The 225,342-nt window shown below is 55.4% G+C and carries 224 protein-coding genes, 1 tRNA gene, 1 other RNA gene and 2 pseudogenes (2 of these 228 running past the window's edge); 131 read left to right on the top strand and 97 right to left on the bottom strand.

What is annotated here, in order from left to right; translation table 11 throughout:
- Window positions 1-765, bottom strand: partial view of a cation:proton antiporter gene (locus ACNT1W_RS24350; RefSeq protein WP_012147172.1) — the 5' portion only. 1,044 nt of this gene lie to the left of the window's left edge; 765 of the gene's 1,809 nt are visible here — the first part of the coding sequence; it begins with the start codon at window positions 763-765; its stop codon lies off the left edge, out of view.
- A 273-nt stretch (window positions 766-1,038) separates the two neighbouring features.
- Between ACNT1W_RS24350 and pgi the strand changes: the two genes are divergently transcribed.
- Entirely contained in the window at window positions 1,039-2,685 is a 1,647-nt protein-coding gene (gene pgi, locus ACNT1W_RS24345) for a glucose-6-phosphate isomerase (RefSeq protein ID WP_017894221.1), read from the top strand.
- Window positions 2,686-2,747: 62 nt separating this feature from the next.
- On the opposite strand, the gene ACNT1W_RS24340 is transcribed toward pgi, so the two are convergent.
- Window positions 2,748-4,184, bottom strand: a complete 1,437-nt coding sequence (locus ACNT1W_RS24340; RefSeq protein ID WP_419246262.1) for a capsule assembly Wzi family protein — start codon at window positions 4,182-4,184, stop codon at window positions 2,748-2,750.
- Window positions 4,185-4,405: 221 nt separating this feature from the next.
- Here ACNT1W_RS24340 and psiE point away from each other — a divergent pair, with 221 nt between their 5' ends.
- Window positions 4,406-4,813, top strand: a complete 408-nt coding sequence (gene psiE, locus ACNT1W_RS24335; RefSeq protein WP_012147169.1) for a phosphate-starvation-inducible protein PsiE — start codon at window positions 4,406-4,408, stop codon at window positions 4,811-4,813.
- A gap of 96 nt (window positions 4,814-4,909) precedes the next feature.
- Here the strand turns inward: psiE and malG are convergent, their stop codons facing one another.
- From malG to malE, 3 genes are all read right to left on the bottom strand, one after another.
- The gene (gene malG / locus ACNT1W_RS24330) at window positions 4,910-5,800 is read right to left on the bottom strand and encodes a maltose ABC transporter permease MalG (RefSeq protein ID WP_012147168.1); all 891 of its coding nucleotides are present in this window, start codon (window positions 5,798-5,800) and stop codon (window positions 4,910-4,912) included.
- A gap of 11 nt (window positions 5,801-5,811) precedes the next feature.
- A complete protein-coding gene (gene malF, locus ACNT1W_RS24325; RefSeq protein ID WP_419246261.1) occupies window positions 5,812-7,389 on the bottom strand; it encodes a maltose ABC transporter permease MalF in 1,578 nt (525 codons plus the stop codon).
- Between the two features lie 63 nt (window positions 7,390-7,452).
- Window positions 7,453-8,646 carry a maltose/maltodextrin ABC transporter substrate-binding protein MalE gene (malE, locus tag ACNT1W_RS24320; protein ID WP_012147166.1) on the bottom strand — a complete coding sequence of 398 codons (1,194 nt, stop codon included), beginning with the start codon at window positions 8,644-8,646 and terminating at the stop codon, window positions 7,453-7,455.
- A 359-nt stretch (window positions 8,647-9,005) separates the two neighbouring features.
- Between malE and ACNT1W_RS24315 the strand changes: the two genes are divergently transcribed.
- From ACNT1W_RS24315 to malM, 4 genes are all read left to right on the top strand, one after another.
- Window positions 9,006-9,977 (top strand): alpha-amylase family glycosyl hydrolase, encoded by a 972-nt coding sequence (locus ACNT1W_RS24315; protein ID WP_419246260.1) that lies wholly within the window; start codon window positions 9,006-9,008, stop codon window positions 9,975-9,977.
- Entirely contained in the window at window positions 9,970-11,079 is a 1,110-nt protein-coding gene (malK, locus tag ACNT1W_RS24310; protein WP_419246259.1) for a maltose/maltodextrin ABC transporter ATP-binding protein MalK, read from the top strand. The genes ACNT1W_RS24315 and malK overlap by 8 nt, the downstream gene beginning before the upstream one ends.
- Before the next feature lie 29 nt (window positions 11,080-11,108).
- Window positions 11,109-12,413 carry a maltoporin gene (locus tag ACNT1W_RS24305; RefSeq protein ID WP_012147163.1) on the top strand — a complete coding sequence of 435 codons (1,305 nt, stop codon included), beginning with the start codon at window positions 11,109-11,111 and terminating at the stop codon, window positions 12,411-12,413.
- 95 nt (window positions 12,414-12,508) lie between these two features.
- Entirely contained in the window at window positions 12,509-13,417 is a 909-nt protein-coding gene (gene malM / locus ACNT1W_RS24300) for a maltose operon protein MalM (RefSeq protein WP_115183639.1), read from the top strand.
- 55 nt (window positions 13,418-13,472) lie between these two features.
- Here the strand turns inward: malM and ACNT1W_RS24295 are convergent, their stop codons facing one another.
- Genes ACNT1W_RS24295 through ACNT1W_RS24285 form a run of 3 tightly spaced genes read right to left on the bottom strand, consistent with a single transcriptional unit; the run spans window position 13,473 to window position 16,885 of the window.
- Complete coding sequence (locus ACNT1W_RS24295) at window positions 13,473-14,456, bottom strand: nucleoside hydrolase (RefSeq protein ID WP_012147161.1); 984 nt, start codon at window positions 14,454-14,456, stop codon at window positions 13,473-13,475.
- A 22-nt stretch (window positions 14,457-14,478) separates the two neighbouring features.
- On the bottom strand, window positions 14,479-15,480 hold the full coding sequence (locus ACNT1W_RS24290; protein WP_017894213.1) for a LacI family DNA-binding transcriptional regulator: 1,002 nt from the start codon (window positions 15,478-15,480) through the stop codon (window positions 14,479-14,481).
- 22 nt (window positions 15,481-15,502) lie between these two features.
- Window positions 15,503-16,885, bottom strand: coding sequence for an MFS transporter (locus tag ACNT1W_RS24285; protein ID WP_112362618.1), 1,383 nt, complete (start codon window positions 16,883-16,885; stop codon window positions 15,503-15,505).
- Window positions 16,886-17,277: 392 nt separating this feature from the next.
- Between ACNT1W_RS24285 and ubiC the strand changes: the two genes are divergently transcribed.
- Both ubiC and ubiA read left to right on the top strand, forming a co-directional pair.
- On the top strand, window positions 17,278-17,802 hold the full coding sequence (ubiC, locus tag ACNT1W_RS24280; protein WP_012147158.1) for a chorismate lyase: 525 nt from the start codon (window positions 17,278-17,280) through the stop codon (window positions 17,800-17,802).
- A complete protein-coding gene (ubiA, locus tag ACNT1W_RS24275; RefSeq protein WP_218216759.1) occupies window positions 17,799-18,692 on the top strand; it encodes a 4-hydroxybenzoate octaprenyltransferase in 894 nt (297 codons plus the stop codon). Before ubiC ends, ubiA begins: the two co-directional genes overlap by 4 nt.
- A gap of 57 nt (window positions 18,693-18,749) precedes the next feature.
- Here ubiA and plsB read toward each other — a convergent pair whose 3' ends face one another.
- Window positions 18,750-21,215, bottom strand: coding sequence for a glycerol-3-phosphate 1-O-acyltransferase PlsB (gene plsB / locus ACNT1W_RS24270; RefSeq protein ID WP_012147156.1), 2,466 nt, complete (start codon window positions 21,213-21,215; stop codon window positions 18,750-18,752).
- A gap of 149 nt (window positions 21,216-21,364) precedes the next feature.
- Here plsB and ACNT1W_RS24265 point away from each other — a divergent pair, with 149 nt between their 5' ends.
- The 4 genes from ACNT1W_RS24265 (at window position 21,365) to ACNT1W_RS24250 (ending at window position 24,614) form a co-directional block, all read left to right on the top strand.
- Entirely contained in the window at window positions 21,365-21,733 is a 369-nt protein-coding gene (locus ACNT1W_RS24265; protein WP_419246258.1) for a diacylglycerol kinase, read from the top strand.
- Window positions 21,734-21,854: 121 nt separating this feature from the next.
- Complete coding sequence (gene lexA, locus ACNT1W_RS24260) at window positions 21,855-22,463, top strand: transcriptional repressor LexA (RefSeq protein WP_012147154.1); 609 nt, start codon at window positions 21,855-21,857, stop codon at window positions 22,461-22,463.
- A gap of 292 nt (window positions 22,464-22,755) precedes the next feature.
- Window positions 22,756-24,120 carry an MATE family efflux transporter DinF gene (gene dinF / locus ACNT1W_RS24255; protein ID WP_261277131.1) on the top strand — a complete coding sequence of 455 codons (1,365 nt, stop codon included), beginning with the start codon at window positions 22,756-22,758 and terminating at the stop codon, window positions 24,118-24,120.
- A 284-nt stretch (window positions 24,121-24,404) separates the two neighbouring features.
- The gene (locus ACNT1W_RS24250; protein WP_012147152.1) at window positions 24,405-24,614 is read left to right on the top strand and encodes a CsbD family protein; all 210 of its coding nucleotides are present in this window, start codon (window positions 24,405-24,407) and stop codon (window positions 24,612-24,614) included.
- A 108-nt stretch (window positions 24,615-24,722) separates the two neighbouring features.
- Here the strand turns inward: ACNT1W_RS24250 and zur are convergent, their stop codons facing one another.
- From zur to ACNT1W_RS24230, 4 genes are all read right to left on the bottom strand, one after another.
- A complete protein-coding gene (gene zur / locus ACNT1W_RS24245) occupies window positions 24,723-25,235 on the bottom strand; it encodes a zinc uptake transcriptional repressor Zur (protein WP_012147151.1) in 513 nt (170 codons plus the stop codon).
- A gap of 156 nt (window positions 25,236-25,391) precedes the next feature.
- Window positions 25,392-26,150, bottom strand: a complete 759-nt coding sequence (locus ACNT1W_RS24240) for an anti-sigma factor family protein (RefSeq protein ID WP_419246257.1) — start codon at window positions 26,148-26,150, stop codon at window positions 25,392-25,394.
- Entirely contained in the window at window positions 26,147-26,596 is a 450-nt protein-coding gene (locus ACNT1W_RS24235; RefSeq protein ID WP_012147149.1) for an RNA polymerase sigma factor, read from the bottom strand. Before ACNT1W_RS24235 ends, ACNT1W_RS24240 begins: the two co-directional genes overlap by 4 nt.
- 89 nt (window positions 26,597-26,685) lie before the next feature.
- Window positions 26,686-27,219: a tetratricopeptide repeat protein gene (locus tag ACNT1W_RS24230; RefSeq protein ID WP_012147148.1), complete on the bottom strand. Its 534-nt coding sequence runs from the start codon at window positions 27,217-27,219 to the stop codon at window positions 26,686-26,688.
- A 205-nt stretch (window positions 27,220-27,424) separates the two neighbouring features.
- Between ACNT1W_RS24230 and dusA the strand changes: the two genes are divergently transcribed.
- Both dusA and pspG read left to right on the top strand, forming a co-directional pair.
- Window positions 27,425-28,435 carry a tRNA dihydrouridine(20/20a) synthase DusA gene (dusA, locus tag ACNT1W_RS24225; protein ID WP_012147147.1) on the top strand — a complete coding sequence of 337 codons (1,011 nt, stop codon included), beginning with the start codon at window positions 27,425-27,427 and terminating at the stop codon, window positions 28,433-28,435.
- A gap of 159 nt (window positions 28,436-28,594) precedes the next feature.
- Entirely contained in the window at window positions 28,595-28,813 is a 219-nt protein-coding gene (gene pspG / locus ACNT1W_RS24220; RefSeq protein ID WP_012147146.1) for an envelope stress response protein PspG, read from the top strand.
- 310 nt (window positions 28,814-29,123) lie between these two features.
- On the opposite strand, the gene ACNT1W_RS24215 is transcribed toward pspG, so the two are convergent.
- Window positions 29,124-29,555 (bottom strand): lysozyme inhibitor LprI family protein, encoded by a 432-nt coding sequence (locus ACNT1W_RS24215; RefSeq protein ID WP_419246256.1) that lies wholly within the window; start codon window positions 29,553-29,555, stop codon window positions 29,124-29,126.
- A gap of 118 nt (window positions 29,556-29,673) precedes the next feature.
- Entirely contained in the window at window positions 29,674-30,663 is a 990-nt protein-coding gene (locus ACNT1W_RS24210; RefSeq protein WP_419246255.1) for a quinone oxidoreductase, read from the bottom strand.
- Between the two features lie 177 nt (window positions 30,664-30,840).
- Between ACNT1W_RS24210 and dnaB the strand changes: the two genes are divergently transcribed.
- On the top strand, window positions 30,841-32,265 hold the full coding sequence (gene dnaB, locus ACNT1W_RS24205) for a replicative DNA helicase (protein WP_012147143.1): 1,425 nt from the start codon (window positions 30,841-30,843) through the stop codon (window positions 32,263-32,265).
- A gap of 17 nt (window positions 32,266-32,282) precedes the next feature.
- Complete coding sequence (gene alr, locus ACNT1W_RS24200; RefSeq protein ID WP_012147142.1) at window positions 32,283-33,362, top strand: alanine racemase; 1,080 nt, start codon at window positions 32,283-32,285, stop codon at window positions 33,360-33,362.
- A 42-nt stretch (window positions 33,363-33,404) separates the two neighbouring features.
- On the opposite strand, the gene ACNT1W_RS24195 is transcribed toward alr, so the two are convergent.
- A complete protein-coding gene (locus ACNT1W_RS24195; protein WP_012147141.1) occupies window positions 33,405-34,172 on the bottom strand; it encodes a transporter substrate-binding domain-containing protein in 768 nt (255 codons plus the stop codon).
- A gap of 214 nt (window positions 34,173-34,386) precedes the next feature.
- On the opposite strand from ACNT1W_RS24195, the gene ACNT1W_RS24190 reads away from it, so the two are divergent.
- The 5 genes from ACNT1W_RS24190 (at window position 34,387) to maa (ending at window position 37,749) form a co-directional block, all read left to right on the top strand.
- Entirely contained in the window at window positions 34,387-34,854 is a 468-nt protein-coding gene (locus ACNT1W_RS24190) for an Lrp/AsnC family transcriptional regulator (protein ID WP_012147140.1), read from the top strand.
- Window positions 34,855-34,936: 82 nt separating this feature from the next.
- Window positions 34,937-36,130 carry an amino acid aminotransferase gene (locus ACNT1W_RS24185; RefSeq protein WP_261099260.1) on the top strand — a complete coding sequence of 398 codons (1,194 nt, stop codon included), beginning with the start codon at window positions 34,937-34,939 and terminating at the stop codon, window positions 36,128-36,130.
- A 122-nt stretch (window positions 36,131-36,252) separates the two neighbouring features.
- The gene (locus tag ACNT1W_RS24180) at window positions 36,253-36,669 is read left to right on the top strand and encodes a secondary thiamine-phosphate synthase enzyme YjbQ (RefSeq protein ID WP_012147138.1); all 417 of its coding nucleotides are present in this window, start codon (window positions 36,253-36,255) and stop codon (window positions 36,667-36,669) included.
- Window positions 36,670-36,673: 4 nt separating this feature from the next.
- Window positions 36,674-37,027, top strand: a complete 354-nt coding sequence (locus tag ACNT1W_RS24175; protein WP_012147137.1) for an MmcQ/YjbR family DNA-binding protein — start codon at window positions 36,674-36,676, stop codon at window positions 37,025-37,027.
- Between the two features lie 164 nt (window positions 37,028-37,191).
- Window positions 37,192-37,749, top strand: a complete 558-nt coding sequence (gene maa, locus ACNT1W_RS24170) for a maltose O-acetyltransferase (RefSeq protein WP_012147136.1) — start codon at window positions 37,192-37,194, stop codon at window positions 37,747-37,749.
- Window positions 37,750-37,787: 38 nt separating this feature from the next.
- Here maa and ACNT1W_RS24165 read toward each other — a convergent pair whose 3' ends face one another.
- Together ACNT1W_RS24165 and uvrA are read right to left on the bottom strand one after the other, a co-directional pair.
- On the bottom strand, window positions 37,788-38,840 hold the full coding sequence (locus ACNT1W_RS24165; RefSeq protein WP_017894191.1) for an NAD(P)-dependent alcohol dehydrogenase: 1,053 nt from the start codon (window positions 38,838-38,840) through the stop codon (window positions 37,788-37,790).
- A gap of 222 nt (window positions 38,841-39,062) precedes the next feature.
- Window positions 39,063-41,894: an excinuclease ABC subunit UvrA gene (uvrA, locus tag ACNT1W_RS24160; protein WP_012147134.1), complete on the bottom strand. Its 2,832-nt coding sequence runs from the start codon at window positions 41,892-41,894 to the stop codon at window positions 39,063-39,065.
- Window positions 41,895-42,171: 277 nt separating this feature from the next.
- Here uvrA and ssb1 point away from each other — a divergent pair, with 277 nt between their 5' ends.
- Window positions 42,172-42,708, top strand: coding sequence for a single-stranded DNA-binding protein SSB1 (gene ssb1, locus ACNT1W_RS24155; protein ID WP_017894189.1), 537 nt, complete (start codon window positions 42,172-42,174; stop codon window positions 42,706-42,708).
- 79 nt (window positions 42,709-42,787) lie between these two features.
- Here the strand turns inward: ssb1 and ACNT1W_RS24150 are convergent, their stop codons facing one another.
- Both ACNT1W_RS24150 and ACNT1W_RS24145 read right to left on the bottom strand, forming a co-directional pair.
- Complete coding sequence (locus ACNT1W_RS24150; RefSeq protein WP_112362628.1) at window positions 42,788-44,338, bottom strand: lytic transglycosylase F; 1,551 nt, start codon at window positions 44,336-44,338, stop codon at window positions 42,788-42,790.
- Between the two features lie 270 nt (window positions 44,339-44,608).
- Entirely contained in the window at window positions 44,609-45,358 is a 750-nt protein-coding gene (locus tag ACNT1W_RS24145; RefSeq protein ID WP_012147131.1) for a 3-oxoacyl-ACP reductase family protein, read from the bottom strand.
- 130 nt (window positions 45,359-45,488) lie between these two features.
- Between ACNT1W_RS24145 and ACNT1W_RS24140 the strand changes: the two genes are divergently transcribed.
- Window positions 45,489-46,406: a LysR family transcriptional regulator gene (locus tag ACNT1W_RS24140; protein WP_419246254.1), complete on the top strand. Its 918-nt coding sequence runs from the start codon at window positions 45,489-45,491 to the stop codon at window positions 46,404-46,406.
- A 56-nt stretch (window positions 46,407-46,462) separates the two neighbouring features.
- On the opposite strand, the gene bhsA is transcribed toward ACNT1W_RS24140, so the two are convergent.
- Window positions 46,463-46,723 carry a multiple stress resistance protein BhsA gene (gene bhsA, locus ACNT1W_RS24135; protein ID WP_419246253.1) on the bottom strand — a complete coding sequence of 87 codons (261 nt, stop codon included), beginning with the start codon at window positions 46,721-46,723 and terminating at the stop codon, window positions 46,463-46,465.
- A 211-nt stretch (window positions 46,724-46,934) separates the two neighbouring features.
- On the opposite strand from bhsA, the gene ACNT1W_RS24130 reads away from it, so the two are divergent.
- From ACNT1W_RS24130 to ACNT1W_RS24110, 5 genes are all read left to right on the top strand, one after another.
- Window positions 46,935-47,378 carry a lipocalin-like domain-containing protein gene (locus ACNT1W_RS24130; protein WP_419246252.1) on the top strand — a complete coding sequence of 148 codons (444 nt, stop codon included), beginning with the start codon at window positions 46,935-46,937 and terminating at the stop codon, window positions 47,376-47,378.
- On the top strand, window positions 47,375-48,043 hold the full coding sequence (locus tag ACNT1W_RS24125; protein WP_261132999.1) for a glutathione S-transferase family protein: 669 nt from the start codon (window positions 47,375-47,377) through the stop codon (window positions 48,041-48,043). Before ACNT1W_RS24130 ends, ACNT1W_RS24125 begins: the two co-directional genes overlap by 4 nt.
- 47 nt (window positions 48,044-48,090) lie before the next feature.
- A complete protein-coding gene (locus ACNT1W_RS24120) occupies window positions 48,091-48,498 on the top strand; it encodes a VOC family protein (protein ID WP_012147126.1) in 408 nt (135 codons plus the stop codon).
- A 336-nt stretch (window positions 48,499-48,834) separates the two neighbouring features.
- Entirely contained in the window at window positions 48,835-50,196 is a 1,362-nt protein-coding gene (locus ACNT1W_RS24115) for an NCS2 family permease (protein WP_012147125.1), read from the top strand.
- 184 nt (window positions 50,197-50,380) lie between these two features.
- Window positions 50,381-52,030 carry a Na+/H+ antiporter gene (locus ACNT1W_RS24110; protein WP_012147124.1) on the top strand — a complete coding sequence of 550 codons (1,650 nt, stop codon included), beginning with the start codon at window positions 50,381-50,383 and terminating at the stop codon, window positions 52,028-52,030.
- A 29-nt stretch (window positions 52,031-52,059) separates the two neighbouring features.
- Here the strand turns inward: ACNT1W_RS24110 and ACNT1W_RS24105 are convergent, their stop codons facing one another.
- A complete protein-coding gene (locus tag ACNT1W_RS24105) occupies window positions 52,060-52,947 on the bottom strand; it encodes a LysR family transcriptional regulator (RefSeq protein WP_012147123.1) in 888 nt (295 codons plus the stop codon).
- A 139-nt stretch (window positions 52,948-53,086) separates the two neighbouring features.
- Here ACNT1W_RS24105 and ACNT1W_RS24100 point away from each other — a divergent pair, with 139 nt between their 5' ends.
- Both ACNT1W_RS24100 and ACNT1W_RS24095 read left to right on the top strand, forming a co-directional pair.
- A complete protein-coding gene (locus ACNT1W_RS24100) occupies window positions 53,087-53,509 on the top strand; it encodes a CidA/LrgA family protein (protein WP_261132994.1) in 423 nt (140 codons plus the stop codon).
- On the top strand, window positions 53,502-54,191 hold the full coding sequence (locus tag ACNT1W_RS24095) for an LrgB family protein (protein ID WP_419246251.1): 690 nt from the start codon (window positions 53,502-53,504) through the stop codon (window positions 54,189-54,191). Before ACNT1W_RS24100 ends, ACNT1W_RS24095 begins: the two co-directional genes overlap by 8 nt.
- Before the next feature lie 34 nt (window positions 54,192-54,225).
- Here the strand turns inward: ACNT1W_RS24095 and ACNT1W_RS24090 are convergent, their stop codons facing one another.
- The 15 genes from ACNT1W_RS24090 to ACNT1W_RS24020 all read right to left on the bottom strand — a co-directional run bounded on the left by ACNT1W_RS24090 (window position 54,226) and on the right by ACNT1W_RS24020 (window position 71,499).
- Complete coding sequence (locus tag ACNT1W_RS24090) at window positions 54,226-58,170, bottom strand: non-ribosomal peptide synthetase (protein ID WP_419246250.1); 3,945 nt, start codon at window positions 58,168-58,170, stop codon at window positions 54,226-54,228.
- Between the two features lie 678 nt (window positions 58,171-58,848).
- A complete protein-coding gene (locus tag ACNT1W_RS24085; protein ID WP_041419072.1) occupies window positions 58,849-59,544 on the bottom strand; it encodes a CTP synthase in 696 nt (231 codons plus the stop codon).
- A gap of 122 nt (window positions 59,545-59,666) precedes the next feature.
- Complete coding sequence (lpxP, locus tag ACNT1W_RS24080) at window positions 59,667-60,587, bottom strand: kdo(2)-lipid IV(A) palmitoleoyltransferase (protein ID WP_112362633.1); 921 nt, start codon at window positions 60,585-60,587, stop codon at window positions 59,667-59,669.
- Between the two features lie 356 nt (window positions 60,588-60,943).
- Window positions 60,944-61,240: a DNA-binding transcriptional regulator Fis gene (gene fis, locus ACNT1W_RS24075; protein WP_000462905.1), complete on the bottom strand. Its 297-nt coding sequence runs from the start codon at window positions 61,238-61,240 to the stop codon at window positions 60,944-60,946.
- Window positions 61,241-61,261: 21 nt separating this feature from the next.
- The gene (dusB, locus tag ACNT1W_RS24070; RefSeq protein ID WP_012147118.1) at window positions 61,262-62,227 is read right to left on the bottom strand and encodes a tRNA dihydrouridine synthase DusB; all 966 of its coding nucleotides are present in this window, start codon (window positions 62,225-62,227) and stop codon (window positions 61,262-61,264) included.
- Between the two features lie 386 nt (window positions 62,228-62,613).
- Entirely contained in the window at window positions 62,614-63,348 is a 735-nt protein-coding gene (locus ACNT1W_RS24065) for a carbonic anhydrase (protein ID WP_419246249.1), read from the bottom strand.
- A 186-nt stretch (window positions 63,349-63,534) separates the two neighbouring features.
- Window positions 63,535-64,416 (bottom strand): 50S ribosomal protein L11 methyltransferase, encoded by an 882-nt coding sequence (gene prmA / locus ACNT1W_RS24060; RefSeq protein WP_017894177.1) that lies wholly within the window; start codon window positions 64,414-64,416, stop codon window positions 63,535-63,537.
- Window positions 64,417-64,428: 12 nt separating this feature from the next.
- Window positions 64,429-65,874, bottom strand: a complete 1,446-nt coding sequence (gene panF / locus ACNT1W_RS24055; RefSeq protein ID WP_012147115.1) for a sodium/pantothenate symporter — start codon at window positions 65,872-65,874, stop codon at window positions 64,429-64,431.
- Window positions 65,864-66,106, bottom strand: a complete 243-nt coding sequence (locus tag ACNT1W_RS24050; protein WP_012147114.1) for a YhdT family protein — start codon at window positions 66,104-66,106, stop codon at window positions 65,864-65,866. The genes panF and ACNT1W_RS24050 overlap by 11 nt, the downstream gene beginning before the upstream one ends.
- Before the next feature lie 140 nt (window positions 66,107-66,246).
- Window positions 66,247-67,596, bottom strand: a complete 1,350-nt coding sequence (gene accC, locus ACNT1W_RS24045) for an acetyl-CoA carboxylase biotin carboxylase subunit (protein ID WP_012147113.1) — start codon at window positions 67,594-67,596, stop codon at window positions 66,247-66,249.
- Between the two features lie 10 nt (window positions 67,597-67,606).
- The gene (gene accB, locus ACNT1W_RS24040; RefSeq protein WP_012147112.1) at window positions 67,607-68,071 is read right to left on the bottom strand and encodes an acetyl-CoA carboxylase biotin carboxyl carrier protein; all 465 of its coding nucleotides are present in this window, start codon (window positions 68,069-68,071) and stop codon (window positions 67,607-67,609) included.
- A gap of 32 nt (window positions 68,072-68,103) precedes the next feature.
- Entirely contained in the window at window positions 68,104-68,556 is a 453-nt protein-coding gene (gene aroQ / locus ACNT1W_RS24035; RefSeq protein ID WP_012147111.1) for a type II 3-dehydroquinate dehydratase, read from the bottom strand.
- A gap of 241 nt (window positions 68,557-68,797) precedes the next feature.
- The gene (gene msrQ / locus ACNT1W_RS24030; RefSeq protein WP_012147110.1) at window positions 68,798-69,397 is read right to left on the bottom strand and encodes a protein-methionine-sulfoxide reductase heme-binding subunit MsrQ; all 600 of its coding nucleotides are present in this window, start codon (window positions 69,395-69,397) and stop codon (window positions 68,798-68,800) included.
- Complete coding sequence (gene msrP, locus ACNT1W_RS24025) at window positions 69,398-70,399, bottom strand: protein-methionine-sulfoxide reductase catalytic subunit MsrP (RefSeq protein ID WP_012147109.1); 1,002 nt, start codon at window positions 70,397-70,399, stop codon at window positions 69,398-69,400.
- Between the two features lie 122 nt (window positions 70,400-70,521).
- Entirely contained in the window at window positions 70,522-71,499 is a 978-nt protein-coding gene (locus ACNT1W_RS24020) for an MDR family oxidoreductase (RefSeq protein WP_012147108.1), read from the bottom strand.
- 293 nt (window positions 71,500-71,792) lie between these two features.
- On the opposite strand from ACNT1W_RS24020, the gene csrD reads away from it, so the two are divergent.
- The 13 genes and pseudogenes from csrD to ACNT1W_RS23955 all read left to right on the top strand — a co-directional run.
- The gene (gene csrD / locus ACNT1W_RS24015) at window positions 71,793-73,724 is read left to right on the top strand and encodes an RNase E specificity factor CsrD (RefSeq protein WP_012147107.1); all 1,932 of its coding nucleotides are present in this window, start codon (window positions 71,793-71,795) and stop codon (window positions 73,722-73,724) included.
- A 412-nt stretch (window positions 73,725-74,136) separates the two neighbouring features.
- Complete coding sequence (gene mreB, locus ACNT1W_RS24010; protein WP_012147106.1) at window positions 74,137-75,180, top strand: rod shape-determining protein MreB; 1,044 nt, start codon at window positions 74,137-74,139, stop codon at window positions 75,178-75,180.
- 94 nt (window positions 75,181-75,274) lie between these two features.
- Complete coding sequence (mreC, locus tag ACNT1W_RS24005; RefSeq protein WP_026142554.1) at window positions 75,275-76,279, top strand: rod shape-determining protein MreC; 1,005 nt, start codon at window positions 75,275-75,277, stop codon at window positions 76,277-76,279.
- Entirely contained in the window at window positions 76,276-76,764 is a 489-nt protein-coding gene (gene mreD, locus ACNT1W_RS24000) for a rod shape-determining protein MreD (protein WP_012147104.1), read from the top strand. Before mreC ends, mreD begins: the two co-directional genes overlap by 4 nt.
- 10 nt (window positions 76,765-76,774) lie before the next feature.
- Window positions 76,775-77,359: a Maf family protein gene (locus ACNT1W_RS23995; RefSeq protein ID WP_012147103.1), complete on the top strand. Its 585-nt coding sequence runs from the start codon at window positions 76,775-76,777 to the stop codon at window positions 77,357-77,359.
- Between the two features lie 38 nt (window positions 77,360-77,397).
- Window positions 77,398-78,867 carry a ribonuclease G gene (rng, locus tag ACNT1W_RS23990; protein ID WP_012147102.1) on the top strand — a complete coding sequence of 490 codons (1,470 nt, stop codon included), beginning with the start codon at window positions 77,398-77,400 and terminating at the stop codon, window positions 78,865-78,867.
- Between the two features lie 103 nt (window positions 78,868-78,970).
- A complete protein-coding gene (yhdP, locus tag ACNT1W_RS23985) occupies window positions 78,971-82,786 on the top strand; it encodes an AsmA2 domain-containing protein YhdP (protein WP_419246248.1) in 3,816 nt (1,271 codons plus the stop codon).
- Window positions 82,783-83,643, top strand: a complete 861-nt coding sequence (gene nit1 / locus ACNT1W_RS23980) for a deaminated glutathione amidase (protein WP_012147100.1) — start codon at window positions 82,783-82,785, stop codon at window positions 83,641-83,643. Before yhdP ends, nit1 begins: the two co-directional genes overlap by 4 nt.
- A gap of 7 nt (window positions 83,644-83,650) precedes the next feature.
- On the top strand, window positions 83,651-85,096 hold the full coding sequence (tldD, locus tag ACNT1W_RS23975; RefSeq protein WP_012147099.1) for a metalloprotease TldD: 1,446 nt from the start codon (window positions 83,651-83,653) through the stop codon (window positions 85,094-85,096).
- A gap of 287 nt (window positions 85,097-85,383) precedes the next feature.
- Entirely contained in the window at window positions 85,384-87,057 is a 1,674-nt protein-coding gene (locus ACNT1W_RS23970) for a ShlB/FhaC/HecB family hemolysin secretion/activation protein (protein ID WP_419246247.1), read from the top strand.
- Window positions 87,058-87,083: 26 nt separating this feature from the next.
- Window positions 87,084-96,146: a hemagglutinin repeat-containing protein gene (locus ACNT1W_RS23965; RefSeq protein ID WP_419246246.1), complete on the top strand. Its 9,063-nt coding sequence runs from the start codon at window positions 87,084-87,086 to the stop codon at window positions 96,144-96,146.
- Window positions 96,147-96,150: 4 nt separating this feature from the next.
- A complete protein-coding gene (locus tag ACNT1W_RS23960) occupies window positions 96,151-96,456 on the top strand; it encodes a hypothetical protein (protein WP_261409360.1) in 306 nt (101 codons plus the stop codon).
- Window positions 96,457-96,573: 117 nt separating this feature from the next.
- A pseudogene (locus tag ACNT1W_RS23955) lies at window positions 96,574-96,726 on the top strand (adhesin); the annotation flags it as partial.
- 270 nt (window positions 96,727-96,996) lie between these two features.
- Here ACNT1W_RS23955 and ACNT1W_RS23950 read toward each other — a convergent pair.
- On the bottom strand, window positions 96,997-97,941 hold the full coding sequence (locus tag ACNT1W_RS23950) for a nucleoside hydrolase (RefSeq protein WP_261132965.1): 945 nt from the start codon (window positions 97,939-97,941) through the stop codon (window positions 96,997-96,999).
- Window positions 97,942-98,149: 208 nt separating this feature from the next.
- On the opposite strand from ACNT1W_RS23950, the gene ACNT1W_RS23945 reads away from it, so the two are divergent.
- Together ACNT1W_RS23945 and ACNT1W_RS23940 are read left to right on the top strand one after the other, a co-directional pair.
- A complete protein-coding gene (locus tag ACNT1W_RS23945; RefSeq protein WP_012147090.1) occupies window positions 98,150-98,431 on the top strand; it encodes a zinc ribbon domain-containing protein in 282 nt (93 codons plus the stop codon).
- 2 nt (window positions 98,432-98,433) lie between these two features.
- Window positions 98,434-98,811 (top strand): hypothetical protein, encoded by a 378-nt coding sequence (locus ACNT1W_RS23940; protein ID WP_419246245.1) that lies wholly within the window; start codon window positions 98,434-98,436, stop codon window positions 98,809-98,811.
- On the opposite strand, the gene aaeR is transcribed toward ACNT1W_RS23940, so the two are convergent.
- A complete protein-coding gene (gene aaeR / locus ACNT1W_RS23935; RefSeq protein ID WP_012147088.1) occupies window positions 98,774-99,685 on the bottom strand; it encodes an HTH-type transcriptional activator AaeR in 912 nt (303 codons plus the stop codon). The two genes, ACNT1W_RS23940 and aaeR, sit on opposite strands and share 38 nt — an antisense overlap.
- A 308-nt stretch (window positions 99,686-99,993) precedes the next feature.
- Between aaeR and aaeX the strand changes: the two genes are divergently transcribed.
- The 5 genes from aaeX (at window position 99,994) to ACNT1W_RS23910 (ending at window position 104,105) form a co-directional block, all read left to right on the top strand.
- Window positions 99,994-100,197: a p-hydroxybenzoic acid efflux pump operon protein AaeX gene (gene aaeX / locus ACNT1W_RS23930; RefSeq protein ID WP_012147087.1), complete on the top strand. Its 204-nt coding sequence runs from the start codon at window positions 99,994-99,996 to the stop codon at window positions 100,195-100,197.
- A gap of 7 nt (window positions 100,198-100,204) precedes the next feature.
- Entirely contained in the window at window positions 100,205-101,140 is a 936-nt protein-coding gene (gene aaeA / locus ACNT1W_RS23925; RefSeq protein WP_012147086.1) for a p-hydroxybenzoic acid efflux pump subunit AaeA, read from the top strand.
- The gene (gene aaeB, locus ACNT1W_RS23920) at window positions 101,140-103,107 is read left to right on the top strand and encodes a p-hydroxybenzoic acid efflux pump subunit AaeB (protein WP_112362642.1); all 1,968 of its coding nucleotides are present in this window, start codon (window positions 101,140-101,142) and stop codon (window positions 103,105-103,107) included. Before aaeA ends, aaeB begins: the two co-directional genes overlap by 1 nt.
- 243 nt (window positions 103,108-103,350) lie before the next feature.
- Window positions 103,351-103,800 carry a ribonuclease gene (locus ACNT1W_RS23915; RefSeq protein WP_112362643.1) on the top strand — a complete coding sequence of 150 codons (450 nt, stop codon included), beginning with the start codon at window positions 103,351-103,353 and terminating at the stop codon, window positions 103,798-103,800.
- Between the two features lie 5 nt (window positions 103,801-103,805).
- On the top strand, window positions 103,806-104,105 hold the full coding sequence (locus ACNT1W_RS23910; RefSeq protein WP_259190342.1) for a barstar family protein: 300 nt from the start codon (window positions 103,806-103,808) through the stop codon (window positions 104,103-104,105).
- 30 nt (window positions 104,106-104,135) lie between these two features.
- Here the strand turns inward: ACNT1W_RS23910 and yjgA are convergent, their stop codons facing one another.
- Entirely contained in the window at window positions 104,136-104,684 is a 549-nt protein-coding gene (gene yjgA, locus ACNT1W_RS23905) for a ribosome biogenesis factor YjgA (RefSeq protein ID WP_012147082.1), read from the bottom strand.
- Between the two features lie 187 nt (window positions 104,685-104,871).
- On the opposite strand from yjgA, the gene ACNT1W_RS23900 reads away from it, so the two are divergent.
- From ACNT1W_RS23900 to cybC, 4 genes are all read left to right on the top strand, one after another.
- Window positions 104,872-105,222, top strand: a complete 351-nt coding sequence (locus ACNT1W_RS23900) for a type II toxin-antitoxin system RelE/ParE family toxin (RefSeq protein WP_012147081.1) — start codon at window positions 104,872-104,874, stop codon at window positions 105,220-105,222.
- Window positions 105,219-105,557, top strand: a complete 339-nt coding sequence (locus ACNT1W_RS23895) for a helix-turn-helix domain-containing protein (RefSeq protein ID WP_012147080.1) — start codon at window positions 105,219-105,221, stop codon at window positions 105,555-105,557. Before ACNT1W_RS23900 ends, ACNT1W_RS23895 begins: the two co-directional genes overlap by 4 nt.
- Window positions 105,558-105,732: 175 nt before the next feature.
- Window positions 105,733-107,073, top strand: coding sequence for a metalloprotease PmbA (gene pmbA, locus ACNT1W_RS23890; protein ID WP_419246244.1), 1,341 nt, complete (start codon window positions 105,733-105,735; stop codon window positions 107,071-107,073).
- Between the two features lie 151 nt (window positions 107,074-107,224).
- Complete coding sequence (cybC, locus tag ACNT1W_RS23885; protein ID WP_012147078.1) at window positions 107,225-107,611, top strand: cytochrome b562; 387 nt, start codon at window positions 107,225-107,227, stop codon at window positions 107,609-107,611.
- A 57-nt stretch (window positions 107,612-107,668) separates the two neighbouring features.
- Here the strand turns inward: cybC and rnk are convergent, their stop codons facing one another.
- A complete protein-coding gene (gene rnk / locus ACNT1W_RS23880; protein WP_012147077.1) occupies window positions 107,669-108,079 on the bottom strand; it encodes a nucleoside diphosphate kinase regulator in 411 nt (136 codons plus the stop codon).
- A 423-nt stretch (window positions 108,080-108,502) separates the two neighbouring features.
- Between rnk and ACNT1W_RS23875 the strand changes: the two genes are divergently transcribed.
- The 10 genes from ACNT1W_RS23875 to ACNT1W_RS23830 all read left to right on the top strand — a co-directional run bounded on the left by ACNT1W_RS23875 (window position 108,503) and on the right by ACNT1W_RS23830 (window position 117,331).
- A complete protein-coding gene (locus tag ACNT1W_RS23875) occupies window positions 108,503-108,850 on the top strand; it encodes a glycine dehydrogenase (RefSeq protein WP_017894154.1) in 348 nt (115 codons plus the stop codon).
- A gap of 34 nt (window positions 108,851-108,884) precedes the next feature.
- Window positions 108,885-109,250 (top strand): glycine-rich SFCGS family protein, encoded by a 366-nt coding sequence (locus tag ACNT1W_RS23870; RefSeq protein ID WP_012147075.1) that lies wholly within the window; start codon window positions 108,885-108,887, stop codon window positions 109,248-109,250.
- Window positions 109,250-109,546 (top strand): DUF4312 family protein, encoded by a 297-nt coding sequence (locus ACNT1W_RS23865; protein ID WP_012147074.1) that lies wholly within the window; start codon window positions 109,250-109,252, stop codon window positions 109,544-109,546. The genes ACNT1W_RS23870 and ACNT1W_RS23865 overlap by 1 nt, the downstream gene beginning before the upstream one ends.
- A 30-nt stretch (window positions 109,547-109,576) precedes the next feature.
- Window positions 109,577-110,353, top strand: coding sequence for a DUF4311 domain-containing protein (locus tag ACNT1W_RS23860; protein ID WP_012147073.1), 777 nt, complete (start codon window positions 109,577-109,579; stop codon window positions 110,351-110,353).
- Between the two features lie 11 nt (window positions 110,354-110,364).
- A complete protein-coding gene (locus tag ACNT1W_RS23855; protein ID WP_017894152.1) occupies window positions 110,365-111,015 on the top strand; it encodes a DUF4310 family protein in 651 nt (216 codons plus the stop codon).
- A 62-nt stretch (window positions 111,016-111,077) separates the two neighbouring features.
- Complete coding sequence (locus ACNT1W_RS23850) at window positions 111,078-112,217, top strand: amidohydrolase/deacetylase family metallohydrolase (protein WP_261435159.1); 1,140 nt, start codon at window positions 111,078-111,080, stop codon at window positions 112,215-112,217.
- Window positions 112,201-113,319 carry a DgaE family pyridoxal phosphate-dependent ammonia lyase gene (locus ACNT1W_RS23845; protein WP_012147070.1) on the top strand — a complete coding sequence of 373 codons (1,119 nt, stop codon included), beginning with the start codon at window positions 112,201-112,203 and terminating at the stop codon, window positions 113,317-113,319. Before ACNT1W_RS23850 ends, ACNT1W_RS23845 begins: the two co-directional genes overlap by 17 nt.
- Window positions 113,316-114,056 (top strand): 2-dehydro-3-deoxy-phosphogluconate aldolase, encoded by a 741-nt coding sequence (gene dagF / locus ACNT1W_RS23840; protein WP_419246243.1) that lies wholly within the window; start codon window positions 113,316-113,318, stop codon window positions 114,054-114,056. The genes ACNT1W_RS23845 and dagF overlap by 4 nt, the downstream gene beginning before the upstream one ends.
- A gap of 92 nt (window positions 114,057-114,148) precedes the next feature.
- The gene (locus ACNT1W_RS23835; RefSeq protein ID WP_419246242.1) at window positions 114,149-115,363 is read left to right on the top strand and encodes a lactonase family protein; all 1,215 of its coding nucleotides are present in this window, start codon (window positions 114,149-114,151) and stop codon (window positions 115,361-115,363) included.
- Window positions 115,364-115,414: 51 nt separating this feature from the next.
- Window positions 115,415-117,331, top strand: a complete 1,917-nt coding sequence (locus tag ACNT1W_RS23830; protein WP_419246241.1) for a BglG family transcription antiterminator — start codon at window positions 115,415-115,417, stop codon at window positions 117,329-117,331.
- Between the two features lie 55 nt (window positions 117,332-117,386).
- Here the strand turns inward: ACNT1W_RS23830 and npr are convergent, their stop codons facing one another.
- The 12 genes from npr to ACNT1W_RS23770 form a co-directional block, all read right to left on the bottom strand.
- A complete protein-coding gene (gene npr / locus ACNT1W_RS23825) occupies window positions 117,387-117,659 on the bottom strand; it encodes a PTS phosphocarrier protein NPr (protein ID WP_012147066.1) in 273 nt (90 codons plus the stop codon).
- Window positions 117,656-118,510 (bottom strand): RNase adapter RapZ, encoded by an 855-nt coding sequence (rapZ, locus tag ACNT1W_RS23820; RefSeq protein WP_012147065.1) that lies wholly within the window; start codon window positions 118,508-118,510, stop codon window positions 117,656-117,658. Before rapZ ends, npr begins: the two co-directional genes overlap by 4 nt.
- Before the next feature lie 131 nt (window positions 118,511-118,641).
- Entirely contained in the window at window positions 118,642-119,103 is a 462-nt protein-coding gene (ptsN, locus tag ACNT1W_RS23815; protein ID WP_012147064.1) for a PTS IIA-like nitrogen regulatory protein PtsN, read from the bottom strand.
- Between the two features lie 163 nt (window positions 119,104-119,266).
- Window positions 119,267-119,554, bottom strand: a complete 288-nt coding sequence (hpf, locus tag ACNT1W_RS23810) for a ribosome hibernation promoting factor (protein ID WP_012147063.1) — start codon at window positions 119,552-119,554, stop codon at window positions 119,267-119,269.
- A gap of 23 nt (window positions 119,555-119,577) precedes the next feature.
- Window positions 119,578-121,011: an RNA polymerase factor sigma-54 gene (rpoN, locus tag ACNT1W_RS23805; RefSeq protein ID WP_012147062.1), complete on the bottom strand. Its 1,434-nt coding sequence runs from the start codon at window positions 121,009-121,011 to the stop codon at window positions 119,578-119,580.
- Between the two features lie 50 nt (window positions 121,012-121,061).
- Complete coding sequence (lptB, locus tag ACNT1W_RS23800) at window positions 121,062-121,787, bottom strand: LPS export ABC transporter ATP-binding protein (protein WP_006317106.1); 726 nt, start codon at window positions 121,785-121,787, stop codon at window positions 121,062-121,064.
- 6 nt (window positions 121,788-121,793) lie between these two features.
- Window positions 121,794-122,333, bottom strand: coding sequence for a lipopolysaccharide ABC transporter substrate-binding protein LptA (gene lptA / locus ACNT1W_RS23795; protein ID WP_012147061.1), 540 nt, complete (start codon window positions 122,331-122,333; stop codon window positions 121,794-121,796).
- Window positions 122,302-122,880, bottom strand: coding sequence for an LPS export ABC transporter periplasmic protein LptC (gene lptC / locus ACNT1W_RS23790; RefSeq protein WP_012147060.1), 579 nt, complete (start codon window positions 122,878-122,880; stop codon window positions 122,302-122,304). The genes lptA and lptC overlap by 32 nt, the downstream gene beginning before the upstream one ends.
- Window positions 122,877-123,431 (bottom strand): 3-deoxy-manno-octulosonate-8-phosphatase KdsC, encoded by a 555-nt coding sequence (gene kdsC, locus ACNT1W_RS23785; protein ID WP_017894144.1) that lies wholly within the window; start codon window positions 123,429-123,431, stop codon window positions 122,877-122,879. Before kdsC ends, lptC begins: the two co-directional genes overlap by 4 nt.
- A 17-nt stretch (window positions 123,432-123,448) precedes the next feature.
- Window positions 123,449-124,435 (bottom strand): arabinose-5-phosphate isomerase KdsD, encoded by a 987-nt coding sequence (gene kdsD / locus ACNT1W_RS23780; RefSeq protein WP_419246240.1) that lies wholly within the window; start codon window positions 124,433-124,435, stop codon window positions 123,449-123,451.
- A gap of 20 nt (window positions 124,436-124,455) precedes the next feature.
- Complete coding sequence (locus ACNT1W_RS23775; RefSeq protein ID WP_012147057.1) at window positions 124,456-125,433, bottom strand: calcium/sodium antiporter; 978 nt, start codon at window positions 125,431-125,433, stop codon at window positions 124,456-124,458.
- A 20-nt stretch (window positions 125,434-125,453) separates the two neighbouring features.
- Window positions 125,454-125,732, bottom strand: coding sequence for a hypothetical protein (locus ACNT1W_RS23770; RefSeq protein WP_156779312.1), 279 nt, complete (start codon window positions 125,730-125,732; stop codon window positions 125,454-125,456).
- Between the two features lie 4 nt (window positions 125,733-125,736).
- Between ACNT1W_RS23770 and mlaF the strand changes: the two genes are divergently transcribed.
- The 7 genes from mlaF (at window position 125,737) to murA (ending at window position 130,551) form a co-directional block, all read left to right on the top strand.
- A complete protein-coding gene (gene mlaF / locus ACNT1W_RS23765; RefSeq protein WP_012147056.1) occupies window positions 125,737-126,552 on the top strand; it encodes a phospholipid ABC transporter ATP-binding protein MlaF in 816 nt (271 codons plus the stop codon).
- 4 nt (window positions 126,553-126,556) lie between these two features.
- Window positions 126,557-127,339, top strand: a complete 783-nt coding sequence (mlaE, locus tag ACNT1W_RS23760; RefSeq protein WP_012147055.1) for a lipid asymmetry maintenance ABC transporter permease subunit MlaE — start codon at window positions 126,557-126,559, stop codon at window positions 127,337-127,339.
- Window positions 127,340-127,343: 4 nt separating this feature from the next.
- The gene (gene mlaD, locus ACNT1W_RS23755; RefSeq protein ID WP_375189569.1) at window positions 127,344-127,895 is read left to right on the top strand and encodes an outer membrane lipid asymmetry maintenance protein MlaD; all 552 of its coding nucleotides are present in this window, start codon (window positions 127,344-127,346) and stop codon (window positions 127,893-127,895) included.
- 14 nt (window positions 127,896-127,909) lie between these two features.
- The gene (gene mlaC / locus ACNT1W_RS23750; protein ID WP_218216724.1) at window positions 127,910-128,539 is read left to right on the top strand and encodes a phospholipid-binding protein MlaC; all 630 of its coding nucleotides are present in this window, start codon (window positions 127,910-127,912) and stop codon (window positions 128,537-128,539) included.
- Complete coding sequence (mlaB, locus tag ACNT1W_RS23745) at window positions 128,539-128,841, top strand: lipid asymmetry maintenance protein MlaB (protein WP_261099279.1); 303 nt, start codon at window positions 128,539-128,541, stop codon at window positions 128,839-128,841. The genes mlaC and mlaB overlap by 1 nt, the downstream gene beginning before the upstream one ends.
- A 140-nt stretch (window positions 128,842-128,981) precedes the next feature.
- Entirely contained in the window at window positions 128,982-129,236 is a 255-nt protein-coding gene (gene ibaG / locus ACNT1W_RS23740) for a BolA family iron metabolism protein IbaG (protein WP_012147051.1), read from the top strand.
- 55 nt (window positions 129,237-129,291) lie between these two features.
- Complete coding sequence (gene murA / locus ACNT1W_RS23735; protein WP_012147050.1) at window positions 129,292-130,551, top strand: UDP-N-acetylglucosamine 1-carboxyvinyltransferase; 1,260 nt, start codon at window positions 129,292-129,294, stop codon at window positions 130,549-130,551.
- A gap of 69 nt (window positions 130,552-130,620) precedes the next feature.
- Here murA and degS read toward each other — a convergent pair whose 3' ends face one another.
- From degS to zapG, 3 genes are all read right to left on the bottom strand, one after another.
- Complete coding sequence (degS, locus tag ACNT1W_RS23730) at window positions 130,621-131,679, bottom strand: outer membrane-stress sensor serine endopeptidase DegS (RefSeq protein ID WP_012147049.1); 1,059 nt, start codon at window positions 131,677-131,679, stop codon at window positions 130,621-130,623.
- Between the two features lie 96 nt (window positions 131,680-131,775).
- On the bottom strand, window positions 131,776-133,146 hold the full coding sequence (gene degQ, locus ACNT1W_RS23725; protein WP_126501836.1) for a serine endoprotease DegQ: 1,371 nt from the start codon (window positions 133,144-133,146) through the stop codon (window positions 131,776-131,778).
- Between the two features lie 195 nt (window positions 133,147-133,341).
- Window positions 133,342-133,743, bottom strand: a complete 402-nt coding sequence (gene zapG, locus ACNT1W_RS23720) for a Z-ring associated protein ZapG (RefSeq protein ID WP_012147047.1) — start codon at window positions 133,741-133,743, stop codon at window positions 133,342-133,344.
- 231 nt (window positions 133,744-133,974) lie between these two features.
- Between zapG and zapE the strand changes: the two genes are divergently transcribed.
- From zapE to sspB, 5 genes are all read left to right on the top strand, one after another.
- The gene (gene zapE, locus ACNT1W_RS23715; RefSeq protein ID WP_017894135.1) at window positions 133,975-135,105 is read left to right on the top strand and encodes a cell division protein ZapE; all 1,131 of its coding nucleotides are present in this window, start codon (window positions 133,975-133,977) and stop codon (window positions 135,103-135,105) included.
- Window positions 135,106-135,381: 276 nt separating this feature from the next.
- Complete coding sequence (rplM, locus tag ACNT1W_RS23710; protein ID WP_012147045.1) at window positions 135,382-135,810, top strand: 50S ribosomal protein L13; 429 nt, start codon at window positions 135,382-135,384, stop codon at window positions 135,808-135,810.
- Between the two features lie 15 nt (window positions 135,811-135,825).
- Entirely contained in the window at window positions 135,826-136,218 is a 393-nt protein-coding gene (gene rpsI, locus ACNT1W_RS23705; RefSeq protein WP_012147044.1) for a 30S ribosomal protein S9, read from the top strand.
- A gap of 336 nt (window positions 136,219-136,554) precedes the next feature.
- Window positions 136,555-137,196: a stringent starvation protein SspA gene (sspA, locus tag ACNT1W_RS23700; protein ID WP_012147043.1), complete on the top strand. Its 642-nt coding sequence runs from the start codon at window positions 136,555-136,557 to the stop codon at window positions 137,194-137,196.
- Between the two features lie 5 nt (window positions 137,197-137,201).
- Window positions 137,202-137,699 (top strand): ClpXP protease specificity-enhancing factor, encoded by a 498-nt coding sequence (sspB, locus tag ACNT1W_RS23695; RefSeq protein ID WP_012147042.1) that lies wholly within the window; start codon window positions 137,202-137,204, stop codon window positions 137,697-137,699.
- A 120-nt stretch (window positions 137,700-137,819) separates the two neighbouring features.
- Here the strand turns inward: sspB and ACNT1W_RS23690 are convergent, their stop codons facing one another.
- Together ACNT1W_RS23690 and gltB are read right to left on the bottom strand one after the other, a co-directional pair.
- Window positions 137,820-139,238 (bottom strand): glutamate synthase small subunit, encoded by a 1,419-nt coding sequence (locus tag ACNT1W_RS23690; protein ID WP_115183668.1) that lies wholly within the window; start codon window positions 139,236-139,238, stop codon window positions 137,820-137,822.
- 10 nt (window positions 139,239-139,248) lie between these two features.
- A complete protein-coding gene (gene gltB, locus ACNT1W_RS23685; protein ID WP_012147040.1) occupies window positions 139,249-143,709 on the bottom strand; it encodes a glutamate synthase large subunit in 4,461 nt (1,486 codons plus the stop codon).
- 693 nt (window positions 143,710-144,402) lie between these two features.
- Here gltB and ACNT1W_RS23680 point away from each other — a divergent pair.
- The 4 genes from ACNT1W_RS23680 to mtgA all read left to right on the top strand — a co-directional run bounded on the left by ACNT1W_RS23680 (window position 144,403) and on the right by mtgA (window position 149,392).
- Entirely contained in the window at window positions 144,403-145,341 is a 939-nt protein-coding gene (locus ACNT1W_RS23680) for a TIGR01212 family radical SAM protein (protein ID WP_419246889.1), read from the top strand.
- A 92-nt stretch (window positions 145,342-145,433) separates the two neighbouring features.
- On the top strand, window positions 145,434-147,773 hold the full coding sequence (arcB, locus tag ACNT1W_RS23675; RefSeq protein ID WP_012147038.1) for an aerobic respiration two-component sensor histidine kinase ArcB: 2,340 nt from the start codon (window positions 145,434-145,436) through the stop codon (window positions 147,771-147,773).
- A gap of 237 nt (window positions 147,774-148,010) precedes the next feature.
- A complete protein-coding gene (elbB, locus tag ACNT1W_RS23670) occupies window positions 148,011-148,664 on the top strand; it encodes an isoprenoid biosynthesis glyoxalase ElbB (protein ID WP_017894133.1) in 654 nt (217 codons plus the stop codon).
- The gene (mtgA, locus tag ACNT1W_RS23665) at window positions 148,661-149,392 is read left to right on the top strand and encodes a monofunctional biosynthetic peptidoglycan transglycosylase (protein WP_012147036.1); all 732 of its coding nucleotides are present in this window, start codon (window positions 148,661-148,663) and stop codon (window positions 149,390-149,392) included. The genes elbB and mtgA overlap by 4 nt, the downstream gene beginning before the upstream one ends.
- Before the next feature lie 81 nt (window positions 149,393-149,473).
- Here mtgA and dolP read toward each other — a convergent pair whose 3' ends face one another.
- The 4 genes from dolP to ACNT1W_RS23645 are packed head-to-tail and all read right to left on the bottom strand — an operon-like array spanning window position 149,474 to window position 153,075.
- Entirely contained in the window at window positions 149,474-150,049 is a 576-nt protein-coding gene (dolP, locus tag ACNT1W_RS23660) for a division/outer membrane stress-associated lipid-binding lipoprotein (protein WP_012147035.1), read from the bottom strand.
- Window positions 150,050-150,058: 9 nt separating this feature from the next.
- Window positions 150,059-150,649, bottom strand: coding sequence for a DnaA initiator-associating protein DiaA (diaA, locus tag ACNT1W_RS23655; protein ID WP_004948462.1), 591 nt, complete (start codon window positions 150,647-150,649; stop codon window positions 150,059-150,061).
- A 51-nt stretch (window positions 150,650-150,700) separates the two neighbouring features.
- The gene (locus tag ACNT1W_RS23650) at window positions 150,701-151,054 is read right to left on the bottom strand and encodes a YraN family protein (RefSeq protein ID WP_012147034.1); all 354 of its coding nucleotides are present in this window, start codon (window positions 151,052-151,054) and stop codon (window positions 150,701-150,703) included.
- A complete protein-coding gene (locus ACNT1W_RS23645; protein WP_329907720.1) occupies window positions 151,051-153,075 on the bottom strand; it encodes a penicillin-binding protein activator in 2,025 nt (674 codons plus the stop codon). Before ACNT1W_RS23645 ends, ACNT1W_RS23650 begins: the two co-directional genes overlap by 4 nt.
- Window positions 153,076-153,137: 62 nt before the next feature.
- Between ACNT1W_RS23645 and rsmI the strand changes: the two genes are divergently transcribed.
- Both rsmI and rnpB read left to right on the top strand, forming a co-directional pair.
- Window positions 153,138-154,001: a 16S rRNA (cytidine(1402)-2'-O)-methyltransferase gene (rsmI, locus tag ACNT1W_RS23640; RefSeq protein ID WP_012147032.1), complete on the top strand. Its 864-nt coding sequence runs from the start codon at window positions 153,138-153,140 to the stop codon at window positions 153,999-154,001.
- A gap of 41 nt (window positions 154,002-154,042) precedes the next feature.
- Window positions 154,043-154,421, top strand: an RNA gene (gene rnpB, locus ACNT1W_RS23635) — RNase P RNA component class A.
- A 59-nt stretch (window positions 154,422-154,480) separates the two neighbouring features.
- Here rnpB and ACNT1W_RS23630 read toward each other — a convergent pair.
- Window positions 154,481-155,182: a pirin family protein gene (locus ACNT1W_RS23630; RefSeq protein ID WP_419246239.1), complete on the bottom strand. Its 702-nt coding sequence runs from the start codon at window positions 155,180-155,182 to the stop codon at window positions 154,481-154,483.
- A 107-nt stretch (window positions 155,183-155,289) separates the two neighbouring features.
- Here ACNT1W_RS23630 and ACNT1W_RS23625 point away from each other — a divergent pair, with 107 nt between their 5' ends.
- On the top strand, window positions 155,290-156,195 hold the full coding sequence (locus ACNT1W_RS23625) for a LysR family transcriptional regulator (RefSeq protein ID WP_012147030.1): 906 nt from the start codon (window positions 155,290-155,292) through the stop codon (window positions 156,193-156,195).
- A 37-nt stretch (window positions 156,196-156,232) separates the two neighbouring features.
- Here ACNT1W_RS23625 and ACNT1W_RS23620 read toward each other — a convergent pair whose 3' ends face one another.
- The 11 genes from ACNT1W_RS23620 to ACNT1W_RS23570 all read right to left on the bottom strand — a co-directional run bounded on the left by ACNT1W_RS23620 (window position 156,233) and on the right by ACNT1W_RS23570 (window position 163,742).
- On the bottom strand, window positions 156,233-157,219 hold the full coding sequence (locus ACNT1W_RS23620; RefSeq protein ID WP_419246238.1) for a glutathione S-transferase family protein: 987 nt from the start codon (window positions 157,217-157,219) through the stop codon (window positions 156,233-156,235).
- A gap of 73 nt (window positions 157,220-157,292) precedes the next feature.
- Complete coding sequence (locus ACNT1W_RS23615; protein WP_012147028.1) at window positions 157,293-157,688, bottom strand: DoxX family protein; 396 nt, start codon at window positions 157,686-157,688, stop codon at window positions 157,293-157,295.
- Between the two features lie 295 nt (window positions 157,689-157,983).
- Window positions 157,984-158,271 (bottom strand): YqjK-like family protein, encoded by a 288-nt coding sequence (locus tag ACNT1W_RS23610; protein WP_012147027.1) that lies wholly within the window; start codon window positions 158,269-158,271, stop codon window positions 157,984-157,986.
- Window positions 158,268-158,669: a phage holin family protein gene (locus ACNT1W_RS23605; RefSeq protein WP_012147026.1), complete on the bottom strand. Its 402-nt coding sequence runs from the start codon at window positions 158,667-158,669 to the stop codon at window positions 158,268-158,270. Before ACNT1W_RS23605 ends, ACNT1W_RS23610 begins: the two co-directional genes overlap by 4 nt.
- Window positions 158,670-158,671: 2 nt before the next feature.
- Window positions 158,672-158,977 carry a DUF883 family protein gene (locus ACNT1W_RS23600; protein ID WP_085119129.1) on the bottom strand — a complete coding sequence of 102 codons (306 nt, stop codon included), beginning with the start codon at window positions 158,975-158,977 and terminating at the stop codon, window positions 158,672-158,674.
- Window positions 158,978-159,141: 164 nt separating this feature from the next.
- On the bottom strand, window positions 159,142-159,513 hold the full coding sequence (locus ACNT1W_RS23595) for a DUF1090 domain-containing protein (RefSeq protein WP_112363735.1): 372 nt from the start codon (window positions 159,511-159,513) through the stop codon (window positions 159,142-159,144).
- 224 nt (window positions 159,514-159,737) lie between these two features.
- Window positions 159,738-160,109, bottom strand: a complete 372-nt coding sequence (gene mzrA, locus ACNT1W_RS23590) for an EnvZ/OmpR regulon moderator MzrA (protein ID WP_012147023.1) — start codon at window positions 160,107-160,109, stop codon at window positions 159,738-159,740.
- Entirely contained in the window at window positions 160,109-160,780 is a 672-nt protein-coding gene (locus tag ACNT1W_RS23585; protein WP_012147022.1) for a DedA family protein, read from the bottom strand. Before ACNT1W_RS23585 ends, mzrA begins: the two co-directional genes overlap by 1 nt.
- 140 nt (window positions 160,781-160,920) lie before the next feature.
- Window positions 160,921-161,367, bottom strand: a complete 447-nt coding sequence (locus ACNT1W_RS23580) for a hypothetical protein (protein WP_115183674.1) — start codon at window positions 161,365-161,367, stop codon at window positions 160,921-160,923.
- Between the two features lie 184 nt (window positions 161,368-161,551).
- The gene (gene exuR, locus ACNT1W_RS23575) at window positions 161,552-162,328 is read right to left on the bottom strand and encodes a transcriptional regulator ExuR (protein ID WP_012147020.1); all 777 of its coding nucleotides are present in this window, start codon (window positions 162,326-162,328) and stop codon (window positions 161,552-161,554) included.
- A 115-nt stretch (window positions 162,329-162,443) separates the two neighbouring features.
- Window positions 162,444-163,742, bottom strand: a complete 1,299-nt coding sequence (locus tag ACNT1W_RS23570) for an MFS transporter (RefSeq protein WP_012147019.1) — start codon at window positions 163,740-163,742, stop codon at window positions 162,444-162,446.
- A 389-nt stretch (window positions 163,743-164,131) separates the two neighbouring features.
- Between ACNT1W_RS23570 and uxaC the strand changes: the two genes are divergently transcribed.
- Window positions 164,132-165,544, top strand: coding sequence for a glucuronate isomerase (gene uxaC / locus ACNT1W_RS23565; protein WP_419246237.1), 1,413 nt, complete (start codon window positions 164,132-164,134; stop codon window positions 165,542-165,544).
- A gap of 20 nt (window positions 165,545-165,564) precedes the next feature.
- On the top strand, window positions 165,565-167,055 hold the full coding sequence (locus tag ACNT1W_RS23560; RefSeq protein WP_419246236.1) for a UxaA family hydrolase: 1,491 nt from the start codon (window positions 165,565-165,567) through the stop codon (window positions 167,053-167,055).
- A gap of 64 nt (window positions 167,056-167,119) precedes the next feature.
- On the opposite strand, the gene sstT is transcribed toward ACNT1W_RS23560, so the two are convergent.
- From sstT to ACNT1W_RS23530, 6 genes are all read right to left on the bottom strand, one after another.
- Window positions 167,120-168,355 carry a serine/threonine transporter SstT gene (gene sstT, locus ACNT1W_RS23555; protein ID WP_012147016.1) on the bottom strand — a complete coding sequence of 412 codons (1,236 nt, stop codon included), beginning with the start codon at window positions 168,353-168,355 and terminating at the stop codon, window positions 167,120-167,122.
- Between the two features lie 266 nt (window positions 168,356-168,621).
- Window positions 168,622-169,599, bottom strand: coding sequence for a TerC family protein (locus ACNT1W_RS23550; RefSeq protein WP_112363732.1), 978 nt, complete (start codon window positions 169,597-169,599; stop codon window positions 168,622-168,624).
- A 258-nt stretch (window positions 169,600-169,857) separates the two neighbouring features.
- Complete coding sequence (locus ACNT1W_RS23545) at window positions 169,858-170,589, bottom strand: glutamine amidotransferase (RefSeq protein WP_012147014.1); 732 nt, start codon at window positions 170,587-170,589, stop codon at window positions 169,858-169,860.
- A gap of 1 nt (window position 170,590) precedes the next feature.
- On the bottom strand, window positions 170,591-171,571 hold the full coding sequence (locus tag ACNT1W_RS23540; protein ID WP_012147013.1) for a Gfo/Idh/MocA family protein: 981 nt from the start codon (window positions 171,569-171,571) through the stop codon (window positions 170,591-170,593).
- Between the two features lie 50 nt (window positions 171,572-171,621).
- A complete protein-coding gene (locus ACNT1W_RS23535) occupies window positions 171,622-172,134 on the bottom strand; it encodes a M48 family metallopeptidase (RefSeq protein ID WP_012147012.1) in 513 nt (170 codons plus the stop codon).
- Window positions 172,127-172,450, bottom strand: coding sequence for a HigA family addiction module antitoxin (locus ACNT1W_RS23530; RefSeq protein WP_012147011.1), 324 nt, complete (start codon window positions 172,448-172,450; stop codon window positions 172,127-172,129). The genes ACNT1W_RS23535 and ACNT1W_RS23530 overlap by 8 nt, the downstream gene beginning before the upstream one ends.
- Before the next feature lie 326 nt (window positions 172,451-172,776).
- On the opposite strand from ACNT1W_RS23530, the gene rlmG reads away from it, so the two are divergent.
- Window positions 172,777-173,916, top strand: a complete 1,140-nt coding sequence (rlmG, locus tag ACNT1W_RS23525; RefSeq protein WP_115183677.1) for a 23S rRNA (guanine(1835)-N(2))-methyltransferase RlmG — start codon at window positions 172,777-172,779, stop codon at window positions 173,914-173,916.
- Here rlmG and ACNT1W_RS23520 read toward each other — a convergent pair.
- From ACNT1W_RS23520 to ACNT1W_RS23510, 3 genes are all read right to left on the bottom strand, one after another.
- Entirely contained in the window at window positions 173,910-175,166 is a 1,257-nt protein-coding gene (locus tag ACNT1W_RS23520; protein WP_419246235.1) for a type II toxin-antitoxin system HipA family toxin, read from the bottom strand. The two genes, rlmG and ACNT1W_RS23520, sit on opposite strands and share 7 nt — an antisense overlap.
- Complete coding sequence (locus ACNT1W_RS23515) at window positions 175,159-175,431, bottom strand: helix-turn-helix domain-containing protein (protein ID WP_012147007.1); 273 nt, start codon at window positions 175,429-175,431, stop codon at window positions 175,159-175,161. Before ACNT1W_RS23515 ends, ACNT1W_RS23520 begins: the two co-directional genes overlap by 8 nt.
- Window positions 175,432-175,516: 85 nt before the next feature.
- The gene (locus tag ACNT1W_RS23510; protein WP_419246234.1) at window positions 175,517-177,538 is read right to left on the bottom strand and encodes an FAD-dependent oxidoreductase; all 2,022 of its coding nucleotides are present in this window, start codon (window positions 177,536-177,538) and stop codon (window positions 175,517-175,519) included.
- Window positions 177,539-177,836: 298 nt separating this feature from the next.
- On the opposite strand from ACNT1W_RS23510, the gene ACNT1W_RS23505 reads away from it, so the two are divergent.
- Window positions 177,837-179,456 (top strand): ABC-F family ATP-binding cassette domain-containing protein, encoded by a 1,620-nt coding sequence (locus tag ACNT1W_RS23505; RefSeq protein ID WP_419246233.1) that lies wholly within the window; start codon window positions 177,837-177,839, stop codon window positions 179,454-179,456.
- A gap of 13 nt (window positions 179,457-179,469) precedes the next feature.
- Here the strand turns inward: ACNT1W_RS23505 and ACNT1W_RS23500 are convergent, their stop codons facing one another.
- Window positions 179,470-180,936: a PLP-dependent aminotransferase family protein gene (locus tag ACNT1W_RS23500; protein ID WP_419246232.1), complete on the bottom strand. Its 1,467-nt coding sequence runs from the start codon at window positions 180,934-180,936 to the stop codon at window positions 179,470-179,472.
- 128 nt (window positions 180,937-181,064) lie between these two features.
- Here ACNT1W_RS23500 and ACNT1W_RS23495 point away from each other — a divergent pair, with 128 nt between their 5' ends.
- The 3 genes from ACNT1W_RS23495 to ACNT1W_RS23485 are packed head-to-tail and all read left to right on the top strand — an operon-like array spanning window position 181,065 to window position 185,101.
- Window positions 181,065-182,330 carry a 4-aminobutyrate--2-oxoglutarate transaminase gene (locus ACNT1W_RS23495; protein ID WP_419246231.1) on the top strand — a complete coding sequence of 422 codons (1,266 nt, stop codon included), beginning with the start codon at window positions 181,065-181,067 and terminating at the stop codon, window positions 182,328-182,330.
- A gap of 13 nt (window positions 182,331-182,343) precedes the next feature.
- Window positions 182,344-183,798 (top strand): NAD-dependent succinate-semialdehyde dehydrogenase, encoded by a 1,455-nt coding sequence (locus ACNT1W_RS23490; protein ID WP_261277176.1) that lies wholly within the window; start codon window positions 182,344-182,346, stop codon window positions 183,796-183,798.
- 58 nt (window positions 183,799-183,856) lie between these two features.
- On the top strand, window positions 183,857-185,101 hold the full coding sequence (locus tag ACNT1W_RS23485) for an aromatic amino acid transport family protein (RefSeq protein ID WP_135344872.1): 1,245 nt from the start codon (window positions 183,857-183,859) through the stop codon (window positions 185,099-185,101).
- 71 nt (window positions 185,102-185,172) lie between these two features.
- Here the strand turns inward: ACNT1W_RS23485 and yfcF are convergent, their stop codons facing one another.
- Window positions 185,173-185,808 carry a glutathione transferase gene (yfcF, locus tag ACNT1W_RS23480; RefSeq protein ID WP_329907688.1) on the bottom strand — a complete coding sequence of 212 codons (636 nt, stop codon included), beginning with the start codon at window positions 185,806-185,808 and terminating at the stop codon, window positions 185,173-185,175.
- 171 nt (window positions 185,809-185,979) lie between these two features.
- Here yfcF and ACNT1W_RS23475 point away from each other — a divergent pair, with 171 nt between their 5' ends.
- Window positions 185,980-186,696 carry an HPP family protein gene (locus ACNT1W_RS23475; RefSeq protein ID WP_012146999.1) on the top strand — a complete coding sequence of 239 codons (717 nt, stop codon included), beginning with the start codon at window positions 185,980-185,982 and terminating at the stop codon, window positions 186,694-186,696.
- Window positions 186,697-186,910: 214 nt separating this feature from the next.
- Here the strand turns inward: ACNT1W_RS23475 and ACNT1W_RS23470 are convergent, their stop codons facing one another.
- From ACNT1W_RS23470 to ACNT1W_RS23460, 3 genes are read right to left on the bottom strand one after another with little or no spacing between them, the layout of a single operon-like run.
- Window positions 186,911-187,681: a hypothetical protein gene (locus tag ACNT1W_RS23470; protein WP_419246230.1), complete on the bottom strand. Its 771-nt coding sequence runs from the start codon at window positions 187,679-187,681 to the stop codon at window positions 186,911-186,913.
- Window positions 187,674-188,696: a tyrosine-type recombinase/integrase gene (locus ACNT1W_RS23465; RefSeq protein WP_419246229.1), complete on the bottom strand. Its 1,023-nt coding sequence runs from the start codon at window positions 188,694-188,696 to the stop codon at window positions 187,674-187,676. Before ACNT1W_RS23465 ends, ACNT1W_RS23470 begins: the two co-directional genes overlap by 8 nt.
- 5 nt (window positions 188,697-188,701) lie before the next feature.
- Entirely contained in the window at window positions 188,702-189,286 is a 585-nt protein-coding gene (locus ACNT1W_RS23460; RefSeq protein ID WP_419246228.1) for a phage repressor protein CI, read from the bottom strand.
- A 109-nt stretch (window positions 189,287-189,395) separates the two neighbouring features.
- Here ACNT1W_RS23460 and ACNT1W_RS23455 point away from each other — a divergent pair, with 109 nt between their 5' ends.
- The 10 genes from ACNT1W_RS23455 to ACNT1W_RS23410 all read left to right on the top strand — a co-directional run bounded on the left by ACNT1W_RS23455 (window position 189,396) and on the right by ACNT1W_RS23410 (window position 195,062).
- A complete protein-coding gene (locus tag ACNT1W_RS23455) occupies window positions 189,396-189,614 on the top strand; it encodes a regulator (RefSeq protein WP_261137800.1) in 219 nt (72 codons plus the stop codon).
- A 30-nt stretch (window positions 189,615-189,644) separates the two neighbouring features.
- Window positions 189,645-190,154, top strand: a complete 510-nt coding sequence (locus ACNT1W_RS23450) for a phage regulatory CII family protein (protein ID WP_419246227.1) — start codon at window positions 189,645-189,647, stop codon at window positions 190,152-190,154.
- 10 nt (window positions 190,155-190,164) lie between these two features.
- The gene (locus tag ACNT1W_RS23445) at window positions 190,165-190,344 is read left to right on the top strand and encodes a phage filamentation protein Fil family protein (protein ID WP_017894102.1); all 180 of its coding nucleotides are present in this window, start codon (window positions 190,165-190,167) and stop codon (window positions 190,342-190,344) included.
- 11 nt (window positions 190,345-190,355) lie between these two features.
- Window positions 190,356-190,658 (top strand): hypothetical protein, encoded by a 303-nt coding sequence (locus ACNT1W_RS23440; protein WP_419246226.1) that lies wholly within the window; start codon window positions 190,356-190,358, stop codon window positions 190,656-190,658.
- Window positions 190,659-190,721: 63 nt separating this feature from the next.
- Window positions 190,722-190,952 carry a DUF2732 family protein gene (locus ACNT1W_RS23435; RefSeq protein ID WP_413504855.1) on the top strand — a complete coding sequence of 77 codons (231 nt, stop codon included), beginning with the start codon at window positions 190,722-190,724 and terminating at the stop codon, window positions 190,950-190,952.
- Entirely contained in the window at window positions 190,952-191,176 is a 225-nt protein-coding gene (locus ACNT1W_RS23430; protein WP_197831624.1) for a TraR/DksA family transcriptional regulator, read from the top strand. Before ACNT1W_RS23435 ends, ACNT1W_RS23430 begins: the two co-directional genes overlap by 1 nt.
- A 240-nt stretch (window positions 191,177-191,416) precedes the next feature.
- Complete coding sequence (locus tag ACNT1W_RS23425; protein ID WP_419246888.1) at window positions 191,417-191,581, top strand: DUF5405 family protein; 165 nt, start codon at window positions 191,417-191,419, stop codon at window positions 191,579-191,581.
- Window positions 191,571-192,578: a phosphoadenosine phosphosulfate reductase family protein gene (locus ACNT1W_RS23420; protein ID WP_419246225.1), complete on the top strand. Its 1,008-nt coding sequence runs from the start codon at window positions 191,571-191,573 to the stop codon at window positions 192,576-192,578. The genes ACNT1W_RS23425 and ACNT1W_RS23420 overlap by 11 nt, the downstream gene beginning before the upstream one ends.
- A complete protein-coding gene (locus tag ACNT1W_RS23415) occupies window positions 192,575-194,788 on the top strand; it encodes a replication endonuclease (RefSeq protein WP_419246224.1) in 2,214 nt (737 codons plus the stop codon). The genes ACNT1W_RS23420 and ACNT1W_RS23415 overlap by 4 nt, the downstream gene beginning before the upstream one ends.
- 73 nt (window positions 194,789-194,861) lie before the next feature.
- Entirely contained in the window at window positions 194,862-195,062 is a 201-nt protein-coding gene (locus ACNT1W_RS23410; RefSeq protein WP_419246223.1) for a hypothetical protein, read from the top strand.
- Window positions 195,063-195,132: 70 nt separating this feature from the next.
- Here ACNT1W_RS23410 and ACNT1W_RS23405 read toward each other — a convergent pair whose 3' ends face one another.
- A complete protein-coding gene (locus tag ACNT1W_RS23405) occupies window positions 195,133-195,561 on the bottom strand; it encodes a hypothetical protein (RefSeq protein WP_419246222.1) in 429 nt (142 codons plus the stop codon).
- Here ACNT1W_RS23405 and ACNT1W_RS23400 point away from each other — a divergent pair.
- The 3 genes from ACNT1W_RS23400 to ACNT1W_RS23390 all read left to right on the top strand — a co-directional run bounded on the left by ACNT1W_RS23400 (window position 195,560) and on the right by ACNT1W_RS23390 (window position 197,536).
- Window positions 195,560-195,742, top strand: coding sequence for a hypothetical protein (locus ACNT1W_RS23400; RefSeq protein WP_419246221.1), 183 nt, complete (start codon window positions 195,560-195,562; stop codon window positions 195,740-195,742). The genes ACNT1W_RS23405 and ACNT1W_RS23400 overlap by 2 nt on opposite strands.
- Before the next feature lie 262 nt (window positions 195,743-196,004).
- On the top strand, window positions 196,005-196,820 hold the full coding sequence (locus ACNT1W_RS23395) for a hypothetical protein (RefSeq protein ID WP_419246220.1): 816 nt from the start codon (window positions 196,005-196,007) through the stop codon (window positions 196,818-196,820).
- 2 nt (window positions 196,821-196,822) lie between these two features.
- A complete protein-coding gene (locus ACNT1W_RS23390; protein ID WP_419246219.1) occupies window positions 196,823-197,536 on the top strand; it encodes a hypothetical protein in 714 nt (237 codons plus the stop codon).
- 88 nt (window positions 197,537-197,624) lie between these two features.
- On the opposite strand, the gene ACNT1W_RS23385 is transcribed toward ACNT1W_RS23390, so the two are convergent.
- Together ACNT1W_RS23385 and ACNT1W_RS23380 are read right to left on the bottom strand one after the other, a co-directional pair.
- A complete protein-coding gene (locus tag ACNT1W_RS23385; protein ID WP_419246218.1) occupies window positions 197,625-198,650 on the bottom strand; it encodes a phage portal protein in 1,026 nt (341 codons plus the stop codon).
- Window positions 198,650-200,422 (bottom strand): terminase ATPase subunit family protein, encoded by a 1,773-nt coding sequence (locus tag ACNT1W_RS23380; protein ID WP_419246217.1) that lies wholly within the window; start codon window positions 200,420-200,422, stop codon window positions 198,650-198,652. Before ACNT1W_RS23380 ends, ACNT1W_RS23385 begins: the two co-directional genes overlap by 1 nt.
- Before the next feature lie 142 nt (window positions 200,423-200,564).
- Between ACNT1W_RS23380 and ACNT1W_RS23375 the strand changes: the two genes are divergently transcribed.
- From ACNT1W_RS23375 to ACNT1W_RS23250, 26 genes and pseudogenes are all read left to right on the top strand, one after another.
- Window positions 200,565-201,380, top strand: a complete 816-nt coding sequence (locus ACNT1W_RS23375) for a GPO family capsid scaffolding protein (protein WP_419246216.1) — start codon at window positions 200,565-200,567, stop codon at window positions 201,378-201,380.
- Between the two features lie 42 nt (window positions 201,381-201,422).
- Window positions 201,423-202,610, top strand: coding sequence for a phage major capsid protein, P2 family (locus ACNT1W_RS23370; RefSeq protein WP_419246215.1), 1,188 nt, complete (start codon window positions 201,423-201,425; stop codon window positions 202,608-202,610).
- 2 nt (window positions 202,611-202,612) lie between these two features.
- Entirely contained in the window at window positions 202,613-203,272 is a 660-nt protein-coding gene (locus ACNT1W_RS23365; RefSeq protein ID WP_419246214.1) for a terminase endonuclease subunit, read from the top strand.
- A gap of 92 nt (window positions 203,273-203,364) precedes the next feature.
- Window positions 203,365-203,850, top strand: a complete 486-nt coding sequence (locus ACNT1W_RS23360; RefSeq protein WP_419246213.1) for a head completion/stabilization protein — start codon at window positions 203,365-203,367, stop codon at window positions 203,848-203,850.
- Window positions 203,850-204,053, top strand: coding sequence for a tail protein X (locus ACNT1W_RS23355; protein ID WP_419246212.1), 204 nt, complete (start codon window positions 203,850-203,852; stop codon window positions 204,051-204,053). The genes ACNT1W_RS23360 and ACNT1W_RS23355 overlap by 1 nt, the downstream gene beginning before the upstream one ends.
- Window positions 204,054-204,055: 2 nt before the next feature.
- Window positions 204,056-204,265 (top strand): HP1 family phage holin, encoded by a 210-nt coding sequence (locus tag ACNT1W_RS23350; protein WP_017894084.1) that lies wholly within the window; start codon window positions 204,056-204,058, stop codon window positions 204,263-204,265.
- Window positions 204,249-204,761: a lysozyme gene (locus ACNT1W_RS23345; protein WP_419246211.1), complete on the top strand. Its 513-nt coding sequence runs from the start codon at window positions 204,249-204,251 to the stop codon at window positions 204,759-204,761. The genes ACNT1W_RS23350 and ACNT1W_RS23345 overlap by 17 nt, the downstream gene beginning before the upstream one ends.
- Entirely contained in the window at window positions 204,758-205,186 is a 429-nt protein-coding gene (lysB, locus tag ACNT1W_RS23340) for an Rz-like lysis system protein LysB (RefSeq protein WP_419246210.1), read from the top strand. The genes ACNT1W_RS23345 and lysB overlap by 4 nt, the downstream gene beginning before the upstream one ends.
- Window positions 205,077-205,310 carry an Rz1-like lysis system protein LysC gene (lysC, locus tag ACNT1W_RS23335; protein WP_419246209.1) on the top strand — a complete coding sequence of 78 codons (234 nt, stop codon included), beginning with the start codon at window positions 205,077-205,079 and terminating at the stop codon, window positions 205,308-205,310. Before lysB ends, lysC begins: the two co-directional genes overlap by 110 nt.
- Entirely contained in the window at window positions 205,282-205,758 is a 477-nt protein-coding gene (locus tag ACNT1W_RS23330) for a phage tail protein (protein ID WP_419246208.1), read from the top strand. The genes lysC and ACNT1W_RS23330 overlap by 29 nt, the downstream gene beginning before the upstream one ends.
- Window positions 205,745-206,194 carry a phage virion morphogenesis protein gene (locus ACNT1W_RS23325; RefSeq protein WP_419246207.1) on the top strand — a complete coding sequence of 150 codons (450 nt, stop codon included), beginning with the start codon at window positions 205,745-205,747 and terminating at the stop codon, window positions 206,192-206,194. The genes ACNT1W_RS23330 and ACNT1W_RS23325 overlap by 14 nt, the downstream gene beginning before the upstream one ends.
- Before the next feature lie 32 nt (window positions 206,195-206,226).
- Window positions 206,227-207,234 carry a hypothetical protein gene (locus ACNT1W_RS23320; RefSeq protein WP_419246206.1) on the top strand — a complete coding sequence of 336 codons (1,008 nt, stop codon included), beginning with the start codon at window positions 206,227-206,229 and terminating at the stop codon, window positions 207,232-207,234.
- A 95-nt stretch (window positions 207,235-207,329) separates the two neighbouring features.
- On the top strand, window positions 207,330-207,959 hold the full coding sequence (locus tag ACNT1W_RS23315) for a phage baseplate assembly protein V (protein WP_419246205.1): 630 nt from the start codon (window positions 207,330-207,332) through the stop codon (window positions 207,957-207,959).
- Window positions 207,956-208,306, top strand: a complete 351-nt coding sequence (locus ACNT1W_RS23310; RefSeq protein WP_261409930.1) for a GPW/gp25 family protein — start codon at window positions 207,956-207,958, stop codon at window positions 208,304-208,306. The genes ACNT1W_RS23315 and ACNT1W_RS23310 overlap by 4 nt, the downstream gene beginning before the upstream one ends.
- 3 nt (window positions 208,307-208,309) lie before the next feature.
- Window positions 208,310-209,218: a baseplate assembly protein gene (locus ACNT1W_RS23305; protein ID WP_419246204.1), complete on the top strand. Its 909-nt coding sequence runs from the start codon at window positions 208,310-208,312 to the stop codon at window positions 209,216-209,218.
- Window positions 209,208-209,770, top strand: a pseudogene (locus ACNT1W_RS23300) (phage tail protein I). The gene ACNT1W_RS23305 and the pseudogene ACNT1W_RS23300 overlap by 11 nt, the downstream one beginning before the upstream one ends.
- Window positions 209,771-209,779: 9 nt before the next feature.
- Window positions 209,780-212,086: a phage tail protein gene (locus ACNT1W_RS23295; RefSeq protein WP_419246203.1), complete on the top strand. Its 2,307-nt coding sequence runs from the start codon at window positions 209,780-209,782 to the stop codon at window positions 212,084-212,086.
- A 3-nt stretch (window positions 212,087-212,089) separates the two neighbouring features.
- Window positions 212,090-212,635: a tail fiber assembly protein gene (locus ACNT1W_RS23290; RefSeq protein ID WP_419246202.1), complete on the top strand. Its 546-nt coding sequence runs from the start codon at window positions 212,090-212,092 to the stop codon at window positions 212,633-212,635.
- A 284-nt stretch (window positions 212,636-212,919) separates the two neighbouring features.
- Window positions 212,920-214,089 (top strand): phage tail sheath protein, encoded by a 1,170-nt coding sequence (locus tag ACNT1W_RS23285; protein WP_419246201.1) that lies wholly within the window; start codon window positions 212,920-212,922, stop codon window positions 214,087-214,089.
- A gap of 14 nt (window positions 214,090-214,103) precedes the next feature.
- Window positions 214,104-214,613, top strand: a complete 510-nt coding sequence (locus ACNT1W_RS23280; RefSeq protein WP_419246200.1) for a phage major tail tube protein — start codon at window positions 214,104-214,106, stop codon at window positions 214,611-214,613.
- A gap of 56 nt (window positions 214,614-214,669) precedes the next feature.
- Window positions 214,670-214,951 (top strand): phage tail assembly protein, encoded by a 282-nt coding sequence (locus tag ACNT1W_RS23275; protein WP_017894070.1) that lies wholly within the window; start codon window positions 214,670-214,672, stop codon window positions 214,949-214,951.
- A 32-nt stretch (window positions 214,952-214,983) separates the two neighbouring features.
- Window positions 214,984-215,106 carry a GpE family phage tail protein gene (locus tag ACNT1W_RS23270; protein WP_261096036.1) on the top strand — a complete coding sequence of 41 codons (123 nt, stop codon included), beginning with the start codon at window positions 214,984-214,986 and terminating at the stop codon, window positions 215,104-215,106.
- Window positions 215,099-217,876, top strand: coding sequence for a phage tail tape measure protein (locus tag ACNT1W_RS23265; RefSeq protein ID WP_419246199.1), 2,778 nt, complete (start codon window positions 215,099-215,101; stop codon window positions 217,874-217,876). The genes ACNT1W_RS23270 and ACNT1W_RS23265 overlap by 8 nt, the downstream gene beginning before the upstream one ends.
- A 4-nt stretch (window positions 217,877-217,880) precedes the next feature.
- Complete coding sequence (locus ACNT1W_RS23260) at window positions 217,881-218,366, top strand: phage tail protein (protein WP_419246198.1); 486 nt, start codon at window positions 217,881-217,883, stop codon at window positions 218,364-218,366.
- Window positions 218,363-219,511: a phage late control D family protein gene (locus ACNT1W_RS23255; protein WP_419246197.1), complete on the top strand. Its 1,149-nt coding sequence runs from the start codon at window positions 218,363-218,365 to the stop codon at window positions 219,509-219,511. The genes ACNT1W_RS23260 and ACNT1W_RS23255 overlap by 4 nt, the downstream gene beginning before the upstream one ends.
- Window positions 219,512-219,610: 99 nt before the next feature.
- On the top strand, window positions 219,611-219,829 hold the full coding sequence (locus ACNT1W_RS23250) for a DNA-binding transcriptional regulator (RefSeq protein WP_261137905.1): 219 nt from the start codon (window positions 219,611-219,613) through the stop codon (window positions 219,827-219,829).
- 73 nt (window positions 219,830-219,902) lie between these two features.
- Here ACNT1W_RS23250 and ACNT1W_RS23245 read toward each other — a convergent pair whose 3' ends face one another.
- Window positions 219,903-220,058 carry a zinc ribbon domain-containing protein gene (locus ACNT1W_RS23245; RefSeq protein ID WP_419246196.1) on the bottom strand — a complete coding sequence of 52 codons (156 nt, stop codon included), beginning with the start codon at window positions 220,056-220,058 and terminating at the stop codon, window positions 219,903-219,905.
- 157 nt (window positions 220,059-220,215) lie between these two features.
- Window positions 220,216-220,292: transfer RNA gene (locus ACNT1W_RS23240), tRNA-Ile, on the bottom strand.
- 147 nt (window positions 220,293-220,439) lie between these two features.
- Here ACNT1W_RS23240 and mug point away from each other — a divergent pair.
- Entirely contained in the window at window positions 220,440-220,928 is a 489-nt protein-coding gene (gene mug / locus ACNT1W_RS23235) for a G/U mismatch-specific DNA glycosylase (RefSeq protein ID WP_261277179.1), read from the top strand.
- A gap of 118 nt (window positions 220,929-221,046) precedes the next feature.
- On the opposite strand, the gene ACNT1W_RS23230 is transcribed toward mug, so the two are convergent.
- The 4 genes from ACNT1W_RS23230 to rpsU form a co-directional block, all read right to left on the bottom strand.
- The gene (locus tag ACNT1W_RS23230) at window positions 221,047-221,202 is read right to left on the bottom strand and encodes a YegP family protein (protein WP_017894064.1); all 156 of its coding nucleotides are present in this window, start codon (window positions 221,200-221,202) and stop codon (window positions 221,047-221,049) included.
- A gap of 224 nt (window positions 221,203-221,426) precedes the next feature.
- Window positions 221,427-223,262: an RNA polymerase sigma factor RpoD gene (gene rpoD / locus ACNT1W_RS23225; RefSeq protein ID WP_017894063.1), complete on the bottom strand. Its 1,836-nt coding sequence runs from the start codon at window positions 223,260-223,262 to the stop codon at window positions 221,427-221,429.
- Between the two features lie 158 nt (window positions 223,263-223,420).
- A complete protein-coding gene (gene dnaG / locus ACNT1W_RS23220) occupies window positions 223,421-225,169 on the bottom strand; it encodes a DNA primase (RefSeq protein ID WP_012146996.1) in 1,749 nt (582 codons plus the stop codon).
- 136 nt (window positions 225,170-225,305) lie between these two features.
- A protein-coding gene (gene rpsU, locus ACNT1W_RS23215; RefSeq protein ID WP_001144069.1) for a 30S ribosomal protein S21 crosses the window boundary here: on the bottom strand, window positions 225,306-225,342 show its end. 179 nt of this gene lie beyond the right edge of the window; the window shows 37 of its 216 coding nt (coding positions 180-216); its start codon lies off the right edge, out of view; its stop codon occupies window positions 225,306-225,308.

Raw genomic sequence — 225,342 nt, 5'->3', positions numbered from 1 at the left:
TAGCCAAATGCCCATCACCGTGACGGTCAGCAGGCCGGACTCGTCGGCAATGGCGTTGGACAGGCCAAAAGCGGTGAGCATAATTGCCAGCACCGCCAGGTTTTGCAGGTAGCCCGGTAGCCAGACACGACGTAGCGCCACGCCCAGCAGGTAACCGAACAGTGCGCCGGCCACCAGACCGACGGCGGCGGTAATACCCAGGGTGTAGAACAGGTGGGTGTAAGATTCCGAATGCTGTTTCAGTACGATAAATTCAAACACCAGCAGGGTGAAGATAGCGCCGACCGGGTCGATCACTATCCCTTCCCAGCGCAGCACCTGGTTGATATTGGCGTTGGGTCGCACCACCCGCATCAGCGGGGCGATCACCGTCGGGCCGGTGACCACCGTTACCGCACCGATCAGCGCCGCCAGTTCGGGCGGAAAGTCCAGCAGCCACCAGCAGGCCACGCCGATCACCAGGAAGGTCATCAGCATGCCGATGGTTACCAGGTTGCGCACTACGCCACCCAGGCCACGAATTTCCTCGACCCGCAGCGTCAGCGCGCCTTCGAACAGAATAATGGCGACCGACAGCGACACCAGCGGGAACAGCAAATCGCCAAACAGCGCGTCCGGCTGGACCCAATGCACCACCGGGCCCAGTACCACGCCAAACACCAGCAGCGGCAGAATGGCCGGCAGGCGTAACAGCCAGGCCAGCCACTGCGCCAGCAGCGAACTCAATCCAATAACCACCAACATCAACGGGGCAGATAATTCCATAGTCATGTCCTTCGTGTTTCAAACCGCAGCCTGATTGGCCGCGCATCCTTAGCCTAATTACGTCAATGACGTGGTGATAACCTGACACAGTTTAGTGACAGTTAACTAACCCTGATAACAGGCTGTTATCCAAAAGTATAGGGGAAGAGCTGAAACGATGCGGCGGCGTTTGACAGTTAGCGCCTATCGCAAGAAAAGAGATCATAATCACAGTCGAACAGGCTACAATCGGACAACCACGTCATCTTTATTCTCAAGCCTAAGAGTGTTGCTATGAAAAATATCAATCCTAGTCAAACCGCTGCTTGGCAAGCCCTGCAGCAACATTTCGAACAGATGAAAGATGTACAGATCAGCGATCTGTTTGCTCAGGACAAAGAGCGTTTCTCCAAGTTCTCTGCCACCTTCAACGATCAGATGCTGGTGGACTACTCTAAAAACCGCATTAGCGCGGAGACCCTGGAGAAGCTGCAGGCACTGGCGAAAGAAACCGATCTGCAAAGCGCGATCAAATCCATGTTTGCCGGTGAGAAAATCAACCGTACCGAAGACCGTGCGGTGCTGCACGTTGCCCTGCGCAACCGCAGCAATACCCCAATTATCGTGGACGGCAAAGACGTGATGCCGGAAGTGAACGCGGTGCTGGCCAAAATGAAACAGTTCTGCGACCGCGTGATTGGCGGTGACTGGAAAGGTTACACCGGCAAAGCCATTACCGACGTGGTGAACATCGGTATCGGCGGTTCTGATCTCGGCCCTTATATGGCGACCGAGGCGCTGCGCCCTTACAAAAACCACCTGAATATGCATTTTGTCTCCAACGTTGACGGCACCCATATCGCCGAAACGCTGCAGCCACTGAACCCGGAAACCACCCTGTTCCTGGTGGCGTCCAAAACCTTCACTACTCAGGAAACCATGACCAACGCCCACAGCGCGCGCGACTGGTTCCTGAGCACTGCCGGTGACCAAAAACACGTGGCGAAACACTTTGCTGCGTTGTCGACCAACGGCAAGGCGGTGGGCGAGTTCGGTATTGATACCGCCAACATGTTCGAATTCTGGGACTGGGTCGGCGGTCGTTATTCCCTGTGGTCGGCGATTGGTCTGTCGATTGCCTTGTCGCTGGGCTTTGATAACTTCGAACAGCTGCTGAGTGGGGCGCATGCGATGGACCAACACTTCGCACAAACTCCGGCAGAGAAAAACCTGCCGGTGCTGCTGGCGCTGATCGGCATCTGGTACAACAATTTCTTCGGTGCAGAAACCGAAGCTATCCTGCCTTACGACCAGTACATGCACCGTTTTGCTGCTTACTTCCAGCAGGGCAACATGGAATCCAACGGTAAGTATGTCGATCGCAACGGCAACCCGGTGGATTACCAGACCGGCCCAATCATCTGGGGCGAGCCAGGCACCAACGGTCAGCATGCGTTTTACCAGTTGATCCATCAGGGGACCAAACTGGTGCCTTGCGACTTTATCGCACCGGCCATCAGCCACAACCCGCTGAGCGACCACCACGCCAAACTGCTGTCGAACTTCTTCGCGCAGACCGAAGCGCTGGCGTTCGGTAAATCGCTGGAAGTGGTAGAGGCCGAGTTTGCCGCACAGGGTAAAACGCCGGAAGAGGTCAAGCACGTGGCGCCGTTCAAGGTGTTTGAAGGCAACCGCCCGACCAACTCCATCCTGCTGCGTGAGATCACCCCGTTCAGCCTGGGCAGCCTGATTGCCCTGTATGAACACAAGATCTTCACCCAGGGCGCGATCCTGAACATCTTCACCTTCGACCAATGGGGCGTGGAGCTGGGCAAGCAGCTGGCAAACCGCATCCTGCCGGAACTGGCGGGTGACGAAGCGGTCAGCAGCCATGATAGTTCAACCAATGCGCTGATCAACCGCTTTAAAGAATGGCGTTAATTACCGCCTGAATTGATGCCAATAAAAAACCCGCCGCGGCGGGTTTTTTTACATCTGAACGATTACAGATTGATTGGCACTTCGAAACTGATGCCTGCGCCCACGTCATCGGCGGTGCTGGCGTTGTTATCGGTGTACCACAGGCTGGTATCGAATTTGACCTGGGAAGGAAGGGTGTAACCCCAGCCGAGCTGAATGCCTTTCAGCGTGTCAGATTTCGGGAACGCCTGGTTGATTGACTGGCTATTCGGGTTCACTTTGGCGTACACCAAACGGGTGCTCCAGCGTTGGCTGTCGTCCAGCACCAGCTCTACACGGCCGGACAGCATTTGCCCGTCGCCGCCCATGGCATGACCCAGCGGGTAGCCTTGCTGGTAGTAGCCGCCTTTGTAAGTGTAATGAGTGTAAACATAGTTTTTGCGGTTCATGTCGGCGCGTGTATCAGCACCTTCAATATACCAGTTGATGGTAGTTGGGCCCCATTCCGGGTGACCTTCCAGACCCAGCAGGTAGGTGTTTTGCGACGGCAGCATGCCGGCTTCATCTTCGCCCACCAACTGACCGTACAAACTGACCGGCAGGCCAATCAGTGGCTGCATTTTCAGCTTGAAGTCGAAACCGGCAAGCTGGTTGCCCGGATCGTTGCCCTGGCCGGAGTCATCGTTGTCATTGCCTGAAAACGCATCCCAGAAGGAGCTCCAGGACTGCGGACGACCTTCACCGCCCCACTGCATGATGCGCGAAGCGCCCAGCTCGAGGAAGTTGGTCGGCATCATGGTAAAACGACCACCGATCAGTTTGGTGTGAGGTACTGAAGAGTACTGTGACAATTGGCCGGCGGTCAGCTGGTACTGCCAACGGCCAATCCACGACAGCCAAGGGGTTTCAAACGGTGATTGATCGGCACGTTGCAGCATAAAACCGGCAACCGGGCGTGCGGCGTCGGAACGAATCAGGCTGCCGTCATAGCCCGGTCCCCACCACTGGGAAACCTCGCCGAAGGACAACCATTGGTTCCAGATTTTCACTGCACCATAGGAGCCGTTTAGGTTGAATTTGGAACCGTCGCTGACGCGTTGATCGCCCTCGACCGAACCCTGAACGCGCACGTCCCAGAACTCGCCGTTGGCACCGGCACCGATAGTCAGGCTTTGGTCAGCATATTGGTTCTGGCCGAAGCCCTGTGGCGTGCCCGGTTTGTCGGTGGCAGCGTAGCCGCTGACGCGAATATTGGCTTTTAAGTCACCGACGCGGCGTTGAACGCGGTCGAGAACGTTTTTCTCGGTATTGGTTACCGGTTTGGCCTGTGAAATTACGGAGCTGATTTCTTCCTGGCTCAGTGGCCAGGTGGACAGGCTGACGTTGATGACGCCACGGTCGGACAGCCAGGCGAGGTCATTACGCAGGTCATTATCAGGGGTTACCAATCCGCTGGCATGGCCGCTCAATGCACAGGTAAACAGGCCTGCGGCGACCAGTCCGTTAAGTTTAGCGCGCATAAATATTCCCTTGTTAATTCGAGTTGTTTGTTTTATGTAAAGATCTATGACCCATCATAGTGGACATTTCAATTTGCTACAAATATATCCCTATGAAACATTAAAGTGTAACTGATTGAATAGTGTTTGTTTTTTTTAGACCCTGCGCAGATGTTAATTTTTAAGATAATGCCTATGTTAGGATGCGCGAATAACTACAGTGGTATTGATGGGGAATATTTATGGCAAAAACCTCTCGTTCGGTGATGATCGCCAAAGGGTTGCAACGGGTGTTGAACGTGGGGCTGTTGCTGCTGGCGGCGATCCTGATCGTCTTTTTGGTGAAAGAAACCATTCATTTGGCGAAAGTCTTATTTGTAAACAACGAGGAATCGACGTCCTATTTGCTGATTGAAGGGATTGTGATTTACTTCCTCTACTTTGAGTTTATCGCCTTGATTGTGAAGTATTTTGAATCGGGTTATCACTTCCCGCTGCGCTACTTTATTTATATCGGCATCACCGCGATTATTCGTTTGATCATAGTGGATCATGAAAACCCAATAGACACGTTAATTTATTCTGCCGCGATATTGTTGCTGGTGGTGACGCTTTATCTGGCTAATACCGACCGTTTAAAACGAGAGTAAATAGGGATAAAAATGGCGGCCTGTAGGGGCCGCCGAAGACACAGGTATTGATCGGAAAGAACTGAAGTACATCAAGTGTATTGCAGTGGCACAAAACTAACCTTTCACCCCACCGGCCGTCAGGCCACCGACCAGCCAGCGCTGCGCCAGCAGGAAGACGGCGGTAATCGGAATCGCTGACAGCACCGCCGCAGCGGCAAAGTCGCCCCACAAATAGTTCTGCGGGTTCAGATATTGCTGCATCCCAACCGCCAGCGTATAGCTGTTGACGTCGCGCAACAGCAGTGAGGCCACCGGCACCTCGGTGATGGCGGCGATGAACGACAGAATAAACACCACCGCCAGAATCGGCACCGACAGCGGCAGCAGCACCAGGCGGAAGGCTTGCCACGGGCTGGCCCCGTCCAGTGCCGCCGCTTCTTCCAGCGAATTATCGATGGTTTCGAAATAGCCCTTGATGGTCCAGACGTGCAGCGCGATGCCGCCCATATAGGCGAAAATGACCCCGCCGTGGGTGTTCAAACCGATAAACGGAATGTATTGGCCCAGACGATCAAACAACGCATACAGCGCCACCAGCGACAGTACCGCCGGGAACATCTGGAAAATCAGCATGCTTTTCAGCAGGGTGCTTTTACCGCGAAAACGCATGCGGGCAAAGGCATAGGCACAGGTGGTAGACAGCGTGACGATGCCGATGGCGGTGATCACCGCGATCTTGATCGAGTTCCACAGCCACAGCAGGACCGGGAACGGCGGTGGGGTGACGCTGCCATCGGCGTGCGTCACGCTCATGCCGAGCGCCAACCGCCAGTGATCCCAGGAAATTTGTTCCGGTATCAGGCTGCCGGTGGCGAAGTTGCCAGAGCGCAGCGAGATAGTGACGACCATCAGCAGCGGGAACATGATCAGGGCGATAAAGCACAGCATCAGTGCATGGGTTATCCACAGGCGCAGACGCTGGGATTTGGGTTGGACCATAGCCATTATTTTTCTCCCTAGTCGAAGTTCATCTTGCTGGCTTTCAGATTCAGGATCGCCAGGGCGCCCACCAGCAGGAAGATCAGCGTGGCAATTGCCGCCGCCAGCCCGAAGTCCTGTCCGCCGCCGCCTTCGAAGGCGATGCGGTAGGTGTAGCTGACCAGCAGGTCGGTATAACCGGCCGGCGTGGTGGTACCGATCATGTCCGGCCCGCCGTTGGTCAACAGTTGGATCAGCACGAAGTTATTAAAGTTGAAGGCGAAACTGGCGATCATCAGCGGCGTCAGCGGTTTAATCAGCAGCGGCAGAGTGATGCGGAAAAAGTTCTGCATCGGGGTGGCACCGTCCATCGCCGAAGCCTCGTAAAGGTCGTCCGGGATCGCCTTCAGCAGCCCCATGCACAGGATCATCATGTACGGATAACCCAGCCAGGTATTGACGATCAAAATCATGCTTTTGGCGGTGACAGGGTCGCTGAACCAGGCCGGTTTGATACCGAACAGATGGCTGAGCATCATGTTGATTTCACCGAAGCTTTGGTTGAACAACCCCTTGAAAATCAGAATCGAAATAAACGACGGCACCGCGTAGGGCAGTATCAGCATCACGCGATAGATTGCTTTGCCTTTCAGCGCTTCCCACTGCACCACGCAGGCCAGCACCATGCCTACCGCCACGGTGAGGATCACGGTCATCACCGAGAACACGATGGTCCAGATAAAGATCGACACGAACGGCTTCTTGATGCCTTCGTCCTGCAACACACGCAGGAAGTTTTTCCCGCCAATGGTGACGGTATAGCCGGGGCTAAGGGTCTCTTTTGCCCAGTTGCCGTCGGCGTTCACCGCCTGATAAAAGCCAATCTCCGGGTTCGGCCGGTATTGAATATGGGTCTGTTGGTCGGTCAGCGCATTGCTGTCCTTATCCAGTGCGTAAAGTGGACTGGTACCGGAAAACTGGCGCAGGGAACTCATGCGCAGCTCACCGCCGTCCGGTAATTGTGCCACCAGTTGGCTCAGTGCCTGACGGTTTTGAGTGATCACCCGCAGCGTGGCGCGCTCGCCTGCCGGTTCGGCGCTTTCTTCGACCAGTTTTAGCGTTTGCGGTGCGTTGGCATCAAAGCTGAAAGGCTGGGAAATCAGCTGCTGGCCGTTGTCCGGGTGGGTTAACTGCAGACGCCAGCGTTGGTTTTCCGCCGGATACAGGCCGAAGATAAAGGTCTTGCCGGTCTGGAATTGACGTTGCATCAGCACCGACTGGGCGCGCTCAAAGGTGAGCTGATTGGTGCTGCTGTAGTTGGTAAAGGCGATGGCGATAGTGCAAATCAGCGGAAACAGGACAAACAGCCCCATGCCGGCGATGCCAGGATAAACGTAGCGCCAGGCATAAGCGCGGCGGTTAGCGAAGACGTAAAGCCCGGCGCTGACCAGAATCAGCGTCAGAATGGCAAACAGGTATTCACCCTGTGCATACATCAACACAATCAGATAGCAGGTAACCAGGCTGAACAGGCCGATAACCAGCCATTTCAGTATGTCACTCTGCCACCACTTCGACTTTTTGCGCGCAGGTGAACCGGCGTGAGCTAATTGCATAGGGCGTTCCTTTCTGTGAAGCCACAGCGGGGTGCCTGTCTGCACCCCGCACAACATAGTGTGTTACTTGGTGATACGGGTCTGTACGTCATCCAGCGCGGCTTTCACCGTCTGGCGGCCGCTGACGGCGTTGATCACCGCACTGCGCTCGGCATACCAGAAGGCGCTCATCTGCGGGATATTCGGCATGATTTCGCCGTTCTGTGAGTTTTCCATGGTGGCGGCAATCTTCGGATCTTTCGCCAGTTGTTCCTGATAGGACTTCAGTGCTACAGCGCCCAGTGGTTTGTCCTTGTTGACGTCCGCCAGCCCTTCGTTGGTTAGCAGGTAGTTTTCCAGGAATTCGGTCGCCAGCTCTTTGTTCGGGCTGGCTGCGTTGATCCCTGCGGTCAGTACGCCGACGAAAGGTTTGGAAGGCTTGCCTTTAAAGGTTGGCAGCAGGGTCACGCCGTAGTTGATTTTGCTTTGTTCGATGTTTGACCAGGCCCATGGGCCATTGATGGTCATCGCGGTCTGGCCTTTATTGAACGCGGCTTCGGCAATCGAGTAATCGGTATCGGCGTTGATGTGTTTGTTTTTCACCAGATCGACGATGAACTGCAGGCCTGCCTGTGAACCGGTATTGGCCACGCCTACGTCCTTGATGTTGTACTTGCCGTTCTCATACTTGAAGGCATAACCGCCGTCGGCAGCGATAATCGGCCAGGTGAAGTAGGGTTCTTGCAGGTTCCACATGATGGCGCTCTTGCCTTTGGCGCGCAGCTCTTTGTCCAGCGCCGGGATCTCTTCCCAGGTTTTTGGCGCCTGTTTGATCAGGTCTTTGTTATAAATCAGCGACAGCGCTTCCACCGCGATCGGGTAGCCGATCAGCTTGCCGTCGTAGCGCACCGCGTCCCAGGTGAATGGGAACAGTTTGTCCTGGAAGGCTTTGGAAGGATGGATTTCGGCCAGCAGGCCCGACTGCGCGTAGCCGCCAAAGCGGTCATGGGCCCAGAAGATAATATCCGGGCCGTCGCCGGTGGCGGCAACCTGCGGGTATTTCTCTTCCAGCTTATCCGGGTGCTCGATGGTGACTTTGATACCGGTGTCTTTCTCAAATTTTTTGCCGACCTCGGCCAGGCCGTTATAGCCCTTATCGCCGTTGATCCAGATAACCAGTTTCCCTTCCTCGATCTTGGCGAAGGCGGAAGAAGAAAGCACCAACGTGGTCAGAGCCGAAAGCACCAGTGTGCGGGCGGTGGTAAAGCTGCGAGTCATAATCCAATCCTTCTTTTTTATGGGCACGTTAATCAAGGAGAGAGGTTTCGCGGTAATAGTGGGTCACAAAGCGACACATTCTCATCCTCCCCCCCTCTACGCCCCATGCCTGCGTAGTGTGATCCAGTTAACATTGCTCTCTATTCTGTGGCGTCAGACACAAAATAGGGGGACGATTTTTGCCAGGCAGATCACAGATTTGTCTTAAGCGTGGAACTTCTCATCGCCGCGGTCGTTCCCTCATCCTCCCATCTCCTCCCCCATGAAAAATCCTGTTACGGATGATTACCCTTTGTGGGGTTTGCCGCACTATCGGCCACATTGATTTTTATCGCCACGAGCAGCAGGGAACCGGATTTATGTCGCCAATGCCTACCGCCACTCAACCCACCCTGTATCGGATCCATCCGGTCAGTTTCCGTGATGGAAACGGGGATGGAGTGGGCGACACCCACGGCATGATTGCGGCCTTGCCCTACCTGAGCACGCTGTCGATTGACGGCCTGGTGTTGCCACAGGTGTTGGCGGCCCAGGAGGAAGCGGCGGTCGTTGCCCAGGGGTTGGCCCTGTGGTACTGCGACGGGCCAAACCACATTCGTCGCGCCGCGGCACCGCAACAATATTTGCGCAGCCCACTGGCGCTGGAAGTGGTGCCCTTTAGCGTGGAGAGGCTGGTTGAGGTTTTGAATGCTCGCCGCACCACGTTGGCAGAAAGCCTGTGGAGCACCGGTGATGCTGACCAGCCTCGGGTGGTCAGCCACTGGGGGCAGGGTAACTTGCGCTCCGCCGATGCCTTTTTGACGCTGTTGGCGATGCTGCCCGCACCCATTTGCCTGTATCAGGGGGAAGAGCTGGGCTTGCCGCACGCCGCTGGTCTGCAGGATCCGCTCGGCGCGCAAACGCCGATGCCCTGGCATGAAGCCCCTGAGCAAGTGACCGCCGGTGAGATCCACTGGTATCAGCAGGTGGCGATTGAACATCGCGCGCTGGCCATCAGTCGCCAGCAGTATGACAACCAATCCACCTTGCGTTACTGCCAGTCCTTGCTGGCGCTGCGCCGTTTAGCGGTGATCCAGCAGGGGGAATTGAGCGCGGTCAGCCAGAGTAATGGTGTCGTTAGATTACTTATTACCCATCAGGATCAATGCCTTGAAGCGCTGATTAACCTGCAGCCTTATACTCAGGCGGCCGCACCGTCTGAGGCGACCTTGCCACTGGCTTGGCAGCACGGTGCACAGCAAGAGGGTCATCAATGGGTTTTGGCGGGTTTTGCGTCCGCCATTTTTACACGAAATGTTAACTGCGAAAGCAGGGGAGTAACGCATGGCTAGCGTCACATTGCGCAGCGTTTATAAGGCTTTCGGCGAAACGGTGATTTCCAAAGACGTCAATCTGACGATCAATGACGGTGAGTTTGTGGTGTTTGTCGGGCCATCGGGCTGCGGCAAATCGACGCTGCTGCGCATGATCGCCGGGCTGGAGGACATAACCTCCGGTGAGCTGATGATCGGCGATAAACGTATGAATGAGGTGCCGCCGTCCGAGCGCGGCATCGGCATGGTATTCCAGTCTTACGCGCTGTATCCGCACCTGTCGGTGGCCGACAACATGTCGTTCGGCCTGAAGCTGGCCGGGGCTAAAAAAGCGGAAATCAATCAGCGGGTCAATCAGGTATCGGAAGTGCTGCAACTGGCTCACCTGCTCGACCGACGGCCAAAAGCGCTGTCCGGCGGGCAGCGTCAGCGGGTGGCGATCGGCCGTACGCTGGTGGCAGAGCCGGACGTGTTCCTGCTCGATGAGCCGCTGTCCAACCTCGACGCCGCGCTACGGGTACAGATGCGCATTGAGATCTCCCGTCTGCACAAGCGTCTGCAGCGCACCATGATTTACGTCACCCACGATCAGGTCGAAGCGATGACGCTGGCCGACAAGATCGTGGTGCTGGATGCCGGGCGCGTCGCCCAGATCGGCAAGCCGTTGGAGCTGTACCACTATCCAGCCAACCGCTTTGTCGCCGGCTTTATCGGATCGCCGAAAATGAATTTCCTGCCGGTCAAAGTGACCGCCGTAGAGCCTCAACAGGTCCAGGTCGAACTGCCTAACAGTCAACTGGTGTGGTTACCGGTGGAAGGCTCGCAGGTGCAGGCCGGCTCGAACATGTCACTGGGCATTCGCCCGGAGCATCTGTTGCCTGGTGATGCCTCTGAAGTTCGGCTGACCGGTGACGTACAGGTGGTGGAGCAACTCGGCAACGAGACGCAAATCCACATCCAAATCCCGGCAATTCGTCAAAACCTGGTTTACCGCCAGAACGACGTGGTGCTGGTAGAAGAAGGTGCAACATTCGCCATCGGCCTGCCGCCTCACCGCTGCCATCTGTTCCGTGAAGACGGTACGGCATGTAAACGGCTGCACCAGGAGCCGGGCGTTTAAAGCATCACAGTCTGTATAACAGGAGAATAATGATGACTACTCTGCGCAAACTTCCTCTGGCACTGGCAATCGCCGCTGGTGTTCTCACCACTCAGGCCATGGCCGTTGATTTTAAAGGCTATGCCCGTTCCGGCATCGGCTGGACCGGCAGTGGCGGTGAGCAACAGTGCTTCAAGGCCACCGGCGCCGACAGCAAATACCGTCTCGGTAACGAATGTGAAACCTACGCCGAACTGAAGCTGGGTCAGGAAGTGTGGAAAGAGGGCGACAAAAGCTTCTACTTCGATACCAACCTGGCTTACTCGGTTTCACAACGTTCCGACTGGGAAGACGTGACGCCAGGCTTCCGTGAAGTGAACGTGCAGGGTAAAAACCTGATCGAATGGCTGCCGGGGGCCAATATGTGGGCCGGTAAGCGCTTCTATCAGCGTCATGATGTTCACATGATTGACTTCTACTACTGGGATATCTCAGGTCCGGGTGCCGGTCTGGAGAATATCGATCTGGGCTTCGGCAAACTGTCTGCTGCCGTGACCCGCAACTCCGAATCCGGCGGTTCTTACGGTTATCTGGATAATGAACTGGACCAACGTCCGACCGTCAACGACACCTTCGACGTGCGTCTGGCCGGTCTGGAATTGAACCCGGGCGGTACCCTGGAGCTGGGGCTGGACTACGGTCGGGCTAACGCGCAGGACGGCTACAGCCTGGCCGATGGCGCCAGCAAAGACGGTTGGTTGGTGACTGCGGAACATACCCAGAGCATCCTGACCGGCTACAACAAGTTCGTGCTGCAATACGCCACAGATTCGATGACCTCGCAGAACAACGGCCGTAACCAGGGGTCAACCATCGACAACAACGGCAAGATGATCCGCGTGCTGGATCACGGTGCCATCGACTTCAACGATCAATGGGCGATGATGTATGTCGCCATGTTCCAGGACATCGATCGCGACAACAACAACGGCAGCACCTGGTACACCGTGGGCGTGCGCCCAATGTACAAATGGACGCCTATCATGAGCACCCTGCTGGAAGCCGGTTACGACAACGTGAAATCCCAGCGCACTGGCGATCGCAACGGCCAGTACAAGGTCACCCTGGCGCAACAGTGGCAGGCGGGCAACAGCATCTGGTCACGTCCGGCTATCCGCGTATTTGCGACCTACGCCAAGTGGGATGAGAAATGGGGCTACGCGACCTCCAGCGACGCAGAGGGCAATCCAGGTCTGAAAGCCGGCACCGCGTATAACGACACCAGCATGCACACCTTCAGCCGTGGCAATGACGATGAAGTCACCTTCGGCGCCCAGATGGAAATCTGGTGGTAATGAGATAACGGGGAGAGCCAGGTGCTCTCCCCAACCTGTATTCGCCGACATCGTCTCTCTTGCCTGAGCCGCGTCGGTTACCTTGGGGTATAACAATGAAAAAGAATCTGCTGTCTCTATGCCTGTCACTGGCTCTTACCGTTGGTGCGCCACTGGTGGCCAATGCCGATACGCCGGCCAATGTATCCATAGCTCCGGCTATTAGTTCCAGCACGCTGCAAAGCCTGCCATGGCAACCGCTGGTGCCACCGGTCAGCCAGGATGTGAAACTGGATAATGTCAGCCCGCAAATTAATCAGGGTGATATTCAGGGCGCTATCGCCGCCTATACGCTGCCGGCCGATCGCGGTTCGCTGGAAGTCACACTGAGCAGCATCAGCAAGAACAACTCAATTTATGCACCTAGCGTCTTGGTGCTGGATGAACACCTGCGTCCGGCGGCCTATTACCCGAGCAGCTATTTCCCTTATCAGCCACCGGGTGCGATGTCATCCGATCGCCTTGAGGGCACGCTGAAACTGACGCCGGCACTGGGTCAAAAGCAGATTTATTTGCTGGTATACACCACCCGTCAGGATCTGGCGAAAACCACTCAATTGACTAACCCGGCGAAGGCTTATGCGCAGGGCGTGGGTAACGCGGTACCGGATATTCCGGATCCGATCGCCAGCCACAGCACCAGCGGCACCATCAAACTGAAAGTTACTGCCGAGCAGGGCAGTGGCAATATCATGATTGGCATGCTGCAACCGGCACCGGCGGCGGCACCAGTGGTGGTGGGATCAACCGCGGCGGTTGCTGCAGCACCGACTCCGGCACCGGCTCCAACCAAACCGGCGGAACCGATGTTGAATGATACCGAAAGTTACTTTAACAACGGCATCAAACAGGCAGTGAAGGCGGGGGATATCGATAAAGCGCTGAAACTGATGAATGAGGCTGAAAAACTGGGTTCTACCACAGCGCGTGAAACGTTTATTGGCAGCGTGAAAGGCAAGGGGTAGTACCCGACGCTGCCGATGCTGGCTTGATGATTGGTGCGCCCCGACGCACCTTTTTTCATTCGTCGGCCAGTGTTTCACCGATCAACGCCAGCAGGCGCGCATTGTCCACCTGCTGCATTATCCGCACCGGTCGACCTTCGGCTTCCGGCATGCCGACCGTCAGTCGCAGACTTTCCGGTCGCCAGCGACGGGAACTGCCGCGCGTTATGGCTCCTTCCAGCGCCACGTCGACAAAATATTCCTCCGTGGTGACCAACTGCGGTTCCAGCAGCCAGGCAATCACCAGTGCATCATGGATCCAGCAGCCCGGCAGATGGCGGGTATGGCGAGAGTAGTCGATCCAGGGCTGAGTGGTGGTTCGCAGGTAGCGGCACAGTGGCGTATCCGGCTGGGTCATTTGGGCCAGGTCGGCCTGAGTCAGCATGGTTTGCGTGGTGACATCCAGCGGGGCGAGCGTGATATTGGCACCGCTGGTCAGCACCTGCCTGGCCGCTTCCGGATCCAGGCCGAAATTGGTGTCCTTGATGTAACCCTCGACGTTGAACACCCCGCCCATAATCACGATTTCCTTCACCGCCTGCGCCATCTGCGGGTACAACTGCAAGGCATGGGCGACGTTGGTCAGCGGGCCGATTGCTGCCAGGGTGATCTCGCCGGGGTGATTGCAGATCAACTCGCCGATCGCTACGGCGGCGTTGGGGGTGGGTATTGTGGCGGCTTGGGGATAAGGCGTATTACGCCACAGGGTGGCTAGCTGCGGATCGGTAATCGCCCGATCCAGATGGGTGCGCCAGGGTTCTGGCGCTTCGCTCAATGCTCGCGTTGCGCCAGCCACCACCGGCACCTGATAACCGGTTTGCTGCAACAAATGGCTGGCCACGGCAAAACCGACGTCGCGCGGCGTATTGCCGGCCACGATGCTGATAAGCTCCAGTGAGAGCTGAGGTTTGGCCGCCAGCGCCAGCGCCAGGGCCAGCCCGTCGTCAACGTTGGCGCCGGGAATGCCGTTGCCGGGATCGCAATCAATAATCAAACGCATAGCAGTTACCTGAATCAATAAACTAGCAGCCGCACGATCGGCGGATATGCAGCTGGAAGGCGAATTCGTGCAGTTCTGGCTGCGCGGTACCGGTGGCCAACATGGCGATGGCCTGCCTGGCCATGGCGTCGATCGGTTGTTCGACCGCGCTGAGCGGCGGCACGCTGAATTCGGATTGTTGGGTGCCGTTAAAGCAAATGATAGCCAGATCGTCCGGCACGCGCAGTTGATGTTCCGCCAGCGCTGACAGACAGCCGAGTGCCTGTTGTTCGTTGGAGGTGAATATGGCGCGTGGGCGGGGGCCTTGCAGCATTTTCTGGCTGGCCTGATAGCCGCCCTGTCGGGTATAGGGGGCTTCAAAAATCCATTCTTCACGCGGCGTAATACCCGCCTCAATCAGCGCGTCACGCCAGCCGTTAAGGCGATCTTGTGCGTTGAGCATGGTCAGCGGGCCAACAAAAATGCCGAGCTCCCGATAGCCGTGCTGCAACAGATGGCGTGTGGCCTGGCAGGCGGCGTCGCGTTCATTAACGCGGATGGCGCTGATACCGGCATGGCTGTCGATGGTATCTATCATCACGCAGGGGGTGCCGGAATTGCGGATCAGATCAAACCAGGGATGACGATCGACGCTGGTATACAGCAGCCCGTCAACCTGACGGCGCAGCAGGTGGTTAATCAGATCGTGCTCGTGCTGCCGGTCGTCGCCGGCGTCCCCCAACAGCAGCACGCGGCCATGGTTGAAGGCTTCACGCTGCAGTGCCCGTGCCATTGTGGCAAAAAACGGGTTGGAAATATCGGGAACCACTAATCCATAAGTCAGAGTATTGCCCGAAGCCAGCGCCCGGGCGATGTCGTTCGGCCGGTAACCGGTTTGCTCGATCGCCGCCAGCACCCGCAAACGGGTAGCTTCTGCCACCGGGCGCGGACCGTTATTGATCACATAGCTGACTACCGCGACCGAGGTGCCCGCTACGCGGGCGACGTCGGCGCGGGTGATACGCCGCGCGGATTGATTATCCAAGTTGGATTCCTGTACGCCCTGATTACACCGCGTCCTGCGGCAGGTTAAGGTCGCGGCCGCGGGTTTCCGGTGCAAAGAAGGTGGTGATTAAGCCAATGCCTGCCATTACAACAAAATAGCAGGCAACAGGCCACCAGTGACCGAAACCGGCCAGCAGCGCGGTAGCGATCAGCGGTGCGGTCCCGCCGGAGAGGATCGACCCCAGTTCCTTGGCGAAAGCCATTTTTGAGTAGCGGTTTTTGACGCCGAACAGTTCCACTCCATAGGCCGCCTGCACGCCAAAAATGCCCAAAGATGCGATGCACATGCCGACCACAATCACCGAAATCACTATCGCCGGCTCACGGCTGTCGAGCAGCCAGAAGGCCGGGAAGGCGTACAGCACCAGCAACAGGCAGAACCAGCGGTAAGTGACGCGGCGGCCGAAGCGGTCAGAAAGCCAACCCGCCAGCGGAATCACCAGGAAACCGCACAGCGAGGCGATCATCACCGCCAGCGCCGGCACCGATTTATCCACCATCAGCACCTTGGCCACATAACCGACGATAAAACCCTGGCACAGATAGGACGGGCCATTCTCACCAATACGCAGGCCGAGCATGATCCAGAAGGCTTTGGTGCGCTGCAGGTAGCTGCGGTTATCCGCTGCCACGGGAGCGTTGTCCAGCATGCGCTGACGGTTTTGTTGCAGTTCGCGTTCAAATACCGGGGTTTCACGCACGTGACGGCGCAGGTAGAGAGCGCCCCCGGCGATCAGGATGCTGGCGAGGAACGGAATGCGCCAGCCCCAGGCGATCAGATCGGCCTTGTCCAATTGCAACACCAGCAACCAGACCAGCGAGGCTAACAGAGTACCGCTGTTGGAGCCGATCGCAATGATCGAAGCGACCAGACCACGGCGTTTGGCCGGTGCGTATTCTGCCAGCATCACCGCGCCTCCGGACAGCTCTGCCCCGGCACCGAAGCCCTGGGCAAAACGCAAGATCACCAGGCAGGTGGGGGCCCAGACGCCGATTTGGGCGTAAGAAGGGATCAGCCCGATCAAGGTGGTAGAGACGCCCATCAACGCTACCGTGGTGAGCAGCACCACGCGGCGGCCCTTACGGTCGCCAATCCAGCCGAAAACCAACGCGCCGATAGGACGAGCAATAAAACCGACGGAGTAGGTGGCGAAGCTGGCCAGCAACGCCACCATTGGGGTGGCTTCGGGGAAGAACACGTCGCCGAACACCATGCCGGCCGCCAGGCCATACAGGGCGAAATCGACATACTCCATTGCCGTGCCGAGCCAGCACGAGAAAGTGGCGCGCCAGAATTGGCCGCGCCCTTCTTTGGTGGTCAAACGTTCATCGGCCGCCAAGGTTTCGTCGGTGGCCTGTGGGGTTGCAAGCGTTGTTTCGCTCATGGCATTGATATCCTCTTTTCGTCATGCGCCATAAATGGCGCCGTTAAAGATGGTTTCCCTGGTGTCGGCAAGAAGGTTTGCTGACAAAGTTTTGAACTGTTGGCGATTCAACGCTGCAGTAACAAGGGTATCTACGCGCGTAGATAAAACAATGCTGCAGGAGTGAAAATTTGCTGAGGATCACATAATCCCCACCGCGCCGGAGAATGAAGGTAAAGAAAACAGATGGCAGAAAGATGACAAGGTGGTGCTTTAAGGCGCGAAGTTTTGCTGTGTGGCACCCCTCGAATCAGCCTGCCGCTTTTGAATTTCTGCGTTACAATGGGCGCCTGTTAACAGTTTGTCTGGTCTGGCGCGGCCGCAGGGCGCGGCGTCAGGCATGGAGTAGAACAATGTCAGGCAATAGGGATTCGATCCTACCGCCGCTGGAGTGGTTATCCGCGCAACATCCTCCGGCACCCGCCGCCGTCAGCGATTGGCTGATGGAACCAGGTTCCATGACGCGCCGATTTGAACGCCACTGTGGGCGGGTGCACGTCGAACCGCAGCGCGAATGTTTTGTTACCCGCGACCAACTGGGGGAAGAGGCAGAACACCTGCCGGACAGTCCGCGCTATTGGCTGCGTGAAGTTGTGTTGTTGGGCGATAACCAGCCCTGGCTATTGGGGCGTACGGTGATCCCGTTGGAAACTCTGACCGGCCCTGATCTGGCATTGGTGGATTTGGGTACCTTGCCACTGGGCCGCTATCTGTTCAGCAGCGATGAACTGACTCGCGATTACATTCATATTGGACGGCAAGATGCACTGTGGGCGCGCCGTTCCCGCCTGCGGCTGGCGGGTAAGCCGCTGTTGCTGACCGAACTGTTTTTACCGGCTTCGCCGCTGTACGCGACAGGAAGTTCGGTTCCCGAATGATGAGGAGAGAAAAAACCTTGGAAGGAAGCGTGAATCAAAGCAAATGGCAGGCTTATAGCCATCTGATGCGCATTAATAAACCCATTGGCACCTTGCTGTTGCTGTGGCCGACGCTGTGGGCACTGTGGCTGGCGGGCAAGGGCGTGCCGTCGCTGTCTATCCTGGCGGTGTTCGTGGTTGGGGTCTTCCTGATGCGTGCCGCTGGTTGTGTCGTGAATGATTACGCCGATCGCGCTGTAGATGGCCACGTGAAACGCACTGCCGCTCGTCCGATGCCGAGTGGCCGGGTGAGCGAGAAAGAGGCCAAGGTGCTGTTTGTGGTGTTGGTGCTTGTCTCGTTCGGGCTGGTGCTGACGCTCAATGCGATGACCATCTGGCTGTCACTGGCGGCGCTGGCGCTGGCGTGGGCCTATCCGTTTATGAAACGGGTCACTCATCTGCCGCAGTTTGTTCTTGGCGCGGCGTTTGGCTGGGGGATCCCGATGGCCTATGCCGCCGTCAGTGAATCCTTGCCACTGAGCTGCTGGCTGTTGCTGCTGGCCAATATTTGCTGGACGGTGGCTTACGACACCTTATATGCGATGGTTGACCGTGACGATGACCTGAAGATTGGCATTAAATCTACGGCCATTTTGTTTGGTCGTTACGACAAGCTGATCGTCGGTTTGCTGCAGTTCGCCACGCTGCTGCTGATGCTGTGGGTAGGTTATCTGACGCAGATGAGCGGGGCCTTTTACTGGTCGCTGTTGCTGGCGGGCGCCTTGTTTATCCATCAGCAAAAACAGATTGCCACCCGTGAGCGTGACGCCTGCTTCAAGGCGTTCATGGATAACAATTATGTCGGGCTGGTGTTGTTTATCGGTATTGCTCTGAGTTACTGGCAGGGTTAAGGCGTTACCGCAATAAAAAAGGCACCCTAGGGTGCCTTTTTGTTTTGTATCAATGGATTAGTCTTCTTTCTCTTCCGCTGCGACCGTTTCCGGCAACGCGTTGGTTTCCGCCGGCATACTGACGCTCTCAATGGTCAGCTTGATTTCCGGGGTAATCAAATCGCTCAGCATGTTGTAGACCTCCATGGTGTGCTCACGGACCGCATCGCCGATGTCATTGATGTAGCCTTCTGCACGCAGCGTCGCCACCAGGGTGGAGAACACCGCCTTGTCGAAGAACTCCGGCGCGTTGATGCCATGCAGCACCGACAGACGCTGGGCCATAATACGGCTCTCTTTCTCCAGCGCACCGCGGTTGATGCTTGGATTGGCACTGAGGATCGACATGGTGATGGCATAGCGCTGCAGCGTTTCGCGGACACCGGCGGCCAACAACTGCAATGGACGGATGCGTGCCGGATTCAACACCAGATCGTCACCCTTATCGCAGATCAGTTGCTGACGGATCATTTCGTCGATCAGTGGTCGTAGCACTTCCGGCAGTTGTTCCTTGTCGTTATGCAGGAACAGTTCAGCCTTCAGCATTGGGTAAATCAGGCCAATCTGCCTTAGCAGTTCAGCGCGCGATACCCGGCGGTGATGCATCACGATAGTGGCGATCAGCGATGGCAGAACCAACAGATGATGGATATTGTTACGGTAATAGGTCATCAACACCGCCTGCTCGCGCGGCAGGATGATGATATCGCCGATGTTATCCTTCTCCACCTCGAACTTGTTCATGTTCAGCGCATGATCCAGCAACTCATCCGGCGTTTGGGTTGGTACGGTAACGTCACCGGCATAAGGCACATTGCGCATCAGTTGCAGGTAGCATTCCAACTGCTCAAGCAACTGCTCGCGGGTCAGCGAGCGTTGGCGTGAGGCCAGCAGCGCCGTGGAACACAGGTTCATGGCGTTGGCGGCGGCGGCATTGTTGATGCGCACCATAATCTTGGCCGCCAAATCGTTGACCGTCGGCGTTAACCAGCTTGGGCGCTGGGCTTCGATCGGGTCAATGGATTCGCGCCACTGTGGCACATTCTGGTTCAGGTAAGCGGTCAACGGCAGTGGATCACCAAAGTTGACGTAACCCTGGCCGAGATTACGCAGCTTGCGCAGGCCGCGCAGCATCTGCAGCAGGCTCTCTTTTTCCTTGGTCGCGCCACGCAACTCTTTGGCGTAGGTACCCACTTCCATCACGTGTTCATAACCGATGTAAATCGGCACCAGTGTGATAGGACGGCTACCGCCGCGCAGCATCGCCTGAATGGTCATCGACAGGGTGCCGGTCTTCGGCTCCAGTAAACGTCCGGTACGGGAACGGCCACCTTCAACAAAGTATTCCACCGAGTAACCGCGGGTAAACAGCTCGCCGAGGTATTCACGGAATACCGTCGAGTACAGCTTGTTGCCTTTGAAAGTGCGGCGGATAAAGAAAGCGCCCAGGCGACGGAAGATCGGCCCGGCCGGCCAGAAGTTGAGATTGATACCGGCAGCAATATGCGGCGGCACCAGGCCCTGGTGATACAGCACGTAGGACAGCAGAAGGTAGTCCATGTGGCTGCGGTGGCAGGGCACATAAACAATCTCGTGGCCGTCCTGCGCCAACTGACGCACGCGTTCGGCGTTAGTGACGTTGATACCTTGATACAGTCGGTTCCAGGTCCAGCTCAGCACGCGATCGGAAAGGCGCACCGTCTCGTAAGAGAAGTCGGCAGCGATCTCTTCCATCAGCGCAATGGCATTCTGCTGGGCTTTTTCGTGGGAAATCTTCTTGCTGCGAGCTTCGTCCTCGACCGCTTTTTCGATCGCCTTGGACGCCAACAGCTTGTTGAACAGGTCCTGACGGGCCGGCAGGCTTGGGCCGACGGCGGCCAGACGCTGACGCGAGAAGTGCATGCGCGCTACGCGAGCCAGTTTCTGCGCAATGATTTTGTCCGTACCGTGCTCGGTGGCCATGCGGCGCAGCGAAACGGTATTGGAAAAACGGACAAAGCTGTCGCGGCCGAGCCACAGCACGGCGAAGAATTTCTGCACGCCATTCAGCAGACGCAGATGCGGTGTGCCGTGACCTTCGCGCCCCGGAGAGCGGCCAAACATCACCGAAACCGGCAGCATCTGAATGTCGAGATCCGGATTGCTGCGGTGCAGGTCCAGATAGTCGTGGAACAGTTTTACCGACTCTTCTTTCGGCGTGTAGTAGCGGAATACGCGCGGGCCGTCGTGAATAAACACGTGGCTTGGCAGCACGGTGCCGTCTATCTCCAGCGGATTGAGGGGGTCGGGCAGATCTTGCGCCAGGCACTGGGTGCGCAGCGTCAGCAAATCCGCCTTGGAATTATAAGGTAAAACATACAAAATCGGCCGTGAGGGATCCAACCCTAACTCCGTGACCGGATCTGAAGGGATAACCTTACTTCTTACCAACAGTTTGAGTGGTAAATTCAATAGTTTATAATAAATTTTACGCCAACCTGACATAACAACGTGAAGCCTCTTGTTAGCAATGCGCCGCAAGCATACCAGAAACCGGGTAGCAGATCTGTGGTGTTGGAAAACCGAGAGCCGGGAGAGTTTCCTGGCCTAGACTGTTTAATTATGACTTATCTCTGCTAAAGGCACTAAAAAACATGGCAAACCAAGCAACCGGCCTGACCCGTATTATTAAAGCCGCCGGCTACTCTTATAAAGGCTTTTCCGCTGCCTGGCAGCACGAAGCGGCATTCCGCCAGGAATTGGTGGCGACCGTGCTGGCTATCATACTGGCGATTTGGCTGGACGTGGGTGCGGTAGCGCGCATTTTACTGATCGGATCGGTGCTGTTGGTGATGATCGTCGAAATCCTGAACAGCGCGATTGAGGCGATTGTCGACCGCGTGGGGACTGAGCATCACGAGCTTTCCGGTCGGGCAAAGGATATGGGCTCGGCGGCGGTCTCGCTGGCGATTATTTTGGCGCTGTTTGTCTGGGGGTCGGTGCTGTGGCAGCACTTTGCCTGAGTGGCGGCGTTGCGTTGCGACAGGTGTCGCTAATCCCTGATTTTTATTCACTCTTCGGTTCCCAAGCCGCAGTTACCTGTATATACTCACAGCAAGACTGTATAAACAAACAGGGGGCGGAATGAAAGCACTAACTACCAGACAGCAAGAGGTCTATGATCTGATTCGCGATCATATTTCGTCCACTGGCATGCCGCCAACGCGCGCCGAGATCGCCATGCGTCTGGGGTTCCGTTCGCCAAATGCCGCAGAAGAACACCTGAAAGCGCTGGCGCGTAAAGGCGTTATCGAGATTATCTCCGGCGCTTCGCGCGGCATTCGCCTGCTGATGGAAGATGAAGAGGGTTTACCGCTGATTGGCCGTGTCGCCGCCGGTGAGCCGCTGCTGGCGCAGCAGCATATCGAAGGGCACTACAAGGTCGATCCATCCCTGTTCAAACCGAGCGCGGATTTCCTGCTGCGGGTCAACGGCATGTCGATGCGTGACATCGGTATTCTCGACGGCGATCTGCTGGCGGTGCATAAAACTCAGGACGTGCGTAATGGCCAGGTGGTTGTGGCACGCATCGAAGATGAAGTCACGGTCAAGCGCCTGAAAAAACACGGTAACGTGGTTGAGCTGCTGCCGGAAAACAGTGAATTCCAGCCGATTGTGGTCGATCTGCGTCAGCAGAATTTCACCATTGAAGGTCTGGCGGTCGGTGTGATCCGCAATGGCGACTGGGTTTAATCCTCACGCCCAAACATCGTTCTCTGATTCAAGTCGCCCCAGTTCTGGGGCGATGTCATATCTGATTCACTATATACCCTATAGCTTTCAAGTTGCAGCTAGGCGGCCAACTCGCTCATCCCCAGGCGCTTACTCAGGTAAGTAACTGGGGTGACAAATCTGCCGGGAGCAGATTTGAACGCTGTTTGCAGCGGCCCCGAAGGGGTGTGGCTCATGGACGGGCCACATAACTGAGTGCAGATAACAACGCTGCAACTTGAAAGATGACGGGTATACACGGGAACATTTCACTATGCGCCTGCTTTCTGCCTTCACCAGCGATACCGATAAAGCCCTGTGGCGCCTTGCGCTGCCCATGATTTTCTCCAATATCACCGTGCCGCTGCTTGGGCTGGTAGATACCGCAGTCATCGGCCACCTCGACAGCCCGACCTATCTGGGTGGCGTAGCGGTTGGCTCCATGGCCACCAGCTTCCTGTTTATGCTGTTGCTGTTTCTGCGTATGAGCACCACCGGGCTGACTGCTCAGGCGTTGGGGGCACAAAATCCGCAGGGGCTGGCACGAGCCTTTATGCAGCCGTTGCTGCTGGCGGTGTTGGCCGGGGTGGCTATTGTGTTGCTGCGCTATCCGCTGATTGAGTTGGCGCTAAAAATCGTCGGTGGCGATGGGGCGGTGCTGGAACAGGCTCGCTTATTCCTCGAGATCCGCTGGCTGAGCGCCCCGGCGGCGCTGGCCAATATGGTGATCCTGGGTTGGTTGCTTGGCGTGCAATACGTGCGCGCACCGGTGATCCTGCTGATTGTCGGCAACCTGCTGAATATCGTATTGGATATCTGGCTGGTGATGGGACTGGGCTGGAACGTGCAGGGGGCCGCGACCGCGACCGCCATCTCTGAATATGCCACGCTGCTGTTGGGATTATGGCTGTCCTGGCGCGTGATGCGCATACGCGGCATTTCTGTGCCAATGCTGCGCCAAGCCTGGCGCGGTAATCTGCGGCGTCTGCTGGCGTTGAATCGCGACATTATGCTGCGTTCATTGCTGCTACAACTGTGTTTTGCTTCGTTGACCATCTTCGGTGCCCGGCTGGGCGGCGAGGTGGTCGCGGTAAATGCGGTGCTGATGAATTTGCTGACCTTCACCGCTTATGCGCTGGACGGTTTTGCCTACGCGGTAGAGGCTCATTCGGGCCATGCCTATGGCGCCCGTGACGATAGCCAACTGCGTAAAGTATGGCGTGCGGCTTGCCGGCAGGCCTGTCTGGTGGCGTTGGGCTTTGGTCTGCTCTATGCCGTTGCTGGGCAGCAAATCATTGCCGCCTTGACCTCTTTACCGGAGCTGCGCGCACTGGCGAGCCACTATCTGCCGTGGCAGGTAGTGCTGCCGTTGGTGGGAGTATGGTGCTATTTGCTGGACGGCATGTTTATTGGCGCCACCCGCGGCGCAGAAATGCGTAACAGCATGGCAGTAGCCGCCGCCGGTTATGGGCTGACGCTGTTTACCCTACCTGTACTGGGCAACCATGGATTGTGGCTGGCGCTAGCGGTGTTCCTTTCGCTACGTGGCCTTGCGCTCGGATGGATTTGGCATTGCCACAGGGTGCGAGGGACCTGGTTTACTGCGGATGCGACACAGTCAAAAATGAGTAATAATTAGTTTTTCTTATGTTTTTGTTTATATTAAGTTACATTTTCTTGAGCGAACTTCTTTCCGCTTAACTACTGTTCTTCTGGGGTTTTTACTGATTTATCTTTGTTTTTTGAATTTTTATCCTGACTTTTTCTTTTTTATCGCTATCTGTAGCTATAGTTAATCATGTGGTTGGCGGAATAAATTGGAACTGACAACCCTTTTATTTAGGTCGATTGACCGAAATAATTACTCAGTTAAGTCCGGCCACAGGCGTTTAAAACTGACTAATCACAGGTAACGGAGAGGTTATGAACAAAGATCAAGCCGACGGTAACTGGAAGCAGTTTAAAGGGAAAGTGAAGGAACAGTGGGGCAAGCTGACCGATGACGATCTGACGGTTATTGAAGGGAAACGCGAACAGCTTGTCGGTAAAATTCAGGAACGTTATGGCTACCAGAAAGAGGCGGCCGAGAAAGAAGTTAAATCCTGGGAAGACCACAACAAGTATCGCTGGTAGCGCGCTGGGCCGCAGCGGATTGCGGCCACAAGCTACTTTTAAAGGCCCGGCGTTTTTATCCCCTTAACGCCAAGCCTGCAGGTACAGGGAGGTACCTGAAAACCCAACCTATTTCTTCTTGATGGCGATGCTGTGATCGTGTTCGCCGCAGTCATGCTTGCTGTCACAGGCTTCTACCTCAACGCAACCCGCACACAGGCCATGCGCCTCCACCACGTTATGACGCAGAACAAAACCAGACTCCTTCGCCAGTTTCTGCAACGTCTCTTCGACCCCTTCGGTAGTGCGTTCAGTCACCTGACCACAGCGATCGCAGATAAACAGCGCGGAAGTGTGCGTCGGCTGTTCGAAGTGATGGCACAGCACGTAGCTGTTGGCGGATTCCACCCGGTGAATGAAGCCTTGTTCCAGCAGAAAATCCAGAGCACGGTACACCGTCGGTGGTTTGGCCTGGGGTTCGGCGACGCGCAGCAGATCGAGCAGGTCGTAAGCGCTGATGGCACCGGGCTGCTGTGCCATCAGGCGTAACACTTCCAGCCGCTGCGGTGTCAGACGCACATTGCGTTGCTGACAGAGTTGTTCAGCCTGCGCCAGCAGCTTTTCCTGGGTGCTTGAGTTCATGGCAAATTTCCCGGTACGTAAAAAAGCCGATTTTACCATGCTTCAGTCAAATCGCCGAGAGTCGGCCCCTTTTCCTCTGATATGGCGCACTAATCGGCTGGTTTACCACCTACCGTTCGTCACCAGTGTGACGATGTTCACACTTGAAGTGGCGTCTTAGCTGGCAAGTGAGTGCTGCAAGCGCTCTGCCAACGCGGCCATTTCTGGCGCAGGGTTATGCCCAATCAGCATAAAACCATGACGGCCATCGGCCCAGTAGACCACGTTCATTCCCTGGCGGCGCTCGCTTTGGGCGGACTGAGACTTGCCCGGTTGCTGAACAATACACAGTGCCAGCGCACCGAATTGAGCATCCAGCCAGGTTAATTGAGCGATACGCCGATCGTCGTAAGCCAGCACGCGAGCGCTTTTCAGCTCGGCGCCGCTCAACATTAACTTCGGTAGCGAGAGTGCGATGCCCAGCCGATCGCCGGTTTGCTGTAGCTGATGGGCAATCTGTGTAGGCGTGTCATCGAAGCCTGCCAGCGTTTCCGGCGTGTACAGTGCCATATACTGGGCGACCAAACCGCGCCAGTTGTCTTCTGGCTGGCTGAACTGTAAATAGGCGCGATCGCCTGCGATGCCGAGTGCCAGAAAACCAACCGCGGCGGCGATCAGGCTACGCCGACTGATACCGCGCTGCGGCACTGGGGCGGTAAGGGGGCCTGCGGCGCGCAGACGTTGTACCGGCGCCTCATCAAGCAATGGAGCAAATGCCTGCTTAAAAGGCAGGGTGCTGCGTGCCAATAACGACAAACGTTCGGCCAGCGCGGGTTCATCGATCAGGCGCTGTTCCAGAAGTTGGCGCTGCCGTGGGTCCAATTGATTGTCCAGGTAGGCGACCAGCAGTTCATCCGCAGCGTAGGTTGAGCTCATGATTGTTCTCCTTTTGCCTGGGGTGAACGGGTCTGCAGCATGCAGTCATTTGCCAATCTCAGGCGTGCCGCCGCCAGACGGCTCATGATGGTGCCGATGGGCACGCCAAGCACCTCGGCTGCCTCACGGTAAGACAGCTCCTCCACATAGACCAGAAACAGCGTATTGCGCTGCGCCTCCGGCAGCCGGTTAACCCGCTGCATCACCTCATTGGCCCAAATCGGCTCTTCACTGTTTTCCGACCCTGCCAGTTCTTCGACGTCGACAAAACCCTGCCCCTGGCGGATATGCTGGGCGCGGGTCTCGTTAAGCCAGATAGAATGAAGGATCGCAAACAACCAGCGGTCCATCCGCGTGCCCACGGCAAACTGTGCGGCGCGTTCCAGCGCCCGCACGCAGGTGGCTTGAACCAAATCGTCGGCAACGTCCCGCCGGTGGGAAAGCACCAGACCATAGCGCCACAGGCGGGAAAGATACTGGCCGATTTCGTTACGGATCGCGTCGCTACTGATGTTTACCTCCGGGCCAGGCTAGATCATGATTCTGGGTGGTGATCGATGGCTGCCGCCAGATCGCGGTACTCTTCACAACCGGTACCGCATAGCGACTGGATCACCTTCAGTTGTTCTTTCGCCAAATCCTGACGGCCCTTGACCATATAGGCCTCACCCAGATATTCACGGACTTTCGGGTATTTCGGATCGAGCGCGACTGATTTTAAATAGTAGCCGATCCCTTCATCGGTGCGGCCGAGCTTGCGGGTAGCGTAACCGCGGTAGTTCAGTGCAACCGCGGTGTTAGGATCCTTAAGGGTATTGAGCACGTCGAGCGCCTCCTGGTAACGACCGCTTTTTGCCAGCGCATAGGCATAGTTAGCCCGATCGTTGTCGTCGATCATGCTGCTTTTTTCCACCATGCAGGTCTTGGTTTTTGTATCGTATATCTGGCCTTTCGGGCAGGTTGGGGTGGTCTGACCGCTATCATCACCGCCCATTGCCAGGGCCGCCCCGGAAAACAGCAGAGAACCGGCAATGACTGGTAACAGCAGGCGTTTAACGAAACTGTTCATGGTTGTTTCCTCATTGGGAAGGGCGCAGAGCTGCACCCATAACGAGAGAACACCTGACCACGCATTTTTATTCGTTTTTTCGGGGGCTTTTTTAACCAGGCGGCACGGTGGTTTTCCCAAGGCGGCCGATTGTCGTTATAATAGCCGTTTGCGGCAGTACGCCGTTCGTTGAAACCAGACAGAATCAGGTAGCCAGTAGCCCAGCATGACGACAGACAACAACGCTTCAAAATACGCCGCCAATCGTTTCTCCATCGCGCCGATGCTCGACTGGACCGATCGTCATTGCCGTTACTTCCACCGCCTGCTGACCAAGGACACGCTGCTGTACACCGAAATGGTGACTACCGGCGCGATTATCCATGGCAAGGGCGACTATCTGGCTTACAGCGAAGAAGAACATCCGGTGGCGCTGCAACTGGGCGGTAGCGATCCGGCTGCGTTGGCACACTGTGCCAAATTGGCTGAGCAGCGCGGCTACGACGAGATTAATCTCAACGTCGGTTGTCCGTCCGATCGGGTGCAGAATGGTATGTTCGGTGCCTGTCTGATGGGGCAGGCAACGCTGGTTGCCGACTGCATCAAGGCGATGCGTGATGTGGTGTCGATCCCGGTGACCGTGAAAACCCGTATCGGTATTGACGACCAGGACAGCTATGAGTTTCTGTGTGATTTTATCGCCACCGTTGCCGGACGCGGTGAATGCGATATGTTCACCATTCATGCGCGCAAAGCCTGGCTGTCGGGCCTGAGCCCGAAAGAGAATCGTGAAGTGCCGCCGCTGGATTATCCGCGTGTCTATCAGTTAAAACGTGATTTCCCAGAACTGACTCTTGCCATCAATGGCGGGGTGAAAACTCTGGAAGAGGCGAAGCAGCACCTACAGCATCTGGACGGCGTAATGATGGGGCGCGAAGCCTATCAGAACCCAGGCATTCTGGCGCGGGTCGACAGCGAACTGTTTGGCCGCCAGACCGAGGTGATGGACAGCGTAGCGATTATTGAGTCGCTGTATCCTTACATCGAACGCGAACTGTCGAACGGCACCTATTTGGGCCATATTACCCGCCATATTCTGGGCCTGTTCCAGGGCGTGCCGGGTGCGCGTCAGTGGCGCCGCCACCTGAGCGAAAATGCCCATAAGCCAGGGGCAGATGCGCGCGTGGTTGAACAAGCACTGGATTTGGTGCGCCTGCCGCGTACCGAAATGGCGTAATTGACATCAATATCTGACTAAAAGTTAGCGTTTTTGACCAGGCATGTCGCATTGTGTGATGTGCCTTTTTTTTAATTTCAATCACTTAGTTTCCACGCCGGCCTGGCACGCTTCTTGTAATAGCTCAGTAGATACTTTGTTTTGCGAAGGAGCAAAATCATGTTGGAACTCTTCTTTCTGGTCGGTTTTGTTGTGATGCTGATGGTGACCGGGATTTCGCTGCTGGGCGTGTTTGCCGCGATATTGGTGGCGGCGGCGTTTATGTTACTTGGTGGGCTGTTTGCGATGGTGATTAAGCTGTTGCCGTGGTTGATTCTGGCTGTGGTAGGCGTTTGGATTTACCGTTCGATGCAGAAACCACAAATACGCCGCTACTGATTTTTTGTCGAATAATCAGTCGGTCACGCTGAAATCTACGCAACAGCTCTGCTCTGAATGCGGCGGAGATCACAGCTTGGCGTTTTAAATGCCAATGCGCCGCATTAGCCATGTTTTTTGCATTTCGGGGCTGTTAGGATGTTTGCCGTGCAGCGATGCGACCTATTTCATCACCGCAAGAGACATTGACCCAATACGAGTGTTGCTCAAGCAACCCGCTGTCTCGGGCGGACTCTGCTCTACCCCTACAAACGCAGTAACAAAAAGGGCTCCTAACGGAGCCCTTTTTATTGGTTATGATCCCGCGATATCAGGATACTGGCCAGTCATTACTTTCGAGTTGCAGTGTGCGATCAATGGTCATATTCAGTTGGCACGAGGCAGAATCCAGCGCATCTCCAGAACCATGGGGGGCTGCCACCAATGCCATACATTGGCTGTCTTTGAACTTCAGCCAGTTACGTTGCGCCTCACGCCAGGCCTTTGGCGCGGCTTTAAACTTGAGTGATTCCTTATAGGCCTTGTTCAAACGCGCATCCCAGAGTTTGAATTCCGCTTCGATACAGGCAGCAGCACCAGGCGTGTTACCGCCATCCTTATCCATGCACTGCGTATAGGTATCAGAGTATTGGTATTTCATTAAAACGTTTTTCTCTGCGCTCTGAGTCGCGGCCGGTGCTGCGCTGACGAATGCAGGGGTTGCGGCGAAAACCAGTACTGCGGCAAGCATTTTTATATTCATTTCTGCGTTATTTCCTTATTGATCAATATGAATTACCAGAAGATCATATTCCTTTAGTAATGATTTTTCGATGCGATACAGTGCTTTGTATTACCTTGTTTTTGTAAGGGTACTCATCTCAGCGACCGGGGATCAGTAAGCTTGAACCACTGGTGTTGCGGCTTTCCAGCACCTGATGGGCGCGCTGTGCATCGGCCAACGCAAACTTTTGCTCTTCCTTCACGTCGACTTTGATAGCCCCGCTACCGATCAAGGAAAACAGCTCATTGCTGGCATACTGCAGTTCAGCACGGTTGGTAATGTAGCCGTTAAGCGAAGGGCGGGTGACGTATAGCGAGCCTTTTTGGTTCAGCAACGCCAGATCAACACCGGTGACCGGGCCGGAGGCATTGCCGAAGCTCACCATTAGCCCACGGCGTTTCAGGCTGTTAAGCGAGGCCTGCCAGGTACTTTGGCCTACCGAGTCGTAAACGACGCCGACTTTCTCACCCTGTGTCAGCTCTGCCACGCGCTGGGCGATATCTTCCTTATGGTAATTGATGGTTGCCCATGCGCCTGCGTGCTTCGCCAGCTCGGCTTTTTCGTCGGAGCCGACGCTGCCGATCAGTTTTGCCCCGAGCGCTTTCGCCCACTGGCAGGCAATCAGCCCAACGCCCCCTGCGGCGGCATGGAACAGGAACACTTCACCCGGTTGCACCTCATGGGTTTGGCGCAGCAAATAATGCACCGTCAGCCCTTTCAGGAAGGAGGCCGCGCCCTGCTCAAAACTCAGGTTATGCGGCAGCAATGCCACTTTTTCCTGCGAAACGTTGTGCACTTCGCTGTAGGCTCCAAGCGTCGACTGGGCATACACCACCCGGTCACCCGGTTTTAGCACGCTGACACCGGCACCGACCTTGATCACCACCCCGGCCGCCTCGGTACCCAATCCGCTCGGTAGTTTGGCGGGCGGATACAGACCGCTGCGCACGTAGGTGTCGATATAGTTGATGCCGATCGCCTTGTTCTCGATCTGCACCTCACCGGCTGCCGGATCTACGGGGGTAAAATCAACATATTGCAAGACTTCCGGGCCGCCGGTGGCGGAGAATTGAATGCGCTTTGCCATTTCATTACCTCGAGTGGGGGTCTGATTTCACCCTACGCGTTTTAGCATCGGCGATCCAGTTTGCCCTGGGGTGGCTTGATACTTTTTGCATCTGTTATGCGCAGGAATCACAGCTAAAAATCACGTATACTCTCGCGTCAGGATCCTCCATTCGCCACCGGATAAAGAATACGTTTCATGGCAGGAAAAAAACCAACCAACAGAACAAACGCAGACGAAGCCAAAGAGCGCCCAAGAGACCGCCAGATGGAAGGGCTGAAGATGCCGCCACATTCGCTGGAGGCGGAACAGTCCGTGTTGGGCGGTTTGATGCTGGATAACGAGCGCTGGGACAACGTGTCCGAACGCGTAGTTTCCAACGATTTCTTCAGCCGCCCGCATCGCCTGATCTTTACCGAGATGCAGCGCCTGCTGGAAATGAGCCGACCGATCGACCTGATCACCCTGTCCGAATCGCTGGAACAGCGCGGTGAGCTCGATTCCGTCGGTGGGTTCGCCTACCTGGCCGAATTATCGAAAAACACCCCAAGTGCTGCCAACATCGGTGCTTATGCAGATATCGTACGTGAACGTGCGGTAGTGCGTGAGATGATCTCGGTGGCCAATGAAATCGCCGACGCCGGTTATGATCCGCAGGGTCGCAGCAGTGAAGACCTGCTCGATCTGGCCGAATCACGGGTGTTCCAAATCGCGGAAAACCGGGCCAGCAAAGATGAAGGCCCGAAAGGCATTGAGCGTATCCTGGAAGATACCGTTGCGCGCATCGAACAGCTGTATCAGCAGCCGCACGATGGCGTTACCGGGGTGGATACCGGCTATCAGGATCTCAATAAGAAAACCGCCGGTTTGCAAAAATCGGATCTGATCATCGTCGCCGCCCGTCCTTCGATGGGTAAAACTACCTTCGCCATGAACCTGTGCGAACACGCCGCGATGACGCAGGAAAAACCGGTGCTGATCTTCAGCCTTGAGATGCCAGGCAACCAGATCATGATGCGTATGCTGGCGTCGCTTTCGCGCGTAGACCAGACGCGTATTCGTACCGGCCAGCTCGATGACGAGGACTGGGCGCGAATCTCCAGCACCATGGGTATCCTGCTGGAGAAGCGCAATATGTACATTGATGACTCCTCCGGCCTGACGCCAACCGAAGTCCGCTCCCGTGCGCGCCGTATTTTCCGTGAACATGACGGCCTGAGCCTGATCATGATCGACTACCTGCAGCTGATGCGCGTGCCGTCCTTGTCCGACAACCGTACGCTGGAGATCGCCGAAATTTCCCGCTCGCTCAAGGCGTTGGCGAAAGAACTGCAGGTGCCGGTGGTGGCGCTGTCGCAGTTGAACCGAAGCCTGGAGCAGCGTGCCGACAAGCGCCCGGTCAACTCCGACCTGCGTGAGTCCGGTTCCATCGAGCAGGATGCCGACCTGATTATGTTCATCTACCGTGATGAGGTTTATCACGAGAACAGCGATCTGAAAGGGATTGCCGAAATTATTTTAGGTAAGCAACGTAACGGTCCAATCGGTTCCGTGCGGCTGACCTTTAACGGCCAGTGGTCGCGTTTCGATAACTACGCGGGGCCACAATATGATGACGAATAATCAGCTAAGGAACTGAAATGAAAGCGGCAACCGCTGTAATCGACCGCCGCGCTCTGCGACATAATCTGCAACAGGTGCGCCGTCAGGCGCCGCAAAGTCGCCTGATTGCCGTTGTGAAAGCAAACGCTTATGGACATGGCCTGCTGGAAACAGCTCACACCCTGCAAGACGCCGACTGCTACGGCGTGGCGCGCATTGGCGAGGCATTGATGCTGCGCTCCGGCGGTATCGTCAAACCGATCCTGATGCTGGAAGGTTTCTTCTGTGCCGAAGACCTGCCGGTGTTGGTGGCCAATAACATCGAAACCGCCGTACACAGCATCGAACAGCTTGAAGCGCTGGAGCAGGCCACGTTGGCGCGCCCGGTGCCGGTGTGGATGAAGCTCGATACCGGTATGCATCGTTTGGGCGTGCGCCCGGAGCAGGCGGAGGCGTTCTATCAGCGTCTGAGCGCCTGCCGTAACGTGGTGCAGCCGGTTAATATCATGAGCCATTTCAGCCGCGCCGATGAGCCTGAGTCGGACACGACGCTCAAGCAAATACAGTGTTTCGAAAGCTTTGCCGCCGGCAAACCGGGGCAGCGTTCGATCGCCGCCTCCGGTGGCACTCTGCTGTGGCCGGATGCGCACAACGAGTGGGTACGCCCAGGCATTATCCTGTACGGTGTTTCACCGATGGAAGGCTCTCAGGGCTGTCAGTATGACCTGCAACCGGCGATGACGCTTAAATCCAACCTGATCGCGGTGCGTGAACACAAAGCCGGTGAATCTGTGGGCTACGGCGGCACCTGGGTTAGCGCAGGTGATACCCGTTTGGGCGTGGTGGCAATGGGTTATGGCGACGGCTACCCGCGCAGCGCACCTACGGGAACGCCTGTGTGGCTTAACGGCCGTGAAGTGCCGATAGTGGGTCGGGTGTCGATGGACATGATGTCGGTCGATCTGGGGCCGGAGGCCACCGATAAGGTTGGCGATGAAGTGGTGCTGTGGGGCCAGGCTTTACCGGTCGAACGAATTGCCGACTGTACCGGCATCAGCGCTTATGAACTGATTACCAAACTAACGCAGCGCGTGTCGATGGAATACATCGGCGAATAGCCTGTGAGGGGCCAGCGCCTGCCGGCCCCAATCAATAACGCGTTATTTCTTTACCGCCAGCCATTGATCGATAATGCTCTGATACTCGCCGGTCGCTTTGGACAGGTGCAGCCACTGATCCACATACAATTTCCAGCTTAAATCATCACGCGGCAGCATGTAGGCCTTCTCGCCGTACTGCATCGGTTTTTTGGGATTCACCGCGCACAGTTTCGGAAAACGTTTTTGCTGATACAGCGCCTCGGAGGCGTCGGTGATCATGACATCGGCTTTCTTGTCGACCAACTGCTGGAAAATCCCCACGTTATCATGGGTCAGCGTCAGTTTGGCCTTGGGCAGATAGGCGTGCACGAAGGCTTCGTTGGTGCCGCCCGCCGGCTCCAACAGACGCACCGACGGTTTGTTGATCTGGTCGATGGTGCGGTATTTCTTCACGTCGGTGCAGCGTACCAATGGGATCTTGCCGTCGGTATCCAGCATGTCGGCGAAAAATACCTGCCTTTGACGCTGCAGCGTGACGGAGATGCCGCCCATGGCGATGTCGCATTTACCGGCGACAAAGTCCGGCGTCAGGGTTTTCCAACTGGTTTTTACCCATTTCACTTTGGCGCCCAGGCTTTTGGCCAGCGATTCCGCCATATCGATATCAATGCCTTCATAGCTGCCGTCTTCTTTCAGGAAGGTATAAGGCTTGTAATCGCCGGTGGTGCACACTTCTAGTGTGCCCTGCTGGATCACCTTATCCAGGTGCGATTGAGCGCTGGCGCTCCCGGCGGCAACCAGCAGTGCGAGAGGTAATAATTTTTTCATCGGCGTCCTTTTTATACATTCGTGGTTTTATGCGCTCTTTAGGCGTTAATTGTCGCTGACTTGCGCGAGTTACCCACTTTTTATGCCATTAGCAGCTGGAAACGTTCGGCATTGCTGCTGTGCGCTTCACAACCTCGGTGGGGGAAGGGTATCCACAGTCAAAAAACTGATAGGCTGTAACGTCAACATTTATTAACACAGTTTACAGGTGGCTATGTACAACATTGACGATTTTGATATGAAAATCCTGACGCTGCTACAGGCCAATGGCCGTCTGACCAATCAGGAACTGAGCGATCTGGTGGGGTTGTCGGCCTCCCAGTGTTCCCGGCGGCGCATCAGTCTGGAGCAGGCACAGCTGATCCGCGGCTACCATGCACGGCTGGCACCGGAGGCCGTCGGGCTGGGGCTGGTGGGGCTGATAGAAGTGAGCCTGACTCACCATGCCCAGGAGCAGATCGACAGTTTCCACCAGATGCTGGAAGAAGTGGACGCCATTCTTGACGCCTATAAAACTACCGGCGATGCTGATTATCTGCTGAAGGTGGCGGTGGCGGACCTGCCGGCGCTGGACGACTTTATCAGTCAGACGCTGTCGCGGCATAAAAGCGTGGCGCATATCAAAACGGCGGTGGTGCTCAACCGAATCAAGGAAAACGGTTTGTTGCCGGTTGCGAGATAAAGCTCAAACTGAACGGCCTTTTCCGTCTATATTAGAGCCTGATACTGTGCCCCCGAACCCTAATAATCCAGGAGAACAACCCGTGTTTCAGAACGTTGATGCCTATGCAGGTGACCCGATCCTGTCGCTGATGGAAAAATTCAAAAAAGATCCCCGTTCGCACAAGGTTAACCTGAGTATCGGCCTTTACTATGACGAGCAGGGCATTATCCCGCAGATGAAGGCGGTTGCCGCCGCAGAAGCGCAACTGAGCAGCGTGGACCACGGCGCGTCAGTGTACCTGCCGATGGAAGGCCTGCAGCCTTACCGTACTGCCATTCAGCATCTGCTGTTTGGTGCCGAGCACCCGATGTTGCAACAGGAGCGTATCGCCACCATTCAAACCGTGGGCGGTTCCGGCGCGCTGAAGGTCGGTGCCGACTTCCTGAAAAGCTATTTCCCGGATTCGCAGGTGTGGGTCAGCGATCCGACCTGGGAAAACCACATCGCCATCTTTGGCGGTGCCGGCTTCAAGGTCAATACCTATCCCTACTTCGACAGCGAAAGCCTGGGCGTGAAGTTTGACGCCATGCTGAGCGCATTGAAACAGCTGCCGAAGCACAGCATCGCGTTGCTGCACCCGTGCTGCCATAACCCGACCGGCTCTGACCTGACCCATGCCCAGTGGGATGAAGTGGTCAAAGTGATTGCCGAACGTGAACTGATCCCGTTCCTTGATATCGCCTATCAGGGTTTTGGCGGTGGAATTGCCGATGATGCCTATGCCATCCGCACTATGGCTGCGGCCGGTCTGCCATGCCTGGTAAGTAATTCGTTCTCGAAAATCTTCTCGCTGTACGGCGAACGCGTCGGCGGCCTGTCGGTGGTGTGTGAAAGCGAAGAGGCGGCGGGGCGCGTATTGGGTCAACTGAAAGCCACGGTTCGCCGCAACTATTCCAGCCCGCCGAACTTCGGTGCGCAGGTGGTGGCGAAGGTGCTGAACGATGCGCAGCTGAAAGCCCAGTGGCTGGCAGAAGTCGAAACCATGCGTACCCGCATCCTTGAGATGCGCAAAACGCTGGTGGAAGCGCTGAAAGTTGCTCTGCCGCAGCGTAACTTCGATTACCTGCTGGAACAGCGCGGTATGTTCAGCTACACCGGTTTCAGCGCGGCACAGGTCGATCGCCTGCGGGAAGAGTTCGGTGTGTACCTGATCCACAGCGGCCGTGTCTGCATGGCCGGCCTGAACCATAACAACGTGCATCAGGTGGCCGAGGCGTTTGCCGCAGTGCAATAATGTTGTTAGGGTTTGAAGTTCGCAAGGGAGCGATAGTGATATCGCTCCCTTTTTGTTGTCGGTTTGCCGCCGGAGTTGCTGCAAACTGGATAGAGAATATACTGATTGAGGGGCGCTCACTCATGTGGCATCAGCAAACGCTAATCCTCAGCGCAAAAGCGCGTGGTTTTCATCTGGTTACCGAAGAGATTACCGACCAGCTAACCCACTTACACCGCCTGCAAACTGGCCTGTTGCACCTGTTGTTGCAACATACCTCGGCCTCGCTGACGCTGAACGAGAACTGCGATCCTACGGTGCGAGCCGACATGGAACAGCATTTCCTGCGTCAGGTGCCAGAGAACGCACCCTATCAGCACGACTATGAAGGGCCGGACGACATGCCGGCGCACATCAAATCCTCTCTGTTGGGCACGTCCCTGACGTTGCCTGTCGGTCACGGGCGACTGATGCTGGGCACATGGCAGGGAATTTGGCTGGGGGAGCACCGCATTCACGGCGGTTCACGCCGTATTGTGGCCACTTTACAGGGGGAATAACCCAATGAATAACACAGCACTGCTGGAATACTGCATGGCGAAGCCGGGCGCGGAACAGAGCGACCAGAACCAGTGGCAGGCCAGTCAGATCAAGGTTGGCGACGTTATGTTCGCCATGGTGTGCGAGGTGCAGGGGCGGCCGGCGCTGGCGGTAAAATCCAGCCCGGAACTGGCGGAGAGCCTGCGGGAACACCATCCGGAGATCGTCGCCTGTGAGCGGCTGAACAAAGCGCACTGGAATACGGTGTTTCTTGACGGCAACCTGCCGAACTCGCAGTTTTATACCCTGATCGACAGTTCATATCAGTTGGTGCTGGAAGGGTTACCTGACCACGTGCGCCAGGAACTGCGCGCTTAAGCGTTGAGGGCAGGCGCACCGCCTGCCTTTTTAATCGCCTATCTTCCTGTCAACCTTTCAAACTGTGATCGTGATTCGAGAATGGGAACGTTCCCGTTTTAATCTGTGCCGGAAACGACTAGGCTTTTTACTCCATAAGCCGCCAGATTAAAGGATGCCGTGAGATGGCCATGAGTGAACAGAAACGCAAGATGATTGCCGGCGAGTTGTATGATGCCGGCGACGAGCTACTGCGCAGCGAGCGTAAGCATGCACGCCAGTTGGTGCACCATTACAACCATTCTTCCCCGGATGAGACTGACCTGCGTAAACAGTGGCTGGCGGAGCTGTTGGGCCAGTATCAGGGGGGAACCATCGAGCCGACGTTTCGCTGCGATTACGGCTACAACATCTACCTGGGTAAAAACTTTTACGCCAATTTTGACTGCGTGATCCTCGACGTGTGTGAAGTGCATATCGGTGATAACTGCATGCTGGCACCAGGGGTGCATATCTACACTGCCACCCATCCGTTGGATGCGGAAACGCGCGTCGGCGGTGCGGAGTTCGGCAAGCCGGTGCGCATTGGCGACAACGTGTGGATTGGCGGTCGGGCGGTGATTAACCCTGGCGTGACTCTGGGGGATAACGTGGTGGTGGCATCCGGGGCGGTGGTCACTAAAGACGTACCGGCCAACTGCGTGGTCGGCGGCAACCCGGCACGGGTGATTAAACAACTGTAAGCAAAAATCGGGCGCCACAATGAATGGCGCCCTTAGAGTTAAGCTCGCAGCGAGTTGATATCCACCACGAAGCGGTATTTCACGTCGCTTTTCAGCATCCGCTCATAGGCCTGGTTGATTTGCTGCATCGGGATCAGTTCGATGTCCGAGGTAATACCGTGCTGACCACAGAAATCCAGCATCTCCTGGGTTTCTGCAATACCGCCGATCAGCGAACCGGCGAGGCGGCGGCGTTTCATGATCAGATTAAACACCTGCGGTGACGGGTGATCGTGTTCCGGGGCACCGACCAGCGTCAGGGTGCCGTCGCGGCGCAGCAGGTTAAGGAACGGGTTCAGATCGTGCTGGGCTGCGACGGTGTTAAGAATAAAGTCGAAGCTGTTGGTGTGCTGCGCCATCTGTTCCGGGTCACGGGAAATGACCACTTCGTGGGCACCGAGGCGTTTGGCATCCTCGACTTTGGACTCGGAGGTGGTGAACAGCACCACATGCGCGCCCATCGCCCGGGCCAATTTGACCCCCATATGTCCTAATCCGCCCAGGCCAACAATGCCAACCTTTTTACCGGGGCCGGCACCCCATTGGCGCAACGGGGAGTAGGTGGTGATACCGGCGCACAGCAGTGGTGCTACACCGGCCGGATCCAGGTTCTCCGGCACCCGCAGCACAAAGTCCTGGTCCACGGTCATCGCGGTTGAGTAGCCGCCGTAGGTGATGGCACCGGTTTGCCGATCCTGTCCGTTATAGGTGCCGGTAAAGCCGTTTTCACAGTATTGCTCCAGCCCTTCTTCACAGCTCGGACAGCTACGGCAAGAGTCCACCATACAACCCACGCCGACCAAATCGCCGACCTGATAGCGTGAAACATGGCTGCCGACGGCACTTACGCGGCCAACAATCTCGTGGCCGGGCACTACCGGGAAAATTGTGTTGCTCCATTCGTTGCGGGCCTGGTGCAGATCAGAATGGCAGACGCCGCAGAACAGAACGTTGATTTGCACATCGTGGTCGCGCAGGGTGCGCGGCGTGTAATCAAAAGGAACAAGCGCTGACTTGGCATCGTGCGCGGCATAGGCGTGCGTAATGTTCATGGTCACTCCAGTCATCAAAGGGTGGGGAACTACTTCCGGCAGCAGGATGCCGGTGAGACGCGGCCTGGATACAGCAGGTGGCCACAGAGGGAACATTGATGATAAAAGCTGCGAGCGGGGAGGGAAATGCCTGAAAATGTCTAAATCTTGCCTGTTTCTGTTCAATTTGAGCGAAACAGGTAATAGCGCGGGCCGCTACAGGAACGGCCCGCCGGGCAGGGATTACTTCTTCTTCAGTAACGGCTTGAGGAAGCGCGCGGTATGTGAAGCTTCGCAGTTGGCCACGGTTTCCGGCGTGCCGGCCACCAGGATTTCACCGCCGCCGCTGCCGCCTTCCGGCCCCAGGTCGACGATCCAGTCCGCAGTTTTAATCACGTCCAGATTGTGCTCAATCACCACGATGGTATTGCCCTGGTCGCGCAGCTGATGCAGCACCGCCAGCAGTTGCTGGATATCGGCGAAGTGCAGACCGGTGGTCGGCTCATCCAGGATATACAGCGTTTGGCCGGTACCGCGTTTCGACAGCTCACGTGCCAGCTTGACGCGTTGCGCCTCGCCGCCGGACAGCGTGGTGGCCGACTGGCCGAGACGGATGTACGACAGGCCCACTTCCATCAAGGTTTGCAGTTTGCGCGCCAATGCCGGCACCGCGTCGAAGAATTCACGTGCCTCTTCGATGGTCATTTCCAGCACTTCGTGAATGCTTTTGCCTTTGTACTTCACTTCCAGCGTTTCGCGGTTATAGCGCTTGCCTTTACAGTGATCGCACGGCACGTAGATATCCGGCAGGAAGTGCATTTCCACCTTGATCACGCCGTCTCCCTGACAGGCTTCGCAGCGGCCACCCTTGACGTTAAAACTGAAGCGGCCTGGGTTGTAGCCACGGCTACGCGACTCAGGTACGCCGGCGAACAGTTCACGCACCGGAGTGAAGATGCCGGTGTAGGTCGCCGGGTTAGAACGTGGAGTACGACCGATCGGGCTTTGATCGATGTCGATCACCTTGTCGAAATGCTCCAGACCGGTCACTTCGCGGAAAGGTGCCGGTTCGGCCAGGGTGGCACCGTTGAGCTGACGCTGGGCGATTGGGAACAGCGTATCGTTGATCAGCGTTGACTTGCCCGAGCCGGAAACCCCGGTAATACAGGTAAACAGCCCCACCGGCAGCGTCAGCGTCACGTCTTTCAGGTTGTTGCCGCGTGCGCCGCTCAGTTTCAGCACCTTGGTCGGATCGGCCGGTACACGTTGCTCAGGAATGGCAATCCCACGTTTGCCGCTGAGGAACTGGCCGGTCAGTGATTCCGGCTGCGCCATGATGTCTTCGACGGTACCTTCTGCCACCACCTGGCCGCCATGCACCCCGGCACCGGGGCCGATGTCGATCACGTGATCGGCGGCGCGGATGGCGTCTTCGTCATGCTCAACCACGATCACCGTGTTACCGAGGTTGCGCAGGTGGATCAGCGTTTCCAGCAGGCGTTCGTTGTCGCGCTGATGCAGGCCGATTGACGGCTCGTCCAGTACGTACATTACGCCCACCAAACCGGCACCAATCTGGCTGGCCAAACGGATACGCTGTGCCTCACCGCCGGACAGGGTTTCCGCCGAGCGCGACAGCGACAGGTAGTTCAGGCCGACGTTCACCAGGAACTTCAGGCGATCGCCAATTTCTTTCAGCACTTTCTCGGCAATCTGGGCGCGTTGGCCGCTGAGCTTCATGTTCTGGAAGAAGCTCATGGCGTGGCCGATGCTCAGATCGGAGATTTCCGGCAGCGTGGTGTCTTCAACGAACACGTTGCGCGCTTCTTCACGCAGGCGGGTGCCGTGGCACGAGGCGCAAGGACGGTTGCTGATAAACTTGGCCAGCTCTTCGCGTACCGCGCTCGATTCGGTCTCTTTATAGCGGCGTTCCATATTGTGCAGCACGCCTTCGAACGGATGGCGGCGCACGGTGGTATCACCGCGATCGTTGATATATTTGAATTCGATGGTTTCTTTGCCGGAACCGCTGAGCACCGCTTTCTGCACGTTGGCATCCAGGCTGTTGAACGGCGCTTCGACGTCAAACGCGTAATGCTCCGACAACGAGCGCAGCATCTGGAAGTAATAGAAGTTACGGCGATCCCAGCCGCGGATCGCACCGCCGGCCAGCGAAAGCTCAGGGTTCTGTACCACACGTTCCGGATCGAAGAACTGCTGCACGCCCAGGCCGTCACAGGTCGGGCAGGCACCGGCCGGGTTGTTGAACGAGAACAGCCGCGGTTCCAGCTCGCGCATGCTGTAGCCGCAGATGGGGCAGGCGAAGTTGGCGGAGAACAGCAACTCATCGGCCTTCTCGTCGTCCATGTCGGCAACGACGGCCGTGCCGCCGGACAGCTCCAGCGCGGTCTCGAACGATTCCGCCAGACGCTGCGACATATCGTCACGCACCTTGAAGCGATCGACCACCACTTCGATAGTGTGCTTCTTCTGCAGCTCCAATTTTGGCGGATCGGAAAGATCGCAGACTTCACCGTCGATACGCGCACGGATATAGCCCTGGGTGGCCAGATTTTCCAGCGTTTTGGTGTGCTCGCCCTTGCGATCTTTTACCACTGGTGCCAGCAGCATCAGGCGTTTGCCTTCCGGCTGGTTGAGCACGTTGTCCACCATTTGGCTGACGGTTTGCGCCGCCAGCGGCACATGGTGCTCCGGGCAGCGCGGTTCGCCGACGCGGGCAAACAACAGGCGCAGGTAATCGTGGATCTCGGTAATGGTGCCGACCGTGGATCGCGGGTTATGTGAGGTCGATTTCTGCTCGATGGAGATCGCCGGAGACAGGCCTTCAATGTGGTCGACGTCCGGTTTTTCCATCAGCGAGAGGAACTGGCGTGCATAGGCGGAGAGCGACTCGACGTAGCGACGCTGCCCTTCGGCATACAGAGTATCAAAAGCCAGCGAGGACTTGCCTGAACCGGATAAACCGGTGACGACGATCAGCTTGTCACGCGGGATAATCAGGTTGATGTTTTTGAGATTATGGGTCCGAGCACCACGAACTTCGATATTGTCCATTTACACTTCCCGTCTTGATGATACACCGCGCCTGTCTGGGTGATTTACGGACGATTTTGTGATCGAACGCGCAAAAAACCGGCACAGCCAGTACGAAACGCATAATTATGACACAAAAAAACCTGAATGAATATCCAGTATACGAATGCAACAAGGTCGATCGGAACGACAATTCTGGAATAGAATACGCAGTTATCAACACGGGTGTCGTTTCGGGCTGAGCGTGTTAAACTTACTCGTTTATACTGTGTAAAAATCAATCTTCAGGAGAGTTCTCATGGCCAGCAGAGGCGTAAACAAAGTAATTCTGGTCGGGAATCTGGGCCAAGACCCAGAAGTCCGTTACATGCCGAATGGCGGCGCAGTGGCCAACATTACCCTGGCGACCTCCGAAAGCTGGCGTGACAAGGCGACTGGCGAGCAGAAAGAAAAGACTGAGTGGCACCGCGTTGTGCTGTTCGGCAAGCTGGCTGAAGTGGCGGGCGAATATCTGCGTAAAGGTTCCCAGGTGTATATCGAGGGCGCTCTGCAAACCCGTAAGTGGACCGATCAGGCTGGCGTTGAAAAATACACCACCGAGATCGTTGTAAACGTGGGCGGCACCATGCAGATGCTGGGCGGCCGTCAAGGCGGCGGTGCACCTGCAGGTGGTGGTCAGGCTTCCGGCGGTCAGGGCGGTTGGGGTCAGCCTCAACAGCCGCAAGGCGGCAACCAGTTCAGCGGTGGCCAGCAGGCTCGCCCAGCGCAAAACAATGCGCCGGCAGCCAGCAGCAACGAACCACCAATGGACTTCGACGACGATATTCCTTTCTGATATCAGGTTGTCTAAAGCCGATGAAAAAGCCCCGAAAGGGGCTTTTTTGTTTCTGAAGGAGGCTGCTTTCACGCCAAACTCACTGCCCGGCTGGGGCTTGTTGCGGCTTCTCTGCTGCTGGCGCACTTTTGGATTGGTCCATGGCTTGCTGCTTGCGAGTTCGCTGATCCATGATCAGCCGATAAGCGACGTAGTATTTGTAGATATTGCTGACATAGGTCACCGTCTCGGCCCCAATCCGTTCGGCGGCCAGGTATTCCACATTGCCAAACCAGATATTGGGGTTAAAGCCACGTTTCTCCGTTTCCGCTCGCAAACGAGCGATGCGGGCTGGGCCTGCGTTGTAAGAGGCGAATGAGAACAGCACTTTGTCGAGGGGCGTCATCGGCTCGTCTGCGTAGTAGCGGTCAATCATCCAGCGCATGTATTTCACCCCGGCATTGATATTGGGATCCAGTTTGCGGATGTCGCCGACCTTCAGCTCTTTGCCGGTGCCCGGCATCACCTGCATAATACCGATAGCACCCACCGGGCTGCGGACCGACTGGTTGAGGCGCGACTCCTGATAGCCCTGGGCCACCATCAGTAGCCAGTCCACGTTATAGCGATCGCCATATTTCCTGAACACGTCTACCATCGCCAGAAATTTGCTGCGCTCCTTCTCTGAGGCCGCGTTTTTGACATATTTGGCATTTTTCAGGTAGCGCAACAGAAGAGTGTTCCCCAACTTGCTGCCCTGGCGATTCTTCTCTACGAAGCCGTTGAGCAAAGCGAGTAACTGCGGGTTATCCTTGCGCACCGCCCAAGCGATGTCGGCATCGTCACGCAGCACCACATTTTCGTGTATCTGAATTTTAGGGAAAACCTGTTTCCAGAACAGAGCCTTATGGCGATCAACCACGATAAGTGGAATGAGGCCGGCACTCAGCATCTCGATCAGATCCTCATCCTCGAGCGCTTCGGGGGCTGTCTCCAGGATAACGGGAGGACGTGATTCCTGGGCAAAGCGCTTATTCAGGGCCACCAGGCTTTCGTGATAGCTCGATGAGAGGCGCACGAATACCGTTTTTCCGGAAAGTTGTTCCAGGTTTTCCACTTTGGGTGAGGAGGGGCCAGAAATCAGCAGTTCCTTCACTTTCGGATAAAGAGCGGTGGTGAATGTCACTTGCTCCTGACGCGCCGGGGTAATGGTGAGGTTGGAGGCAGCAATGTCGCCCCGGCCTTCATTGAGGGCATTGAGTAACTGGTCACGAGCTACCGGCACGAAGATGACGCGCACCTTAAGATGGCGCTGTTTGAGCTTTTTATCCTTCATCAACTTGAGATTAAGGTCGCGCTCGAACTCCATAAATATGTCATGGGTGGCTCCGCGCTGGGTGCCCTTGGTGATAAAGAAAAAGGTTTTGCTGTAAGTCGTCAATACCCGAATCACCCGTCGGTCGAGCATGCCTGGCAAATCCCCCAGCCAGGGGCGCATGATGTCGTCCATATTCACCTGGAGTGTCTCTGGTTCTTCCTGATCCTGCGTCTTGTCCTTCATTGGGGCCGCATATACTGAACCGGTGAACAGCAGGGCTGTGAGACACGCCAGGCAGGCGACCAGCAATCTTTGGGAAGAGGTGGCATTCATGGAAGACACTCCGAATGGTGCGTCTTCTCATTGTAGTCAAACTAAAAAAGCCCCGAGAGGGCAATGCTGGTCAGTTAAGGTGATATTGTTCCCTCTCCTTTGGGAGAGGGTTAGGGTGAGGGGATACATACCAACGCGAAAGCCCCTCACCCCGGCCCTCTCCCTCGGGAGAGGGGGACGCCCACTTAAACAACGTCGTACATCCTTATTCAGAACTGTACTTAACTGAACGGCATTACCCGAGAGGGGCTTTTTGTTTTTCTGGGAACATTAAGCCGAGAAGCCGCCGTCGATGCTCAGGCTGGCACCGGTGATATATCCCGCCTCGGGGCCAACCAGATAGGCGACGAAGCTGGCGATCTCTTCGTCCTTGCCGTAACGACCGATCGCCATCATCCCTTTCAACTGCTCGGCGAAATCGCTGTTGTCCGGGTTCATATCGGTATCTACCGGGCCGGGCTGCACGTTGTTGACGGTAATGCCGCGTGGGCCGAGATCGCGTGCCATGCCTTTGGTCAGGCCGACCAGCGCAGATTTACTCATCGCATATACCGCGCCGCCGGCAAATGGCATACGTTCGGCGTTGGTGCTGCCAATATTGATGATGCGACCGCCATCATTCATATGACGCGCGGCTTCCTGACTGGCGACAAATACGCTGCGGACGTTCACCGCCAGCGTGCGGTCCAGATCTTCCAGCGGCAGTTCTTCGGTGCTGCCCATCGCCAGCACACCGGCGTTGTTCACCAAAATATCCAGATTGCCCAGGCTGTTTACTGCCTGGCGCACCGCCTGCTGCAGCGCTGTTGCATCGGCACTGTCGGCCTTGATCGCCAGCGCCTTGCCGCCGGCAGCAGTGATTTCACTCACCACCGCATCGGCTTTGTCGGCAGAGGCGACGTAGGTTAATGCCACAGCGGCACCTTCGCGCGCCAGGCGTTTGGCGATGGCGGCACCGATGCCGCGTGAACCGCCCTGAATGAATGCGACTTTGCCTTGCAGAGAGAGAGTTGCGGACATGATGTTTCTCCAGAGTGGGATTAGGTTAATAAAGCTACCGGTTCAGTATCGGAGAAACGCGGATCGGTAACTAGCCACAAAGAGCTATAATCAGCTTAAACCATTGGTTTGAAATCGTCGGAGAAAAATCATGCTCGGCCATCTGGAATGTTTTGTCAGCAGCGCAGAGAGCGGCAGTTTTTCCGCCGCCGGCCGCAAGTTGGGGATCAGTTCTGCCGCAGTGGGAAAGAACGTCACCAAACTGGAGTCGTTGGTGGGCGTGCGACTATTCCAGCGCAATACGCGTAAATTGACGCTGACCGAAGAGGGCGAACGTTTTTTGCAGGAGGTCAGCGGCGGCTTGCTGTCGATCCAGTGTGCGTTGAAAAGTTTGAGTAGCAGCGGTGGGGTTGCTGCGGGAACCTTAAAGGTCAGCATGGGTACCGCTTTTGGCCTGCATTTTGTGCTGCCGATGTTGCCGGATTTTCTGGCACGTTATCCGGCGATTATTCCAGACTGGCATTTTGATAACCGTCAGGTGGATTTGATTGGCGAGCATTTCGATGCGGCAATGGGAGGTGGTATCGAACTGGCGCAGGGGATGATCGCCCGTGAACTGGCACCGGCACACGGCGTGCTGGTGGCTTCGAGGCAGTATTTGCAACAGTGCCCGTCGCTCCAGCAGCCGGAACAGTTGGTGAGTCATGCGGGCATTTTTATTCGCTCACCGCAAACCGGGCGAGTCCGCAACCTGCCGCTGCGCAATGCGGATAACGAGCAGCGAGCGCCGAGCATGACGATAAAAATGACGGTAAACGAGCCGGAAGCGGCGGCACGGGCCGCGGAAATGGGTTTAGGCATTGCGCTGATCAGCATGCCGAACGCGTTACCTTATCTGGAGAGCGGCCGCCTGGTGCGAGTATTGCCAGGCTGGTATGTCGATCGCGGTAGTGTGCACCTGTATTTCCCCACCACCAAATTTCTGCCGACCAAAACCCGGGTGTTCGTCGATTACATCACCGAACAATTCCGCCTGCAGAAGCTGGCGGCTCGGTTTGACGCGCGCTAGAAACGTGAAAAGCCCCTTGCGGGGCTTCATTCTTCCGTCAGTTTACTGTCTGACGATCAGTTGAAGATTTCTGCGGTGCCGTACAGTTTGTTCTGGCCACCGGCGGAGATGATGCGGTAAGAGCTGGCGCCTGATGCTGTGGCTTTGTTGGCCAGTTCAGTTTCCAGTGCGCTCAGGTTAGAGGCACCGCTAACGGACACCACACCGATTTTCTGGGCGTCGGCAGCAGGTTGGCTGGTTGGCTGGTCGGCAGCAACGCTGGCGAAAGAGGCGGTAGTCAGCAGCAGAGCAGTAGCAAAAATTTTGATGTTTTTCATGATTCAATCCTCAGGGTATTTTTTAGGTGAGAGGTTGTTGCCTCTCGATGTGGTAGATAATAGGCTGGCGCGGCTGAATAGAAAATCGGAGAGTTTTGATAATCTTTATCAAATAAATTGACTTATTTTTGATCGGTGCGGCTTGCGCTGGCGTGCTGGAAAAATCGCCACTACCCTTTGAGTAAGCAGAAACCTTAGAGGAGTAAACGGCATGTCAGTCAACGCGTTTATCGGCAGTTGGTCATTAGTGTCTTCTGTCTTCAAAGGGGAAGACGGCAGAGTCAATCACCCGCTGGGCGAGCAGGTGCTGGGTCGCATTAACTATGAGCCCAATGGCACCATGGCGGCGCAGCTCTACAGCGCCACCCGGCCATGCTTTACCGCCGACGATCTGGCACAGGGCAGCGAACAGGAGCTCCGCGCCGCCTTTATCAACATGATTTGTTATTTTGGTCGCTATCAGGTGGACGAGAGCGAGCAGCGGGTGGTGCATCAGGTCGAAGGCAGCTCGTTCCCCAATTGGATCGGTAGCCGCCAGGTGCGCTTTTATCGTTTCTCCGGCGATCGTCTCGAGCTTCGTACGGTACCGCTGCAGTTTGGCAACGGCGTGCAGACAGGCGAATTGGTATGGCAACGGATAGGAGCGCCCTTATGATCATTGTTCACCATCTGAATAACTCGCGTTCGCAGCGTATCCTGTGGTTTTTGGAAGAGTTGAACGTGCCCTATCAGGTGCAGCGCTATCAGCGCGATCCGCAAACCATGCTGGCACCGCCGGAGTTAAAGAAAATTCATCCGTTGGGCAAGTCGCCGGTGATTGTCGATGGCGATCTGACGTTGGCGGAGTCCGGCGCCATTATTGAGTACCTGCAGGAAGCCTACGACGCGCAGGGGCAGTTTATTCCCACCGACTATCATGCCCGTCAGCAGTACCGGTATTGGTTACATTATGCCGAAGGGTCGTTAATGCCATTGCTGGTGATGAAGCTGGTGTTTAGCCGGTTGGGCCAGCCGCCGATCCCCTGGTTGCTGCGGCCGGTGGCGGGGGCGATTGGCAAAGGCGTGCAGCGTGAATATCTGGACAAACAGATCGCGCCACACTGTGATTATCTGGAACAGCACCTGAGCAAAAACACCTGGTTTGTCGGTAATGAATTCAGCGCGGCGGATATCCAGATGAGCTTCCCGCTGGAGGCGATGGCGTCACGTGGCGCACTGGACGGTTGCCCCAAGCTGCGCGGTTATCTACAGCGCATTCATACGCGTCCGGCCTACCAGCGGGCGCTGGAGCAGGGCGGGCCTTATGACCTGCTGAGCTGAGGCGATGGGCTATACTCGATGAGGTCACCCTTCATCGGAGGTAGCCCATGGCTACGCAAATCTTTGTTAACCTGCCGGTGGGCAATCTGCCCGCATCCATGACATTTTTCACCGAACTGGGCTTCAGCTTTAATCCCCGGTTTACCGATGATACCGCCGCTTGCATGGTAGTTAGCGACAGTATTTATGTGATGTTGCTGACCCACGACAAATTCAAAATGTTCACCCCGAATCCGATTGTCGATGCCAAAAAATCGACCGAGGTTTTGCTGTGTCTGTCGCAGCCCGATCGGGCTGCAGTGGATGCACTGGTGCGCAAGGCGATTGCTGCCGGCGGTAATACCTATAATCAGCCGCAGGATTACGGCTTTATGTACGGTCACGGTTTCCAGGATTTGGACGGTCATATCTGGGAACTGATGTACATGGACGAAAAGGCCGCGCAGGCCCAGTGACTCTTTTTGCCCTCCGAACGGGGGGCTTTCCCATCAGATTTCCCTATGTGACAAATTTCATATTTTCGATAATGATGGGCCTCATTACTTTTCTGCATAAATTGCCGCGATCTTTGGTTGATCAGAGGGCACAGAAGGCTGGATAATCGTTTGCCTTGAATAAACCACCATAAATCACCCGCCTCACGCCATGAGAGTTAATCGTTTGCCTTAATAAGCGCCGCCAATGGGTGACGTGAGTGAAAGATCGAAAAGCAAACGATACCCTACCAAACAGGTGTGGGCGGAATAACAAGCCTTGCAACGGGCTGGCAATGAAACACAGGGGACAGCAAGATGTCGAATTCTCAAGCGAACAACGCCGTTAAACCAAAAGGCGGGCTTGATGGTTATTTTAAAATTTCTGCGCGTGGCAGCAGCGTGCGGCAGGAAGTGGTGGCGGGGTTAACCACCTTCCTGGCGATGGTTTACTCGGTGATTGTGGTGCCGAGCATGCTGGGCAAGGCGGGTTTCCCGCCAACGGCGGTGTTTGTCGCCACCTGTCTGGTTGCCGGTCTGGGTTCGTTGCTGATGGGGCTGTGGGCTAATTTACCAATGGCTATCGGCTGTGCGATCTCACTGACCGCCTTTACCGCCTTCAGCCTGGTGCTGGGTCAGCACATCAGCATTCCGGTGGCGCTGGGTGCGGTATTCCTGATGGGCGTGCTCTTTACCATTATCTCGGTCACCGGTATCCGCGCCTGGATCCTGCGCAATCTGCCGATGGGCGTGGCACACGGCACCGGTATCGGCATTGGTCTGTTCCTGTTGCTGATCGCCGCTAACGGCGTGGGTCTGGTGGTGAAGAACCCGCTGGACGGCCTGCCGGTGGCATTGGGTGCCTTCACCTCATTCCCGGTAGTGATGACACTGCTTGGACTGGCGGTGATTTTCGGTTTGGAAAAACTGCGCGTTCCTGGCGGCATCCTGCTGGTGATTATCGCCATTTCGGTGATTGGGCTGGTGTTTGACCCGGCAGTGAAGTATCAGGGGCTGTTCGCCATGCCAAGCCTGGCGGACGCTAACGGCCATTCGCTGATTTTCAGTCTGGATATCATGGGCGCCTTGCAGCCGGTAGTGTTGCCGAGCGTATTGGCGTTGGTGATGACGGCGGTGTTTGACGCTACCGGCACCATCCGTGCGGTAGCCGGTCAGGCTAACCTGTTGGATAAAGACGGGCAGATCATCAACGGCGGCAAAGCGCTGACTTCGGACTCCCTGAGCAGCATTTTCTCCGGCCTGGTGGGCGCGGCTCCGGCAGCGGTGTATATCGAATCTGCGGCGGGTACTGCGGCGGGCGGCAAAACCGGCCTGACTGCGACCGTGGTCGGCCTGCTGTTCCTGATGATCCTGTTCCTGTCGCCGTTATCTTATCTGGTGCCGATTTACGCCACCGCACCGGCGCTGATGTACGTCGGCCTGCTGATGCTGAGCAATGTCACCAAGCTGGACTTCAACGACTTTGTCGATGCCATGTCCGGCCTGCTGTGCGCGGTGTTTATCGTGCTGACCTGTAATATCGTCACCGGCATCATGCTGGGCTTTAGCGCACTGGTGATTGGCCGTATCTTCTCCGGCGAATGGCGTCGGTTGAATATCGGTACCGTGGCCATTGCCGTGGCGCTGGTGGCGTTCTATGCCGGCGGTTGGGCAATCTGATCGTGCTGGTGTTTCCCCCGTCGCTTCGGCGGGGGATGTTTTATCCCCATTTCTGCTTCAGATAAGTCTCCTTCTGCCGATACTGCATTTTGAATGGCACAACAAGCTTTAACCGCTGTAAAAAAAGTGATCTACTATCGGGCATATTCAGAGATATTTCTGAACCCTGGAGTCTAAGGAAAGCATGGAAATCTTTTTTACAATCCTCATTTTAATTTTGGTGGTCTCCCTGTCCGGGGTGGTGACGCGCATGTTGCCGTTCCAGGTGCCATTACCGTTAATGCAGATCGGTATCGGGGCCTTGTTGGCCTGGCCGCATTTTGGGCTGCACGTCGACTTTGACCCTGAATTGTTCCTGGTCCTGTTTATTCCGCCGTTGCTGTTTGCCGATGGCTGGAAAACGCCAACCCGCGAATTTTTGCACCACGGCCGTGAAATCCTTGGTCTGGCACTGGTGCTGGTGCTGATTACCGTCGTCGGTGTCGGCTACCTGATTTACGCCATGGTGCCGGGCATCCCGCTGGTGGCGGCGTTTGCCCTGGCGGCGGTACTGTCGCCAACCGATGCCGTGGCGCTGTCCGGCATCGTGGGTAAAGGGCGTATTCCCAAATCGATCATGGGGGTGCTGGAAGGTGAGGCGCTGATGAACGACGCGTCCGGTCTGGTCTCACTCAAATTCGCCATCGCAGTGGCGATGGGCACCATGGTATTTACCGTGGGCGGGGCGACGCTGGAGTTTCTCAAGGTGGCGATCGGCGGCCTGCTGGCCGGTGTGGCGATCACCTGGCTTTACAGTAAGTCGTTGCGCGTCATGAGCCGCTGGAGTGGTGACGACCCGGCAACGCAAATTGTATTCCTGCTGCTGTTGCCGTTTGCCTCTTATCTGATTGCCGAACATATTGGCGTCTCCGGCATCCTGGCCGCGGTTGCTGCGGGGATGACCATCAGCCAGTCCGGCGTGATCCGCAATGCCCCGCTGGCGATGCGTCTGCGTGCCAACAGCGTCTGGGCGATGCTGGAATTTGTGTTTAACGGCATGGTGTTCATCATGTTGGGCCTGCAGCTGCCGGGGATCCTGGAGACCTCCATCTTCCAGGCGGAGCTGGATCCGACCATTCAGACCTGGTACCTGTTTGCCGATGTTGCCATCATCTACGCCGCGTTGCTGGTGTTGCGCTTCACCTGGCTGTGGCTGATGAAAAACGCCAGCCGTCGCTTTATGAAAAAACGGCCGTTGCAGTTTGGCGATTTCACCACGCGTGAACTGTGGGTGGCGTCGTTCGCCGGGGTGCGTGGGGCGATTACGCTGGCGGGTGTGCTGTCCATTCCGCTGTTGCTGAGTGACGGTTCTGCCTTCCCGGCGCGCTATCAACTGGTGTTTATTGCCGCCGGGGTGATCCTGCTTTCGCTGATTGCCGGCGTCATGGCGTTGCCGCTGTTGCTGCGCGGCGTGCAGGTGGCAGACAAGAGCGTCAGCAAGAGTGAAGAGCGGATGGCGATTGCCATGGCGGCCGAAGTGGCGATCGAAAGCATCAACAAAATGGAAGAACGACTGGCCGTGGATACCGAGGAAAATATCGATCCGCAGATATTGAAAGAGATCAGTTCGCGGGTGGTCGGGACGCTGCGGCGGCGCATCACCACTAAAGACGATATCGAAAATGCGCTGATGCTGGAAAACCTCGAACGGCGTTTTCGCCTGACGGCGCTGCGTGCCGAACGCGGTGAGTTATATCACCTGCGCGCCACGCAGAAAATCAGCAACGAGACGTTGCAAAAATTATTGCACGATCTCGACCTGCTGGAAGCGCTGTTGATAGAGCGCGAGGGGTAATGCCAATGGGGCCGCAGACGCGGTCCCGTTTATTTCATCGACGGCCAGTAGTCGCGACAGCAGGCGATCCAGGCCTGGGCGCTGTGTGACAGGTAGCTGCCCTGACGCCAGATTAACCCCACCTTCCATTCCATGCGTGGCTCCAGCGGCAGCCAAATCAGGTTTTCCTTATCCAGCCATTGGCAGACCGGCTCCGGCAGGGTGGCGATGCCAACCCCGGCCTGCACCATCGACGCCAGAAAATCCCACTGCCCGCTGCGTACCGCAATCTGGGGTTCAAAACCGGCCTGGCGGAATGCTGTCATCAGCATCTTGTAGAGCGCGAAGTCCTCGTTATAAAGCAGGATCGGCCAGTTGGCCAACTCGGAGATATGGATACTGGTACGGTTTAACCAGTGCGGCGTTCGTGGTGCGACCACGCACATGGGGTGGCCGAGCAAGGGCAAAAAGGTCAGTGGCTGAGCGGAATCGACTGGCAGAATGGTCATCGCCAGATCCAGTTCACCGGACATCACCGCCTGTTCAACCGATAGCCCGCCCAATTCTGAAATTTTGAGTTCGATGCCGGGATAAGTCTGGCGAAACTGCCGGATCAAATCGGCAATCTGCCGGCCGACCATCGGTGGGATGCCCAACCGCAGCACGCCTTTTTTCACCGAGCTGATGTCTTCCAGCTCGGCTTCCAACTGGCGGAATTCATCGATGATGGCCAGACCGCGCTGATATACCGCCTGGCCGCTGTCGGTCAGGTGCAGCCTGCGGCCTTCGCGGATCAGCAAGGTGCACTCCAGTTCCTCTTCCAAATGGCGCAGCATCTTGCTGATGGTCGGCTGGGTGACGAACAGTTTTTCCGCCGCGCGGGTAAAGCTTTGCTGGCGCACCACTTCCACGAAGTAGCGCAAAGTGCGGACATCCACGTTGGGTTCTCCTCAGGAACAATACCAGCGGGAAATTATTCCCTGATGGCATGATATTGATGATTTTAATTCATTTCAGGCGGGGTTTCCTGGCTGCGTATACTGTAATCCGTGAATTTTTTGTTTAAGGTCATCTTCCATGTTACTGGCGTTACGCCACGCTGCTCCTTCTTTGCTGGCCCGCTTGCAGGTGCCTGTCCAGGTTGTTTTATACGCGGTGTTATTTTTGATTGCTGACCGGCTGGTGCAGCAGTTCCATTTGCCGTTGCCCGCCAACATTATCGGCATGTTGATGCTGCTGGCGCTGATTTCGCTGCGCATTCTGCCGCTGAACTGGGTCAGGGCCGGTTCGCGCTGGCTGCTGGCCGAGATGCTGCTGTTCTTCGTCCCGGCGGTAGTGGCGGTGGTCAACTATGCCCAGTTGCTGATGGTTGAGGGCTGGAAGATTTTCCTGGTGATTGCCGTCAGCACCACGCTGACGCTGGGCGCGACGGGGCTGGTGGTTGATCGGGTCTATCGACTGGAAGTCTGGTTGCAACGGCGAAAACAGCGCGATGAGTGATTTTATCCTGAGCATCGCCTGCTTTGTGGCAACGCTGGCGCTCTATTTCGCCAATAAAAAACTCTACCGCCGCCGTCGAACCTTGCTGTTAATGCCATTGGTACTGACGCCAATGATCCTGGTGCTGTTGCTGGTGGTGACCCATATTTCGTACCAGGATTACATTGGCGAAACGGACTGGTTGCTGTGGCTGCTGGGGCCGGCCACCATCGCCTTCGCGGTACCGGTATACGAGAATCTGCATATTATCCGCCGCCACTGGCTGTCGCTCAGCGCCGGAGTGCTGACGGCAGTGCTGGTGGCTGTTTACAGCTCGGTGTGGCTGGCGCGACTGCTGACGCTGCCGGAAGAGGTGCAGCGCAGCCTGGCAGTGCGCTCCATCACCACGCCGTTTGCGCTGGAGGCGGCCAAACAGATGGGCGGGCAGGCAGATCTGGTGGCGCTGTTTGTGGTGATCACCGGGGTGTTCGGCATGGCGGTTGGGGATATTTTGTTCCTGCGGCTGGCGGTGCGCAGCAGTCTGGCGAAAGGCGCCGGGCTTGGGGCGTCATCACACGGTGCCGGTACGGCGAAAGCCTATGAGATGGGGCAGGAAGAAGGGGTAGTTTCCAGCCTGGTGATGATGCTGGCGGGGATTATCACGGTGATTGCCGCGCCGCTGATAGGGCAACTGATGTGGTAAGCCTGCGGCAACGAGCGCCGCAGACAGGGTAAACTCAGCGAATACCGCTCGAAATGGCCGGCGTTCTTGATGATGCGCGTAACACACGGCCGATGTCATCATGGCTGAAAATAATCGAGTGATGGTTACAGGCCAAAGATTGGATCTGCAAATGATGGCAAATCGATGACAGTCCGTTGTCGGCAATTGCCAGCAGTTCTTGCCCATCCCCTTGTTCGGTCATACTCAAATTCACATCCTCCGTGGCTTTAAATAGCGTGACCTGCGCGTACAGTAACGGCTCGCTGAGAGTTTCCTTGTTCAGGGATAACTCAGTCGGCTCCGCCCGTAACGCCCTGTCGGCGGCCTCACCCTCAATGCCCAACATCACCAGCATTGCCGCCAGCAGACCTGGCTCGCTGCGAATTTGGAAGGCAGTTTGATAAAAGGTGTCCAGCAAGAAGACCTGGATGTCACGAAAACCCCGGTTTTCAAGCTGTGCCGCCATTTCAAGGGCAATCAGGCCCCCGAGCGACCAACCCAGCAGGCGTACCGGGCGGGCAGGCGACAGCTTCATATGGTCGAGATAATGTGACGCCAACTCGCGTAATGACGTGATGTGCGGGTGGATAAACAGGTTGTAATTGTTAATGCCAAAAACGTTAAAGTCCCCCTCCAGTGAACTGGCCAGATCGCGATAAATTTCGCAACCGGTGACTGCAGGGTGAACCATCCAGATATCATCGGCAGCGACGCTTTTGTTCAGACGCAGTACCTGCTTAAAGGTAAAATTGGTGTGATTGAGGCGGGCTAATAACTGCTGCAAGGGTGCAGCCACTGGCGGGGCTGCGGCATCAGCTACTTTTTCTGCGGTCAGCGCACAGGCCTGAGAGCGCAGCGTGGGGTGAGCAAACAAGGTTTTTATCACCACCGGATAACCACGGCGCTTCAGTTTGACCAACAGTTGGATGGCATGCAGTGAATGGCCACCGAGTTCAAAGAAATCATCATCCAGACCAATCTGCGTGACACCGAGCAATTCGCTCCACAAGGCCGCAAGCAACTGCTCCTGCGCCGTCTGCGGAGCCTGATGCTGCCGCGAAACCTGAGTAGCCGGTGCGGGGGAGGGCAAAGCCTTGCGGTCCAGCTTGCCGTTGGGGGAAAGTGGCAAGGCCTTCAGTCTGATAAAGCTGGAAGGCACCATAAAATCCGGCAAATGCTGTTGCAATTGACGGCGCCACTGCGCTGAACGCACGTTTTCGTCTGGCGCAACCACATAGGCTACCAGGCGTTTCCCGCCGTTTTCATCTTCTCGTGCCAGTATTGCGGCGTCTTCAACGCCTTCACACTGTCGCAGATGTTGCTCGATTTCACCCAGCTCAATGCGGACCCCATGGATCTTGACCTGGAAATCATTTCTGCCCAGATATTCGATGTTGCCATCCGGTAGCCAGCGGGCAAGGTCGCCGGTTTTATACAAACGGGCCAGGGTGTCGATGCTGAATGGATCGACAATAAAGCGCTCGGCGTTTAACTCGGGACGATTCAGGTAGCCACGGGCGACCTGAATACCGCCAATATGCAGCTCGCCAGCAACCCCAGGCGGTAGCGGTTGTAACTGAGCATCCAAAATATGGAGCTGCGTATTGGCGATTGGTTTGCCGATCGGCACCAGCGCTCGCTCATCGTCAGGCTGGCATTGCCAACTGGAGACATCCACTGCGGCTTCTGTCGGGCCATAAAGATTGTGTAGCTCCGCATGTGGCAACTGCTGCAGACAACGCTGTACCGTGGCCAAAGGCAAGGCTTCGCCGCTGCAAATGATGCGGCGTAAGGAGGCGCAGTGCGCCATTTCACCATGGCGTAAAAATAATTGCAGCATCGAAGGAACAAAATGCAGGGTAGTGACCTGATGCTGGGCAATGCAGGCACCAAGATAATCGGGATCTTGATGGCCACCGGGTTTGGCAATCGCCAGGCGGGCACCCACCATCAACGGCCAAAAGAATTCCCAGACCGAAACATCGAAGCTGAACGGCGTTTTTTGCAGCACCACGTCGTCGTGGGCCAGAGGATAGGCTTGCTGCATCCAGAGCAGGCGGTTGATGACTCCCCGATGTTCATTCATCACCCCTTTGGGTTTGCCTGTCGACCCTGAGGTATAAATCACATAAGCCAGGCTGCGTTGCGGGTCGCCAGCCAGTGGCGCAAGATTATCCTTGGGTTCCTGTTGCCACAGATGACTATCGTGCTGGAGGTGCAGGCGTGGAATAACGATGTCATGGATCGGATGCAATGCCTGCTCACCGGCCTCGTCGACCAATACGTATTTTGCGCCGCAATCATGCAGCATATGCCGCATACGATCTTGCGGATAGTCGGGGTCGATCGGCACATAGGCCGCACCTGATTTCAAAATGGCATACAGGGCGATCACCATTTCCGGACTACGGTTGACGCAAACTGCGATGCGATCATCAGGCTGTATCCCTTGCTGGCGCAGAAAACCGGCAAATTGGTTGGCCTGGTGATTCAATTGCAAATAGCTGATTTGTTGCTGCTCGTAGCAAAGAGCAGGGGCGTTTGGCGTACGCAAAACCTGTTGTTCTAAAAATTGATGGATCCCCTGTGGCATGTCCCAGGACTGTTGCGTGTCATTCCATTCGTGGAAAATATGTTGCTGCTCAACGGGCAGCAACAGCGGCAGTTGCCCCAGAGGTAAACTGGCATCGCCCTCCAACAGATTATCGAGCATCTGTACGATGCGATTGGCCATGCGCTCACCGTCCTGCTGGCTAAACCAGGCCTGGTTGAGGTTGAACTCCAGCACTGGATCATCACCCGGATGATAGTGACGAAGGTAAATGCCCAATGGCAGTTGCTCATAGCCATGATGCATGTTCTCGACCTTGAATTGGCTTCCTTCCAGCTCAATGTCGGTCGGGAAAACCTCCAGCGAAAAACTGATATCAAAAAGCTGGCGTCGCCCTTGTTGATGCAGGTTCAGTTGGCGGTTTAGGTCGGCGATGGGGAAGCGCTGGTGGCGATAGCATTTGCGCAACTCACTGCCCACTTGATGTAGCAGGTGGGCAAAGGGTTGCTGCAAGTCGACATTGATATTGAGCGGGATCATCGAGGAGAACATGCCCAGCGTCTGCTTATGATCGCTGGTGCTGCGGTTATGTACCGGGACACCCAGGGTGACGTTGTCCACCTGCCAAATCCGCGCGAACCAACAGGCCAGCAGAGCCACCATAAAATGCATTGCCGAACCGCCGTGATGGGCTGCATATTGCTCTAATTGCAGGAAACGTTGTCGTGGTAAGCGCTTGATGATTTGGTTGCTGGGGTAGGTTTGTTGCTCGGTGTAATTTTGTCGCCGTTCCAAAACGGAGGGTGGCGCTGCTGCGAAACGTTCGAGCCACCAGTCGCGGTCGCGCTGGTAGCGGGATGACTGGAGGTAGGCCTGGTCGCTAGCCACAAAATCACCGTAGCGCGAGTAGCCGGCATCACCTGTTTCTCCCGCTTTTAATTGCTTATAGCGATCCATGATCATACGGCTTAGTAACGAGATCGATGTACCGTCCGCAATCAGGTGGTGTGAAGCCAATAACCATAATGTCGTGGAGTCGTCGATCTTGGTTAAATGGCAGCGCCAAAGCAGATCTTCATACAGTTGATAAGGCTGGATAAACATTTCCCGCAGGTGGTGATGCGCCTGGCTGGTGGCATCTTCCTGCTGCGAAAAGTCGTGGTAGTGAAGCTCAATGGATTTTTGAGGCAGCGACCTCTGAGTGACACCTTGCGGCGTTTCCTGTAGGGCGGTCTGCAATGCATCGTGCTGTTGCTGTACGTATTGGATGGCTTGTTTAAACAGAGGGAATGAAATTTCCCGTTCTACACGCCATAAGCATCCGACATTATAAAGTGGAATATCAGGGTTTAAGCTTTGATCAAGCCATACGGCCTGTTGTACCGTCGTGAGAGAATAAGCAGACACGGAACCACCTCCATAAATATATGAAAGAATCGACTTAAATAGGTGCGCAGTCGGTAAGTACTCGAACATTATAAAAGGTGATGGTGAATTAGCCCAATTTCACATTAAATATTTTTAACGATCCGATGCAATTATGTTTATTTTATTCATTTCTTTTTGAATTTTTTGCTTGGTATGTATTTTTTAAAATGTCATTCATCAGGAGATGAAAAATAGGATCTTGTGGTTGGGCATGCAACACTGAAGCCCTTCCTGGAAGGACTTTTCTTTAAGGTGATTTTTATTTTAATTGATTATTTTTAATGGGTTATGGTGTTGTTTCGTCTGCGGTTTATCACAGGGATGCAGTTGGTATTTATCTCGGAATGTGTAGCCATATTTCACCTCAACGGCAATTCTTCAAACTTGTCGGAGGACAATCAGCTGTCGGGAACATAACGCAAATCTACAGGGATCCTAATGATATATTATTTAGTAATAAACAATAATTTTATCCACTTATTTTATTTTTGAGTTAACTTATCGTGGTTTGTTATTTTGAATGTGATTCCATGGTGACATTTAAATTAAATTTGAATGAATTCTGTGTGCGTATAATAAGTCAATTCGCTGCGGCCGGGTTCAATGTCATTATTAATAATAGGGCCATACCGGCATGGCCCCCATCATCCGCCGCTGTCAGAGAGTTGCGGCGGTCTTGATCAGCTCCACAACCAGTGGAGAAAGCTCGTTGCGTAACGCAGCGCGTTCAGACTGGAACAGCGTGGCGGCGTAAAAACGGTGCCCCGGCAACTCGATTGACCGCACGTCACCTTCGCTGTCGTGGCCGCTGATAATCAGCGGGTGCTGCTGTAGATCGGTGACAAATTCCGGATTAACGCCGAAGTTGCAGTGGTAACCTTCGTGCGTTTCCAGCTTGCCGTAGACACGGGCAGCCAGCGTATTGGGTTGGAAAATAATAGCGCCGTTTTTTTCGACCAGCGAACAGCTCAGCGGAGCAATCACCAGCCTGCCGCCAGTGTCGGTTTCTGCGTGTCCGGCGTCGTGCCAACCCATAACGTTGCGCGCGTATTCCACAATCGCATACTGGAAGCCGCCGCAGGAGCCGAGGAAGGGGATGTTTTGCTCACGCGCATGGCGGATGGCCATAAAGGCACCGTCGTCATGATTATACGGGCTGCCGGGCACCACCCAGATCGCATCATAGCCTTGCAGTACCGAAGGGGCGGTAATGGTTTCTGTGGGCAGCCAGTGGGATTGGATATCGACGTTAAGGTGTGTGGCGGTAAGCTGGAGAGCAATGGGGATGGCCTGGTGAGAAACGGCCTCGGGTTTGTAATCACCGACCAGAGCAATGCGAACTTGAGCTTTCATCATTTCCTTTTCCTGTGCGGGTAAAAAAGGAGATTACAGTAAAGCCGATCGCCAATCCGCAGTTTTTTAAACACGGCGCACAAAAAAGCCCGGCGTTGGCCGGGCTTGGTTTGGGGTTGGGCTCAGTACAGCGAAGGGGTACCGGCCGGCCGGGTTTTGAAGCGACGATGCAGCCACATATACTGCTCTGGAGCGCGCATGATCTCTTTCTCAACCACTTTATTCATGTAAGCCGCGGCGGCGATTTCGTCGCTGATAGGGTAATTTTCCAGTGCCGGTTGGATCAGCAGATCATAACCACGGCCTTTCTCGCGACGAATCAGAACCACCGGTACCAGCGCCGGCTTGGCCATGCGTGCCAGCATATAGGTCCCGCTGGTGGTAGCGGCCTGATCGACGGCGAACAACGGGGCGAATACGCTGCCGCGTGGGCCGTAGTCTTGATCCGGAGCGAACCATACGGCTTCGCCGCGCTTAAGAGCCTGCACCATACCGCGCAGGTCTTTGCGATCCAGCATGGCCTTGTTGGAACGCATACGCCCTTTGGTTTGTGCCCATTCCATCGCTTTATTGTTGTGTGGACGGTACATCGCCATCATCGGCTGGCACAGCCCCATGGCACGACCACCCAGCTCCAGCGACATAAAATGCACGCCAATTACCAGTACGCCGCGTTGGTTTTGCTGTGCCGCTTTCAGGTGATTGATGCCGGAAACGTTGAACCAGCGCTTAACGCGCTTATCTGACCAGAACCAGGCCATACCGGTTTCCAGCAGGCCCATGCCGAGGGATTCGAAGTTACCTGTCACTTTGTGTTCGCGCTGTTCCACGTCCATGTCCGGGAAGCAAAGTTCCAGGTTACGGCGAGTAATGGAAACGCGGCGTTTCAGGAAGCGCATCGAGGTACGGCCCATCCATATACCGAGCTTGTGCAGCACCGGATAGGGGAGTTGAACCAGTAAGAACAGACAGCCCAGCCCGAACCAGGTAAACCAGTAGCGAGGATGTAGCAGGGCCATTTTGAATTTTTGCGGACGCTTCATATGAACTCATTTATGCATTAAAAGGGGCAGCAACCTGTAACGCACAAGGATCCACTTAATTGCGATACGACCACTCAGACACCCAGACATCACTATTGTTTAGCCAGATTCCATAATTGACCAAATCTTTACACTCGAGGGGCGGTTCGCGCTGCTATCAGGCTTCGGAGGGAGGGCTACAGGCCCGCGAAGGCGGCTCCAGGAATGTATATTGTAACACACAATACGACCTGATAAGCAGGAGTGGCATGCGAATATTCTCATTCGCATTGACCTGAATTTGATAAAGCATCAAAGAAGAAAAAGGCGCCGCCTCTTGCGAGGTTGCGCCTTTTCAACATGCCAACTGACTAGTATCAGTTCATGCCGTATTTTTTCAATTTCTTACGCAGCGTACCGCGGTTGATGCCCATCATCAGGGCTGCACGGGTCTGGTTGCCACGGGTGTATTGCATCACCATGTCCAACAGTGGCTGTTCAACTTCAGCCAATACCAGCTCATACAGATCGTTAACGTCTTGACCATTCAGTTGAGCAAAATAGTTCTTCAGTGCTTGTTTCACCGAGTCACGCAGAGGCTTTTGAGTCACTTGGTCCTGTGAGTTCACGGTAGAAACGGTCAGTACGTCAGAATTTACGCGTTGTTCGAACATAGTTCTGTCAGCTCTTTTTTGTTACGCAAGATTTTCGAAATATGCCTCCAACGCCTCCAGCTGTTCGCTGGCATCCTCTATGGCGTTGAATGTGCGCCGAAACTGGTCATTCGGGGCGTGCTCCTGGAGATACCAGGATACGTGCTTACGAGCAATCCGGAATCCCTTGCCTTGGCCGTAAAAGCCGTGCAATTCCCGAATATGCCCTATCAACAAACGCTTAACCTCGCCAAGTGGCGGAGGGGGCAGCAGTTCCCCAGTGTCCAGATAATGCTGGATTTCCCGGAAGATCCAGGGTCTCCCCTGAGCAGCGCGGCCTATCATCAGGGCATCAGCCCCAGTGTAGTCGAGCACTGCTCTGGCTTTATGCGGGTCAGTAATGTCGCCATTCGCGATAATCGGAATGGAAACACTCTGCTTAACTGCCCGAATGCTGTCGTACTCCGCGTTGCCGTTGAACAGGCAGGCGCGGGTTCGGCCATGAATAGTCAGGGCCTGTATACCACAGTCTTCGGCCAGTTGGGCAATCTCTACACAGTTACGGTGTTCGGGTTCCCAGCCGGTACGGATCTTAAGTGTTACCGGCACATCCACAGCGTTAACTACCGCGTGGAGGATCTGTTTAACCAGATCCGGGTACTGCAGCAATGCAGACCCTGCAAGCTTCCGGTTCACTTTCTTGGCCGGGCACCCCATATTGATGTCGATGATCTGTGCGCCACCAGCCACGTTAATACGTGCCGCGGCGGCCATATCATCCGGATCGCATCCGGCAATCTGCACGGAACGGATCCCTGGTTCATCGCTATGGACCATACGCAGACGCGACTTATCCGTCCGCCACACCTCCGGATTGGAGGAGAGCATTTCGGATACAGCCATCCCAGCACCCATTGCATGACATAGGGCTCTAAATGGGCGATCTGTAATGCCGGCCATCGGGGCCGCAATCAAGCAATTTGTAAGCTGGTGGTGTCCAATGCGCATAGACAAAGAGTAACCATACTGTGTCCGCAAGGGCGCGTATATTACGCATTTTTGCGTTGAGATGAAAGGCCAAACTTTGACCAATCAGGCGCTATTCGGCAATAAAAATGCACCTCGTCAGGATCTATAAAAATATTATATATATTTAACAATGAGTTGACGAAATTTGGTCAATTAATGCTCGATAAAATATTCCCAACACAACAGAATTTTATCTGTATTGAGTCTCGATTCAGCTGGATATCGGCAGCGATATAGGCCATTTGTCAGGGTATTGCGTTGAGAAGGGGCACAATTACGCTGAAATCGCGTGGTGAAGGTTTCGATTAAAAACGCATTTGTTCACCGCCGGGGATCAAACCGGCGGTGAAGTTATTCCGACAGCCTTAGTCGATGATTACGCGGCCATTCAGCGCCTGTAGCGGACGATTGTTCGCATGCTGTACCACGGCGCGGAATTGAGCGATCTGCTCGGCAGAGGCGCTGACAGGCTTATCCAGCACCATCCAGCTTACCCCTTCGGAACAAGGGGGCGTGGTTAACGAGCCGCTGAACCGATAGAAGTTAAAGTTTTGAGGGAGCAGCGCCTTGATATCCAGCGGCGTGGTCAGCACCGCGGTCTGATCGACGGCGGTCGGCATCTGCCGCCAGGCCTGCGCCAGCTGCGGGTTGGCTTTGCCTTGCTGGAACATCAATGCCAGGACTGCCAGTGCACCCTGTTGGTCTTTATAGACAAAGTGCGCCTCAAGGGGAAATTGCTTGCCGTCAATTTCGTTTTCGCTCGGGGCGTGGAAGTGAAATTGTTGCAGCGTGAAAGTGTCGTTATCCAGCACCAGGGTATTGCCGCCGCTGACGTTTACCTGCACGGTATGGCCGTTATTGACGATCTGCTGTTTGCCTGGTTGGAAAGTCAGTTTCAGCTTGTCGTGCTGGGTTTTCAGAGCACCTTTAACATTAACCGGTGACTGGTTCTTGCCGGTTTCGCACAGCGAAAAGTCCGGAGAGAGTTTTCCCCAGTGTGCCGGATCTTCCTGACCTTCATAGCCCCAATGGGCTTGCTCTGTGGCGTTGGCCGAAAAGCCGGCGATCAGTAAAGCGGCGAGTAATAATTTCCCTTTCATTGCCAATCCTTATTGAAAAATCGTTAATAGTCTTTGGCGGGCAGCGGCTAAAAAAATCGGCTGCGATCGCGCCTGCAGCAGAATACGCCTGCTTTTTATCAGGATAAATCAGTGAAATCTTGGGGCGAAAAAAAACCACCGTAACTTGTTAAGTTATCTGTGGTTTTTATCGGAATAAAAATATGATTACTTGCGTTGACCGGTAATGCGGCACCATTCTTCGCGTTCTGCTACCGGGTCGAGCGTGAATTTATCCTCATAGGCTTGCGCCACGCTCGCTGCCTGGGTGGCCAGCACGCCGGACAGGCCCAGATGGCCGCCGGACTTCGGCAGGCAGCCAATCAGCGGTGCCAGCTCACGCAATGGACCGGCCAGAATGTTGGCAACGACCACATCGGCCAGCAGTTCGGCAGGCTGATCTTTTGGCAGATACAGCTCCAGACGCTCTGAAACGCCGTTACGCTGCGCGTTGTCGCGACTGGCCTGAATGGCCTGGGGATCGATATCGATGCCGATAGCGCGCGCTGCACCGAGCTTCAGTGCGGCAATCGCCAGAATGCCGGAACCACAACCGAAGTCGATAATGGTCTTACCGGCCAGATCCAGACCATCGAGCCACTGCAAACACAGCGCCGTCGTCGGGTGGGTGCCGGTACCGAACGCCAGGCCCGGGTCGAGCATCACGTTAACCGCATCCGGATCGGGCACGTCACGCCAGCTTGGGCAGATCCACAGACGCTGGCCGAAACGCATCGGGTGGAAGTTGTCCATCCACTCGCGCTCCCAGTCTTTGTCTTCCAGCTGTTCAATCTTGTGGCGGAAACCGGCGCCCAGCAGTGGATGCTGTTCCAGCATTGCCACCACTTCGGCCATATCGGTTTCAGCGTCGTACAGTCCGATCACATCGGTATCGCCCCACAGCAGGGTTTCGCCCGGCAGCGGTTCGAACACTGGATTGTCGTGAGTGTCCTGAAAGGTCACCGATACTGCGCCGCTTTCAACCAGCGCGTCGCTCAGGTCTTCTGCCTGGCTGCCGGTGGTGTTCAGTTTGAGTTGGATCCAAGGCATAACAATTCTCTTTTAAGAGGGTAATGATGACGCCGTCCGGCGTTTTTCGCCGACGAGGTTACCGATATAAAATGCCAGCAGGCTAAGCAGCAGCGAAGGCACGATAGGGTGCAGCCCCGCCAGTTGCAGATTAAAGCTGGCCAATAGCGTATAGCATACCGCACCCGTCACCATTGAGCTAAGCGCTCCCTGTGCGTTGGCGCGCTCCCAGTACAGGCCCAGCACCAGCGGCCACAGGAATACCGCCTCCAGGCCGCCGAACGCCAGCAGGTTTAGCCAGATGATCATTTCCGGCGGTCGCCATGCCGCCAGCAGCACCAAAAGCCCGAGGATCAAGGTGGTCAGGCTGGAAAAGCGTTTGATCAAGCGTTCGTTCTGCATCTGCTGCGGCCGTACGCCAAGGTAGAGGTCTTTAATAATAGTGGCGGAAGACTGCAGCAGTTGGGCATTAATGGTCGACATGATGGCCGCCATCGGTGCTGCCAGGAAGATGCCGGCAGCATACGGCGGCAGCACAGTGATCATCAACGTCGGGATCACCTGATCGGGGATCTTCAGATCCGGCAACACCGCGCGGCCCAGCGCACCGGCCAGATGCATACCGAACATCAGCACTGCCACTACCATGGTACCGAGGATGATACCGCGGTGTACCGCTTTGCTGTCTTTGTAAGAGATGCAGCGCACCGCAGTATGCGGCAGGCCTATCACGCCAAAGCACACCAGGATCCAAAACGAGGCCATAAACGGCAGGCTGAGGATCTGTTCACCGCCCTGGGGGGACACCAGCGCCGGGTCAATTTGGTGGAGTTTGTCCACCGCGCTGTGCAGGCCGCCAGCGGCGTGGATCACCGCCACCAGCAACAGCACGGTGCCGATCAACATTACCAGACCCTGCATGGCATCGTTCAGCACGCTGGCACGAAAGCCGCCAAAGGCGGTATACAGCGCGATGCTGACGCCAAAGATCAGCAGGCCGGTGTCGTAAGGGATGCCGGCAGCGGTTTCCAGCAGGCGTGCGCCGCCGATAAACTGCACCGTCATGGCCCCCAGGAACGCCACCAACAAACTGAGACTGGCCAACCAGACCAACAGGCGGCTTTGATAGCGACCGTACAGCATGTCGTTTAAGGTGATGGCGTTGTAGCGGCGCGCCAGAATGGCGAATTTCTTGCCCAGCACACCGAGCGATAACCATACGGCGGGCAGTTGGATCATCGCCAACAACACCCAACCAAGGCCATATTTATAGGCGGCGCCGGGGCCACCGATAAACGAACTGGCGCTGATATAGGTTGCGGTCAGCGTCATCGCCAGCACAAAGCCACCCATCGATCGGCTACCCAGGAAATATTCGCTGAGGAAATTACCTGTCTGACGGCGGCTGTAAGCGTAAACCGACAGCCCAAATACCAGCAGCAGATAGGCAACCAGCGGCAAAATAACTTCAGTTTGCATCGCCGTCCTCCAGTGAAATATCACGGAATATGCCGCGTACCATCAGCCAACACAGGCCGATAAACAGCAGTGGTACCAATAAGCAGGCCATTTCGAACCAGTGCGGCAGGCCGGTAATACCAGATTCACTGTCCGGCAGGTAGGCCGCCAGCGACCAGGCCAGCAGATACAGCAGCGTCAGACCGAGCGCCCATCGTGCTTCGCGGTGGGCTTGAATAAAGCGTGTTTCCATCAGTGTTCCCCATAGGTTTACGGTGATGGTTTTGCCAAAGGTAAGGAATTCTACGGCAAGGCCGGCTTTTGCCAAGCCGTTACAAAAGAAAAAGGCCGGTGATTAACCGGCCTTCTGTCAGGCGAGGTGGATTGCCTGCCTTAGGTTTCCTGCAGACCGAGCTTCTTCTCCAGATAGTGGATGTTGGTGCCACCGTGCTGGAAGTTTTCGTCGCTCATGATCCGCTGCTGCAGTTCAACGTTGGTTTTGATGCCATCGATGATCAGCTCAGCCAGGGCGTTCTTCATGCGGGCAATTGCCACGTCACGGTTTTCACCGTAAGTGATCAGTTTGCCGATCATGGAATCATAGTACGGCGGTACGGTATAACCGGCGTAAATATGAGATTCCCAACGCACGCCGAAACCGCCTGGCGCATGGAAACGGGTGATCTTGCCTGGGCTTGGCAGGAAGGTGTTTGGATCTTCGGCGTTGATACGGCATTCCACCGCATGGCCGTGAACCTTCACTTCATCCTGTTTGATCGACAGCGGCTGACCGGCAGCGATACGCAGCTGCTCTTTGATCAGATCCACGCCGGTGATCATTTCGGTAACCGGGTGTTCAACCTGAATACGGGTGTTCATTTCGATGAAATAGAACTCGCCGTTTTCGTACAGGAACTCGAAAGTACCCGCACCGCGGTAGCCGATCTCAACACAGGCTTTCGAGCAGCGCTCGCCGATGTAACGGCGCATTTCGCTGGTGATGCCTGGTGCCGGAGCCTCTTCAACCACTTTCTGGTGGCGACGCTGCATGGAGCAGTCGCGCTCGGCCAGATAAATGGCGTTACCCTGGCCGTCTGCCAAAATCTGAATTTCGATATGGCGTGGGTTTTCCAGGTATTTTTCCATGTAAACCATGTCATTGTTGAAAGCCGCTTTGGCTTCAGCTTTGGTCATGGAAATGGATTGTTCGAGGTCTTTGTCGCTGCGCACAACGCGCATGCCACGGCCGCCGCCGCCGCCAGATGCCTTGATGATTACCGGGTAGCCGATGCGCTTGGCGAAGGCACGGTTTTTATCCATGTCGTCGGTCAGCGGGCCATCAGAGCCTGGTACGCAAGGCACGCCTGCTTTCTTCATGGCGTTGATGGCAGAAACCTTATCGCCCATCAGGCGGATGGTTTCGGCTTTCGGGCCGATGAAGATAAAGCCGGAACGTTCGATCTGCTCGGCGAAGTCGGCGTTCTCAGACAAGAAGCCGTAGCCCGGGTGAATCGCCACTGCGCCGGTGATTTCCGCTGCAGAGATGATGGCCGGGATATTCAGATAGCTTTTTACCGATGGCGCAGGACCGATACACACGGTCTCGTCAGCCAGCAGCACGTGTTTCAGATCGCGATCTGCTGTGGAATGCACGGCAACGGTTTTGATACCCAGCTCTTTACAAGCACGCAGGATACGAAGCGCGATCTCGCCACGGTTGGCGATAACAATTTTATCAAGCATGTTCGCCTCGTTATTCGATGACGACCAGTGGCTCGTCAAATTCTACCGGTTGGCCGTTCTCTACCAGAATGGCTTTCACCACGCCGGATTTATCCGCTTCGATCTGGTTCATCATTTTCATGGCTTCAACGATGCACAGCGTGTCGCCGGCATTCACTTTCTGGCCAATTTCGATGAAGGCTTTCGCATCCGGGCTTGGCGTGCGGTAGAAGGTGCCGACCATTGGAGAACGGACGATGTGGCCACTCATGGCCGCTGGTGCTGCAGGGGTTTCGGCTGGCGCGGCAGCAACGGCAGTAGCCAGTGCTGGCTGCGGCTGTGCCGGCATTGCGTATGCCTGCGGCATCATTGGGTAAGCCTGTGCCGGGGCGGCACGGCTGATGCGAACTGACTCTTCGCCTTCAGAGATTTCCAGTTCAGAAATACCTGATTCTTCAACCAGTTCGATCAGTTTCTTGATTTTACGAATATCCATGAGTGTGATTCCGTACTCTTTTTGCGTAGCAATTAGTGGGTTTTCGACAGACGGTTAACCGCTGCCTGTAAAGCAAATGTGTAGCCATCTGCGCCGAGGCCGCAAATCACACCCACCGCAATATCGGAAAGGTAGGAGTGATGGCGGAAAGGCTCTCGGGCATGCACGTTGGAGAGGTGGATCTCGATAAACGGGATCTGCACCGCCAGCAATGCATCGCGCAGCGCCACGCTGGTATGCGTGAACGCGGCAGGGTTGATCAGAATAAAATCTGTGTTGCCGCGTGCCTGATGTATGCAGTCGATAAGCGCATGTTCAGCGTTAGACTGCAGATGGCTCAGGGTAATATCCAGTGCGGATGCCTGGTTTTCCAATCCGTTAACAATCTCTGTTAGCGTCGTGCTGCCGTACTTCTCCGGCTCACGCGTCCCCAGCAGATTCAGATTGGGGCCGTTCAGAAGCAAAATGTGAAACTTATCCGCCATTGTGCTGGTATCTCCGGCAATAAAACCATCATCGTAGAAAATAACCCGATGTCACCGATTTGTCACCTGTTAAGGGGAAAATTCACCCTGAGAACAGAAACAAGGTCGGGCATTATAACGATATCGTAGCAATTCGCAGCTAAATACTGGTCTTATCAGCGAAGATATTCAACCCAAAACCTGCAAACTGATGAGGGTGTTATCGCATTATGAGGGGTAGAACACAGAAAAGTTCCGCCTTTTAACGCCACCAATTACGGAATTTCTTGTAGCGTAGTGCCAGCAGCACGACGGCCAGCAGGGCATAAATGAAGGGCTGTGGCGAAAAGGTTTTGACCGACCACAGGTAGTGAATCGGTGCCAGGATCGCCACCAGGTACACCAGATTATGCAACGTCTGCCATTTGGCCCCCAGTTTGCGCATGGCCCACAGCGTTGAGGTTGCCGCCAGCGCCAGCAGGATCAGCCAGCTGATGATGCCGAGCGTCAGGTAAGGGCGGGTGACCAGTTCACGCCCCAACAGGCCAATATTGCTCAGTCCCAATTCAAGCGTCGAATAGCTTATCAGATGCAGCGTCCCCCAGGCAAAACACCACAGGCCCACCAGGCGGCGGCAACGGATCAACAGAGGCTGGCGGGTATAGCGTGCCAGTGGGGCGATCATCAAGGTTGCCAGCAACAGTTTCAGCGTCATCCTGCCGGTAAAATGCTGGATATCCTTGGCCGGATCGGCGCTGAACCAGCCCTGATCCACCGACAGCACCAGCCAGAGAAAGGGCAAAAATGCCGCCAGATAAATGGCAACCTTGATCCCTTTGATATGGGTTGGAGTCAAACGCACTTAGAAATTCTCCCGTAGATCCAGGCCACGGTACAGCGATGCGACCTGTTCCGCATAGCCATTAAACAGCAGGGTGGGTTGGCGTTTAACGTCCAGAATGCCGCCGGAACCGATAAAACGCTCGGTGGCCTGCGACCAGCGGGGATGATCGACGTGCGGATTCACGTTGGCGTAGAAGCCGTATTCATTCGGCGCCGACTGATTCCAGGTGGTCGGCGGCTGATCGCGCACCAGGCGGATATGGACGATCGACTTTATCCCCTTAAAACCGTATTTCCATGGGGTGATCAAGCGCAGCGGCGCGCCATTTTGCGGCGGCAGCGTTTTGCCGTACACGCCGACGGTCAGCAGTGCCAGCGGGTTCATCGCCTCGTCGAGACGCAGCCCTTCGACATAGGGATACTTCAACCCGCCGCCGATAAAGCGGTCTTTCTGGCCGGGCATCTGTTCCGGGTCGTACAACGTCTGGAAAGCGACGTAGCGTGCGTTGCTGTTGGGTTCCGCGAATTTGATCAGTTTACCCAATTCAAAGCCAATCCACGGCACCACCATTGACCAGGCTTCAACGCAGCGCATGCGATAGATGCGCTGTTCCAGCGGGAAGCGTTTGATTAAATCATCTATGTCCAGCGTGATCGGTTTGGCGACTTCACCGTCGATGCGTACCTGCCAACCTTCGGTTTTCAAGCCGCCGGCATTGGCTGCCGGATCGGCCTTGTCCAGACCGAATTCGTAGAAGTTGTTGTAGCCGGTGACTTTATCTTCGGGCGTCAAATCCAACTGGGCCTGCCAGGCGGCAGGTTTGCTGAACTCCAGCGGTTTACCCGGCGGTGCCTTGGGCCGATCGTTACCCTTAAACCATGACAGCAAATCGGCCTGCGCATTATGCGGCAGGGCCAGCGATGCGGCGGTAATGCCCAACGCCTGCAACACTTTGCGGCGCTGATAAAATACGCTCTCTGGCGTGACATCGGCCTCAGTGAGTTTTCGTTGTTTGCTCATGGTATTTTCTCCGCAATTTATGGTGTAAGCATGGCGTGAAACCAGGCCTTATGCGAGAGGCGGAGGGAAAATATGAAATTTCGCAGACGGGATAGGCCCCCGTTGCGGGGGGGCCGTCAGACTCAGCGGATTTTTACCAGGGTGCGACCGGTAACTTTGTTGTCTAACAGTGCGGCAGCCGTGGCCGGTGCCTGCTCCAGCGTGATTTCCTGGGTGGCTTGCTGGTAGAAGCTGTCCGGCAGGATACCGGCCAGGCGCTCCCAGGCGGTTTGACGGCGATGCAACGGGGTGTGCACCGAGTCGACCCCTTGCAAACGAACATTGCGCAAAATAAATGGCATCACCGTGGTCGGCAGGTGATAACCACCGGCCAGGCCACAGGCGGCGACCGTGCCGTTATAGTTCATTTGCGCCAAAACCCGCGCCAGCATAGTGTCGCCGACGGTATCCACCGCACCGGCCCACAGTTGCTTTTCCAGCGGGCGCGGAGCTTCGAGATAGCCGTCACGCGACAGGACTTCTTTGGCGCCGAGCGCTTTGAGGTAGTCGGTATTGCTTTCACGGCCGCTGATGGCCGTGACGTGATAACCCAGTGCCGCCAGAATAGCGACCGCCGTGCTGCCGACGCCACCGCTGGCACCCGTAACCAAAATGTCGCCGTCATCCGGATGTACGCCGCCTTCTTCCAGCGCCATCACGCACAGCATGGCGGTAAAGCCGGCGGTACCGAGGATCATCGCTTTACGTTCATCCAATCCGTTTGGCAACGGCACCAACCATTCCCCGGAGACACGCGCCTGCTCAGCCAGGCCGCCCCAGTGGTTTTCACCCACGCCCCAGCCGGTAAGCACCACGCTTTGGCCTTCTTTAAAACGATCGTCGCGGCTTTGGCGCACGGTACCGGCGAAGTCGATGCCTGGCACCATCGGGAAGTTACGCACGATTTTGCCTTTGCCGGTGATCGCCAACGCGTCTTTATAGTTAATGCTGGACCAATTAACGTCTACCGTGACATCGCCGTCGGGCAGTTGGTCACTGTTGATATCTTTGACGCGAGCCAGAGTTTGATCGTCTTGTTGTTCCAATAACAGTGCACGCATGTCACTCTTCCTCTTGTTTGCAATTTTGTCATGGATGGCTGGATCCGATTTAATTGACTATATGCATATAAGAAATTTATGTCCTGATAAAAGACAAAAAAGGGTGATTGAAGGTTTTCTTCGTTGATGATGCTTGGTAGTTTGGCGGCATGAACTGCCGGCGATGATCGTCAAGGATACGCCAGTGACTAATTAAAAATCAGGGTATTGTGTTGGATTCTTTTGAGCGGATTCGGGGCCTTTATACGACCAAAGGTGATAATTCACGTAACCATAACGGACAAGGCACAGGGATGCGATTTACCACCAAGCTCTCTGCATTGATCACCCTGCTTGTTGCTCTGGCGATGTTTTTGATGCTGATGGGCTGCTCATACAGTTACTTTTACGTCACTCAGGAGAGGCTGGATCGCCGCTTCAATTCGCTGATGACCTCGCTCGATCAGGCGATGCTGCGTGAATCTCCACAGGAACAGGAACAATGGTTACCGCTGGTGATGCGTCCGCTCGGTATCGTGGCCGTCAGCGTGGATACCAGCCACAGCAATCTTCTTTCTTATCATCTGCCAACGGTAAAGCAGCCCTGGGAGTCGCTCAACGGCTACCGGCAGGTTTCCCTGCCGTTGATGCAGCATCCCGGCGCTTCGCTACGCATTACCTATATTGACCCTTTCGCCAGCGACGTGCGTTCATTGCAATCCACTGCGGCTGTCACTTTGTCGATCGTCGTGATGGTGGTTATCTTGCTGCTCAGTTTGCGTTGGTTACGCGATCAGGCCGACGGGGAGGACCGGCTTGAACGCCGTGCACGCCGTATTCTTAATGGCGAACGAGAGAGCGTGATGCAGGGCGACGTGCGCGAATGGCCGGCAAACGTCAGCGGAGCACTCGATCGCCTGCTGGCGGATCTGGCGGAAGCGCGCGAGGAGCGTAGCCGGGTCGATACGCTGATCCGCGCCTTTGCCGCTCAGGACGCCAAAACCGGGCTGAACAACCGATTGTTCTTTGATAACCAACTGACCACCCAACTGGAAGAGGAAGGTTCGCACGGCATTGTCATGATGGTGCGATTACCGGATTTCGACACGCTGCGGGAAACCCACGGCAACAGTGCGGTGCAAGAACTGATGTATTCGCTGGTCAATCTGTTGTCGACCTTCGTGATGCGCTACCCGGCGGCGTTGCTGGCGCGCTATTTCCACAGCGATTTCACCGTTCTGTTGCCGCATCGCACGCTGAAAGAGGCGGACGGCATTGCCTCTCAGTTGGTTCATGCCATTGACGCCCTGCCTTCTACGGCGCTTATCGATCGCGAGGCGTTTTTGCATATCGGTATTGTGGCCTACCGCAGCGGACAAAGTACCGAACAGGTGATTGATCATGCAGAGCAGGCCACGCGCCACGCGACGCTGCAGGGGGAAAACGGCTGGTATGTCTACGACAGCCAGGTGCCGGAAAAAGGGCGCGGCAGCGTCAAATGGCGCACTCTGTTGGAACAGGTTCTGGCACGGGGCGGGCCACGGTTGTACCAGAAACCGGCAGTGACGGTGGAGGGGGAAGTTCATCACCGGGAGATCATGAGCCGGATATACGATGGGACCCAGGAACTGCTGCCATCTGAATATATGCCGTTGGTGCAGCAGTTGGGGCTGGCGGAAAGTTACGACCGCCAGCATTTGAGTCGCATTCTTCCTTTACTGGCGCTGTGGCCTGAAGAAACGCTGGCATTTACGCTGTCCGTAGATTCATTATTGCAACGCACTTTCCAGCGTTGGCTGCGTGATAGCCTGTTACAGTGTGAAAAAAGTCATCGTCGGCGAATTCTGATTGAACTTGCAGAGGCAGACGTGTGTCAACATATCGACCGTTTACGCCCGGTGTTGAGATTACTCTCTGGATTGGGGTGTCGTCTGGCCGTGTCCCAGGCGGGGTTAACCGTAGTTAGTACCTCCTATATCAAGTCCTTACCGGTGGAACTGGTCAAGCTCCACCCTGGTTTGGTGCGGAGTATTGATAAGCGGGATGAGAATCAGCTGTTCGTTCAGAGCCTGACGGGTGCCTGCGAAGGGACCAGTACCCAGGTTTTTGCCGCCAGCGTGCGGACGCGTAATGAATGGCAGACGCTGAAAGATCGCGGGATCCTCGGCGGGCAGGGTGACTTTTTCGCGTCGCCGGAACCGATAGACGCAGGGCGTAAAAAATATTCGCGTCGTTATCGTGTTTAACCTGAATGCCGGGCAAAAATTGACGTAGAATGAGCGCCAATTCATCTGGGCTATTTTATCTGTCTTTTTGGGGTTATCCCCAAACTGCCTGCGACAATGACGCCTATTTGATATAGGCTCTTGTCAGTCCTTTTCTGTGGAGCGTTGGTAGGTGCTTACCACCAACGGCAATCAGGGAATATGTTAGATTTTATGAGCTGTGTTACGCCGTTTCGTGCGCTGACAGGGTGGTAAACTGAGCCTTTGTTCAGGGAATTCAGGCCTCATCCAATTTCCGTGCATTCGAGCAGAAACAATACAGACTATTTTTCACCGAAGTAGAACGTTTTTGCGCCTTGTCGCTGCTTCGTGTGGTTGGTAAAGTAGGCGGATTTTATTTTCCGCCCCCAGCTTGCAGGATTATCCTTTAGTTATGTTTAAGAAATTTCGTGGCATGTTTTCCAATGACTTGTCCATCGACTTGGGTACCGCCAATACCCTGATTTATGTTAAAGGGCAAGGCATTGTACTGAACGAACCTTCGGTGGTTGCCATTCGCCAGGATCGTGCCGGTTCACCCAAGAGCGTTGCGGCCGTGGGTCATGAGGCTAAACAGATGCTGGGGCGTACCCCCGGCAATATCGCGGCTATCCGTCCGATGAAAGACGGCGTTATCGCCGACTTCTTCGTGACTGAAAAAATGCTGCAGCACTTTATCAAACAGGTTCACAGCAACAGCTTCATGCGGCCAAGCCCGCGCGTGCTGGTGTGTGTGCCGGTCGGCGCAACTCAGGTTGAACGTCGTGCCATCCGCGAATCCGCCCAAGGGGCCGGTGCGCGTGAAGTGTTTCTGATTGAAGAGCCAATGGCTGCGGCAATCGGTGCAGGCCTGCCGGTTTCTGAAGCGACTGGTTCAATGGTGGTGGATATCGGTGGTGGTACTACTGAAGTGGCGGTGATTTCACTCAACGGTGTGGTCTACTCTTCTTCCGTGCGTATCGGCGGTGACCGTTTCGACGAAGCCATCATTAATTATGTGCGTCGTAACTATGGCTCACTGATTGGTGAAGCGACGGCCGAACGTATCAAGCACGGTATCGGCTCAGCTTATCCGGGCGATGAAGTGCATGAAATCGAAGTTCGCGGCCGTAACCTGGCTGAGGGCGTGCCACGCGGCTTTACCCTGAATTCCAATGAAATCCTCGAAGCGCTGCAGGAGCCGTTGACCGGCATCGTCAGTGCGGTGATGGTCGCGCTGGAACAGTGTCCGCCGGAGCTGGCTTCCGACATTTCCGAACGCGGCATGGTGTTGACCGGCGGTGGCGCATTGCTGCGCAACCTGGATCGCCTGCTGATGGAAGAAACCGGTATTCCGGTAGTCGTGGCAGAAGATCCGCTGACCTGCGTAGCTCGCGGTGGCGGCAAGGCGTTGGAAATGATCGACATGCATGGCGGCGATTTGTTCAGCGAAGAATAGTCAGCCCCAGGAAGGAGGAATCGTATCGGATGAATGCGCAAAGCGAAAATCGGGTACGGTTCCTCTTTCTGTTGTCGAGGAACACGCATAATTTATGAAGCCGATTTTTAGCAGGGGGCCTTCCCTGCAACTACGACTTTTTTTAGCAGTGATTGTGGCTATCTGCCTGATCGTTGCCGACAGCCGTCTCGGTACGTTCGTGAAAATACGTAACTACATGGATACGGCCGTCAGCCCTTTCTATTTTCTGGCCAATGGGCCGCGTAAGGTTTTGGACAGCGTTTCAGAAACGCTGGCTACCCGCCAACAGCTGGAGCTGGAAAACCGTGCTCTGCGGCAGGAACTGCTGCTGAAAAACAGCGATATTCTTCTTCTTGGCCAATTCAAGCAGGAAAACGCCCGTTTGCGTGAGCTGTTAGGCTCGCCGCTGCGCCAGGACGAACACAAAATGGTCACCCAGGTGATCTCGACCGGATCTGATCCTTACAGCGACCAGGTGGTGATCGACAAAGGTTCGGACAACGGCGTTTATGAAGGCCAGCCGGTCATCAGTGATAAGGGCGTCGTCGGCCAGGTAGTCGCGGTGGCGAAAGTCACCAGCCGCGTGCTGCTGATCTGCGATGCTTCACACGCGCTGCCTATCCAGGTACTGCGCAATGATATCCGGGTGATCGCTGCAGGCAGCGGTTGTGCCGACGATTTACAGCTCGAACACTTGCCGAACAATACCGATATTCGCGTGGGCGACGTGCTGGTCACTTCCGGCCTGGGCGGCCGCTTCCCGGAAGGCTATCCGGTGGCGGTGGTGTCCTCGGTTAAAGTGGATAACCAGCGGGCTTATACCGTGATCCAGGCACGCCCGACGGCGGGTCTGCAGCGTTTGCGCTATTTGTTGTTGCTATGGGGTGCCGATCGTAATGGCGATATGCCGTTGCCGCCGGACGAAGTGCATCGTGTCGCCAATGAGCGGCTGATGCAGATGATGCCTCAGGTGCTGCCACCGGCCGATGCCATGGGGCCGCAACAGCCACTGCCGGCACCGGCAACCGGCGTTGCAGTGCCGCAAACCGCCGCACCGGCCGCGGGAGTGACCCAATGAATCGCTACCGCAGTAATGGGCGCTGGATAATCTGGCTGTCATTCCTGGTGGCGCTGGTGCTGCAAATTATGCCGTGGCCGGAACAGATCTACATGTTCCGGCCCTCCTGGCTGGCCTTGATCCTGATCTACTGGGTAATGGCACTGCCACACCGGGTTAACGTCGGCACCGGCTTTGTGCTGGGGTTGATTATGGATCTGATCCTCGGTTCTACGCTGGGTGTGCGTGCGCTGGCGCTGGGGATCATTGCCTATCTGGTCGCGTTTAAATTCCAACTGTTCCGCAACATGGCCCTCTGGCAACAGGCGCTGATCGTCGTGCTATTGTCACTGGCGATGGATGTTGTGGTGTTCTGGGCCGAGTTTTTAGTGATCAACGTTTCTTTCCGCCCAGAGGTGTTCTGGAGTAGTGTGGTAAACGGCATTCTGTGGCCGTGGTTATTCCTGCTGATGCGCAAAATCCGCCGTCAGTTCGCCGTACAGTAAGGGTATATCAATGACTTCGCTTTATCTGGCCTCCGGCTCTCCCCGTCGACGTGAATTACTGACCCTGTTGGGCGTGGCGTTTGAAATTATCCTGACGGATACCGAAGAACAACGACAGGAAGGGGAAGCTGCGGAAGTCTATGTGCGCCGTTTGGCGCAGGATAAGGCCAGGGCAGGCGTGGCGCTGGCCCAGCAGGACTGGCCGGTGCTGGGCGCGGATACCATTGTCGTGCTCAATGGCCGGGTGCTGGAAAAACCCCAAAGCGAAACGCATGCGGCGCAAATGCTGGCGGCGCTGTCGGGTAAACAGCATCAGGTGATGACCGCGGTGGCGATCGCCGATCGCCATGATGTTCTGTGCCAACTAGTGGTGACAGACGTGACATTCCGCAACCTGTCACAACAGGATATCTGCGACTATATTGCAACGGGCGAACCGATGGATAAAGCGGGCGCCTATGGAATTCAAGGAAAGGGTGGTTGTTTCGTCAGGACGATAACCGGGAGTTATCACGCGGTGATGGGCTTGCCGTTGGTCGAAACACATGAGCTGCTCAGTAATTTTGTCGCATTACGTGATGTAAGAACCGGTTGATGGGCGCTGCCATTATCGACCGGCTCTGAGGAGAAGGCATGACAGCTGAGCTACTGGTTAATATCACACCGTCTGAAACGCGGGTTGCCTATATTGATGGCGGCATCCTGCAAGAGATCCATATCGAGCGCGAATCCAAGCGCGGCATCGTCGGCAATATTTATAAAGGGCGCGTAAGTCGCGTGTTGCCGGGTATGCAGGCGGCATTCGTCGATATCGGCCTGGACAAAGCGGCCTTCCTGCACGCCTCCGATATCATGCCGCACACCGAATGTGTCGCCGGCGATGAGCAGAAAAATTTCCACGTGCGCGATATTGCCGAGCTGGTGCGCCAGGGGCAGGATTTGATGGTGCAGGTGGTGAAAGATCCGCTAGGCACCAAAGGCGCACGCCTGACCACCGACATCACCCTGCCTTCGCGTTACCTGGTGTTCATGCCGGGGGCGGCGCACGTTGGCGTTTCGCAGCGTATCGAAAGTGAAGCCGAGCGCGATCGCCTGAAAAAAGCCGTCGCCGGTTACTGTGATGAACTGGGTGGTTTTATCATCCGCACCGCGGCGGAAGGCATTGGTGAAGAAGAGCTGTCGCAAGACGCTGCCTTCCTCAAACGCCTGTGGACCAAGGTGATGGAGCGTAAAAAGCGCAACCAGACCAAATACAAGTTGTACGGTGAGCTGGCGCTGGCGCAGCGTATTTTGCGTGACTTCGCCGGTGCGGCGCTGGACAGGATCCGCGTGGACTCGCGTCTGACCCACGATCTGCTGGTGGAATTTACCGGTGAGTACATCCCGGATATTACCGCCAAGCTGGAGTTGTACACCGGCAGTCAGCCGATCTTCGATCTGTATGATGTCGAAAACGAGATCCAGCGCGCGCTGGAGCGTAAGGTTGAGCTGAAGTCCGGCGGTTACCTGATCATCGATCAGACCGAAGCGATGACCACCGTGGATATCAATACCGGCGCCTTTGTCGGCCATCGCAATCTCGACGAAACCATCTTTAATACCAATATCGAAGCGACCCAGGCGATTGCCCGCCAACTGCGGCTGCGCAATCTGGGCGGCATTATCATTATCGACTTTATTGATATGAATAATGACGAACATCGTCGTCGGGTGCTGCATTCGCTGGAGCTGGCGCTGAGTAAAGATCGGGTAAAAACCACGATCAACGGCTTCTCTCAGCTAGGCTTAGTTGAAATGACGCGTAAACGCACGCGTGAAAGCATTGAACATGTGCTGTGCCATGATTGTCCTACTTGTCATGGACGCGGCACCCTGAAAACTGTGGAAACCGTGTGCTACGAAATTTTGCGTGAAATAGTGCGCGTGCACCATGCTTATGATTCAGATCGTTTCCTGGTTTACGCCTCTGCGGCGGTGGGTGAGGCGCTGAAAAGCGAAGAGTCCCATGCGCTGGCCGAAGTGGAAATCTTTGTTGGCAAACAGGTCAAGGTGCAGATCGAACCCTTGTACAGCCAGGAACAGTTTGACGTTGTCATGATGTAGTCCGCCCGTTGGCGGCCAAAGTCCGGTATTGGTGGGGCCCAGCATGCTGGGCCTCCCATGCATAGATATCCCGTTGCCAGGCAGCGGAAGCAAGGAGAACTGCGTGAGGCGACTGCCTGGGATTTTGTTAGCTACAGGCGCCAGTCTGATTGTCATCGTGGCGTTGCTGATCAGCGGGCTGCGTTTGGCGCTGCCTGAACTGAACAACTACCGCCCGCAACTGTTGGCCAAGGTCGAAAGCCTCTCCGGCGTGCCGGTGCAGATCGACTTTATGCAGGGAAGTTGGGAAACCTTCGGCCCGCAGCTGGAAATGCGCAACGTGCGTGCCACGCTGCCCAAAAGCAATCTGCGTATTGAACGCGTTACCCTGGCGCTGGACGTATGGCAGTCGCTGTTGCACTGGCGCTGGCAGTTCCGCGATCTCACCTTCTACCAACTCCAGTTCGATCTCAACACCACTTTGGGTGGCGAAGAGCATAAGGGCAGCACCATCGAGCCGGGTAAAATCAGCGATTTGCTGCTGCATCAGGTCGATCACTTCAACCTGCGTGACAGCCGCCTTTCCTTCCTTACGCCTGCCGGTGCGCGCGCCGAATTCGAGGTTCCACAGCTAACCTGGCTTAACGGGCGCGATCGCCACCGTGCCGAAGGGCAAATTAGCCTGTCGACGCTGAATGGCCAGCATGGTGTGGTACAGCTGCGAATGGACCTGCGTGATAACCAGGGTTTATTGAATGTGGGTACGGTCTATATGCAGGCCGATAATATTGACATGAAGCCCTGGTTCACCCGTTGGTTACGCGCCAATACCGGCCTGGAAAGCGCTGACTTTAGCCTGGCGGCCTGGTTGCAAATACAGAACGGTGAAATTGCCGGCGGCAGTGCGTTGTTAAAGCAGGGCGCGGCCAACTGGAACGTGGGCAAACAACAGCACCGGCTGGACGTGGACAATCTGGCGCTGACGCTCAGCCGCCAGGGGACCGGCTGGCAAGTCGAGGTGCCGCAGCTCAACCTGGCCACCGACGGCCAGGCCTGGCCGCAGGGCAAGCTGTCCGGGCTGTGGCTGCCGGAAAATACCGAGTTTATGGGGCCGGGGCAGACGGAAGAACTACGCGTGCGAGCGACCAACATTCAGCTTGAACGCCTGTCTGCGCTATTGCCGACCTTCTCATTCCTCAGCCCGGACGTGCTGGAGCGCTGGAACGACCTGCAACCGCAAGGCAAGGTCAATGCATTGGCGTTGGATATTCCGTTGAAACAGCCGGAAAAAACCCGTTTCCAGGCCCGTTGGCAGGACGTCAGTTGGCAGCCGTGGAAACTGTTACCGGGGATAAATCATTTCTCTGGCGCGCTGAGTGGCGGTGTAGAAAATGGCCGCCTGCAGCTTGATCTCAACGACAGCACCTTGCCGTACGGTGACATGTTCCGCGCCCCGCTGGAAGTCAGCAGCGCGCGCGGTGCGTTAACCTGGCTGAACAACCCACAGGGCTGGGAGCTGGCGAGTAAAAATCTGGATGTGAAAGCCAAATCGCTGTGGGTGAACGGTGATTTCCGCTACCAGCAGCCGGCCAAAGGGGATCCGTGGCTGAGCATTCTGGCCGGTATCCGCCTGTATGATGCCGCAGACGCCTGGCGTTACTTCCCGGAACCCTTGATGGGCAAGCACCTGGTGGACTACCTCAGCGGTGCCATTCAGGGCGGGCAGGTGGATAACGCCACGCTGCTCTACAACGGTGACCCGCAGCACTTCCCTTACCGTAAACATGAAGGCCAGTTTGAGGTATTTGTCCCGCTGCGCCATTCGACCTTCCAGTTCCAACCGGACTGGCCGGCATTGACCGATCTGGCCATCGATCTCGATTTTGCCAATGAAGGGCTGTGGATGAATGCTCCGCAGACCAAACTGGGTAAAGTCGATGGCAAAAATGTTACCGCCATCATTCCGGACTACCTGAAAGAGCGCCTGTTGGTTGATGCTGACGTGGCGGGTCAGGGTGAGGAAATCCATGACTATTTCGAGCAGACACCTCTGCATGATTCACTGGGTGCTGCACTGGATGAGCTGCAGATTGGCGGGAATGTCAGTGGGCGCTTACATCTCGACATCCCCTTGAACGGCGAGCTGGTGCGCGCCACGGGCGAGGTGGCGCTGAACAACAACTCATTGCTGGTTAAGCCGATCGAAAGTGAGCTGCAAAAGGTCAGCGGCAAGTTCCGCTTCGATAACGGCAACCTGACCAGTGATAGCCTGTCGGCCAACTGGTTCGGGCAGCCGGTTGCGGTGAATTTCAATACGCTGGAAGGTAAAAGTGACTACAAGGTCAATGTGGGTCTGAAGGCTGACTGGCAGCCGGGTAAATTCCCCGGTATTCCGCAGGAAGTCGCCGATGCCCTGAGTGGCAGTGCTCCGTGGCAGGGCCAGGTTGCCATTACCTTGCCGCATAAGGGCAACGCCAGCTATGACATCGGCGTTGATGCGGACCTTAGGAAAGTAAGCAGTCACTTACCTTCTCCACTGGATAAGCCGCCGGGTGAGCCACTGCCGTTGAGTGTAAAAGTGAAAGGTGGCCTGAATGGCTTCATGCTAACCGGTAGCGCCGGCAAGCAGAACCATTTCAACAGCGAATGGACCTTCGCCAAACAGCAGGTGACGCTGGCACGAGCGGCATGGCAAACCGAAGGCGGTGGAACGCCACCTTTACCGGCCGGTAAATCTTTGACGCTAAACCTGCCGCCACTGGACGGTGAAAAGTGGTTGGGGTTAATGGCACCGGCGTTAAAACAAGGCGGTGGCTCGGGCCAGGTGGGCGGCTTCAACTTCCCAACCACCGTAGCGCTGAAAACACCGCAGCTGCTGTTGGGCGGTCAGGCCTGGCACAAGCTGACGTTGTCGGCCGAGAAACAGCTCGGCGGCACCCTGGTCAGCGCCAAGGGCGATGAAGTCGACGGCAGTCTGCGGGTGACGGATCGTGGGCCGTGGCGTGCCGATATCAATTATCTTTATTACAATCCGCAGTTTAGCGATAGCAAGGGGACGGCGACGGCGGCGACCAACCCGCTGGCCGCGGCAGAAAAGGTTTCTTTCCGTGACTGGCCGTCGTTGATGCTGCGCTGCAAGTCGTGCTGGATGATGGGGCAAAACCTCGGCAAGGTGGAGGCGGATCTGGCCAATCAGGGTGATACCCTGACCCTGGAGCATGGCTTGGTCGATACCGGCAAAGGGCGCATGACCGCCAGCGGCCTGTGGAAGCAGAACGCCCAGGAAGAACGCAGCTCGCTGAAAGGCAAACTGCTGGGTGGCAAGATTGACGAAACCGCCGCTTTCTTCGGCATCACCACGCCGCTGAAAGGCGCGCCTTATGACATTGATTTTGATCTGTACTGGCGTGGCACGCCGTGGAAACCGCAGATGAGTACCCTCAGCGGTGCGATGAAGGTCAATATGGGCAAGGGTGAGATCGACAGCATGGGCGGTGGACGTGCCGGCCAGCTGTTGCGTTTGGTCAGTGTCGACTCCCTGTTGCGTAAGTTGCAGTTCGATTTCAGTGATACCTTCGGCAAAGGTTTCTACTTTGACTCCATCCGCAGCACCGCGTGGCTGAAAGATGGCATAATGCATACCGATAACCTGTTGGTTGACGGGCTGGCGGCGGATATCGCCATGAACGGACAGGTCGATTTAGCGCGCCGCCGGATTGATATGGAAGCAGTGGTCGCACCGGCCATTTCGACCACTGTCGGTGTGGCGACGGCATTCGTGATTAACCCGATTGTCGGCGCGGCGGTGTTTGCTGCCTCGCAGGTGTTGGGGCCGCTGTGGAGTAAGATCTCGCTGATTCGTTACCACATCAGCGGTGATTTGGACCAGCCGAAGGTCAACGAGGTCCTGCGTAAGCCAAAGGAGGATAAGGCGTCATGAGAAATGCTAACGTTGCGTTGTTACAGTTGTGCAGTGGCGATCGGGTGCGTGATAACCTGGCCCAGATTGAACAGCAGATTAAGCAGCTCAATACCGGGGTAAAACTGGTGATGACGCCGGAGAACGCGCTGCTGTTCGCCAATTCTGCGGCTTATCGTGAACATGCTGAACGCCAGGGCGACGGGCCGCTGCAGAATGCGGTGCGCGAGATGGCACGGCGTTATGGTGTCTGGCTGCTAGTGGGGTCGATGCCGTTGGTCAGCCGTGAAAATCCTGCGCTGATCACCACCAGCAGCCTGCTGTTCGACGACCAGGGCGAGATCCGCGCGCGCTATGACAAGCTGCACATGTTCGACGTGGACATTAACGACTCTCACGGCCATTATCGGGAGTCGGATACCTATCAGCATGGCCAAGAGCTCCAGGTAGTGGATACCCCGGTCGGGCGGCTTGGCATGACAATCTGCTACGATCTGCGCTTCCCGGCGCTGTTCCAGGCGTTACGGGCACAGGGCGCTGAACTGATTTCCGTACCGGCGGCCTTTACTCGTGTGACCGGTGAGGCACACTGGGAAATTTTGCTGCGCGCCAGAGCGATAGAAAACCAGTGTGTGATCCTGGCGCCGGCACAGGTTGGCAGCCATGGCCCGACTCGTCGCACCTGGGGCCATTCGCTGGCGGTGGATGCCTGGGGCAAGGTATTGGCTGAAAACCCCGATGCGGTATCGGCGTTGAAAGTTCGGGTCGATATAACCGGCCTCAAAACCATTCGCGAGCAGATGCCGGTATTGCAACACAACCGATTCCAGACGTCGCTGACGGCGCCGTTTGACAACAAATTCTCCATTAAAGAGTGAAAAAATTATGAGCCTGACGTTTGTCAGTGAGCAGTTACTTGCTGCCAATAAGCTGAGCCACCAGGATCTGTTTTCCGTCCTGGGGCAACTGGCCGAACGCCGCCTCGATTACGCCGATCTCTATTTCCAGTCGAGCTACCACGAAGCCTGGGTGATTGAAGACGGTATCATCAAGGATGGCTCTTACAATATCGACCAAGGGGTTGGAGTACGCGCCGTGAGCGGCGAGAAAACCGGCTTCGCCTATGCCGATCAAATCACCCTGAACGCCTTGCAGCAAAGTGCCCATGCCGCGCGCAGCATAGTGCGTGACAGCGGTAATGGTCAGGTGCATACCTTGGGTGAAATCAGCCATAAGGCGCTGTATCCCCTGCTCGATCCGCTGCAAAGCCTGCCGCGGGAAGAGAAAATCGCCCTGTTGCACCGCATTGACAAGGTAGCCCGCGCGGCCGATAAGCGGGTGCAGGAAGTTAGCGCCAGTATCACCGGCGTGTATGAACAAATTCTGGTGGCGGCCACCGACGGTACTCTGGCTGCGGACGTTCGCCCATTAGTGCGCTTGTCTGTCAGCGTACTGGTGGAGCAAGACGGCAAGCGTGAACGCGGTTCCAGCGGCGGCGGTGGCCGTTTCGGCTATGACTATTTCCTGGAAATCGCCGATGGCGAAGTCCGTGCCGACGCCTACGCCAAAGAAGCGGTGCGCATGGCATTGATTAACCTTTCTGCCGTTGCAGCCCCAGCCGGTAATATGCCGGTGGTGCTGGGCGCAGGCTGGCCGGGCGTCCTGCTGCATGAAGCGGTGGGCCATGGTCTGGAAGGCGACTTTAACCGTCGCGGTACTTCGGTCTTCAGCGGCCAGATGGGCCAGTTGGTGGCTTCCGAGCTTTGTACGGTGGTGGATGACGGCACTTTGCAGGGGTTACGAGGTTCACTGGCGATCGACGACGAAGGCGTGCCGGGCCAGTACAACATGTTGATTGAGAACGGTATCCTGAAAGGTTATATGCAGGACAAACTCAATGCGCGTCTGATGGGCGTTGCGCCGACCGGTAACGGCCGCCGTGAGTCCTATGCGCATCTGCCGATGCCGCGCATGACCAACACCTACATGCTGGCGGGCAAGTCTACGCCGGAAGAGATCATCGCCAGCGTTGAATACGGCCTGTACGCGCCGAACTTTGGTGGTGGCCAGGTGGATATCACCTCAGGCAAGTTTGTGTTTTCCACCACCGAAGCCTACCTGATCGAAAAAGGCCGCATCACCAAGCCGGTGAAGGGTGCCACGCTGATCGGCTCCGGTATTGAGGCAATGCAGCAGATTTCGATGGTGGGCAACGATCTGGCGCTGGATAAAGGCGTCGGCGTTTGCGGTAAAGAGGGGCAAAGCCTGCCGGTGGGGGTTGGTCAACCGACCCTGAAACTGGACACCCTGACCGTCGGTGGTACCGCGTAATACTTTCCAGGGGCCGGTTCACGGCCCCTATCAGTTTCTGTTTTGCGGCGCTCATCGCATTAGCAGCAATTTTTGGGTTTAGCTGAAATAAAGAGCGATCCACTGTTTTTTCCTTTTCGTGCGAATCAATGAATTATATTTAACTATTACAGGTGATTTTCTGCGGTTTGGCTTAGGTATTTTCTCTACCAATCGGCCTGAACTACCTCATTGGCTAATGATTCAACCTTGTTACATTCCCCGTCCTGTCGTTAAAATGCTGAAAAAACACACGGATGGTCTTCTGAATGGATTCAGTTACTCAACGGCTTTCGGCTGCTTTGCTGTGCATTTTCTTTTCTTCCGCCACCGGCGCTAACCTGCTTAGCCCGGCGGACCGCGACACGATCCAACAACAGCAGCGCGAATTACTGGAACAAAACCAGCAGCAGCGACAGGAATTGCAACGCAGCCTGACGCCGACCTTGCCAGCAACCCCGGCACCCAGCGCCAACGCGGGCGGTCCTTGTTTCACCATCACCCAAATTCAACTGGAAGGCGCCGAGCATCTGCCTGCCAGCGCGCAACGTAAACTCACCCAGAATTACCTACAGCAATGCCTGAATCTGGGGCAAATCCAAACGCTGGTGCAGCAGATCTCTGACTGGTATATCAGCCGTGGCTATATCACCAGCCGCGCATTTCTGACCGAGCAGGATCTGTCGCGTGGCGAACTGCGGTTACTGGTGCTGGAAGGCAAGCTGGAGAAAATTCAGTTGGAAAAGCAGGACGATCGGATGCTGAAAATGGCCTTCCCGGGCCTGCAGGGCAAGATCCTTAACCTGCGTGATATCGAGCAGGGCATGGAGCAGATTAACCGCCTGCGTCAGCAACCGGTGCAGATAGAAATCCTGCCCGGCAGCCAACCGGGTTACTCATTGGTCAATCTGAGCGCCAAACCCGAATTTCCGCTGATGCTGGGGCTGGGTTTCGACAACAGCGGGCAAAAAAGCACCGGGAGCGGGCAGATCAACGGATCCTTGACCGGCAATAACCTGCTCGGGTTGGCGGACCAATGGTTTGTCGCCGGCGCCCGCAGCAGTGATTTTGCCAACGATCACAACGCACGCAGCGTACAAACCGGTGTCAGCCTGCCCTACGGCTACTGGACGCTGGATTACAACTATTCCTACAGCGATTACCTGACCACGCTCAATAACCAGGGTTTTGACTGGCGATCCAGCGGTGACAGCCAGACCCATCGTTTGGGCGTTTCGCGGGTGCTGTTCCGTGACGGCGAAATGAAAACCGGCCTGTCGCTGGGGCTGACGCACCGCATCAATCGCAATTACCTCAATGATACCCGGCTGGAAAGCAGCAGCCGCAAGCTGACCAGCGTGACGTTGGGAGTCAGCCATAGCCAGAAATTGCTCGGGGGTTTCGCTACCCTGAACCCGGCCTACAGCCGTGGTGTCCCCTGGCTGGGCGCAGAAAATGACAGCGGAAAAATCAAGGAAGCGCCCCGGGCCGAGTTTCACAAGCTTTCGCTTTCCGGCAGCTACTATCTGCCGCTGGCGCAAGATTGGACCTATCTCACCAGTCTTTACAGCCAGTGGAGTAACCATCGTTTGTACGGCAGCGAACGCCTGACGATAGGTGGCGAAAGCTCTGTGCGTGGCTTCAAGGAACAATACCTTTCTGGTGACAAGGGCGGTTACTGGCGTAACGAGGTCAATCGCACGCTGGTGACATTGCCGTACCTCGGCAGCATCAACGCCCTGGCGGCGCTCGATGGTGGCTATTTACAGCGTGACAAGCTGGATGCTAACGCCTCCGGCACGCTGTGGGGCGGCGCAGTGGGGCTGGGCAGCCGCGGGCGCTATTTCGGCAGCCAACTGACCGTCGGCTGGCCGCTGGCTTATCCCGACTGGTTGAAGCCGGATCGGGTTTCGGTTTACTACCGGGTGAATATCGTACTTTAACGCTACTGTACAGGAAGGTTTCAAGGATGAAGCGTAAACAGAATCAACCGCTTAATACCCCTCAGCGTCTGCTGAGCTACACCCTGTGCATGTTACTGGCCGGGCAGCCGCTGCTGCCGGCGCTGGCCGAAGGCGTTAACGTGGCCGAAGGTAATACCCGTGTCGATCAGGCCGCCAACGGCGTGCCGGTGGTCAACATTGCCACGCCGAATCAGGCCGGTATTTCCCATAACAAATACAACGATTTCAACGTCGGCAAAGAGGGCGTGATCCTCAACAACGCCACCGGTCAGCTCAACCAGAGCCAGCTTGGCGGCCTGATCCAGAACAACCCCAACCTGCAGGCCGGCAAGGAAGCGCAGGGCATTATCAACGAGGTGGTGGCGCCGAACCCTTCACGGCTTCAGGGCTACCTGGAGGTGGCAGGTAAGCAGGCCAGCGTGATGGTCGCCAACCCCTATGGCATCACCTGCGACGGCTGCGGCTTTATCAACACCCCTAACGCGACGCTGACCACCGGCAAACCGGTGCTGGGTGCCGACGGCAAGCTGCAGGCGCTGGAAGTCACCCAAGGGGCGATCACCATTCAGGGCAAGGGGCTGGACGCCAGCAAGAGCGACAAATTCGCCCTGATCGCCCGCGCTACCGAGATTAACGCTCAACTGTATGCCAAAGATCTCAACATCACGCTCGGGGCTAACCGGGTGGACGCTACCGGCAAGGCCACGGCGATCGCCGGTAATGGCGACGTGCCCAAGGTGGCCATCGACACCGGCGCCCTTGGCGGTATGTACGCCAACCGCATTCATTTGGTGTCCAGTGAAAAAGGGGTCGGAGTCAACCTCGGCAACCTCACCGCGCGTGAAGGCGATATTCAGCTGGATGCCAATGGCCAACTGCGACTGAATAAAACCCTGGCGCAGGGCGGCCTGAATGCCACTGCGGCGGGAATAACGCTCAGCGGCAACCACAAGGCCGGGCAGGCGCTTACCCTGAATAGCCGTGGCGATATTGCCATGAGTCAGGCCACGCTGAGCGCCAAAGGGGATATGCAACTGACTGCCGCAGGCAAACTGCAGGCGGGCAAAGCCGATACGGACGGCCGCCTGCAAGTGGATGCTGCCAGCCTGAGCAGCGATAAAAACAGCAGCCTGACGGCCGAAGGTGATATCCACCTGACGCTCAGCGGCGACGGCAACTGGCAGGGCACCCTGACCGCTGGACGCGATCTGCAGTTGCAGGCCAATCATCTGACCAACGCTGGCCAGCTGGCTGCCAATCGCGACAGCCGTGTTAAGACACAGAACCTGACCAACAGCGGCCTGATCCAGGCTCAGGGCACGCAGAACCTGACCAGCAACCAACTCGCTAACTTTGGGCAGTTGCAAGCGGGGGGAATGCAGACCATCACCGCCAACGGTGTCGACAATAAGGGGGCGATCGGTTCCCAACAACAACTCGAACTGCGGGTACGCGACAGGTTTAATGTCGCGGGCTCACTGCTTGCCGATGGCCCATTGACGGTACAGGCGGGTGAATTTTTACTGGCCGGAAGCGCCAGCGGCAAGCAGGGTGTCACCCTTGATCGCACCGGCTCTCTGAAAACCGAGCTGGGCTCATCGCTGCTGAGCGACGGCAATATCACCCTCAACGCCGATGATGTACGGCTCGGCGGGCTGCTTTCCAGTGAACTCGGCCTGACGATAGAGACAAAAAAACTGCTGTCTACCGCCGGCGCCCGCACCCAGTCCAAACAGGACATGAAGCTCAAGGTTGCGCAAGACGCGCAGCTGGCCGGCGTGTTCAACACGCTGGAGGATTTGAAGTTTTCTGCCGCCACGGCGGATAACAGCGGCGAAATAGACGCGCGCAATATTGACTGGGGCGGAGACTCGCTGAAGCAGCGCGGACACCTGAAGGCCACTGAGAACGCCACGCTGAAGGTAAAACAGCTCGATCAGCAGGGGGATCTGCTGGCCGACCAGCGGCTGGAGCTACGCGGCGATAACCTGGTGAACAGTGGGCTGATGGGTGCCCAGACGCTGGATCTGGTGTTAAGCGAATCGCTGAACAACACCGGCAACCTGCACGGTGTACAAAAGCTGGCGTTGCAGTTGGCTAAGGATTTGACCAACGCTACTGGGGGCAAGCTGCTCAGCGAAGGCGAATTAACGGCCCAGGCGGCGACGGTTAATAACAGCGGATTATGGCAGGGGGATCGTATCACGCTGACTGCGCGGCAGTTGGATCATAAAGGTACGCTGCAGGCGGCTAAGGGGATCAAACTGGATCTGAGCGGCGATCTTGATGCCGATCTCGGCAGCAAGATTTTCTCCAATGGCAAAGCGAACCTGACGGCGCTGACCTTGAACAACCAGGGTCATATACAGGCAGAAGAATTGAAGTTAAGCGCTGCAGACCTGACCAACAGCGGCAGGCTGCAGGGGCAAAAAAGCCTCGAGGCCAAGCTAAGCGGCATATTCAATAACCTGGCCGGCGGCAATGTGCGCAGTCTGGGGACGTTGCAGCTTGAGGCTAAAGAGCTCAATAACGCCGGGGATCTGCAGGGTGATGGCAGCAGCGCGCTGCAGTTGGATCTTCAGTTGATCAACTCAGGTAACCTGATGGCAGGTGGTGCGCTGAGTCTGCAAGCACCGACGCTGAACAACAGCGGCTTGCTGCAGGCCGACAGCCTGACGTTCACCGGCACGACGTTGGATAACAGCGGCACATTGAGCATCTCCGGCGATAACCAGCTCACGCTGGATACTCTGAATAATAAAGGGACGTTGCAGGGCGGTAATTTAAAACTGAAGGCGGACAGCCTGGATAACACCGGCACGCTGCTGGCGACAAGCCAGATGAGCCTCAAAGCGCGGCAGATTGATAACCAGAACAGCGGCAAGCTATTGAGTGGCGGCGATATTTCACTGGCCAGCACCCTGTTGAATCAGTACGGCCAATTGGTGGCGCTGGGCAACATGACGTTGACGCTGAAAGACGCCTTCACCCAGAGCGGCACCCTGGCGGTGGGCAAAGCGCTGGTTCTGACCAGCGACGGCGATATTCTGCTGCAGGGCGCCACTCAGGGCCAGAGTGTGGATGTTCGCAGCGGCGGTCAGTTGAGCAACGCCGGTTCATTGCGTGGCGGCAGCGGAGAAATGCGCCTCGAAGCCGCCGGGATAACTCAAAACGCCGCCGCCAGCCTGCAGTCGGGCGGATTGGTGCAGCTGTTGAGCCGTGGCGACATCAGCAACAACGGTTTTATCGGCACCGCCGGTACTCTGCTGTTGAGTGCCGCCAACTCATTACTCAACAGCGGCATGCTGTACGCCGGCGTCGATATGAAGTTGCTGGCTGATCGTATCACCAACCAGCGTGGCGACATTCTGGCAGCCAACAAACTGTGGATGCAGAAAGACGCCGACGGTAATACCAACAGCCAGATCGTCAACACCTCGGGCACCATCGAGACCGAAACCGGCGATATTCAGATCAAAACCGCGCATCTGCTTAATCAGCGTGATGGGCTGAAAACCTCGGTTACGCAGGAAGATCTGACCAAAAAATACGACTGGCTGAACGGGGCCACGGCCAGCATTCCGCTGAGCTTCTTTAACGATGACGAGTACGGTTATTACACCGTGGAGACCATGCGTCAAATGGCGGGGGATGCTGCGCGTGAAGTGTACAAGACCTATACCTACGCCTCGCCGTATGCCACCACAAAAGAGCTGGCATTGTCGACCAGCAAGGTGACGGTCAGCAGCTCGGGCGGCGCGGCGCGCATTGCCGCCGGCCGCAATATGACGTTGAATGCCACGACGCTGGATAATCTGGCCAGCGATATTTTGGCCGATGGGGATATTGCGCTCACCGGCAGCACGCTGAACAACCAGTCATGGGCTGCGGGTACAGAAACACGTTATCAAACCTATACCTATCAAAAACCGCCGTTGCCGGGCTCGGATAATACGCCGAAGGTGTCCGCGGTCTCTGCAATCAATAATTACGCCAAAGGGAAAATCGACGACAAAAATATCCACTATAAAGCCAGCGGAGACGTGCGCACTGAACGCACCGACGACGGTGTCTATCGTTCAGTGATCCAGGCTGGCGGTGCAGTCAACGCCAAGTTTACCGACGATATCAGCAATACCGCTGTGACCCCGAACGCCGGTAGCCTCAGCCACACTCTGGCGCGGCCGACGCTGGATAGCCTGCAACAGCCGGAAGCCGTCAATGCGGTAGAACAACAAGCCCTGGCGAAGGATCAAAGCGTAGTGTTTGGTTCGCCGGAGTGGAAAGACAATCTGGCGGATTACCCGTTGCCAACCGGTGGCAACGGTCGTTTTGTCGTGACCGAAGACCCGAACAGCCCCTATCTGATCACCACCAATCCCAAACTGGACGGCCTGGGCCAGTTGGACAACAGCCTGTTCAACGATCTCTACGCCATGCTGGGCCAACAGCCGGGTGCGGCCCCGCGTGAAAGCGACAGCCGTTTCACCAACGAGAAGCAGTTTATCGGCTCGGCCTATTTCCTCGACCGCTTAAAGTTAAACCCAGATTACGACTACCGTTTCCTGGGCGATGCGGCGTTCGATACCCGTTACATCAGCAACGCGATGCTCAGCCAGACCGGTCAGCGCTATCTTAACGGCGTCGGATCAGAACTGGCGCAGATGCAGCAGTTAATCGACAACGCGGCACGGGTGCAGAGCGGTCTGAAGTTGCAGTTTGGCATCGGCCTGACACCGGCACAGGTTTCACAGCTGGAGCACAGCATCGTCTGGTGGGAGAAGGTGACGGTCAACGGCCAGACGGTGCTGGCACCAAAACTGTACTTGGCCAAAGCTGACGTCGCCCCACTGAGCGGCAGCGTGATTGCGGGCAACAAGGTTAACCTGAACGGTGGCAACATCCGTAACGACGCCAGCACGCTGCAGGGCGGTGAGCGGCTGAACGTCAACAGCCAGGCAGGCATCAGCAATCTTAATCAGGGGATGATCAACGCTAACGATGGGCTGAGTTTGAACGCTATTGGGGATATCAGCAATATCGGCTCGACCATCAGTGGGCAGCGGGTGGCGCTTGCAAGCCAGGACGGCAGCATTATCAATAAAACCCAGGCCCGCCAGTGGGATGCCACCGGTACCCTGGGTGGCCAATCGCTGACGCTGTCGCGTACCGAAATCGGTGATACCGCCGTGATCCGCGCCGGAGATACATTGAATATGCAGGCCGGTAACAATATCGATGTTACCGGGGCGCAGGTTACTTCTGGTGGTGCAATGGATCTGCGGGCGGGTGGCGACATCAACCTGCTTACCAATAACACTTCTCGCGTCGATAAGTCAGACGGCGGCCGCTGGGGCGGTGGGCTAAAAGAAAATGAAACCCATGGCAGCCTGGCCACTGAAATCAGTGCGGGTGGGGCGCTAAACGTCAACGCCGGGCAGGATCTGAACCTGGTTGCCAGCCAAATCGGCAGCAAGGGTGATGCGGCATTAACAGCCGGACGTGACATCAATCTGCAAACCGCCGAACAGGGGAGCCGTCAGAAAACCGACGGTAGCGAACACATCAGCAGCGGTGCGACGCGCAGCACCCTCACCAGCGGTGGGGAGCTGCAGTTGCAGGCCGGTCGCGATTTGAATTCGCAGGCGGCGGCGCTGGTGGCGGATAACGACGTTGAACTCCGCGCCGGGCGTGACGTTAACCTCAATACTCAACAAAGCCGGGAATATCAGGAAAGCCACGGCGGTCGCCAACAGCGAGTAAACGAGTCCATACGCCAGCAGGGCACTGAAATCGCCAGCGGTGGCGACACGCGCATTCAGGCCGGAAGGGACGCGACCCTTAACGCCACCCAGGCCCAGGCCAGCGGTGACGTGGCGGTGAGCGCCGGGCGTGATATCGCGCTGAACAGCGCCACCGAAAGCGACTATAGCTTCTTTGAAGAGACCAAGGTCAAAAAAGGCCTGATGTCCAAAACCACCACCCATACGGTGGAAGAGGATTACGCCACCCACGAGAAAGGCGGGCTACTGAGCGGGAACAATGTCTCACTCAATGCCGGTAACGATCTCAAGGTGCAAGGCTCGACGGTGGTCGGCGACGGCAAGGTAAACCTGCAGGCAGGCAATAACGTCGACATTGTGGCAGCCACCGAGGAGCAATCCCGTTATCGGCTGAACGAGAAAAAAACCAGCGGCATGTTCAGCGGCGGTGGCATCGGCGTGACCTTCGGCAGCAAATCTTCCCGTCATCAGTTGAACGAAGACGGCACCACCCAAAGCCAGAGCGTCAGCACCATTGGCTCTACCGGTGGCGACGTGAATATCGTGGCCGGTGCCAAGGCGCATATCGGCGGCGCGGACGTGATTGCGGATAAGAACCTGTCGGTGACGGGAGATAGCGTACAAATCGATCCGGGTCAGGATATCCGTCGTCGTGATGAAACCTTTGAACAGAAACAAAGTGGTCTGAGCCTCGCCTTGTCCGGCACGGTTGGTAGCGCCATCAACACGGCGGTAACGACGGCCCAGCAGGCGAAGCAGGAGACTAATGGTCGGCTGGCAGCATTGCAGGGCACCAAAGCAGCCTTATCTGGCGTGCAGGCCGTTCAGGCAGGGCAACTGGCACAAGTCGGCAATACCGATACCGAAGAAGGCAGCATGGTAGGTATCAGTGTCTCGCTGGGGGCACAGAAATCGTCGTCGAAACAGCATCAGGAGCAAACCTCAGTTACTGGCTCGACGCTCAACGCCGGTAATAACTTGCAGGTGACGGCCACCGGCAAGGGTAACTCGGCCGACAGTGGCGATATTGCCGTAGTGGGCAGCCAGCTCAAAGCAGGGGGCGGCACCACCCTGAGTGCCGAGCGGGATGTGTTGCTGCTGGGCGCAGCCAATACGCAGAAGACCGAGGGCAGCAACAAGAGCAGCGGCGGCAATATCGGCGTCAGTATTGGCGTAGGGCAACAGACCGGATTGAGCGTGTTCGCCAATGCCAACAAGAGCCAGGGCAGCGAGCATGGCGATGGCACGTTTTGGAGTGAAACGACGATAGACAGTGGCGGCAAACTGTCGCTGCATAGCGGTCGGGATACCCTGTTGTCGGGTGCGCAGGCCAGTGGCGAAACGGTGAAGGTGGATGCCGGGCGTAACCTGACGTTGCAAAGCCAGCAGGATAGCGATAATTACGACGCCAAACAGACCAGCGTCAGTGGTGGCGTCAGCGTGGCCATCATCGGTGCCGGTGGCTCCGCCAGCCTGAGCATGAGTCGTGACAAACTGCACAGTAATTATGACAGCGTGCAGGAGCAAACCGGTCTGTTTGCCGGCAAGGGCGGCTATGATGTTAAGGTGGGCGAGCATACGCAGTTAGATGGCGCGGTGATTGCCAGCACGGCTACGGCGGATAAAAACCGCCTTGATACCGGCACCTTGGGCTTCAGTGATATCCATAATCAGGCGGATTTCAAGGCCGAGCATCAGGGGGGCAGCATCAGCAGCGGTGGCCCGGTAGGGGCCGACTTGCTAACCAATCTGGCGGGCGCAGCCCTGTCCGGCGCTGGTAATAAAGGGCATGCAGAAGGCACCACGCAGGCGGCAGTGTCGGGCGGTAGCGTGGTCATTCGGGACCAGGCCAACCAGCAGCAGGACGTTAATCAACTCAGTCGCGATACCGATAACGCCAACGGCAGTATCGGACAGATATTCGACAAGGAGAAAGAGCAGAACCGGCTGAAGCAGGCGCAGCTGATTGGTGAGATCGCCGGACAGACGATGGATGTTATCCGCACCCAGGGTGATATTAATGGGCTGAAGGCGGCGAAGGATAAGCATCCGGGGCTGGACGCGAAAGCGTTGCGTAAAACGCCGGAATATCAAGCCGAGATGAAGGAATACGGTACCGGCAGCGATATACAAAGAGCCGCACAGGCGGTGACGGGGGCGCTGCAGGCGCTGGCGGGGAACAATCTTGCCGGTGCACTGGCGAGCGGCGCGGCACCGTATCTGGCGAGAGAGATCAAAGCGCGTATCGGTGATGACAACGTGGCCGCCAACGCGATGGCGCATGCGGTGCTGGGTGCGATAACCGCGCAGTTGAACAACCAGTCGGCGGTAGCGGGTGCGGTAGGGGCCGGTGGTGGCGAGCTGGTAGCGCGGGTGATACTGAGTGAGATGTTCCAGGGCCGTAAAATCTCGGACCTGACAGAAAGCGAGAAACAGCAGGTCAGTGCGCTGAGCCAGCTGGCCGCAGGGCTGGCGGGAGGTCTCGTCTCAGACAGCAGCGCAGGTGTGGTGACAGGTTCGCAAGCCGCTAAGAATGCGGTTGAGAATAACTTGTTGGGCGGGAATGAGGAAACTCAGACCAAGTTCGTGCAGGAACACGGCAAGAATATTGCGTCTTGCAGCACTGACTCAAGTTCAGCATCCTGCCAGAAAGGTTTGGCGATGAACGATGCGCTGATGGTTGCTTTGCCAGCCGGGCTTGGTGGTGGCGTTCTGGCCGCTGCGACACCGGAGCTAGCGGCAGCAGCCAAGGCGGCGATACAGACCTGTGCGGGTAATGTAGTGCTGTGCCTTAATAATGCTGGTATCCAGATGTCGGAAGCCATCGTGCCGGGTGGTGTAGGTGCCGGTGGTGCGGTGGGTATCGGTAAGACAGCGGCAGAGGCGACGGCGGCTAAGGCTGAAGCTGTGGCGGCCAATACCGCGAAGGAAGTCTGGAAAGGCTCGATCGTTCAGTCAAGGGTCAACCTCAGAAATGGTGATGGCTCGACAGCCTCAGGGCTTGAATACTCCTGGAAGAAACATGGTGGTGAATGGGGAGCTAATAAATCACACTTCACAATGACGAAGGATGAACTGAAGACTGTCTTGCAGTCAGATACTGTTGTGAAGACACCGGTGCAATACTCACCATCTACTGGTAACTATATTCGTACTGTGGATATGGGGAAAAATATTGGTGTTGATGCAATGAACAACAGTATGCCAACGTCAATTATGACGGTCATCACTGATAAGAAAGGTAATTTGGTCAATACGTTCCCGGGTAAGACGGTGGTGAGGTAACTATATGTTTATTGTTTACTTATGGGATAAAGTTATTGGTGAAAGTATTGCCTCATTGGAAGACTTTCAGGGGAATGAAAGTTTTTTAATCAGGGATGATCACTGTAAATACCCATTGTTATCTGAGTTATCTAACTGTGACATGGAGCTTTTTAGTGATGAGCAACTTGCAGATCTTCGTAAGGAGATTAATAACCTGATGAAAGATGAATCATCAGAGCAAGATGTTCATGATTACCTATTATCTGTGATTGCACTAATAGATCAGGCTGATCGCGATAATAAGAGTATTTTATTTTCTCCGTTTTAATGAACCACCTCGACCGATGGCCGAGGTGGTTGCTCTCAGATCCTAAATCCCCCATCTTCTCGCAGTTGCAACCGGATCACCCCGGGTGCGGCGGTGATCTCCTGTTGGGCGCTGTAGGCGCTGGCGGGGAACAATCTTGCCGGTGCATTGGCGAGCGGCGCGGCACCGTATCTGGCGAGAGAGATCAAAGCGCGTATCGGTGATGACAACGTGGCCGCCAACGCGATGGCGCATGCGATGCTGGGTGCGATAGCCGCGCAGTTGAACAACCCGGAGGTGAATTGGTCGGGGGTCCGTCGACCAGTTCAAGTGCAGCCCAACGCCGCGAACGGCATCGTTGGCGCAGTGGCAAGCCAGTGATTATGCGATGGTGAAGCAGGTCACCACGGAATATATGGATAACTGCCTTAGCCAGTTGGATGGGCAATTAACTGCATTACTAAAACGCTAGTTTATCCCCCTCGATAAACCCAGGCCAGGCAGCTATCCAAACACCCCCCGGCCCACCGCCTTACTATTACCTGTCCTACAAGCCGAAGCCTAAACCTTCACTTCCCCAATTCTCTCCAGCGCATCCACTATCAAATCCCAAAACTTATCCTGATCCAGCGTCACCGCCACCTGAGTGTGGCAGTCCGGCGGCGGTGCGGCGCGGAAGTCGGCTACCGTCATGCCCAGCGTCAGGGTGCCGGTCAGTTCGATATCCACCGGGACTTTACGCACCGTCATCACTTCGGGGTCGATCACATAGGCCACCGCGCAAGGATCGTGCACCGGCGGGGCGCTAAAACCTTGCGCCTGCTGATACATCTTGCCAAAGAACTCAAGCAGTTCGCCGACAAACCTGGCTGGTCCGGTTTGGATAGCGGCGATGCGGGCACAGACTTCTGGCGTGGCGAGCGCCTGATGGGTCAGATCCAGCCCGACCATGGTCAGCGGCCACTTTTCATTGAACACGATGTGCGCGGCTTCCGGATCGATCTTGATATTAAATTCCGCCACCGCGCTCCAGTTGCCCACGTGGTAGCCGCCGCCCATTAGCACCACTTCTTTCACTCGTTCGGCAATGCGTGGTTCTTTGCGCACCGCCATGGCGATGTTGGTCAGGCCGCCGGTCGGAACCAGCGTCACGCTGCCCGGCGGGTGAGCCATGATGGTATCGATGATCAGATCAACCGCGTGGCAGGGTTCCAGCGCCAGCGTTGGTTCCGGTAATACCGGGCCATCCAGGCCGGATTCGCCATGGATATCTGGTGCGACTTCTATCTGGCGTACCAACGGGCGCGGGCAGCCGGCGGCAAAGGGTACGCCGGTAATATTGGCGATGCGTGCGACGGCCAGCGCGTTACGGGTGACCTTCTCCAGCGTTTGGTTGCCCACCACGGTGGTCACGGCTAGCAGATCGATCTGCGGGTTGCCCCAGGCCAGCAGCATGGCGATCGCATCGTCATGTCCCGGGTCGCAGTCCAGTATGATTTTTTTCATTGTTATTCCTGATGCAGGGAGAGGTCCCCGCAGCATAGCGCACCGATGGTGGGCGAGGTAATGACCGATAATGCTTTTTGCTAACCACATCAAAGCGTTGCTGATTTAGCGATGTAATTAAACGTAAATCCCCCTCGGCGCGCTTTACCCTGGAGTTTACTCCAGGCTTTATTCTATAACCTGGCATAAAGCACAGAGGAGAAGCGCGATGAGCCTGTTGAAAAAACTCTTGGGACAAGGCGATTTTGGCGGTGGGCACCAGCGCTCAGGGTATCGCAGTGGCCACCATGGTAACCGCTATAACCAGCACGGCGAGCAGGGGCCACAATGCCTGCAATGTCAGGCACCTAACAAGCCCGGTGCCCGTTATTGCCACCGTTGTGGACAACCTTTCGAGACGGCGGCGGCACAGTGCAGCGGGTGTTCAGCGCCGTTGTCACCGGGCAGCCGTTTTTGCCAACAATGCGGCAAGGCCGCTAACGGGGGATAGCCATGACAAAACGTGGATGGAGTGTGGCAGTGCTGTTGGCGGTAATGGCGTTATGGACGCTGCTGGCCTGGGGCGTTTCTGGCGTATTGGGCTGGTTGCCCGCGTTAACGGGGCTGGCGCAGAGCGGTTCGGCACAGTTGGCACCGCAGCTTACCGGCTTGCTCAGCCTGGTGCCACAGGCGCTATTGGACACTTGGCTGCCGCAGTTGCAGCAACTGGGGAACTGGCTGGCGGGGTCTTTCCCACTGTTGCTCACCTGGGCGAAGTACGCCGTCTGGTTAATCTGGGGGCTGGGTATGCTGGCAATACTGGTGCTTGGCGCTTTGGCGCGTCGTATATTGCTCAGCGGTAGCCCTGATAGACTTCCCCCACGCGCTTAAAGTACTCGGTCAGGTAATTGATGCACACCTGCACCTTGAGCGGCAGCTTATCTTTCTCGGTGTACACTGCGTACACCGGGCGAGGATCCGAATGGTAGTTTTTGAACAGGATCTCGATCTCTCCGCGTTTGATCTCCTCGATCACCCACATCAGCGGTGCATAGGCGATACCGGCCCCGGCTTTCAGCCAGCGGATCATGGTCTGTGAATCGTTGGTGACGAAGCGTCCCTGCGGCGAGATGCGCGTGCTGATGCCTTCCGGTGCGATCAGCTCGAACTCGCTGTCTGGTCGCACGCTGTATTCCAGCCAGGAAAAATTGACCATATCGCTTGGTTTTAGTGGCGTGCCGTGTTGGCTGAGATAGCTTTTGGCGGCGCACACTACCATCGGCATTGAACCCAGGCGTTTGGAGAACAGGCTGGAATCCTGCAGCGCGCCGGTGCGGATCACTACATCCAGCCCGTCGGCGATCAGATCCGGTGCCGGGATACCGGTTACCAGGTTCACCGTCAGGCCGGGGTACTCTTTGAGCATATCTGCGGTCATGGTTGCCAGCACGTTTTGTGCCATGGTGGATGAGCTACCAATGCGCAGCGTGCCGGTCGGCGTATTGTTAAACGCGTACAGCTGCTCATGCACTTCGCTGACTTCCAGCAGCATGCGGCGACAGCCCTGATAATAGATTTTTCCGGCCTCCGTCAGGCCAATGCTGCGCGTGCTGCGGTTGAGCAGCTTGACCTGCAGCTCATTTTCCAGTTTGGAGACGGTCTGGCTGATAGATGAAACGCTCATATCCAACTGGCGCGCTGCCGCAGTAAATGACCCGCATTCAACCACTTTGGCGAATACCGACATCCGTTTTAGTCTTTCCATTATTCACTCTGGCTTAAAAGTGATTTAGATCACAGATTGTTGATGACTTGATAGTAAGCACGCTAATATAAACAGGTCGGGTGAAAAGACCTTACTAACGCGCGAGTGCGATCGGCAGCGCCATAGTGGCCGATCCCTCCGATATCCTCGCAGTCCCTATCGCGGATGTACGCTCCAGAGTTTACTCTTATTTCAGGTTCCTGACCTGTCTGGGCCTGAATTTGTGGTGCGTGTCAGCTAAAATGTAAAGAGAATGTGAATGGATAGAGTTCTTAACGCCCGGTGCAGTGAACAATAAGGAAAAATTGATGAGTTTGCTTCCGGTTATGGTCATTTTCGGACTGTCGTTTCCCCCGATATTTTTTGAGTTGCTGCTCTCGCTGGCGCTGTTTTTTTTGCTGCGCCGCCTGCTGCAACCCACCGGGATTTACGATTTTGTCTGGCATCCAGCGCTGTTTAATACTGCGCTGTACTGCTGTTTGTTCTATCTGATTACCTGTCTTTTCGTTTGAGGTCGCTGTGAAAAATTTTTCAATAAAAATAACCCGAATCGCGATCACTCTGATTCTGGTCCTGCTGGGGATCATAGCCATATTCAAGGCCTGGGTGTTCTACACCGAATCCCCGTGGACGCGTGACGCCAAGTTCACCGCCGACGTGGTGGCGATCGCCCCGGACGTCACCGGTCTGTTGACCGATGTCCCTCTGGTGGATAACCAACTGGTGAAGAAAGGGCAGGTGCTGCTGGTGATTGACCAGCCGCGCTACCAACAGGCCCTGGCGGAAGCCAATGCCGATGTCGCCTACTACCAGACGCTGGCGGCAGAAAAAAGACGTGAAGCCGGCCGCCGTGTGCGCCTCGGCGTGCAGGCGATGTCGCAGGAAGAGATCGACCAGGCGAATAACGTATTGCAAACCGTAGAGCATCAGCTGGCGAAGGCTGTAGCGACCCGTGAACTGGCTAAATTGGATCTGGAACGCACTACGGTACGCGCACCGGCCGATGGCTGGATCACCAACCTGAACGTGCACGCCGGCGAATACATCACCCGGGGTTCAGTCGCCGTGGCGCTGGTGAAGAAAAACAGCTTCTACATTCTGGCCTATCTGGAAGAAACCAAGCTCAATGGCCTGAACAAGGGCGACCGTGCGGAAATCACTCCGCTGGGCAGTAACCGCATCATGCACGGCACCGTCGATAGCGTGGCCGCCGCCGTCAACAACAGCAGCAGCACCGTGAACAGCAAAGGGTTGGCGTCGATCGACAGCAACCTGGAGTGGGTGCGTCTGGCGCAGCGCGTGCCGGTAAAAATCCTGCTGGACGACAAAGACCAATTGCACCCGTACCCGGCTGGCACCACCGCTACCGTGGTGATCACCGGTAAGAATGACCGCGCTACCGACAGCGGCTCGCCTTTTGTGCGTTTGATGCATCGGCTGCGTGAGTTCGGTTAATGAATAACCCAACCTTTATTCGGCTGAGATTTGCCTTCAAGCTCAGCTTTGCGGTGGTGTTTGCGCTGTTCGTCGGCTTCCATCTCAATCTGGAAACCCCACGCTGGTCGGCGATGACCGCCGCCATCGTGGCCGCCGGTACGGCCTTTGCCGCGGGCGGCGAGCCTTTTTCCGGTGCTATTCGTCATCGCGGTTGGCTGCGTATTATCGGCACATTCATCGGCTGCTTTGTCGGCATAGCGATTATCGTCACTACGGCGCGTGCGCCGGTGGTGATGTTGCTGCTGTGCTGCATTTGGGCCGGCTTCTGCACCTGGATTTCCTCTCTGGTTAAAGTTGAAAACTCCTATGCCTGGGGCCTGGCGGGTTATACCGCGCTAATCATTATTGTCACCGTTGCCAGCAGCGAAGCGCATCTGCTGGAAGCGCCGCAGTTTGCTATTGAGCGCTGCAGCGAGATCGTGCTGGGGATCGTCAGCGCCGTGCTGGCAGACTTGCTGTTCTCGCCGCGTTCAATCAAACAGGATATCGACCGGGCGGTGGATAAACTGCTGGTGGATCAGTACCTGTTGATGCAGATGTGCATCAGCAATGCCGAGAAAGAAGATATCGACCGCGCCTGGAGCAATTTGGTGAAGAGCACCACAGCGCTGAACGGCATGCGCAGCAACCTGATGATGGAGTCATCACGCTGGCAAAAGGCGAATCGCCGCATTCTGGCGCTGCATACGCTTTCGCTGACGTTGATTACCCAGGCCTGTGAGACCTATTTAATCCTGTTGAACCACCCGGATGCGCTGAAAGAAAACGTTCGCGAGTTGCTGATGGTTCCGGCCCAAACGCCGCAGGAAATCCATAAACGCATGAAGTTGTTGCGGCAGGTGCTGACCACCAACCGTACCGACGAGACATTAGTGACCATCACCAGCTGGGTGGGGGCGGCCACTCGCTACCTGCTGCTGGCCAAAGGCGTACACACCAACAGCAGTATCAGTTCGGTAGAAGAAGGGGTGTTGAGCAGTGAGGTGGTGGTTAAACCGACCTCGGCGGAAAGACACCACGCAATGATTAATGGTCTGCGCACCTTTGTGGCGACGGCCTTTGGCAGCCTGCTGTGGCTGTGGACCGGCTGGACCTCCGGCAGCGGCTTTATGGTGATCATTGCGGTGATCACCTCCCTGGCGATGCGCACCCCGGCACCGCGCATGGTGGCGATGGACTTTATACTGGGCATGCTGGCGGCGATCCCGGTCGGCTCACTGTACTTTATGGTGATCCTGCCGGCGACTCAGCAAAGTATTTTACTGCTGTGCCTCAGTCTGGGCCTGCTGGCGTTTTTCATCGGTATCGAAGTGCAGAAACGACGGTTGGGCTCGCTTGGCCTGTTGGCGGGGACCATCAATATTCTGGTACTGAGCAACCCGATGGAGTTCAACGTCACGCAGTTCCTCGATGGTGCGCTTGGCCAGTTCCTCGGCAGCTGTGTGGGCCTGATGGTGCTGCTGCTGATCCGCGATAACTCGCGTGAACGTACCGGTCGCACCTTGCTGAACCAGTTTGTCGGCAGCGCGGTATCGGCGCTGACTACCAAGGCCGCACGCCGTCAGCAAAACCACCTGCCGGCGCTGTATCAGCAGTTGAATCAGCTGCTGATGATGTTCCCGAACGATATTGCCAAGTACCGATTGGCGCTGAACCTGATTATCGCTCACCAGCGTATGCAGCGGGCTGAGATCCCGGTTAGCGAGGAGCTTTCGGCTTTCCATAAGCAGATCCGCAGTACCGCCGACCACATGGTCTCGGCGAAGAACGAGGTAAAACGTGCTTATTATTACGATCGGCTGTTGAGTGAAATGAACGATTATCAGCAGAAGCTGGTGGATTATCAGGCCCCGCTCAGCGTTACCGGGCCGGTAAAACGTCTGGCCGACATGCTGTATCGCTATCGTCACGCCCTGATTGACTGATACCTCAAATTTTCTTGCCGGGGCTATACTTGCCTGAGATAGCCCCGTTTCAGAGTTGCACTGAGTGCCTGACCGGCTGCAAAATGGCATGATTAGCTTGAACGGGTGATGCAGGTTGTTCGGCGCGCTTTCCCTGAAGTGAAAACGTTACATGCCAGTCATCTCTGCTTCATCCTTTTCATCTATAAATCCAACCAGCATGGGTGTTGATGCGCCCCTGTCGGCCATAAATCAGGGACAGCAATGAATAAGCGGATCCTCGTGGCGATCGTTATCGCCGTTGTGATAGCCGGCTTTACTGCAATGCGCAGTAACGATCGGGTGATTGCCAACGTACCGGCGGTAGCCGAAGGTCAGAGTATTGACCAACTGACGCAGCAGCAAAGGGTGGTGAGCTATCTGCAGCAGCACCAGCGGCTGCCGGACTATTACATCACCAAGAAGCAGGCGCGTGAACAGGGATGGGATGCACGTAACGGCAATCTGTGTTCGGTGTTGCCGGGCAAAGCGATTGGCGGCGATCGTTTCTCAAACCGTGAAGGGCAACTGCCCACGGCCCGCAGTCGGGTATGGCGTGAGGCGGATATCAATTATCAATGCGGCCGGCGCGGCGCCGATCGTTTGCTGTATTCCAGCGACGGCCTGATTTTTGTCACGCGTGACCATTATAAAAACTTCATTCGGGTGGAGTGAGCTTGATGGCAAAAGTAGAGTTCGATTTTAATCAGATTAACGATTTGCCGGCTTTTTACCGCGACTTCGCGCAAAAGTTTGCGCTGGATGAGGAGTTTGGTGCCAATCTGGATGCGCTGTGGGACGTGGTGACGGTGGACATCGGTTTGCCGGTGGAGATAGAATTTACCCATCTCAATGCCCGCAGTAAACGTCGCTTTGGCGCGATAATCCTGTTGTTCGAAGAGGCGGAGGAAGAGCTGGAAGGCAGCCTGCGTTTCAATATTCGTGAAAGCAGCGGTGAACCTGCACATCACCGGGGATGAACTGGGTTCATCCCGTGGTGACGGCGGCGATCATTCGGCGGTCTCGGCCAGATCGCGCAGGTACTGGAAGATTTGACGGTAAGCTTTCGGCGGCTTGTTAGCGGCTTTCTCTTTCTGTGCGTTACGCACCAGTGAGCGCAGTTGCTGGCGATCGGCTTCCGGATACAGCGCCAAAATTGGCGGGATCGCGTCATCACCTTCTTCTACCAGGCGGTCACGTAATGCTTCCAGCTTGTGGAACAGCGAAACCTGTTGGTTATGGCGGTTCTTCAGCTTGTCGAGCGCGGTCTGAATCGGCTCTACGTCGCGGGCGCGCAACATCTTGCCAATCAGTTGCAGCTGACGGCGGCGACCTTCTTTTTTGATTTTCTGCGCCAGATCAATCGCAGCGCGCAAATCTTCATCCAGCGGGATGCGTTCCAGCGCGTTCTTACCCAGCTCGACCAGTTCAACACCCAGGTCTTTTAGCGCTTCGGCATCACGTTTAATTTCACTTTTACTGACCCAGATAATCTCGTCATCTTCCTCGTCAATGTTCTCCGGGACATCGTCGAGCCAGTCTTCAGGCTGTTTGTTCATGGTAGGCTCCGTTAAAAAGAGGCTAATCCTAACAGGTTGTCCAGCAACCCGCCAATTACGCACCAGAGCAGATTGAGTATAGCTGCCGATGCGACGAAAAATCGTCCTTATTAGCGGACAGCAATTTTGATTTGTTGTTTTTATCAGCATGTAGGTATAAAATTTTATACAAATGGAGGCGGTGCTCATGGATGATGAGAGTGAAAAGGCCATTGACTGGCGTGGATCCTCGTTGGTGGATCTATTAGCGTTTCCGACCGACGCGCGAAAGGCTGCCGGGTTTGAATTGAGCAAAGTACAAAGAGGCGTCGAACCTGGCAGTTGGAAACCCATGAGTGGGTGCGGTGCGGGTGTTTGTGAAATCCGCTTATATGCACTTGCTGGTGCATTCAGAGTGATTTACGTGGCTAAGTTCAAAGAAGTTATTTATGTTTTGCACAGTTTTCAAAAGAAGACAGCTAAAACCAGTCGGCACGATATTCAGATTATCAAAACGCGATATGACGCGGTGATAGAAGAGCGGGGTAAGAAGAAATGACCAAGCCAATTGATACCCATTCCCGGCATGTCACGCCACGAGGCGGCAACGTATTTGCTGATCTTGGGTTTGCCCCCGATGAGGCAGGGCAATTACAGGCGCAATCCAACGCCGAGATTGAACACCTCATTGCGCTTAAAAAACAGCTGATGGGAGAGATAAGTGCCTGGATAGAAGGGGAAGGGTATCGTCAAGAAGAGGCCGCACGTCATTTGCATACTTCCAGACCACGCGTGTCTGACGTGGTAAATCAGAAAACAGACAAATTTACTCTCGATGCACTGATCAATATGCTCGCCAATATAGGCAAATCAGTAAAGTTGGTGATTGAGTGACAAACTCACCGATTTAGTGTCCTTTCTATGCCCCGCAATTGCTTTATGCGAAATTCCACGCGGTTCCTGTTAGACTCAAAAGTATAAATCTCATGATTTTTGCGCGTGACTCCACGCGCAACCACGCCGCCACGGCACTTTTCTCAACGATTTTCTGATTAAGTATGGCAGATTGATGAAAGTAGTCACTCAAGTTGCACAGCAGCGCAAGGCGCTGGAACAGGCCGTTTCACAGGCTTTGGAACTGGCGCGCGCCGGTTCCGATGCGGCAGAAGTTGCCGTGACCAAATCTACCGGTATCAGCGTCAGCACCCGCTTTGGCGAGGTGGAAAACGTTGAATTCAACAGCGATGGTGCGTTGGGTATTACCGTCTATCACCAGCAACGTAAAGGCAGCGCTTCATCAACCGATCTCAGCCCGGACGCTATTGCCCGCACCGTGCAGGCGGCGCTGGACATTGCCCGTTATACCTCAGTGGATCCCCATGCCGGCCCGGCGGAGAAAGACCTGCTGGCGTTTGACGCGCCGGACCTGGATCTGTTCCACCCGGCAGAGCTGGACGCCGATCGCGGTATCGAGCTGGCTGCCCGCGCCGAACAGGCATCCCTGGCGGCGGACAAGCGCATCACCAATACCGAAGGCGGCAGTTTTAACAGCCACTATGGCATCAAGGTGTTCGGCAACAGTCACGGCATGCTGCAAAGCTATTGTTCCAGCCGACATTCATTGTCGAGCTGTGTGATCGCCGAGCAAGGTGGTGATATGGAGCGTGATTACGCCTATACCATCGGGCGTGCGATGGGCGATCTGGAAAGTCCTGAATGGGTGGGACAGGAATGTGCCCGTCGCACCTTGTCACGCCTGGCACCGCGCAAGCTGTCGACCATGACCGCTCCGGTGCTGTTTGCTTCTGAAGTGGCGACCGGTCTGTTCGGCCATCTGGTTGGCGCCATCAGCGGCAGCAGCGTTTACCGTAAATCGACCTTCCTGTTGGATTCGCTGGGCAAACAAATCTTGCCGGAGTGGCTGACCATCGAAGAGCACCCGCATCTGCTGAAGGGGCTGGCTTCCACGCCGTTCGACAGCGAAGGCGTGCGTACCCAACGGCGCGACATTGTCAAAGACGGCGTGCTGCAAACCTGGCTGATGACCAGCTATGCGGCGCGTAAGCTCGGCATGCACAGCACCGGCCATGCGGGCGGCATCCATAACTGGCGTATTGCCGGTCAGGGTAATGATTTTTCCGGCATGTTGAAACAGTTGGGGACCGGTCTGGTGGTCACCGAACTGATGGGGCAGGGCGTCAGCGGTATTACCGGTGACTACTCACGCGGCGCGGCTGGTTTCTGGGTGGAAAATGGCGAGATCCAATATCCGGTCAGCGAGATCACCATCGCCGGCAACCTGAAAGATATGCTGCGCAATATCGTCAGCGTGGGCAGCGATATTGAAACTCGCAGCAACATCCAGTGTGGTTCCGTGTTGTTGCCGGACATGAAAATCGCCGGTCAGTAAATCTGCTTACGGCTGGCCGCTCAGGTTGCCAGCCGCATCACTCCCCCTTCCCCGTTTTAACCTTGCTTACAAATCTTCGGTTTCGGTTTTCAGCCCTCTTGCCTATGGTTAGCCTGGGTCAAATAAAACTATAACTGGAAGGTGAGCAAGCATGTCGAACAAACTGAAAGCGCTGTTGGCGTTGGCACTGCTGGGTGCCAGTTCACTGGCGGTCGCGGCCGATCTGGCCGACGATATGGATACCATCGCAGGCAATTACAAAAAGGTGCTGAGCACCGACTCCACCGATACCCTCAAACAAAGCTTGCAGAATATGCGTGCTGCGGCAGTGGATGCCAAGCAAAGCAAGCCGCCAAAAATGGAAGACAAAGCCAACGATAGCCCAGAGATAAAAGATTTCCACCACGGGCTGGATACGCTGATCGGCCAGATCGATCAGTCGCTGGCGTTGGCTAATCAGGGCAAGCTGGCCGAAGCCAAACAGGTCGCCCAGGGTTTCAAGCAAACCCGCGACGCCAACCACAAGAAATTCCGCTAAGTTTTTTCGGACAGGCAGGACACAGAAAGGGCGGCAGGGTACCGCCCTGATAACCGCTTAGCGGTGGTATTCACCCGCCGCTTCCGGCTGGTACAACAGTTCCAGCACTTCGATACGCGCTTCTTCACCATTCGGCAACTGCCAGGTAATCTGGTTACCTACGTGCATACCCAGCAGCGCTGCGCCCAAAGGTGCCATTACCGAAAGCTGTTCGTGGCTGTCCTTCAGCGAAGCCGGGTAAACCAGCGTCCGCACGTGTTCTTCTGCAGTATGCAGATCGCGGAAACGCACGCGGCTGTTCATGGTCACCACGTTGGCTGGGATCTGGGACGGCGGCAGAATTTCGGCGCGATCCAGCTCGATGTTCAGCGCGGTGGCGACATCGGTGTTGGCAAAGGCCGGTTGTGCCAATAGCGCATCCAGGCGCTCCGCATCCAGCTCATTAATAGTAATGGTTGGTTTGGTCATTCCACTCTCCAGTCAAATCAAAGGGCGTCAGGTTACGCGCCCATAAATTCGGAAAAACAGCACAAAAGCAACACCCCCGCGCCAGAGGAGCGGGGGTGTTGTTGATGTCGAATTGTCTTACCGATAGTAGGCGGTTAAGCGGGGAAAAGAAAGAGATCCCGATCACGAAGCTTTTCACCGTCGCCGGGCGAACTGGAAACAGTTTGTGGCGTTATCTTTTTGTAATTTAATTGAATTATCTGGCAAATGCTTATTTTGCGAAATGGATCCCTGACGGTCACTGAATTTCCACTTCCAACTGGAAAAAAACAGGCTACACAGAAAATCTTCCCGGGGTTAGGGTAAAGGCATCAGAGAAAGCGGGTTATTCAGGTGATGCCGTGCAATTGACCGAGTCATGTTTGGATCTAGGGGTACTGAAAAGTGAATGATGGATCTGTTGCGATAGAAAATAGTGAGCAACCCGATATCAGCGTAGCCGGGACAATCACCGAACAGGTGCTGGCAGGTATTACCGAGATGCTAAGCGCAGAGGGTATTTATACCAACGCGGTACAGCAACAGATGCTGGAGTCGCATATTCGTGCCATGGTGCTGCGATCAATAACCGGCGAGCCATTACCGGAAGTCGATAAATCACTGTTTGATGAAATTTCGGCGGAATCAATGCAAATGGCCGAGCGGGTAGTGGGGCAGTTTGCCACTTTACCGATCGAAGAGGCTTATTTGCTGTCCGTCCATTTTGAAGTGGCAAAAGATAATAACCAATAGCAGTTAACGAATTAATTTAATCAGGAGAAATACCATGGGTCAGATTACCGTAGTGATTGGCGATCGTTTGGGTAAAGGTCAGAAAGTGGGTCAGGGCATTGAAAATGCAGGCGGAAAAGCCATCGTGATCCCAGGCGTAGCGGCAGACATGAAGCTGGGCGACGTGATGAAAGCGGAAGGCGCGCAGCTGGGTATTTCTTTCTGCGGCAGCGGCGGTGCAGGGGCAATTACCGCTCAAACCAAATACGGTTATAAAGCCAAATACGGCATGCGCTCGATTGATGAAGGCGTGACGGCAATTAACGAAGGCTGCACCGTATTAGGTTTCGGTTTTATGGATAAAGAAGAGCTGGGCCAGAGGCTGGTTGAAGCCTACGTTAAAAAACACGGCAATCCGTAATGAAAGAGCAATATACAACGTCGGTAAAGGTTGAGGGTAAGGGCGACAGCAAAGCGAAAGCTTTTGCTTCCGCCTTGGCCAATGTGCAGGGCGCGGTATTAAAATCCACCAGTAATATTCTGCTGCGTATTGAACCGCAGGATGTCAGCGTATTAAGAGCGGAAGAGAAAATAACAAAAGAAAAGTTTCTGTTCTTCTTTCTGCCGCGGGAAAGAAAGAACTATTCCGTATCTCTGGAAATAACCGTGAACGTGACAATCATCAATACAGAAAAAGTTGTCTTCGTCGCGAAATAAAAACGTTAGCATAAATCAAAGGGTATACTGATGTTTTTAATCATCTTATTTAAGTCGCTTATTATCGGCGGACTGGTGGGGGTTGGCGTAGGGGCCGGCGCCGCACGCATGTTCCATGCCCCAACCACCCAGGGCATGGGCGCTTTCCGTACCTTGGGCGAGCTGAACTCCTGCGAGGGCGATCCGGCTTCCCACTTCTCATTCGGTCTGGGCTTCTTCTTTAACGCCTGGGCGTCTTCCGTGGCGGCCGGGGCCTTCACGCAGGACGTTGACCACCGCATCATCCCACACTGGGGAGCGGCAGCGTTGATGGTCAAAAACCGCAACCTGGCGCAAACGCTGCACGACCCGAAAAAAATGGCTATCGCCTGCGGCATTATCGGCATGCTGGTGGTGGCTTTCCTCAATACTACCGCCTCCGCGGTGCCTGCTGCGCTGCAGGTCACGGCGATTAAAGTGTTGGTGCCGGCCGCTAACCTGCTGGTGAACACCGTGATGCCGGTGATCTTCTGGTTGGCGGCGATCGACGCCGGGCGTCGTTCCGGTTTCTGGGGCACCATCTTCGGCGGCCTGGCGCAGCTGATTATGGGCAACGCCGTACCGGGTCTGGTGTTGGGCATCCTGATTGGTAAAGGCGTGGAAGAGAGCGGCTGGAACAAAATCACCAAGATCATGATGGCGGTGATCGTGCTGTTGTTCGTGCTGAGCGGTTTCTTCCGCGGCTTCGACATGAAAGTCCTCGAATCCTTCAGCCTCGGCGTGCCGGGCTGGCTGGATGCCATTCACAATACCCTGAGCGGTAAATAAGGAGCTGGATGATGGAAGAACAAACCCAAAAAGGCTTCTGGTATGCCGACTGGTCATTCCCGATTTTTGTCGGCCTGCTCTCGTCCGGCGTGTTCGCCGGGACGCACATGTACTACCTGTACGGCATCGGTGCCTTTAACGAAGTGGCCTTCGTTTCCATGCTGCGGGCCGGAATGGATACCGGCGTTTATGGCGCGGTGGCGGCATTCGGTGCCAGCTTCCTGTTTGCGCGCATTATCGAAGGCTCACTGGTGGGGATCCTGGACATCGGCGGTGCAATCCAGACCGGTGTCGGCCTGGGAGTGCCGGCACTGCTGCTCGGGGCCGGCATTATCTTCCCGGTAGCCAACTTTGCCGCCTCGCTGGTAACCGGCCTGGTGATTGGTTTGGCGATTGGCTACCTGATCATTCTGGCGCGTAAATTTACCATCAACCAGAGCAACTCCACCTACGGGGCGGACGTGATGATGGGGGCTGGTAACTCCTCCGGTCGTTTCCTGGGGCCGTTGATCATCCTGTCGGCGATGACCGCCTCGATTCCGATTGGCATTGGTTCACTGCTCGGCGCACTGCTGTTCTATATCTGGAATAAGCCAATCACCGGCGGGGCGATCCTCGGGGCGATGCTGTTAGGGGCTATTTTCCCGGTAGCCATCGCTTAAATGCGACAGTGATTGTTGGGGAGCGGCGCGCCGCTCCCCTGCTTGAAAAGGAGTAATGCAGTATGTATGACTTAGTAATCAGACGCGCCAGACTGGCGGATGACCGACTGGTCGATTTGGCGGTCCTGGACGGCAAGATTGCCGCGGTCGGGCAACTGGCTGAAGACGTTCGCGCTCATCGGCAATGGGATCTGGCGGGTAATCACCACCTGAGCGCCGGCTGGATTGACTCCCACGTGCATTGTTACCCCTCTTCGCCGATTTACCATGACGAGCCGGATTTGGTTGGCACCGCCTGTGGCGTCACCACGGTGGTCGATGCCGGTAGCACCGGCACTGACGATGTCGATACGTTTTATGCATTGACGCGCCGTGCCAAAACCAACGTTTTTGCTTTCCTGAATATTTCGCGTATCGGTCTGCTGCGACAGAATGAACTGGCAGACCTGACCGATATCGACAAGCAGAAAGTCAGCCAGGCGATCGACAAACATGCCGGTTTTGTCATCGGTATCAAGGCGCGCATGAGCAGCAGCGTGGTCGGCCAGAACGGCACCCGGCCGCTGGTGCTCGCCAAAGAGATCCAGCAGGAAAATAACCTGTTGCCGCTGATGGTGCATATCGGCAATAACCCGCCGGATCTCGATGAGATCGCCGATCTGCTGACCCGTGGCGATATCATCACCCACTGCTATAACGGTAAACCAAACCGCATCCTGACCCCGGCCGGCACGCTGCGCGAGTCTATCCAGCGTGCGTTGCAGCGCGGTGTGTTGCTCGACGTTGGCCATGGCACCGCCAGCTTCAGCTTTGAGGTCGCCCGGCAGGCGATAGCCTTGGGCATTTTGCCACATACCATCAGTTCCGATATTTACTGCCGTAACCGCATGGCCGGGCCGGTACACAGCCTGGCGACGGTGATGTCCAAATTCTTCGGCATCGGGCTGTCGCTGCCGCAGGTGATTGCCTGCGTGACTGAGAATGCCGCGTCGGCCCTACGTCTGGTCAACAAGGGCCGGCTCGAAGTGGGTTGCGACGCCGATTTCACCCTGTTTGATCTCCGCCAGGGGCCGCAGGTGTTTGCCGATTCAGAAGGGCAATCGGGAGCCGGCCAACAGTTGCTGGTTCCGCTGGCCGCGGTGGTGGCCGGGGAAATCTTATTAACCGATGAAGGGAAAGCCGCTCATGTCTTCGATTTATGAAAAATATAATTTAAAACAAGTTATTAATACTTCAGGTCGCATGACCATGCTTGGCGTGTCCACACCGCGTCAGGACGTCATTGACGCGGTTGACTACGGCCTGAATCACTATTTTGAAATCAAGGATCTGGTCGACAAGACCGGGGCCTATATCGCCAATCTGTTGAATGTCGAAGATGCGGTGATCGTTTCCTGCGCCTCGGCAGGTATCGCCCAGTCGGTAGCGGCATTGATCGTTAAAGACAACGCCAACCTGCTGGTGAATTTGCACTCTGCGCCGATTACCGTACCGCGGGAAATCGTGTTGCCGCGTGGCCATAACGTCAACTTCGGCGCGCCGGTCGACACCATGGTCGCGCTGGGTGGCGGCAAAGTAGTCGAGGCGGGTTATGCCAACGAGTGCTCTGCCGAGCAGCTCGAAGCCTGCATCACGCCGCAGACTGCCGCCATTCTCTATATCAAGTCGCACCACTGCGTGCAGAAAAGCATTCTTTCCGTTGAACAGGCGGTGGTGGTGGCACGTAAACATAACCTGCCGCTGATCGTCGATGCCGCCGCGGAAGAAGATCTGCTGTGCTACTACCAGATGGGGGCCGACCTGGTGATTTACAGCGGCGCCAAAGCCATTGAAGGCCCAACCAGCGGGTTGGTGATCGGCAAGAAGCAATACGTCGAGTGGGTGAAGCTGCAATCCGGCGGCATCGGCCGGGCGATGAAAGTGGGTAAAGAGGGCATCCTCGGCCTGACGCAGGCGATCGAAAGCTATCTGACGTTGGAGAAAACCACTGGCCAGCAAATGGTGGAAAGAATGACGCCGTTTATCGACAGCCTGAACACCCTGACCGGCATCAGCGCCAAAACCGTCTGGGACAGTGCCGGCCGTGATATTGCACGGGCAGAGATCACCTTTGACGAAGCGGTACTCGGGCGTTCGACCTACGACATCGTGCAGGCGCTGAAAACCGGCGCCATCGCCATCTACTTCCGTGGCTATAAGGCTAACGAAGGCAAGATTGAAGTGGATGTGCGCAGCGTTGATCAGCAACAGCTGATGACCGTCTTCACCTGTATTAAAAATCTGTTCACGGAGAAACAAGCATGAAGCTGCAACCCAACTACTATCGCGATCGGGTGTGCCTCAACGTATTGGCCGGCTCGAAAGACAATGCGCAGGATATTTATTCGGCGGCGGAAGGGCATGTGCTGGTGGGCGTTCTGTCTAAGAACTACCCGGACGTCGACAGTGCGGTGGCAGACATGCAGCGCTATGCGCAACTGATTGAAAATGCGCTGTCGGTGGGGCTGGGCGCGGGGGATCCGAAACAATCGGCGATGGTCAGCCTGATTTCTCAACAGGTGCAGCCACAGCACGTAAACCAGGTGTTTACCGGTGTCGGTGCCAGCCGTGCGCTGCTGGGCCAAAATGACAGCGTGGTCAATGGCCTGGTGTCGCCTACCGGCCGCGTTGGCTGGGTGAAAATCTCAACCGGCCCGCTGAGTGCAGCGGCACCGGACGGCATTGTGCCGGTAGAAACCGCCATTGCCCTGTTAAAAGACATGGGCGGCAGCTCAATCAAGTATTTCCCGATGGGTGGGCTGGCATGCAAAGAAGAATACCAGTATGTGGCCCAGGCCTGCGCCGAACATGACTTTATGCTGGAGCCGACCGGCGGCATCGATCTGGAAAACTTCGAGCCGATCGTCGAGATCGCACTGGCTGCGGGTGTGAAACGGGTGATCCCACATATCTACAGTTCCATCATCGATTCCGCCACGGGCAACACTCGCCCGCAGGACGTTAAAACCCTGCTGGCCATCACCAAAAAACTGGTCGGGTAAACGCATTATCGGATGACGTAAGGCAGGGAGGCGACAGGCTTTGTATTCACAGGCGCGGGCATTCCGCGCCGCTATCTATCATAAGGATAACTATGCGAAACTGGCAGTCACCAACCCTACGCACCGCGTTAACTCTGGCGTTACTGGCGATGACCAGCCCGGTGCTGCATGCTGAGGATGCAATGAAATCTACGTCATCTCATTTTGCTTATATCGGTACTTACAATCCCAACGGTGGAGGCGTTTACCGGGTGCAGGTTGACTCGGCCAGCGGTGCGTTGAGCGCCAGAACGCTGGTCAGCAAGCAGGCCAATCCGGCACAGCTAACCGTGGATGCCAAAGGCCAGACGTTGTATGTCGCCAGCGAAGTGGCGGACTTTAACGGCACCAGGCACGGCGGCATTATTGCCTACCATATCAATCCGTCCGATGGCAGCCTGACGCAGCTTAATCAGGTCGATTCACAAGGCGCGGGGCCGGTTTATCTTTCTCCGACGCCCAATGGCCGTTATCTGCTGGTAGCGAACTACGTCAGTGGCACCGTGGCGGCCTTCCCGCTGGAGAGTGACGGTAAACTGGGCAACGCCAGCTCGGTGCAGCAACAGCAAGGGCCTGCAGGTGCCGGTAAGCCGGAAGGCGCGGTAGAAGGCAGTTTTGCCATCAGCGATCACAATGGGCCGCATGCGCATATGATCGCCAGCGATCCGAGCGGCAAGTTTGTGTTTTCTACCGATCTGGGGCTGGATCGGATCTACCAGTGGCGCTTTGACGATGCCAGTGGCCAGCTGACGCCGAACGATCCGCCGTGGATCGCCGCATCTTCTGCTGGTGCCGGCCCACGTCACTTTGTCTTCCATCCGGACGGCAAAACTGTGCTGCTGGTGAATGAAGAGGCCTCGACGCTGACCAGCTACCGTTTCGACAGCCAAAAAGGGACATTGAAACAGTTACATGTCGTTTCTTCGTTGCCTGCCGATTATAAGGGTACCAACTTTGCCGCCGGGCTGGTTCTGAGCGCAGACGGCAAAAATCTGTATGTTGCCAACCGGCTACATAACAGCATCGCGCAGTTCAGCGTCGGCAGCGATGGCGAGTTGCACGCGGTGGCGGAAACCTGGACGCGTGGCGATTATCCACGCTCCCTGACGCTAAGCCCGGATGGCCATTATCTGTATGCCATGAACCAACGCAGCGATAACGTCACCCGCTTTGGCGTGGATAAGGTCAGCGGCAAACTCAGCTTTGTTGAAGGCTATACGCCGGTGGGCAGCCCCTCGCAAATGGTGTTCTTGCCGGTGGCGAAGTAACCCGTTGCCCGCCTGATTCCCCAGGCGGGCACCTTAATTGACGGAAAGAGAATGGTGCGATTTCCCTACCCGCGTTTGGCCTATCTGTTTGATGCTTTGCAGTCAGAGACTTTGCCACAGGAAGAGCTGGCGAAGCGCTTTGCTGTTTCCACCCGAACCGTGCGCGCCGACATCACCGCGCTGAACGATATTCTGGAAAACTATGGTGCCCACTTTGTGCATAGCCGTGGGGCGGGTTATCGCCTGCAGGTCGATGACGTCGTACTGTTTAGCGCCCTGCAACATCAGGAACGTAAAAAACACGCCACGCCACGCAGCGCGCAGGAACGGGTGCACTATTTGCTGATTCGTTTTCTGACCTCAGCCTTTTCTCTGAAACTTGAAGATTTAGCCGATGAATGGTTTGTCAGCCGTGGCACGCTGCAAAACGACATGGCTGAGGTAAGAGAGCGTCTGGCGCACTACCAATTGACCATTGAAACCAAACCGCGCTACGGCATGAAGCTGTTTGGTTCGGAGATGGCGATCCGCGCCTGTCTGACCGATCTGTTATTCCAGCTGCATCTGGCCGATGCCGAAAATCCACTGCTCAACAATGAGATCCTGCGTCAACCGCAGGTGACGACCTTTGCCGGTTTGCTGCATCCGTTGCTGTCGCAATATGCCATTCGTTTGACGGACGAAGGTGAGCAGTATCTGATTTTCTATTGTGCAGTCGCGCTGCAACGCATTACCGATGGTTATCCGCTGCCGGACTTTGACGTTGAGGACGGGGATGACGCGGTGCGCAAGGTTTCGACCTGGCTGGCCGGGGAACTGCGTAAAGCCAGTGGCAAAGAGATATCGATAGCGGAAGAGGCCTACCTGCGGGTGAACATTGCTGCGCGGCGGGTGCAGGAGGTGCAACCTACCGAGATCAACGCCGACGATGAAGAAGCGCTGGTGGATTACATTCTGTCGTATATCAACGCGCACTATAACTACAATCTGCAGGGTGACAAGCAGCTGCGTGCCGATCTGCTGACCCATATCAAGACCATGATCACCCGGGTGAAATACCAGATTAATATCCCCAACCCGCTGCTGGCGAACATTAAACAGCACTACCCAATGGCCTATGACGTGACGCTGGCCGCGGTCTCCAGCTGGGGGAAATACACGCCCTACACCCTGAGTGAAAACGAGATCGGTTATCTGGTACTGCACATTGGCGTTGGGCTGGAGCGGCATTACAACATCGGCTATGAGCGACACCCGCAGGTGATGCTGGTGTGCGATACCGGTAACTCGACGGTGCGGATGATCCAGGCGCAGATCGCACGCAAATACCCGCAACTGGTGATGACGCGCATCGTTTCACTGCGAGATTACGAGGTGCTCAGCCATATCGACGAAGACTTCGTTATTTCCAATGCGCGGGTTAGCGAAAAGAACAAGCCGGTGGTGGTGATGTCGCCGTTCCCGACCGAATACCAGCTCGAACAGCTCGGCAAACTGGTGCTGGTGGATCGTACCAAGCCCTATATGCTGGAGAAGTTCTTCGACGCCGAGCATTTTATGTTGGTCAATGAACCGCTGACCCAGGCGGAATTATTCCAGCAGGTGTGCCGCCAGCTTGAGCAAGAAGGCTATGTTGGCGAAGATTTTTACCCTTCAGTGGTAGAGCGCGAGGCGATTGTTTCTACCCTGCTGGGTGAAGGGATCGCGCTGCCGCACTCGCTGGGGTTGCTGGCGAAAAAAACCGTCGTGGTGACGCTGCTGGCGCCACAGGGGGTGCCCTGGGGTGAAGGTGAAATTGCCCACGTGATTTTCCTGCTGGCGATCAGCAAGAGCGATTACGAAGAGGCGATGGCAATCTACGATCTGTTCGTCACCTTTGTGCGCGAACGTTCGATGAGTCGCCTGTTGGGCAGTGATAATTTCGACAGCTTCAAGGCGGTGGCGCTGGACTGTTTAAGTAGGATCTAGCTGCAGGAATGATGTGTTGTAAAGTAGGTGCGCTGCATGTAGCGCACCTGACTCTTTAGTCTTCGTCAAAACCGGAATTGATCAGTTCGATCACCGCCGCCAGTGCTTTCGCTTCATCCGGGCCGGTGGCTTCCACTTCGATATGACGGCCCTGCGCGGAGTCCAGCATCAGCAGCGCAATCACGCTGCTGGCTTCGGCCTCGGTGCCACTGTCGTTGCGTAGCATCACCTCGGCATCAAAGCTCTGCACCAGCTCAAACAGCTTCATCGCCGGGCGCGCGTGCATCCCCAGCTTGTTTTTGATTTCAACCGTTTGTTTGACCGTCATTGTTTGCGTTTTTCCAGCGTGCGGTGGCGCGACTGCACGTTTTTGCCGCGTGAGCGGAAGTAGTCGGCCAGCTGTTCTGCCACGTAGACTGAACGGTGCTTACCGCCGGTACAGCCAATGGCGACCGTCAGGTAGCTGCGGTTGTTGGTTTCCAGCATTGGCAACCACTGTTCGAGATAGCTGCGGGTCTGGTAGATAAAATTGTGCACTTCGGTGTGGCGATCGAGGAACGAGGCGACGGGTTTATCCAGACCGGTCATTGGGCGCAGTTTCGGATCCCAGTGCGGGTTAGGCAGGAAGCGCACGTCAAACACGTAATCGGCGTCGATTGGAATACCGTGCTTGAAACCAAAGGATTCGAACACCATGGTCAGTTCGCGCTCGCGTTTGCCCAACAGGCGGGTACGCAGCATTTCGGCCAGTTCATGCACTGACATTTCTGAGGTATCGATGATCAGATCGGCCCTGGAGCGCAGTGGCTCAAGCAGGTCGCTCTCTTCATCGATGGCGCTTTCCAGCGACAGGTTCTTGCTCGATAGCGGGTGCAGACGGCGAGTATCACTGTAGCGGCGAATCAGCGTATTACGATCGGCATCGAGGAACAGCAACTGCGGCGAAAAACTGTCCGGCAGTTGAGTCATCGCATATTCAAACACTTCCGGCGATTCCGGCATGTTACGTACGTCGATGCTTACCGCAGCGGAGCTATTGCGTTCCGCCAGCGTATTGGCAAGCTGCGGCAGCAGTACCACGGGCAGGTTATCAACGCAGTAAAAACCCATGTCTTCCAGCGCCCGTAAGGCGACGGATTTCCCTGAACCGGAACGGCCGCTGACAATCATCAGCACCATGTGGCAACTCCCCCTGGCATCTCAGTGGCGTTTATCGCCACCGTTAGAAACTTTAGGATCCCTGTCCGAACCGGGATCCATCGTGGCTAAACAGTATCGTTATCCGGGCTGGAAGTCACGCCAGCCGGGCGTTACTCGGTGATGATTTGGTAAAGCTCTTCGTCACTTTGCGCCGCACGCAGGCGGCGGCATACGGTTTTGTCGGCCAGGCGCTTGGCGACCAGCGACAGAGTATGCAAATGGGTTTTACATTGGTCGGCAGGTACCAGTAAGGCAAACAGCAGATCGACCGGCTGGTTATCAATGGCGTCAAAGGCGATAGGTTGGTCGAGACGGATAAACACGCCAACGGCCCGCAGTGTGTCCTCTTCCAGTTTGCCGTGGGGAATAGCGATACCATTGCCGATACCGGTACTGCCCATGCGCTCGCGGGTGAGAACCGCGTCAAATACTACCTGTGATGACAGGTTGAGCTGTTTTGCGGCCAGTTCGCTGATAATTTCCAAAGCCCGTTTCTTGCTGGTGCAATGGACGGAGCTTCTGGTGCACTCGATGTTTAACACCGAGCTTAATTGCATTGTTTCGTTGTTCATCTCATCTTCACTTAAAACCACACCAGCAAGCAGGAGGCTTGTGAGGTGATTTTTCGCCTTGTTTAACCCTTGATGGCTTATCGGCGCGATACCCATACAGGTAACGCGCCGATGGCCGAGGCTACGTTTGAGCCGTACCCGCTGACGGAAACGGCCCAGAATGTCAGTGTTGTTTCAGTTTGTCTTTATGTTTGTTCAATTGACGCGCCAGTTTGTCGATCAGGCTATCAATTGCAGCATACATGTTCTCGTCTTCCGAGGTGGCGTGCAACTCGCCTCCATTCACGTGCACCGTCGCTTCCGCAATCTGCTGCACTTTTTCCACACTAAGTACGACATACACCTGATTTATGCGATCAAAATACTGTTCGAGTTTGGCGAACTTGGTGTTCACGAACTCGCGCAAAGGTTCGGTGATTTCGATGTGGTGTCCGGTAATGTTGAGCTGCATAATGTCTTCCTTCTCAATAGAGGTCAAACCAACTGTTTACGCTGGTTGGACGGCGGGATGGACAAAGACTCTCGGTACTTGGCGACGGTACGCCGCGCCACGATGATCCCCTGGTCGGAGAGCAGGGTGGCCAGCTTGCTGTCGCTGAGCGGTTTGGCGGGGTTTTCCGCCGCGATCATTTTCTTGACCACTGCCCGGATCGCCGTAGAGGAAGCTTCGCCCCCGCTGTCGGTATTCACATGGCTGGAGAAGAAATATTTCAATTCGAAAATGCCGCGCGGACTGTGCAAAAACTTCTGCGTGGTCACGCGTGAAATTGTCGATTCATGCATCTCCACGGCCTGGGCAATATCTGCCAGCACCATGGGCTTCATAAATTCTGTGCCCTGTTCAAAGAACGCCTGTTGCTGCTCGACGATGCAGCGCGAAACTTTCAGCAGAGTGTCGTTTCGGCTTTCCAGACTTTTGATCAGCCATTTCGCTTCCTGCAAATTGCTGCGGATGTACTGCCCGTCACTGTCGTTACGTGCGCTATTGCCCATCGCGGCGTACTGCTGGTTGATCTTCAAGCGTGGAATGCTGTCGCTATTAAGCTCGACCGTCCAGACATCCTGCACTTTGCGCACCAGCACGTCCGGGATCACATACTCGGATTCGCCGGTGTTGATCGACTGACCCGGACGGGGATCCAATGACTGGATCAGCAACATCGCTTCTTTCAGTGTATCTTCTTTTGAGCGCGTTGTTCGCATCAGGCTGCGAAAGTCGTGGTTAGCCAGCAGGTCCAGATGCTCACTGATGATCAGGCGTGCCTCAGCCAGATAGGGCGTGTCTTTAGCGTACTGGGAAAGCTGAACCAGCAGACAATCGCGCAGGTCGCGCGCGGCGACGCCAACTGGATCAAAACGCTGTACGCGCTTCAATACCGCTTCGACTTCGTCCATTGTCACATTATCGTCACCCAGGCTCTCCAGAATGTCTTCCAGCGGCACGGTGAGATAGCCGGTGTCGTCAACGGCGTCGACGATTGAGGTGGCAATAGCGGCATCGGTGTCGGAAAACGGCGTCAGATCCACTTGCCACATCAGGTAATCCTGCAGGGTCTGGGTGGTCTCGCCCTGATAAACCGGTAGCTCATCGTCACTGTAATCGGTGCGGGTACCGGACGGCGTACCGGCGGTGTAAATTTCGTCCCAGGTGGCGTCGAGCGGCAGCTCTTCGGGCATGTCCTTTTGTTCCAACGCCTCGCGGGTATCCAAACCTTCGGTTTCGACAGTTTCTTTGGCGTCGACTTCTTCGTGCAGGTCGCTCTGTTCAAGCAATGGGTTGCTCTCTAACGCCAGCTGTATCTCCTGCTGGAGCTCAAGCGTGGACAACTGCAGCAGGCGGATAGCCTGCTGGAGCTGGGGGGTCATGGCCAGTTGTTGGCTAAACCTGAGTTGCAAACCTTGCTTCATAATCTTCAGTCTACTTCCGTTAACAGTCGTCCATCAGGACGCGCTGGCACTCAGAGGCGGAATTCTTCGCCCAGATAAACGCGTTTCACCTGCTCATCGGCCAGAATAGCATCCGGCGTGCCGTGGGCAATCAGTTTGCCCTGGCTGACGATATAGGCGCGTTCACACACGTCCAGCGTTTCGCGCACGTTATGGTCGGTGATCAGCACGCCCAGGCCGCTGTCACGCAAGTGCTCGATAATTTTTTTAATGTCGATAACGGAAATCGGGTCAACCCCGGCGAACGGTTCATCCAGCAGGATGAATTTCGGATTCGCGGCCAGCGCGCGGGCGATCTCGACGCGGCGGCGTTCACCACCGGACAGCGCCTGGCCCAGGTTGTCGCGCAGGTGGGAGATATGGAATTCTTCCATCAGCTCTACCGCACGGTCTGCTCGCTGCTCGCTGCTGAGATCTTCACGGATCTCCAGCACGGCCATCAGGTTGTCATACACGCTGAGGCGGCGGAAGATAGAGGCTTCCTGCGGCAAATAACCGATGCCACGGCGCGCACGGGCGTGCAGCGGCAGCAGGCTGATGTCTTCTTCGTCAATCACGATACGCCCGGCATCACGCTGAACGATACCCACCACCATGTAGAAGGTGGTGGTCTTGCCGGCGCCGTTTGGCCCCAGCAGGCCGACGATCTCGCCGGATTTCACTTTCAGGCTGACGTCTTCAACAACTTTGCGGCCCTTGTAGGCTTTCGCCAGGTTTTCTGCGATGAGTGTAGCCATAAGTGATTAGTTACTCTTCTTTTGCCCGTTTTTGTCTTGCAACTGCGACGGTACCAGAACCGTAGTCACGCGTTTGCCTTTGTCGCTAAACGCCTGCATTTGCTGCTGTTGCACCAGATAGGTGATGCGATCGCCTTTTACGTTGCTGTCGAGCTGTTCCAGATAGGCATTCCCGGTCAGGGTCACCAACTGCGACGCCACATCGTAACGGACCTTCTGCGCGTGGCCTTTCACCGGCTTGCCGCTGTCTTGCATCTGATAGAAGGTCACCGGATTGCCAAAGGCTTCGATATAAGTTTTGTTCTGATCGCCGCCCGGACGGGTCACCACAACCTTGTCTGCCTTGATATCGATAGTGCCTTGCTTGATCACCACGTTATCGGTAAAGGTGCTGACGTTGCTCTGCATATCCAGAGACTGTTTCAGTGAGTCAATGCTTACCGGTTGGCTGGAGTCGGACTTCAGCGCCCAGGCGGGTGCGCTGGCGGCCAAAATCAAGCTGCCGATCAACAAATTACGGCTTGGTTTGTTGGTTCTGAATTTCATAGTTGGTCTTAACCTTATCAATCAGCTCAGCGGTTTTGGCCCGCAGGTTCCCACGCATTTTCATGCCGTTAGAGGTGAAGTTCGTCCCATAGAGCGTCACTTCGTCATCCGAAGCCACATCCTGGGTCACCAGGTTCACCTGAGCATTGTCTGTTTTAATTTTTTCCAGCTGTGAGGTGGTGGTCAGGCTGTTCACCTCGACATGGCCGTAAAGATACAGCATCCGGTCTTTAGTCAGTTTGGCGCGATCGGCGCGAACTGACCAGGTGGCCACCGCGTTTTCATCAAACAGCGTCATCACCGGCTGGGTAAACCAGCTTAATTCGTCGGCCTCATAGTACTTTACGTCTTCCGCCACCAGCTTATAGCTCAGCTTGCCGGTCGGATTGTACACTATGGTGACCGTGTGCTGGCTCTGATAAGTCGGGTCTTTACTGTTAGCCGGTCCCGGCATGGCATCATCATTGACATCCGTCATGTTCCAGCCAATCAGCGCCAATGCGATCACCGCCAGCAGGATGGTGATCCAAAGTTTGGTTTTACTCATATCGACAGCCCTTTGGCGTCCTCCAGCTTGTTCTGAGCCAAAAGAATAATGTCACACAGCTCGCGCACCGCACCGCGGCCGCCGGCAATGCGGGTAATATAGTGGGCTCGTGGCAGCAACAGAGGATGTGCATCTGCTACCGCGACCGCCAGGCCAACCTGGGCCATCACCGGCCAGTCGATCAGGTCGTCGCCGATATAGGCTACCTGATCTGCCGTTAGCGACAGTGTATCCAACAGTTCGCGGAAGGCCAAAAGCTTATCGGATTGCCCCTGATAAAGGTGGGTAATACCGAGGGTATTTGCGCGGTCTTCCAGGAGCTTGGCGGAGCGGCCGGTAATAATTGCCACTTCAATATCCGAGGTTTTCAGGCAGCGAATGCCGTAACCGTCGCGTACGTTAAACGCTTTTAGTTCTTCACCGTTGTTGCCCATGAAAATCAGGCCGTCTGACAGCACGCCATCGACATCACAAATCAGCAGGCGGATTTTACCGGCGCGCGCCATGACGTCTTGTTCTACAGGCCCGTAGCAGGTTTCAACCAGACTCATTGAGTTCTCTTCCATAATTAAACGACGCCGGCGCGCAGCATGTCATGCATATGTACCACACCCAGCAACTGGTCGCCATCGGCAACCAGCACTGAGGTGATATGACGTTGCTGCATCAGGTTCAGCGCGTCAACAGCCAGCAGGTTCGGACGCACTCGCACGCCACCGAGCGTCATGACATCGACGATCCTGGCCTCGTTGAGATTGATACCCATATCAAAAATCCGGCGCAGGTCACCATCGGTAAAGATACCGGCGATCTTCATCAGATCGTCACAGATGACCGTCATGCCCAGATTTTTGCGGGTGATTTCCAGCAGCGCGTCGCGCAGTGATGCATCGGCGCTGACGTGGGGAATTTCATCGCCGCTGTGCATGATATCACTCACGCGCAGCAGCAGTCGGCGGCCCAGAGCGCCACCAGGGTGTGACAACGCAAAATCTTCCGGCGTGAAACCGCGGGCTTTCAGCAGGGCGACGGCTAGCGCATCGCCCATCACCAGGGTGGCGGTGGTGCTGGTGGTCGGTGCCAGGCCGAGCGGGCAGGCTTCCTGTGGCACCTTGATGCACAGGTGAATATTCGCCGCTTTGCCCAGCGAGCTTTCCGGGTTGTTGGTCATGCAGATCAACGGGATTTGCTGGCGCTTCAATACCGGGATCAGCGCCTGGATTTCGTTGGACTCGCCGGAGTTGGAGATGGCGAGCACAATATCCTGTGCAGACACCATGCCCAGGTCACCGTGGCTGGCTTCCGCAGGGTGGACAAAGAACGAAGGCGTGCCGGTGCTGGCGAAGGTGGCGGCAATCTTGCAGCCGATATGGCCGGATTTGCCCATGCCCATCACCACCACTTTACCCGTGCATTCGGCGATCAACCCGCAGGCGCGGGTAAAGTCTGCATTGATGTATTGATCGAGCTGAGCCAGCCCGTCACGCTCAATCTGCAGCACTTCTTTGCCTGCCTGCTGAAAATCAAAGCCTGGTTGCAACTGAATGTTCGACATACTCATTCCCGCTCGTCGGTTTAGCCGAAAGTACTGAAAGGGTTAAAAAACAGCACCGCAAGATACGCAATAAAGCCACATAATAACAGAGCCCCTGCCAGATGACCGATGCGATGTTTACGCCCAACGCACAAGGCGGTGAGCACAATGCTGACCGCCAGCATCACCCAGTAATCGCGGTGGAAGGCGGCGCCATCGACACTGCCAGGGGACAGCAGGGCGGGGACACCCAGCACTATCACCGTATTGAAAATGTTGGAGCCGATGATATTGCCAATTGCCATATCATCCTCACCCTTTAGTGCTCCGGCGATGGAGGTCGCCAGCTCCGGCAGGCTGGTGCCGACAGCGATAAGGGTCAGGCCGACCACCAGCTCACTCATACCGAAAAAGTGCGCGATCACCGTGGCGTTATCGACCACCATTTTGGAAGACAGCGGCAGAATGATAAACGCCAGCACCAGCCACAGCACCGCCACGGTGTTGCTGCTGTCCTGCGGCAGCTCGGCCATTTGTTCCACGGTCAGGCTGTCGTTGCCTTCACGCTGTGCCAGCCGGGCAATTTTCAACATCAGCAGAATGAAGATGGCGGCGGCGGCCAACAGCACCACGCCATCCAGCCGACTTAGCGTGCCGTCCATCAGCACGAAACCGCACAATACTGTGACCGCCAACATCAGCGGCAGTTCGCGTCGCAACACTTCAGAACGTGCAGCCAGCGGGTGGATCAGCGCGGCAACGCCGAGGATCAAGAGAATATTGGTGATGTTGGAACCAATTACGTTTCCCACCGCCATATCTATCTGCCCGTTCAGCGCGGCGGTGGTCGAAACAAACAGTTCCGGCAGCGAAGTGCCGATGCCGACGATGGTCATGCCGATAATCAGCGGTGGCACACCAAGTGAACGAGAAATCACCGCAGCACCGTAAACTAAGCGGTCTGCGCCATACACCAGTAAAAATAAACCAACGATTAATAAAACTATCGCGAGAAACATGCAGGGTCCTTTGTTGGGAATTATCCCGGTTCGTTGGTTAAAAGCCGTAATTCGGCTATCTTGCTTTGCCCTCCGTTGCGCAGGCAAAATCCGCAGCAACGGGATTTCCCGGCTAATATATGAACACTTTCGTTTTTTTTCGTTATGGTGCCAATTTTGACCGGGTGGCGCGTAAAAGTAAAACCTATGGCACCATTGGTAACGAAATGCCGGTAAGTTTTTGTAAAGATGAGACGCATTGCGCCCGTTGCTTTAACATCGCGGGTAGATTTGGCAAAAATAAGCCGCAAAGGATCCATTAACATGCACCAGAAGGCAGAGAATCTGGTCGAAGTTCGCGACATGACTTTCTCTCGCGGCGATCGACTAATATTCGAAGACATCAACCTGACGGTTCCCCGTGGCAAGGTGACGGCGATCATGGGGCCGTCCGGTATTGGTAAAACGACGCTGCTGCGTCTGATTGGCGGCCAGTTGGCACCGGACAGCGGTGAGATCTGGTTTGATGGCGACGACATTCCTGCGTTGTCCCGTCATCAGCTGTATGAAGCACGTAAGAAAATGAGCATGCTGTTCCAGTCAGGCGCGCTGTTCACCGATCTGACGGTGTTTGAAAACGTGGCTTATCCGCTGCGTGAGCACAGCCGCTTACCGGAACCTATTTTGCGCAGTACGGTAATGATGAAGCTGGAGGCGGTCGGACTGCGTGGCGCGGCCGAGCTGATGCCCAATGAGTTGTCCGGCGGTATGGCGCGGCGTGCGGCGCTGGCGCGGGCGATTGCGCTTGACCCGGAGATGATCATGTTCGACGAGCCTTTCGTCGGTCAGGATCCGATCACCATGGGCGTGCTGGTGAAGCTGATTGATGAGCTCAATCACGCGCTGGGCATCACCTGCATTGTGGTTTCGCACGATGTACCTGAGGTGCTGAGCATCGCCGACTACGCGTACATTGTTGCCGATCATCGGGTGATTGCCGAAGGCACGGCGCAAGAATTACAGAACAATCCTGATGCACGCGTGCGCCAGTTCCTGGATGGTATTGCCGATGGGCCGGTGCCTTTCCGTTATCCGGCTGGCGATTATCAGGCCGAGTTGTTAGGTTTAGGGAGTAAATAAGCTGATGTTATTACAGGCGTTAGCGTCGTTAGGACGCCGTGGCATCAACACCAGCGCCAGTTTTGGACGCGCCGGATTGATGCTGTGGGGCGCGCTGGTCGGGCGGCCCGAGCCGCGCAAACAGTGGCCGTTGCTGCTCAAGCAAATGCACAGTGTAGGCGTGCAATCACTGCTGATTATCATGGTTTCCGGGTTGTTTATCGGCATGGTACTGGGGCTACAGGGCTATTTGGTGCTGACCACCTACAGTGCCGAGGCCAGCTTGGGCATGATGGTGGCGCTGTCGCTGTTACGTGAACTGGGCCCGGTGGTGACGGCACTGTTGTTTGCCGGTCGTGCCGGTTCCGCGCTGACGGCCGAAATTGGCCTGATGAAGGCAACCGAACAAATCTCCAGCCTGGAAATGATGGCGGTCGACCCGCTGCGGCGTATTGTCGCACCGCGCTTCTGGGCCGGTTTGATCAGCATGCCGTTGTTGACGCTGATCTTTGTCGCAATTGGTATCTGGGGCGGTTCAATAGTCGGTGTGGATTGGAAGGGCATTGACGGTGGCTTCTTCTGGTCGGCGATGCAGGGCGCCGTAGAGTGGAAAAAAGACTTGCTCAACTGCCTGCTCAAGAGCGTGGTATTTGCCATTACCGTGACCTGGATTGCCATCTTCAACGGGTATGATGCAGTACCGACCTCTGAAGGGATTAGCCGGGCAACGACCCGTACCGTGGTACATTCGTCACTGGCGGTGTTGGGATTGGATTTCGTGCTGACAGCACTGATGTTTGGGAATTGATTCGATGCAAACGAAGAAGAGTGAAATCTGGGTTGGGGCATTTATGCTGATTGCGCTGTGCGCCGTCGTGTTTTTGTGCCTGCAAGTGGCAAACATTAAGTCGATCGGTAACGAACCTACATACCGTATTTACGCGACCTTCGATAATATCGGTGGTCTGAAAGCACGTTCACCGGTGAAAATCGGCGGCGTGGTGATTGGTCGAGTGGCCAATATCTCTCTCGATCCTAAAACTTATACGCCGCGCGTTGCCCTGGATATCCAGGATAAATTCAACCAGATACCGGATACCAGCTCACTGGCGATCCGCACCTCCGGCCTGCTGGGGGAGCAATATCTGGCACTGAACGTCGGTTTTGAAGACCCGGATATGGGCACCACCATTCTGAAGGACGGTGGTACCATTCAAGACACCAAATCAGCCATGGTTCTGGAAGATCTGATCGGCCAGTTCTTGTATAAGAGCGGCGGCCAGGATAACGCAGATAAAGCGGGAGACGCGGCTGCCAGCCCGGCTGCCGGTTCTGCGCCGCAACCTGCTGCCCCCATTCATTAAGAGAGGAAGCCTGCATGTTTAAACGTTTACTTATGGTTGCCCTGCTGGTGGTTGCGCCGCTGGCGAACGCGGTCGATCAAACCAATCCTTACAGCCTGATGCAGGACGCGGCTCAAAAGACCTTTAACCGTCTGAAAACCGAGCAGCCGAAAATCAAGCAGGATCCCAACTACCTGCGTTCCGTGGTGCATCAGGAATTGATGCCTTTTGTACAGGTTAAATACGCCGGTGCGCTGGTACTGGGCCGTTATTACAAAGAAGCGACCCCGGCGCAGCGTGAAGCTTACTTCACCGCATTCCAGGCCTACCTGGAACAGGCCTACGGCCAGGCGTTGGCGATGTACCACGGCCAGACTTACCAGATTGAACCTGAAAAGCCGTTGGGTAATGCCGATATCGTCGCCATCCGCGTGACCATCATTGACCAGGGCGGTCGCCCGCCGGTGCGCCTGGACTTCCAGTGGCGCAAAAACAGCAAGACCGGTTACTGGCAGGCGTATGACATGATCGCCGAAGGCGTCAGTATGATTACCACCAAGCAAAACGAGTGGGCATCTACCTTGCGTACCCAAGGGATTGACGGCCTGACCAAACAACTGCAGGCGGCGGCGCAGCGTCCAATCACGCTGGATCAGAAAAACTGATGACTGCGGCACTCAGCGTTGAATCGCAGCAGCAGACTCTGATCCTGCGCGGTGAACTGGATCGGGAAACTCTGTTGCCGCTGTGGGAACAGCGGGAAACGTTGCTGGCGGATATAACTGTCCTCGACGTTACGCAATTGCAGCGTGTGGACTCTTCCGGGCTGGCATTGCTGGTACATCTGCGTGAACAGCAGCGTCAGCACGGCGTGGAATTAAAAATTTCTGGTGCCAGCGATCGCCTGAAAACCTTGATCACGCTGTACAACCTGCAAGCAATAATGCCTGTCGATACCGCTGGTTAGCCCTACTTTCGGCTGGTTAAAGACGGTTTCGCCTCAGAAAGCCCCTGTTACACAGGGGCTTTTTCTTTAGTTTAAGAAAACGTCTGATTCCACTAAGATGTCAGGCTGATTATGATCCTTTTGATGCAGAACTGGATACTATGGAAAATAACGAGATTAAAGACGTGCTGATGCGAGCATTGGCACTGGATGAAGCACATGTTACCGGTGACGGTAGCCATTTTCAGGTGATCGTGGTCGGCGAGCTGTTTGCCGCCATGAGCCGCGTCAAGAAACAACAGACGGTGTATGCACCGCTGATGGAATACATTGCGGACAACCGAATTCATGCCTTGTCGATCAAGGCGTATACCCCAGAAGAGTGGCAGCGAGATCGCAAACTCAACGGATTTTAAGGCTGTTTGCCCAGCGGGGCGGGCAGCGTCAGTTTAGATAATAGAGAGTAGTCAAATGGATAAATTTCGTGTGCAGGGCCGGACCCGCCTAAGCGGTGAAGTTGCTATTTCCGGGGCCAAAAATGCTGCCCTGCCGATCCTGTTCGCCGCATTATTAGCGGAAGAGCCGGTCGAGCTGCAGAATGTCCCGAAGCTGAAGGACATCGATACCACCATTAAGCTACTCAACCAGTTAGGCACCAAGATTGAGCGTAACGGTTCCGTATTCGTTGATGCCAGCGGCGTGAACGAATTCTGCGCGCCGTATGACCTGGTGAAAACCATGCGTGCTTCTATCTGGGCTTTGGGGCCGCTGGTCGCTCGTTTTGGTCGTGGTCAGGTTTCCCTGCCGGGTGGTTGCGCGATCGGCGCTCGTCCGGTTGATCTGCATATTACGGGTCTGGAACAGCTGGGTGCAGAGATCAAACTGGAAGAAGGTTACGTAAAAGCTTCCGTTGACGGCCGCCTGAAGGGTGCACACATCGTTATGGACAAGGTGAGCGTTGGCGCTACCGTGACCATCATGAGCGCCGCCACCCTGGCGACTGGCACCACCGTGATTGAGAACGCTGCACGTGAGCCGGAAATTGTCGATACTGCCAACTTCCTTAACACGCTGGGTGCGAAAATCACCGGTGCCGGCAGTGACCGCATCACCATCGAGGGCGTTGAGCGCCTGGGCGGCGGTGTGTATCGCGTTCTGCCGGACCGTATCGAAACCGGCACCTTCCTGATCGCTGCCGCGGTTTCCGGTGGTAAAGTGATGTGCCGTGATACCCGTCCAGATACGCTGGATGCGGTGCTGGCCAAGCTGCGTGAAGCCGGTGCGGATATTGAAGTGGGTGAAGACTGGATCAGTCTGGACATGCACGGCAAACGTCCGAAAGCGGTGACCATTCGCACCGCGCCGCACCCGGGGTTCCCAACCGATATGCAGGCTCAGTTCAGCTTGCTGAACCTGGTCGCGGAAGGCACCGGTGTGATCACCGAGACCATCTTTGAAAACCGCTTTATGCACGTGCCTGAACTGATCCGTATGGGTGCACATGCCGAGATCGAGAGCAACACCGTGATTTGTCACGGCGTTGAGCAACTGTCCGGTGCTCAGGTTATGGCGACCGATTTGCGCGCTTCAGCCAGTCTGGTGATTGCCGGCTGCATCGCCGACGGCGTGACCGTTGTCGATCGTATCTATCACATTGACCGTGGCTATGAGCGTATTGAAGACAAGCTGCGTGCGCTGGGTGCAAATATCGAGCGTGTGAAAGGCGAGTAATCTGTTGGATGCCGGGGTGATGCCCCGGCGAAAATGCAGTCTTGAGGGCTCGGCTTTGCCGGGCCCTTTTTAATTGGTGTCTTCCGGGAATTCGCCCACGGTCATCTTCAAGGTGATGCGTTTGCCTTCGCGCAACACAATCACCGGAATTTCAGTGCCTGGGCGGATCTCCGCCACCTGGTCCATGGTCTCCAGCACCGAAATCGCCGGTTTGTTGTCGACGTTGATGATCACGTCGTTGATATGGAACCCGGCGTTACCAGCCGGCCCGTTCGGCGTAATTTCGGTCACGATAATGCCCTGCAGGCGATCGATGCCGGAATTGGACGAACGCAGAGGAATAATCTCTTTCCCCTGAATACCGAAATAACCGCGGATGACGCGGCCGTCGCGGATCAGCTTGTCCATAATCTTGGTGGCCAGCTCGATAGGAATGGCGAAGCCCAAACCTTCCGGCGTTTCCCCATCGGTGATTTTATCGTAGGTCAGGGTATTGATGCCGATTAGCTCGCCCAGCGAGTTGACCAGCGCGCCGCCCGAGTTGCCGCGGTTAATCGAGGCATCGGTCTGCAGGAAGGTTTGGCGACCGGTGGTGCTCATACTGATGCGGCCGGTAGCGCTGAGGATCCCCTGAGTGACGGTCTGACCGAGATTGAAGGGGTTGCCGATCGCCAGTACTACGTCACCTACGTGCGCGGTGCGAGCCGTGTTTATCGGGATCACCGGCAGGTTGCCCGGATCAATTTTCAGCACCGCCAGATCGGTCAAACCGTCAGAACCGACTAACAATGCTTCGTAACGGCGGCCGTCCTGCACCACCACGGTAATTTGTTGTGCATCCTTGATCACGTGGCGATTAGTCAGGATATAACCGCGCTCGTTCATGATCACGCCAGATCCCAGAGAGAGTATGTTGGCGGAACCGTTCATATTGCGGTTGTAGATATTCACCACGGCGGGCGCGGCGCGGCGCACCGCTTTGTTGTAGCTGACCGGTGTTTCGTCAAGAGTACTGTCATGTTTTTCTGCGAACAGAGCATTGGAAGAACGTAGCACGGGCAGTGCAACCAGCAGCAGGCCGGCAACGATTAAACCAATAACGACGGAACGCAAGAGCTTAGCAAACATGGAGTTTTAGTACGTGAGATGAAAGATACACGGAGGATAGCATGAGAATACCGGGCGCAGTATGTCACCGAGCCCGGTTTTTAAACAAATTACCGATTAACGCAGCAGCAGATAAATGGTTTCGCCGCCGCGCACGATGTTCAGTGCCATCACCGGCGGCTTGGCTTCCAGCACCTTGCGTAAGGTCGTGATGTTTTCAACGCGCTGACGGTTGACGCCAATGATCACATCGTCTTTCTGCAACCCGATCTGCGCGGCTACGGAGCCTTTATCGACTCTATCGATCTTCACGCCTTTGTCACCACTTGGAATGGCACCGTTGCTCAGTGACACGCCTTGCAGAGCCGGAGAAAGCGTTTCGGCGTTGGTGGAGGCGCCTTCGCTGTTGTCCAGCGTGACGGAAACTTCCTGCGGCTTACCATCGCGCAGCAAGCCAACCTTGATGGTTTTGCCCGGCGCGGTGGTACCGACCTTGGCACGCAGTTCGGCGAAGCTGCTGACGGGCTTGCCGTCGACGGAAACCAGAATGTCACCGGCTTTGATGCCGGCCTTGGCGGCGGCAGATTTCGGCAACACTTCGCTGACGAAGGCACCGCGTTGGGCGTCGGTGTTAAACGCCTTGGCCATATCGGCGGTCATTTCACTGCCTTTGATGCCCAGCAGACCGCGTTTCACTTCGCCAAATTCAATCAACTGCTGGCTGAGGTTCTGCGCCATGTTGCTCGGAATGGCAAAGCCGATGCCCACGTTGCCGCCGCTTGGCGCCAAAATGGCGGTGTTGATACCGATTAACTCACCGTTGAGGTTAACCAGTGCGCCACCGGAGTTACCGCGGTTGATGGAAGCATCGGTCTGAATGAAGTTTTCCAACCCTTCCAGGTTCAGACCGCTACGACCCAGTGCAGAGATAATACCGGAAGTCGCCGTCTGGCCGAGGCCGAATGGGTTGCCGACGGCCACGGCAAAGTCGCCGACCCGCAGTTGATCGGAGTCCGCCATTTTTATCGCGGTCAGGTTTTTCACATCGCTGAGCTGCAGCAGGGCGATGTCGGACTGTTCGTCACGTCCCAACAACTTGGCATCCACTTCACGCCCGTCATTCAACTGTACGCTGATTTTGTCGGCATTGTTGATCACGTGGTTGTTGGTCAACACATAGCCTTTGGCGGCGTCGATGATCACGCCAGAACCCAAGCCTTCAAACGGGCGTGAGCTTTGCTGTTGTCCTGGCGCGTCGGGGCCGAAGAAGCGTTTGAGCTCTTCCGGTACCTGCTGGCGCTGCACCTGAGTGCCTTCCACATGCACACTGACGACAGCGGGCAATACTTTTTCCAACATTGGCGCCAGGCTTGGCAACTGCTGCCCCTGCACGGCGACAGGCATCGCCGCGTTGGCTGCCGGTACGGAGGTCAGTGTGAGGCCAATACTCATTGCCAATGCACTAAGAATTAACGACTTTTTATTCATTGATTATAACTCTCTCAATACCTGCCGGTGAAAGGGTGATGATAATGCAGCAGCACTACCATAGTGAAGGGTAAGACCGTGAATTTGCGTGAAAAGTTCACTCAGGCGCCAGCTTTAAGGATAGCTCGGCGTGGGGAAGAAAAAGCATGGGGGAGCAAAAGCCCGTGGAACTGGCCCACGGGCGAAGAACAGCGTTTAGTCGCGGCGTGGACGTTCGCCACGCAGCAGGCCGGATGCGCCTTCTGAGTAGTCGCGCGGCATCTCTACCGGCGTCTGATCGTTATCCGCTTCGGCTTCGGTCAGGCGATAGCGGAACGGGTTTTCCTGCATTGGCAGGTCCGGCAGCAGGTTGTTGGAGCTTTTCGCCATGTGCTGATACAGCTGGCGATAGTCGCGTGCCATATTGTCCAGCAGCTCGGCGCTGCGGGCAAAGTGGCCGACCAGCTCCTGGCGATACTCTTCAAGATCGGTTTTGCTCTTGTCCAACTCGTTCTGCAAAACTTGTTGTTGACGTAATTTACGGTTACCAAAACGCATCGCTACCGCACCAATGACGATACCGACCACCAAACCAATCAGCGCATACTCCCAGGTCATGATGACTCCTATTTTGACTTCGTTGTTCCGCAGGGATTTTTCACTTAATAATATCCACTATAACCGTTAACCTTGTCCGAGTGGAATCCTGATGAGCCATGACCTGATTTCTTCAGGGTTTTCAGCGCCGCCCTGAGCGGGTATTTGTAGCGATAAGGGCGCGAAGCCACCCAAAGTTGCCGCGAAAATGGGCTAAATAATTTCTAAGCGTTGTGAAGGAACATCGAACAGATGCAGGCACAATCACCGTTATCACGCTACCAGCGGCTGCTTGCTGCGGGAGAATACCAGGCCGATGAAGTCCAGATGGAGGCCGTGACTCAACTGGATCATATCTATCAGGCATTATTGCAGCAGACGCCCGCTGTCAGTGCGCCGGCCGCGGGCCTGCGCGGCAAACTGAATCGTTGGCTGGGCAAGAGCAGTGAAACGACTCAGCAGCGTCCGGTCCAGGGCTTATATATGTGGGGCGGCGTGGGACGCGGCAAAACCTGGCTGATGGACATGTTCTTCCATAGCCTGCCGGGGGAGCGCAAGCTGCGGCTGCATTTTCACCGTTTTATGCTGCGGGTGCACGAAGAGCTGACCGAACTGCAGGGGCAGGAAAACCCACTTGAAATCATCGCGGATGGTTTCAAGGCACAGACCGATGTGCTGTGTTTCGACGAGTTCTTTGTTTCCGATATTACCGACGCCATGTTGTTGGCAACGCTGTTGCAGGCGCTGTTTGCCCGTGGCATTACGCTGGTGGCGACCTCCAATATCCCGCCGAACGATTTGTACCGCAACGGCCTGCAGCGGGCGCGTTTCCTGCCGGCGATCGATCTGATTAACGAATTCTGTGACGTGATGAACGTTGACGCCGGCATTGATTATCGCCTGCGTACCTTGACTCAGGCGCATTTGTACCTGACGCCGCTTGATGAACAGACCCGGCTAACCATGGATCGGATGTTTGTGAAGCTGGCCGGCAAGCCAGGAGAGGCGGCGCCGGTATTACAGATCAATCATCGGCCGTTGCAGGCGATCAACGCGGTAGACGGCGTGCTGGCGGTCGATTTTCACACGTTGTGCGAAGAGGCGCGTAGCCAGTTGGACTATATTGCGCTGTCGCGCCTGTATCACAGCGTGATCCTGTATAATGTGCGGGTGATGGGGCCGCTGAAGGAAAATACCGCGCGCCGCTTCCTGGCATTGGTCGATGAATTTTACGAACGTCACGTCAAACTGGTGATCGCTGCCGAAGCGTCGATGTTCGATATTTACCAGGGTGAGCGGTTGAAGTTCGAGTACCAGCGTTGTCTGTCGCGGCTGCAAGAAATGCAGAGTGAAGAGTATCTGAAGTTGCCGCATCTGCCGTGACGTCCAGGGGGACCCAGGCCACTGGCGTCCCCGGTTTTCTGCCATTGGCGTTTAATTGCGTTTCTATTCAAAAAGCGTTCGATCTTTGTGAGCGACTTCTCTATAATCTTGCGACCCCACGTTACAACAAAGTTTTTTTCCCAAAAACTTTTTAGTGCCGGCAATGGCTATTCGAAGGGGTAGGTTTGCTGGACTTGTATGGTCGTGTGAGCCTCAACTGTTTTCGAGCGTTTGGGTGTTCACCAACGTGTAACTAATTATTGGGTAAGCTTTCTAATGAAAACTTTTACAGCTAAACCAGAGAGCGTAAAACGCGACTGGTACGTTGTTGATGCAGATGGTAAAACTTTAGGCCGTCTCGCTACTGAACTGGCTCGTCGTCTGCGCGGCAAGCATAAAGCGGAATACACCCCGCACGTTGATACCGGTGACTACATCATCGTTCTGAACGCAGAAAAAGTTGCTGTAACCGGCAACAAGCGTACAGACAAAGTGTATTACCGTCACACCGGCTACGTCGGTGGTATCAAGCAAGCGACCTTTGAAGAGATGATTGCCCGCAACCCAGAGCGTGTGATTGAAATCGCGGTTAAAGGCATGCTGCCAAAGGGTCCGTTGGGTCGTGCAATGTTCCGTAAACTGAAAGTTTACGCGGGCACAGAGCACACTCACGCGGCACAGCAACCGCAAGTTCTTGACATCTAATCGGGATTATAGGCAATGGCTGAAAATCAATACTACGGCACTGGTCGCCGCAAAAGCTCCGCCGCTCGCGTTTTCATCAAGCCGGGCAGTGGTAACATCGTAATTAACCAGCGTAGTCTGGAACAGTACTTCGGTCGCGAAACTGCCCGCATGGTAGTTCGTCAACCGTTGGAACTGACCGACATGGTTGGTAAGTTTGACCTGTACATCACCGTTAAAGGTGGTGGTATCTCTGGTCAGGCTGGCGCTATCCGTCACGGTATCACCCGTGCACTGATGGAGTACGACGAGACTCTGCGCGGTGAATTGCGTAAAGCTGGCTTCGTTACTCGTGACGCCCGTCAGGTTGAACGTAAGAAAGTCGGCCTGCGTAAAGCACGTCGTCGTCCGCAGTTCTCCAAGCGTTAATTTTTTACTGCCTCGGCAGTGGAATTTACGCCAAAAACCCGGTGCTTCACCGGGTTTTTTTATGCCTGAAAATCAACTTGTCGCTACTAAAATCTTTGGTATATCAGACAATTCAATACGAAATCACCGCACAGCCCCCACAAAACAAGCAAAATCTGGTAAACTATCATCCACTTTTGCGCCTGTTCGCCATGCAGCAGTTATCAGTCTACCTCCGAGGCCGTTTTTATGACCTAAGGTTTCGCTGCAAGTTGCTGGCCTGCGGTCAAGATCATTCAGGATAGCAGCCTGTCAGTTGGCTATTCGCAGTATTTTCTAGATAACTTGGAGGTTTTCATGGCTGTCGCTGCCAACAAACGTTCGGTAATGACGCTGTTCTCTGGCCCGACCGACATTTTTAGCCATCAAGTACGTATCGTACTGGCGGAGAAAGGTGTCAGCGTTGAGATTGAGCAGGTTGAGTTGGATAACCTGCCGCAGGATCTGATTGACCTCAACCCGTACCAGACGGTGCCTACCCTGGTCGATCGCGAACTGACCCTGTATGAATCCCGTATCATCATGGAATACCTCGATGAGCGTTTCCCGCACCCACCATTGATGCCGGTCTACCCGGTTGCTCGTGGTGAGAGCCGCCTGATGATGCTGCGTATCGAGAAAAACTGGTATTCGCTGATGTACAAAATCGAGCAGAGCAACGGCCAGGAAGCTGAATCAGCTCGCCGTCAACTGCGCGAAGAACTGCTGGCGATTGCCCCTATCTTTGGTCAGACCCCGTACTTCATGAGCGAAGAGTTCAGCCTGGTGGATTGCTACCTGGCGCCGCTGCTGTGGCGTTTGCCGCAGTTGGGCATTGAACTGAGCGGTGCCGGTTCCAAAGAGCTGAAAGGCTACATGACTCGCGTGTTCGAGCGTGACGCCTTCCTGGCCTCCCTGACCGAAGCCGAGCGCGAAATGCGCCTGCAGACTCGGGGCTAAGCGTTATGGATATGTCTCAGATGACTCCGCGCCGTCCGTATCTGCTGCGAGCTTTCTATGACTGGCTGTTGGACAATCAGTTGACACCGCACCTGGTGGTGGATGTGACGCGTCCTGACGTTCTGGTGCCTATGGAGTTCGCCCGTGATGGTCAGATTGTTCTGAACATCGCGCCGCGTGCTGTGGGCAACCTGGAGTTAGGCAACGACGAAGTGCATTTCAACGCACGTTTCGGTGGTGTACCGCGTGAAGTCTCGGTGCCAATGGCAGCGGTGCTGGCGATTTATGCCCGTGAGAACGGCGCAGGCACCATGTTCGAACCGGAAGCCGCTTATGAAGCGGAAGGCACGTTTGAAGGTTTGGACAATGAGACGATCCCTTCGGAAAGCCTGATGTCGGTGATTGATGGCGATCGCCCCGATCTGGATGAAGGTAACGATTCAGACGACGAGCCGCCACCGCCGCCACGTGGTGGCCGCCCGGCACTGCGCGTGGTGAAATAATCCCGCAGCGGTGAACAGTAAAGGTCGCTTCGGCGACCTTTTTTATCGCCTGCGCCCCGGGAAAAAACAAAGGGCCCGGCAGATCACCTGCGGGCCCTTTGGGGAAAAGCCGGTGGAAGATTAGACTTCCAGGTAGCTCATGATGCCATCGGCAGCTTTACGACCTTCGGCAATCGCCGTTACCACCAGATCCGACCCGCGCACCGCATCGCCACCGGCGAAGATTTTCGGGTTGCTGGTCTGGAAGGCATTATCGGTGCTTTCCGGTGCCACAATGCGGCCCTGTTTGTCGAGCTCAACGTCGTGCGCGGCCAGCCAGTCCATCTGGTGCGGACGGAAACCAAAGGCCATAACCACCGCGTCGGCATCAATGATGTGCTCGGAACCTGGCACCTGCTCAGCAACCTGACGGCCATTGGCATCCGGTGCGCCCAACTGGGTACGAACCATTTTCACTCCGGCCACGCGACCGGCGCTGTTGAGTTCGATGCTCAGTGGCTGCAGGTTGAATTTGAAATCAACCCCTTCCTCACGCGCGTTTTTCACTTCGCGTTTGGAGCCTGGCATGTTGGCTTCATCACGACGGTAGGCGCAGATAACGTCGGTTGCCCCCTGGCGAATAGAGGTACGCACGCAGTCCATCGCGGTGTCACCACCGCCCAGCACCACCACACGCTTGCCTTCCATGCTGACATAAGGCTCGTGCTGCTCGGCCTGATAGCCCATCAACTGCTTGGTGTTGGCGATCAGGAACGGCAGGGCGTCATAGACCCCCGGCGCATCCTCGTTCTCCAGGCCACCGCGCATTGACTGATAGGTACCGACGCCGAGGAACACCGCGTCATAATCACTCAGCAGCGTCTCCATGGTGATGTCTTTGCCCACTTCGGTATTGAGTTGGAACTCAATGCCCATCTCGCTGAAGATGCCACGGCGCTTCACCATCACTTCTTTTTCCAGCTTGAAGGCCGGGATCCCGAAGGTCAGCAGGCCGCCGATCTCCGGGTGACGATCGTAAACCACCGCTTTCACGCCGTTACGGGTCAGCACATCGGCACAGGCCAGGCCAGCCGGGCCGGCCCCGATCACCGCCACGCGTTTACCGGTAGGCAGCACGTGAGACATGTCTGGTTTCCAGCCCATCTCAATCGCTTTATCGCTGATATAGCGTTCGATGTTGCCGATGGTTACCGCACCGAACTCGTCGTTCAGGGTACAGGAACCTTCACACAGACGATCCTGCGGGCAGACGCGACCGCACACTTCCGGCAGGCTGTTGGTCTGGTGCGCCAGATCCGCTGCCTCCATGATGCGGCCTTCATTCGCCAGCTTCAGCCAGTTCGGGATGTAGTTGTGAACCGGGCATTTCCATTCGCAATAAGGGTTACCGCAGGACAGACAACGGTCCGCCTGCGCCTTCGCCTGACTTTCCGAAAACGGCTCGTAAATCTCTACAAACTCAATTTTACGGATCTTGAGCGGTTTCTTTGGCGGATCAACGCGCTGCAGGTCGATAAATTGATAAACATTCTGACTCATTAATGACCTCTTACTGCGCCTGAACCCGCAGCTCGGCAGCGGTTCGACTACGGTGACCCAACAATGCTTTGACATCACTGGACTTCGGCTTGACCAGAGCGAACTTCGGTGCCCATTCCGGCCAGTTGGCCAGGATCTCTTCCGCACGCGAAGAACCGGTCGCCTGGACGTGCTCGGTAATCAAGCCGCGCAGGTGCTCTTCATGGATAGCCAGTTGTTCGACATCCAACACTTCCACCAACTCTGGATTCACACGTTTGCGGAACTCGCCGTCTTCATCCAGCACGTAGGCGAAGCCGCCGGTCATGCCCGCACCAAAGTTGATGCCGGTTTTGCCCATTACGCAGACAATACCGCCGGTCATGTATTCACAACCGTTGTCACCGATACCTTCGACGACGGTGATGGCACCGGAGTTACGCACGGCAAAGCGTTCGCCTGCCCGGCCAGCGGCGAACAGCTTGCCGCCGGTCGCACCATACAAACAGGTATTGCCGATGATGCTGGCTTCGTGGCTGCGGAACGCAGAACCAATCGGCGGACGTACCGCGATACGGCCACCGGCCATGCCTTTACCAACGTAGTCGTTGGCGTCGCCGGTCAGGGTCAGTTCAACCCCACCCGCATTCCAGACGCCGAAACTCTGGCCGGCAGTACCGGAGAAGTACGCCTTGATCGGGTCGGCAGCCATGCCCTGATCGCCATGCACGGTAGCGATAGCCCCGGACAGGGTGGCGCCCACCGAACGGTCGGTATTGCGGATATCGAAGTAGAAAGCCTTGCTTTGTCTGGCTTCGATATGCGGTTGCGCCTGCGCCAGCAGATCTTTGTTCATCAACCCCTGGTCGAACGGCGGGTTGCTGCTTTCGGTGCAGTACAGCGCCTTGCCCGGATGCGGCGTGGCGGTTTGCAGCAACGGTGACAGATCCAGCTTGTTCTGCTTGGCAGAAATGCCATCCAGCTCGGTCAGGAACTCGGTGCGGCCAATCAGATCTACCAGTTGGCTGACACCCAGTTGCGCCATAATCTCGCGGGTTTCACGGGCGATAAACTGGAAGTAGTTAACCACACGTTCCGGCAGGCCGTGGTAGTGATCGCGGCGCAGTTTTTCATCCTGAGTTGCTACGCCGGTTGCGCAGTTATTCAGGTGACAGATACGCAGATATTTACAGCCCAGCGCCACCATAGGGCCGGTGCCGAAGCCAAAGCTTTCCGCACCGAGGATCGCCGCTTTGACGATATCCACGCCGGTTTTCAGGCCACCGTCTACCTGCAAGCGGATTTTATGGCGCAGGCCATTAGCCACCAGCGCCTGCTGTGTTTCCACCAGACCCAGTTCCCACGGACAGCCGGCGTATTTTACCGAAGACAGCGGGCTGGCACCGGTACCGCCGTCGTAGCCGGCAATGGTGATCAGGTCGGCATAGGCTTTCGCCACGCCGGTGGCAATGGTGCCCACGCCCGGTTCTGACACCAGTTTTACCGAAATCATCGCCTTCGGGTTGACCTGTTTCAGGTCGAAAATCAACTGCGCCAGATCTTCGATCGAGTAGATGTCATGGTGCGGCGGTGGCGATATCAGGGTCACGCCCGGTACCGAGTAACGCAGCTTGGCGATATAAGGGGTCACCTTGTCGCCCGGCAACTGGCCGCCTTCACCCGGCTTGGCCCCTTGCGCCACTTTAATCTGGATCACATCGGCATTTACCAGGTAGGCCGGAGTCACGCCGAAACGGCCGGATGCCACCTGCTTGATGCGTGACACCTTGTTGGTGCCGTAACGTGCCGGATCTTCGCCGCCCTCGCCGGAGTTGGAGAAGCCGCCGAGGCTGTTCATGGCAATCGCCAGCGACTCATGCGCTTCCGGGCTCAGGGCGCCGATAGACATGGCCGCGGTATCGAAGCGTTTGAACAGCGATTCTGCCGGTTCAACCTGATCGACCGGGATTGGCGTGCCTTTCGGCGTGATGGCCAACAGGTCGCGCAGCATCGCCACCGGGCGTTCATTCACCAGCTTGGCGTAAGTCTGATAGTCGCTGTATTTGCCGCTGTGGACCGCGGTTTGCAGCGTGCTGACCACGTCAGGGTTGTACGCATGGTACTCGCCGTCGTGAACGAACTTCAGCAGGCCGCCTTGTTCCAGCGGTTTGCGTTTCAGCCACGCACGCTTGGAAAGGTTTTGCAGATCCTGTTGGATGTCACTGAAGCTGGCACCGCCGATACGGCTGACCACGCCCTGGAAACACAGATCGGACAGATCGCGATGCAGACCGACGGCCTCGAACAGTTTGGCGCAGCGGTAAGAGGCAATGGTCGAGATGCCCATTTTGGACATGATCTTGTACAGGCCTTTGTTGATGCCGTTACGGTAGTTCAGCATCACTTCACGGTATTTCTTGTCGATCGCCTGGGTATCTACCAGTTTGGCCAGGGTTTCGTAGGCCAGGTACGGGTAGACCGCCGTTGCACCGAAGCCCAGCAACACGGCGAAATGGTGTGGATCGCGGGCGCTGGCGGTTTCAACAATGATGTTGGCGTCACAGCGCAGGCTCTTTTCAACCAGACGGGTCTGGATCGCCCCTACGGCCATCGGTGCAGGCACCGGCAGACGGCTGGTGGAGATCGCGCGGTCGGACAATACCAGCAGCACGGCGCCGTCGCGGACTTTGCGTTCCGCTTCGTCGCACAGGGCGCGAATGGTCTGCTCCAGATCCTGCTCCGCCGGATCAAAGGTCAGATCAAGCGTATCGGCGCGATAATATTCGCCTTCCAGCGTGGTGAGCTGTTTGAAGTCGGAGTACAGCAGGATCGGTGATTTGAAGCTTAAACGGTGTGCCTGGCCTTCGGCCTCGCAGAACACGTTCATTTCGCGGCCGATGCTGGTCGCCAGCGACATCACATGCGCTTCACGCAGCGGGTCGATCGGTGGGTTGGTCACCTGGGCAAACTGCTGACGGAAATAGTCATAAATAATGCGCGGACGGCTGGAGAGCACGGCGAACGGGGTATCGTCACCCATTGAACCCGTGGCTTCCTGGCCAATCTCACCCAGCACGCGGATCACCTGATCCAGTTCTTCGCTGCTGTAGCCAAACTGTTTCTGGTAAGTCTCAAGCTGCGAGTCGTCAAGCTCACGGCTGCCAACCTGATCGGCCGGTAGATCTTCGAATGGCACCAGACGTTTGACGTTCTTTTCCATCCACTCTTTATACGGATGGCGGCTTTTCAGATCGTCGTCGGTCTCGGCGGAGTGCAGGATCCTGCCGCTGCGGGTGTCGATCACCATCAGCTCGCCAGGGCCCACGCGGCCTTTCTCAACCACTTCATCGGGCTGGTAGTCCCAGATACCGACTTCCGAGGCGCAGGTGATCAGCTTGTCTTTGGTGATGACGTAGCGCGCCGGACGCAGGCCGTTACGGTCCAGGTTACAGGCAGCGTAGCGGCCATCGGACATCACGATGCCGGCAGGGCCGTCCCACGGCTCCATGTGCATCGAGTTGAAGTCGAAGAAGGCGCGCAGATCGGTGTCCATATCCGGGTTGTTCTGCCAGGCCGGCGGCACCAGTAGGCGCATGGCACGGATCAGATCCATCCCGCCCGCCAGCAGCAGTTCCAGCATGTTATCCAGCGAGCTGGAGTCGGAGCCGGTTTCGTTAACGAAGGGTGCAGCAGTCTGCAAGTCCGGGATCAGCGGCGTCTGGAACTTATAAGTACGGGCGCGCGCCCACTGACGGTTGCCGGTGATGGTGTTGATCTCGCCGTTGTGCGCCAGATAGCGGAACGGCTGCGCCAGCGGCCAGCGCGGCACGGTGTTGGTGGAAAAACGCTGGTGGAACAGGCAGATGGCCGATTCCAGACGCAAGTCCGCCAAATCAAGATAGAAACGCGGCAGATCCGCAGGCATGCACAGGCCTTTATAGATCGTCACCAGATTCGAGAAGCTGCAGACGTAGAAGCTGTCGTCCTGGACGCGCTTCTCGATACGGCGACGCGCGATAAACAGGCGGCGTTCCATATCACGCGGACGCCAACCGGCCGGGGCGTTCACGAAGATTTGTTCAATGCGTGGCAGAGAAGAGAGGGCGATCTCACCCAATACGTCCGGGTTGGTCGGCACTTCACGCCAGCCGACTACCGACAGCGTTTCATTCTGCAGCTCTTCTTCGACAATGCGGCGGCTGGCACGGGCTTCCTCTTCGTTCTGGCTGAGGAACATCATGCCAACGGCGTAGTTCTTGGCTAAACGCCAGCTGCGCTCTTCTGCGACCATGCGGAAGAAGCGATCGGGCTTTTGCAATAACAGGCCGCAACCGTCGCCAGTCTTGCCGTCAGCAAGGATTGCGCCACGGTGCTGCATACGGGCAAGTGCGTGAATAGCGGTACGCACCACCTTATGGCTAGGTTCGCCTTCTATGTGGGCGATCAGGCCGAAACCACAGTTGTCCCGCTCTTGGGATTTATCGTACAACATATCAGTGAACCTCCCCAGGCTCTGCGTGACTCTCACAACCCACTGCGAGCGGCTTCTTAATTTCAGGCAGAAGTCCAATCAGCAAGGTTAATAGCGCCGATCTGCTTTTCCGCCCTCCGTTAATGGCCTCTCGTGACGGTTCTCACAAGTGGTAAATGACTTGTTTTAAGAGGGAGTCTTAAATTACTGCATAAATATGACGAGACGTTTGCCCGTCCAGAAAGCTTCCAGCGGACTTCCAACTTAGCGAGAAAGAATACGCAGGTCAACTATAGGCCTAAGGGGGTTTCTTATGGGATTTTTTGCGCTCAATTAGTTGATATTTAATATGTTATATCCGTTTTTGAGCTTGTGCAGGAGAGCAGTAACCCCCGGAGAAATGTGAGCTGTCTCACTATAGTGCAACGCCTGAATCTCTGCACCATGCTAGTGCGGGTGGGAATGTCGGAATTTTATTCTAATAAGTTATTCTTTTTCGTTGTTTATAACTATTTTTCATCGCTTTGTCATATTGACGTGAACGGTTGCGTGAGAATAAGAAAAATTCATCTCGGCAAGAGTGATTTTATTTGCATTTATAATGAATAGTTATGCCTGGTGAAGCCTTGCGGGGAAAGCGTTGATCTCTGTCATCGCGGGAAAAGCCGTTTCTTATTAGCATCACGGGCTTTGAGCACAGAGACTTCCAAGATTATGCAGTTGCCGCAATTAGTCAATATGTTTGGCGCCGATCTTCAGCGCCGCTATGGTGAAAAGATCCATAAACTCACGCTGCATGGTGGTTTCAGTTGCCCGAACCGCGATGGCACGCTTGGGCGCGGTGGCTGTACCTTTTGCAATGTGGCCTCTTTCGCCGATGAACAGATGCAGCAACAAAGTATCGCCGAGCAGTTGGCGATGCAGGCGGTCAGGGTCAACCGTGCCAAGCGTTATCTGGCCTATTTCCAGGCTTATACCAGTACTTATGCCGAAGTGAGCCTGCTGGCACAGATGTATCGGCAGGCGCTGGCGCAGGCGGATATGGTCGGTATCTGCGTCGGCACGCGCCCGGACTGTGTACCGCCCGCCGCGCTGGATCTGCTGGCGGGTTACCTTGAACAGGGCTATGAGGTGTGGCTGGAGTTGGGGCTACAGACCGCGCACGATAAAACTCTGAAACGCATCAATCGCGGCCATGATTTCTCCTGTTATCAGCACACCGCCCGGCTGGCGCGTGAACGTGGGTTGAAGGTCTGCAGCCATCTGATTGTTGGGCTGCCAGGGGAAACGGCCGCCGACCATCTGGCGACCCTGCAGCAGGTGGTGGACAGCGGGGTGGACGGCATCAAGCTGCACCCGCTGCATATCGTGACCGGCAGCACCCTGGCGCGGGCCTGGCAGGCTGGGCGCTTGCCTGAGCTGGCACTCGAGGAGTATGCCTGCAGCGCCGGTGAGATGATCCGCCATACGCCGAAAGAGGTGGTGTATCACCGCATCTCCGCCAGTGCCTGTCGGCCGACGCTGTTGGCACCATTATGGTGCGAAAACCGTTGGAACGGCATGCAGGCGGTGGGGGGCTATCTGCAACGCCATGGCGGCCAGGGCAGCGCATTGGAAGAAAAGCAGCAATATCGCCCTTGCGCACTGTTTTGATTTGCAATCTTTCCCACACTTCGGCGTTTGCTTTCTTATCTCACCGGGGTTTTACGGTATGATTTACAAGATTCTGTCTGATGGGAGCGGCTATGAAGCAAATCCGGGTGTTAGCCCAGTACTACGTTGATTTAATGGTAAAACTGGGGCTGGTGCGCTTTTCGCTGCTGCTGGCATCGGCGCTGGTGGTGCTGGCGATGGTGGTACAGATGGCGGTCACCATGCTGCTGCGCGGGGAAGTAGAAAGCATAGACGTGGTGCGTTCCATCTTCTTCGGCCTGCTGATTACGCCATGGGCGGTCTACTTTCTGTCGGTGGTGGTCGAACAGCTTGAGGAGTCGCGCCAGCGCCTGACGCGGCTGGTGGATAAGCTCGAAGAGATGCGCCACCGCGACCTGGAGCTGAACCAACAGCTGAAGGACAACATCAGCCAACTGAATCAGGAAATTGCCGACCGTATCAAGGCGGAAGAAGAACGTCAGCAGGTGATGGACAAACTGACGGGAGAGATGGAGCAGCGTGAACTGGCGCAGATCGAACTGGGCCAGCAGTCGGCGCTGTTGCGCTCCTTCCTCGACGCCTCACCGGATCTGGTCTATTACCGCAACGAAGACAAAGAGTTCTCTGGCTGTAACCGGGCGATGGAACTGCTGACCGGCAAAAGCGAAAAGCAGCTGATCGGTCTGACGCCTTTTGACGTCTACGGTGAGGAAATTGCCGAGAAGGTAATCGAAACCGACGAGAAAGTGTTCCGTCACAACGTCTCACTGACCTACGAACAGTGGCTGGTTTACCCGGATGGTCGCAAGGCCTGTTTTGAGCTGCGCAAGGTGCCGTTTTACGACCGCGTGGGCAAACGCCACGGCCTTATGGGCTTTGGCCGCGATATAACCGAGCGTAAGCGCTATCAGGACGCGCTGGAGAATGCCAGCAGGGACAAGACTACCTTCATCTCAACGATCAGCCACGAGCTTCGTACGCCGCTTAACGGCATCGTCGGCCTGAGCCGCATTCTGCTCGATACCGAGTTAAACGACGAACAGCTGAAATACCTCAAAACCATCCATGTCAGCGCCATCACGCTGGGTAATATCTTCAATGACATTATCGAGATGGACAAACTCGAGCGCCGTAAAGTGCAGCTCGACAATCAACCGGTGGACTTTACCGGCTTCCTGGCCGATTTGGAAAACCTCTCCGGCCTGCTGGTGCAGCCGAAAGGGCTGCAGTTTGTGATGGAGCCGCAACAACCGCTGCCGCAACAAATCATCGCCGATGGTACCCGCCTGCGGCAGATCCTGTGGAACCTGATCGGCAACGCGGTGAAGTTTACCCCGCAGGGGCAAATTGTGGTGCGGGTGCGGCGTGAAGAGCAGGATCGGCTGGTGTTTGAAGTGGAAGACTCCGGCATGGGCATTCCGCAGGATGAACAGGACAAGATCTTCGCCATGTATTATCAGGTGAAGGATCAGCACGGTGGCCGTCCGGCGACCGGCACCGGCATTGGGCTGGCGGTTTCCAAGCGGCTGGCGCAGAGCATGGGCGGCGATATCACCGTCAGCAGCGTACAGGGGCAGGGTTCTTGCTTCACCTTATCCATCAAGGCACCGGCGGTGCAGGAAGTGGAAAGTGAAACCGCAGTTGAAGAGGAACTGCCATTGCCGGCGCTGCATATCCTGCTGGTGGAAGATATTGAGCTGAATGTGATTGTGGCGCGTTCGGTACTGGAAAAACTGGGTAACAGCGTTGAAGTGGCGATGAACGGCCAGGATGCGCTGGCCATGTTTGATCCGGACGAGTTCGATCTGGTGCTGTTGGACATCCAGTTGCCGGATATGACCGGGCTGGATATCGCCCGGATACTGCGTGAACGCTATGCCGGGCAGGCGTTGCCGCCGCTGGTTGCGCTGACTGCCAACGTACTGAAAGACAAAAAAGAGTACCTCGACGCGGGAATGGACGATGTGCTGAGCAAGCCGCTGTCGGTACCGGCGCTGACCAAAGTGATTAAACATTACTGGGATCATCAACCCTCTCACACCACAAAGAAAACGGAGCAAAAGACGATGAAGATTAATGAGTCTTTACTGGATACCACCATGCTGGAACAGTATATGGACCTGGTGGGGCCGCAGTTGATTCATCAGAGCCTGGAGATGTTTGAGCAGATGATGCCGGGTTATCTGGCAGTGCTGGATTCCAACATGACGGCGCGCGACCAGAAAGGCATCACGGAAGAGGGGCATAAAATCAAAGGTGCCGCCGGCTCGGTTGGCCTGCGTCATCTGCAACAAATTGCACAGCAAATTCAAACTCCGACGCTGCCGGCATGGTGGGATAACGTGCAAGATTGGGTTGATGAGTTGAAGCTGGAATGGCGCAACGATGTGCAGGTACTGCGTGAGTGGGTAGCGGAAGCTGAAAAAAAATGACCCCGACCTAGGCCGGGGTGCGCGAATATTGCGCCAACACCAGGGAAATTGTGAACCTGCGTATTGGTTTTAATGTTCTGGTCGAGCAGGTTGTAGAGAATTCCTAAACATCATACAGCCAACAACATAGCAAATGTAAGCGCTCTTGTTAGAAGATTCATTAAAATGTGTGATGTAGATTAGTGTTTGTCAACTCAGAGCACTAACCAGTTGACAGTAGCGACAGGAGGAAGGGTGATGAAAAACGTTGGCGTAGTGCTGAGTGGCTGTGGGGTTTATGACGGTTCGGAGATCCATGAAGCCGTCCTGACGCTGCTGGCGTTGGACCGGGCGGGGGCGCAGGCGGTGTGTTTTGCCCCGGATAAACCTCAACTTCATGTTATCAATCATTTATCTGGCGATGTAGTGCCGGAAAATCGCAATGTTTTAGTGGAGTCTGCGCGCATTGCCAGAGGCAAGGTTCAGCCGCTTTCGCAGGCTGACGCCAGCCAACTCGACGCCCTGATCGTCCCCGGCGGCTTTGGTGCGGCAAAGAACCTCAGCAGTTTTGCCAGCGAAGGGGCGGAATGCTGGATTGATAAGGATTTGGCTAAGTTAACGCAGCAAATGCATAAGGCAAATAAACCAATTGGTTTTATGTGTATTGCGCCTGCCTTGCTGCCGAAGTTGCTGGATCAACAAGTGCGGCTGACCATTGGCAACGATCCCGACCTGGGTGAAGTGATTGATGCCATGGGTGGCGAGCCGGTGATTTGTCCGGTTGACGACATCGTAGTGGATATCGAGAACAAAGTGGTGACTACGCCGGCCTATATGCTGGCGAAATCGATCGCTGAGGCGGCCAGCGGAATTGATAAGCTGGTTTCACGGGTGCTGGATTTGACTGAATGAGAAAATCTGCGGGCAAATCGATTTTTTCCCGGCCCTGGTTTTGGCTGAAACGTGGATTAATTGTGCTGGTTGGCGCATGGCTACTGGGGATCCTTGCCTTTGCTTTTCTGCCAGTGCCTTTTTCTGCGGTGATGGTTGAACGGCAGATCGGTGCCTGGCTGAGTGGCGATTTTAGCTATGTGGCGCATTCCGACTGGGTGTCGATGGACGATATTTCCCCGCAGATGGCGTTGGCGGTGATGGCGGCGGAAGATCAGAAATTCCCGGAGCACTGGGGGTTTGACGTGGCGGCGATCGAAAAGGCGTTTAGCCATAACGAACGTCGGCCCACGCGCATCCGTGGTGCCTCTACGCTGTCCCAGCAAACGGCGAAGAACCTGTTCCTGTGGGATGGCCGCAGTTGGCTGCGCAAAGGGCTGGAGGCCGGGCTGACATCGGGCATTGAGCTGGTGTGGACCAAGCGACGGATCCTGACGGTTTATCTGAATATCGTGGAGTTCGGCGACGGCGTCTTCGGCGTGGAGGAAGCGTCACAGCGCTTTTTCAATAAACCGGCCAAACGTCTGACGGCCTCAGAGGCGGCATTGCTGGCGGCAGTCTTGCCCAACCCGCATCGCTTCAAAGCCAATGCGCCTTCGGGCTACGTAGTACAGCGGCAGCAGTGGATCATGCGCCAGATGCGTCAGTTGGGTGGTGAAGGGTTTCTGAAAGAAAATAATCTGGATTGAGTAAGCTTTCCCCCTCTCCGGTGGGAGAGGGCCGGGGTGAGGGCATCAGACAATGCTGAAGCCACTTTCCCCGGCAAGCGGTTATTTCACAAAGGTAAAGGCGGTGGTGACGTGTTTCACGCCGCCGACCTGGCTAGCCGTCTGTGCCGCAGACTGCGCTTCCTGTTGCGTGACCAGACCCAGTAGGAACACTTCACCATTTTCGGTGGTGACTTTCACATTGGATGACTTCACTGCATCGCTGGTGAGCAATTGTGAACGCACCTTGGTGGTGATCCAGGTGTCGGAAGACGCGGTGCTCAGACTAACCGGCGTACCCTGACGAACCTCGTTGTACACTTCGGTCGTGCCTTCAACACCCATCGCGATTTGCTTGGCGCGGGCGGCCAGATCGGTATTCGGCGCCTGGCCGGTCAGCAGCACCTTACCCTGATAGGCGGTCGCAACCACCCGGGCCTCTTTCTTCAACTGCTGATCTTTACTCAGGGCGTTTTCAACCCGGGCTTCCAGCGTGCCGTCGTCTACCTGAGTCCCGACGCTACGTGGGTCGGTGGCCGTTTTGGTGGCAACGGCGGCGCTGCCAACGACAACGCCTGCAATACAGCCTTGTAACAGCAGGGCGCTGGACAGCACTGCAAATGTGGCTTTCAGCTTCATCTCAGTTCCTTATTCGTCCTGGTGGGGAAACAACGTACTATCAATCAGGTCGCATAGGCAATTTACGGTAAGCATATGCATTTCCTGAATACGTGCACTGCGGTGTGATGGAATGCGGATCTCGACATCCTGCTGGCCGAGCAAGCCGGCCAGTTCACCGCCGTCATAGCCGGTCAGTGCGACAATCGTCATGTCGCGCGTCACTGCGGCTTCGACCGCTTTCACAATATCACGGCTGTTGCCGCGGGTGGAAATTGCCAGCAATACGTCGCCGGCATGGCCGAGCGCGCGGACTTGTTTGGCATAAACTTCGTCGTGCAGCCGATCGTTGGTGATCGCCGTCAGCACCACGTTATCGGCATTCAGCGCAATGGCCGGCAGGCTTGGGCGCTCGGTTTCAAAGCGATTGATCATGCTGGCGGCGAAATGCTGCGCGTTGGCCGCCGAGGTGCCGTTGCCGCAGCACAGAATTTTATTACCGTTAAGTAAGGATTGAACCAGCGTCATCGCAGCACGCGAAATGGCGTCGGGCAAGGCCTCCGCTGCCGCAATCTGGGTTTGGATGCTTTCGGTAAAACAGGCTTTAATTCTATCCAGCACGTTGTATTAATCCACTAAGTCAAAGGGCCGGTCTGCACCGGTAAACCATGATTAATCCGCATTGAAGGCGTTGGGTATCCATTCTAACTGGCTACCGGTGATGGCCAAAACATCAAAACGGCAAGACGATGTGTCAAAACTGGCTCCGCGTCCCGCCAGCCACACGGCGGCGGCATGCAGCAACCGCTGTTGCTTGCGGTAAGTGACGCTGGCAGCCGCACCGCCAAAAGCGTCACTGCGGCGGTAGCGGACTTCAACGAACACCCAGGTTTGACCATCGCGCATGATGAGATCGAGCTCACCGCCGCGCAGCGCCACATTGGCGGCGCAGAAGGTGAGCCCGGCGCGTTCCAGATAGTGGCGGGCCTGTAACTCATAGCCCGCCCCTATGGCGCGTTGACTCAAGAGACCGGAACGACCGTGCCCTGGCGATATTGCAGCCAAGGCAGCTTTCTGTTGATCACACAGCCTGGCGCGGCGGTGAGTACGCCAGTGGTGCCGGAGACCTGGAAGCCAGGCAACTGGCGCATTTCAGCAAAGTGGTTGGACAATGTCCAGGCATCCATCCCCATTGCGTACAGGCGCACCAGCGAATAGTCGTTGCGGAACTGGCTGCTTGCCTGCTGCAACAACTGCGGGTTAGCGCCGGCCAACAATGGAATATCACTAAATTGCAGGCCTTCCATTTCCAGGCGGAAGTCCGGGCCGGCACCGGCCTGGTAGCTGCGAGAACTGGCGTACATTGCCGGTTTGCTGCGCGAGTTGGTGGCCATATCGATCATCGGTTTAATCAGCGTCAACTGGGACTGGGTCGCGACGATATACACCGAGTCTACGCTGCCACCGCTGGTTGCAGGCGTATCGCTTGGTGGTGCCGGAATAGTCAGCCCGGCAATGGTCACTGCCTGCGGCGCCGGTGCGGTGGAGATTGGCGTACCGGACATGCGAATCCCACCGCTGTTGACCATCTGGCGCAGCTCACTGGCGGAACCGATGCCTTGCTGCAGCACGGTTTGGCCACCCAGTTTCTGCCACTCCTGGTTAAAGGCTTTGGCAACGCGATCGCCGAAGGCACCGCGTGGGATCAGCAACAGCGGCTGCCGCTTCTGCTGTTCCCAAATATGGCGGGCTGCATCACGCGCTTCGTCTTCCGGAGAAAGGGCGAAGTAACAGATATTCGGGTTATCTTTCGGCGTTTCCGGCTGATTGAGCGCCAGTACGTTCAGCGTAGTGGTGCTGCTGGCCAGTTGATCGACGTTTTCTTTCAGCAGCGGGCCGACCACCAGGGTCGCGCCATCCTGCTGTGCCTGCGTCAGCAACGCGGCCAGCGGCTGGCTGGAGGTATCATACACCTTAATCTGTGCGTTAGCGGCCTGCGGCGGTGTAATTGGCGCAGTAGACGGCGCAGAAGGCTGGGCGGCGGTCACCGGGGCCGCATCCGGTGCCGAGGTGCTCACTGCACCATTGGCGTTTGGATCGGTTGATGCCGGTTGCATTGTCTGCTCAGGCACGCTGGCGGGTTGCTGTTGCTGAACCGGCGTAGAAGGCGTCACGCCATTTTTAGCCGCTTCAAAGCCTTTTTGGATCGCGTCGGCGAACACTTTGGCCTGACCGTTCAACGGCAGCAGCAGGGCGATTTTCGACGTGGAAGCCTGGGTAAAGTGCAGTACCTGGTTCAACTGGGTCGGTAGCGTTTTCGCCGCCGGGTTCTGCGGGTAACGGTTCTGCCAGTCTTTAATCCCGGCCTTCAGCAGGTCAGGATCCTGTTTGTTGTCCTGATATACCCGCAGCAGATCCAGCCAGCCTTGCAGCACATTTTCATTGGCGTTGATCACCAGACTGTTCATGTCCTGCGGCGTCAGTTGCAGCAGTGACTGCCAGGTTTGATCCAGGTTGTTCTGATGTGCCTTGCCGGTCAGCAATGGCTCTTGCGCAATGTAAGCGCGGATTAGCGGCAGGGAAGCTTTACCCTGATTGACCGCGATCTGCGCCTGGTAGAAGCGCACCAGCTGATTGGCTGATAGCGAGCCGCTATCGATATGACCCAGCGTGCTGCGCGCGCTGACGTAGCTTTTGTTCGCCACCTGCAGTTCTGCGGTCAGCAACTGGCTTTCCACCTGCTGCACGCTGCTGAGGTTTTTCGGCAGTTGGTTCAGTTGTTCACTGGCCTGCGGCAGTTTCCCTTCGCGTAACAACGCGCGAATAGCAAGTAATTGCCAGTCAGCCTTGTTATCATTGCTGCTTTGCTGCAGCTGCTGCAGATAGTAATCGGAACTGGCGCTCGCTTCGTCCTGTATATTGGCAGGCGGCGTCTGCGGGGCCTGACTTGGGCAGCCTGCAAGGAACAGGGCTGCTGCGATAACTGCGGTAAGTCGGACAGGCTTTGAACGCCCTGCTTTGGTACGAACGAATGTTGAGGAAAGCATACTGTATCCAGTGATGTTTTTTTCAAGATGCTCAATATTAAATCGGCAACCCGGATGAAACAATGAATCAACACCAACAATCAGTCATTTCTGCATCAACGCTGTATGTGGTGCCCACCCCAATCGGCAATTTAGGGGATATTACCCACCGTGCGTTAGAGGTACTGAAAAGCGTTGATCTGATTGCGGCGGAAGACACGCGCCATACCGGGTTGCTGCTGCAACACTTTGCGATTAGCGCGCGGTTGTTTGCGCTGCATGACCATAACGAACAACAAAAGGCCGATCAACTGTTGGCGAAGCTGCAGGAAGGCCAGAGCATTGCGCTGGTTTCCGATGCGGGTACGCCGTTGATCAACGATCCTGGTTATCACCTGGTGCGCCGTTGCCGTGAAGCAGGCATCCGTGTGGTGCCGCTGCCAGGTGCCTGTGCGGCAACTACCGCACTCTGCGCCGCCGGTTTGGCTTCAGACCGCTTCTGCTACGAAGGGTTCCTGCCGGCGAAAACCAAGGGCCGTAAGGATACGCTGATGGCGCTGGCAGAGGAACCGCGCACGTTGATTTTCTACGAATCCACCCACCGTTTACTGGAAAGTTTGCAGGACATGGTCACCGTCTGGGGGCCGCAACGTTATGTGGTGCTGGCGCGCGAGCTGACCAAAACCTGGGAATCTATCACCGGCGCACCGGTTGGTGAACTGCTGGCCTGGGTGCAGGAAGATGAAGTCAGACGTCGCGGCGAAATGGTACTGATCGTTGAAGGCCACAAGGCGCAGGAGGACGCATTGCCGCTGGAGGCGCTGCGTACCCTGGCACTGCTGCAAAAAGAACTGCCGTTGAAAAAGGCGGCGGCGCTGGCGGCGGAGATCCACGGCGTGAAGAAAAATGCGTTGTATAAATATGCTTTAGAGCAACAAGAACAGTAAAGCGGTTGACCTGCCGTGAGCGCAACGCTACTATCCGCGCCGGAGTTGACCAGACAGTCGCCGCTTCATTGCCGTCCCTTTCGGGGGAGACAGATGGAGGGGAGGAAAGTCCGGGCTCCATAGGGCAGGGTGCCAGGTAACGCCTGGGAGGCGCAAGCCTACGACTAGTGCAACAGAGAGCAAACCGCCGATGGCCCGCGCAAGCGGGATCAGGTAAGGGTGAAAGGGTGCGGTAAGAGCGCACCGCGCGACTGGCAACAGTTCGTGGCACGGTAAACTCCACCCGGAGCAAGGCCAAATAGGGGTTCACATGGTACGGCCCGTACTGAACCCGGGTAGGCTGCTTGAGCCAGTGAGCGATTGCTGGCCTAGAGGAATGACTGTCCACGACAGAACCCGGCTTACCGGTCAGCTCCCTCTATAAAAGAAAACCCCGCGTGACGCAAGTTACGCGGGGTTTTTTCCTTTCTGGATGCCCATTACACCGGCAAATCGATCAGCAGCGCGCGCAGCGGTGTCTCGGCGCGGATGGTCAGGCGGTTTTCCTCGTGGATAAACGCCCCATCGCCGCAGGTCAGGTGTTGGCCGTCGTTGCGCTCGCCATGGGCTTCAATGGTGCCGTGGATCGATTGCAGGTACGCCCGCGGTCCGTTCAGCGCCAGCGTCTGCTGTTCGCCCGGCTGTAAATCCAGATGGTGGATCCACACCTGTTGGCGCAGTTGCAGGCTGCCCTGAGCACCGTCTGGCGAGGCCAGCAGCGTCAGGCCGGTCTCTGGCAACATCAGGCGCTGTACGCGTTCATTGTTGCGCTCTGGGCAGGCATCCAGCCACAGTTGCAAGCGGGTCAGCGGCGTATCACTGCTGATGTTCTGCTCGCTGTAACTCAGCCCCGGCTGGGTGGCCAGCAGCAAAGCCTCACCGGCACTGGCGTTGACCGTGTTGCCTTCGCTGTCGCGGTATTCCGCTTTACCCTGCAGGATTAAATTCAGGATATCCACGCTGGGGTAGGTGCGTGGCTGGAACGACGCGCCCGGTGCCAGCACTTCTTGATTTAACACCCGCAGCGAGGCGTAGCCCATCAGCTTGGGATCGAAGTAGTGTCCAAAAGAAAAGGTGTAGCGAGCCTGCAGCCAACCAAAGTCAGCTTGCCCGCATTGTTGTGCTGTTCTGCATGTAATCATGGCAATCGGCTCTCTAAATTCATTATCTAGATGGTAAGCATCTGGACGGCGGATTGTTAGCCAGTTAATCTGGTCGGTATATTCAAATTTCCTGACAGAGAGATTCGATGGCCAGAGATCGGGCGTTAACGCTTGAAGCGTTAAGGGTTATGGATGCGATTGACCGACGTGGCAGCTTCGCTGCGGCAGCCGATGAGCTGGGGCGCGTGCCTTCGGCGCTCAGCTACACCATGCAAAAATTGGAAGAAGAATTGGACGTGGTGCTGTTCGACCGCTCCGGCCACCGTACTAAGTTCACCAACGTCGGACGTATGCTGCTGGAGCGCGGACGAGTACTGCTGGAGGCGGCAGACAAGCTGACCACCGATGCGGAAGCGCTGGCTCGCGGTTGGGAAACCCACCTGACGATTGTCAGCGAGGCGCTATCACCCCCGAGCAAACTGTTTCCGCTGGTCGATAAACTCGCGCTGAAGGCCAATACCCAGGTGTCGATCTTGACCGAAGTGCTGGCCGGTGCCTGGGAAAGGCTGGAGCAGGGGCGCGCCGATATCGTTATCGCTCCGGATATGCACTTTCGAGCTTCGTCAGAAATTAACACCCGTAAATTGTACAAGGTGATGAGCGTGTATGTGGCCGCACCGGGTCATCCAATCCACCTTGAGCCGGAGCCGCTGTCTGAAGTGACGCGCGTGAAGTACCGCGGTATTGCTGTCGCGGATACCGCACGGGAACGCCCGGTACTGACGGTGCAATTGTTGGATAAACAGCAGCGGCTAACGGTCAGCACCATTGAAGACAAGCGCCTGGCTTTGCTGGCAGGGCTGGGTGTGGCGACCATGCCTTACCCGATGGTCGAGAAAGATATCGAAGAAGGGCGTCTGCGCGTTGTCGGACCGGAATACAGCCGCGAAGTTGACATCATTATGGCCTGGCGACGTGACAGCATGGGGGAGGCAAAGGCCTGGTTCCTGCGCGAAATTCCGCGTCTGTTTGCACAGTTGGAACGACAGTAAAACTCCCTCTTGCCGTTAAGCAAAAGGGAGGTGTGCGTTAACCAAAACGCCGGTCGCGGCCGTGTGGCTCATCCAAATCTTGCGCCGGCCCGATAGAAATAATGCCGTGCGGATTGATGGTGGCGTGGCTGCGGTAATAGTGATTGCGGATGTGCGGCAGGCTGACCGTTTCGGCAATGCCCGGCATTTGGTAGATGTCACGTAGGAAGCCGTACAGGTTGAGATAATCGCTGATACGGTGTTTGTCGCATTTAAAGTGGGTGACATACACCGGGTCGAAGCGTATCAGCGTGGTCCACAGGCGCAGATCGGCCTCAGTCAGGCGATCGCCCGTCAGGTAACGCTGTTGCCCCAGGATCTGTTCCAGTCGCGCCAGCGCGTCAAATACCCCGTTTACCGCTTCGTCATAGGCTTCCTGGCTGGTGGCGAAACCGGCCTTGTAGACGCCATTATTCACCTGGTCATAAATCCAACCATTCAGTTCATCAATTTGTCCGCGCAGCTCGGTGGGATAATAGTCGCCGGCGCGTGCGCCAACACCATCAAATGCGTTGTTGAACATGCGAATGATATCGGCGGATTCATTGCTGACGATGGTCTGTTGCTGTTTGTCCCACAGCACTGGCACCGTCACGCGGCCGGTGTAGTGCGGGTCGGCGCGCAGGTAAAGCTGGTAGAGAAAATCCGAGTGGTACAGGCTGTCGCCGGTGGCCTCAGGGAAGTCGGTGCCAAAGGTCCAGCCATTTTCCAGCATCAGCGGATGCACCACGGAAACGGGAATGAGTGACTCCAACCCTTTCAGTTTACGCATCAGCAGCGTGCGGTGCGCCCAGGGGCAGGCGAGTGAAACGTACAGGTGATAACGATCCTGCTCCGCTTTAAAACCTCCGACTCCGTGTTCGCCCGGCTGACCGTCGGCGGTCACCCAGTTGCGGAACTGAGAGGTTGAGCGTTTGAAACGGCCCCCGGTGGATGAGGTGTCATACCAGATGTCTTGCCAAACGCCCTCGACGAGTTGTCCCATGGGAATCTCCTTCGTGTCCGAGTGAAAAAGCAAAAGGGCCCGACATGCGGGCCCCTGAGTCGGTGTTAAAACCTTACCACTTTTTGTTCAGAAGACGGTCGATGCTGAAACCGCCTGGGCCTGCAACGGCCAGTACGATGAAGCCGCCGGCGATGGTCAGATTTTTCATAAACATGATCTGGTTTACGCCATCTGCAAAGTTAGTATGGAACAGTAACGCGGTCAGGATGGTAAAACCGGCGGTGAACAGTGCCACGGTGCGAGTCAGGAAACCGAACAAAATTGCCAGACCGCCGCCAAATTCCAGCAGGATGGTCAGCGGCAGCAGGAAGCCAGGTACGCCCATCGATTGCATGTACTGTTGGGTGCCGGCATAGGCATCACCCATTTTGCCGTAGCCTGCCACGATAAACAGGATTGGCATCAGAATACGAGCAACCAGCAAACCTGCATCTTCTAATTTTTTCATCATTTACTCCAAAGTGATTTTTGTTTGCCAGTTTTGGCGTTTGTCATGTTAGTGAGCGGTATGCCGGGTATCTGACCCTGTCCTGCCCGTTTCGTCTTGATGGAGTGAATGTTAATCGGGATGAGTACGCTTTGTTAGCAAGTAAAACTGTCGTATTTTTTCAAAAAAACTGAATCTTTAGCCTGCTAACAAATCGTGGGGAATCAGAAAGTTGCCCAGCCTTCACCGGCAGAAACGCAAAGTCTCTGTGAAAAGGCGGGCAAAACATCGGAAGTATTGATGGACGGGGGGAAGGTTACTTGCTGGAAAACGTTTTCTGGATCAAGCGGATAGTACCAAAGGCACCAAAAGCGCGGCGTGACCAGCGAATCAACTTGCTGGGGTGGCGGATGCCGTACAACGCCATCACGCTGGAACCGACCACCAGATATTTACGCAGGCCGAAAAGGGTTTGCCAGCCGCGATCGATGCGCTCGGTCTTTTCCAGCCACAGGGCTTTGTTTTCGGCAAGATCCAGCCTTTGTTGCTGGATCTTGCCAATCAACTTCTCTTTTCTCCATTCCAGATAGCGGCGGCGATTCATTTTTCACCTTCCAGCTCGGAACGGTCGATTTCCAACTGATTGCGTGTCGCACCCAGCAGCGTGGAGCGGCGCGCTTTGACCAGTGTCCAGATAGCGCCAGCCACGGCCAGGAACAACAGCACACCGGTCGTCGTGCCTAACGCGATCAAACGGTAGACGGGATCTACGGCCCAGAAAATCAGGATCAGCAGGCTCATCAGGCCGAATGCGGTGAATAACAGGGTCATACCGGCCATAATCAGCAACTGAATGAGGTTAGCTTTCTCCTCCTCCAGCTCGACCACGGCCAGTCGAACCCGGGTCTCCACCATACCGACCAGAATGGTGATGATGCGCTGGGCGACATCCAGGACCCCTTTAGCGGGGCCCTGTGCACGAACTTGCGGTTGTTCTGCCATAATTAGCGGCGCGCTAACAGAACGCCCAGCACTACGCCGACCGCAGCGCCGATACCGATACCGGTCCACGGATTATCACGAACATACTCGTCCGCCTGGCCGGCGATTTGTTTGGTCTGGGAGGCAATTTTGTCCCCGGCATCGCTCAGACGTACGCGGGTATCTTTCAATGCGCTTTCGGCTTTGGAACGCAGCTTTTCCAGCTCGGCTTTTGGCTTATCGGTGGAAGAGTTCAACACTTCTTCCAGCGTATCGGCTAAGGATTTAAGTTCAGCGCGTAAGTTTTCTGCATTTGAATCATGTGCCATGTGATTATTCCTTAACGTTAACTTCGACAGACTTTCAACATAGCGGATTTTTTCGCCGGAGCAAAGGGCGGATGAGTAGCTGATATCACTAAGCATCCATTTTATACGCAATAAAAATCCCGTGTGGCGTGGCTCTCAGCGATAAATCCGCTGGTGTAAAAAAATTATTCCGCTTGAGCTTGTTTCAGCTCGGCTTGAGCTTCAGCCAGCTTTTTCTGTTTCTTGGCCACTTTCTCCAGGTTGCCGGTCTGCTGGGCTTCTTTCAGTTCCTGCTGACGCTCGGTGACCTTGCCTTGTTTTTCATCAATTTTTTTCTGACGATCGGCCTGCAGGCTGGCTGGTGTGCAATGGGTCTGCACTTCGCTCAATGCCGTTTTCAGCCCGGCGACACGCTGAGTATTGCCGTGCTGGGTGGCATAATCGATCTGTTTCTGAATTTCTTGTGCCTTGGTCACACAGCCATTCTCTGCTGCGAATGACAGGGCCGGCACGAGGAATAATGGGAGGGCAAGTAACACCGAATGGCGTAATTTCATGTTATCAGTTCCTTAATTATTGGGATGCATTGGTAAACATCCTCTGTTCCTGACTGCCAACAAAGGCAGCGCGACAGGAGTCTTACGCTGCTGACTGACGCTAACCTTTAGCATAGTCATGGAAAGCGCAGACCCCCAAAGAATCCGCCCCAGTTCGGTGGTGATTGGTGATTAATTGAACAGTGAGGCTAAATGAAAGGAAAGCCCTTCATATGAAGGGGGTATTATCCCAGATTGAGTGGGGCGCGTGCAAATTCACGCACCCAATGGGTAGGAACAGGGGATTCGCTGAGGGCGATGATGTAGCCCGGTGGCAAAATGTTTTGCAATGCTTCGCGCGCCAGCAACTGTTGTTCCGGCGAGTCCAGGCGGATCACCAGGCCATCGCCTTCCGGGGTGATGCTTTTGATGCGAATGCCTCGCTGATCCAGCCTTTGGTAGACATAGAAACCGTCAGGTAGCGAAAGGCCTTGCTGGCCGGCACGGATGCGCAGTTCGCTTTCGGTACGCACCATGCAGGGCACCAACAGCGTGGCGAGCGCCAGTAAAGCTAGCGCAATCAGCAACACGTACTGCCAGCGCGGGCGCTTGATCATCACGCCCCTTTCCCCTGATCGGCGCGTTTCTTGCGCCACAGCACGATTAACGAGCCCACCAGCCCCGCGACCAGCAACACCAGCGGCAGTAGCATCAGGCAGAACATCAGTTGGTCTTCATATTTGCGGAACACCGGGGTTTTGCCCAAGGCAAAGCCCAGCGAGGTCAGGATCACCACCCACAGCAGACCGCTCATCCAGTTAAAGAACTGGAAGCGTGCGTTGCTCAGGCCGGAGAGGCCGGCAATGGTCGGCAATAGGGTGCGGACAAACGCCAGGAAACGGCCGACCAGCAGAGCGGAAAGCCCGTGGCGGTGGAACAACTGATGGGCACGCTGGTGATAGTGAGCCGGCAGATGGGATAGCCAGCCCTGCACGGTTCGGGTATTACCGAGCCACTTGCCCTGTATGTAACTGACCCAACACCCCAGACTGGCGGCGACGGTGAGGATAAAAATGGTGAGCGGGAAATTCATGGTGCCTTTGGCGATCAGCACGCCAACCAGGATCAACAGACTGTCACCCGGCAGAAACGCCGCCGGCAACAGGCCATTTTCCAGGAACAGAATCAAAAACAGCAGGCCGTAGAGCGTCCAGACCAGCGAGGGATTCGCCAGCGTCTCAAAATCCTGCTGCCATAAGGCATGTAACAGTTCTTTAATGATGTCCATCCGGTGTTCCTAAAACGTCATTGTTTGTTTTTGTCTCAGCGGCGGATCGGGAGTGGGCGCAGAGCGCGCGGGCGATCCTGGCTGCTGATAATGATGAAACGGCGTTGCTTTTTAGTGGTTTCTAATCGGTGCGACACCGGTCAAGAGTGGTAAGTCAGCGTACCACGATAAAGCATATTACTTTCTTTCCAGCCACCCAGCCTGTTTTGCTGCTGCGAGGTATGCAGCGTCCAGTTCATCTGGGCAAGCCGGTTTGGCGCAGGTGATTTCTGGCGCGGGAGGCAAGTGCTGTGACCCAACTCTGTGGCTAACGAATAAACCGGCAACAGTTGGGCGGGGGCAGGTAGCGAACCGGGGTAAGAATGCACCCGCGGCAGCAGCAGCGGCATTTTACCGGGCGCTTTACGCCGCAGTTCTGCCGGTGACCGGTAAACCGGGTCATCAGGGGAGAACACCGACTCGGCAAGCGATGGCTGACCGTTCAGTGCCGTGGGAATAGCTTTGGAGGGCGCCGCGCATAGTTTTTGGCCGGAGACCGAACCGGTCCAGCAAAAAAGAGCAATAAGCATGGCAAACAACCAGCGCATGTATTCGCGTCCCGCCCCGTAGCAGAGGGTAAAAAGTGGCTCAACTTTACCAAAATAGCACGATTGGCAACAGGGAAATCTACGTTGCCAGCGGTGAAATACTACACGGCAAATCGCCGTTCAGGCATCGATTCAGCGGATTTTACAATACCTGACATAACGCTACGGTTTTTGACTGCTCGCGCTATTTATTTTCTGCGGCCACGCCGTCCAGATGAACCACCGGGTTATCGGCGAACAGATAGCGGTCGGCATTATATTCAAAATCGTCGCTGGTGGCGTTGAACAGCATCTGCTTGGTATTTTCCAGATGCTGCCACATGGCCAGTTTGGCGGCGTAAGGATCTTTACGTATCAATGCCTTGAGGATCTGATCGTGATCGTCGCACCAGCTGGCGATCGAGCGGTCGTCAATATGCTCATGCAGCTTGATCCAATAAGGGTTATTCACGCGCTGTACCCACATTTTTTCCACGATGGTGGCCATCGCCGTGTTCTGAGTGGCCAGCGCGACCTGCACGTGGAATTTCAGATCCCACTGCGAGTCGCGGAAGCGATCTTCCTTGCGTGCCTGTTCCTGGATCTCCATCAACAGAACGATGTCCTGTTTGGTGACCTGAGTGGCGGCGAATTCGGCAATGTTGCTTTCAATCAGTTGGCGCGCCTGCAGCAGTTCAAATGGCCCGGCGGTGGCAAACTCGATGCTGTCGCCCGGAATCACCAGGTTTTTCTGCTGGTTGGACATCACATGGATCCCGGAGCCTTTGCGCACGTCAACGTAGCCTTCCACTTCCAGCATGATGATCGCCTCCCGCACGACGGTGCGGCTGACGTTCATCTCTTCGGCAATGTAGCGTTCGGCCGGCAGTTTATCGCCCACCGGATACCGGCCGCTTTCAATACGCTGCTTTAGTTCGGCGGCCAGCTGCTGATACAGGCGTCTGGTTTCAGTGAATTCCATAGTGAATGCTCTTAGGGTAGGGAGGGGCGCGTAACCATGGATTTGTTATACCACTTATCCTGATGAGCTACCAGTGGCCGGGGGGGGCGCCCGGCACGCTGGCCGGGCGATGGGGTTAACTACGAGCCGAGGCCGGTTGCAGCGGATCTTCCTGCGGCTGTGAGGCCGGCCGATTTTGCAGGATGGTCCAGATGGCGATGGCACCGAGAATATCGAATACCGACAGCGCGGCGAACAGTGGGCTAAAACCCAGAGTATCGGCCAATGCGCCGACCACCAGGGCAAACATTGTGCTGGCGGTCCAGGCTGCCATGCCGGTCAGGCCGTTGGCGGTGGCCACTTCGTTGCGACCAAACACGTCAGATGACAGGGTAATCAGCGCGCCAGACAGCGCCTGATGGGCAAAACCACCGACGCACAGTAGCGCGATAGCCGCATAAGGGCTGGTAAACAAACCGATCATGCCAGGGCCAATCATTAGCACGGCCCCCATAGTGACCACCAGTTTGCGTGACACGATCAGGTTCACCTTAAAGTGTTTTTGGAAAAACGGTGGCAGGTAGCCACCAACGATGCAGCCGAGATCGGCGAACAGCATCGGCATCCAGGCGAACATGGCGATCTCTTTCAGGTTAAAACCATAGGCTTTGAACATGAATAACGGGATCCAGGCGTTGAAGGTGCCCCAGGCAGGCTCTGCCAGAAAACGCGGCAGCGCTATGCCCCAGAACTGGCGGTTGCGCACAATCTGCCAGGCGGACATTTTCTTGGCGTTGTCGGTTTGGTGCTGCGCTTCCTGGCCCTCCAGAATGTACTCGCGTTCCTCACTGCTGAGTTTCTTCTGGTCTTTCGGGTGCTTATAGAAGATCAGCCAGCAGATGGCCCAGATCAGGCTTAGCACGCCGGTGATGATAAACGCCATTTCCCAACTGTGTGCCACTATGGCCCAGACCACCAGCGGTGGGGCGAGCATGCCGCCGATTGACGAGCCGACGTTGAAGTAGCCAACGGCTATCGAACGTTCTTTGGCCGGGAACCACTCGCTGCTGGCCTTCAGCCCGGCGGGGATCATCGCCGCCTCTGCCATGCCAACGGCGCCGCGCGCCAGTGCCAGACCGCCCCAACTGTTGGCGAGTGCGGTGCCCATACAAAACAGCGCCCACAGAATGGCGAACATGGCGTAACCCACCTTGGTACCCAGTACGTCCAGCACGTATCCCGCCACCGGCTGCATCAGGGTGTAGCAGGCAGAATAGGCCGCGACAATGTACGAGTACTGCTGCGTGGTGATATGTAAGGTGCCTTCCAGCGTCGGTGCCGCCACGGCCATGGCATTGCGGGTCAGGTAGCCCAGCACGGTGCCGATGGTCACCAGCCCGATCATGTACCAGCGTAACCCTTTAATTTTACGCATCCAAAATATCTCCCAGTCTTCAATAGGTGACGCCGAGATGGCGGCAGAGTTTAAGGGGCTCCCCCTTTTCGTTGTTCTGCGCCGGTCTGTCCGTCACCGACGTATTCCCGCCGCATGAACGACTGGGTGGCGAGACAATAACTTGTCATACAGATTTAAAAGTTGAGTGATATCACAAAAGCCATTTTTCAATTGAGGGATACTGCCTGCTGGATAATTAGTCTATTTAGACGTTTTTTTGCCGTAAAACTGCCAATTAATGGCCTTTTATCGGCGATGGCGCCAAGACATAGGGTGATATTTTGCTGGACGCTCAGTGAAATTGGTGTGATAACTTTGTCGCATTGGACAGAGTACCGAACGGCAAGCAAGGCGAGGAACCAAAAAAGATGGCGACGTTTTTAAGCGAAGATTTTCTGTTGGGCAACGAATTTGCCCGACGTTTGTATCATGACTATGCGGCAGACCAGCCGATCTTTGACTATCACTGTCATTTACCGCCGGAGCAGATCGCCGAGAACACCCGCTTCAAAAATTTATATGAGATCTGGCTAAAGGGCGATCACTATAAATGGCGGGCGATGCGCACCAACGGTGTGGCTGAGCGGCTGTGTACCGGGGATGCCGGTGACCGTGAAAAGTTTGATGCCTGGGCCGCTACCGTGCCGCATACCATAGGTAATCCGCTCTACCACTGGACTCATCTGGAGCTGCGTCGTCCGTTCGGGATTACCGGCACGCTGCTTTCCCCAACGACTGCGGACGATATCTGGCAGCGGGGCAACGCCTTGCTGGCGCAGGATGATTTCAGGGCGCGTGGCATCATGCAGAAAATGAATGTGAAGATGGTTGGTACTACCGACGATCCGATCGACGATTTGCGCCACCATAAAGCGATTGCGACCGATAGTAGCTTCGATATCAAGGTGTTGCCAAGCTGGCGACCGGACAAGGCGTTCAATATCGACGCGCCGGGTTTCAATGATTATCTGCAAAAACTGGAAGCGGCAGCGGATATCAATATTGGCCGGTTTAGCGCGCTGTGTGACGCGTTGAAAAAACGCATGGATCATTTTGCCGCCCATGGCTGCAAGGTGGCTGACCATGCGCTGGACGTGGTGGTGTATGGCGAAGCGGACGAAAGCACATTGGATGCGATTTTAACCGCGCGCCTGAGTGGCAAGCTGCCGACGCCGGAGCAGAGCGCCCAGTTCAAAAGTGCGGTATTGCTGTTCCTGGCCGCCGAATATCAACGTCGCGAATGGGTACAGCAGTATCACATCGGCGCGCTGCGCAATAATAACAGCCGTATGCTCGCCAGTGTGGGGCCGGACATCGGCTTCGACTCGATTAACGACCAGCCGCTGGCGGAGGCGCTTTCTCGCCTGCTGGATGCCCAGGCACGCCAGGGCGACCTGCCGAAAACTATTCTGTACTGCCTGAACCCGCGCGACAACGAAGTGATCGGCACCATGGTCGGCAACTTCCAGGGTGAGGGCACGCCGGGCAAGATGCAGTTCGGCTCCGGCTGGTGGTTCAACGATCAAAAAGACGGTATGCAGCGGCAAATGACGCAGTTGGCGCAACTGGGTCTGCTGAGCCGCTTTGTCGGCATGCTGACCGACAGCCGCAGTTTCTTGTCTTATACCCGTCATGAATATTTCCGCCGCATCCTTTGCCAGATGATTGGCGGCTGGGTGGAGAACGGGGAAGCGCCGGCGGATATTACGTTACTGGGTGAGATGGTGAAAAACATCTGCTTCGACAATGCCAAAAACTATTTCGCCATTGAACTGGCCTAGCCGTTGCCCGAGGTGGGTTTATGCAAAGCATGGTAAAAATTCATTCGCTGGATAATGTCGCGGTAGCGCTGAGCGATCTGGCCGTCGGCGAAACCTTGGCGTTGGACGCACTGACGATTCGGCTGGCGCAACCGGTGACGCGTGGGCACAAGTTTGCGCTGCAGCCGATCGCTGCCGGTGAGGCCATCATCAAATACGGCTTGCCGATTGGTCATGCGCTGGAAGCCATAGCGCCGGGTGAACATATTCACTCGCAAAATGCCAAAACCAACCTGAGCGATCTCGACAGCTATCAGTATCAACCCGCTTTCCCGACGCTGCCACCACAGGCTGCGGATCGTGAGGTGCAGCTTTACCGCCGTATCAGTGGGGAGGTGGGGATCCGCAACGAACTGTGGATCGTGCCGACCGTTGGCTGCGTCAACGGCATTGCCCGGCAGATCCAGCAGCGTTTTCTGAAGGAAACTCAGGATGCGCACGGGATCGACGGTGTGCATCTGTTCAGTCATCCGTTTGGTTGTTCGCAACTGGGTCAGGATCATGAGAACACCCGCACCATGCTGCAAAATATGGTGCGCCATCCGAACGCCGGGGCGGTGCTGGTGATTGGACTCGGGTGCGAGAACAATCAGGTGGATGTATTCCGCAGTACGCTGGGCGCGACCGATGAGCAACGGGTGCGCTTTATGGTGTGCCAGCAGCAGGACGATGAGGTTGAAGCCGGGCTGGAGCAGTTGCATGCGCTGTATCAGGTGATGCGTGACGATCGCCGTCAGCCGGGTAAGCTGAGCGAGTTGAAGTTCGGACTGGAGTGTGGTGGATCGGACGGTCTGTCCGGGATTACCGCCAATCCATTGCTGGGGCGTTTTTCTGATTACCTGATCGCCAACGGCGGCACCACGGTGTTGACCGAGGTACCGGAGATGTTTGGTGCCGAACGGATCCTGATGAGCCGTTGTCGCGATCGGGCGACCTTCGAGAAGACCGTCAGCATGGTCAACGACTTCAAACAGTACTTCATCGCCCATAATCAGCCGATTTATGAAAACCCTTCACCGGGCAACAAGGCCGGCGGGATTACCACCCTGGAGGAGAAATCCCTCGGCTGCACGCAGAAAGCCGGGCAGAGTCAGGTGGTGGACGTGCTCAAGTATGGCGAACGCCTGCGCCAGCCCGGCTTAAACCTGCTCAGCGCGCCAGGCAATGATGCGGTAGCGACCAGCGCGCTGGCCGGTGCCGGCTGTCATATGGTGCTGTTCAGCACCGGACGCGGCACGCCTTATGGCGGCTTCGTGCCGACGGTGAAACTGGCCACCAACAGCGAACTGGCGGCGAAGAAACCCCACTGGATTGATTTTGACGCCGGTCGGCTGATCCACGGCACCTCGATGGAGAGTCTGCTGGAGCAGTTTGTCGACCTGATCGTGGCGATCGCCAATGGTCAGGCGGCGCGTAATGAAGTGAATGATTTCCGTGAGTTGGCGATTTTTAAAAGCGGGGTAACCTTGTAGGACTGTGATATTGAGGTAAAAAAAGGCGCCCGATAATGAGCGCCTTGTTGAATAAGCTCGGAAATTAACGCACCTTCAGCGGATCTTCATCTGCCAAACGTTGGTCTTCCGCCTGACAGGCTGCGGCAGTAAACAGGACGTCGGTAGAAGAGTTCAGTGCGGTTTCGGCGGAGTCTTGCAGCACGCCGATGATAAAGCCGACGGCGACCACCTGCATGGCCACGTCGTTCGGGATGCCGAACATGTTACATGCCAACGGGATCAGCAACAGCGAACCCCCGGCCACGCCGGAAGCGCCGCAGGCACAAACGGCGGCCACTACGCTCAGCAGCAGCGCGGTCGGCACGTCAACCGGGATCCCCAGAGTATGCACCGCCGCCAGCGTCAGCACGGTAATGGTGATCGCCGCACCGGCCATATTGATGGTCGCACCCAGCGGGATAGAAACCGAATAGGTATCTTCGTTCAGATTCAGTTTTTTGCACAGCTCCATATTCACCGGAATATTGGCGGCCGAGCTGCGGGTGAAGAACGCGGTCACGCCGCTTTCACGCAGGCAGGCGAACACCAGCGGATAAGGATTGCGACGGATTTTCCAGAAAACGATCAGCGGGTTCAGCACCAGTGCGACCAGCAGCATACAGCCGATCAGTACCACCAGCAGTTGAGCATAACCCCACAGCGCGCCGAAGCCGGTTTCTGCCAGCGTCGAAGCCACCAGGCCGAAGATGCCAAGCGGGGCACAGCGGATCACCGCACGCACCACCATGGTGACTGCATGTGACATATCGTTAATCAATGATTTGGTGGTGTCAGAGGAGTGACGCAGCGCCAGTCCCAGCCCCACTGCCCAGGCCAGAATACCAATATAGTTAGCGCTAATCAGCGCCTGGAACGGGTTGGCCACCACGCTCAACAGCAGGCCTTTCAGCACCTCAATAATGCCGCCCGGTGGGTTGATCTCGGCATTGCCGGCTACCAGCGCCAGGTTGGACGGGAACATAAAGCTGACCACGACCGCCACCAGCGCCGCAGCGAAAGTGCCCAGCAGGTAAAGGAACAGGATCGGCCGGATATTGGTTTTCTGCCCGTGTTTGTGATTGGCGATTGAGGCCATGACCAACACCAGCACCAGTACCGGTGCCACCGCTTTCAGTGCGCCAACGAACAGCGCACCCAGCAAGCCTACCGCCGAAGCCGTTGCCGGTGAGACCAGCGCCACGATAATACCGGCCACCAGGCCGACCATGATTTGTTTGACCAGACTGCCCTGAGTGATCTTCTGTAATAGTTTTTGCATAGTGCTTTTTCTTCCCGATGATGTTGCTTACAGCTTTATCTCGGCGGGAACCTCGCCGGACAACTTTTATTTGAATCTGTAACCAAGTGTGTTTGCCAAATCAGTATTCAGTAAACCAGGGGGGTTGGAAAGGGCCAGCGGTGAAATTCTGAGGGCGGATCAACTCTTGATAACATACTGGTTACATTTGTGTGATCGCAATAACGTTTGGCGTTTTAGGCGAATTGCCAAACAATCACGGGGCGACTAGCGCCCCGGATAACAGATTATGGTGCTTTATTATTAGCCAGGCGGTCATTCCGGCGGTTAACCCAGGCGTTGATCAGCAGCGTCAGCGTCAGGATACTGGCGACCACGCCGAGCGAAACACCGATCGGAATGTGGAACAAATCGATAATCAGCATCTTGACGCCGATAAACATCAGGATCAGCGACAGACCATATTTCAGCATCGAGAAGCGTTCTGCCACGTTAGCCAGCAAGAAGTACATGGCGCGCAGGCCCATGATGGCAAACAGGTTAGAGGTCAGGACGATGAATGGGTCGGTGGTCACGGCAAAGATCGCCGGGATGCTGTCGACCGCAAAGATCACGTCGCTCAGTTCCACCAGGATCAGCACCAATACCAGCGGCGTAGCAAACAGCAGGCCGTTGCGGCGCACGAAGAAACGCTCACCTTCCAGATTATCAGTCATGCGCAGATGGCTGCGCAGCCATTTCACCAGCGGCTTGTCGCCAATCGCCGCGCCATCTTCCTTCGCCAGCGCCATCTTGATACCGGTGAACAGCAGGAAAGCGCCGAACAGGTACAGCAGCCACTGGAACTGGGTCACCAGCCAGCTACCGGCGAAGATCATGATGGTACGCAGCACGATCGCGCCCAGTACGCCAAAAATCAGTACCCGACGCTGCAGGTTGGCCGGAACGGCAAAGTAGCTGAACAGCATCAGCCAGACAAAGACGTTATCAACCGCCAACGCTTTTTCGATTAGGTAACCGGTGAGGAAGGCCAGCGCCTGTGTGTCGGCAACGGCACGCCCGGCGGTTTGGTTCAGGTAGTACCAGAAACCCAGGTTGAACAGCAGAGAAAGGCTGACCCACACCAGCGACCAACTGGCGGCCTGCTTCAGCGTCATGGTATGTGCGCCTTTGCGGCCCTGCAGCAGCAGGTCAATTGCGAGCATCACAACTATGATGGCGGCAAAGCTGCCCCATAACCAAGGTGTGCCAACGGTATTCATCATCAGAGGTATCCTTCAAAAACAAAAACGGCCAACGTCGGAAGACGCTAGCCGCTCTTATGAACGCTGCAAGCAAACCTCGCCTTCCGGCAAGGTCTCACTTACAACGTTGATGAAGGTGCACCTTGGTGCTCCCTGACATCAGGTTGCCCGGTAACCGGGTGCTTGCGCACCGTAATGACGATTAACCGGCAATGAAGTTACTCCCCTTTGCACGGCAGAAAGTAATGCAAAATGTGTCAGCGGTCAACGTTTATTGCGTTAGCCGGCCAGGGCTTTTTGCGCGCCCAGGCTGACGACAAACCCTTGCAACAGCAGCCGGCTGAAGGGGGTATCGCTAACCTGCTGTTGCTTAAGCTGATACTCCGCCTGTTGCTGCGGATACAGCTCACCGAGCCAACTCAGATACTGGTGCATCACCGCGCCGTTAAACTCTGGGTGGAACTGGGTGGTCAGCACGTTATCGCCATAACTGAGGATCTGATAAGCATCCTGTTGCGAACGTGCCAGCACTACGGCACCGGCAGGGGGCGTCAATACGCTCTGCGAGTGGATCAGATTCGCCTTGAAGCGCGGCGGCAGCATCGCCATTCGCCGGTCATGGGCGGCGGCGGGCAACAGCTCGATATCCAGCGTTCCTACCTCCATGCCCTGCGGGTGATAGCCAACTTCCCCGCCAAGCGCATAGGCCAGCAACTGATGACCGTAGCAGGCGCCAAAAATCGGCAGTTTGATCAGCATCGCCTGACGCAGCCATTCGGCGGCCTGTTCGCTCCACGGCAGTTGCTCGGTGACCATCGCCGGTGAACCGGTGATCACCACTCCAGAGTAGTGTTGCGGTGGCAGCGGCTGTTGGCCGGCGGGTAGGTGCACGATCTGCACGCGATCGGCGTCGATATTCCCCTGTTGCAGGAACATACCGTCGAAATTGGCCTTTTCCTGGCGGATAACTTCCGGCGCGTCGCCGGTCTGCATCAGTAATAACGGTTTCATGTCATTCTCCGTCGGCAGGAAACACTACGCCGGTCTGGCGGCGGATTTCGGTCAGCAGGCGGGCGATAATCAGCGAGTTTTCCAGCCCCGGATGTTCTACCTGCCGTTTCTCCACCAGTTCGGCGAAGACTTGCGCTTCGTACAGCATGGTATTGATATGTTGCGGCTGGGTCAGATCCTGGCGTTGACCACCGCGTGGCGTCAGCACTACGCCCTGACACTCCGAGATTTTCTCAATTACCAGCGTGCCTTCTTCGCCCTGGATCTCGCTCGGAATGTCCGAGTTGCTGACCTTGGAGTGGGAGATTGTCACATCGAAGTCGCCGTAGTTGAGGCAGGCGGTGCCGTGCGCATCAACGCCGGTATCCAGCAAGCTGGCGCTGGCGATCACCGATTTTGGCTCACCGAACAGCGCCACGGCGCTGGCCAGGCAGTAATAACCAATGTCCATGATCGAACCGTTGGAAAACTGCGGGTTGAAGGTGTTTGGATTTTCACCGGCCAGATAGCGTGGGTAGCGAGAAGAGTATTGGCAGTAGTTGATAAAGGCTTTCCGCAACCGGCCGATTTTCGGCAGCGTCTGCTGCAAGGCCAGGAAATTCGGCAGGTGGGCGCTTTTAAAGGCTTCGAACAGTACCACCTGATTTTCACGGGCACAGGCCACCAGCTTTTCGGCTTCGCGCAGGTTGGACACCAGCGGCTTTTCGCAAATCACATGCTTTTTATGGCTGAGGAATAACAGCGATTGCTGGTAATGCAGGCTATTGGGGCTGGCGATGTAAACCGCGTCGATGGCGTCTGACTGGGCCAGCGCTTCCAGGGAATCGAAAAACAGACTGACGGGGTAGTTGGCACCAAATGCCTGCGCCTGTTCCAGCTTGCGCGAATAGACGGCGGTCAGCTTCAATTTGCCGCTTTCGTGTGCGGCGTCAATAAAGCGTTCCGTAATCCAGTTGGTACCAACAACGGCAAAGCGAATCATAGATATCTCCGGTTCCCAGACGTTAGAAATCAGAGTATCACAGGGAATCGTCAGGTATACAGATTGCCAAACACCGACAGGTGGGTCAGATACAGCCGGGTGTCGAACTCCAGTTGGTGGTAGTTGGGTTCCATATGGCAGCACAGACTGTAGAAGGCCTTGTTGTGGTCTTTTTCTTTCAGGTGCGCCAGTTCATGCACCACGATCATGCGCAGAAACGGCTCCGGTGCCAGCTTGAATACCGTCGCCACGCGGATTTCCGCCTTGGCCTTCAACTTGCCACCCTGCACGCGGGAAATGGCGGTATGCATGCCGAGCGCGTGTTTCATTACCTGGATTTTACCGTCGTAGGCCACTTTGCTCAGCGGCTGGGCATTGCGCAGGTACTGGTTTTTCAGATCGACGGTAAACTGATAAAGCGACTTGTCGGTGGTGCAGTCGTGCACCTGCGGATAGCGCTGTAACAGCACCTCACCCAGACGCTGCTGGTCGATCAACTGCTGCACCTGGCTTTGCAGATGTTCAGAGTAACCCTGCAGGTAAGTCAGTTCGATTTCACGCATGAGTAATATCACGCCCCAGAATTTCCATAATCGGACGCAGTCGCTCGCGCTGCATATTTGCCTGTCGGGCTTCCCAGCGGTCGTGGGCCGCCTGCAGGTTTAGCCAAAAGTCTGCAGTGGTTTCAAAAAGATCGGCAAACAGGTTTGCCTCCACAACGCTGAGACGGCGATGCCCATTGCATAAACGGTTTACCGTGGCGCGAGTGACGCCCAAGACCTTGGCCAGATCCTCTTGGCCGATACCCAGCGGTGTTAAGTACTCTTCTTGCAGCACTTCCCCCACCGTAGTGGGTTTTCGGCTTGTGGTCTCTAACATATATTCTCCGTTGCCTAGGTATCTTGATGTGGGTCCAGGTAAATCAGCTCGGCGGCATCATTGCGTCAAATATTTGTCTCGGAAAGACGAAATCATTTCCTTCCCCATTCCATTGGGCCAATGAGTGTAACATTTAAAGTTACATTGCGTCGGATTAAAAATTGCTCAATACAGATTAAGCGGAAGGAATGCTATAGCTATCAGCAGCGAAAAGCGGGTTTGGCTTTCCGCTATGCGAGTGAATGCGCAATTTATCCGAAAAAACATTTTACTGGCGGACGTTTTTAGGGGATAAACAGCCCAAATTTTATCAGTCAGGAGGGGCAATGAGCCAACTCGATCTGGGAACACAGCAACTTGAGCTGGAGCGTTATCCCCAACAGGAAGAATCCACCCAACTACAGGCGTGGGAAGCGGCGGACGAATATCTGCTGCAACAGCTTGAAAATGTAAACATTGGCGATCGTCCGGTGCTGATTTTCAACGACAACTTTGGCACGCTGGCCTGTGCGCTGCACGGCCATCAGCCTTACAGCATCAGCGATTCCTACATGAGCCAGTTGGCCACGCGCCATAACCTGAAGCTCAATGAATTGGATCCGCAGCAGGTTACGCTGCTGGACACCCTGGCCGAATTGCCTGCGTCACCGGCGGTGGTGCTGATCCGCGTTCCTAAAGCGCTGGCACTGTTGGAACAGCAGCTGCGTGCGTTGCGTGATGTAGTGGCACCGGACACGGTGATCATCGCCGGGGCCAAAGCGCGCGACGTGCATACCTCTACCATGCAGCTGTTTGAAAAGGTGCTCGGCCCCACTCGCACCAGCCTGGCATGGAAGAAAGCGCGGTTGATCCACTGTGAAGTCGCAGACATCGTGCCACCGGCAGCGCCGGTAACCACCAACTGGGTGCTGGACGGCACCGATTGGGTGATCCACAACCATGCCAACGTGTTCTCACGCAGCAACCTGGATATTGGCGCACGCCTGTTCCTGGATCATCTGCCGCATGACATTGAAGGCCACATTATCGATCTGGGCTGCGGTAACGGTGTCATCGGCATGGCCGCATTGATGCAGAACCCGCAAGCGCAGGTGAGCTTTGTTGATGAGTCCTATATGGCGGTGGCCTCCAGTGAACTGAACGTGGAGCATAACCTGCCGCAGGATATGGATCGTTGCCAGTTTGAAGTGAACAACTCGCTGGCGGGGATTGAGCGTGAAAGCGTGCAGGCGGTGCTGTGTAACCCACCGTTCCACCAGCAGCATGCGATCACCGATCATACCGCCTGGCAGATGTTCTGCGACGCCAAGCGTTGCCTGCAGGTGGGCGGCGAGCTGCGCATCGTCGGCAACCGCCATCTGGATTACCACCAGAAGCTGAAGCGTTTGTTCGGTAACTGCACCCTGATCGCATCCAACAAGAAGTTCGTGATCCTCAAAGCGGTGAAATCCGGCGCACGTTACTGATTGGCGGAGCGTAGAGCCAGCCATTTCCCATCAATATCTCGTTGAATCTCTTTGGCTAATGCGGTTGGTAACCCGACCGTATTAGCCTGTTGTTGGAAATAGCTTACCACGCTGTAAATTTCTTCGGCCACATTCATTACGGCCTTGGCGTTGGCCAAACCGGCCTGCCCGGCCATCATCGTCATTGCTGATGCGGTGATTTTCGAACCGTTACCGTTAAAAGCCGTCATATGCTGACCATAAGGCGAAGGGCTATAAACGATGTCATAACAGGGGGATAGCCGCCAGTTGTCTTGATCATCCGCCAGAAAAGCAAAGTTTTTGGCGTGGTCGTCCTGATTTACCGTCAGATAATTGAACAGGGCTCGGCGTAGTAATTTTCTGGCTTCTTCCACACCGCAGAGTATTCGGGTCGCTTTAATCAGATCGACATAATCCAATGAAGGCTCACGAAAAGGGGCATCCAATAATCCGCTGGCAGAAATCATGTGCCGACGGCCATGGTCACCCACGCAGTCAAAGCGTTCTTGCTCAAGCCAATGACGGTCTTTGCCAATATCGATCAAAGTAAAGTCTGCGACTTCAATACCGGCTTGCCGCGCCATCATCATATAAACGTATTCGATCTGGCTTTCACGATGCCCAAGGGCAAATTTCTCGGAGGTTAGCTTTACCAAAAGCTTCTTGCCGACAGCATCCTGTTGGCTAGAAAAAGTACCATCAGCTAAGCGAGTGACGCTTAATTTTGGCCGCGCGCCCCCCGATCCCCCGGCAGCCATCAAATGAGCAATCAGGTGTGACTCCGTCCCTTCAAACTCCTTAACGGCCTCATTCCCCAGTGTTATCAAGGTTAAATCTTGATTGTTCTCCTGACGGGATAATGGCAAGTCAGGCTCATAAAACAAAGCACCAAACCCACGTTCACCGGTGAAGGCCAACCTTTCCAATACGCTAATTGTTCTGGGATTGTAGCCATTTTGTCGAAATACACGGTCCATCAAATAAAGCCCCCAACCGTCCGGCAGGCTATCGGCAAAAACGCCCTCTAACCCGTAATGCGGCTGTTTTGGTGCCTGATGCAAAAAGTTATCCCAGGGCAAATTGAAGGGGGAAAGTGAACTCTGATGCGAGGCTAAATAGCTTTCGTCGTAACGGAAATAAACACCGGTGGCATTTTCTGCCAGTTGCCCCACATTTTGTACATTGCCATCGCTCAGGCGACGTTTTACCAGCAGAGGAATATCAAGCATTTTTCAATACCTCCTCAATAGTTTGCGGTCTATTGCGGGTTCTGGTCAGTTGATGAAGTTCATTCAGATCACCAAGAGCGTCATAGAGCATCAGGAACTGACGCAATGAGATATTGCCGTCGGCTTCAAACTTACGGATGGTACTATTAGGGACGCCAGAAATTTTAGCCAAGGCGGCGACTGATAATTTACGGCGTTTACGCAATTGCTTCAGGTAATCCTGCAGGGCGAGTTGCGTATCGTAGGGAGTATGTAGGGAAATCATGGTGCACCTATGACAACCTTAATTGCTACTATTATAGCAATTAAGGTCATATATAGGTGTTTTTTGCCACTATAGTGGCAATTTTTTACAGAGCCATCGCCAACCGCGTGCCCTGATCGATAGCGCGGCGGGCATCCAGCTCGGCGGCCACGTCCGCTCCGCCGATCAAATGCACCGTTTTGCCCATCTCCAGCAGCGGCTGTTGCAGCTCGCGGCGCGGTTCCTGCCCGGCGCAGATAATCACCGTGTCTACCGGCAGGCAACTTTCCTGTTCGGCTCGTGAAATATGCAGGCCTTCGTCATCAATGCGTTGATAATTCACGCTGTTGAGCATTTTTACGCCGCGCATCGCCAGACTGGTGCGGTGGATCCAACCGGTGGTTTTCCCCAGGCCTTCACCCACTTTGCTGGTCTTGCGTTGCAGCAGATAAATCTGCCGAGCCGCGTGCGTCGCCACAGGCCCTTCGGCTGCCAGACCGCCGCGATGGTTAAGCTGGTTGTCGATGCCCCATTCACGGTTAAACTCCGCCTGATCCAGGCTGCTCGACACGCCGTGCTGGCTGAGGTACTCGGCGGTGTCGAAGCCGATACCGCCGGCCCCGATAATCGCTACCCGCTGGCCGACCGGTTTTTTGTCGCGCAGCACGTCCAGATAGGTCAAGACTCTGGCGTTATCGATGCCAGGGATCTCCGGGGTACGTGGCACGATGCCGCAGGCGAGGATCACTTCGTCAAATTCTGCCAGATCGGCCGCCGTCACCCAGGTACCCAGTTTCAGCGTCACCTCCAGCAGCGCCAATTGGCGGCGGAAGTAGCGCAGGGTTTCATGAAATTCCTCTTTGCCGGGGATCTGTTTGGCAATATTGAACTGGCCGCCAATCTGGTCGGCAGCGTCGAACAGCGTCACCCGGTGGCCGCGGCTGGCGGCGGTGGTGGCAAAGGCCAGCCCGGCTGGCCCGGCGCCGATCACCGCCAGTTTCTTCGGTTTTTCTGCCGGAACCAGTGGCATTTCGGTTTCGCGGCAGGCGCGTGGGTTAACCAGGCAAGAGGTGAGTTTGCCTTCAAAAATCTGGTCGAGGCAGGCCTGGTTACAGCCAATACAGGTATTGATTTCGTCGGCGCGGCCTTCGGCGGCCTTTTGCACAAAGGCGGCGTCGGCCAGGAACGGACGGGCCATCGACACCATATCGGCGCAGCCGTCTGCCAGCACCTGCTCGGCAACGGCCGGATCGTTAATGCGGTTGGTGGTGATCAGCGGAATGCGCACTTTGCCCATCAGCTTACGGGTTACCCAGCTGAAACCGGCACGTGGCACCATGGTAGCGATGGTCGGGATACGCGCCTCATGCCAGCCGATACCGGTGTTGATGATGGTCGCACCCGCCTGCTCAACTGCCAGCGCCAACTGTTCGATCTCCTGCCAGCTGGAACCGTCTTCCACCAGATCCAGCATCGAAAGGCGGTAAATCAGAATGAAATCGCTGCCGACCGCCTGCCGCACCGCCCGGACGATCTCCACGGCAAAACGCATGCGGTTGCTGAAGCTGCCGCCCCATCGGTCGTCGCGCTGGTTGGTGCGCGACACCAGAAATTGGTTGATCAGATAACCTTCGGAACCCATCACCTCGACGCCATCGTAACCGGCCTGCTGCGCCAGTGCCGCACACTGGGCGAAGTCGGCGATGGTCTGCACGATCTCCGCCTCGCTCAGCGCAGTGGGAGCGAAGGGATTGATCGGTGTCTGCAGCGCGGAGGGGGCGACCGGCTGCGGCTGATAACTGTAGCGACCGGCATGCAGGATCTGCAGCGCAATTTTACCGCCGGCCTGATGAACGGCCTCGGTGACGATGCGGTGGTGGCTAACCTGCTGTGGTTGACTGAGGGTGGAGCCGCCGCGATACACCACGCCCTTTTCATTGGGGGCGATCCCGCCGGTGACGATTAGCGCTACACCGGCCGCCGCGCGTTCGGCATAGAAAGCGGCCATGCGCTCGGGGCCATTGGGCAGTTCTTCCAGGCCGGTGTGCATCGATCCCATCAGCACCCGATTTTTCAGGGTAGTGAAGCCGAGATCCAGCGGCGCCAGCAGGTGTGGGTAATTGCTCATTGCAGTCTCCATCGCGTCTTTCATCGTTATTATTATGTACGACCAAGTGGTCGGATGAGATAAATCTAGCCGTCTTCACTGCGGTTGGGAATCTGCATTGCGCTGAATGTGATAGATGTCATGAATCTTTATTGCTGTTTGCATCGTGAACAGCAAATCGGTTAGCATTTGCGCGTTGAAATACCTTCTCTCTGCGGAGCCATTACCGAAAATGAACACACACGCCTGCTGATATCTTGTCCCACGTTGCGCACATCGGTGCCTTGTGGGGATGTTTTGATCTCATTCAGGAGTGCTTATGGCTCATTTTGCGCAGTCCCCTCATCTTGTTTTACATCAACTGACCTGCCAGTTTGCTGACGGCGAAACGCTGTTCGGCCCATTGGATCTGACTTTCGATCAACAACGCTGCGGCCTGGTTGGGCGCAACGGCGTCGGCAAAACGCGTCTGCTGCGGCTGATTGCCGGGCTGGACTTGCCGGGTAACGGCCATGTTGAATCCCATGCTTCACTGACCTACGTGGCGCAGCAGCCGGATCTCGCACCGCGGACCACGCTGGCGCAGTTGCTCGGCTACGGCGAGACCTTTGCCGCGTTGGCCCGTCTTGAGCAGGGACGACCGCAGGCGGACGATATCGATCGTCTGGAAGGGCAATGGGATCTCAGCGATCGTCTGCAGGCCGCTTTTACCTCAGCCGGATTGCCGCCGTTCGATCCGCAACGGCCGGCGAGCGATTTGAGCGGCGGTGAACGGATGCGTGCCGCCCTGTGCGGGGCGATGCTTGGTGGCGCGGACTTCCTGCTACTGGACGAACCGACCAACCACCTTGATACCCGCGCCCGCGACTGGCTGTATCAGCAGTTAGAAAACTGGCGTGGCGGCTTGCTGGTTGCCAGCCACGATCGACAACTGCTGGCGCGTATGCAGCGCATTGTCGAACTGACGCCCGGCGCACTGCACAGCTACGGCGGTAATTATGATGATTATCGTCACCAGCGTGATCTGGAGCAGCAGGCTGCGCGTGCCGGACTGGAACATGCGCGTCAGGAACGTCGACGCACCCGCGCCCGGCAGCAGAAAGAACATGACATCAGCCAACGGCGCTCTGCGCAGACGCTGAAAACCGTCGATACGCTGAATATTGCCTCCTTTGAACGCGTGGCCTACAAGGCGGCGGCCAAAGAGAGTTTGGGTACGCTGCGCAAGCAGCATCAGGAGCAGAAAGGCTCCCTCGATGCTGCAGTGCGTGAAGCCTGGCAGCGGGTCGAGGAAGACAGCCCGGTGATGTTGACTCTGCCAGGCAGTACAGTGGCGGCGGGCAAACAGGTATTGGTGCTGGAACAACTGCAACTGCCCTTTATCACAATGCCGCCGCTGGATTTACGCATCGATGGCCCGATGCGCGTGGCGTTAACCGGCCCGAACGGCTGCGGTAAAACGACCTTGCTGAAGGTGATCCTCGGGCAGTTGGCCGCCAAAGCCGGTCGTTGCCATTGCTTGCTACCGACGGCTTATCTCGATCAAAATCTTTCGCAGCTCAATCTGTCGCTCTCGGTGGTTGAGCACCTTGGCCTGCAGGATTCGCCGCTAAATGAGGGCAGGATGCGCAGCCAGTTGGCACAGTTGCAGCTAAACGCCGAGCGCGTACTGTTGCCCCTGGCGGCGCTGAGTGGAGGGGAACGGCTGAAAGCGGCGCTGGCCTGCATGCTGTGGCGGCAGGAACCGGCGCAGTTGCTGCTGCTGGATGAGCCGACCAACCACCTGGATCTGGCATCGTCACTGGCGATTGAGGCCGCATTGGCCAGTTTTCCCGGCGCGATGCTAGTGGTCTCCCATGATGAAGCGTTTTTGCAGGCGCTGAAATTAACTCACCGTTTGCAATGGCGGCAGGAAGGGTGGCAATTGCAGAGCCTTTGATGGAAAACAGCGCTCAGGGACGGATGCATTCCAGCAGCAGGGTAAAGGCGGCGGCCATTTGTTCTTCTGGCACGCAGGCAAACCCCATCAGCAGACCACGGCGATGGTTGGGCAGCATGTAGTAGCGCGACAGCGGCCGCACCAGCACGCCGCGTTCGTTGGCAGCGGCGGCGATAGCCACGTCGTCCGCCTCGTCAGGCAGGTTTAGGATCAGGTGCAGGCCGGCGTTGTTGTTGAACTCGCTCAACGCCTGCTTGCCCAGATGCTGCTCGATCAATGCGGTCAGAAACGCCCGGCGGCGGGCATACAGCAGCCGCATGCGGCGAATATGCGCGGTGTAATGGCCTTCCTGAATAAACTGCGCCAATGCGGTCTGGATCAGCAGATGACCGCCGCGGTACAGCTCGGCATGGGCGGTTTTCAACGCCACGACCAGCGGCTTTGGCAACACCACGTAGCCCAGCCGTAGCGCCGGGTACAGCGTTTTACTGAAGGTGCCGATATAGATCACCGGTGCATCGGCTTCCAGCCCCTGCAATGCCGGGATCGGCTGGCCAGAAAAGCGGAATTCACTGTCGTAGTCATCCTCAACGATCCAGCTGCCGCCGTTGCGTGCCAGTGCCAGCAAGCGTTGTCGCCGCGCCAGGCTCATCACCGATCCCAGTGGATATTGGTGCGACGGGGTGACAAATATCAACCGTGGTGCGCCGCTGGGCTGCTCCGGCGGCACCATGCCGGCCTCATCAACTTCCAGTGGGCAGATATTCACGTCGTTCATTCGCAGGATATTGCGGATCCCCCAATAGCCCGGTTCTTCAATCCAGGCATCGTCGCCCGGATTACACAGCAGCCGCGTCACCAGATCTATCGCCTGATGGATGCCCTCGGTAATCAGAATCTGCTCCGGCGAACAGCGTACCGAACGCGCTACGCGCAGATAATCCACCAGCGCATGTTGCAGTTCCGGACTGCCGCCCTGGTTGCTGTAGGTCAGTTTCTGCGGGGCTGGGCGACGGCTAATGCGTGCCTGGATCTTGCTGAATAACTGATGAGGGAAGGCATTAACATCGGGCACGCCGGGGATAAACGCGCCCCATTGTTTGGGACTGGCGCTGGCGTGATGCAACAGAGCGGCGCCGCGCTCTGACAGTTCAATACCTCGTTGCACCCCATCACTGCCTGCCGGGGCGCTGGCAGTGGATAAACAACTATCTGGCACGGTTTCGGCGACGAATGTGCCACTTCCTGCGCGCGCCAGAACATATCCTTCTGCCAGCAATTGTTCATAAACGGTTAAAACCGTGTTACGTGAAAGGCTAAGCTCCTGCGCTAAATCGCGTGAGGCGGGCAGGCGGCTGGAGGGCGGCAGGCTACCGTCCAGAATGCTGGTACGGATCGCATTATAGAGCCGTTTATGCAGCTTATCATCGGGCTGTTCGCCGAGACGCTGCAATAACAGGTCACCACTCAGTGAGCGCAATTGGATCCCTCAATTAATCGTAACTGGCTCTCGATTATAGGGCCACATCCTGTGTAAATAAACGCCATTGTTTCACGAATGTGAACGAAACGTACAACTGGCATCGCTCATCGACCGGAGAGAACAACATGAAAAACGCAGAATTGAATCAACGTCGTCAGGATGCCACCCCGCGTGGGGTAGGCGTGATGTGTGGTTTTTACGCAGAGCGTGCAGAGAACGCCACGCTGTGGGATGTCGAAGGTAATGAAGTCATCGATTTCGCCTCTGGTATTGCCGTATTAAATACCGGACACTGTCACCCGAAGGTGATCGCCGCGATTGAAAAGCAACTGAAGGCCTTCACCCACACCGCTTACCAAATTGTTCCTTACGAAAGCTACGTCACGTTGGCGGAACGCATTAACCAGAGCGCGCCAATTGAAGGCCCATGTAAAACCGCATTCTTCACCACCGGTGCCGAAGCGGTAGAGAACGCGGTCAAAATTGCCCGTGCTCATACCGGTCGTCCAGGTCTTATCACCTTTGGCGGCGGTTTCCACGGCCGTACCTATATGACCATGGCGCTGACCGGCAAAGTGGCTCCTTACAAACTGGGCTTCGGGCCATTCCCTGGTTCGGTGTTCCACGGTCAGTACCCAAATGCGCTGTACGGCGTGACCACCGAAGACGCGATGAACAGCCTGGAACGTATCTTTAAAGCGGATATCGATCCCAAGCAGGTTGCGGCCATCGTGCTGGAGCCGGTGCAGGGTGAGGGTGGTTTCAACATCGCACCGGCCGAGTTTATGCAAGCGCTGCGCACGCTGTGTGACGAGCACGGCATTCTGCTGATTGCTGACGAAGTGCAAACCGGTTTTGCCCGTACCGGCAAGCTGTTCGCCATGGATCATTACAGCGTGAAACCCGATCTAATCACCATGGCGAAAAGCCTGGCGGGCGGTATGCCGCTGTCGGCGGTGGCCGGGCGTGCCGAAGTGATGGATGCCCCGGCACCGGGTGGGCTGGGTGGCACCTATGCCGGTAACCCGCTGGCGGTGGCGGCAGCGTTGGCGGTGTTGGAAGTGATTGAAGAAGAGCAACTGTGCCAGCGTTCGCAGCGCCTGGGGCAGCATCTGGTAGAGGTGCTGCAGCAGGCGCGCCAGACCAGCAAGGCGATCGTGGATATCCGCGCGCAAGGTTCGATGGTGGCAGTGGAGTTCAACGATCCGGCGACCGGCAAGCCTTCGGCGGAGATTACCCGTCAGGTACAGCAAAAAGCGCTGGCAGAGGGCCTGCTGTTGCTGAGCTGCGGCGTCAACGGCAACGTGATCCGTTTCCTGTATCCGCTGACCATTCCGGAAGACCAGTTCACCAAGGCGCTGGGCATTCTTTCCCGCGCGCTGGCCCAATAAGGAGTGATCGGCAATGAAATTGAATAATCCCGAGCTGCTGCGTAGCCAGTGCCTGATTAACGGTGAATGGTGCGATGCGCTGAGCGGCAAGCGTGAGGCGGTGATCAACCCGGCGACCGGCGTCGAGTTGGCCAGTATTCCGCTGGTCAGCGGCGAAGAAACCCAGCAGGCGATTAACGCGGCGCAGGTGGCGCAGCAAGGCTGGAAGCAACTGACTGCCAAACAACGTTCCACACTGCTGTTGGCCTGGGCCGATAAGATAATGGCGGCCCAGGAAGATTTGGCGCAGTTGATGACCGCTGAACAGGGCAAGTCATTGGCGGAAGCGCGTGGTGAAGTGGCCTATGCCGCTTCGTTTATCACCTGGTTTGCCGAAGAGGCCAAACGGGTCGACGGTGCGGTATTGCAGGCACCGCTGGCCTCACAGCGCCTGGTGGTGGTCAAGCAACCGATTGGTGTTTGTGCGGCGATCACCCCGTGGAACTTCCCGGCGGCGATGATCACCCGCAAGGTCGCGCCGGCGCTGGCGGCAGGCTGCGCGATTATCGTTAAACCGGCCGAACAAACGCCGCTGACCGCGCTGGCGTTAGGCAAGCTGGCACAGGATGCCGGCATTCCTGCTGGCGTATTGCAGATTGTCACCGGTGATGCCGCTCAGGTGGGCAAGGTGCTGTGCGACAGCCCGGTGGTGCGCAAACTGAGTTTTACCGGTTCGACCGAGGTCGGCCGGATCCTGATGGCGCAGTGCGCACCAACCATCAAAAAACTGTCGCTGGAACTGGGCGGCAATGCGCCGGTGATCGTGTTCGACGACGCCAACCTGGACGCGGCAGTCGCCGGCATTATGGCCTCCAAATTCCGCAACAGCGGCCAGACCTGCGTCTGCGCCAACCGCATCTACGTGCAGGACGGCATCTATGACCGTCTGGTGGACAAGCTGGTGGCGGCGGTCGAGCAACTGAAAGTCGGCGACGGCAGCCAGGAAGGGACCACTCAGGGCCCGCTAATCGACCAGGACGCGGTGGAAAAAGTGCAGAGCCACATCGACGATGCGTTGATCAAAGGTGCGCAGATCGCTATCGGCGGTCAGCCACACGTGCTGGGACGTACCTTCTTCCAGCCCACGGTAGTGACCGGCGTGACGCAGAAAATGCGTTTCGCCAAAGAAGAAACCTTTGGCCCGGTAGCGCCGTTGTTCCGTTTCCATGATGAGGCGGAAGCCATCGCCATGGCCAACGACACCGAATTCGGCCTGGCCGCTTACCTGTTCACGCAGAACGCCTCGCGCCAGTGGCGTGTCCCGGAAGCGTTGGAATACGGCATGGTCGGCATCAATACCGGGCTGATTTCCAACGAGGTCGCGCCGTTTGGTGGCGTGAAACAATCAGGGCTCGGGCGTGAAGGATCGCGTTACGGGATTGAAGAATATCTGGAGTTGAAATACCTGTGTATCGATGTGAGCTGTTAACCACTGGGAAATTAACCTCTCCCGGTGGCTCGCACCGCCGGGAGACAAAGGATGCTGCATGTCTTCTGATAATACCTATATTCCTCCGGCGCTTAGCGCCGGGGTGCGAAAGCCTGCACCCACCAAATCACTGAGTTTTCTCGAAGGGGTGGCGATGATTGTCGGCACCAACATTGGCGCCGGCGTGCTGTCTATCGCTTACGCTTCCAGCAAGGCCGGTTTTTTACCGCTGTTGTTCTGGCTGGTGCTGGTGGGCAGCCTGACCACTATCACCATGCTTTACGTCGCCGAATCCACTCTGCGCACCCGTGCTCACTTGCAATTAAGCGGGCTGGCGAAACGTTATGTCGGTGGTATCGGTGCCTGGCTGATGTTTGCTTCGGTCTGCGTCAACAGCGTCGGGGCGCTGACCGCCTATATGACCGGCAGCGGTAAACTGCTGCAGTCCCTGTTTGGTATCTCACCGGCGATCGGTAGCCTGCTGTTTTTCGTGCCGGCGGCGGGGGTGTTGTACCTGGGGCTGAAGGCGATTGGCCGTGGCGAAAAGTTTATCAGCATTGGCATGGTGGTGATGCTGACCGCGCTGGTGGCCGCCACGCTGCTCAAAGACACCACTCAGATGCGCAACCTGCTGGACGGTGACTGGCGCTTTATGGTGCCGGTCTTCAACGTGGTGGTGTTCTGCTTCTCGGCGCAGTATATCGTGCCGGAAATGGCGCGCGGTTTTTCGGACAAACCAGAGCAACTGCCCAAGGCGATTATGGTCGGTATGGCGGTGACCTTTGTGTTGCTGGCGGCGGTGCCGATGTCGGTCATTGCTCTCAGTGGATTGGATGGCATCACTGATGTGGCGACCATTTCATGGGGCCAGGCGTTGGGGCAATGGGCGTTCTTCTCCGCCAACATCTTTGCCCTGTGCGCGATGTTGACTTCTTACTGGGGGCTGGGCGGCAGCTTCCTGACCAATATTTTCGACCAGTTCAGACTGGGTAATGACGAACAGCCGCTGCGCCGTTTCGGCGTGCTGATGCTGGTGGTATTGCCGCCGTTCGCGCTGGCTTACAGCGGACTGGTGTCATTCGTTAACGCACTGTATTTCGCCGGGGTATTCAGCGGGGTGATCCTGTCGATTATGCCGATGCTAATCCTGCGCGGGGCGCGCAAGCACGGTGACCAGACGCCACGTTGGCAGTGCAGCTGGATCACCCACCCGTTGTTGCAGATCAGTATCGTATTGCTGTACTTGGGCAGTGCGGTGTATGCCATTGCGTCGCTGTTCGGCTATCTGCCCTCTGGATGGTGAATTGCCTTCCCTCAAGAAGTGATGTTGTTTCTCGATAATTGAGAACGGCGGCGTCGTGGCCGCCGGTTTTTTTAGCCGCGCATTTTCTCCGGCAGTGCCAACCAGGCCTGCACCGAAGGACGTTGCCACTGTTTCTGCGCATAGTGGCGAATGTTTTCCGGCACCGCATCACCGTGTATCACCAGCCGATTGAGCATCAATGCCAGATCGGTATCGGCAATGCACCATTCCCTGAACAAATTATCCTGGCCGTGGCTCAGCATTTTTTCGACGGCGGCGATCAGCTTGTTGGCGTCAGCCTGTGCGGCGGCGGACAGCGGGGGAAACTTGCCCTTGCCGAAAACGGCCTCGGTCGAGCGTTCGGCGCGAAGGTTCTGCAGATCGCTGCGTAGCCATGCCTGGACTTCCCGGGCCTTGGCGCGTTGTTTAACGTCGCGCGGATACACCGGGTGAGCCGGGTGGATCTCATCGAGATATTCATCAATGGCCGAGGACTCCGAGAGTTGAAACTCACCGATCACCAGCGCAGGGACTCTGCGTGTCAATGACAGCGCTGCATAGGTTGCCGCTTTGTTTTCTCCCTGTGACAGGTCGACCGGTTTAACGGTAAAGGGAATGCCTTTCTCCGTCAGGGTAATAAACGCCGACATGGCATAGGGGCTGAAAAATTCGGCATCGGTATAGAGTTCGGCAATCGGCTGAGACATTGGGTTTTCCTCAAGGCAAAGGGATGCGAACTTTGATAATTGCCGAGCAGTGGCTAAAGATCAATCTGTTAGCGGAAAGTTATTTCAACGGCGACCCGCACTGCGGGCGGTGGCTGCCGACGTTGTGATATATTTGTTGCTATTAAGTTGGTTTTGGCAGCGCGAAGTAACATGAAGAAGCAGTGGATAGAGAGTTTGAAACTAGGGTGTGCTCGTTTGTGGCCGCATCCCTTAGCCGTAAGCAAAAAAGAGATATTGCTTTCCAGCGTTGGCGCCGGATTGGGGCTGATGATTTCCGGTTGGATCAGCCATTTTGTTCTGGGCGAAGTGAACCTGTGGTTTATTGCGCCGATGGGGGCTTCCGCCGTGCTGCTTTTTGGCGTGCCGAACAGTCCGCTGGCGCAGCCATGGTCCATCGTCGGGGGCAATATGTCGGCCGCAGCGGTGGGGGTCAGCACCAGCCTGCTGATAGCCGATCCCGGCCTGGCCTGTGGAGTGGCAGCGGCATTGGCGATTGGGTTAATGTTTAAACTGCGTTGCCTGCATCCTCCTGGCGGCGCGGTCGCGCTGACTGCGATCCTCGGTGGGCCGGGCATTCATCAACTGGGCTATAGCTTCGTGCTGTATCCGGTATTGTTGAACTCGGTGTTATTGGCGCTGCTGGCGATTATCTTCAATAACCTGGCCGGACGACGCTACCCGCACCCTCTGGCCTCGGCCGAGGCCAAGCCAGCCAATCTGCCGATCGATGCGGTGTCCATTACCCGCGCCGACTTGCATGAGGCACTAATGCAGGGTGAACTGTTTGATATCGACGAAGACGACCTGCAGGAAATCCTGCTGCGTGCCGAACAGCTGGCTCACCAGCGGCAGAACGGTGGTGCCTGATTAAGCTATCGCTATTTCATCGCCATGAAAATCAGGGCAACAAAAAAGCCACTTCGTGTGAAGTGGCTTAATGTGCTGTTATATCAGCTAAAATTTGGTGGCCCCTACTGGACTTGAACCAGTGACCAAGCGATTATGAGACCCTTGATAGGGTATTGAAAAACAATGGTTTACATTATAAATCAATGCGTTAAGTACTCAATGTTAATCATGTTTACTCAGGGTTCCCGTTCTGTTGAGGCAGTTTTGAGGCATTCTGCTCGGTTTCATCAGGATAGTTTATCTCCCATGGTATTGTTTTAAACCCACTCCATTTAGAGCATAACTCTTCAAATTCATCGTCATTATTAAGACCATACAAGCATAGTAAGAAACGCATTTCTTTAGAAACCGTTGAGTTGAAAGTGGAACGAAGAATAGGTTTTTCTCCAATTTCGGAGTTATCTAATATTTGGTATGCCTCTAAAAGTAAATTCAGTTCATCACTCAGGTCTATTTTTGTTGATTTGAAATAAAACTTATACTGATGCCAGTATTCTTCCTCAGTTTTATAGTGGCGTGTAGCTATATACGTGGCTAAGTGGCCCTCTATTCTATTCATATAATTATTAAAATCTGAATCGCCAATCATAGTCGAATAGTAATTTTTAGAACTTATACTTTCTTTTAATGTTTTTGATATTTCCAATATCTTATTAAGGTTTTGTTCCGCAATAGTCAATGCTATTTGCTTAATGTCACTTTCTTTCGAATGATAAAATGTTACCGATAGTACTAAAAGGCTGAGGCCGGAAAAAATAGGTCCAAGAATACCACCTATGTATGATCCGAAACTGGCCCAGTCTGTAGGGTTGCTTGAGAGGCCGCTGTGAAATTTATAAAAATACAAAGATATTGGTAAAATGGAAATTAAAATTATTACAAATATTGTTTTTTTAAATAGGTTTCTATTTCTTTCTTCCATGTGGTGGATTCTATTACTCACTGATAATTCCTTTAGCTAATGGATTTAGTCTTACAGCATCACTGAGATGATCTGGTGAAAAGTGTGCATAGCGCATTGTTGTTTTTATATCGCTATGCCCGAGTATTTTTTGGAGCACTAGAATATTTCCGCCGTTCATCATAAAATGCGAAGCGAAAGTATGTCTTAAAACGTGCGTCAATTGACCATCAGGAAGCTCTACCCCAGTCCGCTTAATGGCAGAACGGAATGCTGAATAGCATGAACTGAATAGTGTGCCGCTATTTTTAGGGATTTTCGCGTAAAGAGTTTCACTGATTGGCACAGTTCTATTTTTGCCAGATTTTGTTTTGGTGAATGTGATTCTGTGTTTAGTTACCTGTGAACGCCGCAACTCTTCGGCTTCTGACCATCGCGCGCCTGTACTAAGCGCAATTTCAACCACGATAGATAAATCGCGAGATGAGCTATTTTCACACTCGGTCAGTAGGCGTTGAATCTCATCCTGAGATAGAAATGCCATTTCTGATTCATCAATTTTAAATTCAGTGACATTTTCAATGGGATTTTCCCCTTTCCAATGCCCTAACCGCTTTAATTCATTGAACATTGCGCGAAAGTAGGCAAACTCTAAATTCATCGTTCGATGAGAGACTTGCTGCACACGATTGGTTCGCGGATATTTACCCTCTAGTCGCGCTTTTCTGTACTTTGTGAACAACAGGGCATTGAATTCTGTAGCAAGTGGCCGCCCCATGCTTTCAAAGGCATGATGCATGGCTGTTTGTCGTCTTTCGCCATCATCGAGGCTGATTCCGTGAAGTGAATACCAAGTATCAATCAGCTCTTTGAGGGGCCGTTTATCGGTCTTTTCTCCTAGCCAAGGTTTGCTTGTAACTGGATCTAAAGCGTGGCGTTCAAATGCCATCGCCTCACCCTTAGTGGCAAACTTCTTTCTTATGCGTTTACCTGCAGCCCGCCCTAGAGGATAAAGGTCAAGCTGCCACTGGCCGTTGTCTAACTTCTTAATGCCCATGTGTTTTAGAAGTACTCAATTTTACTTATTACTCTTCCCAAAATGCCGATCTCGTCAATTCCGCAATCGAAAGGCACACCAGCACCTGTTACCCGCACTTTGTTAACTGGGATGCGAGTCAGATCGCGGATATTCGTTTTCCCTTCGATGTTAACAAGCCATTTCCCGTCGTAAACCTCTTTGAACTCAGTCTCAACTACATATTGGTTTGAGGCGTCATAGACTATTTCCGGCTTGATAGGGGGTTGTTGATGTGCTGGAAAGAAGTTTTTATCAAGCACTAAATTAGCGGCTTCGAACACTTCACCATCTACAAGTTTCTTGCTCGGCAGCTCTAACACATCTAATCGACCATCATCATGCATTTTGCCTTTGCCGGTCGCCAGCCATTCAAGTTTCACCCCGGTTTCGGCCATGCAACGAATTGCTATGTCAGCAGGAAAGAAATCACGTTTATAACGCATAGACATGCTGCTACTGCTTATGCCGAAGTGTTCAGCTAAAGCTAAGCGGGTAGTGAATCCATACGCTTTAACAATCCTCTCTATAACCTCTTTTCCGCCTCGATCAAACTCTATATGTAACGTCAAGTTAATTTATCCTTGCAATGTTGCGTTAGGCTGTCGTAGCATTGCCAATGTTGATTGAAGCAACATTGATGACTATTGAGCACTATTGATTAACTTTGGATCTTGCCTTATGCGTCCTAACATTACAATTGCGATTCCTGTGCCTTATCTGCCTTTGGCTGAATATTGCCGCATTACTGGTACTCCTATCGGCACTGCCCGCCACATGATTGAAGATGGCCGTTTACCTATCAAGCCGAAGCAGAACAAATCTGGAGCGGTTGAAATCAATATGGCCGCTTTGACTGTTCAAGCTTTGACTGAATTCAACATTTCACTAAGCGTGTAGTTATCCTGTCAGATTAACTTTGAGTGAACTATGTTTGATTACGCTGTTTCTAAACATTCGCACTTTGATGAAGCCTGTCGCCAGTTTCCAGCTCGTCACAATGTGACGGCTCTCGCTAAACAGGTCGGCATAAACGCCCAGACATTGCGCAATAAGCTGAGTCCGGGACAGCCACATCAGCTCACTTGTGCGGAATTGCTTGCGATTACCGACGCTACAGAAGATTCAAGCCTGCTTGATGCACTGTTGGCACAAATCAACTGCATGCCGTCCGTGCCTGTCAACGAAGCCAGCGCCGGGAACATCCCAACGTATGCGCTGCAGGCGACGGCTGCCGTTGGCAGTATTGCTGCCGCTGCTGTTCAGGGCGACCACAAAACCCCAGTCCGCAAAAGTGCGCTGCTTGAAAGCGTCAACACGGCGATCCGCCATTTGTCTCTGATCGGTCTGACCGTTCAAAATCGTATCCAATCCACCCCGGCGCTAGCCTCCACCGTTGATGTGATCAGCGGGCTGAGTGCAGTTGCTGGTTTAAGTTGAGGTGATCACTGTGCCTATCTCAATCGCACCACTGCTGAAGCAGCAAAGCCCATCGCGCCATTTTGAAAACGGCTTTATTGAACTGCCGGGCGGTAAACGCTGGCGGCCACGTCACGATCAGGCTGCATTACTGCGCGGTCTGTCTACTGCAAAACCTGCGCAACTATTGCGCCGTATGTTCTGCCGTTAATTGGGGTTGATATGTTACTGGCAACGGATGACCAAAAAGCTATCGGCATTAAGCGCATTTCTCAGATTAAGCGTGATCTGTTCGCGCATAGAAAGAACGTGGCGCAAGAGGCTTTTGATAAGTCACCGGGGCATATCCGCAGAACTGTTTGTTTTCATGCTGGATTGAAAGAGCGGCATGTAAATATGAAATTTGCAGAAATGAGTTATTCAGAGCGTAAACAAATCGTGTGGGCGCTGAATGACCTAATTGATTTATCAAAAACCTTACCGCGATTTATCAGTGATGATGATTGCGAATTAAACACTAATTAATCGTATTGCGTAATTTTGGCGTTAACCCGCCGGGCATCGCTTTGCCTGAAATAAGGATTATCTATGAAACTTGAATCAACAAAAGATATTAAAGAATTTTACGCACAGCCATTAGATGCTGTGTTGCTAAATGTTCGTATTGATGAGCGTAAGAACCAAGCCGATCTTGCGGCTGCTCGTCTGGTGCGTTTGGCTGCCCATATCACTAAGAACGGCTTAACAGCTATTGAGGCTGTAGAGCTGCTACGCCAAGAGGCTGAATCCATCGAACACCAAGCGCAGGAGCTGCACTAATGGCTGACTTGATGGATTACGCACAAGAACATCAGGCGCAGGTGTTGGAGGCGCAAATCGCTAATGCCCGCAAAACCTCAGCACTGCCTTCTGCATTCGTTTGTGAAGAATGTGATGCTCCGATTCCGCCCGCGCGCCGTATTGCTGTTCCCGGCGTTGATACATGCGTGAGCTGCCAACAACGCCGAGAGGCGCAAAGCCATCTTTTTGCGGGGAAGGCATGACGGGTTATTTAACTTTACTCGGTCTACTGGCGTTGCTGGTAGGCCATTTTATTGCGGCCGATTTGAGTGATTTAGAATTCATGCGCCGCCCAGAAAACCAAAATTACGATTAAGGAAATAATATGGAAATTAAAATTGGCTCTGAATTTGTTGTTACTAGCGATAACCTGCAATTCATTCTTAATACGGTGAAGGTTAGTAAAAAAGGGGAAAAGTGAAGGTCAAGAACGTTATGAGCCGATTGGTTATTACCCAACAATTAATCAGCTTGTGAATGGCCTTATTCATCATGGTGTGCGTAATTCCAGCGTAACCAGCGTTGCTTCACTTGCCGCTGAAATCGGTCGCATTGGCAATCTGTGCCAAGAGGCTTTCTCGGCTTGTGAGGCCCGCAATGCCGGTTGATCCTCGTTGTTTTGCTGCCGACACCGTCAACGTGGTGTCGGTTTCTGGCGGTAAGGATAGTCTTGCCCAGTGGTTATTGGCGCTTGAGGCTGGGGTTAATGTTATGACGGCGTTTGCTGATACTGGTCATGAACACCCGCAAACAATGGAGTATTTAGATTATCTCGAAAGCAAGCTAGGGCCGATCCGTCGTGTCAAAGCAGACTTCTCAGATCGCATAGCAGGTAAGCGCCAATTTATTGCTGAACGTTGGCCGACAACATTGGTAACTGAGTGTGGGTTTACAGATGAACAAGCCGCCGAAACTATCGAGTTGGCCCTAAATACCCTCCACCCTACGGGCATTCCGTTTCTTGACCTTTGTATGTGGAAAGGCCGGTTTCCTTCAACCAAAGCACGTTTTTGCACCTTTGAACTAAAACATAATCCTATTCGTGATCAGGTTATTGCGCCTCTGCTGGACGAATATGACGAGGTTATTAGCTGGCAAGGTGTTCGTGCCGAAGAATCCCCTCAGCGTGCAGGATTACCCGCATGGGAAACTGACGCAGACGATACGCCGGGCTTGAGTGTCTACAGGTCTATCTTGGACTGGAAACATGCTGACGTTTTCGCACTTGCACGCCGTCACAACATCAAACCAAACCCGTTGTACGAACAGGGATGCGGCCGGGTTGGATGTATGCCATGTATTCATGCCCGTAAATCAGAGCTTGCCGAGATATATAGCCGCTGGCCGGAGGAAATCGCCCGGGTTGCTAAATGGGAAAAACTGGTTGCGGCATGTTCGCGGCATGGTAATTCGACATTTTTCCCGTCCACTCAAGACCCTGCAAAAGCAGAACGCCGAATAGCGTGTATTACCGTGGAATCGCACGGCATTGAAACTTATCGTGATTGGGCTTTGACCTCTCGCGGTGGTCGCCAGTTCGATCTGGTTGCCGCAATGAATGACCGTAGTGCTTGCAGTAGCATTTACGCTGGCGTTTGCGAATGAGCCAAGCGGCCCCTGCATACGCTTACCCATGGAACGCACCGCGCCCGGCAATCGCTGGGCCGGTAAGACCGCTTACCCGTGAGGAACACGCTCAGGGGCAAGCTGTTTTACGCAATATCCATTCCCTGCCGCGCTTTCTTAGCGCCATTTTCCTGTCACGCCATGATTACTTGCTGAAATCAAAAGGGCTGCATGACGCCAATAAATGGCTTGTGTTCCAGTTTGAGCGCCGCATATGGCCCCGTATTGAGGCGGTTAACGCTAAGAATGGGATGAACTTAGCGGCTTCACCGCGCTGGATGGCGGAAATTGATAATTATTCTGGCTTACCGGGTATGGATGACAAAGAGCTGAAACGCCTTGCGGATCGCGTGGCCGGTCAACTGTTGTCTATCTATGAAAGCCGCGTTGAAGAATTCATTAAAAGCAACGGCGGAGACAATACAGGGCTGTTTGAAGATAGTACTCAAGCCTGTTTTTTTGGTCTTACCGCGCCGATGGTTCGCGCCTTCAATATCACCCCGATGCACTGGAACAAATACCGCAAGGGCAAACTGGATGCCCGATCAGCGATCGCCAGTCTGTCCCGGTTGGTAGATGCGGAATGGTGGGAACGCCAGTTAAAAGCCCAGCGCACGCGCTGGCGGGAGGCGTTGCTGATTGCCGTCGGCAATGTGAACCGTGGGGCGTCGTCCTATGCTAGCAAGCAGGCGATCCGTGATGTGAAAGCACGCCGTCAGTCTAACTTTGATTACCTCAACAGCCGCGAGCTGGAGAACGTCGAAACCGGCGAACGATTCAGCCTGATTGACAAGGTGATGGCGAGTATCTCTAACCCGGAGATCCGCCGCATGGAGCTAATGACGATAGTTGCTGGGGTTCAACAGGCTGCCGAGATAAAAGGTGATAAAGGGATGTTTATTACTATCACTACGCCATCCAAATATCACCCGACACGCACCGTAGGTAAAAACAGCCCGAAGGTGCAGTTTAACCACAATTGGGATGAAGAGGCGTACACGCCAAAAGATGGTCAGCGCTATCTTGTGAACTTGTTTAGTAATATTCGGACGGCCTTTAAAGACAACGGGCTGCAGGTCTACGGCGTACGCGTGGTTGAGCCGCATCACGATGCAACGCCGCATTGGCATATGATGCTGTTTACCTCCAAAGAACAACGCCAGCCGGTGATCGACATCATGCGACGCTATGCAATGGCCGAAGATGGTGACGAACGCGGCGCAGCTAAAAACCGTTTCGACTGCAAGCACCTGAACAAAGGCGGCGCGGCGGGCTATATCGCTAAATACATCGCGAAGAATATCGACGGTTACGCGCTGGACGGTGAGCGCGATCATGAAACAGGCGAGCTGTTGACTGAAACGGCTGCAGCTGTCACCGCGTGGGCGTCAACGTGGCGCATTCCTCAATTTCAATTCATTGGCCTGCCGTCGCGTGGCGCGTGGCGTGAATGCCGAAAAATTCGTTCTATCAGTTTGGCCGATGAGTTTGACGACAGCGTGGAAGCGGTACGCGCTGCCGCTGATGCCGGTGATTTTGCCGCTTACATTCTGGCTCAGGGTGGAACCAACGTTTCCCGCGACGATCAGACCGTGCGTGTTGCCCGCAGGGTTGCCGATGAACTCAACGCCTATGACGAAGAAGTCCAGAAAATTGCGGGGATTTATGCCCCGCATATTGGCGCAGATCGCATCTATGAAACCCGCACGACGCAATGGCGCATTGTCGCTAAAGCCGTTGCCGTTGAGCCTTTGACTTTGCAAAGCGCCTCCGGCGCGCCTCGGAGTCCTGTCAATAACTGTGGGTTGGCCGATAGCAAAGGCGCTACAAATGCGCAGGATAGTGAGCCTGTAGAGGCTGTGGCGGTGCTGGAGCACCCACCGGAGACACCGATTGACTGGAATGATATGACCGTTACACGGTCTGTTATGAGCCGTATACGGGCTATTCCGTCGCAGATAAAGAAATCACAGCGCAGTTTTGACCCTTATCAGGTGCCAGAACTGGCCCCATCAGCAAGATTGACCCCGACAGAGCGCGATCGGCTGGGGGGGATCCGGGCAGATTTGGCATTGCACGACATTGCTGCCCAGCGCTGGGAACTGGAAGCGCTAGCGCGTGGCGCTAAAGTCAAATTTGGTGATATTTCAATGCAATATGCACCGGTTAATGATTGGACAGGTTTCTAATAATTGGTTGCGGAAGCAAAATTTATGGTTAATACTGTATATGCATACAGTGATTAAGCATCGGAGGAACAGGGTGCATTTACCAGCAGTGGAAGAAATGGTTGTTTTGGAACGTATTGAACTCATCGCCCGTCTGGGGGTTTGCTATGAGAGCCAAGAGAAGGATAAAGACATTGCGTTGATATGGATTTCAGAACTGGCAGGGGAGATGAAAACTAACATCGCTCCAGAGAAAGCTGAGGTGATCAAGCAGCTAGCTAATATTACCGTATGAGACGATGTTTAGAGGCTGTTTGAGATGGAGGATAGCCATGCTATATCAGCATGGCTGATTGGCAATGTAGCTATTGAGTTAGTACATTGATCCCGAGAGTAAGAAGGTTGGTGACTGCTCCGGCCAGAACTCCAGGGGTTCCTTCCTTCACTGCGCTCATAATACGTTCCCCCATTGTTTCATCTCCTCCTAATGCCGCAGGTTTCATGTTGAGCGCGACCATTGCCTTTTCGGTTAGGCGTATATTCGAAAAGCCATCCTGTCCGCTATTCAGGATTATGTACCCATTTTCCTCCAAGAATTTGAATGTGCCTTCGACGACACTACGAAGCTCCATCGCGGCCTTGGCTTCTGGCGAGTTAATGTTACTCCAGTAGTCATCAGGCAGTTTCGCATCAAATTTCTCATAGGAAATGTACTGAGGCACTGGGAATGTGGAGAGAAGAGTGGTGAAAATCTCTGCAGTGAATTTATTAAATGAATCGAGGTTATCAGACATGAACAAATCCCTTTCAAGTGGTCAACAATGGGCGCGACAGATGGCATATTTTGCCCGTGTGAAAGACCTTAGCTCAAGAGAAATCGAGGAGCGCACTGATAATTTGGTTACGTGTAGTGAAACAGCAGAACTTAGTGCCGTAATTAAAGTATTGCTAACTGAATTATTAGCACGAGATTAAAGTCATTAACATTATTGCCCCATGCATGCATTAGGTGCATTAATTTGCATGATGATCCAGGGTGAGTTTTAGCCCCGCCGCGCCAGCACGGGCGCGGATCGCGACGGATCATGCGCGTGCATGAAAAGTGACACACAAAGCGGGCAGGCGAGGCGGGGATAGCATTGCGCGCAAGCTCAATAAATCGCAAATATTATGTTGAAATTAATGGGAGAGGCAGGTTAAATCATAGAGTGGAGATAACAATAACAGGTGAGTTAAATTGAACATAAATTTTGATATAGTTATCAAAAGTGGAACTAATGATGTAGACATGGATTACGGTTTGAAAACCTTATCCGGTACATCTCGGGTTGTATCAACTCTCGCTGAAGCAATTCTGAAAGAAGAAGTCTCAGAGCGACGGACTAGTCTTAATGATGTTCGTACCCAATTGAAACAAAGCTTTAAAAGTTCGTATGGGCAAAACTTTTGTATTGAAGTAATTGAGCCTTTATTGAAAAGAAAGTTAAGACGTATTGGCAACGATGTTTTTTGTGAGGTCATGTCATTTTACATAGCAGAGTCTTTATTCCTCCAGCCCGATGCTCTTAGTCCAATGGCACAAGAAGTAGTTGATGGCCTAGAAAATATTGAGGATAAGTTGTTGGATGTTTTAAGACGTGGTTTAGTTGACATGCATAAGATAACTTCCATGAGTAGCTTTAATGTAGAACTCAATCATAAACCAAGAGGGAATCGGAAGTGTATTGCTATTTTAACCCCTAAAACTGCACAGCATATTACTGAAACTGCTGAGGGAGTTAAAGAGTATGAAATAGTCGCTATATTTACTAGGTTTAATTCAATGACTGGGAATGGGCGTTTAATTGTTAAAGGTGATGATAAAACAACAGCGTTTGGATTAGCTAAAGGACTAAAGTATGTCCCCTTAGAGTTTAAGAAGAAAATCACTGCAAACCTACATAGTAATAATGGGCTAAATAAGGACCACTGGAACTACATTACATTAAAAGTAAAAGATTTAAAATTGGCCAGTGGTGAGGTTGTTAAATACTTCATTAATGAGATCGTTTAGAAATGAAAAGAATAGTGTGTATTGGATTTTTATTTATCATTTTAGTGGTTTTATGCTACTACTTTAATTTTGGTATGGAAAATAAAATATCTAATAGCACGGAGGTCTGGGGACAGTTTGGTGATTATCTTGGTGGAGTAATAAATCCCGTATTAACGTTTCTATCAATAGTCTTATTAGTTAAAACTATTAACCTACAAAGGGAAGCTAATATAAGCATTCTGGCAGAAAACAAACGGCAAGAAAAGCTTGATTATCTCAAGAATTTTGAGGTGAGATTTTATAATTTGATTGATTCTCAGCGTTCTTCATTTATGGATTTCAAATTAAAATCTATCAAAGGAATGGATGAGTTTAGAAAAACATCGGAAGCGGTAGCTCTATTGGAGGAAATAGTTTTCACATGCAATGAAAAAAGAATGAGTGCTGGTGATATTGAGAAAGAAATTGATAGGGTTGATGATTCCGATGCTATATATTCCACAGTGAGGCGCTTTTATCTTTTAGTTAAGTTGATTGACGATAAGTTAAGTCATGAAGATAAGGTTGAGTATTATGAGGTTCTAGTAAACTTAACTGATTATCCATTGATAAGGCTTTTGGTGTTATCAACCTGTATTTATAATTGGGCAAGTATTTCATATATAGAATCTAGTGGGATATTGAAATCCCCAGAACTCTTGGCATACAAAAATAACTTCATAATCAGTAGTTGATAGGAGCTTAATTCTATTGTTAGTCATGGTGATAACTCGATGTTTAAAATAAAATGCCGCCAACGTATTGACGGCACTTATAATAATCTTATTCATCAGGTAATTTGTATGGCGAGAAACGGATCACCTCTTCACCTATCCAGTTGTTGACCTCTTTCATTCGTTCTTGCAGTGGCGTTAGCTCGTTACGTACAAACACCTGCGCGGCTTTTTTCACATCCCCGAACCCACCAGAGTTATCAGGGATAATGCCCATCATCTGCGGCGGCACCCTGTGGGCGCTTAACAGATCATCCCGGCTGGCTTTTTTAATGTTGAAAAAGTCGTCTTTGGTGGCGACTTCACTCAATGGGATAATTTTAATGCCGTCCGGTTTACCGTTTGGCGCTGACATGAACACGTTTCGGAAATTGCCGGTGCCTTTAGTCTGCGAGAGTTCACGTTTTAAGGCATTCATATCACTGGCGCTAATTGATGCGTCGGTTGCATAGAGGATATAGCCAGCGTGAGCGCCGTTTTTATAGTATTTCAGGCGGAACAATGTCGCCGATTCATTCAGCCAAGCTGAGTTTAGTGCGCTGAGGTATTCCGGCAGGCCATACAATTCTTGGTTGATATCCGGTTCAATCAGATGAAACACACTGCCCGGCGCGAACGGGTGCGCCTCTTTCCAGCCCTGCACAAACCAGTAAACGTCACGTTTAACACCACGGCGCGTGTATTTAGCGGGCGAACATTTCAGGTGTAACGGCTTGCCTATCTGGTTTTTACGCTGTTCTAAATAAGCATTACCGAACACCAGATAATCCAGCGCGTAACGGCTAAATTCCTGCTGGCTTAACAGCCTGTGCGGGATGAATGTTGACGCTAAGATATTGCGCTTAACGTACATCGGCGAGCTGTGGTGAACGGCGGCCCGCACGCTGCGTGCCAACCCGTCGAAGCTGATCGGCGGCTCGTACCATTTGCCGTTACCGGTGCATTCGATGTAATCCAGAATTTCCCGCTTATCCAGCACGGCGGACGGCTCACCAAATGAGAAGGCTTCAAAGCCCTGCTCTTGCACCGCAGGGGCCGGGGAAGTTAATGCCTTGCGGCCTTTACGCTTACTCATCAGAAAAACTCCAAAATGTTAGGCTTACTCAGGCCGCTGCCTGCGGTGAGCGGTTCGTTTAACAGGGCGTGCATGATTGCCCACGCGACATCGGCGTGGCTGGCTTCTTCGCTGCGGCTGGCGGTATAGGTGGAGCGTGCGCCACTGGCGGTCATGGTCTTGCGGATCGCCATAAAGGCGGCGGTGATATCGGTGTGGCTGGTGTCGTATTCCAGACAGCCGCGCCCGATGGTGTCTTTTGCCTTCAGCACCATGGCGGTTTTGATTTCAGGGGTGTATTTGATTTCTCTCGCTGCCGGGAAGAATTCGCGCACTAACTGGAAAACACCTTGCCCGACGGTGGTCGCATCAATACCGATGTATTCCACGCAATATTTTTCCGTGAGGTCGGCGATTTTCTGGGCCTGATCGGCAAAGTTCATGCCTTGCCACTGGTGGCGCTCAAGCACGCGGAATTTGCCACCGGCCACCATAGGCGGCGCGATCACCGCGCACCCGGCGCTGTCGCCGCCGTTGGCCTCTGACGGATCGTAACCAATCCACACCGGGCGATAGCCGAACGGCCGCACGGCGTAGGGGTTGACGTCCTCCCACTCTTCCAGCGTGTCGACCATGCAGCTCTGCAACTCCGCGAACGGGAACACAGACGCGGTATCGTCCACGAATTCGCACATCAGCAAGTTTTGATACTCTGAGGGTGCGTATTCGAGAGACAACTGATTGAGGTCAAACAGGTTACAGCCGCCGGTCAGCGCATCTTCTACCGTGACAATCTGCCGCCACTGTCCATCTCCACACAGCACGCCTTTGGCAAGGTGACGGTGACTGAGGTCGAGCTGAATATGGTCATTCTTGCTGCGGCGACCCTTGTTGAACAGTTCACCCGACCAGAACGGGTAAGCGGAGTGCGCCAGACTCGACGGCGTGGAAAAGTAGGTGGTGCGCCATTTCTTGTGCAGTGACATCCCGCTGGCGACTTTGCGCAGCTCCTGAAATTTCGGGATCCAAAAATATTCATCCAGATAGAGGTTGCCGGTGTAGCTCTGCGCGGTACGCACGTTGGTGCCGAGAAAAATCAGGCGCGCCCCGTTCGGTAACACCATGGGATCGCCTTTCAGGTCAACGTCGACCAACCGGGCAAAGTCAATGATGTAGTTGCGGAAGACATGTGCCTGCGCCTTACTGGCTGACAGGAAAATCTGATTGCGGCCGGTGGTCAGCGCATCCATTAACGCTTCACGGGCAAAATAGAAGGTTGCCCCGATCTGGCGTGATTTCAGGATATTGCGGATGCGGTGTTGCAGTCCCGCGCAGTGCCAGCCGCGTTGATATTCGAAACAATCCCCCAGAAAAATATCGTTAAGCTTGGCAATGGCCGCTTCACTGAACAGGTTACGCTCGACGGGCTTACGTTCGCCTTTGTTACGGTTGGCGACATTTGGGTTTAAATCCGCCTCGTTGCCGCTCATGGAATAGCGATTGACCCGCGCCAGCCGCTCAATCTGGCGGCCGAGCAGGTCAATTTCTTTGAAGTCGATCCCCTCCTTTTTCGTTTTCATGATGAGCTGAATTAACCGCGCTTCCATGCTTTGTTCCACGCGGGAAATGGGCGCGATATCGTCCCATTTGTCGCGCAGCTTCCAGCTCTGCACGGTCGGTGCCTTGGCGTTCAGCGTTTCCGCAATTTGGCGCACAGAGAAGCCCTGCCAGTAGAGCAAGGCAGCTTGTCGGCGCGGATCGCTGATGATGGTTGTCGTCGGTGTCGTGTTCATGCTGCAAAGGCTACGGAAGCCCGATGCAACTCGCCTTAAGTCCCTGTTGTGCCTTAGATCTTCCAACCGCAACGCGTTGAGACGCGACGCCATTCCCCTGAAACTAGCTCCGAACCCAACCACCACAACCGGAGCCGTTTACATGGCAAAGAAAGTTTCTAAGTTTTTCCGCATCGGCGTTGAAGGCGACACCGTTGACGGCCGCGAGATCGGCGCGACGGATATTCAACAAATGGCCGCGAGCTACAGCCCGAAGGTGTTCGGTGCTCGCATCAACATGGAACACATCAAGGGGATTCTGCCGGATGGCTATTTCCGCCGTTACGGCGGTGTGGTTGAGCTGAAAGCCGAGAAAATCGACGAGCCGGGCGAACCGCTGTTACACGGCAAATGGGCGCTGTATGCCAGTCTTGACCCAACCGCCGATCTGGTGTCGATGGTCGGCGCAGGCCAAAAGGTTTTCACCTCAATGGAGATCCGCCGCGACTTTGCCAAGACCGGCAAATCCTACCTGATCGGGCTGGCCGTTACCGATGACCCGGCCAGCCTTGGCACTGACATGCTGGAATTCAACCGCCGCCATGAAAACATCGAGTTTTCCGCACCGCTGGCAGTCCATTTTGATTTTGAGCCAGCCGCTGACCCGGAATCCTCATTCTCTGCCCGTATTAAGGCGATGTTTACCCGCAAACAGGCTGGCGATGATGTGCGATTTGCTGAGATGGAAACTGCAGTGATGACCGTGGCCGAGCAACTGCAGGAGGCGGAAGCGCGTTATACCCAGACCACTGACGCCCTCAATGAAGTGATTACCGATTTCAGACAGCAGCTGGAAACCGGCAACAGCGCTTTCAGTGAGCTGAAAACACAGCTTTCGAACACCGAGAGCTTTAGCCAGCCGACACGGCCAGACGCCACCGGCGGCAATGGTGCACAGGACGTGATGACCGATTGCTAAGCCAGTAACACCCGATAAAACCGAATAAAAACAGGAATAAAAATGCGCAAGCAAACTCGTTTTAAATTTAATGCTTTTATGTCCCGCATTGCCGAGCTAAACGGCATCGATACCGGCGATCTGGATAAAAAATTCAGCGTAGAGCCGTCTGTCACGCAGACCATCATGACCCGCGTACAGGATTCCTCCACGTTCCTGACCCGCATCAATATCTTGCCGGTGCGGGAGATGAAAGGGGAAAAAATCGGGATGGATGTTACTGGCACTATTGCCAGCACCACCGACACCGCAGGCGGTGATGAGCGCGAAACCGCCGACTTCGCTACGCTGGATGCCGAGGGCTATTTCTGCCAGCAGGTGAACTACGATTTCCACATCCGCTATAACACCCTTGACCTGTGGGCGCGTTATCAGGACTTCCAGACCCGCTTACGTGATGCGATTGTGAAACGTCAGGCATTAGACCGCATCATGATCGGCTTTAACGGCACGCACCGTGCGAAAACCTCCAACCGCGTCAAGTTCCCGCTGCTGCAGGATATTGCGCCGGGCTGGCTGCAGAAATACCGCGAGAACGCGCCGAGCCGTGTGATGGATAAAATTGTGGGTGAGGACGGCAGTGTGCTGTCTGACAAAATCTGCGTGGGTGCCGGTGGCAATTACGCCAATCTCGACGCGCTGGTGATGGATGCCACCAATAACCTGATTGCGCCGTGGTATCAGGAAGATCCGGAACTGGTGGTGATCTGCGGTCGCCAATTGCTGGCTGACAAATATTTCCCGCTGGTCAATCAGGAACAGCCGAACACGGAAGCAATGGCCGCTGACCTGATTATTAGCCAGAAGCGCATCGGCAACCTGCCTGCCGTGCGCGTGCCTTATTTCCCGGCAGATGCACTGCTGATCACCCGCATGGATAATCTGTCAATTTACTGGCAGGAAGATACGCACCGCCGTCATATGGTGGAAAACTCGAAGCGTGACCGCATCGAAAACTACGAATCCGTCAACGAGGATTACGTGGTGGAAGATTACGCCTGCGGTTGTCTGGTGGAGAACATCAAGCTTTTAGCTGTAGAGCCAAAAAAAGATGATATCGCCGAGTTGGCCGGTGCCATCGTCGAGGCTGTCAAAGTTGCCAGCGCGCCAGCGGAGCCTGTCGCTGATGCTGAGGTGAAAGGCACCGATGACGCGCCGATAGACGACAAAGCGGCAAAAGGCGGTAAGTAACCATGACCAGCCCTGCCCGCCGTCACCTTCTGCGCCAGTCTGCGGTCGAGGCCGCGCAGCGGAAAAATGACCCGCTGCGCCATGCCAACGGCTACGAACTGATGATGCTTAAACTCTATGAAGATAAGCGAAAACTCAAGCAGATACGCTCGCAAGAGCGTAAAGCCGAACTCAAGCGCCAACTGCTGCCGGACTATGCCCCATGGGTGGCCGGAGTGCTGGCGGAAGGTAACGGTGCACAGGATGCCATTCTGATGACGGTCATGGTCTGGCGACTGGATGCCGGGGATATCCCCGGCGCACTGGACATTGCCCGCTACGCGTTGCGCTACAAGTTGGCACCGCCGGGCAATTTCACCCGCTCCACGCCGTACCTCATCGCAGAAGACGTCGCCGAGTCTGCCACCCGTGCCCATGAGGCCGGGGAGGCAGTCAATATTGACCACCTTACACAGACGATGGAACTCACCGACGCAGAAGATATGCCAGACCAAGTGCGCGCCAAGCTGCACAAAATCACCGGGTACGTTTTGCGCGAAACGGGCAGGGCTGAACTGGCGTTAAACCACCTGAAACGTGCGTTGCAGTTGCATAACGGCTGCGGCGTCAAAAAGGACATTGAACGGCTGGAGCGGGCGATCCGTACCGCCGCCAGCCGCTAACAGAACGCGCCCCGCGCCGGGCGGCACGATGGCCGCGACAGGTTTCACCTCATCAACGCCGTCGTCCACCGCCCCCTATTTTTTGAGGTCATATGAGCACCGTCATTATAAAACCACGCCCGGACGCGCCAGCCCCGCGCCCGGAGGATGAGCCGATCATTAAAAACGTCTTTTTCTTCCCGGATATCACCCCGGCAGACGTGCGCGACGTGATGCGTATTGAAGGCACCATCACCGCTCCACGGCTACGGCTGGCGATTAAAAGTGCGCTGGCGGAAGTCAACGCCGAGCTGTTCACCTACCGCCGTGACCAGATGGCCGACGGCTATCAGCGGCTGGATGATGTCCCCGCCGACGAACTCGACGGCGAAAGCATCCGGGTAAGTGAATACCGCAACGCGGTCAGCACCATGACCACCGCCATTTTGTCGGAACAATACCGCAGCATGGACACCACCGGCACCGGCGGGCGCAAAGCGGATGTTGTCGAGGCGTCCATTGATGAACTGTGGCGCTCGGCTCGTAACGCGATCAGCAATGTGGCCGACCGCACCCACTGCATCATCGGGTTGCTGTAATGAAAATCTACGCCCTGCAGGGCGACACCGTTGACGCGATTTGTTGGCGCTATTACGGGCGCACGCAGGGCGTAGTTGAACAGGTTTACTCACTCAATGAGGGATTGGCCGATGCCGGGTCGATTTTGCCCCACGGCCAACCGGTCGAGCTGCCGGACGCGACCGCCGCGCCGCAGCGTGAAACCGTCAATTTATGGGATTAACAATGGAGCGAATTACCTCATTTTTAGCCTACGCGGTGGCGATTTTCCTCGCGTGGATCGGCAAGTATTCGCCGCAGGATATTGCCTTTATGGTCGGGGCTGCCGTGGGCGTCGGTACCTTTCTTGTTAACTGGTACTACCGCCGAAAAAGCTATCAGTTACTGAACAAATTGGGTGTTAGCCGGAGGGTATACGATGAACTCAATCGCTAAACGTTGCACCGTGGCCGCCGTGCTGGCGCTGGCTGCTTTGCTGCCGCAATACAACACCCTGCACACCTCGGAGGCCGGATTGCGGTTGCTGGCTGATTTTGAAGGCTGTCGGCTTTCCCCTTACCAGTGCAGCGCGAACGTGTGGACGAGCGGCATCGGTCACACCGCTGGGGTTGTGCCGGGCAAGGTCATTAGCGAACGCCAAGCCGCCGTCAATCTGGTCGCTGATGTTTACCGGGTAGAGCGTGACCTCGGCCGCTGTATGCCGGTCACGATGCCGCAACCGGTTTATGACGCGGTAGTGTCCTTTGCCTTTAACGTCGGCGTGACGGCGGCGTGTGGCTCCACACTGGCCGGTTTCATCAAGCAACTACACTGGCGCAGTGCCTGCGAGCAGTTATCGAGCTGGGTGTATGTCAACGGGATTAAAAACAGAGGACTGGAGCGCCGCAGGGGGGCAGAAATGGCCTACTGCCTGACAGGGGTTGACCAATGAATCGCACCGCCGCGCTGTTACTGGTGTTAGCGCTTGTCGTCGCCGGTTGGTTGAAATGGCAGGTTATCGCCCTGGGTGATCGGCTGGATGTTGCCAAGTTGGAAAACGGCAGGATATCGACGGCGCTGACCGACACCCGCACGGCGATCACCACGTTGCAGGCAGCGGCCGGCCAATTGTCGCAGGAAGAGAAAAGCCTACGGAATGACCTCAACAATGCGCACCGGCTGGCGCTGATCCGCGAACAAAAAATACAGAGATTACTCAATGAAAACCAAATTCTACGCGATTGGTTCAACACTCCTTTGCCTGCTGATGTTGCAAGGCTGCACCAGCGCCCCGGCTTCACCGGCACCGCAGATTATCTACATTGGCTGTCAGGCGGTGAACCCGTGCCAAATACCGGCCAGCGACCCGAAGAATAACGGCGATCTGAGCGCCGATATTCGCCAGCTTGAAAACGCCTTGGCGGCCTGCGCGGTGCAGGTCGATGCCATCAAAACCTGTCAGGAGAAACACCATGTTAAAACCGCAACAGCTCCGCGCTGAGCTGGCAAGCTGTATGCAATGGTTGCAGCGCAACCCCGAAAATCTGCAGGTAAGGGTACAAGGTGGAAGCATTGCCGCCACGCTTGCCACCTCACTGTCGCATGAGTACAGCTACACGCTGAATCTGTTGTTTCTGGATTACACCGGCGATCTGGATTTAATCGTGGTGCCGATACAGGCGTGGCTACGGGAAAACCAACCGGACATTATGGCCACAGCAGAAAAACGCCGCACCGGCTTTACCTTTGCCACCGATTTTAATAACGACGGTTCGTATGATTTCAGCGTGTCGTTGCAGTTGACTGAGCGTGTGGTGGTCAAAGAACAGGACGGCGGCGCTCTGCACGTTAAGCATCTGCCGGAGCCGCCATTGCCGGAAAACGTCACGCGCCCGCTGCAGCTTTTTGTACACGGTGAATTAGTGAGTGAGTGGAATGAACGAGCTTAGCCCCTTTGACACCCGTTTGGCCGGGCTGATTACCGCGCTGTCGCCGCAGTCCCGCAAGTCGTTGGCCATCGTCGTGTCCAAGCGTTTACGCGCCAGCCAACAGCAAAGCATCAAGCGCCAGCAGGCACCGGACGGCACGCCGTATGCGCCGCGTAAAACGCCATTGCGCAATACAAAGCGCCTGCGCGATCGGGCGATGTTCTCCAAGTTGCGCACCGCGCGTTACATGAAAGCCAAGGGCAGCGGCGACGAGGCTGTAGTGGAGTTTGTCGGGCGAGTTAAGCGCATGGCTAATGTGCACCATTACGGCCTGCGTGACCGGCCAACACCGCACAGCACTGATGTGAAATATGAAGCGCGTCCGCTGCTGGGATTCAGCCCGGCAGACGTCAAAATGATTGAAAGTATGCTAGTTAATTACTTGAAAATGATATAGTTGTTGTAATTAAAACTCCGGTGGAGACAAACGTGCTCAGTTTAATTTTATTGATAATGATAATAACTTTCCCGTTGCTTATTCCCATGTTCTTTGTGGCGATTTTTTTTGGTGGAGGTGGTGGGCTATCAAATAAGTTAAAAAAAGCTCTGACTTTACATGCTGATAAAGGGCTCTCTGAACAGGGCTTACTCTGGCTTTCAATTTTCACCCCCCTCATGTATGCAATTTTTTTTGGCATTATAGTATGGAGTGGGCATTCTATATTGTTAACTGAGGATGGATTGAGTAACTTTGTAAGAATAAGTGCTTTTCCATTGGCATTGATATCTCTATCTTTACCACTTTCTATTTTAGTGTCTCGATTACATTCAACAAAGCAAACAGCTGAACAAATAAAAATAACAAGGGCGAAGAATAATATAGATCTTTTCAATTCACATAGGAAAGATTTATTCTCCTATTTCTCTCAAATAGGTGAGGTTAATTATTTGGATTGCATACAGGCAAAATACAAGCTACATCCAAAGATACATAAGATTTTTTTCAAGGGAACGCCGTTGTTGGGTACGCCGGTTTTTTGCAGTGAGGCATTTGAAGATATAGAAAGTGAATTGAGTGTGGCTAGACAGCATCTTCATTCAATAATTACAAATGCCAACCCTAGCATAACTTATAGTTTATACATTGCTAACTTCTCTCCTGCGATATACAGACTGAGTTTAAAGCTTGGGATCCCAGAAATATATATTGATCTGGCAGATAAAAGTGTGTCAGTACCATTTGATATCAAAGGTGGTGGTAGAGATAAGTTTCTGACGGCAGGCAGAACAACAGATGAGGCGATAGCAGCCTTTAGGTATATAAGAAATTTTTTCAGTAACCTTTGTGACTTTGCAGGGTATGAGGAGAAATATACAACCTCAGAATCAATTAAGTATATTGATGAGGGGCTTTCTTATAGAGTAAAAATCGAGCCTCCTATAATAGAAAGCATTCATCTTATTAATATCCCCGTAGGTAATGTAACTAGTAAGTAGTTTTTACTAGCTCTCATTGATTGTAATTTGTTGTGCCTCAGGTTGTCCAACCTCCTCGCATTGCCGCCGCCCTCGCTGGGCGGCATCCTTTCAGCATGAATAATCAATCCGACATTACGCGCCTGCTGCGCAATCTGATCCGCATTGGCACCGTGAACGCCGTCGACCTTGAGCGCGGTCTTTGCCGAGTCAATACCGGCGGTAACCTTACTGACTGGCTTCACTGGATGACCTGCCGGGCGGGCCGTGCCCGTGTGTGGTGGGCACCGTCAGAGGGTGAACAGGTGTTAGTGCTTTCGCTGGGTGGCGAATTGGATACTGCCTTTGTGCTGTCCGGTATCTTTTCCGATAACTTCCCGGCCCCGTCGGCGTCGGCGGATGCGCTGCATATTACTTTCCCTGATGGCGCGGTGATGGAGTATGAACCGGCCAGCGGTGCGCTGAGTGTGACCGGCATTAAAACCGCGAATGTGCAGGCGGCTGAGTCGATCACTGCCAGTACCAAAATGTTGATGGTCAAGGCTGACAAAATCATCCTTGATGCCCCGGAGGTGGTCTGCACCAACAAGTTGACCACCGGCACGCTGGAAGTGAAAAACGGCGGGAAGATGACCGGCAGCATTGAGCACAGCGGCGGCAGCATCACGTCTAACGGCGTGGTAGTGCATACCCATACCCACGGCGGCGTCCAGAACGGCGGCGGCAGCACGGATAAACCGTCATGAACAGCGCGAAATACCTCGGTATGAACCGCGACACCGGCCGCGCATTGGTGGATATCGAACACATCCGCCAGTCTGTGGCCGACATTCTGATCACGCCGCAGGGTTCACGGCCCATGCGCCGGGCTTATGGCTCGTTGCTGTCCGAGCTGCTCGACCAGCCGCAGAATGACACGCTGCGCCTGCAAATCATGGCCGCCTGTTACAGCGCGATTCTGGCATGGGAACCCCGCGTAAAGCTGACCGGCATCACTTTTAACACCACCTACGACGGCAAGATGGTGATCGACATCACCGGCACACGCACCGATACCCCCGGCGCGTTGTCGCTGTCTATTCCTGTGAGCTGAACTATGGCAACGATAAATTTAAGCCTTCTTCCCGCGCCGACAGTCGTTGAAACGCTGGACTATGAGGCACTGCTGGCCGAGCGCAAAGCCACGTTGATTTCACTCTATCCCGAGGCGGAGCGCGAGGCCATCAGCCGCACGTTGGCGCTGGAGTCGGAGCCGATCGTGAAGCTGTTGCAGGAAAATGCCTATCGTGAAGTGATTCTGCGCCAGCGCATCAACGATGCCGCCAAGGCGGTGATGCTGGCTTATGCCACCGGGGCCGACCTTGACCAGCTCGGCGCGAATTTTAACACCCCGCGTCTGGTGATCATTCCGGCGGATGTAACTACTATCCCGCCAACACCGGCGCTCATGGAGTCGGACGACGATTATCGGTTACGCCTGCAGGATGCCTTTGAAGGCATGAGTACCGCCGGTTCGGCAGGCTCTTACCGCTTTCATGCCCGTTCTGCTGATGGCCGGGTGGCCGATGTGACGGCCATTAGCCCGTCACCGGCCTGTATCACCGTCACGGTGTTGTCACGTGATGACGATGGCACCGCACCCGCTGAGTTGTTGGCAACGGTGAATACTGCCCTGAATGATGAGGATGTGCGCCCGGTCGGCGATCGGGTGGTGGTGCAGTCGGCCAAGATTACCCGCTATGCCATTGAAGCCACGCTGTATCTACACCCCGGCCCGGAGGTTGCGCCGATCCTCACCGCTGCCAATGCAAGGCTACGCAATTACGTGGAGGGTGTGCGCCGGTTGGGGCGCAGTATCCGGCGCTCCAGCATGAACGCCGCGTTGACTGTGGAAGGTGTTGAGCATGTAGACATCATCAAACCGGCGGCCGATATCGTGCTGGATAAGACGCAGGCGGGCTATTGCACCGGCTTCACCATTACACCGGGGCGTGCTGATGAATAACCGATTATTGCCGGTCGGTTCTTCCCCGCTGGAGGTTGCAGCCGCCACGGCCTGTGCCGAGCTGGAGTTGCAGCCGCCACGGCCTGTGCCGAGCTGGAGCGGATGCCGGTACCGCTGCGCGAATTGTGGAACCCGGCGCGTTGTCCGGTGCATTTATTGCCCTATCTGGCGTGGGCATTTTCCGTTGACCGCTGGGATGAGGCATGGCCGGAAGAGGTAAAGCGCGGCGTGGTAGCAGCGGCGTTTTTCATCCACCGCCATAAAGGCACCATCGGTGCCGTGCGTCGCGTGGTTGAGCCGCTGGGCTACCTGATTAACGTTACCGAATGGTTTCACGGTAACGATCCGCCCGGCACCTTTCGGCTGGATATTGGCGTGTTAGAAACCGGCATCACGGAAGACATGTATTTAGAAATGGAGCGGTTGATCGCCGATGCCAAACCCCTGAGCCGCCACCTGATTGGCCTCAACATTCTGCAGGACATTCCCGGCCTGATTTACGTCGGCGCGGCCGTCGTGGACGGCGATGTCATCACCGTTTACCCCGGATAAGAGGAAATTATGAGCAAGTATAAAGCGATTATTACCACCGCCGGGGCGGCCAAGATTGCCGCCGCGTCGGCGGGCGGTACCCAGTTAAAAATCACCCGTATGGCCGTCGGCGACGGTAACGGCAGCTTACCCACCCCGAACCCGGCACAGACCAAACTGATCAATGAGAAATACCGGGCCACCCTCAACGGGCTGACCATTGATAAAACGCTGAAAAATCATATCGTGGCGGAGCTGATTGTCCCGGCGAGCGTCGGCGGATTCTGGTTGCGTGAAATGGGGCTGTATGATGATTTCGGCACGCTGATTGCGGTCAGTAATATGGCCGAGAGCTACAAACCCAAGCTGGAGGAAGGCAGCGGCCGCACGCAGACGCTGCGCATGATCCTGATTGTCAGCAGCACCGAAGCCATTAGCGTGATTGCCGGGGGCGATACTGTGCTGGCTACTAAGGATTTTGTCGCAGACGCCATCAAAGACCATGAGAAAACCCGTAACCACCCGGACGCCAGCACCACCGCGAAAGGTCTGGTGCAACTGAGCAGTGCGACAACCAGCGCAGACGAAACAAAAGCCGCCACGCCGAAGGCCATTAAGGCCGTTAACGATGCCAGCGCCAAAAAGTCCGCCAATCTGTCCGACCTGACCGACAAGTCCGCCGCACGCGGTAATCTGGCGCTAGGTAGCGCAGCGACGAAAAACGTCGGTGTTGAGGGTGGGCAAGTGATGGCCGTCGGCGCGTTTGGGCTGGGTATGGGATCGCGTCACCGTGATGATGCTTATTGCAATCAGGGGGAAATTTTTCGCGTAAACAATACGTCAGCGAATGCACCGGGTAACGGCGTATATGGGGTGATTTCTTTGCCATGTGATGGCGGCCCTTCTACCGGATATGTTGGAGTTTCTAACAGCGGTGCGGGCTTCTTGGGCGGCTCAAACTCCACGAACGGCATTAAATGGGGCCGTATTTACACCACGGATTACAAGCCTACGGCGGCCGATGTCGGGGCATTGACCGATGCGCAGGCGGTGCAGAAGTTTGCCTTGCGCTCCATCAAGGTTAACGGCAAGCCATTGTCCGGTGATGTTAATCTGTTGGCGGCTGACGTTAATGCGTGGAATAAAACCGAGTCGGATGGCCGTTATGTGAAACGGACGGGCGACACGATGGCCGGGACGTTGGTCATTGATGGCGCAACGGTGCTACCTACGCAACCATTGCGAGCGGCTACCGACGTCCCGGCGCTCTGGAAGCAGGGGATCAGCATTTCAACGCTGGAGTTTGACGATAAAAATACCAGTAGTTATCCCGCGCAACCTTATTCGACGTTAGTCAATTTGAGTGCGACTGAGCATCGCGGGATTCAATTATTATCTGAAAAGGCGACGAATAATTTTTGGTTACGGTCAGCGGATGCTAAAAAATACTCTGATTTTGTAAAGCTCTATCACACCAGTAATAAACCAACGGCTGCGGATGTGGGGGCGTTAACGGATGCACAAGCCGCGCAGAAATACGCCCTGCGATCGTACAAGGTCAACGGTAAACCACTATCAGGCGACATCAATCTGTTGGCGGGGGACGTTAACGCCTGGAATAAATCAGAGGCAGACGGGCGTTATTTAATGAAGTCCGGCGGCCAATTGACCGGTACAGTAAAAACTTCCGCTGAAATTCAATCAACATCAACCGATAATTATCGTATTGTCGGTGGTGATTACGGAGCATTCTGGCGTAACGATGGCAGCAGCATCTACTTAATGCTTACTAATGCTAAAGACCAGTACGGCACTTGGAATAGCCTTAGACCGTTCAGAGTGGATGTAAAATCAGGTCAGGCGACATTTGCACATGCGGTAGGGATGAATAATAACCTTACTGTAAATGGCACCATTCGCGCTGATAAAAGTGTATCGATTGGCGAAGATTTATGGGTTGACCGTGGTGCTAATGTTGCAGGCAGTTTGAAAGTGGGGAATACGACTTATCAAACAGATGGAAATATTAATGGGACTGCATGGAACGGGTATTTAAGCAATTGGTTAAACGACAACATTAACGGTAGGGTTGATTGGGGAACCTTTAATCGTGAAGTCGGTGCGCGGGCAACCGTAGACTGGGTTAATCAAAACTTTATTCAAAACGTTAGGTATAGCGCGGAAACGCAGCATGGTGCTACAGGTATCTATACCTATCACGAAAACACCGTACTAACGGGATTCAATAACTGGGACGGCGATTATTCTGCCGAAGAGTTGTTCTGGAGTTATATCCAGATTTATAAAAATGGACAATGGATCACTATAGGTCGATAAATTATGAAGGATATTAAAGGGTTTAAACTTAGTTCGCCAAAGACACCAGAGCAACTTAAATTAAGTAACCAGCATAATGCGTTATTTCTTTTTTCCGAAGATGGTTTTGAATGGTATAGCTGTCAGCAGGGTTTTGCGGCCGATACAATTAAAATTGCCTACGATGATAAAGGCATTATCCGCAGTATCGCAGCCAATAAAGATGTTTCTACGTTGTGGCCTGCCGGGATGAATGTTGCGGAGGTTGCTGATACCACGGCAAACCGCCGGGCGGATATTTCGGGTAACTGGGTGTTTGATGGGAAGAAAATCGACAAGCGGATTTACACACCGGCAGAACATCAAGAGCAAGCCCGAGTAAAGCAGCGTGCCCTTATTGCAGCCGCTGCCAAGATGATCGCACCGTTGCAGGATGCGGTTGATTTGGGTATCGCGAATACTACCGAAATAGCTCAACTGGAAAGCTGGAAAAGATACCGTGTGATGCACCATCGCCTTGATATCGCAGCAGCACCGGATGTTGACTGGCCGCCAGCCCCAGACGCCTAAGAAAAGAGCCCGCATCGTAATGAGTGCGGGCTTTATACTTTGCGGCTTTCCCTGATGTTGCCGCGTCTTGTTTATTGACCATACCCCGCCCGGCTAATTTCCGTCCAATTGATTGCATAGATCAATACGCTGATATTGATCGGCGAAAACGATCGGTTTCCCTCAAATTACTTTCCCGGCAGGCTCTGCCTGTTGTCTGGTCTGCCTTCCATCACCCACCGCGTGCGGCGTGCCGTGCCGGGCGGCATCATGTTTGCACCAACCCACCACGGAGCAAGCTATACATGGCTGACTATCATCATGGCGTGCGTGTTGTCGAAATCAACGACGGCACCCGCGTTATTTCCACTGTCTCGACGGCTATCGTCGGTATGGTCTGTACGGCGGAGGATGCCGACGCGGCAACATTCCCGCTTAACGTCCCGGTGTTAATCACCGACGTACTGGCCGCCTCCGGCAAGGCCGGTAAAAAAGGGACGCTGGCGGCCGCACTGCTGGCGATTGCCGACCAGTCAAAACCGGTGACAGTGGTTGTGCGTGTTGCCGAAGGCAAAGACGCCAAAGAAACCACCTCCAATATTATCGGCGGCGCGAACGCCGAGGGCCGCTATACCGGCATGAAAGCGCTGTTATCTGCACAGGCGGAGCTGGGTGTTAAACCGCGCATTCTCGGCGTGCCGGGCCATGACACGCTGGAAGTGGCGACCGCATTAGCCACTATCTGCCAGCAGTTGCGTGCATTCGGCTATGTCAGTGCCTACGGCTGCAAAACGGTACAGGAGGCGATTAAGTACCGCGCCAATTTCAGTCAGCGTGAGCTGATGATTGTCTGGCCGGATTTTGTGAGCTGGAACACCACCACCAACAAAAGCGATATTGCCTACGCCACCGCCCGTGCGTTGGGCCTGCGTGCCAAAATCGACACGGAAACCGGGTGGCACAAAACCCTGTCTAACGTCGGCGTTAATGGGGTGAGCGGTATCACGGCCAGCGTGTTCTGGGACTTACAGGCACCCGGTACCGATGCCGATTTGTTAAACCAAGCTTGTGTCACCACCCTGATCCGCAAAGACGGCTTTAAATTCTGGGGTTCCCGCACCTGTTCTGACGATCCGCTGTTCCTGTTTGAAAACTACACCCGCACCGCGCAGGTGCTGGCGGACACCATGGCCGAAGCGCACCTGTGGGCGGTTGACCGTCCGGTTACGCCGACGCTTGTCCGCGACATGATTGATGGCATCAAAGCCAAATTCCGTGAGCTGAAATCCGCCGGGCTGATTATTGACGGGGATTGTTGGTATGACGCCAGCGCCAACGACAAAGAAACCCTGAAAGCGGGCAAGCTGTTTATCGATTACGACTATACGCCAGTGCCACCGCTGGAAGATTTAACCCTGCGCCAGCGCATCACTGACCGCTATCTGGCGACGTTCGCCGCGTCCGTGAACCGTTAAGGAGAGGATGAATTATGGCTCTGCCTAAAAAACTGAAATACCTGAACCTGTTCAACGACGGTTTTAACTACATGGGTATCGTGTCATCGCTGACGCTGCCGAAACTCACCCGCAAGCTGGAGAAATACCGGGGCGGCGGGATGAATGGCGCGGCCCCAGTTGATATGGGGCTGGACGATGACGCGCTGGCCGTTGAGTGGGCGATGGGCGGCATTGATGAACTGGTGCTCAAGCAATGGGGCGCAGTTGATGCGGTACCGTTACGCTTTGCCGGTTCCTTCCAGCGTGATGACACCGGCGAGGTGTCTGCCGTGGAGGTGGTCATGCGTGGCCGCCACAAAGAAATCGACTTTGGTGAATACAAGCAGGGCGAGGACACCGAAACCAAGGTATCTACCGAATGTACCTATTTTAAGCTGACCGTGGACGGCAAAGAGCTAATCGAGGTCGACACCGTGAACATGGTCGAAAAAGTCGACGGTGTTGACCGTCTGGCCGAACACCGCAAGGCCATCGGCCTGTAAACCTGCGCCAGCCCGCCGGGCTGGCCTGTTCCCTGATTCAAGAGAGAAAAACTACCATGAACGAAGCTAAAGAAAACGTCATCACCCTCGATACCCCGATCACCCGTGGTGAAACCACCATTACCGAAGTGCAGGTAATTAAGCCCACGGCAGGCGCACTGCGCGGCGTCGGTCTGGCAGCCGTAGCGAATGCGGACGTTGATGCGTTGCTGGTGATCCTGCCGCGTGTCACGTTCCCGAGCCTGACCAAAGAAGAATGTGCTCGGTTGGAACTGTCGGACTTGGTGGCGCTGGCCGGGCAGGTTGTCGGTTTTTTGTCGCCGAAGTCGGCGGAGTAGAAATTGACGCCCGGCTGGGCGTTGATGATCTGATGGCGGACATTGCGGTGATATTCCACTGGCCGCCGTCTGAAATGGTCAGTATGACGCTCACAGAGCTGTTGAACTGGCGTCATAAAGCCCTGCAACGCAGCGGAGTGAATCACGATGAGTAAAAGCCTGCAGCTTCAGGTCTTGCTGAAGGCCGTAGACCAAGCCACCCGCCCGCTAAAGAGTATCCAACAGGCCAGTAAGCGGCTTTCCGGTGACATCAAAACCACCCAACAAACCCTCAAAGCACTGGACGCACAGGCCGCCCGGATTGAGGGTTTTCGTAAGCAACAGGCACAGCTTGCTGTCACCGGGCAAGCGCTAAAAAGTGCCAAGGCGGAAGCGGCGGCACTGGCCCTCCAATTCAAGGCCACGGAAAAACCCACGGCACAGCAGGCGCGATTGCTGGCAGCCTCCAAACGCGCCGCTGCCGAGCTGCAAACAAAATACAATGGATTGCGCCAGTCCGTGCAGCGCCAGCGCAATGCGCTCAATGCGGACGGTATCGCCACCAAAAAACTGAGCGCCGAGCAACGCCGGTTAAAAGCCAGCGCCAGCGGGGCCACCGCCGCACTCAATCGTCAACGTGCGGAGCTGGAGCGCCTGAGTAAAAAACAGGAATCCCTGAGCCGCATTAAACAGCGGGCGCAGGCCGGTAAAGCATTGGGGGCAACCGTTCGCAACCAAAGCGCTGTTGGGCTGGGTGTCGCTACCGCCGGGTTGTATGCAGAAAGCCGCTTTATGGCACCGGGCGTGCAATTCGATAAGCAGATGTCAGACACGCAGGCCACCTTAGGGCTGGCGAAAAGCGACAAACAACTGACGGCTATTCGCCAGCAGGCGCGGGACATCGGGGCCACAACGGCATTTTCACCGACGGACGTCGCCCGCACGCAATCAGTATTGGCGAAATCCGGCTTTAACGGTGATGCCATTCTGAAATCGACCGAATCCACGGTGAACTTGGCGTTGGCCTCCGATCTGGATATTGCCGACGCGGCGGACATCATCACCAATATGCAATCGGCGTTTAACATGCCGATAGACGAGATCCAGCGCGTTGCGGATGTGATGACCAAGGGCTTTACCAGTTCAAACAGCAACCTGATGGATTTTGGCGAGGCGATGAAGTACGTCGCTCCGATTGCCGAGGCGGCCGGGGCCAGTATTGAGGACACCACCGCACTGCTGGGCGTACTGGCCGATAACGGCATCAAGGGCAGCATGGCCGGGACGGCGACGAGTGCCATGTTTACCCGGCTGCAAGCGCCGGTCGGGCAGGCGCAGGATGCGCTGTCAGAACTGGGGGTGAAAACCAAAGACGGCAAAGGCAACATGCTGCCGATCGAAGGCATCCTAAAGAAAATCGACCGTTCGTTTAAAAAGAACAAACTCGGCACCGCGCAGCAGGCTGAATACCTGAAAGTCATTTTCGGCGAGGAGGCGATGAAAGGCGCTATCAAGCTGATTGCGGCGGCAGGCAACGGCAAGCTGGGTGCGAAAAAGCAGACGGTGACGGACTCCAAGGGGGCGACAGAGCACATCGCCAAGACGAAAACGGATAACCTCGACGGCGACTTAAAAAACATGTCATCGGCCTTTGAGGATATTCAGATTGAGGTCTTTGATAAGCAAGATTCTGGCCTGCGTAAGCTTACCCAAAGCGCGACTAAATGGCTCGGCGTTGCCGGGCAGTGGGCAAAGGAAAACCCGGAACTGTCCGGCACGCTGTTTAAGCTGGCGCTGGGCCTTACTGCCGCGATAGGTGGCATGGCTGTTCTGGGCTTTTTGGCCGGGCCGGTGATCACCGGATTTAGCCTGCTGATGGGGCCGACGTTGGGGCTAACCAAAGGGCTGTTTAAGCTGGGCAAGATTGCCACCAAGTTTTCGTTTAAGGGTATTACTGCTGCCGCGCGTGGGCTTAGCACCGTAATGAAGTTTACCGGCGGTGCGGTCGGGCGTTCTTTGCTGACCATGGGCGGCGGTATGCTGAAATTGATGTCCATCGTCGGGCGCGTGTCGTTTGTCGGTCTGGTCAAAAGTCTGCGTTTTGTGGGCACGGCGGTGATGTGGTTGGGGCGGATCATGATGGCTAACCCGATTCTGGCCGTGATCAGCTTGGTAGCCATGGGGGCGATTTACATCTGGCAGAACTGGGAAACGCTGGGGCCAAAATTTCAAGCCGTCTGGGAGACGGTCAAGAGTGCCACCCTGGGGGCTTGGGATGGCATCACCACGGCGACGTCGGAAGCATGGGAACGTGTCAAACAGTCAACCAAGGCGGCATGGGAAGGGCTTAAAACGTGGCTGGGCGGGCAATGGGATGGCCTTGTGGGGTCGGCTAAAGCCTTGCCGGGCAAGTTCAAAGAAGCCGGGATGAACATGATTAACGGCATCATTGACGGTATCAGCGAACGCTGGCAAGCCCTGAAAGACAAGTTTAGCGGCCTTACCGATATGTTGCCGAATTGGATGAAGTTCGGCGGTGGTGACACCGAAGTCAACCCGGCCATTTCTTACAACCGGCCCGCGCCGATGCTGGCACCGGGGCCGGGCTATGCGGGAGCTTTTGACAAAGGCGGCAACATTCCTCGTGGTCAGTTTGGCATTGTGGGCGAACGTGGCCCGGAAGTGGTCGGCGGCCCGGTAAATATCACCGGGCGTCGGAAAACAGCGGCGCTATCGGCTGCCATGCTGTCGTTGTCGACGCCGGTGATGGCATCAGCACCGCCAGCCGCGCCGGTACAGATGGCCCCGGCACCTATCACTATTCAGGTACATGCCGCACCGGGACAGGATGAGCAGGCCATTGCCCGCGAAGTGTCTCGCCAGCTTGCTGCCGAGCAGCGCAAACAAGCGGCTGCCGCACGCAGCCGCATGAATTACGGAGGGTAACGACATGATGTTAACGCTAGGGCTGTTTGTTTTCATGCTGCAAACGCTGCCTTATCAGTCCCTGAACCGCACAGCAGATTATCGCTGGCCGAGCAATGCGCGTGTGGGCCAGCGCCCGGCGGCGCAGTTTTTAGGGCTGGATGATGAAACTATTACCCTGTCCGGCGTATTGCTGCCGGAGATCACCGGCGGCCGCTTTTCGCTGTTAACGTTGCAATTGATGGCGGAGCAGGGGCGGGCGTGGCCGCTGATTGAGGGCAGCGGTACGATTTACGGCATGTTTGTGATCGAGTCTATATCAGAGAGCCACTCGGACTTTTTCGCCGACGGCAGCCCGCGCCGTACCGAGTTCACACTCGATTTAAAACGGGTGGATGAGTCTTTGTCTGCGATGTTCGGCGATCTGCGCCAGCAAGCCGGGGAACTGTACGACAAAGCGGGCGCGATTGCCGGGCAGGCCGCCGGTGCAATGGGAGGGTTATTATCATGATCACGGGTGTTGCTATGCCTGCCGGGGCGTTGATTGCCCCGGACTTCTCTTTATCTCTGCAGGAAAAAGACATCACGCAAAACATTCGCAAACGCCTGATCACTTTGTCGCTGACGGATAACCGGGGCTTTGAGGCTGACCAGCTTGATATTGAGCTGGACGACAGCGACGGCCTGATGGCCATGCCGCAGCGCAATGCGGTGCTTGCGCTGTCACTCGGCTGGAAGGGGGCGGCACTGACGCCAAAGGGGCTATTTACCGTGGATGAGGTAGAGCACCGGGGCACGCCGGACACGTTGACTATCCGCGCCCGGAGTGCGGATTTTCGTGGGTCGCTGAATACCCGCCGCGATGAGTCCTACCATGACACCTCGCTGAGCCATATCGTGCAGAAGGTAGCGGCACGCAATAAGCTCAAAGCCACGATAGCCGCCGGTCTGGGCACTATTAAGGTGAGCCACATCGACCAGACTCAGGAGACGGACGCGGCATTTCTTACCCGGCTAGCGTCGCTCAACGGGGCGGTGGCCGTGGTGAAAAACGGCAGTCTGCTGTTTATGCGACCGGGCAACGGCACTACTGTGAGCGGCAAGCCGCTGCCGGTATTTACCATCACCCGGCAGGATGGCGATCAGCATAGCTTTAGTATTGCCGATCGGGATGCTTATACCGGGGTGACCGCGAGCTGGCTCAACACCAAGCAGCCGAAGCCAAAGAAAGTGAAGCTGCAGCGTAAGCCGAAAGAGCAACATTTACGGGCGCTGCAGCATCCTAAAGCCAAGCCGGCCGCCAGTAAAAAAACGGGTAAACCGGTGGAGGAAAAGAAAGGGGAATATCTGGTGGGGGCCGAGGATAACGTGTTTGTGATCCCCAAGATTTACGCCACTAAGGTTGCCGCCATGCGAGCCGCGCAAGCCAAATGGGAAAAGCTGCAGCGCGGCGCGGCTGAGTTCTCACTGTCGCTCGCTATGGGCCGCGCTAATATCACACCGGAAACGCCAGTACGTGTCAGCGGGTTTAAGGAGGTGATCGACGCACAGGCTTGGATAGTGAGCAAAGCTACGCACAGCCTGAGCAATAGCGGCTTTACCACGGCGCTAGAGTTTGAGGTTTTGCTTACTGATGTGATCTATGATGTTTTGTGAGGTGAATAATTGATTTGTAAATTCGCTTAAAGTTTATTTTGTTTCTGATCGCGGGGGGTATTATCGGCGGCAACAGAGTGATGAGGGGGAAATTTAGATATGATGCATTGCCCACTATGTAGAACTGCAGCGCATGCCCGTACAAGCCGCTATTTAAGCGATAGCACTAAAGAACGCTATCACCAGTGTCAGAACATTAACTGCAGTTGTACTTTTGTGACTATGGAGACGATACAACGTCAAATAGTATCCCCCGGAAAGGTAGAGGAAGCGCCGCCTCATCCTACCCGTGCTAATCAGGGAATGCTCTGGATCTAACACTAAGCCCGCATAATGCGGGTTTTTTTATGCCAGCGACACAGTGACCGTGTTTAGAATAGCTCTGGCGTGGTTAGCTACTAAAAATCAAATACAGAATGGGGACAATAATAGCTAGCCCTATCAATCCGAGTATATTAGCCAAGCTGGTTTTAGCTCCACAGTGCGGGCAAGTCTGGGCTGATGTTGACACATCACTTTTACACTCTTTGCACTTCTTCAAAGCCATTACCAAAAATCCTTTTTGAACCGAAAATCACAATGGTGCCCGTGCTGATTGAGGCAGTTGCCGCGACTGGTGAGGCAATTTTGAGGCATTCGATAGTTGAAAATAAAAAGCCACCTTCAAAGAGGTGGCTTAACTTGCTGTTATACAAGTGAAAATTTGGTGGCCCCTACTGGACTTGAACCAGTGACCAAGCGATTATGAGTCGCGTGCTCTAACCAACTGAGCTAAGGGGCCAAGCGGCGAGATTATACGGTAATCCTCCGGCGCAGGTCTACTGTTAACCATCTGTATGTTGCTTTTATGCGCAGTTCTAGCCTGTTGTAATTGCTGGCGGATTTTGCGATAACCGCTGTAAATCCCTTTAATGGACTCTCGAACCTTATGGAACTCCTGGCACCCAAACTGCGGGTCGTGTTTTGCGGCATCAACCCTGGCCTGTCCTCGGCCCATCAAGGCTACCCCTTTGCTAACGGCAGTAACCGCTTCTGGAAGGTAGTGCATCAGGCCGGTTTTACCGATACTCAGTTAGCGCCTGATCAGTGGCAACAGCTGCGGGATACCGGTTGTGGCATCACCGCGCTGGTGGCGCGGCCCACGGTGGCGGCCAGTGAGGTAACGCGTGACGAGCTGCTCAGCGGCGGTGAGGCGTTAAAGGAAAAAATTCTGCGTTACCAGCCGCGTGCGCTGGCGATTTTGGGCAAGCAGGCGTTCAGCAGTGCCTTTGGGGTGAAAAATGCGGCCTGGGGCCGTCAGGAGATGACGATCGGCAAAACGGAGGTTTGGGTATTGCCTAACCCCAGCGGATTGAACCGTGCCACGCTGGAGCAGCTTACGGAGAGCTACCGCGAGTTGTTCCTGGCTCTGAAATAATTTTTATTGCGGGCATGAGATCGATAATAAGGCTGTGGGGACTGTCAAAGAGCTGCCCCGGCTTTTGCCGCGAGCAGCTTATACTGACTTAATTCAAACCAAACTAATAGAGCAGCGACTACCCTGGATAGCCGTTACGTTTGGCATTGGCAATACAATCGGAACGGTTCTTATAACCCTCCGTAGATGCGCCGACAATCTTACCGTTAGGCGCAGTACGGCGCCAACGCCATTCATTGCGATTGTCTTGATAAAACTCCCATTTATCATTCATCAAAATCATTCCTTTTATTTGATATCTCTCAGTAATGTTCTTAAGACAATTACCTCGTGTTTTAACGGAAACCGTAAAACACTATTAATATGGTGTTTTTTTGACCGCCACTCAAGACCTTTTTTATTGTGTGGTTACTGGTGTTTTGAGGCATAAAAAAACGGCTTCCTGTTAAAGAAGCCGTTTATTGTCGAAGCTTAAAATTCGATCAACCGAACCAAACCTTAGTCGTCCAGGAAGCTACGCAGCACTTCGGAACGGCTTGGGTGACGCAGTTTACGCAGCGCTTTGGCTTCGATCTGACGAATACGCTCACGGGTAACGTCGAACTGTTTGCCCACCTCTTCCAGCGTGTGGTCGGTGTTCATATCGATACCGAAACGCATACGCAGCACTTTCGCTTCACGGGCGGTCAGGCCGGCCAGAACGTCGTGCGTGGCAGAGCGCAGGCTCTCCGAAGTAGCAGAATCCAGCGGCAGCTCGAGGGTGGTATCCTCGATGAAATCGCCCAGATGTGAATCTTCATCATCACCGATCGGCGTTTCCATGGAGATCGGCTCTTTGGCGATCTTCAGCACTTTGCGGATTTTGTCTTCCGGCATCAGCATGCGTTCAGCCAGCTCTTCCGGCGTCGGTTCGCGGCCCATCTCTTGCAGCATCTGGCGCGAAATACGGTTGAGTTTGTTGATGGTCTCAATCATATGCACCGGAATACGGATGGTACGCGCCTGGTCGGCGATAGAGCGGGTGATAGCCTGACGGATCCACCAGGTGGCGTAAGTTGAGAACTTATAACCACGGCGATATTCAAACTTGTCTACCGCTTTCATCAAACCGATGTTGCCTTCCTGGATCAGATCCAGGAACTGCAGACCGCGGTTGGTGTATTTCTTGGCGATAGAAATAACCAGACGCAAGTTGGCTTCAACCATCTCTTTCTTCGCACGGCGGGCTTTTGCTTCACCGATAGACATGCGACGGTTAATGTCCTTCACCTGCTCGATGGTCAGGCCGGTCTCTTCTTCGATCTGACGCAGTTTCTGCAGGCTGCGCTGCACGTCATCCGCGACGTCTTTGAGCTTTTCTGACCATGGCTTGGCCATTGCCAGCGCTGCTGCGAACCAGGTATCACTGGTTTCGTTGCTGGAGAACAGGGTAACGAAGTTTTTCTTCGGCATTTTGCACTGCTCAACGCACAGCTTCATGATGATACGTTCTTGAGTACGAACGCGGTCCATCATGATGCGCATGCTGTTGACCAGGAAGTCGAACTGTTTTGGCACCAGGCGGAACTGCTTGAACACTTCAGACAGCTTCAGAATTTCTTCTGCTGCGCTGGCGTGGCTGCGGCCGTTCTTTTTGATGACTACACGAGTCGCTTCATACTGATCGCGCAGATCGGCGAATTTCTGACGAGCCAGCTCTGGATCGATGCTGTTGTCATCTTCTTCTTCGTCTTCGTCGTCTTCTTCTTCGTCATCTTTCTGCTCTTCGGTCGACAGCTCAGAACCGACGTGCGTTGCGGTAGGAGCGATGTCTTCTTCCGCGTTAGGATCGACGAAGCCGGTGATCAGATCGGACAGGCGAGCTTCGCCCGCTTCGACGCGATCGTACTGCTCCAGCAAATAGGTAATGGCTTCCGGGTACTCGGCAACCGAGCACTGAACCTGGTTGATGCCGTCTTCAATGCGTTTGGCGATGTCGATTTCGCCTTCGCGCGTCAGCAGTTCAACGGTCCCCATTTCACGCATGTACATGCGCACCGGGTCGGTGGTACGGCCAATTTCAGACTCAACGCTGGACAACACTTGAGCAGCCGCTTCCGCCGCATCATCATCGGTGTCGGTGGTGTTCTCGGCCAGCATCAGGTCATCGGCGTCCGGTGCTTCTTCCAGCACCTGGATGCCCATGTCGTTAATCATCTGGATGATGTCTTCGATCTGGTCGGAGTCGACGATATCTTCCGGCAGATGGTCATTGACCTCAGCATAGGTCAGATAGCCTTGCTCCTTACCACGGGTGACAAGTAGCTTTAGCTGTGACTGCGGGTTTTGCTCCATAAGACGGTATCCACACTTCAGAGTATTGGGGTTGGTGTCGGTCGGCGAAACCGCCAACAATAGCATTTGGGGCGTTTTTGTTGTTGCCGCGGCCCACTGTGGCGGCATATTGCAGGGCTCTGCCCTCGCATTTATCGGCACTTAAGCCGTTTAGGTATTCAGTTTTTCTTCGCTAGCACTTGGTTAAGAGAACGGACTTCTTCACGTTCTTCCGGGCTGAGGCCATGTGTTCTGGCCTGGGCGATCAATGTCTCCAGCCGTTGCTCCAGTACCGAGTCATATAGGCTGGCCAAGGTGTCTAAAAAGGTCTGTTCGACCCTTTCCTCAACGATCATATGGTTCCATGTCGCCAGGGTTTCAAGCTGCTGGCTTAATTTGTTGTCGCGATACTGCTCCAACAGCTGGCCGGTAGTCAGGCCTGGCTGAGCTAAACAGGTCTGCACCAACTCGACAAACAGCGGTAAACCGGCCTGTTTGGTCTGCTCCAATCCCTCGAGTGAAGGGATAAGTGTAGCCAACTGCGGATTTTGTACCAGTAACCCTATTAGTATACGCATGGTTGTGCGTTTTAGCTGGGGTGCCTGATAGGTATTCGCATTTTCAGCCTGTTTGGGCATCAGCTTGTCTAGCTGGCTGTCATCGAGCAGGCCAAGCTTGCTGCCGAGCTGTTGACGCAGGTACAAGCGCAACGTTTCGCCCGGCACCTGAGTAATCAGCGGTAGCGCCAGCGTGCTCAGCTTGGCGCGGCCGTCCGGGCTGCTCAGATCAACCTGTGGCATCAGGGTTTCGAACAGGAAAGTGGAAAGCGGCTGCGCCAGCTCCATCCGCTGTTCAAAGGCCTCTTTGCCTTCTTTGCGTACCAATGTGTCCGGGTCTTCGCCATCAGGCAAAAACATAAACCGCAGCTGACGCCCGTCATTGAGATAGGGCAGCGCGGTTTCCAGTGCGCGCCAGGCCGCTTCACGACCGGCCCGGTCACCGTCATAGCAACAGACCACGTTGTCGGTGGCGCGGAACAGCAGCTGAATATGTTCAGCCGTCGTTGAGGTTCCGAGCGAGGCGACGGCATAATCAATGCCGTATTGCGCCAACGCCACCACGTCCATATAGCCTTCCACTACCAGCAAACGCTGCGGGGTAGGGTGGTTCTGCTGCGCTTCATACAGGCCGTACAGTTGACGACCCTTGTGGAATACTTCAGTTTCCGGCGAGTTCAGGTATTTCGGCATGCCGTCACCCAACACGCGTCCGCCAAAGGCGATCACTCGCCCACGCTTGTCGCGAATAGGGAACATTACGCGTTCACGGAAACGATCGTACGAGCGTCCTTGATCGTTAGTCACCAGCATGCCGGCATCGTTCAATGCACTACGGCTGTCGGCGTCGCGACCAAAACGCTTTAAGGCATTATCCCAACCGGCAGGTGCAAAGCCGATGGCAAAATGGCGGATAACATCGTCACTCAACCCGCGCTGTTGCAGATAATTACGCGCCGGCGCACCGGAAGGTTGATGCAGTGACTGTTGATAGAACGAACTGAGCTGTTCCATCAGTTGATACAGGCTTTGGCGCTGATGACGTTCGATTTGGGTCGGTCCGGAACCTGCCTCGTAAGGCACTTCCAGTCCGTGCATGGTTGCCAGCTCTTCGATGGTTTCGACAAACTCAAGTCGGTCGTAATTCATCAGAAAGTCGACGGCGTTACCGTGCGCACCACAACCAAAACAGTGATAAAACTGCTTTTCACCATTAACGGTAAATGAAGGCGTTTTTTCGTGGTGGAACGGACAGCACGCGTGATAGTTCTTGCCCTGCTTCTTGAGCTTTACCCGGGCGTCGATCAGATCGACGATGTCGGTGCGAGCCAGCAAGTCATTGATAAATACACGCGGAATTCGTCCAGCCATAAGCCCTTACTTTACTAGCCTATAAACGAGAACAAGCCGCGCATTCCTTTCGGAAAGCACGGCCTTCGTATGCAACTACTCGGTCTGCGCGATTTTTAAAATCAGAAATTCACGCGGCGGGGTTGCCCCCGAAGAATTAATACAGACGAGTGCGGCGTGCGTTTTCGCGAGCC

The organism is Serratia sp. NFX21 (assembly GCF_048517035.1).
Lineage (GTDB): Bacteria > Pseudomonadota > Gammaproteobacteria > Enterobacterales > Enterobacteriaceae > Serratia > Serratia quinivorans.
The sequence above is the reverse complement of the archived record's forward strand: the minus strand, read 5'-3'. Positions and strand labels throughout refer to the sequence as shown.

What these genes read in the sequence shown, in the direction of transcription:
- ACNT1W_RS23580 (WP_115183674.1), bottom strand. Translation starts at nt 161,367, where the DNA reads ATGCGCTGGTTGTTTGCCATGCTTATTGCTCTTTTTTGCTGGACCGGT.
- tldD (WP_012147099.1), top strand. Translation starts at nt 83,651, where the DNA reads ATGAGCCTGACGTTTGTCAGTGAGCAGTTACTTGCTGCCAATAAGCTG.
- ACNT1W_RS23490 (WP_261277176.1), top strand. Translation starts at nt 182,344, where the DNA reads ATGAAATTGAATAATCCCGAGCTGCTGCGTAGCCAGTGCCTGATTAAC.
- ACNT1W_RS23770 (WP_156779312.1), bottom strand. Translation starts at nt 125,732, where the DNA reads ATGGATCCTTTGCGGCTTATTTTTGCCAAATCTACCCGCGATGTTAAA.
- ACNT1W_RS24285 (WP_112362618.1), bottom strand. Translation starts at nt 16,885, where the DNA reads ATGAGCGAAACAACGCTTGCAACCCCACAGGCCACCGACGAAACCTTG.
- accB (WP_012147112.1), bottom strand. Translation starts at nt 68,071, where the DNA reads ATGGATATTCGTAAAATCAAGAAACTGATCGAACTGGTTGAAGAATCA.
- ACNT1W_RS23690 (WP_115183668.1), bottom strand. Translation starts at nt 139,238, where the DNA reads ATGAGTCAGAATGTTTATCAATTTATCGACCTGCAGCGCGTTGATCCG.
- ACNT1W_RS23430 (WP_197831624.1), top strand. Translation starts at nt 190,952, where the DNA reads ATGGCTGACTTGATGGATTACGCACAAGAACATCAGGCGCAGGTGTTG.
- ssb1 (WP_017894189.1), top strand. Translation starts at nt 42,172, where the DNA reads ATGGCCAGCAGAGGCGTAAACAAAGTAATTCTGGTCGGGAATCTGGGC.
- ACNT1W_RS23230 (WP_017894064.1), bottom strand. Translation starts at nt 221,202, where the DNA reads ATGAATGATAAATGGGAGTTTTATCAAGACAATCGCAATGAATGGCGT.
- dagF (WP_419246243.1), top strand. Translation starts at nt 113,316, where the DNA reads ATGAAGCTGCAACCCAACTACTATCGCGATCGGGTGTGCCTCAACGTA.
- ACNT1W_RS23270 (WP_261096036.1), top strand. Translation starts at nt 214,984, where the DNA reads ATGGCGGACATTGCGGTGATATTCCACTGGCCGCCGTCTGAAATGGTC.
- ACNT1W_RS23945 (WP_012147090.1), top strand. Translation starts at nt 98,150, where the DNA reads ATGAGCCTGTTGAAAAAACTCTTGGGACAAGGCGATTTTGGCGGTGGG.
- uxaC (WP_419246237.1), top strand. Translation starts at nt 164,132, where the DNA reads ATGGCGACGTTTTTAAGCGAAGATTTTCTGTTGGGCAACGAATTTGCC.
- cybC (WP_012147078.1), top strand. Translation starts at nt 107,225, where the DNA reads ATGTCGAACAAACTGAAAGCGCTGTTGGCGTTGGCACTGCTGGGTGCC.
- ACNT1W_RS24230 (WP_012147148.1), bottom strand. Translation starts at nt 27,219, where the DNA reads ATGAACAGTTTCGTTAAACGCCTGCTGTTACCAGTCATTGCCGGTTCT.
- ubiA (WP_218216759.1), top strand. Translation starts at nt 17,799, where the DNA reads ATGATGAGGAGAGAAAAAACCTTGGAAGGAAGCGTGAATCAAAGCAAA.
- rnk (WP_012147077.1), bottom strand. Translation starts at nt 108,079, where the DNA reads ATGACCAAACCAACCATTACTATTAATGAGCTGGATGCGGAGCGCCTG.
- ACNT1W_RS23560 (WP_419246236.1), top strand. Translation starts at nt 165,565, where the DNA reads ATGCAAAGCATGGTAAAAATTCATTCGCTGGATAATGTCGCGGTAGCG.
- ACNT1W_RS24110 (WP_012147124.1), top strand. Translation starts at nt 50,381, where the DNA reads ATGGAAATCTTTTTTACAATCCTCATTTTAATTTTGGTGGTCTCCCTG.
- ACNT1W_RS23330 (WP_419246208.1), top strand. Translation starts at nt 205,282, where the DNA reads ATGTTAAAACCGCAACAGCTCCGCGCTGAGCTGGCAAGCTGTATGCAA.
- ACNT1W_RS23290 (WP_419246202.1), top strand. Translation starts at nt 212,090, where the DNA reads ATGAAGGATATTAAAGGGTTTAAACTTAGTTCGCCAAAGACACCAGAG.
- ACNT1W_RS23385 (WP_419246218.1), bottom strand. Translation starts at nt 198,650, where the DNA reads ATGAGTAAGCGTAAAGGCCGCAAGGCATTAACTTCCCCGGCCCCTGCG.
- ACNT1W_RS23835 (WP_419246242.1), top strand. Translation starts at nt 114,149, where the DNA reads ATGCGAAACTGGCAGTCACCAACCCTACGCACCGCGTTAACTCTGGCG.
- msrP (WP_012147109.1), bottom strand. Translation starts at nt 70,399, where the DNA reads ATGAGCAAACAACGAAAACTCACTGAGGCCGATGTCACGCCAGAGAGC.
- ACNT1W_RS24190 (WP_012147140.1), top strand. Translation starts at nt 34,387, where the DNA reads ATGTACAACATTGACGATTTTGATATGAAAATCCTGACGCTGCTACAG.
- ACNT1W_RS23400 (WP_419246221.1), top strand. Translation starts at nt 195,560, where the DNA reads ATGAACAAATCCCTTTCAAGTGGTCAACAATGGGCGCGACAGATGGCA.
- ACNT1W_RS23420 (WP_419246225.1), top strand. Translation starts at nt 191,571, where the DNA reads ATGCCGGTTGATCCTCGTTGTTTTGCTGCCGACACCGTCAACGTGGTG.
- zapG (WP_012147047.1), bottom strand. Translation starts at nt 133,743, where the DNA reads ATGACCTGGGAGTATGCGCTGATTGGTTTGGTGGTCGGTATCGTCATT.
- ACNT1W_RS23365 (WP_419246214.1), top strand. Translation starts at nt 202,613, where the DNA reads ATGACCAGCCCTGCCCGCCGTCACCTTCTGCGCCAGTCTGCGGTCGAG.
- ACNT1W_RS23350 (WP_017894084.1), top strand. Translation starts at nt 204,056, where the DNA reads ATGGAGCGAATTACCTCATTTTTAGCCTACGCGGTGGCGATTTTCCTC.
- ACNT1W_RS23605 (WP_012147026.1), bottom strand. Translation starts at nt 158,669, where the DNA reads ATGGCAGAACAACCGCAAGTTCGTGCACAGGGCCCCGCTAAAGGGGTC.
- mlaD (WP_375189569.1), top strand. Translation starts at nt 127,344, where the DNA reads ATGCAAACGAAGAAGAGTGAAATCTGGGTTGGGGCATTTATGCTGATT.
- ACNT1W_RS23515 (WP_012147007.1), bottom strand. Translation starts at nt 175,431, where the DNA reads ATGATTTCCCTACATACTCCCTACGATACGCAACTCGCCCTGCAGGAT.
- zur (WP_012147151.1), bottom strand. Translation starts at nt 25,235, where the DNA reads ATGAACTCAAGCACCCAGGAAAAGCTGCTGGCGCAGGCTGAACAACTC.
- ibaG (WP_012147051.1), top strand. Translation starts at nt 128,982, where the DNA reads ATGGAAAATAACGAGATTAAAGACGTGCTGATGCGAGCATTGGCACTG.
- ACNT1W_RS23415 (WP_419246224.1), top strand. Translation starts at nt 192,575, where the DNA reads ATGAGCCAAGCGGCCCCTGCATACGCTTACCCATGGAACGCACCGCGC.
- ACNT1W_RS23360 (WP_419246213.1), top strand. Translation starts at nt 203,365, where the DNA reads ATGAGCACCGTCATTATAAAACCACGCCCGGACGCGCCAGCCCCGCGC.
- ACNT1W_RS23940 (WP_419246245.1), top strand. Translation starts at nt 98,434, where the DNA reads ATGACAAAACGTGGATGGAGTGTGGCAGTGCTGTTGGCGGTAATGGCG.
- ACNT1W_RS23275 (WP_017894070.1), top strand. Translation starts at nt 214,670, where the DNA reads ATGAACGAAGCTAAAGAAAACGTCATCACCCTCGATACCCCGATCACC.
- ACNT1W_RS24265 (WP_419246258.1), top strand. Translation starts at nt 21,365, where the DNA reads ATGGCAAACCAAGCAACCGGCCTGACCCGTATTATTAAAGCCGCCGGC.
- lpxP (WP_112362633.1), bottom strand. Translation starts at nt 60,587, where the DNA reads ATGAAGCGTCCGCAAAAATTCAAAATGGCCCTGCTACATCCTCGCTAC.
- elbB (WP_017894133.1), top strand. Translation starts at nt 148,011, where the DNA reads ATGAAAAACGTTGGCGTAGTGCTGAGTGGCTGTGGGGTTTATGACGGT.
- malM (WP_115183639.1), top strand. Translation starts at nt 12,509, where the DNA reads ATGAAAAAGAATCTGCTGTCTCTATGCCTGTCACTGGCTCTTACCGTT.
- ACNT1W_RS23600 (WP_085119129.1), bottom strand. Translation starts at nt 158,977, where the DNA reads ATGGCACATGATTCAAATGCAGAAAACTTACGCGCTGAACTTAAATCC.
- sspB (WP_012147042.1), top strand. Translation starts at nt 137,202, where the DNA reads ATGGATATGTCTCAGATGACTCCGCGCCGTCCGTATCTGCTGCGAGCT.
- ACNT1W_RS23540 (WP_012147013.1), bottom strand. Translation starts at nt 171,571, where the DNA reads ATGATTCGCTTTGCCGTTGTTGGTACCAACTGGATTACGGAACGCTTT.
- ACNT1W_RS23830 (WP_419246241.1), top strand. Translation starts at nt 115,415, where the DNA reads ATGGTGCGATTTCCCTACCCGCGTTTGGCCTATCTGTTTGATGCTTTG.
- ACNT1W_RS23630 (WP_419246239.1), bottom strand. Translation starts at nt 155,182, where the DNA reads ATGATTACATGCAGAACAGCACAACAATGCGGGCAAGCTGACTTTGGT.
- ACNT1W_RS23960 (WP_261409360.1), top strand. Translation starts at nt 96,151, where the DNA reads ATGTTTATTGTTTACTTATGGGATAAAGTTATTGGTGAAAGTATTGCC.
- murA (WP_012147050.1), top strand. Translation starts at nt 129,292, where the DNA reads ATGGATAAATTTCGTGTGCAGGGCCGGACCCGCCTAAGCGGTGAAGTT.
- uvrA (WP_012147134.1), bottom strand. Translation starts at nt 41,894, where the DNA reads ATGGACAATATCGAAGTTCGTGGTGCTCGGACCCATAATCTCAAAAAC.
- panF (WP_012147115.1), bottom strand. Translation starts at nt 65,874, where the DNA reads ATGCAAACTGAAGTTATTTTGCCGCTGGTTGCCTATCTGCTGCTGGTA.
- malK (WP_419246259.1), top strand. Translation starts at nt 9,970, where the DNA reads ATGGCTAGCGTCACATTGCGCAGCGTTTATAAGGCTTTCGGCGAAACG.
- ACNT1W_RS23910 (WP_259190342.1), top strand. Translation starts at nt 103,806, where the DNA reads ATGGCAAAAGTAGAGTTCGATTTTAATCAGATTAACGATTTGCCGGCT.
- rpoD (WP_017894063.1), bottom strand. Translation starts at nt 223,262, where the DNA reads ATGGAGCAAAACCCGCAGTCACAGCTAAAGCTACTTGTCACCCGTGGT.
- ACNT1W_RS23260 (WP_419246198.1), top strand. Translation starts at nt 217,881, where the DNA reads ATGATGTTAACGCTAGGGCTGTTTGTTTTCATGCTGCAAACGCTGCCT.
- ACNT1W_RS23530 (WP_012147011.1), bottom strand. Translation starts at nt 172,450, where the DNA reads ATGTTAGAGACCACAAGCCGAAAACCCACTACGGTGGGGGAAGTGCTG.
- ACNT1W_RS23250 (WP_261137905.1), top strand. Translation starts at nt 219,611, where the DNA reads ATGATGCATTGCCCACTATGTAGAACTGCAGCGCATGCCCGTACAAGC.
- nit1 (WP_012147100.1), top strand. Translation starts at nt 82,783, where the DNA reads ATGAGAAATGCTAACGTTGCGTTGTTACAGTTGTGCAGTGGCGATCGG.
- ACNT1W_RS24085 (WP_041419072.1), bottom strand. Translation starts at nt 59,544, where the DNA reads ATGAAAGCTCAAGTTCGCATTGCTCTGGTCGGTGATTACAAACCCGAG.
- ACNT1W_RS24295 (WP_012147161.1), bottom strand. Translation starts at nt 14,456, where the DNA reads ATGCGTTTGATTATTGATTGCGATCCCGGCAACGGCATTCCCGGCGCC.
- mlaF (WP_012147056.1), top strand. Translation starts at nt 125,737, where the DNA reads ATGCACCAGAAGGCAGAGAATCTGGTCGAAGTTCGCGACATGACTTTC.
- ACNT1W_RS23325 (WP_419246207.1), top strand. Translation starts at nt 205,745, where the DNA reads ATGAACGAGCTTAGCCCCTTTGACACCCGTTTGGCCGGGCTGATTACC.
- csrD (WP_012147107.1), top strand. Translation starts at nt 71,793, where the DNA reads ATGCGATTTACCACCAAGCTCTCTGCATTGATCACCCTGCTTGTTGCT.
- ACNT1W_RS23915 (WP_112362643.1), top strand. Translation starts at nt 103,351, where the DNA reads ATGAATAAGCGGATCCTCGTGGCGATCGTTATCGCCGTTGTGATAGCC.
- ACNT1W_RS24195 (WP_012147141.1), bottom strand. Translation starts at nt 34,172, where the DNA reads ATGAAAAAATTATTACCTCTCGCACTGCTGGTTGCCGCCGGGAGCGCC.
- lptB (WP_006317106.1), bottom strand. Translation starts at nt 121,787, where the DNA reads ATGGCTACACTCATCGCAGAAAACCTGGCGAAAGCCTACAAGGGCCGC.
- ACNT1W_RS24340 (WP_419246262.1), bottom strand. Translation starts at nt 4,184, where the DNA reads ATGCGCGCTAAACTTAACGGACTGGTCGCCGCAGGCCTGTTTACCTGT.
- ACNT1W_RS24250 (WP_012147152.1), top strand. Translation starts at nt 24,405, where the DNA reads ATGAACAAAGATCAAGCCGACGGTAACTGGAAGCAGTTTAAAGGGAAA.
- ACNT1W_RS23520 (WP_419246235.1), bottom strand. Translation starts at nt 175,166, where the DNA reads ATGCTTGATATTCCTCTGCTGGTAAAACGTCGCCTGAGCGATGGCAAT.
- ACNT1W_RS24305 (WP_012147163.1), top strand. Translation starts at nt 11,109, where the DNA reads ATGATGACTACTCTGCGCAAACTTCCTCTGGCACTGGCAATCGCCGCT.
- ACNT1W_RS23845 (WP_012147070.1), top strand. Translation starts at nt 112,201, where the DNA reads ATGTCTTCGATTTATGAAAAATATAATTTAAAACAAGTTATTAATACT.
- dinF (WP_261277131.1), top strand. Translation starts at nt 22,756, where the DNA reads ATGCGCCTGCTTTCTGCCTTCACCAGCGATACCGATAAAGCCCTGTGG.
- mlaC (WP_218216724.1), top strand. Translation starts at nt 127,910, where the DNA reads ATGTTTAAACGTTTACTTATGGTTGCCCTGCTGGTGGTTGCGCCGCTG.
- ACNT1W_RS23380 (WP_419246217.1), bottom strand. Translation starts at nt 200,422, where the DNA reads ATGAACACGACACCGACGACAACCATCATCAGCGATCCGCGCCGACAA.
- ACNT1W_RS24215 (WP_419246256.1), bottom strand. Translation starts at nt 29,555, where the DNA reads ATGAATATAAAAATGCTTGCCGCAGTACTGGTTTTCGCCGCAACCCCT.
- rsmI (WP_012147032.1), top strand. Translation starts at nt 153,138, where the DNA reads ATGAATCAACACCAACAATCAGTCATTTCTGCATCAACGCTGTATGTG.
- zapE (WP_017894135.1), top strand. Translation starts at nt 133,975, where the DNA reads ATGCAGGCACAATCACCGTTATCACGCTACCAGCGGCTGCTTGCTGCG.
- ACNT1W_RS23510 (WP_419246234.1), bottom strand. Translation starts at nt 177,538, where the DNA reads ATGAGCAATTACCCACACCTGCTGGCGCCGCTGGATCTCGGCTTCACT.
- ACNT1W_RS24145 (WP_012147131.1), bottom strand. Translation starts at nt 45,358, where the DNA reads ATGTCCGCAACTCTCTCTCTGCAAGGCAAAGTCGCATTCATTCAGGGC.
- ACNT1W_RS24125 (WP_261132999.1), top strand. Translation starts at nt 47,375, where the DNA reads ATGATCATTGTTCACCATCTGAATAACTCGCGTTCGCAGCGTATCCTG.
- ACNT1W_RS24175 (WP_012147137.1), top strand. Translation starts at nt 36,674, where the DNA reads ATGAATAACACAGCACTGCTGGAATACTGCATGGCGAAGCCGGGCGCG.
- ACNT1W_RS24150 (WP_112362628.1), bottom strand. Translation starts at nt 44,338, where the DNA reads ATGAATGCCACCTCTTCCCAAAGATTGCTGGTCGCCTGCCTGGCGTGT.
- yjgA (WP_012147082.1), bottom strand. Translation starts at nt 104,684, where the DNA reads ATGAACAAACAGCCTGAAGACTGGCTCGACGATGTCCCGGAGAACATT.
- ACNT1W_RS23895 (WP_012147080.1), top strand. Translation starts at nt 105,219, where the DNA reads ATGACCAAGCCAATTGATACCCATTCCCGGCATGTCACGCCACGAGGC.
- malF (WP_419246261.1), bottom strand. Translation starts at nt 7,389, where the DNA reads ATGCAATTAGCTCACGCCGGTTCACCTGCGCGCAAAAAGTCGAAGTGG.
- ACNT1W_RS23435 (WP_413504855.1), top strand. Translation starts at nt 190,722, where the DNA reads ATGAAACTTGAATCAACAAAAGATATTAAAGAATTTTACGCACAGCCA.
- lexA (WP_012147154.1), top strand. Translation starts at nt 21,855, where the DNA reads ATGAAAGCACTAACTACCAGACAGCAAGAGGTCTATGATCTGATTCGC.
- ACNT1W_RS23485 (WP_135344872.1), top strand. Translation starts at nt 183,857, where the DNA reads ATGTCTTCTGATAATACCTATATTCCTCCGGCGCTTAGCGCCGGGGTG.
- ACNT1W_RS23570 (WP_012147019.1), bottom strand. Translation starts at nt 163,742, where the DNA reads ATGCGTAAAATTAAAGGGTTACGCTGGTACATGATCGGGCTGGTGACC.
- ACNT1W_RS23680 (WP_419246889.1), top strand. Translation starts at nt 144,403, where the DNA reads ATGCAGTTGCCGCAATTAGTCAATATGTTTGGCGCCGATCTTCAGCGC.
- ACNT1W_RS24165 (WP_017894191.1), bottom strand. Translation starts at nt 38,840, where the DNA reads ATGAACATTACGCACGCCTATGCCGCGCACGATGCCAAGTCAGCGCTT.
- mlaE (WP_012147055.1), top strand. Translation starts at nt 126,557, where the DNA reads ATGTTATTACAGGCGTTAGCGTCGTTAGGACGCCGTGGCATCAACACC.
- bhsA (WP_419246253.1), bottom strand. Translation starts at nt 46,723, where the DNA reads ATGAAAAACATCAAAATTTTTGCTACTGCTCTGCTGCTGACTACCGCC.
- arcB (WP_012147038.1), top strand. Translation starts at nt 145,434, where the DNA reads ATGAAGCAAATCCGGGTGTTAGCCCAGTACTACGTTGATTTAATGGTA.
- aaeX (WP_012147087.1), top strand. Translation starts at nt 99,994, where the DNA reads ATGAGTTTGCTTCCGGTTATGGTCATTTTCGGACTGTCGTTTCCCCCG.
- pspG (WP_012147146.1), top strand. Translation starts at nt 28,595, where the DNA reads ATGTTGGAACTCTTCTTTCTGGTCGGTTTTGTTGTGATGCTGATGGTG.
- malE (WP_012147166.1), bottom strand. Translation starts at nt 8,646, where the DNA reads ATGACTCGCAGCTTTACCACCGCCCGCACACTGGTGCTTTCGGCTCTG.
- plsB (WP_012147156.1), bottom strand. Translation starts at nt 21,215, where the DNA reads ATGTCAGGTTGGCGTAAAATTTATTATAAACTATTGAATTTACCACTC.
- degQ (WP_126501836.1), bottom strand. Translation starts at nt 133,146, where the DNA reads ATGAATAAAAAGTCGTTAATTCTTAGTGCATTGGCAATGAGTATTGGC.
- ACNT1W_RS23265 (WP_419246199.1), top strand. Translation starts at nt 215,099, where the DNA reads ATGAGTAAAAGCCTGCAGCTTCAGGTCTTGCTGAAGGCCGTAGACCAA.
- ACNT1W_RS23375 (WP_419246216.1), top strand. Translation starts at nt 200,565, where the DNA reads ATGGCAAAGAAAGTTTCTAAGTTTTTCCGCATCGGCGTTGAAGGCGAC.
- npr (WP_012147066.1), bottom strand. Translation starts at nt 117,659, where the DNA reads ATGACGGTCAAACAAACGGTTGAAATCAAAAACAAGCTGGGGATGCAC.
- ACNT1W_RS23870 (WP_012147075.1), top strand. Translation starts at nt 108,885, where the DNA reads ATGGGTCAGATTACCGTAGTGATTGGCGATCGTTTGGGTAAAGGTCAG.
- mreB (WP_012147106.1), top strand. Translation starts at nt 74,137, where the DNA reads ATGTTTAAGAAATTTCGTGGCATGTTTTCCAATGACTTGTCCATCGAC.
- alr (WP_012147142.1), top strand. Translation starts at nt 32,283, where the DNA reads ATGAAAGCGGCAACCGCTGTAATCGACCGCCGCGCTCTGCGACATAAT.
- ACNT1W_RS23355 (WP_419246212.1), top strand. Translation starts at nt 203,850, where the DNA reads ATGAAAATCTACGCCCTGCAGGGCGACACCGTTGACGCGATTTGTTGG.
- pmbA (WP_419246244.1), top strand. Translation starts at nt 105,733, where the DNA reads ATGAAAGTAGTCACTCAAGTTGCACAGCAGCGCAAGGCGCTGGAACAG.
- ACNT1W_RS24020 (WP_012147108.1), bottom strand. Translation starts at nt 71,499, where the DNA reads ATGCGTGCACTGTTATTGGAACAACAAGACGATCAAACTCTGGCTCGC.
- ACNT1W_RS24240 (WP_419246257.1), bottom strand. Translation starts at nt 26,150, where the DNA reads ATGAGCTCAACCTACGCTGCGGATGAACTGCTGGTCGCCTACCTGGAC.
- ACNT1W_RS23850 (WP_261435159.1), top strand. Translation starts at nt 111,078, where the DNA reads ATGTATGACTTAGTAATCAGACGCGCCAGACTGGCGGATGACCGACTG.
- aaeR (WP_012147088.1), bottom strand. Translation starts at nt 99,685, where the DNA reads ATGGAAAGACTAAAACGGATGTCGGTATTCGCCAAAGTGGTTGAATGC.
- ACNT1W_RS23535 (WP_012147012.1), bottom strand. Translation starts at nt 172,134, where the DNA reads ATGCGTGAAATCGAACTGACTTACCTGCAGGGTTACTCTGAACATCTG.
- malG (WP_012147168.1), bottom strand. Translation starts at nt 5,800, where the DNA reads ATGGCTATGGTCCAACCCAAATCCCAGCGTCTGCGCCTGTGGATAACC.
- ACNT1W_RS23550 (WP_112363732.1), bottom strand. Translation starts at nt 169,599, where the DNA reads ATGATGAATACCGTTGGCACACCTTGGTTATGGGGCAGCTTTGCCGCC.
- ACNT1W_RS23475 (WP_012146999.1), top strand. Translation starts at nt 185,980, where the DNA reads ATGAAGAAGCAGTGGATAGAGAGTTTGAAACTAGGGTGTGCTCGTTTG.
- ACNT1W_RS23345 (WP_419246211.1), top strand. Translation starts at nt 204,249, where the DNA reads ATGAACTCAATCGCTAAACGTTGCACCGTGGCCGCCGTGCTGGCGCTG.
- rpoN (WP_012147062.1), bottom strand. Translation starts at nt 121,011, where the DNA reads ATGAAGCAAGGTTTGCAACTCAGGTTTAGCCAACAACTGGCCATGACC.
- lptA (WP_012147061.1), bottom strand. Translation starts at nt 122,333, where the DNA reads ATGAAATTCAGAACCAACAAACCAAGCCGTAATTTGTTGATCGGCAGC.
- mzrA (WP_012147023.1), bottom strand. Translation starts at nt 160,109, where the DNA reads ATGATCAAGCGCCCGCGCTGGCAGTACGTGTTGCTGATTGCGCTAGCT.
- prmA (WP_017894177.1), bottom strand. Translation starts at nt 64,416, where the DNA reads ATGCCTTGGATCCAACTCAAACTGAACACCACCGGCAGCCAGGCAGAA.
- mlaB (WP_261099279.1), top strand. Translation starts at nt 128,539, where the DNA reads ATGACTGCGGCACTCAGCGTTGAATCGCAGCAGCAGACTCTGATCCTG.
- ACNT1W_RS23465 (WP_419246229.1), bottom strand. Translation starts at nt 188,696, where the DNA reads ATGGGCATTAAGAAGTTAGACAACGGCCAGTGGCAGCTTGACCTTTAT.
- ACNT1W_RS23245 (WP_419246196.1), bottom strand. Translation starts at nt 220,058, where the DNA reads ATGGCTTTGAAGAAGTGCAAAGAGTGTAAAAGTGATGTGTCAACATCA.
- ACNT1W_RS23775 (WP_012147057.1), bottom strand. Translation starts at nt 125,433, where the DNA reads ATGTTTCTCGCGATAGTTTTATTAATCGTTGGTTTATTTTTACTGGTG.
- rapZ (WP_012147065.1), bottom strand. Translation starts at nt 118,510, where the DNA reads ATGGTGCTGATGATTGTCAGCGGCCGTTCCGGTTCAGGGAAATCCGTC.
- ACNT1W_RS23505 (WP_419246233.1), top strand. Translation starts at nt 177,837, where the DNA reads ATGGCTCATTTTGCGCAGTCCCCTCATCTTGTTTTACATCAACTGACC.
- dnaB (WP_012147143.1), top strand. Translation starts at nt 30,841, where the DNA reads ATGGCAGGAAAAAAACCAACCAACAGAACAAACGCAGACGAAGCCAAA.
- rplM (WP_012147045.1), top strand. Translation starts at nt 135,382, where the DNA reads ATGAAAACTTTTACAGCTAAACCAGAGAGCGTAAAACGCGACTGGTAC.
- aroQ (WP_012147111.1), bottom strand. Translation starts at nt 68,556, where the DNA reads ATGGCGGATAAGTTTCACATTTTGCTTCTGAACGGCCCCAATCTGAAT.
- psiE (WP_012147169.1), top strand. Translation starts at nt 4,406, where the DNA reads ATGGCAAAAACCTCTCGTTCGGTGATGATCGCCAAAGGGTTGCAACGG.
- ACNT1W_RS23285 (WP_419246201.1), top strand. Translation starts at nt 212,920, where the DNA reads ATGGCTGACTATCATCATGGCGTGCGTGTTGTCGAAATCAACGACGGC.
- ACNT1W_RS24050 (WP_012147114.1), bottom strand. Translation starts at nt 66,106, where the DNA reads ATGGAAACACGCTTTATTCAAGCCCACCGCGAAGCACGATGGGCGCTC.
- accC (WP_012147113.1), bottom strand. Translation starts at nt 67,596, where the DNA reads ATGCTTGATAAAATTGTTATCGCCAACCGTGGCGAGATCGCGCTTCGT.
- lysB (WP_419246210.1), top strand. Translation starts at nt 204,758, where the DNA reads ATGAATCGCACCGCCGCGCTGTTACTGGTGTTAGCGCTTGTCGTCGCC.
- rng (WP_012147102.1), top strand. Translation starts at nt 77,398, where the DNA reads ATGACAGCTGAGCTACTGGTTAATATCACACCGTCTGAAACGCGGGTT.
- ACNT1W_RS24120 (WP_012147126.1), top strand. Translation starts at nt 48,091, where the DNA reads ATGGCTACGCAAATCTTTGTTAACCTGCCGGTGGGCAATCTGCCCGCA.
- ACNT1W_RS23625 (WP_012147030.1), top strand. Translation starts at nt 155,290, where the DNA reads ATGGCCAGAGATCGGGCGTTAACGCTTGAAGCGTTAAGGGTTATGGAT.
- ACNT1W_RS23390 (WP_419246219.1), top strand. Translation starts at nt 196,823, where the DNA reads ATGAAAAGAATAGTGTGTATTGGATTTTTATTTATCATTTTAGTGGTT.
- exuR (WP_012147020.1), bottom strand. Translation starts at nt 162,328, where the DNA reads ATGGAATTCACTGAAACCAGACGCCTGTATCAGCAGCTGGCCGCCGAA.
- ACNT1W_RS23495 (WP_419246231.1), top strand. Translation starts at nt 181,065, where the DNA reads ATGAAAAACGCAGAATTGAATCAACGTCGTCAGGATGCCACCCCGCGT.
- gltB (WP_012147040.1), bottom strand. Translation starts at nt 143,709, where the DNA reads ATGTTGTACGATAAATCCCAAGAGCGGGACAACTGTGGTTTCGGCCTG.
- hpf (WP_012147063.1), bottom strand. Translation starts at nt 119,554, where the DNA reads ATGCAGCTCAACATTACCGGACACCACATCGAAATCACCGAACCTTTG.
- mtgA (WP_012147036.1), top strand. Translation starts at nt 148,661, where the DNA reads ATGAGAAAATCTGCGGGCAAATCGATTTTTTCCCGGCCCTGGTTTTGG.
- ACNT1W_RS24315 (WP_419246260.1), top strand. Translation starts at nt 9,006, where the DNA reads ATGTCGCCAATGCCTACCGCCACTCAACCCACCCTGTATCGGATCCAT.
- ACNT1W_RS24140 (WP_419246254.1), top strand. Translation starts at nt 45,489, where the DNA reads ATGCTCGGCCATCTGGAATGTTTTGTCAGCAGCGCAGAGAGCGGCAGT.
- pgi (WP_017894221.1), top strand. Translation starts at nt 1,039, where the DNA reads ATGAAAAATATCAATCCTAGTCAAACCGCTGCTTGGCAAGCCCTGCAG.
- ACNT1W_RS23455 (WP_261137800.1), top strand. Translation starts at nt 189,396, where the DNA reads ATGCGTCCTAACATTACAATTGCGATTCCTGTGCCTTATCTGCCTTTG.
- ACNT1W_RS23595 (WP_112363735.1), bottom strand. Translation starts at nt 159,513, where the DNA reads ATGAAATTACGCCATTCGGTGTTACTTGCCCTCCCATTATTCCTCGTG.
- ACNT1W_RS23965 (WP_419246246.1), top strand. Translation starts at nt 87,084, where the DNA reads ATGAAGCGTAAACAGAATCAACCGCTTAATACCCCTCAGCGTCTGCTG.
- dusA (WP_012147147.1), top strand. Translation starts at nt 27,425, where the DNA reads ATGACGACAGACAACAACGCTTCAAAATACGCCGCCAATCGTTTCTCC.
- ACNT1W_RS23255 (WP_419246197.1), top strand. Translation starts at nt 218,363, where the DNA reads ATGATCACGGGTGTTGCTATGCCTGCCGGGGCGTTGATTGCCCCGGAC.
- maa (WP_012147136.1), top strand. Translation starts at nt 37,192, where the DNA reads ATGGCCATGAGTGAACAGAAACGCAAGATGATTGCCGGCGAGTTGTAT.
- lysC (WP_419246209.1), top strand. Translation starts at nt 205,077, where the DNA reads ATGTTGCAAGGCTGCACCAGCGCCCCGGCTTCACCGGCACCGCAGATT.
- kdsD (WP_419246240.1), bottom strand. Translation starts at nt 124,435, where the DNA reads ATGTCGAACATTCAGTTGCAACCAGGCTTTGATTTTCAGCAGGCAGGC.
- lptC (WP_012147060.1), bottom strand. Translation starts at nt 122,880, where the DNA reads ATGAGTAAAACCAAACTTTGGATCACCATCCTGCTGGCGGTGATCGCA.
- degS (WP_012147049.1), bottom strand. Translation starts at nt 131,679, where the DNA reads ATGTTTGCTAAGCTCTTGCGTTCCGTCGTTATTGGTTTAATCGTTGCC.
- ACNT1W_RS23450 (WP_419246227.1), top strand. Translation starts at nt 189,645, where the DNA reads ATGTTTGATTACGCTGTTTCTAAACATTCGCACTTTGATGAAGCCTGT.
- ACNT1W_RS24095 (WP_419246251.1), top strand. Translation starts at nt 53,502, where the DNA reads ATGAGTGATTTTATCCTGAGCATCGCCTGCTTTGTGGCAACGCTGGCG.
- ACNT1W_RS23305 (WP_419246204.1), top strand. Translation starts at nt 208,310, where the DNA reads ATGGCAACGATAAATTTAAGCCTTCTTCCCGCGCCGACAGTCGTTGAA.
- fis (WP_000462905.1), bottom strand. Translation starts at nt 61,240, where the DNA reads ATGTTCGAACAACGCGTAAATTCTGACGTACTGACCGTTTCTACCGTG.
- yfcF (WP_329907688.1), bottom strand. Translation starts at nt 185,808, where the DNA reads ATGTCTCAGCCGATTGCCGAACTCTATACCGATGCCGAATTTTTCAGC.
- ACNT1W_RS23585 (WP_012147022.1), bottom strand. Translation starts at nt 160,780, where the DNA reads ATGGACATCATTAAAGAACTGTTACATGCCTTATGGCAGCAGGATTTT.
- aaeB (WP_112362642.1), top strand. Translation starts at nt 101,140, where the DNA reads ATGAATAACCCAACCTTTATTCGGCTGAGATTTGCCTTCAAGCTCAGC.
- ACNT1W_RS23610 (WP_012147027.1), bottom strand. Translation starts at nt 158,271, where the DNA reads ATGAATCGCCGCCGCTATCTGGAATGGAGAAAAGAGAAGTTGATTGGC.
- ACNT1W_RS23370 (WP_419246215.1), top strand. Translation starts at nt 201,423, where the DNA reads ATGCGCAAGCAAACTCGTTTTAAATTTAATGCTTTTATGTCCCGCATT.
- sstT (WP_012147016.1), bottom strand. Translation starts at nt 168,355, where the DNA reads ATGCAAAAACTATTACAGAAGATCACTCAGGGCAGTCTGGTCAAACAA.
- ubiC (WP_012147158.1), top strand. Translation starts at nt 17,278, where the DNA reads ATGTCAGGCAATAGGGATTCGATCCTACCGCCGCTGGAGTGGTTATCC.
- ACNT1W_RS23950 (WP_261132965.1), bottom strand. Translation starts at nt 97,941, where the DNA reads ATGAAAAAAATCATACTGGACTGCGACCCGGGACATGACGATGCGATC.
- rpsI (WP_012147044.1), top strand. Translation starts at nt 135,826, where the DNA reads ATGGCTGAAAATCAATACTACGGCACTGGTCGCCGCAAAAGCTCCGCC.
- rlmG (WP_115183677.1), top strand. Translation starts at nt 172,777, where the DNA reads ATGAGCCAACTCGATCTGGGAACACAGCAACTTGAGCTGGAGCGTTAT.
- dnaG (WP_012146996.1), bottom strand. Translation starts at nt 225,169, where the DNA reads ATGGCTGGACGAATTCCGCGTGTATTTATCAATGACTTGCTGGCTCGC.
- ACNT1W_RS23855 (WP_017894152.1), top strand. Translation starts at nt 110,365, where the DNA reads ATGGAAGAACAAACCCAAAAAGGCTTCTGGTATGCCGACTGGTCATTC.
- kdsC (WP_017894144.1), bottom strand. Translation starts at nt 123,431, where the DNA reads ATGAGTCTGGTTGAAACCTGCTACGGGCCTGTAGAACAAGACGTCATG.
- ACNT1W_RS23995 (WP_012147103.1), top strand. Translation starts at nt 76,775, where the DNA reads ATGACTTCGCTTTATCTGGCCTCCGGCTCTCCCCGTCGACGTGAATTA.
- ACNT1W_RS23280 (WP_419246200.1), top strand. Translation starts at nt 214,104, where the DNA reads ATGGCTCTGCCTAAAAAACTGAAATACCTGAACCTGTTCAACGACGGT.
- ACNT1W_RS23970 (WP_419246247.1), top strand. Translation starts at nt 85,384, where the DNA reads ATGGATTCAGTTACTCAACGGCTTTCGGCTGCTTTGCTGTGCATTTTC.
- mug (WP_261277179.1), top strand. Translation starts at nt 220,440, where the DNA reads ATGGAACTCCTGGCACCCAAACTGCGGGTCGTGTTTTGCGGCATCAAC.
- ACNT1W_RS23645 (WP_329907720.1), bottom strand. Translation starts at nt 153,075, where the DNA reads ATGCTTTCCTCAACATTCGTTCGTACCAAAGCAGGGCGTTCAAAGCCT.
- mreC (WP_026142554.1), top strand. Translation starts at nt 75,275, where the DNA reads ATGAAGCCGATTTTTAGCAGGGGGCCTTCCCTGCAACTACGACTTTTT.
- mreD (WP_012147104.1), top strand. Translation starts at nt 76,276, where the DNA reads ATGAATCGCTACCGCAGTAATGGGCGCTGGATAATCTGGCTGTCATTC.
- ACNT1W_RS24210 (WP_419246255.1), bottom strand. Translation starts at nt 30,663, where the DNA reads ATGGCAAAGCGCATTCAATTCTCCGCCACCGGCGGCCCGGAAGTCTTG.
- ACNT1W_RS23900 (WP_012147081.1), top strand. Translation starts at nt 104,872, where the DNA reads ATGGATGATGAGAGTGAAAAGGCCATTGACTGGCGTGGATCCTCGTTG.
- ACNT1W_RS23315 (WP_419246205.1), top strand. Translation starts at nt 207,330, where the DNA reads ATGAATAATCAATCCGACATTACGCGCCTGCTGCGCAATCTGATCCGC.
- ACNT1W_RS23545 (WP_012147014.1), bottom strand. Translation starts at nt 170,589, where the DNA reads ATGAAACCGTTATTACTGATGCAGACCGGCGACGCGCCGGAAGTTATC.
- ACNT1W_RS24115 (WP_012147125.1), top strand. Translation starts at nt 48,835, where the DNA reads ATGTCGAATTCTCAAGCGAACAACGCCGTTAAACCAAAAGGCGGGCTT.
- ACNT1W_RS24180 (WP_012147138.1), top strand. Translation starts at nt 36,253, where the DNA reads ATGTGGCATCAGCAAACGCTAATCCTCAGCGCAAAAGCGCGTGGTTTT.
- ACNT1W_RS23295 (WP_419246203.1), top strand. Translation starts at nt 209,780, where the DNA reads ATGAGCAAGTATAAAGCGATTATTACCACCGCCGGGGCGGCCAAGATT.
- ACNT1W_RS24100 (WP_261132994.1), top strand. Translation starts at nt 53,087, where the DNA reads ATGTTACTGGCGTTACGCCACGCTGCTCCTTCTTTGCTGGCCCGCTTG.
- ACNT1W_RS23620 (WP_419246238.1), bottom strand. Translation starts at nt 157,219, where the DNA reads ATGGGACAACTCGTCGAGGGCGTTTGGCAAGACATCTGGTATGACACC.
- dusB (WP_012147118.1), bottom strand. Translation starts at nt 62,227, where the DNA reads ATGCGCATTGGACACCACCAGCTTACAAATTGCTTGATTGCGGCCCCG.
- ACNT1W_RS23865 (WP_012147074.1), top strand. Translation starts at nt 109,250, where the DNA reads ATGAAAGAGCAATATACAACGTCGGTAAAGGTTGAGGGTAAGGGCGAC.
- ACNT1W_RS23860 (WP_012147073.1), top strand. Translation starts at nt 109,577, where the DNA reads ATGTTTTTAATCATCTTATTTAAGTCGCTTATTATCGGCGGACTGGTG.
- ACNT1W_RS24065 (WP_419246249.1), bottom strand. Translation starts at nt 63,348, where the DNA reads ATGAAAGGGAAATTATTACTCGCCGCTTTACTGATCGCCGGCTTTTCG.
- dolP (WP_012147035.1), bottom strand. Translation starts at nt 150,049, where the DNA reads ATGAAGCTGAAAGCCACATTTGCAGTGCTGTCCAGCGCCCTGCTGTTA.
- sspA (WP_012147043.1), top strand. Translation starts at nt 136,555, where the DNA reads ATGGCTGTCGCTGCCAACAAACGTTCGGTAATGACGCTGTTCTCTGGC.
- ACNT1W_RS23310 (WP_261409930.1), top strand. Translation starts at nt 207,956, where the DNA reads ATGAACAGCGCGAAATACCTCGGTATGAACCGCGACACCGGCCGCGCA.
- ptsN (WP_012147064.1), bottom strand. Translation starts at nt 119,103, where the DNA reads ATGAACAACGAAACAATGCAATTAAGCTCGGTGTTAAACATCGAGTGC.
- ACNT1W_RS23615 (WP_012147028.1), bottom strand. Translation starts at nt 157,688, where the DNA reads ATGAAAAAATTAGAAGATGCAGGTTTGCTGGTTGCTCGTATTCTGATG.
- ACNT1W_RS24130 (WP_419246252.1), top strand. Translation starts at nt 46,935, where the DNA reads ATGTCAGTCAACGCGTTTATCGGCAGTTGGTCATTAGTGTCTTCTGTC.
- ACNT1W_RS23405 (WP_419246222.1), bottom strand. Translation starts at nt 195,561, where the DNA reads ATGTCTGATAACCTCGATTCATTTAATAAATTCACTGCAGAGATTTTC.
- ACNT1W_RS23440 (WP_419246226.1), top strand. Translation starts at nt 190,356, where the DNA reads ATGTTACTGGCAACGGATGACCAAAAAGCTATCGGCATTAAGCGCATT.